Below are 230,686 nucleotides of genomic sequence, written 5' to 3'. Positions count from 1 at the left end.
TTGCCCAAGTCGGAAAGGCAGGAAGTTAATATCTGCCCACACGCCTCGCGATTGGGGAGCGGGATTTCCAGCACCAAATCACAACGTGAGGTGAACGCTTCATCTACCGCCTGTGGAAAATTTGAGGTAGCGATAAACAACAGATTTTTATGCGACTCGGCGAGCAGATCCAACTGAACCAGCACGGCATCCGTCGCCCGGTGGATGTCCACCGGATTTGCACTCAGGCTGAGCTTGCTGCGGTCAGCGGCAAGAGTTTCCACTTCATCCAGAAGCACGATGGTGGGACCGGTCATCGCCGCCTCAGCGATTGTCTGACCGAACAGGTCTGAAACCGCCTTCTGGGTTTTCCCCATCATGGCGCTACCCAACGCATGAGGATCGACTTCAATCAGGGAAAACTTCTGATTGGTAAAAATTTCTGCTGTCTTGTGGGCTAATCCTCGGGCCAGCGAAGTTTTGCCAGTCCCCGGTTCGCCGACCAGCAAAATCGTTCCGTGCAAGGGCAGGACGGTCCGCGGGATCTTCTTTCGTACTGTGAAATTAACCACCGCCTGACCGAGCAACTGATCTTTTATGTCTTGGTCAAGGAAAATAGAATTCCACAGGTCGCCCAAAGAGGGCGACGGCAATGTGACGATCTGATGAACCCCCTTGGGTAGTTCTCCGAGTGATGACATCGCGGCAAAACCCTCTTTCAGCAAGCACCATCGATACGGTGCAGGTTTAACGTTAGCGCGCTCCAGCACGAGGTCGGGAGCACAGAATCGCACACGAGATGCGGAACCCAAGGATTGCCAGAGTGGAAAAAATGGATCCAATTGCATAGTGCTGACCTTACCGCGCCATGTCAATTTGCCGTCGTGAGAAGCTTTTAATAGGAGTGTCTGGCACCGAGAGCAAAGCATCGCCCTCCAGCCCACAGAAAAGCATGAAGAGAAAAATCCAACGCAAAAGTGAGAATGACATGTCGACCCCATGGCTAAGAGACACAGCCATGGAAATTAAAAAGCAAGGCCGGTATTGCCCACGCGAATAACAGGTTTGCGTGTACAAACTCATACCGGTCCTACTGGATAGCATTGCTTAATCCACTGCCTTGACCATGTCTTCGATGACCTTTTTAGCGTCACCGAACACCATCATGGTCTTGTCCAGGTAGAACAGTTCGTTGTCCAGGCCGGCATAACCGCTGGCCATCGAGCGTTTGTTGACGATGATGGTCTTGGCTTTGAACGCTTCGAGAATCGGCATGCCGGCAATCGGCGATTTCGGATCGTTCTTCGCGGCCGGGTTGACCACGTCGTTGGCGCCCAACACCAGCACCACGTCGGCCTGGCCGAACTCGGAGTTGATGTCTTCCATCTCGAACACTTGGTCGTAAGGCACTTCGGCCTCGGCGAGCAATACGTTCATGTGGCCGGGCATCCGACCAGCCACCGGGTGGATCGCGTACTTCACGGTCACGCCGCGGTGGGTCAGCTTCTCGGTCAGTTCCTTCAACGCGTGCTGCGCCCGTGCCACCGCCAGGCCGTAGCCAGGGACGATGATCACGGTGTCGGCGTTGGTCAGCAGGAAGGTCGCGTCGTCAGCCGAACCGGACTTCACCGGGCGGGCTTCCTGGGCGCCTGCGGGACCTGCGTCGGCTGTATTGCCGAAACCGCCGAGCAGTACGTTAAAGAAGGAGCGGTTCATCGCCTTGCACATGATGTAGGAGAGGATCGCACCGGACGAACCTACCAGCGAACCGGCGATGATCAGCATCGAGTTGTTCAGCGAGAAGCCGATGCCCGCCGCTGCCCAGCCGGAATAACTGTTGAGCATCGACACCACCACCGGCATGTCCGCGCCGCCAATCGGGATGATGATCAACACGCCCATGACGAAGGCCAGAGCCAGCATCAAGGCGAAGGCGTTGAGATCGCCGGTGCGCATGAAAGTCATGCCCAGGGCAAGTGTAGCCAGACCCAGCAGCAGGTTCAGCTTGTGCTGGCCGTTGAATTGGACCGGTGCGCCCTGGAACAGGCGGAACTTGTACTTGCCCGCCAGCTTGCCGAAGGCAATCACCGAACCGGAGAAGGTGATCGCACCGATGGCGGCACCGAGGAACAGTTCCAGGCGGTTACCAGCCGGAATCGCGTCACCGAGCTTCTGCACGATGCCCAGCGACTGCGGCTCGACCACGGCAGCCACGGAGATGAACACCGCGGCCATGCCGATCATGCTGTGCATGAAGGCGACCAGCTCGGGCATCTTGGTCATTTCAACGCGTTTGGCCATGATCGAACCGGCGGTGCCGCCGATCAGCAGGCCGACGATCACGTTGACGATGCCATCGTGGGCCCCGCCTTGTTCAAAAGCGAGCGCGCCGAGCTTGTAGATCAGGCCGACCGTGGTCAGGATCGCCAGGCCCATGCCGAGCATGCCGAACAGGTTGCCGCGACGCGACGTGGTGGGGTGCGAGAGGCCCTTGAGCGCCTGGATGAAACAGATCGAGGCGATCAAATACAAGGAAGTAACCAAGTTCATGCTCATGCTTGCTGCACCTCTCCCTGGACGACTACGGCCTTGGCGGCCGGAGCTTTTGCCGGAGCTTTCTTCTTGAACATTTCCAGCATTCGCCGGGTCACCAGGAAGCCACCAAACACATTCACGGCGGCCAGGGCCACGGCCAGGGTGCCCATGGTCTTGCCCAGCGGGGTCACGGTGAGGGCGGCGGCGAGCATGGCGCCGACGATCACGATGGCCGAGATGGCGTTAGTGACTGCCATCAGCGGCGTGTGTAGTGCAGGCGTCACGTTCCAGACCACGTGGTAGCCGACATAGATGGCCAGCACGAAGATGATCAGGTTGTAGATACCGTGAGAGATCAGCATGTCTTCCATTGTTTTTATCCTCAGCCGTTCTTGCGCACGATCTGGCCGTCGCGGCACATCAGGCACGCGGCGACGATGTCGTCTTCGAGATTGATTTCGAACTGGCCTTCCTTAGTGAAGACCAGCTTCAGGAAGTCCAGCAGGTTGCGGGCGTACAGTGCCGAAGCGTCGGCCGCCACATCGCCGGCCAGGTTGGTCGGGCCGACGATGGTCACGCCATTCTCAACAACCACCTGATCGGCCACGGTTAGCGGGCAGTTGCCACCCTGAGCCGCCGCGATATCGATGACCACCGAACCGGGTTTCATCTGCGCCACGGTTTCCGCGCTGAGCAGCGTCGGTGCCTTGCGGCCCGGAATCTGTGCCGTGGTGATGACGATGTCAGCCTGCTTGGCGCGCTCGTGCACGGCTGCGGCCTGACGCTGCATCCAGCTGGCCGGCATCGGCCGGGCGTAACCGCCGACACCGACCGCGCATTCGCGCTCTTCATCGGTCTCGTAAGGCACGTCGACAAACTTGGCGCCGAGGGATTCGATCTGCTCTTTCACCGCCGGGCGCACGTCAGACGCTTCGATCACCGCGCCTAGGCGTTTCGCCGTGGCGATGGCCTGCAACCCGGCGACACCGGCGCCAAGAATCAGCACGCGCGCCGCTTTCACGGTACCCGCAGCGGTCATCAGCATCGGCATGAAACGCGGATAGTGGTGAGCAGCCAGCAGCACGGCTTTATAACCGGCGATGTTGGCTTGCGAGGACAGCACATCCAGGCTCTGGGCGCGGGAGGTGCGAGGCGCCGCCTCCAGAGCGAAGGCGGTAATGCCGCACTCAGCCATCTTGGCGATGGTTTCGTTATTGAACGGATTGAGCATGCCCACCAGAACGGCACCGTTCTTGATCTGCGCCAGTTCGTGGTCGGTCGGTGCGACGACTTTCAAGATCAGCTCTGCACCAAACGCATCACTGGCGCTGCCAATGGTTGCGCCTGCCGCTTCATAGGCACTGTCCGGGATGCTGGCACTGACACCCGCCCCCGCCTGAACAGTGACCCGATGGCCTTGGCCGATCAGCTTCTTGATGGTTTCGGGAGTTGCGGCAACCCGCGTCTCGCCGGTACAGGTCTCGAGAGGAACACCGATATGCACTTATTGTTCTCCGCGGAAAAATCCTGGAAAAGTCTTGCCCATGGATGCATCGAAATGCACCCAGAGGCAGGGCCAATTGCTTATGCCTGGTGATTACCAGGCCAGAGATCAGAGGGTTTGCGCCAGCTCGGGAACGAGGTCGAAAAGGTCGCCCACCAGCCCGTAGTCCGCCACCTGGAAAATCGGCGCTTCTTCGTCCTTGTTGATCGCAACGATCACCTTGGAGTCTTTCATGCCGGCCAGGTGCTGGATCGCGCCGGAGATACCGACGGCGATGTACAGCTGTGGAGCAACGATCTTGCCGGTCTGACCGACCTGCATGTCGTTAGGTACGAAACCTGCGTCGACCGCGGCGCGCGAAGCACCCACGGCAGCGCCCAGCTTGTCGGCCAGGGCGTACAGGTGTTTGAAGTTGTCACCGTTCTGCATGCCGCGACCGCCCGAAACGACGATCTTGGCAGCGGTCAGTTCCGGACGATCGGACTTGGCCAGTTCCTCGCCAACGAAGCTCGAAGTGCCAGCGTCGTGGGCAGCGGCAACCGCTTCAACCGATGCCGAACCACCTTCAGCGGCAACCGGGTCGAAGCCGGTGGCACGCACGGTGATCACTTTCACCGCAGCGTTCGACTGAACGGTAGCGATGGCGTTACCGGCGTAGATCGGACGCTTGAAGGTGTCGGTGCTTTCTACCGAGATAATCTCGGAGATCTGGTCAACGTCCAGTGCAGCGGCAACACGCGGCAGGATGTTTTTGCCGTTGGAAGTGGCGGCGGCCAGGATGTGGCTGTAGCCCGTAGCCCCTGCTTCTTGGGCAAGAGCTGCAACCAGAGGAGCGACGTTTTCCGGCAACTGGTGCGCGTAGGCAGCATTGTCAGCTACCAACACTTTGCTCACGCCAGCGATTTTCACAGCGGCTTCAGCCAAGGCACCAACACCCTGGCCTGCGACCAGAACGTGGATGTCGCCACCGATTTTGGCGGCAGCAGCAACTGTATTCAGGGTGGCAGGAGCCACAACCTTGTTGTCGTGCTCAGCGATTACCAAGATAGTCATGATTAGATTACCTTCGCTTCGTTTTTCAGTTTCTCGACCAGTTCAGCCACCGACTTGACCTTGATACCCGCGCTGCGTGCAGCCGGCGCTTCGACTTTCAGGGTCTTGTTAGTGGAGGCGGTGGAAACGCCCAAAGCGTCCGGAGTCAGCGTCTCGAGAGGCTTCTTCTTGGCTTTCATGATGTTTGGCAGAGACGCGTAGCGCGGCTCGTTCAAACGCAGGTCGGTGGTGACGATGGCCGGCAGTTTCAGGGAAACCGTCTGCGCGCCGCCGTCGATTTCGCGGGTTACAGCTACGCTGTCGCCGCTGATTTCGACTTTCGAAGCGAACGTGCCCTGACCGTAGCCGCTCAATGCAGCGAGCATCTGGCCAGTCTGGTTGTTGTCGCTGTCGATCGCTTGTTTGCCAAGGATCACCAGCTGAGGCTGTTCCTTGTCGACTACAGCTTTCAACAGTTTGGCAACGGCCAAGGAGGTCAGGTCTTCGGCGGACTCGACGAGGATGGCGCGGTCGGCACCCAGAGCCAGCGCGGTGCGCAGTTGCTCTTGAGCGGTGGACGGGCCGACGGAGACGACGACGATTTCACTCGCAACACCTTTTTCTTTCAGGCGTACGGCTTCTTCAACGGCGATCTCGCAGAAGGGATTGAGCGCCATTTTCACGTTGGCGAGGTCGACGCCAGAGTTGTCCGCCTTGACGCGAACCTTGACGTTGTAGTCGACCACTCGTTTGATTGCGACGAGGACTTTCATAGGGTTTCTCTTTGATAAAAAAGAACAAAGCCGTAGGGCACTTGCTCAAAGGGAGTTACAACAATCAGCGGGTTAGTTCGCGAGCAATCAACAGGCGTTGAATCTCGCTGGAGCCTTCGTAGATCCAAGGCAACACCAGCGGCCTCCATTCACGATCGCAAGCGACCCGGTGTGACCAGGATTTTGCCGAAAGCATTGGGCTGTGCCAGCGCAGCCATGGTGGCCGGCAATTCGCTCAGGCTCACCTCGTGTGTAACCATCGGTCGCGGATCGATGCGCCCCTGAGCCAGCATCTTCAAGGTGTAATCGAAGTGACGGGCCTCGTACATCATGCAATAGCTGATCTTGAGCTCCTTGAGGAATGGGACGATTCGCCGTGTTGATTCCTCGTGCATGTGCAACCCGCCGATCACCACCCGCCCTCCTCTTCGTGCCAGCGCGCAGGCCAGGTCCAGGCTGCCGGGGCGGCCGATGCATTCAATTACCAAGTGTGGCGCGCTGCCCAGCTCCCGGTCACAGAGCCCTGCGACCTCCTCACAGGAAGGGTCGCAGACCGCCGTCGCGCCCAACTTCAGGGCCAGTTCGCGGCGAGCCTGCACCGGGTCACTGACGACAATATCCCCAAATCCCAATGCTCGAGCCCATACGACAACTGCCAGGCCCACAGGACCCGCACCGAGTACTGCAAGGGTTTCGCCCGGCTGCCAGTGCACGGCCTCGACCATTTTCAGCCCCACGGCCAAAGGCTCGACCAGTGCTCCAAGCGCAGCATCGACACCCGGTGGCAGCAGGAAGGTCTCCTTTTCACCAACAATCACGTATTCGGCGAACGCTCCATTACGCGGCATATTCATGCCAATCATTCGAGTGGTCGGGCAATGGGCGGGATCGCCGCTCAGGCAGTGGACACAACGACCACAGCCAATCATGGGCAGACTGCAAATGCCGTCGTTGAGTTTAAAGCGCTCAACGCCCGGCCCCAGTTCCGCCACGGTTCCGGCGAACTCATGACCGAGCACGGCAGCCTGCGCGGAATCCGACTCAATGATATGCAAGTCACTGCCGCAAATGCCCGCGCGTTCAACCTTGAGCAGTATTTCCCCTGGCCCGGGAGCCGGAACGTTGACCTCTTCGATGGTCATGTGATGACGTCCATGCAGCACCGCAGCATGCATGTTGCTCATAGGGGGGCCTCATAAGTGGTCGATGTGGTCGTCTGCATGAACGGCTCCAATTCTCATGGCTATTTAAGAGATTGTCACACAATAAGCTTAATCATATATATCATATCTATGTATTATCTTCAAAGCACGTTCTCTCTTGGGGAGCCGAAATCACCCCTGCCATGGCAGGTGCGCTCGCCATAGCTGACCTTTTTTGTTGATGACAATCGAGAATAAAAAACATGAAAGCTGCCGTGTTCCACACACCAGGTTCGCCACTGACTATCGAAGAACTGGGAATCAGCAAGCCCGGCCCGCGCGAAGTCTTGGTGCGCACTGTCGCCGTTGGCGTTTGCCACTCAGATCTGCATATGGTCGATGGGGCCTTCCCGCACCCGACCCCGGTGGTACTCGGCCACGAGGCATCTGGCATCGTCGAGCAGGTGGGTTGTGATGTCCGCACGGTCAAACCGGGCGACCATGTCGTGACGTGCATATCGGCCTATTGCGGCCATTGCGAACATTGCGTCACCGGCCACTTGTCGCTGTGTGTTTCCCCGGACACCAAGCGCGGTATAGACGAAGCGTCGCGGCTGACTTACGCGCAACAGCCAATGACGCAGTTCCTCAACCTGTCGGCCTACGCCGAACAGATGCTGGTGCACGAGAACGCACTGGTCGCAATTCGCCGCGACATGCCGCTCGATCGGGCCGGACTGTTGGGCTGTGCAGTCACCACCGGTACCGGCGCGGTATTTCACACTGCGAAGGTTCGGCCGGGCGAGACCGTAGCCGTGATCGGTTGCGGCGGTGTTGGCCTGGCGACCATCAACGGTGCGGCACTGGCCGGTGCCGGGCGGATCCTTGCCATCGACATGCTCGACTCCAAACTGGAGTTGGCCAAGCAATTCGGCGCCACCGACCTGGTCAACGGCAAAGACGGCGATGCGGTCCGACAGGTACTGGAAAAGACCCGTGGCGGGGTACACCACGCCTTCGAATGCATTGGCCTCAAGCAGACCGCCGAGCAGGCGTTCGGCATGCTGGCCCGTGGCGGCACCGCGACGATCATCGGCGTAATCAAACCCGGCGTGAAGCTGGAGCTCGATCCGCTGGCACTGATGCATGAGCGTCGCATCCAGGGTTCGTTCATGGGCTCCAACCGCTTCCCGGTGGACCTGCCGCGACTGACTGACTTCTACATGCAGGGGCGCCTCAAGCTCGACGAGATGATTTCCCAGCGCATCAGACTGCATCAGATTAATGAAGCCTTCGACGAACTGCGTCGTGGTGAGCTGGCACGTTCGGTCATCATCTTCGATCAGTGACTGGACTCTGCTATCGCAGCGCCTCGGCTGGCGATGGCAGATAGCCCCCCTCGCGTCAGTGTCGCAGTCTGAGACCGCCATCCAGGCGAATGTCTGCACCATTGAACATCACATTCACGATGACTTGTTCTGCCAGAAGTGCGAAGTCTTCAGCCTGGCCAAGGCGCCGCGGGAAAGGTGTGGCCTGTGCAGAAGCCTGTACACGGTCAGCCACCATGCCAGCCAGCATTGGCGTGCCGAAAGTACCCGGCGCAATGGACATCACCCGGATACCATAGTCCCCCAGTTCCCGTGCCGCCGGCAGTGTCATGGCGATGACCCCGCCCTTGGAAGCCGCATACCCGCAGGTACCTACCGTACCGTCATACGCTGCGATAGAGGATACGTTGATGATAACGCCTCGCTCGCCATCGGCCCCTTGTGGAAGATTCTTGCGCATGAGAGCTGCAGCAAGACGCATCACGTTGAACGTACCGACCAGGTTGATATCGAGCACCCGGCGATAGCGATCCAGACTGGCCGGCTGACCATCATCGTCCACAAGCCGGTCGAGGTCGGCAATTCCTGCGCAATGCACGACACCGTGAAGCTCGCCACCCTGGGCGGCCAAATCCACGGCCGCACGCATGTCGCTTTCGCTTGAGACATCAGCCTTGAAGGCCAGAGCCCTTGCGCCCAAACCTTCCACGATTTGGTTCAACGTCGGGTTTTGATCCACCAACGTCACGTTCGCACCGGCTGCCAGCAATGTTTGAGCGGTTGCCAAGCCCATCCCGGACGCCGCGCCCGTCACCAGAAAATTTCTTCCTGCAATTTGCATTGTTCAATCCTTTTTCCGAGTCATGACGTAAACGTTCATGAGTTAACTCTCTGAAGGGTGTTGTTATTGTTGTTATTCAAACAGCCGGTCCTTGGCTCAGAAAAGAATGCCTGCTAACAGTTACCAGTGCGCATCACCACGCTCGAGCACCTCGGTACCACCGTCGATGCACAGCAGTTGCCCAATCATCAGGCTGTTGGCGGGGCTGGCCAGCCATAGCATCAGTTCCGCCACCTCGTCGGGACGGCCATAACGGCCCAACACCTGAGGGTGCATGTCACGCACCACCTGGCTACGCACGGCATGTTCGCGCAATGCCAGGCCCGCCTCGGTTTCAATGAAACCCGGAGCCACGGCGTTTACGATGATGCCGCTGCCACCCCAGCGAGGACTTATTGCCGCGCGTCGAGTCCAACGGGCGATGGCGACCTTGCTGCTGGCGTAGATCCCCACAGGCGTGAGCTGGTTGACCAGGCGGCTTTCAGTCTGCGCCTCGGCACGTGCTGCCAGGTCCTGAGCCCTTTCCCTGGAGGCCTTTTCATTCCCGGCCAGGTAAAATTCGACCAGCGCCGAATCAGCCCCATTGGCATAGGCCATGCGCGAGGACACCAGGACCACACGGGGTGCCTGCGACTTGAGCAGCAACGGTTGCAACCCTTCCAGAACGTCGACAGAACCAAAGTAATTCAAGCTGGCACTGGTGGTGCTGGATACCAACAGACCGGCGCAAGTAATCACCCCATCAAGCCCATTGGGGGTCAATGCCCGCACACTGGCAATCAATTCTTCCCGCCCTTCGGGGGTTGAAAGATCAGCGACCACATCACCTTCATGCAAATCGGCACGAATGACCTTCAATCCCCTGGCCTCAGCCAGTGCAGCAGTGGCCTTGCCGATGCCGTTGGCCGCGCCGGTAATCAATATCGTCCGAGTCATGCCAATGCCTCCTGCTCAACCGGTACGCCAGCGGTGCAACCCGACAGCACAAAGCCTTCATAGCCATTGGCAGCAACGGCATCGCACAGGCGCCGGTAATTGCCGAAACCACCGACAAAAGGCATGAACACCCTTGGTTTGCCTGGCACATTGGCCCCGGAGTACCAAGACGCGCCTTTGCGATGAAGCGTGAGCTGAGCCAGCGTCGCAACCTTCTCCACCCAAGCGTTTTCGGCGTCCGGGGTCGCCTCGATCAGGGACTTATTCTGCTGTTGCAGGTGGCCGATGCAATCCATGATCCAGTCTGTATGTTGCTCGATGCCCACGACCACGTTGGCCAGCGCACCTGGACTCTGGGGGCCAGTCATGATGAACAGGTTCGGGAAACCAGCCGTTGCAAGTCCCAGATAGCACCGCGGGCCATCCTTCCACTTGTCCTTGAGTTTCAGTCCGTCCCGGCCAGTCACCTGGATGCGCGACAATGCACCGGTGATCGCGTCGAACCCTGTTGCAAACACCAGCACATCGAACGGCAGTTCCTGCTCAGAGGTACGCATGCCCTCGGCAGTGATGCGCTCCAAAGGCGTGCGCTTGAGGTTGACCAGACTGACGTTGGACTGGTTGAAGGTTTCCAGATAATTGCTGCCAATGCACAAGCGCTTGGAGCCTAACGGATGATCGTTCGGGCACAAATCCTCGGCCACCGCAGGATCCTTCACGATGCTGCGGATCTTGCCGCGAATAAAATCCGCTGCCGTGACGTTTGAGGCTTCATTTGTCAGCAAGTCGTTGAACGAGCCAAGATACGCGAGGCCGTTGATCCGGTAGTTTTCTTCGTAGCGTTCCTCACGCTCCTGCGGTGTTGCAGCAATAGCCGACTTATCATTGACCTGATAGTGAGAACCACCGTTGGAATATCGGGTTTTCTCACGGATTTGCGGGTAGATCTCGCGGTAATGGCGCTGTTCATCTTCGCTGAGCGGACGGTTGCCTGCAGGCAAGACAAAATTGGCGGTGCGTTGAAATACGGTGAGATGCTCTGCCTGCTGGGCGATCAGCGGAGCCATCTGTACACCGGTCGACGCCGTGCCAACCAAGCCTACACGCTTACCAGTGAAATCCACGCCTTCAGCGGGCCAATTGGTACTGTGATACCAGGTGCCCTTGAAGTCCTCCAGCCCTGGAATGTCGATGGGCTTGGGAACGGTTAGCGAACCTGTTGCCATGATCACAAAACGTGCTTTGACGTGTTGCCCTTGTTCGGTCTCGACAGTCCACCGCTCGCTTTTTTCATCGAACGTGGTGGCGCTGACACGCGTATTGAATTGGATATCCTGGCGCAGCTCGAAACGATCGGCGACATGCTGGATGTAAGCAAGGATTTCAGCCTGAGTCGCATAGCGCTCTGACCAGCGCCACTCATCCTGCAGCTCTTTGGAGAAAGAGTAGGAATAAATCACGCTTTCAATATCACAACGGGCACCTGGGTAACGGTTCCAGAACCAGGTACCGCCCACCTCGGCGCCGGCTTCGAAGGCCCGGACACTCAGGCCTTTCTGACGCAGGCTGTGAATCAGGTACAGCCCGGCGAATCCCGCCCCGACTACGATGACGTCGTACTCACGCGTGTCGGGACTGCCCGCGTTTTGCTGTGCTTCACTCATATTATTTTCTCCTGGGATCGACGATTTCACCACTATCACCTAATCATGCTTATGATTAACACAATATGCATGATTCAAGTCAAAATCAAAGCACATTTCGCGAACACGACCATCACCAAGCAGTCGGTTCAACGCTTGACCTTATCCATGAGAACCGGAACTCCACACATCCATGACATGTAACTGAGGGGCTCATAGGAATCCGGACCGGTGGGCATCAACTGATTGCTGTTAACGCCAGGCTTGGCTGCAGCGGTGCGCTGTCGATACACGTGCCTGTGACCATAGCCATGAGACATCGCCACGACGCCCGAGCGCATTTCGTCGCTGATACGAACACAAGCAATGATGCTGCCATTGTTGTTATGAATGCGCACAGCATCACCATCGTGCAGGCCCCGAGCTGCCGCGTCCGCCTCACAGATATGCACAGGGTTATCGGCGTGCATGCCCTGACGGAATTTAGCAACGTTGGACATAGTGCTGTTGTGCATGTAGTTGGTCCTCAGCGAGATGAGTTTCAGCGTTTCGGCTGGCTCTTTTGAAAGCTCGATAAAAATCGTCTCACAGCGGGTGATCAAACCAGCTTCAACAAATTTAGGCGGAAAGCAGTCAATTTTTTTATCTTCATGCAACAGGCAGCGGTCAAACAGGCTATTGCGGTCTCCCTGTGGCAGCGTAATGGTGTGTTGGGGGGCCGCCCTTAACTGGGCCATGGAAAGTCGACTGGCACCGAGCATGCGATCAATCACCCCAAATGCATCTGGATCCTGGTTTTCATCCACTAGCATGCCACCCAGCTCTTCAGAGAGGCGCGCCAGGATCCACCAGTCGTTTTTTCGGCCTGCGGCTGGGGCAGCCATCGCGTCGGTATATTGCACATAAGGAAACGGCTGATGACCGTTACTGAATACGTTGACATCCTCACGCTCGAGCCAATCAGTAGCGGGCAGAATGTAGTCGGCCATCTCCCCAGTAGCGTTTTGATGAATGTCGATCGATACCAGTAACTCCAGCTTCTCAAATGCCGAACGTAGACGCTCGCCCCCACTCATGCTCAGTAGGGGGTTCCCGCATAGAGTGATCAATGCCTTGATTTCGCCGCTTTCAATCAAGTCAGGCAAAATCACGGAAGGCAGAGCCATGGTCATGGGCTCCGCCAGTTCCAGGGTACCTGCCGAGGTTTCCAATTTGTGCTTGCCGATGGTCATTGCAGACGCATAGGGGTAAAAGCCGTTGGGCATGTACATCCCGCCTTCGCGACCTAGATTGCCTGTCACGAAATTGAGCATTTCAGTCAACCAGGAACAGAGCAGCCCCTGACGGCTTTGATTGACGCCAGTAGAAATGAACACAACGGCTGATTTGGCAGCCATCATCTCGGCAGCGACGGTGCGGATAACCTCGGCGGCGATTCCAGTGACCTCTGACACCCGATCGGCTGGATAGCTTGCGACGAACTGAAGGAGCCCTTCCACTCCCTTGCCGTGCCGGGAAATGAGCTGGTCGTCAAGGCCCTTGTTGATGTTGATCTCATGCAACAGAGCGGCCAAAAAATAGACGTCGGTATCGGGTTTGATCTGTAGTGTGTCGCCCGTTTCAGGTGTGGAGGACTCGGTGATCCGGGGATTCACGAAGCGAATTCGCCCACCTCTTTTCTTTATATTTTTGAGCACAGCACCAGAATCATTTGGAACTGAAATGCAGGTCCAGTGAGAAACCTTTGGATTAGAGCCAATACACAACAAGTAATCAGTGTTGTAGAGGTCTGGGGCCAGCAGGGTTCTGGACCCGTATACCGCGCCGGTGGCCAACAGCTTATTGGCCAGGTCCTGGGTGGAAGCGCTGAAGCGCATCTGCGTGCCGATGATGTCTTGGAACTTGCCGAAGTAGAGGACACTTCGCCCGTCCATGGCAGTAGGGTTTCCGGCATAAAAGGCGATGGAGTTGGCGCCGAACTGCTCACGCAATTGCCTGAGCTTTTCACCGATGTCTGCTATCGCACTGTTCCACGCTACTTCCTGAAAACTCCCCCTTGGATCAGTGCGCGGATTCAAACGTTGCTGCGGCCAGTCAAGGCGATCCGGGTCCTGATGAACCCTCAGAAAAGACAGGCCTTTATGGCAAGGTACACCGCCAATGGGGTGATCGGGATTGGGCTTGAGCTCCAGTATGGCGCCGCTATCGTCAATTTCAGCCAACATTGGACAATTGGGTTCGCATATCCTGCAAAAAGTGGTTTTCTGGACGGCCATGGTCATTCTCCAAACAGGCGCAGGCGGCAGCGTGGTGGGCAGCTGCTGAGGTTGTTAGCGGGCGAGCAGAGCTTCAAAGGTGGTTTTCTTCACCCGAGGCCTTCGGCTGACTCTACCGGCCTCCCTCTCACTCAGATCAATGGCCAGCCATTCAAGCAGCGTGACCAGTTGTGGCTGACGTTTCGCAAGCACTGCAGCAATAGCGCCCTCATCGAGAACGCCTGCGTTTAGTCGCCCTGAGGTAAAGTCCTCAATCAATGCGCGAACCGTATCCCTGGCGCATTTTTTGTTGCTGCCAATGATTCCCCGTGGGCCCCGCTTGATCCATCCGGTGACATACGCACCGAGAACAGCGAAATCCTCGGCGTTGCATACTCGACCATCCACGTTGCGAATCACGCCATTTCGGTCGTCGTAAGGGAGCCCTGGAAATGGGCGGCCACGATAGCCGATGGATCGAAGAATCAGTCCAGCCGGGATCATCGCTTCGGTGCCGTTTGCACGAGCGACCTGACCACCGTTGCCGGCGTCTTCCATGTGGTTGAGTGCGATACGCAGGTGCTCAGCTTTATCTGCGCCTAGCACCTCCAGCGGGGAGGCGAGGAAGCGCAAAACGATGCTTTTCCCCGCATTCGCGGCCTCCTTGGTGCGCAGCTGGCGCAAAGTGCGTACTTTGCGTCGCGACTCCCAGTCAACACCTACACTACACATTTCATCGTCCGAAGGAAGATGAGCACCTTCTATCTTCACAGCGACACCGGGCAGGTGTGCCAACTCTTCGAGTTCTGGATTGTTAAACGCTCCGTACACGGCATCACGGCGCCCCAAAATCACCACTTCCTGGATTGCACTGGTCTCCAGGGCGCGTAGCGCGTGGTTGGCGATATCGGTTTTTTCAAGCGCCTCGATGGGTAAGGTAAGAATGCGTGCTACGTCTAATGCGACATTGCCATTACCGACGATCACGGCGGTGGTGTGTGAGAAGTCGAACGTCAGATGGCTGTAATCGGGATGGCCGTTGTACCAGGCGACGAATTCCCGCGCAGAATGGCTACCCGGCAGGTTTTCACCGGATATGTTCATACGCGTGTCATCGTCTGCACCCACTGCGTAAATCACTGCGTGATACCAGGTATGCAGCTCTGCACTGGTTACTTCGCGGCCAATTGCAACGTTGCCAAAGAAGCGTACACAAGGGTGCTTCAGCAGGGCGCTGAACAATCGATCAATCACCAATTTTTTTTCCGGGTGATCTGGCGCAACAGCCGCACGAACCAGACCCCAAGGCGTAGGCAGCCGTTCATAGATATCGATTCGGACATCCAGGTCATGGCGTTCCAGCAGATGCTGCACCGCATACAATCCAGACGGTCCTGCACCCACGATGGCCACCCGCAGTGGCAACTTTATGTCGCTCATTGGCCACACTCGACAAAGTACTCGTGGTTTATCCGGGCGTAATGCCGCCACTTTGGAGGCAGGCGATCGCTTTCATAGATCGCCAGTACAGGACACGCATCAAGGCAAACTGCACAGTCGACACACACTGTTGGATTGATGTACATCTGCGTGACATTCTCGAAGTCAGCGTCATCAGGACCAGGGCTGATGGCACCTACCGGGCAGATTTCCACGCAGGAATAATCCGCCACACACGGGGCTGCAATCACGTAGGCCATAGAGCATCACCTTATTGGATTTATTGGTGGAAACTTCAGTTTTGGCTAAGAGGAAACGATAATGTCAACTAGTTTACAATCTGTCCAGCGCTTGTGCTTTTCGCTGCCTGGGATGGTAATTTTTGAGAGTCAGCATGAGCAATGACGTGGAGCTGGACCCCATCAACCGTCTCAAAGTAGCGGTGTTCAAACTGAGCGGTTTGCTACAGGAAGAGAACGAAAACTATCTGAACCAGCGAAATTTGACGGTATCCCGAGTTCGGGTCCTAGGGGTGTTGACGCGTGCGGGTCAGGCACTGACCATTCCCCAGATTGCCCATGAAATGGGGCAGACGCGCCAGGGGGTCGGGCGATTGGTCAACCTGCTGGTGAAGGATGGTTTCCTGGAGCTGAAGGACAACCCGCAGCACCGAAAATCAAACCTGGTAGACATGAGCGGCAGCGGAGTAGATATCTACAACTCGTTACGCCATGAGGATTTGCAAGAGATGCCATCGAGGCACTACCCGATCAGCGAACAACAAGCCCTCCAGGCGCTGAGCATCCTTGAGGCATTTATCGGTCATCTTGAGCAATAGAGAAAGAACCACGAGAGTGACGAGTCCATTCGCTCCGTCAACATTTATCACCCCGTACAACCGACAAGGAAATGCCCATGGAACTGCTCGAAACTCTGGTCGCCGAACGTGACATTCGCCACCTGATCGCACGCTATGCGCAATTGGCTGATGACCCGGACACGACCGGTTTTGCGGCGCTGTTTGCTACCGACGGTGTTCTCTCACTGCCTGGGAAGCAGTGCGTAGGTCATACCGAAATCGAGCAATGGCTGCAGGCCACGTTGAAAGCCGGCAAGGCCCGCCATCTCTTCATGAATCCGCTCATCGAAGTCACTTCTCCCATACACGCCTCTGGCAGCATGGACATGCTGGTCCTTCGCGCCGGAGACTCAGGCTGGGCTCTGGCTGCCACCTTGCGCTACACGGACCGTTATGTGCATACCGAGCAAGGCTGGAAGTTTGCCGAGCGCAAGCTTCAACCCATGATGCCGTGAGTTTCACCGCCGACGGTCATCGTACGTTGCGCATGCGGTAGCTAGCTTCACCTGAGTGACACTTACCGCATCGGTGCTGGCTGGCGCTGCTCGGCGCACAGCCAACAGCATGATCAATCAACTCGCCGCAAGCTGATGCACTTGCTGACCGATATTGCGCCCCTCGACCAACGAGTTGATGGCTTCATGCAGGTTTTCCAGCCCCTGGACCACGTTGTAGGGCTGAACAAGCTTGCCTTCGCGGTACCACTGCCCCACCTGGGCCATGAACTCGGGCAGCCTGTGATAGTGCACATGAGCCAGAAAGCCACGCACCTCTAGCTGTCGGTTCACCACAGTCATGAGATTGGCCCCGGGGACCTCGCCCCCACCGCTGTACTGCGCCACCTGCCCACACATTGCCACTCGACCGAAATCACGCAATAGCGCGAACGCTACTTGCTGGACTACCCCCCCTACATTCTCAAAATAACTGTTCACACCTTGCGGGCATGCCTGTGCCAGGCGCTCGGTAAAGTCGGCGGCCCGGTAATCCACGCAGTCATCGAAGCCGAACTGCTCGCGAACGTATTGGCACTTGGTCGCACCGCCGGCAATACCAACAACTCGCGCCCCCAGGGCCTTGGCAAACTGACCGGCAGCACTGCCCACCGCTCCGGCCGCGGCAGAAATCAACACAGTCTCACCGGGTACCGGACGACAAATATCGGTGATACCCAGCCAGGCGGTGAATCCGGTGATTCCCAGAATGCCCAGGTAGTGCAGCGGCTCCCGAACGTCTGGCTCTAGCACCTGAAGCCCTACACAGCGGTTCGGATCGATGCGCTGGTAGCGCTGGCGCGTGCCGCCGAACAAACGTACCAGCACTCCTTCGCCGTATTCATCCGAACGACTGCTGACAACCCGGCCAATACTGGCAGAAGCAGGCAAACGATCTCCCGGCTGCACAGTGAAAACATACCCCGATGCACTGTCCAGCATGCCGCGGCTTCCGGCATCGATGGTCTGATAAAGAATTTCTAGCAGAATTTGTCCGGGCCGCAGTTCGGGTGCAGGTTCAGTGACCAGATCAAAAGTATCCGCTGGCAGTACTCCGGGATCCGGAACGCGGTTCAGACGGACAATGATGTTGTCAGGCATCGATGACAGGGGCATTTGCCACCTCCAATTGTATTTATTGTGCGAATTGTATATATGATAATGCGTCAACGTAAAAAAGCGGATTTTTCCCACCCGTAAAGTGTGATCCGGGCCGCAGCCCCAGTACTGCATGGATTTTTAGGCGAGCAACTGAAAAAATTGACGGGAAAGAATTTGCTTAATCATACAGCTCATTGATATGATAATTTCATCAGCACTTGCCATGCCCGCCTGGGGTGAGTGGACCACAACATGAGAGCACGCTTATGACGCTTGACCTTGCATTGAGAATCCGCAGCGTACTTGCGCTTGCCCCGGAATCGCCGGCACTGGAGTACAAGCAGCGCTGGTACTCATGGGCCGAGATGTCATCTTTGATGACTCAAGCCAATGACCTGCTGACCAATGCAGGCCTGGGTGAAGGTGCACCGATAGGCATCCTGCTGCGCAATCGCCCAGCCCACGTAACCGTGTTGTTGCAAATCCTGGCTTCACGGCGCTGTGTCGTGACCCTCAACCCTTTTCAATCGGCCGAAAAGATTGCCCATGACCTGGAAGCGACCCAGATCGGCGCACTGATTGCCGATGAGCAGGACTGGCAGGCACCCGCACTTCAAGCTGCCGCACAAGCCAAGGGCTGCCTGGGCCTGAGCATAAGCAGTGGCGACACCTTGACCGTCGCGCCCCAACCGGGAGTAGGCATCAAACTTGATCCTGCCACCCTGCCCGACCTGCGTGAAACGGCGGTCATGATGCTCTCGAGTGGTACCACAGGCCCCGCCAAACGCATCGCGCTGCCCTACGCCAAATTCGAAGCCTCGCTGTCCGATGCGGCGCATTACGAAGCAGGCAAGGCCACCAATGGCCTGACCCTGAAAACAAGCCCGGCCATGCTCACCATACCCTTGGTGCACATCGGGGGGATGTACTTCGCCGTTGCAGCCATCGTCGCGGCCCGGCCGATAGTGATCCTCGAGAAATTCTCAGTTCTGGAATGGAGCCAGGCGGTAGCAACCTATCGCCCGAAAATGGTTTCGTTGCCACCGACAGCCATTCGCATGATCCTCGATGCCGATGTAGCCAAGAGCGACATCGACAGCCTGCTGGCAATTCGCACCGGCAGCGCTCCTCTTGACCCGGCAATGCAGATCGAGTTCGAAAATCGCTACGACATTCCATTGCTCGATGCCTATGGCGCCACAGAGTTCGCCGGTGCAGTGGCTGGCTGGAGTCTGCGCGATCACAGAGAGTTTGCTCAGCACAAGCGCGGTTCGGTAGGACGCGCCCAACCCGGTTGCGAAGTTCGAATCATCGACCTGGTGACCCACGAGGTGATAGACAACAACAATATCGGGCTGCTGGAAGTGCGCTCGGCACAGGTCGACGCTACCCGCTGGGTACGCACCACTGACCTTGCCGAAATCGACGATGATGGTTTCATCTTCATTCGTGGACGCTCCGACTCGGCCATCATCCGTGGCGGCTTCAAGGTACTGCCACGGGATGTCGAGCACGTGCTGCGCGAACATCCGGCAGTCAAGGAAATCTGCGTAGTTGGCCTGCCTGACCCTCGCTTGGGTGCGGTGCCGGTTGCCGCACTGGAAGTCCGTCCGGGGGTCGATCTGGACGAAAACCAGCTCATCGCGTTTGCCCGGGAAAAACTGGTGGCCTATCAGGTTCCGGTGCGCTGGATGGTGGTCGACAACTTGCCACGAACGCCGTCACTGAAAATCAGCCAGCACGAAGTGCGCCAGTTGTTCACCGCACCCGAAGCTGTCGCACAAACCGCCGTCTGAAACCACCCACCAGGCCGTCCGGAGGGACCCATGTCCGAGCAAGTGCTGCTGCAAGACCTTGAAGACGGCGTTCTGACGCTGACCTTCAACCGACCCGAACGATTGAATGCCTTCAACCCGCCGTTGATGCGCGCGTTTACCGAAGCGGTTGGCCAGGCGAACAAAAACCCCGAAGCCCGGGTCATCGTCATCCGTGGCGCCGGGCGTGGGTTCTGTGCCGGTGGTGATTTGGCTGGAAAGCCAAAAAAAGATCCATCCGAGCAGTCTGAACCGAAACCGGAAAAGCCAAAGGCACCCGATAGCCTGGCCACTCGGATCGACTGGTTACGCGGCAACATGGACGCCACTCGCCAATTGTTCGAGATGCCCAAGCCGACCATCGCCATGATCCGCGGCGCCACCGTTTCGGTCGGTATGGCCATCGCAGCGGCGTGCGACTTTCGGGTTGTTTCCGACAACGCCAGTTTCATGACCGGCTTCGCCAAGGCCGGGTTGTCCGGTGACTATGGTGTCAGTTATTTCCTCACCCGCCTGCTGGGTACCGCCAAGACCCGCGAGTTAATGCTGCTGGGAGAACGCTTCGACGCTGCCGAAGCCCTGCGAATCGGTTATGCCTCGCGACTGGTGACCGATGCAGAACTGGAAGACAGCACCTATGCCTTGGCGCGGCAACTCGCCGCGGGCTCCTCGATCGTCCAACGCTACATCAAGCAGAACCTCAATGCTGCGATGGAGATGTCATTGCCGACATCTCTGGACCTGGAGGCGACCCTTAACGTCCTCAGCGCCCAAACCAACGACCACAAAGAAGCTGTGCGCGCTTTCATCGAGCGCCGCGACCCGGTTTTCAGCGGTAGCTGAACCTCACTCGACTACGCGAAGAACAGACGGAGATATCATGTCCGAGCAGACCCTGACCGAAGATTTCAAGAAAGCCACCGCCTACGAACTGACTGACCACGATATCGAGCGCGCCAAGCTGATGCTGCACGTCGACCTCGCCAGTCGCGACCAGGAACAGATCGGTACCGCCTCGATCGACAACATTCGCTCGTTCGCTTATTCCTGCGGCAGCGACAACCCGCTGTTCTGCAACCCCGATCATGCTGCCAGCAGCCGTTGGGGCTCGGTGATCGCGCCATCAATGATGGCGGGTGTGATCAACCGGCCAATGCTCGGAGATCCGCTGCCCGAAGAGCTCAAGGCAGCGACCAAGAGCCTGTTCCGCGGTATTCACATGTTCATCTCCGGTGGCGAGTGGACGTTCTACCGCCCTATCTTCCCGGGCGACACACTCTATAGCTTCGGTGGCGAGGATGGCCTGGAGGTCAAGCAGTCGGAGTTCGCTGGCCGTTCGGTCACGCGCTTCAACAGTCAGGTCAAGGTGAACCAGCGTGGTGAGGTCGTTTCGGTCTATCGTTACCGGGCAATCCTTACCGAACGCAAGAAGGCCCGCGAAACTGGCAAGTACAAGGACATCCAGCCAGCCACTTACACCGAAGAAGACCTGGCGCGCATCGATGAAGTCTATTCGGCCGAACGCTCGCGCGGTGCCGAACCCCTGTATTTCGAAGACCTGGAAATTGGCAGTGCACTGCCGGGTGGTGCCAGTGGTCCACTGACGGTCACCGACGTGGTCAACTTCCACGGTGGCGGCTATGGCTGGGTCCCTTATGGTCTGCGCAGCGGCCGGATGTGGAATAACAACCGCAAGCGCATTGCCCCCTTCTACGTCAAGAATGCCTACGGCATCCCGGACGTTGCACAGCGCCTGCACTGGGACAGCGAATGGGCCCAGGCGATTGGCAACCCAATGGCGTACGACTATGGCGTCATGCGCGAGAACTACCTGTTCCGCTACCTCACCGACTGGGTCGGCGATAACGGCTGGGTCTTCAAGCAGTACGACGAGATCCGCAAGTTCAACTACATGGGCGACACCCAGTTCATCAGCGGTGAAGTGGTCGGCAAGCGTGTGGAGAACGGCCTCAACCTGGTAGATGTCAAGGTGAAGATGACCAACCAGCGCGGTGAAGACACTGTGTTGTGCGATGCAGTGGTCGCCCTCCCAAGCCGTGATGGCGCCTTGGTACTGCCACCTGTGCCCCTCGAACTGCAAACCCGCGCCTCGAAGATGATGGCACGGCACTGGGAGCTGCTGGCCGGGAAGCGCAAGCCATGAGCAGCAACGGCTTTCTCGACACCCCCGAACTGCTCGCCTTCCGTGCGCAAGTCGAGGCATTCCTGGCAGCTCACTGGCAACCCGTGAAGGGACCGGAACGTGCTGCCAATGAGCGGGCCTTTCGACTGCTGGCCACCGAGCACGGCTATCTGTATCGCAACGTGCCAAAAGCCTACGGCGGTTCAGAGCAACCGGCCGATATCCTGAAGGCACAAATTATTCAGGAGGTTTTCAACCGTGTCCGGGCACCGTTGGAAGTGCCTGGCGTTGGCTACGGCATGCTGGTGCCCACCTTGCTGGGGTGTGGCGAGGAATGGCAAAAACGCCAGTTCGTCCCACCTACGCTTAGTGGTGAGATCCGCTGGGCCCAGGGTTACAGTGAACCGAACTCGGGTTCAGACCTAGCCTCAATCCGCACCAAGGCGCGCCTTGAAGGCGATGAGTGGGTCATTGATGGCCAGAAAATCTGGAGCTCCGGCGCGGACAAGGCTCATTACCTGTTCATGCTGGCGCGCACCGAGCCTGAGGCCTCCAAGCACGCTGGCATCTCCTATCTGCTGGTTGACCTGCGGCAGCCTGGCGTGACCATCCGCCCGCTGCGGCAGATCAACGGCAGCGAGGAGTTCAGCGAAATCTTCTTTGATGGCGCTCGTACTCCGGCCAACTGGATCGTAGGTCAGCGCGGCGAAGGCTGGAAAGTCTCCAAGACCACGCTGTCAGCCGAACGCGCCGGTTTTATCGGCGCCGCCGAAGGGTCGGTGACCTTGCATCGCAAGTTGGTAGAGCTGGCCGGCCGTTGCCAGTACCACGGTCGCCCGGCCATCGAGGAGCCCCGCATCCAGGACCGTCTAATTGTTCTGGAAGGCATGGTCAGCGCCCATTACCACAATATGCAGCGCCAGTTCGCCCAACGCCTGGCCGGACAGGATGCCGGTAGCGTGGCGTTGATGAACAAACTGATCGTTACCCGCATCGCCGCAGAAGTGGCCGATATCGCCCGAGATGTTCTCGGCGACGACTTCATGCTTTCGCCATTTGGCCGTGAAGCCGAAGCAGGGCCGGAAAAATGGCTCAACCAGTACTTGGGCTCGCTGGGCATTGCCATTGCCGGCGGCACTTCCAATATTCAACGCAATGTCATCGCCGAACGCGGTCTGGGTTTGCCCCGCGATCCGGCGATGGCATCTTGAAGGCGAAACAGCCATGAATTACCTGCTCAATGATGACCAGACGGCTTTCGTCGATACCGCCCGCAAATTCCTCTCCGAACACGCCGAGCCGTTGTTTTTGCACCGCATCGCAGATCGCCATGGCGACTGGCAGCAGGACCTCGCTGACCTCTGGCAAGCGTTTGCCGAACTGGGGTTCGCCAGTCTGTTGATCGCCGAAGACGATGGCGGCATCGGTCTTTCGCTGTTCGACGCCGCGTTGATCAACGAAGTGATCGGTGCGAGCGCAGCGCCGCTGCCGTTCATTGCCCATCAGCTCTGCTGCCTGGCCATTGCCCAAGCCGGCAGTGCCGAACAGAAAGCCCGCTGGCTGCCGCTCCTGGCCAGTGGTGAACTGGTTGGTAGTGTCGCCCTGCTGGGCCGACCGGGCTGCTACCAGCCCGATAGCTGGCAGGCCGAGGCAGGCGGTGAACAGACCCTGACGCTGGGCAATCTGGAGGTTTGCGGTAGTCAATTGCCGACGCTGATCGTGACCGGCCTGGCCGGCGGCGGTCTGGGCCTGATCGATCCACAAGCACCAAGCCTGGTACGGCGGGACAAACCCTGCGTCGACCCCATCGGATTTCTCGCCGACTTCCAGGTCAATGAACGTGATATCCAGCCGCTTGCGGCAGGCAAAACCTGCAGCCAGACGGTGGTTGATGCTGGCCTGACCCTGCAAGCCGCACAGGCGACTGGTGGTATCGGCAAATGCGTAGAGCTGTCAGCCGAATATGCCAAGATACGCGAACAGTTCGGTGTGCCGATCGGCCAGTTCCAGGCCGTAAAGCACCAAATAGCCGAAATTGCCCTGGACGGCGAACCCAACCGCCCCCTGGTCTGGCACGCAGCCCAGTGTGTCGCTTCCAGCGCACCTGGCGCCAGCCGTCACGCCGCTCTCGCCAAAGCCCATCTGGCCGATGCCTACCTTCGCGTAGCGCGCAAGACCATTGAGCTGCATGGCGGTTTTGGCTACACCTGGGAGGCCGACCTGCACCTGTACCTCAAACGTGCCATGTTCCTTTCGGCGCATCTTGGTAGTGCCCTGAGCCTGCGCCAGTACCTGGCAGGCAACCGTTGATCCGTATTTAAAATCAGAATCGGCGGCCAATGGCACGCCAACGAAGTCTTTGACAGGAGAGTTACCATGCGCCCATTCATATTCAGCTGCGACGCCCATATCGTCGAACCAGCAGACCTGTTCACCGCCAACCTGCCTGATCATTTGCAGCAATGGGCACCCAATGTGGCGATCGACGGTGAGAAAAAACTGCGCCTGAACCGCCTTGGCGAAGTGACCCAATTCAAGATCCCGCTCGGCTTCCATAGCCACAAAGTCGGAGAGTCGGACGACCTCGTCGACATCCGCCGCCTGGGCACCCGAGAACTCAAAGCGCGCTTCGCCGACATGGAGCGCGATGGCGTCGATGCTGAACTGGTATTCCCCAGCCTTGGTCTGTTGATCTCCCGCATCACCGATGCCGAAGCCTCCCGCGAATGCGCTCGTCTCTACAACGACTGGGCCTGGGGCTACGTCGAGGGTGTGCGCTCCAAACTGGTGCCAGCAGCGGTCATTCCTCTTGTAAACCTTGAAGACGGTATTGCGGAACTCAAACGCATCATCGCCATCGGCTTTCGAGCGGTAATGATGCCAACCGTCAACTTCGACTCGATCCAGGCCTTCAACGATCCAGCGTGGGACGAGTTCTTCGCTTTGTGTGGCGAGGCAGGCATTCCATTGGCTTTCCACACCGGCGTGGGCAACGTCAACCTGCGCGCTCTGCGCGGACCGGGTGGCGCACTGTTCAACTATTCGCGGCAAATGAACGACGCCGTTGACGTGATCAGCGCCTTGGTGGGCGGTGGCGTTCTGGACCGCAATCCCAATGCCCACATTCTGTTCGTTGAGGCCGGTGCCGGATGGTTGTTGGGGCTGGCTGAGCGGATGGATGAAGTGTACGTAGGTCATGCGCCGTCGATCCATCCCAAACTGGCGCGCATGCCCGGTCAGATCGTCCGCGATCAGGTGCACTGCTCGTTCCAGAACGACCTGGGCTGCCTGCTGACGGCCAAAGGGTTAACCATCGAGAACTTCCTGTTCGCCACCGATTACCCCCACAGCGAGGGCACCTTCCCTTACTCGCGCGAGTTGGTAGAAGGCATGTTCGAACACGTGCCGCACTTCACCGATGCCGACAAGGCTGCGGTACTGGGCCTCAATGCCGCGAGGATGTTCGGTATCGACCCCAAAACCGTACACGAGGAAACCGCACGGGCACTGTCGGCCTGAGCCTTATACACATGGGGTGCACACCGCACCCCATGACGAACGTATCGGCAACCAGAATTTGCGGGGCACAGGAACTTCCACAGTGAAGAACGTTGCCCAACAACTATTATAAAAATATAGTTGATTAAGAGCAGTCTCCAACAATAACAACGCGACAAATCATCGAGGATGAAGCATGGCCTACGCAGCTTCCACCGACCCGACGCTGCCCTTGGCGGGCATGCGCGTTGTCGAACTGGCCGACGGCAAGACGGACATGGCCGGGCGATTGCTGGCCGATCTGGGCGCCGAGGTCATCCTGGTCGAACCGCCAGAAGGCATCGCCAGCCGTCACATTGCTCCGATTTTCCAGGGTACCAGCCTGTACTTCGCCACCCATCATGCCAACAAGCGCAGCCTAGTGCTGGACTTGCACGCCGACACCGACAAATCAGCCTTCATCGACCTGCTGTCCAGCACCGACCTGCTGCTCGACGGAACCGGTCCTGGCGCTCTGGCGCAGTTGGGCCTGGCGGTGGACGAACTGCGCAACCGCTATCCTGGCCTGGTAGTACTGTCGATCAGCGATTTTGGCCTTACCGGCCCCTACAGCAATTATCAAGCCAGCCACGCCGTGCATGCGGCGCTCAGCGGTGTGCTCTGCCGCTCCGGCAAACCCGGGCACATACCGCTGTTGCCACCGGTCAAGCTGTGCTGGGAATCAGCGGCGATTCAGGCCGCCTGGGCCGCATTGCTCGGCCACTGGCAGCGGGTCAAGACCGGATGCGGCGATCACTTGGACCTCTCCATTCACGAAGCGATCGCCCAGGTGATGGACCCAGGCCTTGGTGTCACTGGCAGCGCCCAGGCCGGCAAGTCAGCACTAGACTCCACCAGCCATGACCGGCCAGTGGCCGTTGCGTTGTACCCGATCATCGCCTGCAAAGATGGTTACGTCCGTATTGCCACACTCAATCCTCGGCAGTGGGAAGGTTTGCGAGATTGGCTGGGGCCTAACCATGAGTTTCATAACCCGCAATACCTCAGCCTCGCCAAGCGCAGGCTCAAAAGTGCTGAGATCAATGCCCTGACCAGCGAGTTGTTCGCCCGCCATACCGCAGCTGAACTCTTGCTCACAGGCCAGCAACACGGCGTGCCAATCGCAATCGTTTCCGAGCCTTCTCAGGTTCTCGAAGACGTGCACTTCCAGGCTCGCGGCGCCTTCGTGCCGCTGCAACTGAGCGAGGGCGTTCGCGGTCAAGTGCCGTCCGGTTACCTTGAGCTCGATGGTCGACGCGCAGGTATCCGCCATACTGCGCCGGCTCTGGGCGCCGATACCGATGCGCTGCTGGGTGAGTCGGACCAGGCCAAAAAACATGCCGGCAGCCGTGAACAACCATTCATGCGTCGCCCGCTTGAGGGCCTGCGCGTCCTAGACTTGGGCGTGATCGTCGCCGGCGCCGAAGCCGGTCGCCTGATGGCCGACCAGGGCGCAGAAGTCATCAAGATCGAGAACCGGGCGTTCCCTGACGGCGGTCGTCAATCGAGCACCGGCACCCCCATGACCCCTTCGATTGCCCAAGGCCACCGTAACAAGCGCAGCCTGGGCGTCAACCTGCGCAGCGAAACCGGCCGCGACCTGTTCAAGCAACTGGTGGCCAAGTCCGATGTAGTGTTGTCAAACTTCAAACCCGGTACGCTGGACTCGCTGGGTCTGGGTTACGAGGTACTCAAGCAGATCAACCCCGGCATCGTCGTCCTCGACAGCAGCGCGATGGGCAATACCGGACCGCAAAGTCGCACGCCCGGTTACGGGCCGCTGGTGCGCGCCTCCACCGGTCTGACCTCGTTGTGGCGTTACCCCGATATGCCGGAGTTCTTCGGCGATGGCGTGACCATCTTCCCTGACCATACGGCCGGGCGGGTCGCGGTCATCGGTGTACTGGCGCTGCTCCTGCGACGTGAGCGTACGGGTCTTGGGGGGACTGTCAGCGTGTCCCAGGCCGAGATTTTCCTCAACAGTGCCAGTGAACAGTTCTTGCTGGAGTCCCTGCAACCGGGTTCGTTCAAGGCCCAGGGTAACCACTCGTCATGGCAAGTGCCGGACGGGGTATTCGCCTGCGCCGGAGACGATCAATGGTGCGCTGTTTCAGTCCGTGATGACGACGATTGGCAGCGCTTGCTCACTGCCATGGAGCGCCAGGACCTGTCCGGCGACAGCAGCCTTGCGACAACAGAAGGACGGCTGGCCCACCGCGAACAAGTCAATGCCCTGGTAGCGGCGTGGACGGCGCAGCGCAGCCCGCAAGCGGTCACCCAAGCGCTACAGGCAGGCGGCGTGCCGGCGGGCTTCATGCAGCGCCTGAGCGACTACCGCAGCGATCCGCACTTCGCCGCTCGCCAGTTCATACGCGAGTTGGTGCAGCCAGGCTGGCCTGAGCCGCTGCCTACTGAAAACCGTATTGTCCAGTCCCTGCATATGCCCGAGCCGACGCTCAACCCGGCGCCATTGCAGGCTGAGAACACCCGTGAACTGGCGGCCAGCCTACTTGGGCTGGCACCCGCTGACATTGATGCACTGATTAACGACGGGCACCTGGAAGACGTCGCCGCCACATCTGCCAAGGCATGACCTATAAGGATTCGATGATGACCCATCCACTGATTAACGATTCCACCCCGGTGCTGATTGGGGTCGGGCAGTACTCTGAGCGCCTGGACGATGCCGGCTATCGTCAGCTGTCACCCACCGACCTTGCCGCCGAAGCCGCAAAGGTCGCGTGCGCCGATGCACAGGGCGCAACTGAACTGGCCAGCCGCATCGACGCCATTTACGCCATTCGTACAGTCGCCGATTCAGCGCCCGCGCCGATGCGTCACTTGCGCGCGCCTTTTGGCAACCCCAACAACGTACCGGCGGCAGTGGCCAAACGACTGGGCGCCACACCTGGTGTACAGGTGTACTCCCCGGCGTGTGGCGACGAGCCGCAAAAGCTGGTGGGCGAGATATGTGAGCGCCTGCATGCCGGTGAGCTGCGCCTGGCGCTGCTATGCGGTGCCGAAGCCGCCTCGACTCAACGCGCCGCCCAAGCCGCCAAGCAAAGTCTGGACTGGGCCGAGGAATACCCCTGCGACCTGGATGATCGTCATTGGAACGTGGGCGCCATGCGTACCAAGTACATGAACGACCAGAACATGATCATGCCGACCACGGTCTACCCGCTACTAGAGCAAGCCCGCCGCAAGCGGCTGGGACTGTCTCGCGAAGACTATGCGCTGGAAATGGGTCGACTGATGGCGCCATTCAGTGAAGTGGCGCAGGCCAACCCCCATGCCAGCAGCCAGAAACAATGGAGTGCTGAAGGAATCGCCACCGTCAGCGCGGAAAACCGTCTGATCGGCGACCCGCATCCGATCTCGGTGGTCGCCCGCGACCAGGTCAACCAGGGTGCGGCCGTGCTGTTGACCACGGTAGGCCTGGCCCGGGAGCTGGGCGTACCCGAACACAAGTGGGTTTACTTGCATGGTTACAGCGCCCTGGACGAACGCTCGGTGCTCGAACGCCAGGACCTGGGCAGCTCGCCGGCCATGGCCCTGGCCTATGAACAGGCCCTGCAGGAGGCCGGTGTCGGTATCGACGCGATCCGTTACATGGACATCTACAGTTGCTTCCCGATCGCCGTGTTCAGTGCCATCGATGCCCTGGGCCTCAAACCCAATGACCCACGTGGCCTGACCCTGACTGGCGGGCTGCCGTTCTTTGGCGGGCCAGGCAACAACTACTCGATGCACGCCCTGGCTGAAGTGGTCCAGCGCCTGCGCGCCGAGCCAGGCTCCCTGGGCCTGGTCGGTGCCAATGGCGGATTTTTGTCCACCCATGCGGTAGGGGTTTATTCCACCACACCCAAACCTTTCAAAACCTGTGACAGCCGCGCGCAACAGGCACGTATCGACGCCCTGCCCGCCCCGGCATTGACCCTGTCGCCGACTGGTTGGGCCAGCGTCGAAAGTTATACCGTGCTGCATGACAAGCAAGGGCCCAAGGAGGTCATCGTCGTCGGTCGCCTGGATCGCACCGGTGAACGCTTCGTCGCCAACAGCGTGGCCGAAGATGCTGAAGCGCTCCAGGGTTTTAGCGGCCAGGACGGCCTGGAGTTGAAAATCTGCGTACGTCTTCTACAAGGCGTCAACCGCTTTGCCATGAGTGAGACGTCCCTCGATCGACTGGTGCCACCGGCCCCCAAGCACCTGCTCGAAGCGTATGAGTTCATCAAAGTCGAGCGCCGCGGTCCGATTCTCGAGGTAATCATCAACCGCCCTGACGTCAACAATGCACTGGTCCCCGAAGCCAACGACGAACTGGACCAGATATTCAGTGCCTTCGAAGCCGACAACAGCTTGTGGATCGCAATTATCTCCGGTGCCGGTACCCGTGCCTTCTGCACCGGCAATGACCTCAAGGCTGCTTCCACCGGTCGGCGCATGTGGATGCCGCGCAATGGTTTCGGCGGTCTGACGGCGCGACTCAACCGCGAGAAACCGATCATTTGTGCGGTGAACGGTTTTGCCATGGGTGGCGGCTTCGAAATTGCCCTGGCCAGCGACCTAATTGTCGCCGACAGTGCCGCTCAGTTCGCCCTCAGCGAAGTGCGTGTAGGCTTGCTGGCCGGTGCCGGGGGCCTGCAGCGCCTGACCCGGCAGATTCCCTACAAGCAAGCGATGGAGATGATCCTTACCGGTCGCCGCGTTGGTGCAGAGGAAGGCGAGCGATTGGGCTTTATCAATCGGGTGGTACCCGAGGGCACGGCGCTACAGGCGGCCCGGGAACTCGCTGAATCGCTGCTGGAATGCTCGCCCAACAGTATCCGCCTGAGCAAGCAACTGCTCAACGAACAGGATTACTACGCCAGCGAAACCGAGGCAGTGCGCATTCCGTACAAGGCCATCGATAGAGTGGTCAACAGCGAAGACCGTATCGAAGGCACACTGGCTTTTGCGCAGAAACGCAAGCCGGCCTGGAAGAATCGCTAGTAGCGACCCCTTTCGGCGCTTTCACGGCCAAGCCGCAATGCCCGCTCCCATTTGATCTTTGTGGGAGCGGATTATGCCCGCGAATAACTGGGCAGATCAGACCTGCGCCCAGCCCGATGCTGGGCGTTCCTCTCTGTGTAAACAGGATTGCAGGGCTTTCGATCTCAACGCGGATTATCCATAGGAGAACCTTCATGCGTCATAGGCCCTTATTGGTGGGTGCACCTAATTTTCGTGATTTGGGCGGTACTGTTAGTAGAGATGGGCGGTCAATCCGCTATGGCCTGATGTTTCGATCAGAGGGGCTTTCAGAGTTAACCGGAAATGATCTTGAGGTCGCTCAAACGCTTGGTATTCGTCTGGTTTGTGATCTTCGCAGCAAACATGAGTGCGAGCGAAGCCCCTCCCGCTGGCCTTTGAACAAGGGCACTGAGATGCTACATCTCGACATTTCGGCCGACGTCCGTTCAGGGGAAGGGTCGATGGTAAAGCGGCTGTTAGACACACCGACCAGGCAAGTGGCAACAAGTGCGATGGTTTCTATCTACCGGCAATTTCCTTACGCTTTTTCTGGTAAGTTGCGAGCACTGTTTGACCGATTAATGACAGATGATGGCGTGCCAATGGTGTTCCACTGCACTGCTGGGAAGGATCGAACCGGGTTCATTTCGGCAATTTTGCTCAGTGCGTTAGGTGTTGATCGTGAAGCGATCCTGGAGGATTACCTCAAGACCGGCATCTACTGGAATGGAGTGCGCGGCGAGGCCTCACTGAAACGTTCGTTTCAAGCGTTGCCAGATGACGTACTACACCCTCTGATAGCCGTTGACGTCGCTTATCTGGATGCCGCACTTGATGAGGTGATCGAAAACTTCGGCTCAGTGGAAAATTATCTTCGCACCTGTGCCGGGATCGATGAGCATGCTGCCGGCAAACTTCGCGAGCGATTGTTGACTTAAGGAAGTCTTCAAAAAGGGACCTACGCGGCGCCCCTCGCTTTCCTGTAACTCTGCTCCAACTCCAACAGCAGCTGCGCCACCGTTGGCACCCGCTCGATCAACTCGCCGGGGTTGCCGACGTTGCTGGTGATCACTGGCAGTCGGGCCTTGCGGCACACGACGATTTCTTCAGCAAGCACCGTTTGGGGCTTGGCCCGCGAGACATTGATATTGACCGCGAATGGCGCAATGGCCTCGCCCCGCTCACCCCCTGGCGCTGCACGGCCTGCAGCTCGTCAACCTACAGCGCCAGGCCACCCTCACGCGCAGCGTTATGGGTGGGAAAGCAGCCCATGATACCTGCCTGGATTGCCGCACAGACTAACGCGCGGCTAGAAGCGATTGACATTGGCGCGGCCATCAGGGGCAAGTCGCAGGCTGACCTACAGTTCAGTTTTGTTCATGGGTGCCTCTCACTGGAGAGATGCTTTTGATCCAGCCAAGCATGGCCTGATCATGCTCATGTGAGCGCCAGCGCTCGATCGACCGCGTCGAGTACTCGTCAGTGCCGTAGCGCATGCGTTCGCTACCATCAAGGATTGCGTCGGCGATGCGCACCGCCGCCTCTTGGGCACTGATATATTGCATCCCGCGTTCAGCAAAACTTTTCAGCAGACCCTCAGCCATTGGAGCATAGTCGGGCAACTCGGCAGCGGCGGTTTTGTTCGCGCCCATGGACGTTGCCGTCAGCCCGGTGTCCACGCCGCCAGGAAGAATCTCCATGACCCGGATTCCGAAAGGATAAAGTTCAGCACGCAAGGTTTCAGAAAACTGTCCCATGGCACCTTTCGAGGCGCGATATGGACCCAGGAAAGGAAACGGCATGGCTGATGAACCCGAATTGATGTTACAGATCACCCCCTGCCCGCGTGCCCTGAGTACCGGTATGGCTCGACGGCACAACTCTACAGCGCCGAAGAAGTTGACCTCCATATAGCGACGCCACTCCTCCAGTCCAATGGACTCGACAGGTAGATTTTTCAGACGAATGCCAGCGTTGTTGATCAACACTAGCAAATCATCGGAAAACTCGAAACTGCCTGGTGCGGTCACATCCAGAACCTCGCAGCTGAGCTCCCCGGGCAGCCCCAGGCTGGCATCCAGCAATGCCTGGCGCTGGTTTTCCAACAGTATCAATGCCTGCACCGGATAGCCCCGTTTGAGGAACTCCACGGCCACGGCCAGGCCAAGGCCCTGGCCAGCACCAGTGATTGCGATCTTGCCTTTATCTAACATATCCAGTGCTCCGATAATAAATGAACATCACCGAAAACTTGCGCAGGTCATCGAGCGCTACTAGAGATCAGGAGATTCCGCCATCAACCCGAACCATGCTGCCAGTACTGAAGCTGGCAAATGGGCTCGCGAGGTACAGGGCCGCCACGATGATTTCATGGGGTTTGCCCGGTCGCCCCAGGGCATTGTCGAACTTCTCCCGGGCCTCGGCTGGCCAGGCATTGGAGATATCGGTAAGGAACGGCCCGGCCGAGAGGGTGTTGACACGGACCTTGGGACCATATTCCTTTGCCAACGATTCACTCATCGCATTCAGCGCCGCCTTGGCTCCGCAATACGGGATCACGGCCGGCAGGGGGCGCAACGCACCGGTACTGCTGACGTTGATAATCGAACCGCCCTCACCCTCGGCCATCCGAGCGCCGACCTGCGCAGCCAGACGGAACGGGCCTTTGAAGTTGACGCTGACCACCTTGTCGAACAGTTCCTCACTGGTTTCATGGGAAGGAGGTGACAGCGGTGACATTCCCGCGTTGTTAACCAGGATATCGATGCGACCAAACTGTGCGTAGGCAACTTCGAGCATGCTGTCGATGTCGCTCCATTTACCCATGTGACACGCCAGCGATAATGCCCGACGGCCCAACTCGCGAATCTGTCCGGCAACCTCCTCACAAGCCTCCAGCTTACGGCTGACAATAATCACGTCGGCACCTTGGCGTGCATAGGCCAGGGCGATTTCCTTGCCAAGGCCGCGGCTGCCACCGGTCACCAGCGCGACCTTGCCGGTCAGGTCCAGATAGTCGTTCGTGCGCATAACATTCACCCCAGGTAGTCTTTGAATTTGGTCAGGGCAGCGGCACGGCGAGCGACCAGATGCTCGGACGGGAACAGGCCATCATGCGGCTTATAGCCCTTGAGGACGCCCTTGGCCACGGCCGTTTTGTGCACCTCGGTGGGGCCATCCACCAAGCCCATACAGGCGGCATAGATCCACATTTGCCCCAGCGCCATTTCATCCGACACGCCCAGTGAGCCATGGACCTGAATGGTCCGTTGAACGATGTCGTGGTAGACCTTCGGCGCAGCGACCTTGATCGCCGCGATGTGCATGGCGTTGGCTTTGTAGTCGTGACCGTTGTCGATGCGCCAGGCGGTCTGCAACACCAACAGGCGGTACTGCTGCAATTCGATGTACGAATCGGCCAAATACTGCTGAACCACTTGTTTGCTCCCCAGAGACTCGCCCTTGGTCACCCGTGACAAAGCCCGCTCGGCCATCATGTCGATTGCCTTCTGACATTGCCCGACAGTACGCATTGCATGGTGGACCCGGCCACCGCCCAGACGCGCCTGGGCTACGGCAAAGCCTTTGCCTTCCTCGCCCAGCAAGGCATCAGCGGGTACTCGCACGTTCTCGTAGCGAATATAGGCATGCGCGCCTTCGCCGGGGTTTTCCCCGTACACACCAGGGTTGCGCAGAATATTGACGCCAGGCGTGTCAGTGGGCACCAGGAACATCGAAGTGCCGGCGTACACTGGTACATCCGGGTTGGTGACACACATGACAATCAGAAATGAGGCATAGCGCGCATTGGATGAAAACCACTTCTCACCATTGAGCACCCAATGATCACCATCAAGCTCGGCGGTCGTGGTAAACACCGATGGATCAGCACCTCCCTGGGGCTCGGTCATTGAGTAGCAGGAAACGATATCGCCATCGAGCAAGGGTTGCAGGTAGCGGGCTTTCTGTTGCTCGGTACCGAGCATTGCCAGGATTTCGGCATTGCCGGTGTCCGGGGCGGCCGTGCCAAACACCGTCGGCGCCCAACTGGAACGACCGAGGATCTCATTCATCAGCGCCAGCTTGATCTGGCCATAGCCCTGCCCACCCAGCTCCGGACCCAAGTGACAGGCCCAAAGCTCCTGCTTTTTCACTTCGTCGCACAAAGGTTTGATGATCGCTCGCGCAGCCTTGTTACCCGTGTCGTAGGGCGCGCTCATGTCCGGCCAAAGCGTGTCCAGCGGTTCGATCTCTTCTTTGACGAAGCGTTTGATCCAATCGAGTTTGGCTTGAAATTCTGGCTCAGTACTAAAATCCCACATGTTGTTCGGTCCTCATCATTAGCAAAGCTGGGCAGCGAAGCGCAGGCCACGCTGAATCATCTTGGGTACGTCGGTTTCCATCTTGGCGTGCACCGGGTGGTCGGACTTGCCTGCCTTGTAGCGGGCATAGGCGCCTTCCATGATGATTGCCAATTTGTACATTGCCAGGGCCATGTAATACGGCAGATGGTCCAGAGCCAGCCCTGTCTTCTCGGCATAGCGAGCGGCGAGCTCGGCACGTGCAGGCATCCACTGCCAATCGATGTAGTCGGCAAACGTGGCGTCCTCACCCGGGTCTTGCCAACCGGCCAGGGCCCAGCCCAGATCCAGCAGCGGATCGCCAATGGTCGCCATTTCCCAATCGACGATCGCTGTCAGACGCACCGGCGCCGAACCTTCGTACATGACGTTGATGAATTGATAGTCACCATGGATCAACGCGACGCGCTGCATCTGTGGCGTGTGCTGAACCAGCCAGTGGCCCAGTTCTTCCAGCCCGGGAATGTCGCGAACCTTGTAGCGCACCAACTGCGATGACCATCGCGCAACCTGGCGCTCAAGGAATTGTTCGGGTTTGCCAAAACCTTCCAGGCCAATGGCTTGCCAATCGGCGTTGGCCAGCTCGGCCAGGGCGTCGACCAGCTCGAAGGCCAGCTGCCGATGAGCCTCGGGGTTCGACGCGACATCAGCTGGCAACGGATTCTTGCCAGTGAAACCCGGGTGCCACTCCAGCAATGCGAAAGGCACGCCAATCACTTCACTGTCTTCGCAGCCGGCCACCAGCCGGGTATGGGGAATGTTCGTGGCACCAATCGCCTTCAGCAACTTCATCTCGCGCAGGATGTTGTTGGAGCTGGCGTCATTGGCTACCGCCGGCGGCCGCCGAAGGGCATAGCTCACACCGTTGTAGTCAATCCGATAAATCAGGTTGCTGGCACCTCCCTGCACGGTGGACATGTGGAATGAATGCTGAGGTCCGAGCTGGCTGCTGAGCCAGGCTTGCAAGCGAGAAAGATCCGGTAACGCAGTGGCATTGCCCGACATAGTCAGAACTCCGTGCGCGGCGCGACGAAAACACGCCTTGTTTATTTTCATCAATCATCAACATCATTTATATGAATGTCAACACACAACTACTGGTCTGTTTCGACAACGGCATGACGGATTCACAGTCAATCGCCAACAGATAAGCCCTTGCCTATTGATCTATATGATTGTAATGTTAAATTCGCATCATCTTGACGCTGACTGCCGCTAGCCACTGCGAGGTTGGACTGCCGAATGACGCTTCCTTGGGAAGCAATCTCTGTCCTGGCGTTGGCCATACCCCGCAGATGCAGCTCTCTGAGTTCTGCCATAAGGTCAGCCTTGGATGGGGTACGCAGCCAGCCAGAATGCACGACGGGTGCATGGCTTCATTTGGGAGACTTGGATGCGTCGAAACATGCCGTCGATCACCAAGCCGTCTTCGCTCCAGTCAAACTGAAACGCCTCCCCCCGTGCTCTCCTGCTCAAAGGTTGAGCAGGATCAGTTGAACACCCGGGGCAGTTTTCGGTCAGCGACAATGCCTGCACCGCAAACGCCGAAGGAGCGCTGCACCGTCCAAGGGTTAATCCGTTCTCGAGTCTAGATACACGCGGGCCGAGGAGCCCTCGGCAAAACCGGTGCAAACGCCGGTCATGCGGCTACGACGCTGCTCCAGCGCCAGAGCATCGGAAGTCGCTGTAAATTGGCTCAACCAGCCATCCCCCCAACGCGACCAGGCCCAATTGGCCACCAGGCTGAAATTGTTCAGGGACATGCACCGCCAGGTACTTACACCGCGCCCCTCGCCTTCCGGTAACTGTGCTCCAACTCCAACAGCAACTGCGCCACCGTTGGCACCCGCTCGATCAACTCAACGCTGTGACCACCGCTCCAGACCATTTTCCAGGGTTTGATCGAAGCGGGTAGGTTGGCGCGACCGTCGACGAGCGCCGGCAAGCACATGGGATCCAGGCCATTCTGGCGGATCGAGGGCGCCAGGAAGTTCGCCGGGATGCCGCAGATCGCATCCGTCCAGAGCACATCGGCACTGCCTGCCTCGGTCAGCATCTGTTTATGCCCTGAATCGACACCGGATTCGACCGTGGCGATGAAGCGTGTACCCATGCACACCATATCGGCGCCCAGAGTTTGCGCGGCAGCGATGCCGGCACCGTCGGCCACGCCACCGGCCAACTGAATGATACCGTCGAACATCTGCCGCACCTTGGGCACAAAAGCGAAGGGCGACAACAGGCCGCCCAGACCGCCGGCTCCGGCACAGACCAGCATCAGTCCATCGACGCCGGCGGCGATGGCACGTTCGGCCTGTTCCACCGTCGTGGCGTCGTGGATCACCAGACCGCCCCAGTCATGGACCTGCTTGACCAACTCGCTGGGGTTGCCGGCGTTGCTGGTGATCACTGGCAGTTGGGCCTTGCGGCACACGGTGATTTCTTCAGCAAGCACCGCTTGAGGCTTGGCCCGCGAGACATTGATATTGACCGCGAATGGCGCGATGGCCTCACCCCGCTCACGCCCCTGGCGCTGCACGGTCTGCAACTCGTCAACCCACAGCGCCAGGCCGCCCTCGCGCGCAGCGTTATGGGTGGGAAAGCAACCCATGATGCCTGCCTGGATCGCCGCACTGACTAACGCGCGGCTCGAAGCGATTGACATCGGCGCGGCCATCAAGGGCAGTCGCAGGCTGCGCAACAGTTCAATCTTGTTCATGACTCATGGCCTCTGTGCTACAGGAAGCGACCGTGAGCCGCAGAATTTATCATTCGTATGATATACACTTTTTTACGTTGTTCGAAGGTAATCAACGGATCAGGGCGCGCCGGCGGTCAAGAAAATCGGACGACATTTCGAGAAGACGACGGCCAGCACAATCATACACATCATTAATACATAAAATACTTGCTGACGTTCAGCAAACAAAATAAGCTCTGCTCATCCACACCATCACATGACTGATCAGAGAAGGGGATCGCACCTTGAGCAAACTTACGACCGAACGCGTTCTGAATGTTCATCACTGGAATGACAACCTGTTCAGCTTCCGTACTACACGGGATCCAGGACTGCGCTTCAGCAATGGCCAGTTCGTCATGCTCGGTCTTGAGGACGGTGGCCGTCCGTTGATTCGCGCCTACAGTGTCGCCAGCCCGAACTACGAAGAGCACCTCGAATTCTTCAGCATCAAGGTACCCGACGGTCCACTGACGTCGAAACTGCAGCACCTCAAACCTGGCGATCCCATTGTTGTCAGCAAGAAGCCAACGGGCTCATTGATCCTCGACGACCTGCTGCCAGGCAAACACCTTTATCTGCTGTCTACTGGCACCGGTCTGGCGCCCTTCATCAGCGTGATCCAGGATCCGCAAACCTATGAGCGATTCGAAAAGGTCGTACTGGTCCATGGCGTGCGCTACGTCTCCGAGCTCGCGTATGCCGACTTCATCGATAAGGTCTTGCCCGATAACGAGTTTTTCGGCGAAAAAGTCCGCGAAAGCCTGCTCTATTATCCGACAGTCACCCGTGAAAACTTCCGCAACCAGGGTCGCCTGACCGACCTGATCAGAAGCGGCAAGCTATTCAGTGACCTTGACCTCCCCCCTGCTGATCCGTCCACAGACCGTTTCATGATCTGCGGCAGCCCGGCAATGCTCACAGACAGTTGCAACCTGCTCAACGAACTGGGTTTTGTCGTTTCCCCGCACATTGGTGCACCTGGCGACTATGTGATCGAGCGTGCCTTTGTCGACCAATGACTGCTGACAGCGTGGAGTACTGATTTTGACTTTCGTCGTTACCGATAACTGCATCCAATGCAAATACACCGACTGTGTAGAAGTATGCCCTGTCGATTGTTTTTACGAAGGGCCGAACATGCTGGTCATTCATCCAGACGAATGCATTGATTGCGCACTTTGCGAACCAGAGTGCCCGGCCGCTGCCATTGTTGCCGCAGACGATCTGATGGAAGAAAACGCCCATTTCCTTGAACTGAATGCCGAACTGGCGCAGCTCTGGCCAAACATCAGTACGCAAAAGGCCGCGCTCGAAGATGCAGCCATCTGGGATGGGAAGAAAGGCAAGCTCAAACAGTTAGAGCGTTAAGCAGCGCTATTTTTTTCGGAATGATACTTGCTGCGATTCAGCAAGTATCATAAGGGTTGAGCGTCCAACTACCCGCCAGGAACCAGAAACATGCCGACTGCTATCAAGAACAGCCGTAGCCAGGAAGAACGCAACGCCATTGCCAAGGCAAAACTGTGTGAGGCCGCACTGGAGCTATTCGCGTTGCGTGGTTATGACAGTACGAGTCTCGCCGATATCGGCGTACGCGCAGGTTACAGCCGTAGCCTTGCGCAGTATCACTTCGCAAATAAAACCCAACTTGGGGAATTGCTACTTGAAGACATGGGCAACCGCGACTTGCAAGCCCATGTACTGAAACTGCCCGACGATGCCGATGGCCAACTGGCGTGGCAGCAGCTGGAATGTCATCTGGACGAGAGCTGGCAAAACTACCGCTCGATGCTCGATGGCAGCGATTCCAACCTGGCTGCGCGCGGCGAAATGATTCTCTGCGTCACCGCCATTTTTTCCTCCGATTCAGCTCTACGGGAAAAACTCAAGGCCGTTTCCCAGGTTCTCATTCAGCGAGTCAGGCATGCATTGCAACTGTGTATACGCGACGGGGTGATACGAGCTGATGTCGACGCCAGCAGTGTTGCCACTTTTTATACCTCAAGCATTTGGGGCCTGGTAAACACACTCTTTGCCGAACCCGATAGCAAGGAACACCTCAATGAGGCTGTGCAGACCCTCAAGAACTTTATGAATACCTTGCGCCAGCATAGCCCAGCCCCACCAGGACAATCTCATGAAAAGCGTGAATTATAAGATCGAGGTTCTCACCGAAAATTGCACGGGCTGTTACCTGTGCGAGCACATCTGTCCGACGGGGGCCATTGTGATGGAGGGCCCCAAGTCGGCAGCGCTGGCGGTGGTCAACAACGACAAATGTGTAGCCTGCTTTCGCTGCGTGGATGTCTGCGATGACGACGCACTGCTTGCCCCGGAGCGGGAATCCCCGCTGTTGTTTGGCACCGATCCAAAATCTGCTCCTGAAGCCGACGTCGTTGATCTTTGCCATCGCGCAGAAATCGACCCAGACAAAATGGTTTGCCCGTGCAGCATGACCGGCGCCCGTGAAGTTGCTGCGGCAATTCTAAATGGTGCGCACACCATGGCCGATGTTGCGCTTGCCACCGGCGTGCAGTCCGGCTGCTTGATGTACTGCTTCGCCCCAACCCACCGGTTGCTGAAGACGTTTCTGGGCGTTGCTCCAATGCCGCATTCAAAAAACCAGTTCTACGACACCTCCTATGTCCCTTCTGACATATCGCCCGAGGTGGCAAGCCGTTATCCGCAATTCTACATTGCAGAAGAAACTCAAACCCTGGCTGCAGAAGCGGCCGCCCAAAAAGTCGTGCCGGTCTAACGGTTCGAAGGAGGATTCGTCATGAACGTTCAGAGCACCTCATTCGATCCGGTGATTGAACCACCAGTGGTCATGGCTTCGATCTACGGTCCGAAAGGCCCGCCCACTCAGCGTGCCAAAGATATTGCCGGGCTTGTGTCATTGAAGGTCCGCGAGTTGTTTCCGGATATTCCCGAGGCGATCTATCACGGCGGCGAAGACGTCAGCGCCATCCGTGCGGCCACTGAAGCGGTGTTGGCGGATATCGACATGTCGATGATTCAGCCCAAGGACAGCGTCAATATTCTATGTTCTGAACATGGCTTCGGCATTCTCGGCGGGTTTGCCTATGCAGAGATGATCAAGACCGTACGTGATGTCGTTGAACAGCGCACCGGCTGTGAGAGCCTGCGCTTGGTGGTTATCGCCTGGTTGGGCTTCAAGGAAGCTGAAGAAATCATCGAGTTTTATGGTTTCCGCGAAGCGTTCAAAGGCAACAACATGGTACGCGGAGCTACGCCATTTGATCGCGGTATCGCCATCGAAACCGAGGTCGGTACGCTTTATGGACTGGCCAAGGTCTATAACGCCAAATGGATCATCCATACCCACTACGACGACCCGCGGGAAATCTATGCCCACCGAGTCATTGACCGCGTCAGCAAGCCGTTTGGTATGTCTTATGCGCGCTTTGAAACGCGATCTATTTTCCACATGAATTTCGGTGCCCGCAGCGGCAACTTCATTTCTCGAGCGATTGCCGACTCTGCATTTGTCAAAGAGAAACTGGCGTTCTCTGTAGACATGTGCAGTTCTCCGGATGGTATCACCGGGTTTGACGCCGATAATGACCTGCGCAAATTGGGCGATCGCGTGTCCTGCAACATTCTCAGTTCGTACGGAAAAATGCTGGAGCTGCTCAAACGCATAGACGAATGCATCGTTGTACTCGATGGCGGTAAATGGCCTTACTACGTACACGCGGGCGGCATGATTTTCGGCCAGTTGTTTTACGCCAACAAAGATTGGTACGACCTCGAAAACGATGTATCGCCCACTATTCGTACACTGATGCGCTCTGCACTGAACCGCAATATCAAAGCTGTGGTGCTCAATCAGTCATTAATAGGGCTTTCCATTGCCACGCTTCCGATGGTTTACCCCACCATCGTGGCGAGCGAAGACATGGCAGAAACCATGCGTCGTGACATGGCAAACCCAACCTTCATGGATAATGCTGCCACTGCCTCAAATCTTACCGAAGCCATCGAGTGGGCCAAGCAGAAAGGCGGTACCGACAAAATCATCTTCTTTGATGGTACCTACGGCAGCATCAACCTCAGTCCTTCAATGGCCCAGATGCTGATGGAAAAAGCCCGTGAAGTTGATCCCGTGGTTGCAGTGCGCTTACCACGTTGGCTAAAGCAGCGCGGTATCGATCCGGAACTCCTGGGTGCGGGTGGCCACGCATGATCGAATTTGATCTGCTGAAGAAAAACGAGCTGAAGTTCCGCCCAATTACCCTGGAAGGTGCGGATCTGAACTTGATTGCTGCAGCCGTTGCAGAGGTCATGCAGCTCGAATTGTCCGAAGTCCTGGTGACGGACTATCTGGACAATGTCATGACTCTGGACATTCTGCGCAGCACGATTTATCCGCACCAGATACTTGCCAAAAAGGCGCCGCTATTAGCAGCGCTTGCGAGTGTTCCAGGCGTCCATATTACTGAACAAACTGGTGTATTTTCCGAGGGCATGCTCGGATGGATTGCCGCCAATGCGGACGATGCAGCTGAGGCGCTTGAAAATGCCGAGATCATGACTGCAAGTATTCGCGAACGGCTGAGTAAGCGCGCCATGATTTTCTCCACCGGCGCAGAAGTGCTCAAGGGCGAAATTAAAGACACCAACAGCATCACCATTGCCGAGGCCCTGCGTGAACAGGGGTATACAGTCCAGTTCGGCGGCACGCTGCGTGATGACCAGGAGCTGATTGCAGGCTCCCTGCGCAAAGCAGTTTTCGAGGGTTACTCCCTGTTGATTACCACCGGTGGCGTAGGCGCAGAGAGTAAAGACTGCACCGTCGAAGCAGTACTTGATCTCGATACTCATGCCGCTACTCCCTATATCTGCACGTTCACCAAAGGCCATGGCCGGCATGTGAAGGATGGCGTGCGGATCGCGGTGGGTGAATTCGATGACGCACTGATAATTTCGCTGCCCGGCCCCAATGATGAAGTACGCAGCAGCATGCCGCTGGTGATGGAAGGGTTGAGCCTGCGACCGAGCAAGCAACAGTTCGCAGAGAAACTGGCCGCCAATCTCCGTGACCAGCTACGGAAAAAAATGCAACACCACGCGCACTGACATCGCTACCGAAAACTCATTCCAGGCACACAAGAACAATAAGGTGAGAATGCCAATGCCCAAGATCGTTCGTATGGTTGTCGAGGTGATCGAAGACCTGTGTACAGGCTGCAACCTCTGCTCGAGAGTTTGCCCTACGGCAGCGTTCACCCTGCGTGATCGCTTGCCCAGTGAGGCCGGCACCAGCCGCATGATAGTCGAGCTGGATCACTCCGCCTGCTACAACGCACAACGCTGCCTTGAGGTATGCCCGCACGAAGCGTTGCTGATGAAGGAGCTCGACGAGCCCTTCCTGGTAGGCGCCGACATCCACGCTGCAGATCAGGCAGCGATCGAGGCACTTTGTGCGAAAACAGGAATCCCCTCTGCAGCTCCGGTATGCCCTTGTACAGGTACCACCATGGGCGAGCTGGCCGCTGCTATTTTGCAGGGCGCCAACACACCGGAAAAACTCTCGCTGGCTACCGGCGTCAGAACAGGCTGCTCGGAACTATGTATGCATCCGGTGCTGGTCATTCTCGCCGCAGCAGGACATGCCGACGCGCCCAAGTACCCCAAAGGCTACCAATGGTATGCCGCGGCTCCAAGCCTGTTTCAGCACGTCGGTGCTGACGGCAAGCTGCCTCAAGCCCTGAAGGATAAATACCCCGAATACCGACTGGATGAAGAGATTGCCGACCTCGGTCGCTTGCGTGCACTCAGTGCTATTCAGATGCCTGCCAATGATGAAGCGGGAGAGAGCAAATGACGCAACAATTGACGCCTTCCTTAGCCGAAAAATTGCTACCCGGCGAGCTGTTCACGACATGGAATGGTCGTACTCCAGCAACCACTATTGCCATGCGTGCTGCCGATTTACCTGGCATGCAGGCCTTGCCAATTCGCGAGTTGGTGCCGTGGTTGCCAGAGCCCCTGTGGTCAGCCGATCCTGCTTATGGCAAAACTGATCTTGAGCTCGTCCGCAAAGCCGCACGCGAGCGAGTGCAGGCCATGGATTGGTCGAAGATCAAAGCCCGCAGCCGTGTCAATGTACTTGCCAACCCCCACGGTTTTTTCATGGCTGGTGAGTCTTACGTGGTGATGCTGGAAGAAATCGTCGCGCATATTCAGCAAACCCGAAATGCGCGAGTAAAACTCTGTATCGCAGAATCCATGGGGCACATTGAGAACGCTGACTGGGTCAAAACATACAATCTCGAAGAGCGCTTCGAAAAAGTCGTCGAAGTTCCACAATGCGGGGCAGGTGTTGAAGTCGATACGCAGCTCGGCAAATTCTGGCTGATGCAGCCGCTGTTCAATGCTGACTTCTTTGTCCACACCCACATCACCGAAATGCGCGAAGCCTACATTCACAGGATGCGCGACCGCTTGGTGAAACCTTTCGGCATGTCCTATGTCCGTCTGGAAACACGCTCGGCCTACCACTTCGGTTACGGCCCGCGTACCGGGCAGCTGATCTCCCGCCTGATCTTCGACAGCGACTTCATTCAACAGCGTTATGCCGGTAGCGTTGTCCTGGACATGACCCCGGAGGGCGTCATAGGTGTCGAGGGCGACTTCGATCTACTCGCTTTGGATCGGCGTATCACTGAACGCACCCTGCGTAACTACGGCGTTGTATTTGGCCTGTTATCAGAGGTCGACGAGTGCGTGGCGATCCTCGATAGCCAGTACCCAAGCATCTACACCTATAGCGGCGGCGTGATCCTCAATAGCCTGTACTACGCCGATGTCGACTATTTCGATCTGGACAACCTGGCAGCCTACAACGGGCCAGCCGCTGCAACACGCGAGTCGGGTTTGGTGTATGGCCGAAACAAGGCAATCAAGGCTCTGGTGGTCAATTACATGACTGGCGGCCTGCCACAAACGCCAACGCTGCAGAAACAGCCCTCTTACGTTGTCGGCAAAGACATGTACAGCTGGGTGGTCAATGACCCCTCCAATACTTACGCAGAAGAATGCATCACCTACAGCCCGGATCTTCCCAGTGCAGTTGCGGCCGCGTGCGCGCAGGCCGGCACCGACAAACTGTTTGCATTCGACAACACCCAAGGCGCGTTCCGGGTTTCCGAATCGCTGGCAAAGCTTTTGTTGGAGCGAGCGCCGAAAGTTCGCGAAGAGGTGTTAAACCACCGCCTGCCCAAGTGGCTCGCCCAGCGCCGGCCGGTATAGGGAACGACCCATGACTGACGTACAACTGCTGGATAAAACCGAACTTTGGGTACGCGGCGTGACCGTCCGTGATGCTGACTTGCCTTCATTGGCTCGTGCCATGGCCCAAGCGCTTTCACTGCCTGCCGACAAGATTTTTGTCACCGATGTCGGTGCCGAACATGTGTGCTTCGACGTGCTGCTGCCCAGCTTGAAACTGGAAGATTTCGCCGGCAAGCAAGCGCAGATTCTCGAGCTGTTTCGCTGCATTCCGGGGATCACCGTCGCTGTCGATGCCGCCATTCACTCCGAAGGCATCCTTGGCCTGATCGGAGCCCCCAGCGATCAGGTGAACACCATAATCAGTGAAGCTGCACGAATGGAAACGGCAGTGAAGGATTATTCAGCCAAACGTGTTGCCGTGGTGTCGACCGGTGCCGAACTGGTTGATGGACGCGTTCACGATACCAACTACGAAGCCGTGGCCGAAATTCTTGGTGCGGCCGGCTATGAGGTCAAACATGCCGGTACCGTGAGCGACGACCTGCAAGCCATTGCCGGCCGGGTTTCGCGAATTGCCGGTGAAGGCTTTGGCCTGATTATCACCACCGGTGGTGTCGGTGCCGAAGCCAAGGATAAAACCATCGAGGCCCTGACACTGCTGGAACCCAATATTGCCACCGCACCGCTTGCCCACTTTCAGGTTGGCCACGGTCGCCATGTAAAAAATGCCATTCGCATCGGTATTGCGCAAGTCGGCTATAGCCGTGTCGTCGCCCTGCCCGGCCCAACCCATGAGGTGCGCCTGGCACTGCCGATTCTGCGTGACGGCTTGAACACTGGCGGGGACAACGCTGAAGTCAACAACGCGCAATTGATAGAACGTATCGCTGTGGCACTGCGTGCCGTACTTCCCCAAAGCACGCACCAACACAGTTCTGCTCACGGCTTCGTACGTTCGACCGATCCCGGTCAGGCAGGAGCTTGAACCCATGCGTATCGGTATCTACGGCGGCACCTTCAACCCTATCCACCTGGGGCATCTGTCGCTGGCACAAACAGCCCTCGAAAGCCTTGAACTGGACCTGGTTGTTTTCGTCCCGGCAGGTATCCCACCGCTCAAAGGCACCGACAACCTGGTCAGTGCCGAACATCGATTGCACATGGTCCAGTTGGCGATTGCCGGCAGCTCCCGCTTTTGCATTAGCGACTTTGAAATTTGCCGTGCACAGAAGTCCTTCACCCTGGATACCGTGCGCCATCTGGTTCAACAGTTTCCTGCTGGAAGTGAGTTCTTCTTCATTCTTGGCGATGACTGTATGGCCAATCTGCACCGCTGGAAAGGCATCGATGAACTGCGTGAACACGTGACGTTCGCCCGAGCCCGGCGAACCGGCAGTAATGTGCCGGCACCAACATCTGCGCTACTGACCATTGAAATGCCGCTTCTGGACATCTCATCTACGCAACTGCGCCAGCGCTTGAACACCGGAAAACCGGCCGATGACTTGACCCTGTCGAGCGTCGCCCAATACATACAGCAACATCACTTGTACCGCCCTTCGGTAGACAGCAATACGGAGAACAATAAAAATGAACCCGACTCAACAATCACCCATGCCCAAATCTCCCACGCTCATACCGCTGCTGGATGAACAACTGCGCCTGCAACCGCTGCGCGAACTGCTGGCGACCATCAGCCCTAGGGTCATAGCCTGCAGCGGCGGTATCGACAGCCTGTTACTGGCGACCATTGCCCATCGGCAAAATCCCGCTACGACTGTCGTAGCCCATGCGCTCAGTCCCGCAGTTCCTACAGAGGCGACTGCCCGGGTCAAGGAATGGGCACTTCGTGAGGGCTGGAACCTGCAGCTGGTGTCCTCCGGTGAGTTTCAAAGCGAGGACTATCTAAGCAACCCGGTAAACCGCTGCTATCACTGTAAAAGTCATCTCTACAGCAGCCTCGAACAACTCGCCGCCAACAATACTGGCGGTGCGACGCTGCTCAGTGGTGCCAACCTGGACGACCTCGGCGAATATCGACCGGGGTTGATCGCCGCCGCCGAAAACGCGGTGCGCCACCCCTACATTGAAGCCAGCATCGGCAAACAGATGATCCGCGCGATTGCACGCCACCTGCACCTGCCCTTTGCCGAACTCCCCGCCTCGCCGTGCCTGGCCAGCCGTCTCTACACCGGCACACGCGTGACCGCTGAACGCCTCAAGGCGATCGAGCTGGGCGAAACCCTGATTCGCCAAAGCACGGGGATTGAAGTCGTGCGCTGCCGAATCAGAGAAAACCAGATGTTCATTGAAACAGGCGCGGCCGATCGCGAAAGGATTTCCAGCGAACTGCTTGCCACGATCTGCGCAGCAGTGCGCCTGGTAGAGCCCGCGATCGCCACCGTCGAACTTGACGCCGAACCCTACCGCTCTGGCCGCGCCTTTCTGGTATCGCAATCATGAAAACCGTCTATGACTACCAACGTCGCGAGCGACTGGGCATGCCTGAAGCGATTTTTTGCGAAGGCAAGGACGTCGATTCGCTCGACAGAATAATCGAAGAACTGGCTGACAGTCCCGATCACCCAGTGCTGTTCACTCGCCTTCAACAAAGCCAGTTCAACCAGCTCACCCCTGCCCTTGCCGCTCTCCTGGATTACGACAGCCTGTCTGCCACCGGGGTCTTGCATGGCGCGCTGCCCCAGCGCCCCGGCAAGGTTGCCGTGGTCACGGCTGGCACCTCGGATTTACGGGTTGCACTGGAGGCCACCCGCACATTGGGCTTCATGGGTGTCGACTACACCCTGGTCAGCGATGTCGGCGTTGCCGGTATCTGGCGCCTGCTCGAGCGTGTCGAAGACATCAAACACCACGACGTCATCATCGTCGCGGCCGGCATGGATGCAGCCCTGCCTACTGTTATGGCCGGCCTGGTGGGTAAATGCGTCATCGGTGTTCCCACCTCGGTTGGGTATGGCGTGGCCGCCGGCGGGCAAACGGCATTGAACGCGATGCTCGCCAGCTGTGGCCAAGGTGTGCTGGTCACCAACATCGACAACGGATTCGGCGCGGCCTGTGCCGCTGTGCGCATCCTCAATGCATTCAATCCGGTGTCAGCGATATGAACCAGACCTCCATCGTATTGCGCACCCCATCCGGGCTGAGCGGTGACATGCTGGTGTCCGGTCTCAGTCGCCTGGCCAATGTCTCGGATCAGCAGCTGAGCGACATGCTCGACAGCATCGGGCTCGCCAGCCTGCATGGCGTACTGTCGGTCAAACCGCACATCGTCAAAGGTATTTCCGGCTGGCACGCTCATATCGACTTGCCTCAGGAGCATGCCCACCGAACCCTGCAGACCATCCTCGATGTGATCGACGCCAGCCAAATGCAGCCGGCAGCGAAGCAACTGGCCGCGCAGACGTTCATCTACCTGGGCAAGGCCGAAGCGAAAATCCATGACATCGATCTCGAGAAAATCGCCTTTCACGAAGTCGGTGCGCTCGACAGCATTCTGGATATTTGCCTCAGCGCCGCCTTGTTCACTCAAATCGCCCCGGCCAATTTTTACTGCAGCCCGCTGCCCGTCTGCGACGGTGTGATTCGTTGCGAACACGGTGTGCTGGCAAGCCCGGCACCGGCAGTGCAAGAGATGCTGCGCGGAGTGTCTGTCTACGGTATTCCATCGCGTGGTGAAACGATCACGCCGACCGCCCTAGCATTTCTGCAAGCCGCCGGGGCGCAGTTCGGCCTCTGGCCAGAGGCCAAGCTGCAGGATGTGGTGCGCTCTTACGGTGGCCGTATTTTGCATGGCGTACCCAACGGCGCAATCTTTTGCCTGGTCGAAGAGCCAGCTCCCGCCGCCGCGTCTGCGCCAACCATTACTGAACAACTCTTCGCGAGTGTCAGCGGTGAATTCCGCGCCGTCGTCGAAAGCACCGAAGCCGGCATTGTCGCGGGCCTTGGCTTGCTCGACCCAACCCTGGCGCCCGCCAACGCCGGCCGCTGGAAAGTGGTGGCCGGTGAAGGACAACAGGTCGAAGCCGGCACGGTACTGGTTGAAATCACGGGCAGCGCTGCAGAAATCGGCATTGCCGAAGACTATGTAGTGGGCCCGTTGGGTTTTGCCAGTGGCATTGCAACGCGTGCCGCCGTCTTCAAGGCGGCCTGCCCACAAGGCCTGTCGATTGCCTGCGGTGGCTGGAAAAAGCTGCCCGCCGCGTTAAAGCCGACACTGCGTGCGGGTCTTGCCGCCGTTGGCTTGTTGCCACGCCTGGTCGAAGGCGACTTTGTTTACGTCAATAAAAACTCGGTCACCATGCTGGGCGGCGTTGCCGATGCTATACGCGCAGGCATTGCAGTGGGTCACGGCCCGGTGGCGGTTCAGGTCAAGACGGTCGAAGAAGCCTTGTTCGCGGCCACCACCGGTGCCGGCGTCATCATGGTCGATACCGGTCATCTCGACGACCTGGGTGCCATTGATCAGGCCTTGCGCGAAGCCAATCTACGCCACGCAATCACCTTGGCCTTTGGTGGCGGTGTACGTCTTGAAGACCTGCACACTGCCCAGCAATTAGGGGCGCAAGCCGTCGATGTCGGGCGCGCCATTCTCGATGCCCCTTTGCTTGATCTACGCCTTCGCGTGATCGCACAAAATACAACAACAACCCAGTCGTAATTGGAGCCACCATGCGTTTGCTAACCAAGCTGTTCACTGCTGCTGTTCTGTTCGTTCCAGCGATGGCATTTGCACACCCGGGCCATGACGCCTCAGGTGTATTCGCCGGATTGTCCCATCCGCTGACGGGGCTTGATCATCTGCTGGCAATGCTTGCCGTCGGCTTATGGGCCTCCCAGCAAAAAGGCAATTTACGCTGGGCGCTGCCAGTGACCTTCGTTGCCATGATGCTCGCTGGCGGATGGCTCGGCTTTCAAGGATTGAACATTCCTTACCTTGAAACCGGAATCGCCACTTCAGTACTGGCACTGGGGCTGTTGGTGTCGGTGGCACTGCGCCCGCCCGTAGGGCTGGCCGTCGCAATGACCGCGCTTTTTGCAATGGCACATGGTGTCGCTCACGGGCTGGAACTGCCAGCCCAAGCTAGCCCATGGTCTTATGCAACTGGCTTTGTTTGCGCGACCGCTGCCCTGCATGCACTGGGTTATGCCGCTGCTCGAGCACTGTCACAAGCGGCAGCGCCCCTCGTGCGCCTGGCCGGCATGCTGTCGGCAGCTGCTGGCGTGTGGTTGTTGGCGGGCGCGTAATCCCTCGCCCTTCACGGAAAAAGGAGCTGACATGCAATATGTAAATCTGGGCCAGAGCGGCCTCAAGGTTTCTCGGCTTTGCCTGGGCTGCATGACCTACGGTGAGCCGGGACGCGGTACGCACGGATGGACCATGGATGAAGCATCCAGCCGCCCTTTACTGCGTCAGGCGATCGAGCTTGGGATCAACTTCTTCGATACCGCCAATGGTTACTCGGACGGTACCAGCGAGGAAATCGTCGGTCGGGCCCTCAAAGACTTTGGTGTGCGTGAGGATTTTGTACTCGCCACCAAGGTGTACACCCCGATGCGCAAGGCGCCCAACAGTGGCGGGCTCTCGCGTAAAGCGATCATGCAATCGATTGACGACAGCTTGAGGCGACTGAGAACGGATTATGTCGACCTTTATCAGATTCACCGCTGGGACTATCACACCCCGATAGAAGAAACCCTCGAAGCGCTGCACGATATCGTCAAGGCCGGGAAAGTCCGCTACATCGGCGCCTCGTCGATGTACGCCTGGCAATTCGCCAAGGCGTTGTACACCGCAGAGCGCCATGGCTGGACGCGCTTTATCAGCATGCAGAACCATCTCAACCTGCTCAATCGTGAGGAGGAGCGGGAAATGCTGCCGCTCTGTGCCGCGGAAGGTGTAGGGGTAATCCCGTGGAGTCCCCTGGCACGTGGGCGTCTGACTCGGGACTGGAATGCCAGCAGTGAGCGCCAACAAAATGATGCCTTCGGCCGCACGCTGTATCAACAGACCGAGGAAGCCGACAGACGTGTTATCGAAGCGGTCGCACAAGTGGCCGAGCGCCGAGGCACCACGCGTGCGCAAGTCGCCATGGCCTGGTTGGCGCAAAAGTCGCAAGTCACGGCTCCCATCATCGGCGCCTCGAAGGTTGAACACCTCAATGATGCAGTCGCTGCGCTGACGCTGTCGTTGGATGCCAGTGAACGTGAGGAGTTGGAAGCAGCTTACATCCCACACTCCGTTGTAGGCTTCCAATAGGTTTGACTGGGTTCCCGCTCGCACACCGGTGTGAGTGGGGACATTTTTAGTTTGGGGATTTATTCGTGACTAAAGAAACTGAGGCGCACCGCCTGTTGCTGGAAAACTATCCACACCACCTGCAGATCGAAACTCAGTTTAGCGACATGGATGTTCATGGCCATATCAATAATCTATCGATCGGGCGTTATCTTGAAAGTGCCCGCGCTCGTTTCCAGATCGCTGTCTATGCCGGGAAAAAACTGTTTCAGCGCGATGCCGACTACGCGATGCTTCTGGTTGAAAGCAATATTCGCTTTCTGGCCGAATGCAATTTCCCGGATCCGGTCATAGTCGGTACCGCGTTGGGCCGAATCGGCAACAGCTCTTATCAATTTCAGCACGGACTTTTTCAGAATGGAATCTGCGTGGCGCTAGGCGAAGCAGTGATGGTATGCGCCCAACACGGCAAGTCAGTGACCGTACCAGACGATCTTCATGCACACATGCGGCCGATGTTGATTCGTGGTGCCCATTAGTAATCAATCTGCTCAATCCTGAAGATGAGCGGGAAATGCTGCCACTCTGTGCCGCGGGGGGTGTCGGGGGGCATCCCGTGGAGCCCCTTGGCACGCGGGCGTCTGACTCGCGATTGGAATCGCCAGCAGAGTGCGGATCGCCAACGCATCATCTACGCCGAGAAGCGCCACCCGCAATTTGTCGGAATAAGTGGTTTACGGGGTGTCGAATCTAGATAAACGCAGCCAGCGCTGGAACCTCAGCCAGTGCTCGCAAGGCATCATTGAGATGGGTACACCCCAGCTCCCGACGGAGCGCCACCGGCACCTGTTGGCGCAACTCGGCCAGCGGCACGCCGATCAGGCGTGTGACATTGCCAGCCGCTGCAGGGCACTCCTGGTAGGGCAGAACCCTTGGCTGCGCCATCAGGCTGAGAATTTTTCCACTGCATGCATCGGCAGTCGCTTGCAGGCCATATTCATGCACCGCGATACGCCCACCGTCGGGGCTACTGGCGCTATCCTGAAACATGGCGTCAATCTGTAGACGGCCATCTTCGCGCCACACATCGATACGACGTGCCCGGCGCATGTTCACACCGTTGCTCGCTGGCAGCTTGTGCCAGCCCGCCGGGTCATCCGGGTGCGCAAGCGCGGAGACTGCCCTGGCGTCATGCAATTCGCCGCGAATATCGGTAATGGCCGAAGAGCCTTCGGCAAATCCGGTGCAAACGCCGGTCATGCGGCTGCGACGCTGCTCCAGCGCCAGTGCATCGGAAGTCGGTGTAAATTGGCTCAACCAGTCATCTCCCCAACGCGACCAGGCCCAATTGGCCACCAGGCTGGCACCCGCCAGGTCGTCGAGCAGCAGGTATAGGGGCGTACTGTTGGCCAGTTCCTCGGCCAGTGCGTCAGTGAGGGCTTTGCGCAGTTGACTGCCGGCATTGAGCCCTATCAGCGCAGCGGTCGCTGGCCGAGCCGGCACGGTGCTGAGCCGGGTGATTTCACGCTCCCGGCTAACCACCGCTTCGAAGCGCTGCAAGGCCAGGGTCTGCGGTGCACCGTCGGGGCCATCACTGAAGATGTCACGGGCAATCCCACAGAAATGCCCGGCACTCCCGTAACCACCCGGCCAGACCACGTCGATCGATGAGGTACGCCTGACGGAGGCCGGTCGACGCAGAGGAGCATGGCCTAACGGGCCAAGTGTACGGGCCAGTAAATCACTCATGGGTTGCTCCAGTTATGGGTCTTGTTCGAGGAACTCATCAATGAGGGCTGCCAGCTCGTGTGGTGCATCATGCTGTAGGTTGTGGCCGGCCGCTTCGAACTGCACCGTTCGTGCATCGGCCACGCAATCAAAGCGGCGCTGCAATGTCGCCTCATGCTCTTTGAAGGCCTGGGTGACGAACGAGTCCGCACCGCGCACGAACAGCACTCGGGCAGTGATTTGGGACAGCAAGGTCTCAAACTGCTCAGGATGCGGAAAAATCGGAATGAAACTGAAGGTTTTGACGTCGGCCGCAATGCGCACGCCTCCGGCCGGATCAGGCTCAACAAAGTGCCGGGCAAGAAAATCGGCCTGGGCCTGATCGATGCGCGGATTTTTTCGAAGCATTCGCCGCGCCAGGCTGGCCACATCCGGCAAATGTACAGTACGGCCCTCGCCCGGCCGGGCGAGGGAGTCCAGCCAGCTGCCAATACGGGTACCCAGGGTCGCCAGATGGTTGGGAAACGTCCCGAAGCCTTCGAGGTTGATGAAGCTGCGAATACGTGTGGGTCGGACACCGGCATACACGTTGCAGATGTTGGCGCCCATGCTGTGTGCCACTAGTCGTACCGGCTCATCCGGGCTGACCTGATCGAGAAAGGCTTCGAGATCGGCCAGGTACTCGGTGAAGGCGTAGTGTGCACGCCGTTCGCTCAATCCAAAACCGGCCCAATCGGGCGCGATAATGTTCCAGTCCTGCTGCAACTGGTCGACCAAAAATTGCCAGGTGGCCGAATTGTCCATCCAGCCATGCAGCAACACGAGCAGTGGTGCGTGCGGTGAGCCCCAACGGCGCAGGTGGAGGCGGCTTCCGCGCACCTCGATATATTCCGAGCGTGATACGCGCTTTGCGCAGTAATCTCTTGTGTCCTCGGAACACATCCCGGTCGAAGACAGGGTTTCAATCACAGCACTCTCCTAAATGAAATGACGCCCTAGCGAGTATCATAGCGCGCTAACAACATAATGATACACATGTTTAAAGCGCTACCCTGATGGTGAGGCTTGATGCGTATTAGTTCAAATGATATACATGATTAAAGCTCTCCCCCCGACATCACAGAAAACAACAAGGAATACTGGCGCATGAAGATCCAAGCAGCCTTGGCGTTCGCAAGCAACGGCCCCCTGAGTATCGAAACGGTTGAAATGGCCGAGCCCGGCCCCCAACAGATCATGGTCAGAGTGGTCGCCACCGGACTGTGCCATACCGACCTCAACGTACTGGCGAACCCGGCAATGCCCTGGCCTGTGCTGTTCGGTCATGAAGGCGCTGGCGTCGTTGAAAAGGTTGGCAGCCAAGTGAGTAAAGTGGCAGTAGGTGATCACGTCATCATGACCACCTCGTCTTGTGGCAAGTGCCCGTCATGCCTGACCGCCAATCCCTCCTACTGCACCAGCTTTCGCGCGTTGAACATGTCCGGCGGGAAAACCTGCGACGGTGGTTGCACGCACCAGCACGATGCCAAGCCAGTGTTCGCCGGTTTCCTTGGCCAATCTTCGTTCGCCAGCCATTTGCTGACCGGCGAGCGCAACGTGGTCAAGATCGATGCAGATCTGCCGCTGGATGTACTGGCGCCACTGGGCTGCGGTATCCAGACAGGCGCTGGCGCGGTGCTCAATACGCTGCGACCACGCGCAGGTTCCAGCCTGGTTGTGTTCGGTGCCGGAGGTGTCGGGCTGTCCGCCCTGATGGCGGCAAAGATTGCTGGCTGCAAACAGCTGATCGTGGTCGATAAAGTGCAGAGCCGTCTGGACCTGGCCGAGGAACTGGGTGCCACCCACGTGATCAATGCCGGCAATACCGATGCCGTGGCGGCGATCCAAGAGATCACCGGCGGCGGCGCCGACTATTGCGTCGAGGCGACGGGTGTGCCGGTAGTCATGCAGCAGGCCATCTCTGCCCTAGGCATCGGCGGCAACGTGGCACTGGTCGGCGTGGCTGGCTCCCAGGCCAGCGTCTCGTTCAGCCCCACCGATGTGCAAAGCAAGAGTATCAAGATCCAGGGCAGCATCATGGCCGGTGTCGGCGGCGTACCGGACCTGTTTATCCCTCAATTGATCAGCTACTGGAAGGCTGGCCTGCTCCCTGTGGAAAAACTGATTCGCTACTACTCATTCGATCAGATCAACCAAGCGATCCACGATGCTCATGACGGCAGCGCGATCAAGCCCGTTCTGCGCCTGCCTTGAGGAAAAGACCATGAGCATCGAAAATATCAACCACCGCATCGAACGCCTCTTCGCACTTCAACGCGCCAGCCGTGTGGCCCGCAAACAGGAAGGCGCCGACGTCCGCACGGCCAAGCTGGCACGTCTGAAAGACGCCATCGTGGCCCGCATCCCGCAGATTGAACAAGCCCTGTACGAAGACCTGCGCAAGACCCCCAACGGTGGCAAAGGCGGCGAGATCGCCTCGGTACTGGGTGAACTCACCACGGCCATTGCCCATCTGGAACACTGGATGGCGCCCAAGCCCGTTGCACAATCTTCTTATCTGCCCAACACCGCCGCGCATATCCAGTACGAACCACGTGGAGTGGTGCTGTTACTCGGTGCCTGGAACTATCCTTTTGCCCTGGTCATGGCGCCACTGGTAGCGATCATTGCTGCCGGCAACAGCGCCATCATCAAACCCAACGAACTCCAGCCAGCCAGCAGCAAAGTGATCGCCGAGTTGATCAGTTCCGTATTCGAGGAACAGGATGTCGCTGTGGTCGAAGGCGGTATCGAGGTCGCCGAGTCCTTGCAGGAACTACCATTTGACCACGTGTTCTTCACCGGCAGTCCGGCTGTGGGCAAGCGGGTCATGGTCGCCGCCGCGCAGCATCTAACGACAGTCACCCTGGAGTTGGGCGGCAAATGCCCCGCCATTCTCGACAGCGCGTATGACCTCAAGGAAGCCGCCGCCAAGGTGGTGGGGGGCAGATTCAACAATGCCGGGCAACTGTGTCTGTCAGTGGACCACGTCTGGGTGCCTCGCGCGCGCCATGAAGAGTTCTGTACATTGTTGGCTGCAGTCGTCGAGCAGATGTTTTATGTCAATGGCGAACTGAACCTTGAGCGCCTGCCGCGTATCGTCAACACACGCAACTTCGAGCGGGTGCTGGGCTATGTCGAAGACGCTCGCCAGCGAGGTGCGAGGGTGCTGCGAGGTGGCCAATCCGAGCCCGAGAGCCTGACCATCCACCCGACGCTGCTGACGGATGTGCCACTGGATGCACGCATCATGCAGGAGGAGATTTTCGGCCCATTGCTGCCGGTCCTTGCGTATGACAGCCTGGAAGACGTCGTTGCGCAAGTCGACAGCACCGGCAAACCGCTGGCGGTGTATATCTTCAGTCACGATCAGGCTTTCGTCGATCAGGTATTGCTGGGCACTTCTTCCGGAGGCGTCACGGTCAACCATGTGATGATGCACTTCGTCGAGAAGAACCTGCCGTTCGGTGGAGTGAACGGCAGTGGCATGGGGCGTTACCATGGTCATGCCGGCTTCCTCGAACTTTCCAATGCCCGCTCGGTATTGATCCAGCAGAGCGCCTGAACAACTTCAAGGAACGACGAACATGGCTCTTGATCCGCAAATGCAAGGCTTGCTGGACGCCTTCGGCGCCCTGAATTTACCACCTTACAATGAACTGACCGCTGAGACCTTCCGGGTCCTGGCTGATGCCAAGCGCGTCACACGCGGCCAGGGCGAGACCGTCACCGAGGTCAATGATCGCCTGATCCCTGGCAATGGTCCGGATATCAAGGTGCGACTGTATCACCCACACGCTGAAGGCTTGCTCCCAGCACTGGTGTATTTCCATGGCGGCGGTTTCGTGCTGGGCGACCTGGACAGCCACGACAATCTCTGTCGAGCCTTGAGTAACCGGCTTGGGGCTCTGGTCGTGTCAGTGGATTACAGACGCGCACCAGAAGCAAAATTCCCGGCAGCATTCGATGATGCATGGGATGCTCTGAAATGGGTGGCCGAGCATGCCGGCGAACTCGCTATCGACCCATCACGACTTATAGTCGGCGGCGACAGTGCCGGCGCTAACCTGGCGGCCAACGTCTGCCTCAAGGCCCGCGACAACAACGGCCCGGCCATCGCTCATCAGTTGCTGTTTTACCCCGTCTGCGATAACGATCTGAGCCGTGACTCCTACCGCGAAATGGGCAGTGGTTATTTCCTTGAGACAGAAATGATGCGCTGGTTCTGGGAGCAGTATCTGAGCGTCCCGGAAGATGCCGACAAGCCTTACTGCTGCCCACTCAAGGCCTCCGACCTGAGCAATTTGCCGGCCGCAACCCTGGTAGTCGGCGGTTACGATCCACTCAAGGATGAAGGCCTGGCGTATATAGAGCGTCTGGGGCTGGCGGGCAATTCGGTTCACAGCATGGTCTATCCCGGTGCCATTCACGGTTTCATGAGCTACATCGGCATGCTCAATCTTTCCGATCAGGCCCTGAACGAGACCATCGATGCGCTGCAGACTGCGCTGGCTCGACACTGAGCCATAACAAAAACCGACCTGCGTGCGGGCAGCTTGAGTTCGAGCTGCCCGCATGTGAGAAGTGCAGCAGTCAGACCAGCTCTTTCAACTTGGTACCCTCGTCCGCCAGCTGCGACACCTGGACTGCCACGCGCTGCTGGATCAACCGGCGAGCCTGCATGAACTCCGCCGGGCGGCCTACGCAGTCGACCGCAATCACCTTCCCTTCCTTGAGGTAAAACGCACTGAACTGACCCTCAGCCGGTGCACCGCGCAAGACGAACTGGTCATGCCCTTCAGACAGGCCAGCCATTTGTAACTTCAACCCATATTGATCCGACCAGAACCAGGGCAAAGCCTCCAACTGCTGTTGCTGCCCACACAGGTTGGCAGCGATGCAACGGGCATGCTCATTGGCGTTGGGCACGGACTCCAGGCGCATGCGCCGGCCAAAAAAGCCGCATGGATGGTTAGCGCAGTCTCCGGCGGCATAAATGTGTGGATCGCTGGTCTTGCAGGTCTTGTCGATCCGGATGCCATTTTCCAGCGCCAGGCCGGCCTGCTCGGCCAGTCCAGTGTTTGGAATCAGCCCCACACCGACGATCACTTGATCGGCTGCAATGACCCGACCATCGTCCAGCAACACCGCTGCGACTTTCTTGCCCGTGGCGTCAGCCTGGAAGCCGACTACCGCTGCATTGGTCATCACATTCACACCGTGACGACGATGGAGATTCTCGTAGAACTCCGACAGCTGCGGTGCCGTGACTCTGGCCAGCACTCGCTCGGCCTGTTCCAGAACGGTAACCGACTGGCCCGATTCACTGGCAACCGCCGCCACCTCCAGCCCAACGTAACCTCCGCCAACAATGACCAGATGCTGTCCGACCTGCAACGCTTCGCGAATTGCCAACACATCCTGCTGAGTGCGCAAAACATCAATACCCGTCAGTTCAGCCCCCGGCAATGCCAGGCGCCGCGCCCTTCCACCGGTGGCAAGCACCAGCTTGCCGTAACCCAGGCGACTGCCATCGTCCAACTCGACCTGACGCAAATCCAGCAACACCCGCACCACCCGGGTTCTCAGCCGGGTTTCGATCGAAGCTTGCTCGTAGGCAGTCGCTGGCCACAGCTGCAGCGACTCGAGGGAGACCTCGCCACGCAAGAACTGCTTGGATAGTGGGGGACGCTGGTAAGGCAATACCGGTTCATCACTGATCAGCAGCACACTACCCGCGAACCCCTGCTGACGCAGGGCAAACGCCGTTTGTGCGGCGGCCTGCCCGCCACCGACGATCAGCACCTCATAGACCTTGGTTGACCCGGACATCTCTGTGCTCCCTTGATGAATTGGCTCTTGTTCAAATCACAATAATCATCTATAAGATACAAATCAATAGCAGTGAATCAAACACTGATACTCAACTGCCGATTTATCTCAACCCGCCAACAAGCCAACAAGAAGAGGCTCAACAATGAAACTAGGTGATATCGATGTGTCCGACTCTGGCGTTTTTGAACGCGGCGTTCCCTATGAATACTTTGCCTTCCTGCGCAAGGAACACCCGGTAAGCTGGCAGTCACGCGCCGATGGCAGCGGATTCTGGTCGGTGACGCGCTACAAGGACATCATGGAGGTAGAGAACAACGTCGAAGTGTTCAGCTCGGAAACAGGCGTATCGCCTCTCGACGTTCCCGAAGAGGTACTGGCCGCAACCGTCGGCAAAATGATCATCCTCTCCGACCCACCGCGCCATGGCACACTGCGCAAGCTGATCATGAGCGGCTTCACCCCCAAGGCCATCTCGAAAATCGAGGAACGCATCCGCCAATTGGCGGTGGAATCCATTGACGCAATCATCGAGAAGGGCAGCTGTGACTTCCATGACTTGGCCGCGCACATGCCCATCGAAGTGGTTGCCGACCTGCTAGGTGTACCCGCCGAGGATCGGCAGAATCTGTTCAACTGGGCCAACGCCATGTTCGGCGGCGAAGACCCGCGCGTCGCCCCCGTGGGCGGCATGCACAAGGCGCAACAAGACATGTTCGCCTACGCCATGCAACTGGCGGTCAAGCGTCGCGCGCAGCCTGAGGACGACGTTTTCAGCCTGGTGGCCAATGCCCAACAGGATGGCGAGATGCTGTCCGAGTTCGATCTCGGTTGCTTCTTCCTGATTCTCGCCACTGCCGGTAACGAGACCACCCGCACCCAAATCGTCCAGGGTGCCAAGCTGCTGATCGAGAACCCCGAGGCCGCCCAGGCGCTGCGCGAAGACCTGACATTGCTGCCCAACGCAATCGAGGAAATGCTGCGCGTTACCACGCCGGCGCTGTGCTTTGCGCGAAAGGCCAAGGCCGATTACGAACTCGGCGGGCATACCATCAAGGCCGGCGACAAGGTCGTGATGTGGTATTGCTCGGGCAACCGGGACGAAACCGTTTTCAGCGAGCCAGACAAGTTCGATGTCCGCCGCACCAATGCCCGCGAGCACTTGTCCTTCGGGCACAAAACCGGCATCCATCGCTGCCTCGGCGCCATGCTGGCACGCTCCGAACTGGTAGCCATGTTCAAGGAACTCGTCACCCGCATGCCGGATATCCAGCTCGACGGTGAAGTGGAACGCCTGCGCTCGAACTTCACCAACGGCATCAACCACATGCCGGTGCGCTTCAGCCCGGGCAAACCGGTCAACGCTGACGCCAGTGTGAGCTTCTATGCCTCCAATGCTTGCCCTGGCGCAGGCCCGCAAACCTGCCCATTTACCGGCGCCACTGCCTGATTGCATTCATCCCACAACAAAAAGGAAGTCAACGATGAGCATCACCCTCACCCACCTGGCCACCGCTACGCTGAAACTGGGTACCCCAAGTTATCTTCCCAACACCCCGCGCGGCACCCGCGCCATCGTCGACGTGCTGTCGGCGCAATGGGAAGGCGAACGCCTCAATGCCACGCTCAAGCCTGTTGCAGCGGCCGACTGGGCACTGGTGACTGCAGACGGCACCTTGCATATCGATGTGCGCTGCACCTTGGAAACCCATGACGGTGCGCTGATCCATGTCAGTTATACCGGTCGTGCGAGCGTCGGTCCCGAAGGCACTTCACCCGTCATGATCACACCGACCTTTGAAACCGGCGACAGCCGCTATGCCTGGTTGAACAAAGTCCAGGCCATCGGCCGCGGCATCAAGGGCGAAAACGACACCTTGATCTACGACATCTATCAGGCGAACTGATTGCGATGAACCAGCCCCTGCCAAACACCGTTTCCCTAGCTGGCACAGGTAGCGATGCGCGCGGCCTGAAACTGACCGCGCAATTCATCGCCCTGGCCACCGACTGCGTTGCCCGGGTGGGGCTGGACAAAGTCTCAATGGACGACATCGCACGGGCCACAGGCCTTTCCCGGGCGACACTGTATCGCCACTATGGCAGCAAGGAAGGCTTGTTTGCGGCTGTACTCGATGCGCAGTCACGCCCCATGGAAGGCAAGGCTCAGCAGATTTTGACCGGGTGCGACTCGCTGCCGGAGCGGATCGCCCAGTTCATCTGTTGGGCAGTCCTGGAAGTTCCGCGAAATGCGTTGCTCAAGAGCCTGCTCGACAGCGGCGTATCACGAAGCGGTATTGAGCTGTTCAGCTCAGTATTTCGTGCCAAGATCAGTCGCATCCTGCTGCCGGTAATCGGCGCTGCCAAGGCCCGCGGAGAACTGCGCGCCGAACTGGATGTCGAGGAAATGATCGAGTGGCTGGTTCACCAGCTCCTGCAGATCAAGGCCAGCGATGACTGGACCGAACAACGCCTGCGACATCACCTGGATACCTTTGTATTGCCGGTACTGGTCCCTCCGATTGCCCGTCCCGAGCCTTGTACCGACGGCGTCGAATTGCGCCTGGCACGACTTGAGGCGAGGCTGCTGGAAGTCCATCAACTGGTGGCTCTGCTTCGTCAGGAAATCACCATTCATACCCCTCTATAACGACAACGGACACAAACCGATGCCAACCCTAACCTACATCGAAGCCAATGGAACCACACATGCCGTGCAAGGCAGCGAAGGCAGCAACCTGATGGAAATTGCGGTCGCCAATCTGATACCCGGAATTCTGGGCGACTGTGGCGGCACTTGCAGCTGCGCAACCTGCCACACCTACGTAGACCCGGACTGGGTGGCACGCGTACCGGCCGCCACCGACGAGGAGCTTGAAATCCTCGATGGCGCCCTGGACGTCCAGGACAACAGTCGCCTGGCGTGCCAGATGGTATTGACCGAAGCCCTGGACGGGCTGGTGGTGCGGATACCAGTACGTCAATTCTGAGGAGTGGGGCCGACTGTTACACCGCTACAGCCATTGTCATGAGCGAATCAATAAGCTGTGGAGCATACGCGTCACCTCCACCAAAGTGCTTTCATCCCCCAGATAGTGCGGGCGCTCCATTGCAATGGAGCGCACCAGCAGATGCAGGGTGCGACAAAACAGGTAGAGGGACTTGTCGGGATCGCTGACCTGGATGTGCCCGCAGAAACGCTCGAAGAGTACCCTGGCCGAACCATCCAGTGGCGGCATGTAGACATCATCCTTGGGTAGCAGCCGCAGCTGCTCGTAGTAGCGCACCTGCCGACTGTTGGTTTCGGGGTCAAGCAAATGCAGCCGATGGCGCATTGTCAGCGAATGGCGGGTGATCAGGTAAATACCGTCGAACAATGAAGCATCGGCGGGCAGCTCAAGCAAATCAGCGTGCATCCGCCGCCCTACCTCCTCGCAATAGTCGGCAAACAGCAAATCCACCAAGCTGTCCATGCTGGGAAAGTATTCGTAAATCGAACTGGCCGCGACACCGGAAAATTCCGACAAGCGGAGCAAAGTCAGGGCAGGTCGCCCTTCTTGCTCAAGCAGGTGCCGCCCGGCTTCCTTGAGAGCGGCGACCAATGCCTCCGAACGAGCCTGACTCGGCCGCTTGCGCAATTGACCGAAATGCTCAAGGGCCTGACTGGACTCGGCCAAATGGGCGACCTGCGGAATAGGGTCACCTGAAGGGGTGAGGTTGCGAGGAATGTATCCCATATTCAAGCCTTCTGCCTGTCGCTTCGGGGGAGAACCCGGAGGAGCGTGTCGAGTTCTTTTTAAATTTTTTATATTTCAACAGTTTAGCCAAGCGTCGCGCTGCCTGATTTCCGGATAGAGACTAATCAGCTAGACGAATATCATGAAAGCACGCTGGAGACAAAAACGACAGTGCCTGCTTGAGGTTACCGCCATGCACCAAAACTACGACCTGATACTCAAAGGCGGCCGAGTTATCGACCCTGCCGCCGGACTCGATGGCATTCGCGACTTGGCCGTCAAGGCTGGGCGCATCGTCGCCATCGAGACCCACCTTGACCCCAGCCTGGCCATCGAAGTGATCGACGTCCGCCAAAAGCTGGTCATCCCCGGCATGATCGATCCGCACGCCCATGTATTCCGCTTCATTACTGGCGTTTTGGGCATGGACGCCGACTGGGTGGGGGTGCAGTCCGGTGTGACGACATTGGTGGAGCAAGGTGGCGTCAGCGCCGCCACCCTGCCCGGCTTCGTTGAGTATGTCGTCAAGGCCAAGACCAACCGCGTTCATGCGTTTCTTGCGCCCTATGCGGCCGGCGGTGTCGGCGGATTTTCCTACCCGGACCAATTCACCCCCGGCACCATCGACATCGAAGCCACGCTCAAGGCATTCGAAGCGCACTCACAGGTAACTAAAGGCATGAAGTTCTGGGCCGAGCAAGCGAGCCTGCTGAAGTTCGGCGACGCTTCGATTCGCAAGGTTCGCACCATCGTCGACGCGGCCCAGGTACCGATGTATGTGCACATGGGCGAGCTATGGCGTCTGCCAGCTGAAGTCCACGCACAATTTCCGGCTGAGCGGGTGATGGAAACCATACTGCCGTTTATGCGCGCCGGCGATGTGTTTGCCCATGCCTATACCGATCGCTTGGGTGGTTTTTTCAACGCTGACGGCTCGGTGCGTTCGTTGGTCCGCCAAGCCATCGCCAGCGGTATCCACATCGACCTGGGTTACGGTGCGGCGACCAACTTCAACCTCGTACGCCAAGGCCTGGAGCAAGACTTCCTGCCGCAGACGCTGGGAGCAGACATCCACGCCTACAACACCGCGATCAAGGACCCACACATCGATACCGGCGGACGCGGCCGTTTCAACGGCCATCCCGGAGTGGCCGCCGGAATGAACCTGTTGATGGCCTTTGGCGTACCACTGGAGCAGGTCATTCCCATGGCCACCTGCAACCCGGCTCGAATCTTTCTACGTGAGCAGGACGGCGTCGGCACTCTGGCAATTGGCGCCGCAGCCGATATCACGGTACTCGATGACTTGCGGGGGCGCTGGCGTCTGACCGATACGTCGGATGACGAGGTGATCACCGAGCGCCTGGTGCACCCCAGCTTTTGCCTCAGGAACGGGCAATATCACGCCGCCAACTCGACGCTGTTATCGTTGCCGGAGGAAGTCGAATGATTGGCTTGTATGCCGACGATTTCGCCGACCTGCTCGAACCCTCGGCGATTCTGAATGCCGAACAGGCCGCGCAGCGCAGTGTGGCTCCCAGCCGGCCTGGGCAGGCGTTGCAGGTGCGTTGTCTGCTTCGCCCGAACAGCACCGAACAAGTCAGCGCAATCCTCAAGCGCTGCCATGCTGCCGGCCAGCCAGTCACAGTGCTGGGCGGCCTGGGTGGCGGTGGCGGATTCAGTCACGCCCACGAAGTGGCGATTTCCACGGAACTCATGAATGCCATCGAGCACATCGATTCCCGCGCCAGTACCGCCCTGGTACAGGCCGGCTGTGTGCTGCAAACGTTACATGAACAACTGCAGCCGTTAGGTTTGAGTTATGGCGTCGACTACGGTGGCCGTGGGTCGGCCACCCTGGGCGGAAACATTGCGACCAATGCTGGAGGCAGTCAAGTGCTGCGCTACGGCATGACTCGCGAACAAGTGCTTGGCCTGGAAGTGGTGTTGGCCGATGGCACCGTATTGTCGTCGCTCAACCGCATGCTGAAAAACAATGCGGGCTACGACCTCAAGCAACTGTTCATCGGCAGCGAAGGCACTCTGGGTATCGTTACTCGCGCGGTAGTACGTCTTCGCCCGCTCCCCGTGAGCGAGAATACTGCCCTGCTGGCATTACCGGGCTTTGACCAGGTCACCGAACTGCTTGCCCATTGCCAGCGCAACTTTCCCGGTAACCTGACGGGCTTCGAGGTGATGTGGAAGCGTTTCTACTACGGTGCAGTGCAGAACCATGTCGCACCGCTGCCCGCCGAACATCCCTTTTACGTCCTGGTCGAGACCAGCGGTGCAGACCCACTGCGCGATCGCGAGCACTTCGAGATCATCATGCAGCAGGCTTTGGAGCACGAGTGGGCAGTCGATGCCGTACTGGCCAGTTCCCAGGCTCAGCGCAATGCACTGTGGGAGGTACGTGAGCGGGTCATGTGGATCATGGCCGCGCCTAGCTGGCATGTGTTCGATATCAGCCTGGCTCCTTCGGCAATGTCAGATTACCTACACACCATCGAGCAAGGGTTGGCCAACCACTGGCCAGAGGCCGAACTGGTAGTGTTCGGCCATATCGCTGACGGCAATCTGCATGTATTCGTGCGTTTCCCCGAAAAAATGCCGCAGCAAACCTACGAACAACTCTGCGCACTGCTGTATCCACCATTAACGCCCTTGGGCGGCTCCATGGCTGCCGAACACGGAGTTGGCCAGAGCAAGGTTGCCCACCTGCACTATTCGCGTACACCAGAGGAAATCGCGCTGATGCACCTGCTCAAGCGCAACCTCGATCCCCTGAACATCCTGAACCCCGGCCGTGTGCTGAGCACCCAGCCCCTTACCTGAGTATTCCCTGATGCAAATCGATATGAGCGGACGCGTAGCCCTGATCACCGGCGGCAGCAAGGGGCTGGGGTTTGCCACCGCAGAGCGCTTCATACGTAGTGGCGCACAAGTCGCGGTCATCGCCCGCGACTCAGTGCAATTGGCTTCGGCCGTCGAACGTCTCAATGCCCTTGCACCCGGCCGGGCTGCCGGATTTACCTGCGACGTGACTCAGACCAATCAGATCGAATCAACCTTCGCTGCCGTCCAGGCACGCTTCGACAAAGTCGATATCCTGCTCAACAACGCCGGTGAACATGCCCATGGTGAATTCGAGACGCTGACCGATGCCCAGTGGCAACACGACCTGGACCTCAAGCTGTTCCCGGTAATCCGTTTCAGCCGGCTGGCCCTGCCGGGCATGAAGCAGCGACGCTGGGGACGCATCCTCAATAGCATCAACGTGTTTGCCAAGGCGCCGCGCGCCAATACCGCGCCGACCTGCGTCAGCCGCGCAGCGACCATGGCACTGACCAAGGCCCTCGCCGGAGAGTGTGCCCCCTACAATGTGCTGATCAATGCCTTAGCCATCGGGATCATCGAGAGTGACCAGTTCCGTCGCGGCTATGCCAACAGCGACGGCGACCAAACCTACGATCAATACATGCAAGCCAAAGCCATCAGCCTGGGTATCCCCCTGCAACGTGCCGGACAACCTCGGGAATTCGCCGATCTGGCCTGCTTCCTGGCCAGCGAAGCGGGCTCCTTCATCACTGGCAGCGTCATCAATGTCGATGGCGGCATGTGCCCGGTGGTGTAAGCATGGCTCGAATGACCTTACAAAGGGCTGTCACGGTGACCGACCTGGCCGCTCTTGCCCGACAACGAATCCCGAGCTTTGCCTATGATTACCTCGATAGCGGTGCCGGCGACGACGCAGGTGTACAGCGCAACGCCCGCGCTTTCGAGCAAGTGTTGCTCAAGCCGCGCTACCTGCGAGGATTGAATGCAAAGAAGGTGAATACGGCCACCGAACTTTTCGGCCAGACCTACGCCTGGCCGTTCGGTATTGCTCCCACCGGAATGAACCAATTGATATGGCCCAGCGCCGATTACGATCTGGGCCTGCTTGCCGAGCAGACCGCAATACCGGTCGTCAACAGCACCCTGGCGACCCTGAGCGTGGACAAACTCGCTGCGCTCGCCCCCTCGCAGACCTGGTTCCAACTGTATTCGCGCGACGACCGGGCGTTGAATCGTGAACTGTTGCGCAAGGCCTGGGAGGCTGGGGTAAAGGTGCTGGTGGTGACTGCAGACCTTCCCAGCGCCCCCAACCGGAATCGCGATGCGCGTAACGGCTTTGGGGTCAGCACGTTTCGCATGACCCCGCGCACGGTAGCCGCCGCACTCAGGCGTCCGCTGTGGTTATGGCACTGGTTGCGTCAAGGGCGCCTGAGCTTCGAAAACCTCAGCCATCTGGTCGGCACCGGCAGCGGTAATCCGGTGCTGGCGGCTTTGGCTCAGCAAACCAAACAGGACCTGAGCTGGAGCGACCTGGATGACTTGCGTCAGGACTGGCCCGGCCATCTGGTGGTCAAGGGCATCCTGGATGCGAACGACGCACGAGAGTGTGTCGAACGAGGCGCTGACGGAATCTGGGTGTCCAACCATGGTGGCCGTCAACTGGAGTCGGCGCCTGCGGCATTGGACTGTCTCGTAGCGGTTGCCGATGAGGTCGGCCAACGCACCAAGGTGCTCTTCGACAGCGGTGTGCGCAGCGGCGAAGACGTGGTCAAGGCCCTCGCGCTGGGGGCCGATTTCGTTTTCAGTGGTCGCAGCTTTCTCTATGGTTGTGGCGCCGCCGGGGCGAGAGGCGCACAGAAAGTCCGCGACCTGTACACCCGCGACATCGCCCGCACCCTGGCTCAGATCGGCTGCCCCTCGGTGGCCGAATTGGACAGAAGCTGGGTAATCGAACCACAGGGCAACAAATTCACAGCTGCGACTTAAAAAAACGAGGGCAATGGAACCGGACATGCTGTACCAGGCTGCGAAGGCAGCAACCACGCGTGGCGGCAGCCACCGACAAGGAGTCGGTCTGTGCGCCACGTTACCTTCAGTGAAATGCACCGTAGCAGGACTTACCACTAACGACTGAATGGTCAGGGCCCGGCTACGAGCCCTGACAGTAAAAAATCACTGCACAGGTATCAGGCGTACGCGCTGGCGATGCTGCAGATCGAGCTGGATTTCACCCGTACCATCAGTCGTTGCAACCAGCACCTGATCATCTGCATCACAGCGATAGGCTTGCCCAGCTCGCAAACCGCTGAAGCTCAGCGGGAAATGGCCCGGTTCACATCCCGGCACCAGCTCCAGCTCCAACACCCGGCCATCACTGACCGCCAATGCCACCAAGACCTGCGGATAGGGCACATGGCTCAACCGCGGCCCCTCACGCCAAATTTTCGGTAATGCGATATTGGCCATACGGTACCAGGCCCCCGGCGACGCAAAACGCGCCATGGCTGCGGTCAGATTGGCAGCGGTCGATCCCGGATAACGCAAAGCACCCTCGACATTTTCCGCTGGCAGCGCGTCATAGCGCTTACGAGCGAACTCATAGACCTCGCTATCTCCCATCTCCTGAGCAACTACCATCAATAAGGGATAGAACGCCCTACCGTCCTCACTCTTGCGGTAATTGCCGGCATCGAGACCGTCGCCCTTACCCATCGGGACAACCTCTTGCTCCCCATACTTGAAGAACTCATGGCGAACTTGCTCCCAGCCCCGAGCGGCGAGATCCGGAGCAAACATGTTACGCATCCATAGATTGCCCGCGATGATTTTCAAACCACCGCCGCCAAGGGCGAACCCGACCCGATTGGCATAGATCAGATTCTGCCCTCCGTCAGCGCGGGTGAATTCTTGCTCCAGACGCTGACGGAACAGAGGCATCAGGCTAGCCGCATGATCGGTCCCATGCATCTGATCAAAGAGTTTGAGACCTGCAATGCCCTGCTCATTGCAGTAAGCGAACACCCAGTTGGGCTCGCATGGAAACAGGCACATCGCTCCCTTCTTGAAGTTGCGCCGCAGTGTGTTGACGATCTTCGGGTAATCGTAGAAGTAAGTCTTTCGGTGACTCCAACGAAACGGTAGTGAACCCGGTGCATCAAAGCGTTTGTCACCACTACTGACCTGATGCGCCCCCAGGGTCAAACCAAACCAACCGGAGATCATGATGTTCTCACGTACCATGGGATCAGGATTGATCCGGCCATTGCCCCAGAGGTTTTCCCAGAACCAGTACTTCCACACACGCAGGTCGGTCATCTTGATAATCGCATTACGCTGGGCCTGATCTACATAGCCGTCAAAGGCTGGCAAGCGCGTGGTACGCAAGACCGACAAAGCATTGGTGATGGCATACAGCTGATAGCGCCAGGCAGCCTCACGGAACTGATCAATAGTGGTAAACCCATCGAACTGATCCAGCGGCTGCAATGCCAGATCAAGCGTAAATCGCAGAGCACCGAGGTCAGTATCCGTGAGCGGCTCAGCAACCTCGTAGCGGCTCGACGGAGCTGGAGCATCCACGGTCATCAGATGGCGATTGAGCTTTCGCGCCACCGCAAGCTGCTGCTTCAGGCGCTTGCTACGCCCCCACAAACGTAGACTTATCAGAGCCAGGGTCAGCAAGGGCACAGCATACTCAGCGAAATCCCAGTGCCCACTCTTGGCCAGAATGCCAGCAAGCACGGCAGCGCCGAGCCATACCAGCACCGGAGCGACAAAGGCACCAATCAGTAGCCACATCAACAGACTGACAATAAATACAATCGGCGTAAGAGCGAACAAGATCGGGTTAGCGCTATAGAGAAAACCTGCCCCTGGGAAGAACAGGCCCAGCCCAAATCCACTCCAGAAAACTCCCGGAGCAAATTGACAAAGCGCCAACCCGAGCAGCATCGCTGCAGTCCAAATCAGAAGTGAACGGCGTTGTGTCCTTCGGGTAATCGGTCCTGCCAAACCTCGTTGCTCATCGAACAACGGCAACTTTAGTCGCACTGCAGCCACTTCATCCTCAACGGCCTGACCGGGCTTTGCCAATATATTCATCGTCCACTCACATCCCTTAAACGAAACGTAAAATGAGTACCGCGACACGACCTGCTCGTCGGCGGCAGTTGTCAGTCATTGCCCAGAGCGCGACAGAAACTGCCCGCCTGATTGAGCAAATCGGACACAAAGGAGAAAGCGAGGGGTTCCTGGATAAGCTCTTCAACGTGATGCCAGTGCCAGGCCAGCAAGCCGAAAGAGATCGCCGCGCAAGCGAAAGCCAGCAAATTCAGCCAGATGTTCTGCCGCGCTTGTTCCCAAAGCCAGATCAACTGCGAAATCAGCATTGCCGTGAAAATGCAGCACCCCATACAACCTCCACGTGAAACCCTGGACGGTGCCTTGGACGTCCAGGACAACAGCCGCCTGGCGTGCCGAAGCCCTGGACGGGCCAATGGTGCGAATACCGCAACGTCAACTCTGAGCCACTGCCACGAATGTCACGCTGCGGCGTGGCAATAGCACGGCAGCGCCCCAAGCCAGCACGCAGAACAACGTGATAACGGCAAATGACACATTGAAGGCATCGGCGTTCAGATAGCTGGTTCCGGGATTGAGCGAATCGGGGACTCGGTGTGCGGCAAAGATCATCGAATAGAGCTGCGCACCAATGGCCATGAACGTCATGCGAATTACCTGAGTCAGGCCGTTGATCTCGCTGATCCGCTCTTTTGGTGCCTCTTCGGCGATCAAGTTGGGAATTGCGCTGAAAGCCATAGCAGCGCCGATGCCATTGATGGAGACGATCACGGCAATGAGCCAGAAATTGCCATGATGCAAAGTCAGTGTCGTCCAGCCAACACACATAAACGTCAAGGCGATCAACATCGCGCGCCGCGCGCCATGGCGTCCAGCGATACTCCCAGCCCAAGGTGAAGCGAATACCGCGACCAACGACGAGGGTAACTTGAGTAAAGCGGCCATGGTTGCCGCCAATCCCAACCCCGCACCCGTCGCCACCGGCTGCTGCAAAAGCGGAAAGAGTACCAGGGCAAAGTGCATGACCCCCAAGCCAATAAGGGCGTGGATCAAGTTAGTCAGTGCCAACTGCCGGTTGCCGAATAACCGCACATCGATCAACGGGTTGACGTGCCGCGCCTCATACCAGCCCCAGAACCCCAGCAGCAGCACGCTGCCGAGCCCAAGGCCAAGCAGGCGCGAGTCCAGCCAGCCCCAACTGGCGCCCTTGCTCAAGGCAAACAGCAGACCGGCGATGCCCGGCGCAAACAGCAACCCACCCACGATATCCAGTTTCTGGTTTCGCGCCGTTGCAACGGACGCCGGCAGCAACAGCAAAACCAGTAGCAGGCACAATGAAGCAACCACGCTGCTGATATAGAAGATCCAATGCCAATTGAGATAATCAATGATGAGGCCACCGCACACAAAGGCGATTCCGCCAGCGGTCGAGGCCGTACCGGCGACGATGCCGATACACAACGGTACCCGGGAGACAGGCACTCGCTCCTGAACCAGGCCGAAACACAGCGGCAGAATCGCCGCCGACACGCCCTGGATGCCTCGGCCGATGATCAGCCCTGTCAGGCCGTCGGAGCAGGCACTTATCAACGAGCCGAGCAGTGCCAGCAGCGACATTGCAATCAAAACCTGGCTGCGACCGAAAATGTCTCCGAGACGACCACCGATGGCTGCCGCTGCAGCGGCCACTAACATGTACGCGGTGAGGATCCAGCCGACTAGCGCGGGATCGTCGAACAGGCGATAAAACGTAGGCAAAGCAGAGAACACCATGCCGATTTCGAAGACCGATGCGATATCCGCAGCGACCAACGCAATGATGACCCACTTCCAGCCTCTAGATTGTACAGGTACGGAATTCATACACATGGCTCCTTCGCGGAGGACGACGGGCTTGCGCGCATTGAAACCTCCTCACCTTTTGGAATTTTTATGGGTGACGCTTGTTCCACGGAACTACCGCAGGGCTAAGGAAGCAGAACTGTCACTGCTTGTCATAACCCTTCAATCATACTAATCATATTAATCTTTAACGGTCAATATCACCCAAACAATCCTGGACAGATTCGGGCAAGGCACCCGTAAAAACGCAAAAGGCCCAACCGGTGAAAACCGGTTGGGCCGTTGACCACTCAGCGCTCTCGAATCAAGCAGTAGCTGGATAACCTCCGCCACCATGCTGCTCATCGACGGCATCACGATTCAGTTGCCCGTCACCACCGCGCGGCAGACTGTCGACAAACTCGACAATCTTCGGCTTTTTGTACGACGCCAGGCGTGCTTTGCAGTGCTCGATCAGTGCGCTGGCCTCAATGTGCTGACCTTCGCGTAGCACCACCAGGGCCTTGACGCTCTGAGCCCAGACGGGGTCCGGTACGCCGATCACACAGACATCCGCCACCTGTGGCAGCATGCGCAGGCAACCTTCGATCTCGGCGGGGTAAATGTTTTCCACCCCGGACTTGATCATGGTTGTCTTCGGCCCGACGAAGGCGATACCACCATCCGGCAAGCGCCTGCCTAGGTCGCGGGTGCGATACCAGCCATCGGCTGTGCGCTGTTGATTCTCTTCTTCACGTTCAAAGTAACCGGACATGACCTGCACGCCACGGACGCTGATTTCTCCGACATTACCATCGGGCACGTCGAGGCCGCTGTCATCAAGAATGCGCACCTGAACCAACGGCGACGGTCGCCCAGCCCCTTCCCCTCCAAGCCAGGCCATCACGGTAAAGCCCACCAATTCAGTCTGGCCATACAGCCGCGGGGCGCGGTTGAGCGGTGCACTTTGCGGCATCACCAAAGGGCTGCTCCATTCCGGTGCCAGTGGTGACGACCACAGGCTGGAAACGTCGTAGCGGCCGTCGGCGTTGATCTGGCGAATCTGCTCCAGGGTCGGCAACGCCACGAAGGCATGGCTGACCCGCTCCTGCTCGATCAGTTGCAGCATGCGCTCGGCATCCACACGGGCGGTGAAGACGTTCTTGCCGCCGAACTGGAACGTCGCCAGTGTCGAGTTCAAGGTGCCCAAATGAAACAGTGGGCCGGAATTGAGGAACACCGAGTCTTCGCTGATGCTATTGCTATACGCCAGCATCAAGCCCTGATAGAGGATGGCGCCCTGGCTCAGCAGCGCCGCATTTGGGTGACCACCAAATGCCGCGGTATAGATCGCCAGCAAGGGAGTATCTGCATCCACCCGAGTTTCTATATCGACATCCGGCTGGCCTGCGATCCACTTCTCGTAGCCGCGTTCATCGTCGGCTTGCACCCACAGCGCGGCATGCTGGCTCAACTCGCGAGCCTGAACTACAGCGTCTCCGACTTCTGCCTGCTGCCAAAGCACGACCGCAGGTTTGAAATCATCGATGACGAAGGCCAGTTCATGGGCGCTCTGGCGCCAGTTCGCCGGGCAAAAAACGGCACCGAGCTTGGCTGCCGCCAGCAAGCCTTCGAGTACCCTGAAATCATTCTGGCCAAGCCACAACACCCGCTGGCCATGTGTCACTCCGGCGGATTGCAGGGCATGGGCGAGACGGTTGACCCGAGCGTCCAGTTGCGGCCAGGTCAGGCGTACGTCGCCATCCACTACCGCTTGCATAGTCGGGCGCGAGCGCCGGTGCTCACGCAAAACGTCCGCCACGCCGTGCATGCGGATCAGGTTGAAATTATCTTGAGCCGTCTGGGCTTGTTGCATCTTGGGAGTCCTCATCGATCGCCCCCGGCCAGGCCGGGGGCGAAGCGTGTCAGGCTGGAACAATCCGGGGATCGGCACTGCCGCAACTGCAGGCGCCGTGCAGCACCTGGCCGCGCAAACCGGTGTGGTAGTGATGGAAAGGTTGGCAGCGCTCCAGACGACTGCTGATCACCACTTCTCCGTCGATTGCATCCACAGCCCACTCGAAGCGGTCGATATGCGCTCCCGTACCGGCACTGCATTCGATGGCCAGCGCTGGACCCAGCTCCAGACAACGAAAAACCGTCAAACCCGGTTGACCGGCCAACCGCGCATAAGCGTCAGGCCAAGCCCAGACCACCATGCCGGCAAACAGCTTGAGCGGGTCGTGGCCCAGCCCTACCAAACCATCCAGCGTGGCAGCGGTGATGCCATAAGCGCCGACCAGATTGAAGCGACGAATGATCGACTCCACCCGACGGGCATCAAACAGTGAGGAGTCGGCCGAAACCGCTACCATGTTGAATTGCATCACCGCACGCTCCATCCCCAAGGCTTGTACCCCCTGATCGAACAGCGCGGTGACCATCAGATTGCTGCCCATATGGAAATCGAATGTGTTGAGCACCTTGAGGATCGAGCGCGTCGAGCGTTCGGTTTCCAGTGCCGAATATGGCAGGGCCTGACGCTCGCCCTGCGCGTCGATGTAACGACCCACGGCCATCGGGGACAGTACGGTTGACTGCTGAGCTGGACTATTCATTGCTTGGTCACCCTCGGGATCTTGTTCGGCGGTCCATCCTTGAGCATCGACTGGTTCGTGGCCAGAATAATCTTCACCGGTACCTGCAGCGCGGTGGAGACGGCATCCGCAACCCGTACCGACAACTGCTCCAGACTGTCCTGCAATGCACTTTCCTCATAACCCACACGCAAGGTCAGGACGTCGGCTTCGCGCTGCGGACGGATCATCTGGAACAAGCCTGTGCGGGTCTCGGCGAACTGTTCCATCAGCGGCCAAATGTCGATCGGCAGGATCGAACGCCCTTGGATCAGCATCTCATCGCCCTTGCGCCCGATGGGCTTGAGCCGCCCATGGGTGCGCCCGCAGATGCACGGTTTGCGGGTGAACTGCACCAGATCATCGGTACGGAAGCGAATCAGCGGACCGACATCGTCCAGCAATGCCGTGACGACCAGTTCACCGCGCGAATCATCGGGCATCTCGGCGTCACCGTTCGGGTCCAAATGTTCGATCAGCGCAATGTCTTCCCAGGTGTGCATGCCGTCATGGGCGCGGCAGTCCATAGTGGTAGTGATGTCGCCCAGCGAGCTGAGCTCGAAGATTTCCAGGCCCCAGCCTGTGACCACGGCACGGAAATGAGGGCTCATCGGCTCGCCGCCGAACACAACACCCTTATAGGAGCTGAAAGCCTCCTTGAGGTCGTCGCCGGTTTCCTTCTCATATTTCTCCAGCGCGATGATCAGCGGGGTGGAGAGCATGAACATCGCTTTGGGGCGCAACTCACGAGACATCTTGACCAGATGAGGCATTTCGCTGGGCAGATGCTGCACGGTGACGGGGCGGAAACCACTGTCCATCCACTTGTCGGCGTTCAGGCCTTCGCGAAAGGTAAACAATGCGTAGGTGAAGTAGTCGTTGGCACGAACTCCGATATGCCAGAGCTCGCGCTTGAGCCCGGCGATTGCAACGTGGTATTCGGAGCGCGGCAGCGGCGTCGGATCGCCGGTCGTCCCCGAGGTGAAACCAACACCGCGCAAATGCGGCGGGCCGACACACACCAGGCCGCCAGACGGATCGCCATGCTCGTCGCGAAACTGGCGGATACGGTCCTTGTCGATAAACGGAACCTTGGCCTTGAAGTCTGCCAGGCTCTTGATGTCCTCGGGTTTGACGCCCGCCTCATCCCAAACCTCGCGGATCAGTGCCGAGCGGCTGTAGACATACGGAACCAGCTTAAGGATCCGCGCCTCCTGTAGTTTTTCGATATCAGCCCGCGACATCGTTTCCATGTCCGGGTCGAAAAACTTGTCGTCGTCCAGTCGTGTCATAGCGTTACCTTGTTATTGTCGTAGCTATCGGTGGCCGGGCGCCGGGTTACTGAAACTCCGGTCGCGCCAGGCGAAACAGTCGCGCCGCATTGCCGCCAAGAATATCGGCTTTTTCCTGCTCGCTTATATCAATACCGTCGAACAACGAAGCGATGATAGTGCGCGAGTCAGGGAAGGTACCTTCGGAATGCGGATAGTCCGAAGCCCACATCAACGCGCCGGTACCGGTTACAGCTCGAGCTGCAATGCAGGCCCGATCATGCTGAAACGAGACCTTGACCTGACGGCTAATGATCTCGCTGGGCCTGGACGAAAGTTTGGGTTGGACAAAGGCTGCGTGGGCAAAAAAAACTTCGTCCATACGCTCTGCCAGTGCCCCTAGCCAACTGGCGCCGCACTCGATCACGGCCACGTGGGCTTTGGGGTTGCGATCCAGAACGCCACCGGCGACCAGATATGTGACGGCTTCGATGCCATCGTTCATCTGCCGGGTGTAATTGATGACTGCCGCGCCCGCGCCACGCTCATGAATCACGGTTTCAAGACCGGTACCGGTATGCATCACCAGCACCACACCCAAGTCGCCTGCGGCCTTGAACACCGGATCCCAGGCAGGGTCGTTGTAGCGCGGGATACCAGTGCTGGTTACCGAAGGCAACATCGCGGCGGTAAAGCCCTTGGCCGCAACCCGCTGCAATTCGGCGACGGCGTTGGCCAGGTCGCGAACCGGGAGGATTGCGCAGCGTACAAAACGGTCCAGATGCCCTTGAAAGAACTGGTGGTTCCAGTCGTTATAGAGCTGGCAGGTAGCGTACTCAGCGTCAATGTCTTTCAGGGCGTAGGCCCAAAGACCGAGACTGGGAAAACAGATCTCGGCGTCAATGCCGTCTTTTTCCATGTCCTGCAAGCGCCCTTCAAGGTTGTGCAGGCCGACACGCTTGCTACCACCGATATCGGCGATGTTCAGGCGCATCTTGAAAATCACTTCGTCGTCGGTGCGGGTGATCAGGGTATCGCCCTGCTTTTCCGCACGGATCGCGTGGCGTCGCAGGGAAGGCGGCAAGCCTTGGACAAACAGGTCGTGGGGTTCAAGCACATGTGAATCGGCGCTAAAGATGAAATGGCCTGGCATCAGGTTTTCTCCCCTCTTATTTTTATGTTAATCATTTAGTTGATTATGCGACACCCAAAGAGATGCCGCAAGCCACACAATTGTATTAATGATTAACACCTATGGTTACATCCATCGTTGGCACGGCGGGGATCAGCTCAGCGGTCGTTAAATACCGGCTTGCGCCGCTCCACAAATGCCAGGACACCTTCCTTGGCATCTTCAGTCATACCGACACGGTGACCAAGTCTGGCTTCCAATGCCAGGCCATCAGCCAACGAAAGGCTGGCGCCTTCACGCACGGCCTGACGAATTGCCTGTTGGGCCGGCAGACTGTAACAGCTGTACTTCGCCGCAAAGTCACAGGCTTCTTCCAGCAGGTCATCCGTGCTATCGATAAGATGATCAACCAAACCCACTTTGCAGGCGGCGGACCCGTCCAGCGTTTCTCCGGTCATCATCAATCGCAGTGCAGGGCCGGGACCAATCAGCCGGGGCAGTAACTGGGTGGCACCGTAGACCGGTATCAATCCCAGACGTATCTCCGGGACAGCCAGCTTTGCCTCGGGGGCACAGATCCGAAACGTACAACCCAGTGCTATTTCAAGCCCGCCGCCCATTGCTGCCCCATTGATCGCTGCCACACTGATTTTCGGGAACTCACCCAAGCGCAGCATCAAGCGATGCATGCGCGCGATGCGCACAGCCGGATCGCCGTCTCGCTCGCTGAGATCGGAGCCGGCGCAGAATGCCCGCCCCTGCCCCGTGATGACCAGTGCGCGACTGTCGTCACTGGCAATACGGTCCAGATGCGCATCCAGCTCATCGAGCAAGGCATCATTTATCGCATTGAGTACTTGCGGGCGATTGAGGGTCAGTACAGCGCAGTTGCCCTGGCGATGATGGTCAATCAGGTTCACGGCTTTACTCCTGTAGCACGGTTAAGATGGTCTTGCCGATACGCTGGCGATTGAACGTCGAGGCCAACGCCGACTGGAAATCGTTCAGGGCATAAACAACACCTGCAGCCGGTTGCAACGTACCGTCGTCAACCCAGCGCGCCAATTGTTCGCGGGCGTCAGCGGCCTTTTCCGGCTCGCGCAAGGCAAACTGGCGGATATCCACGCCTAGCAAAGCGGCACCCTTGAGTAGCGCCAGGTTAGTAGGCAAGGCCGGGATGCCACCACCGGCGAAGCCCAGGACCAGGTGACGTCCACCCCATGCCAGACGCCGGAAAGCCGCCTCGAATCCTTCACCACCAACCGGATCGAAAATCACATCGACACCGACGCTCCCGGTCAGAATCTTGAGCTGCTCCGACCAATCGGCCGCGCTTGAGTCAAGGCACTGTTGTGCACCGGCTGCCCGCGCAGCTTCGCGCTTGTCCGAAGTGGACGCTGCGCCAATGACCTGAGCACCCAGCAGACGGGCGATCTGAACGGCCGCCAGACCAAGGCCGCCGGCAGCACCGAGCACCAAAACCCGCTCGCCGGATTGCAGCCTGGCGCGGTCCCGCAGGGCGTGGAAGGCCGTGGTGTAATCGACCCAGAACGCCGCAGCGCGGGCAAAATCCAGACCATCTGGCAGGGGAACCAGGCTTGAGACTGGCACCACGACAAACTCCGCGCAGCCGCCGCCCATTGCTGTAGCCGCGTACCGCTGACCAGGCTCGACACCATTGACCCCCGGCCCCAGGGCATCGACGACCCCGGCAAACTCGCACCCAGGCACAAAGGGCAAGGCCGGCTTCAACTGATAGCGACCGGTACACAGCAAACCGTCGGCAAAACCAAGCCCGGTACTATGAACCCTCAGGCGTACATGCCCGGGGCCAGGCTCAGGCAGTGGAAGACTTTCAAGCGCATAGTCATCCAGGCTTTCCAGGCGATGGCCCAACACGGCCTGCATGCGCACCTCGCTCACAACGCCAGCGCCTGGGCCTGGGCCTGGGCCTGTTTGAGCGCCGCTCGGTACTGCTGTTCCAATTCATCGATCAATTCGGCAACACTGGGCAACCCGTTGATCGCGCCAACGCCCTGCCCGGCCGCCCAGATGTCTTTCCACAGCTTGAAATCCCCATGCCCGCCGGTCCCGACTCCGGGTTGCGGCGCCGCTGGCAAACGCGCGGGATTGAGCCCCGTGCGAGCAATACTGGCTTTCAGGTAATTGCCACGCATCCCGCTGAACAGGTCGGTGTAGACGATGTCGTCAGCACCGGCAGCCTGCAGCATTTCCTTGTACATGGCATCAATCTCGCTTTCGGCCGTACCCAGGAAACGAGTGCCCATATAGGCCAGGTCCGCGCCGAGCAGCTGCGCGGCCAGAATGTCCTTGCCTTGGGCCAACGCGCCAGACAACAGCAACGTGCCATCGAAGAAGCTACGAATTTCATTGACGAAGGCAAACGGATTAAGGTCGCCACCATGACCGCCGGCGCCAGCGCACACCGCTACGATGCCATCGACGCCTGCGGCCGCGGCTTTTTCGGCATGCCGCACGCTGACCACATCATGGAACACCAGGCCACCGTAACCATGTACGGTCTCAACCACTTCGCCCGGGGAGCCGACACTGGTGATAACCACCGGTACGCGATGTTTTTCCAGCAGGGCCAGGTCACGCTCCTTGCGCGAATTGGCAGGAGACAGAATCTGGTTGATGGCAAAAGGAGCCGCCTGCGGAGTCGTTGCGAGCTCCTCTACCAACTGGGCCAGACAGTCGTCCAGTTGCTCACTGCTGCGAATATTCAAGGCCGGCATCGAGCCAACGACACCGGCCCGGCACTGGGCGAGCATCAGCTTCGGGCTGCTGGCCAAAAACATGGGCGCGGCCACCAGGGGCAGGCGTAGACGGTCGCGTAGAAGCGTGGGCAATGGCATAAGCTCTCCTGTACTCGGAATGAGTGATGGCGTCCGGAAGGTCGAAAGCGGATGGATAAAGACTGAACCAACACCCTATATTCGAGCTAAATCATATATATCATTGTCGCATAATATTTTCAAAGCTTTCCCTACCAGTGAGCCGAAATTTCATTATCCGCACAACGGCAAAAACGAGGGCCAAGCGCGCAATTTTCCTTCGAGAGAGCTTCCTCAGGTAGTCCTTGAGTTTCTCCAGCAACAGCCCGCGCGATATCGGATGCTCGATCGGGATCAACCCGGGAGCCGGCTGGTAGTGCTTGAGCAGATTCTTCGCAACCGTCACCTTGTGCACTCCAGCCAAGCCATCGACCAGCCCCTTGGATGCGGCATAGATCCACATCTCGCCCAAGACCATTTCGTGCAAAGCACCGAGCGAGCCATGGACTTGCATGGTGCGCTGGACGATGTCGCGCTGAATCCGGCTCGGCCGCCTTGGTGGGCGCGATGCACATGCCATCGCGAGACCTGATGTTCGAGAAAGCGTCAATCCTCTTCAGCGAGCCTCCCCCACGTCGGGTATTCCTTCGATTCCGATGGTCCTGCCTCTTGCTCTATTATATGTATGATTATAATCTTTAGGTCTCATGCGGCAGTTCGCCGCCGCACCGACCTTGAGGGATCCTTGACGTGAATGACGCCTTTATCTACGACCACGTACGCAGCCCGCGCGGCAAGGGCCGCCCGGATGGCGCACTGCATGAAGTCAGTGCTACCGCGCTGGCAGCCCAGACTCTGAGCGCCTTGCGCGATCGCAGCCAACTCGATACCAGCCTGGTCGACGATGTTTTATTGGGTTGCGTCATGGCGGCTGGTGAGCAAGGCGGCAACATTGCCCGGATCGCGGCCCTGGCTGCCGACTACGACCAGAGCGTGCCGGGCCTGCAGCTCAATCGCTACTGCGCCTCAGGCCTTGAAGCCGTCAACCTGGCTGCCTCTACTCTGCGTGCAGGCGAAGCGCGGGCCATCGTTGCCGGTGGTGTGGAGAGCATGTCGAGGGTGCCAATCGGCTCCGATGGCGGCTCCGTTTATACCGACCCCCAGGTCATCTGGAAAACCTGGTACATCCCCCAGGGCATCGGTGCCGATCTGATTGCCGAACAGGACGGCTATAGCCGGGTAGACGTCGATGCCTTTGCCCTGCGCAGTCAGCAACGGGCAGCAGCTGCCGAAGCGGATGGTCGATTCCTGCAATCGCAATTCGTTGTCACCGACCTGCTCGGCCAGCCCCTGCTCGATCGTGATGAAGCGATTCGCCATGGCGCGAGCCTGGATGATCTGGCGCGTCTCAAACCGGCTTTCGAGGCCATGGGCAGCCAGAACGGTTTTGATGCCGTGATGCTGCAGCGCTATCCGGATATCGAAGCGATCCGTCACGTCCACACCGCGGGCAACTCCAGCACCATCGTGGACGGTGCGGCTGCCGTCTTGCTCGGCAATGCCGAATTCGGCCGCAATGCGGGCCTGCGTCCTCGCGCCCGTGTGCGCAGCTACACCTCGATCGGCTCCGAGCCGGCCATCATGCTCACCGGCCCCGCGGCCTGCACCGAAAAGCTGCTGGCTCGAACCGGCATGACCATCGCAGACATCGACTTGTTCGAAGTCAATGAAGCCTTCGCCTCGGTGGTGATGCGCTACATGCGCCATTTCAACCTCGACCCTGACCGCGTCAACGTCAATGGCGGCTCGATCGCCATGGGCCACCCACTCGGCGCAACCGGCGCGATGCTGATCGGCATTGTGCTCGATGAACTGGAGCGTCGCGACCTGAACACCGCGCTCGTCACCTTGTGTGCCGCTGCCGGCATGGCCACCGCCACCCTGATCGAGCGGATCTGAGCATGGAACCGAACACAATGAATACCTTGAAACTGGAACTGGGCGCCGATGGCGTAGCCGTTATTACAATCAATCTGCCTGATCGCCCGGTGAATGTGTTTACACCCACGTTCGTTAGTGAATTGCAGGCAGCGGTCGAAGAAGTCATTACCAACACCGGCATTCGCGGTGCAGTCCTGACCTCAGGCAAATCCGGCTTTATCGCCGGCGCCGATCTCAAGGACCTGGTCGATGCCTTCGACCAGGGGGTCGATGCTGTGCAGGCATCGCAACGCTTCGAACGCGAAAACGCTCTCATGCGTCGCATCGAAACCGGTGGCAAGCCCTTCGTCGCCGCGCTCAATGGCCTGGCGCTGGGCGGCGGCCTTGAGCTGGCGCTGGCGTGCCATCGGCGCTTGTTGGTCGATAGTCCCAAAGCCATCGTCGGCTTGCCAGAAGTCACCGTCGGCTTGCTGCCTGCCGGTGGTGGTACGCAACGCCTGCCTCGTCTTATCGGGATAGAAAAAGCCCTGCCGCTGTTGATTGAAGGCACCAGCCTGAAACCTGCCCAAGCCTTGCAATTGGGCGTGGTCGATGAGCTGGTCGATGCTGCTGATCTGCTGGAGCGAGCGCGTAGCTGGGTTCTGGACAACCCGCAAGTGACTCAACCGTGGGATGTAAAAGGCTACCGGATTGCCGGTGGTGTGGGCTGTCTGGCCCCGCACGCCACCCGCTCCTTCCAGTTTGGCACTACCCTGGCCAAAGCCTCCGGCGCGCAAAACTACCCGGCAAAGCTGGCGATTCTTTCGGCGGTGTTTGAAGGCACCCAGTTACCTATCGACAAGGCCCTGGCGGTCGAAGCCAAGTACTTCGGCACGCTGCTGGCCAATCCGGTCGCACGCAACCTGATGCGCACGATGTTCATCAACAAAGGCGCCGCCGACAAACTCGTCCGCCGCCCTGCAGGCCCGGCCAAAACTGCCGTGCGCAAGGTGGGCGTGGTGGGTGCCGGGATGATGGGCGCTGGCATCGCTTACGTCAGTGCCGCTGCCGGTGTTCCGGTCATGCTGCTCGATACCAACGCCGATGCTGCGGCCCGGGGGAAAGACTACTCCCGGCGCATCCTCGACAAGGCCGTCGAGCGCGGCACCCAGACCCGCGACAAGGCCGATGCCATCCTCGCCCTGATTGAGCCCTGCTCTGACTACGCCGCCTTCGACGGTTGCGATCTGGTCATCGAAGCCGTTTTCGAAAACCGTGAAGTCAAAGCGTCGGTGATCAGCAAGGCGGAAGCCGTGCTTGCGCCTGATGCAGTATTTGCCAGCAATACTTCCACCCTGCCGATCACCGGGCTGGCCGAATATTCCAAGCGTCCTGATAATTTCATCGGCCTGCACTTCTTCTCGCCGGTCGAGCGCATGCCGCTGGTCGAAGTGATCGTCGGCAAGCAGACCAGCGAACAAACCATCGCCCGCGCTTTGGACTTTGTCGGTCAATTGCGCAAAACCCCGATCCTGGTCAACGACAGCCCCGGTTTCTATACCAGCCGCATCTTCAGTACCTATACCGATGAAGGCATGGCCATGCTGGCCGAAGGCGTCAACCCGGCTCTGATCGAAAATGCCGCGCGCCTGGCCAGTGCGGCCACCAGCCCGTTGGCAGTGACCGATGAAGTCTCGCTGGACCTGCAGAAAAGTGTCATCGACCAGTCCCACAAGGATGGCCTGCCGGCCAAGTTCCTGCGCCTGCATGCCAGGCCCGTGGTCGAACTGATGAACTACCTTGGCCGTCTCGGCCGCAAGAGCGGCGGTGGCTTCTATGAATTCCCGCAGGGCGGCAAGAAGCATCTGTGGCAGGGGTTGGCCGAGCACTTCCCGCGTGCCGCGCAACAACCGGATGTCGACACCGTCAAGGACCGCCTGCTCTACATCCAGTCGCTGGAAACCGCGCGTTGCGTCGAGGAAGGTGTACTTAGCGACGCCGCCGATGCCGACCTGGGCAGCATCCTCGGACTGGGCTTCCCTTCCTGGACGGGTGGCACGCTCTCTTTGATCGACACCCTGGGTGCGCAAGCTTTCGTCGCACGCTGCGATCAATTGGCCGATGCCTTTGGCGAGCGTTTCCGGCCTTCGGACTGGCTGCGTGCCCGTGCCGAGCGCGGCGAGCGCTTCCACCCACGCAACGATGCGGCCTGAGAGGACAGCCCATGTTCCAGAATCGACTGATCTTTGACAGCGACCATGAGTTGTTCCGCGACCAGGTGCGCAAGTTTGTGCAGAAAGAAATAGCCCCTAACGTCGATCATTGGCGTGAAGCCGGGCGTTGCGACCGGGAAATCTTTCGCAAGGCCGGCGCACAGGGACTGCTGTTGATGTGGGCCGATGAAGCCTATGGCGGTTGCGGCCTGGAGGATCTGCGCTACGAGCAGATCGTCTACGAAGAGGTGATTCGCCACGGCGACATCGGCGTGTTTTTCACCCTGCACTCACGCATTGTCGGGCCTTACCTGCAACGCTTCGGTACAGAGGAGCAGCGTCAACGCTATCTGCCGGGCTGCATCAGTGGCGAGACGATCCTCGCCGTCGCCATGACCGAACCGGACGCAGGCTCGGACCTAGCCGGCATGAAAGCGCGCGTGGAGGACTGCGGCGATCATTGGTTGCTCAATGGTTCCAAGTTGTACATCTCCAATGGGCTCAATGCCGACTTGATGGTCGTCGCCGCTCGAACCGGCAGCGAACGCTATGCAATCGGCCTGTTTCTGGTGGAAGCGGATTGGCCAGGGGTCAGTCGTACGCCATTGACGAAGATGGGCCTCGATGCCCAGGACACCGTGATTGTGTTCTTCGACAACGTGCGCATCCCTAAGACCAACGGCTTGGGCGATCCGCAAAAAGGCTTCACCTATCTCGCCGAAGGCCTGGCTGAAGAGCGTTTGCTTTCAGCCTGCCAGTCGATGGCCCATGCCCAGGTCGCCTTCGACCTGACCCTGGACTATGTCAAGGATCGCCGAGCCTTCGGCCGTCCGGTCGGCACCTTCCAGAACAGCCGATTCAAGCTGGCTGAACTGCGCGCCCTGCTCGATTGCCAGCAGACCTGGATCGACCAGTTGGTGCTGCAACACAACGCAGGTCAGTTGAGTGCCGAAGGCGCCGCGTCCGCCAAATTGCTGACCTCGGAACTCGAAGGTCGAGTCATGGATGAATGCGTGCAGCTGCATGGCAGTGCCGGCTACATGGATGAATACCGAATTTCCCGGATGTACCGCGATGCGCGGGTGTCGCGAATCTTCGCTGGCACCAGCGAAATCATGAAAGAAATCATCGGCCGGGCCCTCGGCCTGGATGAACGAAAAGTCAAGTGAACGAGGCAGTTACCATGAAAACACGTATTACCGAAATGCTTGGCATCCGTTATCCAATCATTCAGGGCGGCATGCAGTGGGTTGGCCGCGCAGAACTCGCATCCGCCGTTTCCAACGCGGGTGGCCTGGGCATGCTGACCGGCCTGACACAGCCGACCCCGGAAGCCTTGGCCAAGGAAATCCGCCGCTGCCGCGAAATGACTGACAGCCCGTTCGGGGTCAACATGACCATCTTCCCGACCATCAGTCCTCCGCCTTACGACGAGTACATCGATGCAATCATCGCCAATGGGGTGACCATTGTCGAAACCGCCGGCAACAAAGCGATTGAATTCATGCCGAAGATGAAAGCGGCCGGCATTCGCATCATTCATAAATGCGTGGCGGTCAGGCACGCCCTGAGTGCCGAAAAACTGGGCGTGGATGCCATCAGCATTGACGGCTTTGAATGTGCAGGGCATCCCGGTGAAGAAGATATTCCTGGCCTGGTGCTGATTCCGGCGGCGGCAAAGGCGTTGACGATCCCGGTAATTGCCTCGGGCGGTATTGGCGATGGTCGCGGCATGGCCGCCGCCCTGGCCTTGGGTGCCGAGGGAATCAACATGGGCACCCGCTTCTGCATGACCCAGGAAGCGCCGATTCACGAAAACATCAAGGCCGCGCTGCTCAAGGGCACCGAGCGTGATACCAACCTGATCTTCCGTAGCATGAAAAACAGCGCCCGGGTATTCAAGAACGCGATTTCCGATGAAGTCGTTGCCACCGAACGTCGCCCAGGTGGTTGCGCCTTTGAAGACATCCGCCCGCTGGTGGCCGGTGCTCGCGGCCGTGCCGCGCTGGAGGCCGGTGAGATCAACGAAGGGATCATCACGGCAGGCATGGTAATTGGCTTGATCGACGACTTGCCAACCTGTGACGAATTGCTTGAGCGCATGGTTCGAGAATGCCGCGAGCGCCTGGCGTTTGCCACGCGCCTGGCCAGTGCCTGAATCAGCCCAGCCTAAACAAAACAAACAAGAAAGCAGGTTATCGCATGTATCAAGGTCAAACGCTGCACCTGACCCGCCTCGACAATCAACTGGTCGAACTGTGCTTCGACCGCAAGGGCGAGGCCGTCAACAAATTCGATGCCCTGACAGTCGAAGAGCTGCGCATCGCCTGCAAAGAAATACGCGACAGCGGTGACATCATGGGGATGGTGCTGACCAGTGCCAAGGACAGCTTTATCGTCGGTGCCGACATATTCGAGTTCACTCAACTGTTCGCCCGCCCCGCAGATGAACTGGCGGCTTACAACCTGGCCCAGAACCAGGTTTTCAACGAATTGGCGCAGCTCCCGATACCGACGGTATCGGCTATCAACGGGTTGGCTTTGGGTGGCGGTTTCGAAGTCACCCTGGCCACCGATTACCGGGTATTGGGCAGCAACGCGAAGGTTGGCTTGCCAGAAGTCGGCCTGGGCATCATTCCGGGCTTGGGCGGCACGGCCAGGTTGCCCCGCTTGATCGGCGCCGCTGCCAGTATCGACTGGATCACTTCCGGCAAGCCACAGAAGGCAGCGACTGCCAAACAACTCGGTGCAGTCGATGAAGTGGTCGATGACTCGGCTGTTGGCGAATGTGCGCTGGCCGTATTGGCCGAGGCCGTCAGTGGTTCACGTGGTTGGCGCCAGAGGCGAATTGAACGCAGCCAGCACTTTGCATTGGATGCGCAACAGATTGCCGATGCCAAGGCTGCCGTGATTGCCCGCAATCCATTGGTGCCTGCGCCACTGCTGGCCATCGAGCTGCTAGAGCGCAGCGCCGCGCTGTCCGTGGATGAGGCGTTGACCGAAGAAAACCTTACCTTTTCACAAGTTGCTCAGACCCAGGCCGCCCAGGCACTGGTTCAGCTGTTCATCAACGATCAGTACCTGCGCAAGAAAGCGCGCGGCTACGCCAAGGCTTCGCGCGAGCTGAACAGCGCTGCGGTACTGGGTGCCGGCATCATGGGCGGCGGTATCGTCTACACCAGCGCTGCAAGCGGTGTACCGACCATCATGAAAGACATTTCCCAGGCTTCACTGGATCTGGGCATGACCGAAGCCGGCAGATTGCTCGACAAGCAGGTGACCAGCAACCGCATGAGCCAGGACCAGGCCGAAATGGTACTGGGCTCGATTACGCCAACTCTGGATTATCTGGGCATGGGCGCAGTCGACATACTGGTTGAGGCCGTCGTTGAAAACCTCGCGGTGAAAAAAACCGTGCTGGCCGAAGTCGAAAACCTGGTTGCCCCCGCTACCGTGCTTGCATCCAATACCTCGTCGTTGTCCATCACTGAGCTGGCCAGCGCGCTGCAACGCCCGGAAAATTTCGTCGGCATGCACTTCTTCAACCCGGTGCCCGTCATGCCGCTGGTCGAAGTCATTCGCGGCGCGCATACCAGCGAGCAATCGGCGGCAACGGTTGCCAGCTACGCCGCGACCCTGGGCAAAACGCCTATCGTGGTCAAGGATTGCCCGGGCTTTCTGGTCAATCGGATCCTGACCGCCTACATCGTGGCTTTTCTGCGACTGATTCATGACGGTGCCGACTACCGGACCATCGACCGGGCCATGGAGGATTTTGGTTGGCCCATGGGCCCTGCGTACCTGCAGGATGTCATCGGCATGGACACTTCGCGCCATGTAATAGAATGCATCACTCAGGGCTATGGCGAACGCATGCTGCCCGGATTCTCCCATGCGGTCGATGCCATGGTCGCCGACAAGCGTCTAGGCCAGAAGAGCGCAATAGGCTTTTACCGCTACGACCGCGATATCAAGGGCCGTCTGGTGAAATCCGTCGATCCGCACACCGAAATCCTGTTGGCCAGCGTGCAGCCAAACGGGCGTCGCGAGTTCAGCTCGGATGAAATCGTCGAGCGCATCATGCTGCCGACGCTGATCGAAGCAGCCCGGGCGCTGGAAGAAGGTATCGCCGACAGTGCCATCGAAATCGACATGGCGTTGATCCTCGGTGTGGGTTTCCCGCGTCCGATCGGTGGCGCCCTGAAGTACGCCGACTGGCTCGGCTTGCCGGCATTGGTAGAGCGTTGCGACCACTACGCCGCTCTCGGAGGGCTTTACCAAGTCACTCCTCAAATGCGCGATATGGCTTCGAAAAACCTGAAGTTCCATTCATGAATCCGTGCATGCACCTTCGACCATTCTTATCAGCCTTTTGAAGCGGAAATAACCATGGACTTCACCCTGTCACCCGAGCTGCTCGACCTGCAACAACGCACCCGTGCCTTTATCGCCGAGCACATCATCCCGCTGGAAAAGGACCCACGCTGCACGGCTCATGGCCCGACCGAGGACCTGCGCCGGGAAATGATTTCATTGGCACGCAAAGCCGGCCTGCTGTCCTCGCACATGCCCACCGAGCTGGGCGGGCTTGGCCTTGACCATCGGGCCAAGGCGATACTCTTCGAAGAAGCGGGCTACTCGCCGTTGGGGCCGGTGGCGTTGAACATTGCTGCGCCCGACGAGGGCAACATGCACATGATGGAGGTGATCGCCACCCCGGCGCAGAAAGAGCGCTGGCTCAAGCCCCTGGCCCTGGGCGAGATTCGTTCGTGCTTCTGCATGACAGAGCCTTCGCCGGGTGCGGGTTCGGACCCGGGCATGCTCGCCACCACTGCCGTGCGCGATGGCGACGATTACCTGATCACAGGCGAGAAATGGTTCATCACCGGAGCCGAAGGGGCCACTTTCGCCATCATCATGGCAAAGCTTGAAGATGGTCGAGCGACCATGTTCCTCGCTGACATGGACCGTCCGGGCATTGAAATCGTACGTGCGATGGACGCACTCGATTCATGCTTCCCCGGCGGCCATGCCGTCGTGCGTTTCGCCAATCTGCGGGTGCCTGCCTGCGACGTATTGGGCGAGCCTGGCGAAGGCCTCAAATATGCGCAGGTGCGCCTGTCCCCTGCCCGCCTGACCCACTGCATGCGTTGGCTCGGTGCAGCACGTCGCGCCCATGACGTAGCGACCCGCTACGCGGCACAACGCCAGGCATTCGGTAAATCCCTGGGCGAGCATGAAGGTGTTGGTTTCAAGTTGGCCGATAACGAAATGGACCTGCACGTCACGCGCCTGGCGGTCTGGCACTGCGCCTGGGTATTGGACCAGGGCAACCTTGGGCGCCATGCCTCGAGCGTCGCCAAGGTGATCTCTTCCGAAGCAATCTGGCGTGTGGTCGACCGCAGCGTACAGATCCTCGGTGGCCAGGGCGTCACTCACGAAACCATCGTCGCGCGGATCTTCTCCGATGTGCGGGCCTTCCGCGTCTATGACGGCCCATCGGAAGTGCACCGCTGGAGCATCGCCAAGAACGTTCTGCGTCCTCACACTCAGGCTCGCTGAGCGCGGCCCACTCGATCAAGGAGCTTTGCATGAAACAAGCCTATATCGTCGATGCGCTGCGTACGCCCACCGGCAAACGCGCCGGCAGCCTGTCCCAGGAACACCCCATGGACATGGGCGCACATGTCATCAAGGCACTGGTGGAGCGCAACTCGATTCCAGCCGAGGACTATGACGACGTCATCTTCGGCACTATCGATGCCATTGGCCCGAATGCAGGCAACCTGGCTCGCTTCTGCTGGCTGGGTGCCGGCCTGCCCGATAACGTGCCCGGCGTGACCATCGACCGCCAGTGTGGCTCGTCCCAGCAAGCCGTGCATTTTGCTGCCCAGGCCGTCATGAGTGGCACTCAAGATGTGGTGATTGCCGGCGGCGTGCAAAACATGAGTCAGATCCCTATCAACACCGCCTTGTACATTGCCAAGGACCTGGGCTTTGCCGATCCGTGGACCTCAGCCAAAACCTATCAGGCCCGCTATGGCACGCAACAGCTCTCGCAGTTCGAGGCCGCCGAGCGCATTGCGCGTCACTGGGGTTTTACTCGCCAGGACATGGAAGCCTATGCCCTGCGCTCCCACGAGCGTGCTCTGGCCGCGATCGAGCAAGGGCGTTTCGCCCGGGAGATCGTGCCCTATGGCGACTTGCGCATGGATGAAACGGCCCGACGCAGCAGCCTGGAAAAAATGGCCACGCTGCAGACATTGCTGCCGGACGGGCAATTGACTGCGGCCACCAGCAGCCAGATGTCCGATGCCGCCAGTGCGGTATTGGTCTGTTCCGAAGAGGCAGTCAAGCGTTATGGCCTCAAACCACGGGCACGCATCGTCCATATGAGCGTTCTTGGCGACGACCCGGTTTGGATGCTCACTGCACCTATCGCCGCCACTCGCCGGGCCCTGGAAAAAGCCGGCCTGCGCATGGCCGACATCGATCGGGTGGAGATCAACGAAGCCTTCGCCAGCGTGTCCATGGCCTGGCTGCAGGAACTGGATTACTCGGCCGAGCAGACCAACGTCAATGGCGGCGCCATCGCCCTGGGCCACCCGATCGGAGCCACCGGTACCAAGCTGATGACCACCTTGCTCCACGAACTGGAGCGCAGCGGTGGCCGTTATGGCTTGCAGACCATGTGCGAAGGCGGCGGCCTGGCCAACGTGACCATCATCGAGCGGCTGTAAGCCGATAAACCCAAGGAATTGCCTGATGAATACAGCCGTCACTGTCAGCCACCACGATACGGTGGCTCTGGTCAGTATGAACCTGTCGGAAAAGCGCAACAGTTTGGTACCTGAACTCTATCGCCGCCTGGCCGACGAACTCGAAAGCCTGCAAGACAACGAGAACGTTCGGGTGATCGTACTCAGCGGTGGCCAGCACTTCTGTGCCGGGGGGCCGCTGGATGGCCTCGATACCCGGCCGATGGCCATGCGCAAGGACATGCGCTGCGGCCATCGGGTCATTCGTGCCATCGCCAATTGTCGGGTGCCGGTGATCGCCGCCGTGCAAGGCGCTGCATTCGGTGCCGGCCTGTCCTTGGCAGCGGCTTGCGACTTCGTCGTGGCCGATGCCGACAGCCGCTTCGGTGCAGTATTCGGCAAAGTCGGGGTCATGCCTGACTGGGGTTCACTCTGGACCCTGCCTCAGCGTATCGGACTGCCACGGGCTCGCCAGCTGGTCATGTTTCAGCAGATTCTCGGCGGTGAAGAAGCTGCACGCCTGGGCCTGGTCGACTTTCTGGCCGAACCCGGGCAGGTCTTGGAGACGGCTCTCCAGCGCGCCCAACAATTGGCCGCCAGTGCACCAGGGCCGCTGTCGGCAGCCAAAACCTTGTTGGGTCGATACCCTTTGAGCCTGGACACCCTGCTTGACTGGGAGGCCGACACTCAAGCCTTGCTGATTGGGTCGGAAGATTTTGCCGAAGGCCGTGACGCATTCTTCCAAAAGCGCGCAGGAGTTTTTCGTGGGCTCTGAAGCCACTGTGCAACACCTCAACACAGCGTCTGAAACCTGGGATGGCGTGGATATCACGCCTCTCCTGGACGTGGTGGAAGTCGGACCGGACCGCTTCACCTGCAACTGCTTCCACGCCAATCAGAATGCTGCGATCTACGGTGGGCAAACACTGGGCCTGGCGGTCGCAGCCGCCATCGCCACCGTGGACGCGCATTTGCATCCCCACGTCCTTCAAGTCAGCTTTCTGGCTGCAGGTGATGTCAACGCTCCCCTGTCGATTGAAGTCGAACGCATACAGCAAACCAGACGCTTCGCCGCGCGGCTGGTTCGACTCGTTCAACACGGCCGCTCCATTGCGATTGCCACATTGTCCTTCCATGCCGGTGAAAACGGCATGGAGCACCAACAGCCATGTGAAGCCGCACCCAACCCAGAAAGCTTGATGGGCCTGGTACAGGTTCGCGAAGCCTTGCATCAACGACTCAATCCCATAGAACGGGTGTTTATCGGCAAAACCCGTTCGGTGGATATTCGTCCGGCAGACCCGGAACAGTTTGTGCTCGGCCGCGACGACCAAGCCAGGATCCGATACTGGATGCGCACCGCTCAGTCCCCCAATCTGCCAGCACGACTGCAACCGGCAGTGCTCGCTTACCTGAGTGACTTCTGGTTCGGCATAACGGCGCTGATGCCACACCGTGAACACAAACTGGGGGAGGATCTGTTTGTTTCCAGCCTCAACCACACAATCTGGTTCCATCAGCAGGATGTGCAGGCCGATGAGTGGTTGCTGGTCTCTGCCCACAGTCCATTCACGGGTTTGGGGCGCGGCTTGACGCTAGGCCACGTTCACGATCAAAAGGGAAGACTGGTAGCGACGTTGGGGCAGGAAGGCTTGTATCGATTACGTTGAACGGTAGAAATGCGAAGGGGGCGCAAGCCCCCTTTTCATTGTATCGACTGTCGGATCAAGCCTTGCCCAACTGGTTGAACGGCGTATCCCGATCGCTACGTGGTTCAGGCGGCAATCCAAGTACCCGTTCAGCGATGATGTTGCGCAGGATTTCATCGGTACCACCGGCAATGCGCAAACCCGCAGACCACATGTACCAATAGTTGAATCGACGAGCCTGCGGATCATCGAACTCTCGAAGACCATCCACACCCAAGGCTTCCAAAGCGCAGGCGCTCATGTCCTGAAGGTTCTTGGCCATCACCAGCTTGTTGATCGAGGCTTCGGGGCCCGGTACACCACCGCGCGAAACGGCAGTCATTGAACGCATGCGCGTCAAAGAGATACCTTCATCAGCCACATAAAAACGGGCCAGGGCATCGGCATCGAACAGGTCCGCCAGCTCACTGGCCACTGGCGCGCCGGACGGCTTGCCGCCGACGGCAAGGCGTTCGAACATCAGGGTACTGAGGGAAACTTTCCAGCCTTCTCCAACCTCACCAAGGCGCTGGGCGTCGGGAATGCGCACGTCCGTGAAGAAAACTTCGTTGAACTCCGCATCGCCCAATAGCGTCCGGATCGGCCGCACTTCAACGCCAGGCGCACGCATGTCGACGTAGAACATGGTCAGCCCTTTATGCTTGGGCGCCGAAGGGTCCGTACGTACCAGCAAGATCCCGAAGTCGGACTCGTGGGCGTAGGAGGTCCAGACTTTCTGGCCATTGACCACCCAGTCATCGCCGTCACGCACAGCGCGGGTTCTCAAGCCTGCCAGATCGGACCCGGCGGCCGGCTCGGAGAACAACTGGCACCAGATCTCCTCGCCGCGCATGCCCTTGGACATGAAACGGTCCATCACCTGGGCCGAACCATGGGTAAACAATGTCGGCAAGCACATGCCAATACCGACTGCGAAAGGCACGACCGGAAGGCTGTAATGCTCTTCTTCCTGGTGAAAAATCACGTGCTCGATAGGGCTGCCACCCTGCCCGCCAACGTGTTTTGGCCACATGATGCCGACATAGCCGGCTTCTGCTTTCAGGTGTTGCCAGCCACGCGCCAACGCCATGAAGCGCTGATGCTCCAGGCCTTCTTCAGGCTTGACCTGGAAGGCTGGCGCATTGGCGCTCAGCCATTCGCGCACCTTTGCGCGATAGATTGCTTCTTGAGGCGTATCTTGAAAATCCATGGATATCGCTCCTGTGTCCGGTCAAGCCGCTTTGCGCTGCAAGGCTGCCTTGAGACGGCGAGCCCAAAAGGCACGGCCCCCCAGTTGGGTAGCCATCAGCCGCGCGCGGCGGTAGAAAAGTTGGATATCGCTTTCCCAGGTGAAACCGATCCCGCCGTGCAACTCCACCGCGGCTTCGGCGGCCTGGCAAAAGGCCTCAGTGGCTGCCAGTCGCGCACCCGCGGCGGCGCGGGGCAAGTGCTCGGGGGCTTGGGTCAAGGCCCATGCACCGTAGTAGCAATGGCTGCGGGCCAACTGGTTTTTCACGTAAAGATCGGCCAGTGTGTGTTTGACGGCCTGATAGCCGCCTACTACGCGGTTGAACGCCTGCCGCGTCTTGACGTACTCCAGGGTCGACTCCAACGCTGCCTCGGCGCTGCCCAATTGCTCGAATGCACTGAGTACGGCTGCGGCATCCAATGCGCGCTCGGAAAGCGCACTGCCTTGCCCTGCTGCCCCCAATCGCACGCAACTGACAGCGTCCAGATGAAGGTCGGCATGACGACGGATCCGGTCGATCGCCTCGACCGGCACCAGGCTCACCCCCGCTGCCTGAGCCTCGACCAGCCACCACCCCCAATCCTGGCCATCTTCATCGGCGCACGCCGAAACGATAAACACATCCGCCACCGGTGCATCAGCGACCATGGCTTTATGGCCACTGAGTTGTCCGGCGATGACGCGTGCCTGGGGCCGCTCAGTCCAGGCTGCCTGGCCCCGCTCGGTAAAAGCGACGGTGGCGGTTTTTTCCCCCGCCGCCAGTTCACCCAGCAGCGCCGACGCGACCTGGCAGTCCGTCAACTGCTGCAATGCGGTACTGGCGTGCAATACCGAAGAGCTGAACGGGATCGGCGCGAGCGTACGACCCGCCTCTTCGGCCAGAACGCAAAGCTCCAGAGCCGAAAGTCCCAGACCACCATCGGCCTCGGCGATAGCAGCCGCCGGCCAGCCCAGCTCCTGCACCTGGCTCCACAGTGCCTGATCATGACTCTGCGGACTTTCCAGCAGTGCCCGGGCGCGGCCCAGACCCTCAGCGAATACCCGCTTGGCCTGATCGCGCAACTGCTCCTGATCAGCAGAAAAATCAAAGTTCATAGTGATCGCACCCCAGGCCCATGCAAGGCCAAAGCTTATTGTTCACGGGCATGGAAACGCTCGCCACTCTCAGCACGTTGACGCATCCAGGCTGATGGACGGAAACGCTCGCCATGGAGATCGGCCAATCGATCGCAGGCGTTGACGAAGGCAATGGCGCCGACTGTATCGATCAAACTGAACACGCCGCCCGTCCAGGTCGGGAAACCAATGCCCAGCAACGAGCCGACATCACCTTCGGCAGCGCTGCCGATAACACCCTCTTCCATGCAGCGTGCTGCTTCCAACGCCTGGATATAGAGCATGCGCTTCTTGATGTCTTCAACATCGGGTTGCACGAGCAGTGGCGGATAGACATCGGCAAGACCCGACCACAAAGTACGTTTGCCCTCTGGATAGTCGTAGAAACCTTTGCCGCAACGACGGCCGATTCGCCCCAGGGTTGCGCTGAACATCTCTTGAACCTTGAACCCCGCAGGCTCACTCCAGGCATCACCCAAAGCAGCACGTTCGGCCAAGGATGACTTGTAGCCGTTCTCCATCCCGATATCGTCAAGCAACGCCAATGGCCCCATGGCAAAACCTGCTAGACGTGCAGCATTGTCGATCAGGGCCGGCTTGACGCCGCTACCCAGCATTGCCAGCGACTCTTGAAGGTATGCAGCAATCACCCGAGAGGTGAAGAAGCCTCGCGAGTCCTTGACCACGATCGGCGTCTTGCGCAACAAACGAATGAAATCCAGGGCGTGAGCCAGGGTGGTATCACTGGTTTGCTGACCGACCACGACCTCCACCAACGGCATGCGATCGACGGGCGAGAAGAAATGCAGCCCGATAAATCCATCGGGGCGATTGAGGTCGCGAGCCATGTCGGTAATCGGCAAGGTCGAGGTGTTGGAGGCGAGAATCGCGCCCGGTTTCATGACGGCCTGCGCCTGCATGAACACAGCAGCCTTGACCTGTACATCTTCAAAGACCGCTTCGACCACCAGATCGCACTCGGCAAGTTCCGAGTAATCGCCTGTTGCCTGAATACGCGCCAGGATCTCATCAGCGCTGGCCTGAACCATGCGCCCCTTGGCCACTCGTTTGGCGAATTCATCGGCCAACCGCTGGCGGCCGGCAGTGGCTTGTTCAGCACTGGCATCCAGCAACACCACTTGCAAGCCAGCGACTGCCGCAGTCTGGGCGATACCGCTGCCCATCAGACCCGCTCCGACTACCCCCACCCTGGTGATCGATGCCGGCTCGATGGCTTTCGGCCGACGGGTGAGTTTTTCCAGCTCGCCCTTGTTCACAAACAAGGTGCGGACCATGTTGCAGGCAGTTGGATCGAGCACCAGCTTGGCGAATTCGCAAGACTCGATATGCAGCCCCGCGTCGATTGGCACACAGGTGCCATGAGCGACAGCGCGGAGCAAGGCGATCGGTGCCGGCAGATTGCGCGCGGTATCCCGGGCAATCTGCGTGGTCGTCAGGTTGAACAGGTTACCGAGTTCTGCATCCGCAAAACCTGCTCCACCGGGGACCTGATAGCCCTTTTTGTCCCAGGGTTGCTGGGCATCGGCATGTTCAAGGATCCAGGCGCGCGCCGCTGGCAGCAACTGCTCTGCGCTGAGTACGCCGTCGACGATACCCTTGGCCAATGCAGCATCTGGCGACAGCAATGTGCCTTTCATCATCAGCGGCAGTGCACTGGCAATACCGATCAACCGCGGCAGGCGCTGCGTACCGCCGGCACCCGGCATCAGGCCCAGCGTGGCCTCAGGCAAGCCGAGCAAAATGCGCGGGTTGTCCAATACCAGACGGTGGTGGCAGGCCAGAGCGATTTCCAGGCCACCGCCCAAAGCGGAGCCATTAATTGCAGCCACATAAGGCTTGCCGCTGCTTTCCAGGCGGCGCAGCAATGGACTCATCTGGGTCGCCATATCGCGGGCATCAGCCACGCTCAATTCGCGAGACAAGGTCCGTACGATTTCCTTCAGATCACCACCGGCGACAAAATCTTTCTTCGCCGAGGTGATGACAACGCCGCGAATCTCGGCATCGGCGGCCACTCGTTCGACGACCTCAGCCAGCTCATCTCGAAATCGCTCGGTGATGGTGTTGGCCGGTTGCCCGGGTATGTCGATGGTAACGACAGCAACGCCATCTTTACCCAACGCAAAATCAATGGTTTCAAACATGCAATGGCCCATCCTTGCAGAATTTGGTGAGGATCGAATTCAGACGCGCTCGATAATGGTTGCCGCGCCCATGCCGATGCCGACACATAGCGTGACCAGTGCAGTGCTGCCACCGGTGCGTTCAAGTTCATCGAGGACGGTGCCGAGCAACATCGCACCGGTCGCGCCCAGTGGGTGACCCATGGCGATGGCACCGCCATTGACGTTGATCCGCTCATGGCCAATGTTCAGCACTCGCATGTACTCCAGCACGACAGAGGCGAATGCTTCATTGAGTTCAAACAGGTCGATATCGGCAACGCTCATCCCTGCCCGCTCCAGAGCGCGCAGCGAAGCTGGCGCCGGGCCGTCCAGCATGATGGTCGGGTCTGAACCAATGCTGGCGAAACTGCGAATACGTGCGCGGGGCTTCAGCCCCAGACGTTTTCCTGCTTCCAGCGAACCGATCAATACCCCGGCGGCACCATCGACGATGCCCGACGAGTTACCGGCGGTATGCACGTGCTCAATCTCGAAAACATCAGGATATTTTTGCAGGGCAATGGCGTCGTAGCCGCCCAGAGTGCCCATTTGCGCGAACGCAGGCTGCAAACTGGCAAGGTCCTCCGCACGGGTTTGCGGACGCATGTGTTCATCGCGCTCGAGCAAGGGGAAGCCGAGCGAGTCCACTACCGGTATCACCGAGCCATTGAAACGACCTTCATCCCAGGCACGCCCGGCCCGCTGCTGGCTGGCCAGCGCGTAGGCATCGACATCGCTGCGGCTGAAACCACTGCGCGTGGCAATCAGGTCGGCACCGATGCCTTGAGGTGCAAATGCGGTGGCATAAGCAATGGCGGGATCCCTGGCCCATGCGCTGCCCTGGGAGCCCATCGGAACGCGTGACATGGACTCCACACCACCGCCAATGGCCAGATCGACCTGCCCGGCCATGACTTGCGCGGCCATCATGTTGACCGCGTCAAGCCCCGAAGAACACGCTCGGTCCAACTGCAGTCCGGGCACACTATTGGCATAACCGGCCATCAAAATGGCGGGACGGGTCAGGTTTGAACCTTGCTCACCAAATGGCGTGACCACACCCAATGCCACTTCTGCGACTTCGGCGCTGTCGAGTTGATTGCGATCACGCAGGGCACGTAGCACCTGTGCCGCCAGCTCTACCGAGCTGACCGAGTGCAAGCCGCCATTGGAACGTCCGCGGCCACGAGGCGTGCGCACATGATCGAAAATATAGGCTTGAGCCACTGTCTGTCTCCCCATCCGGATCATTCTTCATCGAGCAGGCCTGAGCCAACCACCTCGACGCCATAGAGCACAATGATATGTATGTTTAAGACGATAAACAACTAGATCACAGGTAAAGCCACCACTAATATCGGTGGCATTACTGCCAACCCCGCTACGAAACCCGATAACCTCGCCTTGCGCTTAATAATATGTATCATTAAGCTGTTTATTCACCTACCAGTACTGATTCTTTTGATCCCTGCATGCCGGAGCATCGCAAAAAATGCCAAAAATAAATGTGATTCTGCGCAAGGAGGACCTCGATCCGGCTTTCCTGTATGACAAGGTTGCCGTGGTCATCGATGTTCTGTTCGCCACCTCGACTATTGTCGCCGCCCTGCACCACGGCGCTAAAGCGGTCTATCCCACTGCCAACCGACAAATGGCCTGCGACACAATAAAGGGACTGCAACCCGACAGCTACTTACTGGCCGGAGAGAACCACCTGCAAAACATCCCAGGTTTTGTAGGCTATTCTCCGCTCGCTCTGTCGCAAGAGCCAATAGCAGGTCGCAATGTCGTGTTTTCCACTACCAACGGTACAGTCGCCCTGCGCAAGGCCGATACCGCCAGGCACGTTTATGCAGCTGCGCTGCTCAATGCCCCAGCCATTGTTCGACAGCTCCAGACGCACGAGGACAGCTCGATCGTGCTGGTTTGCTCCGGTTCGGCCGGCCGAGTCAATCTGGAAGATCTGTACCTGGCGGGCTACCTTGTCGATCAGCTGGAAATCGCGCGCCCTGGCCACTGGACCCGATCGGACACCTGCCATATCGCCCGTGCGGTGCACGGCCAATATCGCGACTCGCCACATGGCTGCCTGATGCAAAGTCAATTGGGTGTTCGATTGCACGAGCAAGACATGCTCGATGAAGTGAAGTATTCCGCCCAGCTTGGACTGCTCGATATCGTGCCGCGCATGCAAGGCAACTTCCTCACCTGCTTTTGACCTGTCGAGAATCAGCAATGAACGATACTTTTCCACGACACGGTGGTCGTCTGCGCCGTCTTATTGTTCTGCGCCAGGTGACGCCTGGACAGGTGGTTGGCTGGCTGGAGGATGACTTCCATCACTTTGGCGTGACCATAGAACACGACGACAAGCACATCACCGCCGTACGCATGGCTTCACCGCGCACACCTTGGGCAACCTGTTCCGGAGCACAAGTGCCTTTGCAGGTGCTCGTCGGCAGCCCGCTGATAAATCGCGCCTCGGACATCGGCGCGTTGATCGACATGCGCCAGCAGTGCACCCACGTCCACGATCTAGCAGGTTTGACCTTGGCGCATATCAAGCGCGGAGATTGCGAACGCCGCTATGAAATAACCGTCGAGGACCGGGAGGTTTTTGCCTGGAATGGCCTGCATCCGACCCTGGGGCCGACGCGCGCTCGAATCCTGTGTGACGGCAAGGAAGGTATGTATTGGGAGGTAGACAATGATCGAATAACGGGTCCGGCCCCCTTTACCGGCCAGACACTGGAACGGGGTTTCCGCCAGTGGACCGAGTCGCTCCCCGAAGAAGCCGCCGAACAAGCAACATTGCTGCGGCGCGCCATCCTGGTGGCCGGCGGTCGAACGATCGACCATGACCGATTCAACACTGCCGCCGAATTTGGCCAGCCTGCACTCTGCTTCAGCTTCCAGCCCGAACGCAGCCACCAGGCCCTGCGCAATCATGGAGCAACCCGAGACTACGCGAGCAGCGCCGCGAACATGTTGATCAATGTGCAAGACATTCCGTAAAGCAGTAGACTTGAGCCACCCCACGGTGGCTCCGACGGCTTAACCGGCCTGGAACAAGTCGGAAATTCGCATGTGCTCGAACCCTGCCACCCAGACTTTATTGGCACGCACCATATGCTTGCGCCAATGGGCTTCGGCACCATCGATGTCCCGCGCCTCAATCAGAGTGATGAGTTTTTCCTGGGACTTCAATCCGGTAACGGCCGCCAGAATCGAACTCTCCACAGGAATACTGCGACGCTGCAACGCCACAACTGCAGCCTGGTGCCGTGTGACTACCTCGTGCATCGCCCCCCACAGATGGATCAACGGCTTATTACCCGACAGCTCCACGAGCACTTTGTGAAAGTGCGCGACTTCGGCAGCAAAGCCTGCCGGATCCTCGATAAAGGCTCGCTCGCGCTCTATCGCCTCGCGCAAGACCGCGGGCGCGCGCTCACCCGAATTCTCAACCACGAAACGGACAGCCGAGGGCTCGAATGCCATGCGCGCCTGATAAACCTCCGCTACGGTAGTACCCTCGAACTGCAACACCATCAATGCATAATTGGCGATCAGTAACGGGTCAGGTGCATGGATGATCGCGCCACCCTTGGCGCCCCGGGCAACAGTTATCAGGTGCTCAGCCTCAAGGATGCGAAATGCCTCACGAATGGTCGGGCGCGAAACACCATACTCCTCCATCAGCTTGCCTTCAGCCTGAAGCAGATCCCCCTCCTTGAGCTCACCGCGCACAATTTGTTTCTTGATTCGGCCAGCAACGATCTGCGGCGCCTTGGGAATATGCAGCACTTGTCGCCGCTCGCCCGACACCTTGCCGCTCGAGAACGAAAACTCTTTCAAATCGCTCATGATCTCAGCCTTGAGTTAATAAGTAGACCGCGCTCATTACGGCACAATAGCGAACAATAAGCTATATGATACACACTATAACAATTCGACACACATAAATCATAGCGCTTTTTCATGAACGAACAACGCGCAATAATGGCGCTCTTCAGGACTTTTTCGCGCCATCGACAGGTCTGTGTGCGTTGCTGGACAAGATGGCTTTATTATGTATATGATTTATACGTTTATACAACAATTACGTTGCAGGGGCCTCCATGAATTTCGATTTCTCAGATGAGCAGCGGATGCTGCGGGATCAGTCCCGTCGCCTCCTGAGCGAAGTCAGCGACTTCCATACGGTGCGACAGATGCTTGGGGCGCAACAGTCATTCAATTCCGATCTCTGGCGACAGGTCGCGGAGATGGGCTGGCCGGCCGTCGCCATAGGCGAGGATCAAGGCGGTCTCGGCCTGGGCATGCTGGAGTTGTGCGTGCTCGCCGAGGAGCTGGGCCGGACACTGGCGCCAATCCCCTTCCAGAGCACAGTGTTGCTGGCTGCAGAATTACTCAAGTTCAGCGCTGCCCCAGAGGCACCGGATTTACTGCAAGCCATTGCCAGTGGCGAAGCTATCGTCGCCGCCGGCCTGGTTGCACCTGGACAATCCTGGGCCGGTCAGCCGTTGCAGTTCGATGGCAAGACGCTCACAGGCCGCAGTCGCCCTCTGGCATACGCCGCCCAGTCTCACTACGCGTTATTGCCAGCTCAGCAAGCAGGACAGCCTGTCATGGTCCTGGTCAAACTCGGTGATGCCGGGTTGCAGCCAGTGGCATTGAACAGTCCTGATGAAATCATCCCATTTGCCGCCCTGCAGGCCGACGGTGTTCGAGCCATAGGTTTGCTGGCCGGGGCGCAGGCCATTGCCGCGATGCAGCAGGTCGTCGACCAGTCCGCCATTTTGACCGCGTTCGAACAGATCGGCGGAGCAGAAGCAGCCTGTGAGCTGGCTCGCAACTACGCCCTTGAGCGCCATACGTTTGGCCGCCCTATTGGCAGTTACCAGGCCATCAAGCACAAGCTGGCCGATATGGCCGTGAAAATCGAACTGGCCCGCTCCAATGCCTATTACGGTGCCTGGGCCCTGCACGCCGGCAATCAGGACGAACGCGCGCTGGCCGCCGCCGCCTGCCGACTGAGCGCAACCGAGGCCTTCGAGTATGCAGCGCGAGAATGCCTGCATGTGCACGGTGGCATCGGCTACACCTCGGAAGCCGACTGCCACTTCTTCTATAAGCGCTCGCGCTTGCTGGCCATGACACTGGGCGAGCCTGGAGCATGGGTCGATCGACTGTTGTCGCAAGATTCCTTGAAACTGCTGAAGGCCCACTAAGGAGACGAACATGGATTTTAACGATTCCCCGGCTGAAGCCGAATTCCGTCAACAGGCCCGCGACTGGCTGCAAGCCAACGTTGCCAGCGTACTGGGCACCGACAGCCAGCATGATGTCGAAGCGTTCACCGCCAGTGCACGACTCTGGCAACGCAAAAAGGCAGAAGCCGGGTATGCCGCCATCCGTTGGCCGCGCGCAGAAGGCGGCCTGGATGGAACGCCGATGCAGGAAGTCATCTTCCAGGAAGAGGAGTCGCGCTATGCGGTGCCGGTCGGCCCGCTGGTGACCATCGGTACGCAACTGGCGATCCCGACACTGCGCACCCATGGCACTGCCGAGCAGATCGAACGTTTTACTCGCCCTACACTCAATGGCGATTTGATCTGGTGTCAGCTGTTCTCCGAGCCCTCGGCAGGTTCCGACCTTGCAAACTTGCGCACTCGTGCAGTCAAGGATGGCGATGACTGGGTCATCAACGGGCAAAAAGTCTGGACCTCCTGGGCGCACGTCGCCGATTGGGGGATTCTACTGGCACGTACCGACTCCGAAGCGACAAAGCATAAGGGCTTGACCTTCTTCCTGGTGAACATGCGCAGCGTCGGCATCGATGTGCGACCCATCGAGCAGATTTCCGGCGAGTCGGAATTCAACGAAGTGTTCTTCACAGACCTGCGCATCCCCGACAGTTATCGCATCGGCGCTGTCGGCGAGGGCTGGAAGTGTGCAATGACGACCCTGATGAATGAGCGAGTCAATGTTGGCGGTGAAAGCCAGGCACTTCCATCGGTGGTCGAACTGCTTGAGCAGATCGGCAAAAGTGGCAGCCAGGTCACTCAGGATCGCTTCAGGATTGCCAGTTTGCTGACCAAAGAACTTGGGCTGCGTTACTTCCGCTTCCGCCTGTTGACCTCTCTGTCCAAAGGCGAAACACCAGGTCCTATTGCCGCCATGAGCAAGCTGGTTTATGCCAACGCTCTTCAAGAGCTATCGGCGCTGGCATTGGACAACCTGGGCCTGGAGGGGATGACTGACGAGCAGGCCGACGCCCCGGCGACACGCTTCGGCTACGGGTATCAATGGGCGGCTGCGCTGCGAATTGCTGGCGGCACCGACGAAATCCTGCGTAACCAGATCGCCGAGCGAGTCCTGGGGATGCCGGGTGAAATCCGCGTAGACAAGAATATTCCATTTTCACAATGTCGCTGACATCAATACCCCTAGGAAGCCTTATGCATGAGTGAATACATCCGGGTCGAAAGTCACCAGCATTGCCTGACGATCACGCTGAACCGCCCTGACAAATACAATGCACTGACCAACGCCATGTACGACAGCCTGAGTGAAACGCTCAAGGCTGCCGGTGTCGATGATGACGTAAGGGTTGTAGTCATCACTGGCGGCCCGGAATGCTTCACCGCGGGCAATGACCTTGCGGATTTTCTGCAAGCGCCGCCAAAAGACCTGGACGCCCCAGCCTTTCGCTTCATGGCAGCGGTCGTCGCACTTGATAAACCCCTGATCGCTGCAGTCTGCGGCGCTGCCATAGGCATTGGCACTACCTTGCTGCCGCACTGTGACCTGGTGATGGCTACCCGCAACAGTCGCTTTGCCACGCCGTTCGTAAAGCTCGGTCTGTGCCAGGAATTCGCCGCAAGCCTGCTGTTGCCACAACGATTGGGGCATGGCTATGCCTCTCGCCTGCTACTCGGGGGCGAAGGCATCGACGGGGAACAGGCTCATGCGCAGGGTTTGTGCACGCATTTGTTTGATAAAGGGCAGGATTGCCTGGCCTTCGCCAGAGACTATGCAGAGCGCCTCGCGACCGCCTCCCCTGGTGCATTGCAAACAGCCAAGCGCCTGATGAAAGCGCCGCTGCGAGATAGCGTGCTCGGCATCATTAAAGAGGAAAATCAAAACTTCATCGCTCGCCTGCAAGCCCCGGAGTGCCGTCAGGCGCTGGAGGATTTCGTTAACAAACGTCGATGAGCGGCAGATCAACTGTGCTGTCGCCCCCTTCAAATTATACGTACATACGATTACAATCATATCTATCTTGAATCCCACACAACTACAATCTGGGGATGACGATGAACACGATAATGCGGTCGTTGATGCTTTAGCCTGTCAATACCAGTGGAATTTGCGAACTCAGCCCTGAACAAGCTGAGCCCGCTGGTTTCACGCCGGTTTGACATGGGCTGAGGTACGCGCCCATGTACGAACCTGCCTGGCCTGCAGACTTACGTCTAGACGTACTGCGGGCCGATATCCACTGGAGTATTGTGTGAAAACGACGGGATTTGTTTTGTCGCTTTATCTTGGATTGAGCCTGTTAAGTCATGCTTGCGCCCAGGATATCGCTGTGGAACCCACCTACCAGAGTCAGGCTGTTCAGGCCCAACACTTGCTTGCGCAAGCGGTTGACCGCTATCGTCAGGTAGGCGATAGCGCATTGGCCGAATTCAGCCGTCAGGGCAAATTCGTCCAGGGCGAGTATTACGTATACGTGATCGATACCCATGGTGTAATGCTGGCCAGCGGCGGTCCGTCAGCACAGTATATTGGCCGCAATATTGCCCCCCTGCTCGATCCATCATTGGGTGAGGCATTTACCAATATCCTGAGCCAGCCCGACACTCAGGAAGTTCGCAGCCAGGAGTATCGCTGGACTAATTGGGAGGATGGCAAGTCCGAACGTAAAATGGCTTATTACCAGCGTGTCGATGACAAGGTCTTTGCCGTTGGCTACTACATGCCCCGCTCCAGCCCGAGCGCCGCGCAAGCTTTGCTCGACGATGCGGTAAAGGACTTGAACAAGGCGCCGGGCGATACGATTGCGCGTATCAATCAGTTGGATAACCAACTGACTCGCGACGATTTATACGTCTTCGTTGTTGATACCAGCAACCTGAAGATGGTCGCCCACGGTTACAACAGGCGCTTGATCAATACCGACTTACGGCATTTGACCTCGGTCGATGGCCAGCCGATCGGCCAACAGATGTTGGCCGCAATCAAGGGCCGCGACACGGCACGCATCAACTACCTGTGGCGCAACCCCGTTACAGGCAAGCCGGAGCTAAAAGAAACCCTGTTGCAACGTAGTGGTCACTACATCGTTGCGGTCGGGTATTACAAAACCCCCACCGAAAGCGCAAAGCGTTAGACCTGAATATCAGTCTTGGAGCAACTGGGAGAGCGTCATTTCTTCGTAACCACTGACCCAGGTCTTGTAGGCAGCCTGCATATGCTTGCGCCAGTGGCTTTCCGCTCCATCTTCATCGCCGGCCTCGATCAACTTGATCAACTTCTCCTGCGAGCGTATCCCAATCGAAGCATTGGCGATGATGGCGTCAGAAGCCTGGTTGCGCCGGTATACAGACACCACCAGCGCCTGATGCCGCTCGACTACTTGATGTATTGCAGACCACAAATGGATCAGTGGCCGGTTGCCAGACAACTCCACCAACACCCGATGGAAATTGGCAATCGTTTGCGCAAAGCCTGAAGCCTCATCCAGAGCCTCGCGCTCCTTGGCCACCGCCAGGCGCAGTGCATCAGGAGCAGTCTTGCGCGCGTTCTTGATCACAAGTCGCACGACTGACGGTTCAAACGCCATTCGCGCCTGATAGACTTCGGCAACGGTGGTGCCTTCACACTGTAGAACCATCAGCGCATAGTTGGAAATAAGGTCTGGATCAGGCGAATGAACGACAGCACCACCGCGCGCACCACGTGATACCGTTACCAATCGCTCGGCCTCGAGAATTCGGTAGGCTTCGCGGATCGTCGGCCGGGAGACGCCGAATTCTTCCATCAGTTTGCTCTCGGCAGGCAGCAGATCCCCCTCCTTGAGCTCACCGCCAACGATCATCTTTTTCACGCGCGAGGCAACGATTTCCGGCGCTTTGGGAATATGCAGTGGCTGCTTCTTGGCAGTAGACGAGGCAAAAGCGGGCGTCATTTCGCTTATATTATTCATGATTTAATCCTAATGGCCGTAGATCTTTGCATTCATTCTACTGATTACATCATTTAAATACAGTATAGGATTAATAATCTCCAAAAACCGACTTCAGCCACTTCGCCATGACGAAGAAATCTTTCTTGGGCATCGGCACTTTCAGCTTTTGAACCAACCATTGAAGGCTTCTGCTTTGCGCCCACCATTGAGCACGTCAGCCCGAACAAGGATCCTGCCTCAGATCGCAGTAGCCTTTACGGGTCTTGGCGCAGCAAGGGCTTTTGACACTGCCCCCGCCGCGCCCCACAGGCCTTCGCAAACACTACCTTGACCAAGAGCCCCTTTTGCCGCCAAGCGTATCCAGCGGGCTTAGCCACGCCACTTCCTGGGCACGACCTTAATAGCGGCGTCACCACTATTGCTTTTTTGCGCTCGCGGCAACTATCGCATCCACGGCCCGGATGGTGTCCGGCCTGAAGTAATACACGGCACGAACAATTTCCCCCTCGGCATTCATCGTGAAATGGTCAATGGCGGTGAGATGGAATTGACCATCCTGGTTATTGCTCAACATCCCGGCAATCTCCATGAAACACTCAGAACCAGCATCGATGAAACTCAGCGGAATGGCGTGTTTGACGGATTTAGCATGCCTGGAGAACCAGGCATTGATCGCTTCACGCCCCTTTAACGCGTCAGATACCGATGCGTTCGGAGGCAGGAACACCCCATCTTCCGCAAAAAGCTCGCCAATTTCACTACCGCGCCCGGCATCAATTCGTGACACATAAATTTCCGCCGTTTTGCAAGACGAGTTAGGGCGAGCGGTGGCGCTAACAGGTTTTGTTTTAAACACATCACCCAGCCGCCAAGGAGTATTCAGATGAACATCCACTGACTCGGCCCCAAGCGCACTGAAACTGACGACAGCTGTGCAAATGGCGATAAAAACCGATCTTCCGCAGAGACTTTTCGACATTGTTTTTCCTCAAGAATTTTAGGAGGCGACACTGGCAATTTGGCTGCCTTTTAAAAATTGGCACGCAGCCAGATCAAAAGCAATAATATTCAGTCACACGACTTAACCTCAACACTTTACCTGTTATACCATTACGTAATCAGCCATCCGCCGAGCACTTCTCATGCCGAGATCAACCAGTCAGCCCACTGCCGGAAAATCGAAAAAATTTACCGCAGCTTCCACGCCGGTGGACACCCAAGACCGCCAACACCCGACTAAAAAACTCATTATCAATACGGCTGAGCAGCTTTTTGCGGATTACGGGATCGATGCTGTGTCGCTCCGGCAAATTGCTGCAGACGCAAATCAGGCCAACAATTACGCTATCCAGTATCACTTCGGTACCAAGGCGGAGTTGGTCTCGGCAATTCTCGACGTGCGTTTTGCTCAAATAGAAACGCGACGAGAAACCCTGCTAAGCGAACAGACTGCTGCTGGCAATTTATTGAGTGTGCGGACTTTGTTGTCGATGCTGTTTGTGCCGCGCGCTGAAATGCTCGACGCCGAAGGACGCAACACCTTTGCCAAATTCATGATGGAGTTCAGGATTCGGTTCAAAAACTTTGAGGGCATTGCGCACCCGATCGAGCGAGATGCACGGAATCAACCGGCCACATTGCAAATATCAGAATGGCTAAAAGAATCATTGCCGGATTTACCGCAAGAAACCTATGCCTTCAGAACCCGCTACCTTTCCAATATGTTTGATTCGATATTGGTTGAGCGCGATACGCAAATCGCAACAGGTGCGACAGTGCCCACTCGAGAACGCCTGCTGGAACGCGCACTGGACATGGCCGTCGCTGCGCTGGTCGCGCCGCCGGAACATTGACCCAAAACTATCGCTTGAGCGCGGCCTACGCGCGCCAATATTCCGATTCACTCCGAGAAGGAGTTCGATTCGGGCGTGCCCAAGCCTCCAAGCAGCGCCTGAATTGTTAAAAATTCCATTCAAACAATCACAAAGGAATTAGCCATGTCCCTGCAGCGCCAAACCTTTACCGGGTTCCAGAACCTGTCGCTTTGCGCCGATGTCGGGGGGCTCGCCGATGCACCACCGGTTATTTTGCTGCACGGCGGTGGCCAGACCCGCCACTCCTGGGGCAGAGCCGCGAGACGCTTGGCGCAAGCCGGCTTCCACACGCTGTCCATGGACTTGCGCGGGCATGGCGAAAGCGCCTGGGCAGCCGACGGTGACTACTCCACGGATGCCTTTATCGGCGATTTGAACGCCGTCATCGATACCCTTGAGCAACCTCCGGTACTGGTCGGCGCATCCCTGGGAGGCGCGACCGCCTTGTTGACGATGGGCGAAGCTGCAACTGTCCGGACAAGAGCATTGGTATTGGTTGACGTGGTACCGCGCATGTCACCTGAAGGCGTGCGGCATATCCGTGATTTCATGACGGGCAGTCCTGAAGGCTTCACCAATCTCGATGAAGCAGCGGCAGCCGTGTCACGCTACATCCCCAATCGAGCAAAACCCGCCTCCAATGAGGGCTTACTAAAGAACCTGCGCCTCGAAGACGATGGCCGCTATTACTGGCACTGGGATCCGGCCTTCCAGGCCAATGGCGCCCGTGAGCGCCTGAGCGACTTGTACTCGCGCATGGAAAACGCAGCCGCCAGGGTACATGCACCCACCCTGCTGGTACGAGGCCGCCAAAGCGACGTCGTCAGTGAAGAAGGCGCTCGTCTGTTGCTGGAGTTGATCCCCCATGCCGAGTATGTCGACATCGAAGGTGCCGGGCACATGGTCGCCGGCGATCGTAACGACATCTTCAATGAGGCCATTGAGTCGTTCCTCCAGCGACTGGCGTGATCCACACCTTGTCATGAGCCCTTGACCAATCATCAACATCACAATAATAATTTAGATGTTTATTCATCCATGACATTCATCCGCCTTGCCGATGGATGTCGAGAGGGAGAGTGCGAATGACCTGGGAACATTGCGACAAGACCGCCATTGTCGGTGTGGGTGCAACGCCGTATTACGTGCGCGGCCAATCATGGCCCCGCACCATCAACGAAATGATCGGTGAAGCGATACTCGGCGCCTGCGCCGACGCCGGGCTGTCGGTACGCGATATCGATGGCTTTGCCTATTACGGCGGCGCCAAGGCTGGCTATCTCGATACGATGGACACCGCCAGCATTATGGAGATGCTCGGAATCCCCGAAGTCACTTTTACCGCCACACTGACCGGTGGTGGCGGGGGATCAGCCGGGGCCATTGGCCTCGCCTCGGCTGCAATTATCGCCGGCGACGCGAAATACGTGGTCACGGTGATGTCCTTGCAGCAGCGCGCACAGCGCCTCGGAACGGTGTTTGGTGCACTCAAGCCCGATCCTGAAAACTCTTTCCTGCAGCCTTCCGGACTGGTTGGGCCTGGGCATTTGATGTCGGTGCTTGCACGCCGTCATATGCACCTATATGGCACACGTCGCGAAGCTTTTGCCGAAGTGGCCATCAACAGCCGCTTGAACGCCATGAACCGGCCCAAGGCTATACGCCGTACGCCACTGACCCTGGAAGAGTATTTCGCTTCGCCGATGCTCGCCGACCCACTCTGCCGCCTGGACTTTTGCCTGGAAACCGATGGCGCCGTGGCGGTCATCACCACCTCGACCGAACGCGCTCGCGACCTGAAACAAAAGCCCGTACTGGTCAGTGCCGCCACGCACGGCGGCCGTGCAGAATGGGGCCGCGCCTTCGCCTGGATGGGCATGAGCGATGAGTATTTCGCCTCATCCGGTCATAAAGATGTCGCCAATCGCCTCTATGCCAAGGCAGACGTCAAGCCGAGTGATATCGACGTAGCCCTGCTTTACGATCACTTCACCCCGATGGTGATCATGCAACTGGAGGATTACGGCTTCTGCGGCAAGGGTGAAGGTGGCGCGTTCGTCGAAAGCGGCGCAATCCGCATGTCCGGCTCCATACCGGTCAACCCTCATGGAGGCCAATTGTCCGAGGCTTATATCATCGGCATGACCCATATTCTCGAAGGTGTCGAGCAACTGCGCGGTACAGCCATCAATCAGGTCGCCGATGCCGAACTGGCACTGGTAACCGGCGGCCCGGCTTCGATACCAGTATCCGGCCTCATTCTCAGGAGATCCGCATGAGCCAGCATCTGTCACGCGCCCTGCCCGGCGAGCACGTCCATATCACTACCGACCCGTGGACCGAACCCTTCTGGCTGGCGGCCCGCGAAGGTCGGCTGGTGGCTGCGCAATGTGGCGATTGCTCCCATTTCCGCATGCCACCCACACCTTACTGTCCACACTGCCAGAGCCAGAACACACAATGGCCGACTCTTGTCGGAACCGGCACAATCTACAGCTACGCCGTGTGCAATCGCTCACCGTTTCCGGGCGTCGAAGACTTCGTCTACATCCCGATAGTCGTCGAGCTTGATGACGCCCCTGGCATTCGCCTGGTGTCAAACTTGGTCGGTATCGATCCGGACCAGGTCAAGATCGGCATGGCGGTTTCAGTCGAGTGGAACCCGATCAATGATGATTGGCGCCAGCCTATTTTTCGCGCCTTCTGATCGAGGCCCGGCGTCGTAGGATGCCGGGCTTGCCTGCCCCGCCGTCAGCGAGATTGCCCCATGAGTCATACAATCGCTACAAGCCCGGTGCTGCTTGAAATCATTGAGCAACACATTGCCGTTCTGACGCTCAACCGTCCGGAAGCTCGCAACGCCATTAACAGTGAACTGGTGCAGCAGCTCGAGGCCCACCTGATCCGCATAGAAGACGATCCGCAAATCCGTGTCTGCATTCTTGCTGCAAACGGCGACAAAACATTTAGCGCGGGCGCCGACCTCAAGGAGATAGCGTCAGGTAATGCACGCCGTCTGTCGACCAGGCGTGGAGGGTTCGCCGGCTTCGTTCAAGCTCCACGAAGCAAACCGTGGATCGCAGCAATCCATGCCACCGCTGTTGGAGGCGGGCTGGAAATGGCGCTGGCCTGTGACATGCAGGTATGTGCAGAACAGGCTGAATTCGCCTTACCTGAGGTCAAACGCGGCCTGGTTGCAGCAGGTGGTGGCATGTTCAGGCTGCCCCGGGTCCTGCCAAGAGCCGTCGCCCTGGAGATGATCGTTAGCGGTGAGCCAATCAGTGCGCATCGCGCCTATGAACTGGGCATGGTCAACTATCTGGTGGCGCAGGATCAGGTTTACAAAACAGCCTTGAATCTTGCGCGCAGGATTGCGGGTGCAGCCCCTTTGGCTGTTAGCGAAAGCCTGCAGCTGGCACGCTGCAGCACGGACTATAGCTTGGAAGAACTCTGGGTCCTGAATGAAGGCGCCGCTCGCAGGGTGATTACCAGTGAAGACGCACGAATCGGCCCCCAGGCCTTTCTCGACCGACGCCCCGCACAATGGACCGGCCGTTGAACCCTATAAAACCTACAATATTTTCGAGGAGCGCAACCATGGAATACACCACCCTATTGTTTGACATTTCCGACGACGGTGTCGGCACCATCACACTCAATCGCCCGGAAGCCATGAACTCTTTCACCCGGACCATGTTGCTTGAGTTCGATCATCTTTGGGCGCATATCCGTGACAATGACGAGGTTCGCGCGGTGGTATTGCGCGGCTCGGCCGGCCGGGCGTTCTCTACGGGTGCCGATGTCAAATCCCATGCCACCGATCCCGTCGGCCATGCAAACAACCTATGGAATGCCCGAGATCCGGGCGAAAGCCTGGGCGCACGCTCGAACAAGGTATGGAAGCCAGTCGTGACGGCAGTGCATGGTTTGTGCTGCGCCGGGGCTTTCTACTGGCTCAATGAAAGTGACGTGATCATCTGTTCGCAAGACGCGCAGTTCTTTGATCCACATGTCTCCTACGGGTTGGTTTGTGCCGTCGAACCCATCGGCATGTCCTACCGCCTGCCTTTGGGCGAGGTACTACGCATGTCCTTGCTGGGGAATGATGAAAGGATTGGTGCCGACACCGCACTGCGCATTGGGCTGGTGACAGAGATCACCTCGAACGAGACATTGTGGGACAGAGCCCATGAGCTGGCGGCAAAAATTGCGACTAAGCCACCGGCCGCCGTGCAAGGCACTGTGCGGGCTATCTGGGAGTCGCTGGATGTGCCACGCACAATGGCGCTGACACAGTCCTTGAAGTACACAATGATTGGCAACCCTGTAGCCCAGTCACAGATGGACGTAGAGGCCGCACGCAAGCAATCACGCTCGTTCGAAGTACGCTAAAAGGGGTGCAGGGCCCGCAAGCCCTGCCTCTCGCATCACTATTTAAGGTAGTCGGGACTGCTTTCAACCACCGCCTGGCGCACACTACTGCGCAGATGGGCAATGACTTGTTCACGCGAAGAGTGTCCCGGATCACCGAACCCTTCGCGCAAGCGCATTCCCAACAAGCGATTACCGCCTAACAGACATACCCCCTCCTCCTGCAGCACTGCCAGCAATGATTGCAGCTCATCCCGTTGCGGCTGTTCACCAAAGCGCAACTGGCGTGCGGCAATATTCATCGCATTACAGATCATCAGCGCCTCATGTTTGCGCTGCGGCGGCAAATCTCCCAGCAGGCGCTCACGCAACAACGCTTGGGCAGCTTCCAGTAGCTCGGCACCTTCGGGTCGCGTACGCATCAATCATTCTCCGTCATGTTGAGGATTTCCCATTCCAGCTTAGGAACAATGTGCCCCGTCAAAGCCAGCAACAACGAATCTTCTTCGCCCGAGAGATGCCGTTCGGCTTGTTGGATGGCAATGATCGCCCAGCGCACATGTGCCATGACCTCCCAATACCGAACCTGGTCGCGATCAATTCGCCGACCACTTTCAGCCTCATAACCTCGATAAAAGTCTTCTCGTTCGCCGATACCACCGGCCTCCAGGGAGGGCTGACCGAAGCGCCAACAGCGTGCGCAGAACCAGCCGATATCCTCAAGCGGGTCGCTCCAGGCGGCAAACTCCCAATCGATGATGGCAGTCAATCCAGCCTCGTCGACCATGTAATTTCCGGTGCGAAAATCACGATGGGTCAACGCAATATCGCCACGCGGTGGAGCATGCCGTTCAAGCCAACGCAGGCCCCACTCCAACGTTGGATACGGTGTGCGGTAGTTGTCGAGAAAATGTCGAAAGTGCGCGATCAGATAATGGGCTGGTGCTTCGTCGTAAAGCGGCAGGAAGTCGAGGTCCTGACGTGGTGGGCGGATCGAGTGAATACGCGCCATCTCCCGACCCAGACGCTCCGCCAATTCACGTCGATCGCCACCATAACGTGAACCCTCACGCGCAATGAGGTGGGCACTGGCAGTGCCTTCCACTCGCCGCATAACGAAGAACGGCCGCCCCAGCACGGAACGGTCATCACACAGCCATAATGGCTGAGGCACCGTAACCCCGGCTTCGAACGCCGCTATCAGCAAGGCGTACTCTTGGGCTCGACTGTGGCTGACCGACACCCCGGAAGGGGCATCAGTGCGAATCACCAGGCTTTGCAAGCCATGATATGGCCCATCGTAAAACTCGGCTTCGATGCGCCAGTTTTCCTGGATAGCACCACCTGAAAGCAAATCAGCCAATTTCAACTCGACACGAGAAGCCTGAGCCACTTCGCTCAGGTACTGCTCGATTGCACTGCGTGATTGAGCATCCACCTGTTTTCTCCTAAAGCCCGCTGACCAGATGTCCGCCATCGACCGCGAGCGTCGCTCCAGTGATATGTCGCCCACCCTCGCCCACCAGGAGCAAAAGCGGTGCGTCGAGATCCGATAGCTCGCCGAAACGGCGACTCGGGATACGCTGACGCAAGCGCTCACCGGGTTCACTGGTGAGAAACTCACGATTCAAATCCGTAACGACGTATCCCGGGAGCAAGGCGTTAACACGAATGTTGTAGCGCGCCAGTTCCAAGGCCAGGGCCTTGGTTGCCTGGATGACACCAGCCTTGGAAATTGCGTAAGGCGCCACCGCCCCGCTGACCCGCTCCCCCAGAATCGAAGCGGTGTTGACGATGACTCCACCCTTGTCTGCCGCAACCATGCGTCGCGCGGCTTCAGTGGCTACCAGCCAGCCGCCCTTAAGGTTGGTACCAATCACCGAGTCGAAATCCGCTTCGGTTTGCGCAAGCGCAGGCTTGGTTACCGTGACGCCGGCGTTATTGAGGACGATATCCGGCACACCAAAGCGCTCGACAACTTCATCGAAAGCGCGCTGAACGCCAGCACCATCACTCACTTCCAGACGAACCGTAGAAACCTGGCCCGGAATATCGGCGGCCAATTCCACCAGCAACTCGGTACGACGCGCAGCCATTACCACATGCGCGCCTGCTGCAGCCAGTACCCGACAAAAGTGCAAGCCCAGGCCACTGGAAGCTCCGGTCACCAAAGCCAACTTGCCTTCCAGACCAAACAGCGCATTCAAGTCCAAACTCGCCATGGTCCTCTCCCGTTATCAATTTTCGATGACGGGTAAAGACCCGCCAACTTGGAAAAATCATATCAATGAGTTATATGTTTAATCAACCTAACAAATTCATCACACCCGGATTTCACCTGGCCCTTTCTCCTTCAGGTAACACCAGCCCTCATTGCAAACAGGACCAACCGCATGCAAGCACCCTCTAGCCGTATTCCACGCCCCGACGATTTCGCCTCCTTGCTGCGCCTGGATTTCGACGGCGAAGACTTCATCAGTCGACACGGCGAAGCGAACCTGACAGGCAATGCCTTCGGCGGGCAATTGATGGCCCAGGCCGTGGCTGCCGCCGGCCACGGGCTCGATCCGCATCGACGGCTACGTTCGCTGCATGCCACGTTCCTCAAGCCATTGCCACTCGACCCTCAGCTTCGCTATCAGGTCCAAACCACGCTGCAAGGCCGCAGCTTCAGCAACCTTGAGGTGCAGTCACAAAGAGGACTGCAGGTGGCGTTTCGCGCCAGCCTGTGTTTTCAAACCGAGGAAGAAGGGCCCAGCCATCAGGACTCGGCACCCGAGGTTCCAGGCCCTGAGGCACTACCGGATCTGGCGGACCTGGCCGATCTGTACCAGGATCGCCTGAGCGAAGGCAACCAGCGACTGCTCAAGGCAAGGCATCTGCACGAACTACGTCCAGTGGATGGCGAAGCCTTCCTCTTCTGCGGTGACCGCAAGCCGAGCATGCGCTATTGGATTCGCAGCAGCGAACGCCTGAGCGATGACCCAAGGCTGCATGAGGCGGCGCTGGTCTACATGTCCGATGCCTGGATCAACAGCGCAATGCTGCTGCCACATGTGGCAACGCGCATGAGCCGTGATTTTTTTGCCCCTACGCTGACGCACGACCTCTGGTTACACCGCTCGTTTCGTGCCGACGAGTGGCTGCTGTTCGATGTGCACAGCCCTTCACTGCATGGCGAAACCGGCCTGATCAACGCCGCCGTCTATGACCGCAATGGCAGGCTGGTCGCCAATGCAGCCCAGCATGCGCTGTTTCGCCAACTCGGCTGATGCGCTGAGCCCCGGTATTGGCCGGGGCTTCTCGTGTCACCTGCGCTATCAGGTGCGGGTATTGCGGATGACCTTTTTCAATAGATTTTTGAGCAAGGCAAGATCATCCCAATCTAGACCGGCGATGGCTTTTTGCTCCGATGATTTGGCCTGCACGAACAACTTGACCGCGTACTCATGGCCGCGTGAAGTGAGATCGAACTGACGATCCGGTCCATCGCTCTGCACTGTCACCAACTCGGACTCCAGCAGTCTCCCCAGTTCTTCTTCACCAAGTCGGTGGCCGCTGGGCTTGAGCAGCTCTTCAATTTGAGCCTGGGTCTTGTGCTTGCCGGCAGCCAATACGCTGAGCACGTAATACCCGCACTCGGTGAGGCCCAATTGCTGCCAGTCGCTGCGTACAGGCTGGTAAAGCTGCATGGAGGCCACACCGAGCAAAAAACCCAGATAGTCTTTGTTGAAACTGCTATTCACATCCTCGACGTCCACTGGATTCGCCAGTGCGCGCGGGTGAACCTTGGCATATTTGCCGCCGTGGAATGCCAGCGGGGGATGATCAGAATGATCGAACTCGATTACTTCGCCGACAAAGATAATGTGGTCACCGCCTTCATAGCGAAAGCTGGTCTTGCACTTGAAGCGGGCAGCACAGTCGCCTAGCAAGGGAACCTGCCCAGGACCACGCTCCAGGTCCAGTCCGGCAAATTTGTCGATGCCACGCTTGGAAAACCGATCAGACAAGGTTTGCTGCTCGGCTGCCAGGACATGCACCGCGAAGTAGTCGCCGGTCATGAAAGCCGAGAGGCTGCCGGAGGTTTTTGCCAGGCTCCAGAGAATCATCGGTGGCTCTAGCGATACCGAGTTGAAGCTACTGGCAGTGAGGCCTACATCAGCGCCCTCGGCGTCACGTGTAGTGACGATCGTAACGCCGGTCGCGAACGCTCCCAGCGCATTACGGAATTGCTTGCTGTCGATTACCAGATTGGGATTGCTCACGAACTTCTCCTCGCTCCGTTTGAAACACTTGCACCCAGGGTCGAGGGCAAGCCATCTCAATAAATAGTATATATCATTATAATAATAGGCAACCAGTTATGGCGCCGGGCACTGCGAATTTCATGACAACTCGAGAACAAACAATGAAAATAAAAATCTGCGAAATGTTGTCCATCCAACTCCCCATCTTCGCCTTCTCGCATTGCCGGGATGTGGTCGCCGAAGTTTCACGGGCTGGCGGCATGGGCGTGCTTGGCGTCAGCGGTTTCACTGCGCAGCGGCTGGAGCAGGAACTGACCTGGATCGATGAGCACGTCGACGGCCAGCCCTACGCCGTTGATATCCTGATTCCGAACAAATATGCCGCGGCAACCCGGCAGGGAAACGTCGCCCCGAGTTGCTGGCAGAGAATAAGTACTTTCTCAAGCAACTCTGTGATGACGCCGGGCTGGCACCACTGCCTGAAGGCGAAGTCGAGCGCATGGTCAGTGAGTACACGGAGTGCCTGAATATGACGCCCGAGTCGGCGCAAGAGCTGATCGAGGTCGCTCTGCGCCATCCACTGGTCAAGCTGGTGGTCAATACCCTGGGCACACCGCCCAAGGAAAAGGTGCGTGAACGGCAGGCACGCGGCATCAAAGTAGGTAATGGCAGCAGGTGGTCGATGCCGTGGCGCCGATTCCAGTGCTTGCAGCCGGAGGTGCCGGCCGTGGACGAAAAATGGTCGCAGCTCTGGCAATGGGTGCCGACGGCATCTGGTGTGGTTCTATCTGGCTAGGCACTGACAAAAGCGAGCTCACGCCAGAAATGAAAGCCCGGATATTCGCAGCGCGCTCAGAGGAAGCCATCCAGTCACGAGCCATTACCAGCAAACCTTACAGCCTGCTGCGCAGCAAGTTGACCGAAGCCTTCGATAGCCCGAACGCACCAAAGACGTTGCCAATGCCCTTGCAGACACTGTCGGTTTTCGAAGCCCGCGCACGCATTGAGCGTGCCAGAGCGAGCGATTTCCTGACCCATCCGGTTGGCCAGATCGTCGGCGACATGCACGAAGAAACCACCGTCAAGGAGATTTTCTACAACCTGCTCAGCGAGTTCCTGGAAAGCACCGAACGCTTGGGAGCATTGGTCAAGTCGCTGGAATAATCACAGCCCTGAACGAAAAAAGCCGTCGCCTGAATCAACAGAACGACGGCCTTGAACTACATTTGCAGTTACGAATGACTAGCAGGCTGTCCCACTGTCTCACGCAGCTCTTCAACCCGGCGCTTGGGTAGGGCCAGAGCAGCAAACACGCTGAGAATGCATAGCACGGTAATAACCCAAAACGCCATTTGGAACGCCGGACCCGCTGGGTAAATACCAGGGCCCTGGGCCGGGTCATTAATGGTGTGTGTGGCGAAGATAAAAGTGATCATCTGCGCACCAATGGCCATGAAGGTCGTCCGAATCACCTGGCTCAAGCCTGTCACTTCGCTGACCCGCTGCTGGGGCACGGCTTCTACGATGAGATTAGGTACGGCACTGAAGACAATGGCCGTCCCGATACCATTGAGGATTACCGCAAACCCGACAAACCAGATAGTGCTGTGGTGTAGCGACAATGCAGTCCAACCCACGACCATGAAAGACAGCCCATACAGCAATGCACGTCGGCCACCATGACGACCCGCCACGACTCCGCCCCATGGTGCCGCGACGATAGCCACGAGTGACGAAGGCAACTTCAATGCTGCGGCTGCCGTTGCGGCCATGCCGAGCCCGACGCCGGTCCAGGTCGGCTGCTGCAACAATACAAACAGCACTTGGGCAAATTGCATTGCACCCAAGGCAATCAAGGCATAACAGAGGTTAGATATGGCCAACTGGCGGTTGGCGAACAGCCGTACGTCGATAAGCGGGTTACGATGCCGTGCCTCATACCAGGCCCAGAATGCCAGCAGGCCCAGGCTACCGCCACCCAGCCACAACGTGCGCTGATCGTTCCAGCCCCAAGCGCTGCCTTTGGTCAAAGCAAAGAGTATACCTGCCACTGCGGGCGCAAACAGCACGCCTCCGAGGATATCGACCTTCTGGTCGCTGGCCTTGCCTTGCGACGAAGGCAGGAAAGCAATCACCAACAACAAACCAAGCACAGCAACAGCCGTACTGATGTAGAAAATCCAGTGCCAGCTCAGGTAGTCGATACATATCCCACCCAGCACGAAACCTATACCTGCCGCCGTCGAGGCCGTCCCCGCGACGATGCCGATACAGAGAGGTACCCGAGCCGGGCTGATATTTTCCCTGACCAGGCCAAAACACAAAGGGAGGACAGCGGAAGCCACCCCCTGCACGGCCCGCCCGACGACAATCCCTTCCAGCGAAGTGGACAAGGCACTGATCAATGAACCGAGGGCCGCTAGGATCAGCATTCCGATCATCACACGGCTGCGCCCATATAGATCACCGATCCGACCACAGATTGCAGAAGCAGCCGCCGCCACCAATAAATAGGCCGTTATAACCCAGCCTACCAATGCAGGATCTTGAAACAGTCGGTAGAACGTTGGCAGGGACGCAAACGCCATGCTGACCTCGAAAGCCGAAGCCACTTCGGCAGCAACCAAGGCCAACATAATCGTTTTCCAGCGTGAATCTTTATCAATCGGGCCCATCCAGATCTACTCCTGGGTCATCACAGAATGGCGCTGACTTCACGCCCTGCTGGCTACGTATTTCTGATGCACTGCTTCTTGCTCCAGCTCGCTTTCAGCCACTGGATCCTGTACGGGCAGCGATACCGTCGTGGGTGCCGCGTTGACGTCGCGACCGACATCACGCAAGAGGAAGTACGACAAGGCCGGTATCAACGTCAGCGCGCCAAGCATGTTCCAGAGGAACATGAACGTGAGCAGGATGCCCATGTCGGCCTGGAACTTGATCGGCGACCAGACCCATGTCACCACACCCGCCGCCATGGTCACACCAATCAGCGCTACAACCTTGCCGGTGAAATTCAGCGCAAGTCCATAGGATTGCGCGAGAGTAATCCCGCGACGCTGTGCACCCAGCTGAACACACAACAGATAAAGGGCATAGTCGACTCCGACACCAACTCCCAAGGCAATAACCGGTAAGGTCGCGACTTTTACGCCAATACCCAGCATCACCATCAAGGCTTCGCAGAGGAACGACGTAATCACCAGCGGCACCATGGCCACCACCACCGCACGCCAACTGCGAAAGGTGATCAGACACAGGATGGCGACAGCCGCATACAGAAGGCCGAGGATGCGGTAGTTGGCCTGTTTGACCACAATGTTGGTGGCCGCCTCGATTCCGGCAGGGCCCGCCGCCAACAGAAACTGTCGATCCGGGGTGTTGTGCTCGGCGGCAAACTCTTCGGCAACCTTGACCACTTCACTCAACGTGTCAGCTCGATGGTCCCGGAGGTAGGCAATCACCGGAGCAACGCTGGCGTTTGGGTTCATCAGTTCAGGGTTACCCACCAGCAAGGTTTGCGTGACGTTACCCAGCGTTTGAGTGTTGCGCGGCAATGTCATCCACTTGGGGTTGCCCTCGAAGGAACCTGACGCAACCCGACGAATTCCGCTCGCCAGTGAGGATGTGGCCAGCACCGACGGAAGCTGTTGCAGGCGCCAGGCCAGGCGATCCTGCTCCACCAACGCATCATAGTCGCGCATTCCTTCGGTTTTGGTCTTCAGGATGACGGCGAACTGATCGCTCGACGAACCATAATGTTCATTGATGAAAGCGACATCCAGATTGAAACGTGAGTCTGGACGCAACTCTGGCGCACCCGCATCCAGATCTCCCATCTTCAGGCTGGTCAGGCTGATGGCCATGGCGCCACCACCGACCAATATAGCCAACAAAGTGAGCGGCAAGGCCAGGCGACGCTCAGTGCACCGCTGCAGAAAACCGGTGATGCCCTGCCCGGCCCCAGCTTCACGGAGGCTGCGTCGGGCGGCAGATTGACTGACGCCTATATAGGAAAGGGCGACCGGAATGAAGAACAGCTTGGTGAAGATCAACACCAATACACCCAGGCTGGTGGTCATGGCCAGGTCGCGAATTACCGGGATGTCGATGATCATAAGCACGGCAAAACCAACCACGTTGGTAATCAGCGCCGTCAGTCCGGCCATGAATAGCCGGCGAAAGGTATAACGGGCAGCCACATATTTATGGGTCCCCCGTCCGATATCCTGCATGATCCCGTTCATTTTCTGTGCGCCGTGGGACAAACCGATGGCGAAAATCAGAAAGGGAACCAGGATCGAATAAGGATTGAGGTCGTAGCCAAGCAATTCCAGCAACCCCAGCAGCCAGACCACACCGATGGTCGCAGTCACCACCAACAACAGGGTACTGCGCAAATCGCGCGTATAGATATAGATGATTAATGAAGCGATCAGCGCCGAAACGGCGAAGAACATCATCACTTGCATCAACCCGTCGATCAGGTCGCCCACAAGCTTTGCAAAGCCGATGATGTGAACGCGGTAATGCCCACCGTCTACGCCCTGGTACTTGTCACGGATTTCTTTTTCCAGAAAAGTCGAGAGCTCACTGTAATCCAGTGGTTTACCTGTGTCGGGAACTACATCGAGCAGAGGCACGAATATCATGCTCGACTTAAGATCCTTGCCCACCAGGGTTCCTGGCAAACCAGCGCGCAGTGTGTTGGTGCGGAACTGGGCAATCGATCTATCCGAGGCATCGTAATCGAACGGCATGACCGGACCGCCGCGGAAGCCCTCTTCTGTCACTTCCGTCCAGCGCACGATTGGCGTCCAGACCGAGCGCATGAAGGCACGATCCACGCCTGGCGTAAGGAATATCTTATCGTTGATATCACGCACTACAGCCAGATAGTCCTTATCGAAAATATCACCCTGAGTATTTTCCACTACGATTCGGACAGAGTTACCCAGCCCCTTCAATTCGCTTTTGTTGTCCAGGTAATTGCGGATGTAAGGGTGGGAATGAGGAATCATGTCATCGAAGCTGGCCTGCACTTTCAGGCGTGAAGCATGCACCCCCAGAAAAACAGTAATGGCCACAACCAGCAACACTACCCAGGCGCGATGGTTGAAGATCAGCCGCTCCAGCCAGTCACCGGATTTTTTGTCGAAGTCCTTGAGGTCCCGTATCACGGGCAGGCGAAGTGATTCGGTATCTACAGCCATGATTTCTCCAGATTATCCATACCGTCAGCCTCAGCTGCCGGAAGCCGGCAAAGGCTCGAGCTGAGCACCTTGGGTGCCGACGATGACCACACTGTCTGCAGCCGCAGGTTCGATATTGGCAAAGGGTGCGCTGTGCAGCAGCTTTATTGGCTCCAGTGCACCGGCGGCGGCATCACCGAGAAGCAACGAACCGCCTTGACTGACCAACGCCAGCCGACCGTGGTCGAGTATGGTGCCTCCAGTGAGCGTGGCTTCGGTGCCAGTGCTGATCTTTTCCCAGCTCACACCTTTATCCAGGCTACGCCAGGCGTTACCACGCAGACCGTAGGCAACCACCGCACGGGCATCCCCCGTCACACCGAAGAAACTACCTATATAGCCAGAGTTCAATGCAACGAAGCGTTGACTGTCCTTGTCCAGACGGAACACCGTGCCCCGTTCCGAGGCGATATAAAGTTCGTGACCAACGGCATTGATGGCGGATAAATGCAGGCCATCGGGGTTGTCCATCCGATCAAGCAAGGGCGTCCAGTGTTCACCGCCATCACGCGTTTCCATGATCAGGTTGAAAGTGCCTACGACGTACCCGTGCTGATCATTTTCGAACCACACATCCAGCCACGGCTGCTCAGGCCCCGTCTCGTAGTTCAGCCGGACCTGTTCTAACAGACTTGCGGCCTGCGCTTGCTCAGCTTCGGGGGCTTGATCAAGACGTTTCTGGTAGTAGCTGGTCATCAGCTTGCTGGTAGAAAACCCGTCCTGCTGCTTGACCCAGGTTTTGCCACCGTCACGGCTACGCAGAATCACCCCGCCGTGACCGACAGCCCAGCCTGAATCAGCAGTGGGGAAATTGACAGCTGTGAGGTCGGCACCGACCGGCACCTCAGCCTGCTGCCATGTGCGGCCTTGATTGTCGGAGTAAACGATGTGCCCTCGCCAGCCGACCGCAACCAGGCGCTGCCCCGCACGAGCCAGGCCAACAAGCTGGGTAGAAGACGCCAAATTGCTCTGCACCACCGAACTGAACAATGGGTCGACAGCGGGACGTGAGCCCTCACTCGCATTGACACCAAACAGTAGCGACACACTGAACAGGCAGCCACCAATCCATCTGAGATTGGCAGCTGATTCACCTCGCATGGCCAAGGCCGCCCGAAAACGCCTGGCAAATATAGGCAAGCCGTAATGGCTCATTTCAACCTCCAGACTTCTTTTTGAATTTGTTATGTGGAGTAATGCAAACGATCTGGTTAGCGGGTGCTTAAAACAGCAGCCACTAGGCATCTCGCACAATCATATTAATCCTATACATGTTTATCGTCAACCACACAACTCACCGTCAATTGCACACCGCACGTCAAATTACAGACGAAAAAAAACCGCAGCACGTCTAAGCGTGCTGCGGTCGAAGGAAGTGCTTAACGTACGCCGGTACCGGCCATCGATTCTGCACGGTAATTATAGTCAGGCATACGCTTGATCTGCTTGGTCCAACCACTGTCCGGGTTGATATAGGAACTGACCAGGTATTGGCCTTTGCTCAAGTCATAAGTGGTAATGCAGGAGTCCTGGTTTCCTGCAGCACCTAATTCATTGCGATTGTATTGCGCCCAGCCATTGGATTGACCGACCCGGAAAATCTTGCCGGCATCATCTATCGCTTCAGACGACAGAATCGCCCAGGAGTCCTCATCGATGTAGAACCTGCGTTTGGCTGCGATGTGACGCTTACCCTCCTTGCGGGTAGCTTCTACCAGCCATACCCGATGCAACTCCCAACGCGTGGCGTCCGGATTGACGAATTGCTTGCCAAGCAACTGCTCAGGGGTCTGAGTGATTACTTTGTAGCGGTTGTAGGGCACATACATTTCCTGACGCCCAACGAGCTTGAAGTCGAACCGATCCATGCGACCCGCAAAAAGACCAATTTCATCGTAGTTCAGCGCACCGGACAACGAGGCACTCGGGGTATCGTACGTCAGTTCTGGCGCAAGCCGCGTGCGGCGCTGTCCAGTGGTGTAAGACCAGATCCGCTGATCCTTGCTATCGAATTCCGCGGGGTACCACACAACGGTCTTCTGACCGGCGTCACGGGAAGGCCCAAGGGTCTTGCTGAGAAAACGCCAATAGAGCTCACCAACGCCCTCATACGGGGTAACCTTTTGATCCCAAAAAGGATAGTCGTTCTGCAGAATAGCCTCATTGGTCATGGTCCGATTGCCAGCACTATCGACAATCCAACTTTGCATGCGCAACTCGGTCTCAGACTGCTCGTGAGTCAAGCTATTCCACATCACCTGATACCCAGTCTTAGGCAACGGGAAAGGCGTGGCACCCCAGCAACCCCGAATACCCACACCATCATCAGTAGTTTTGCATTCCGGATTGGCAGCGTTCTTGATAGCCGACTGAGCGCGGTCCGCTGCCATCTGCGGATAGCTGCGGCGGGTCGGGTAAACCTCAACCTTGTAGTCCGGCCAGCGCTTGAGCAGGGCCTGCGTTCCCTCGGTCAATTTACCCGCGTACTGCGCCATGTTCGCCGCACTGATGGTCAATACCGGCTTGTCAGCGGCATAGGGATCAACCGGGCGAATGGAGTCGGCGAAGGCGGGGGCTCCGGCCGGAGGTTTGACGCCCCCGGTGTAGGCAGGGATGGTGCCATCCTGATTACCAGCAATCTCCGCGCCCCACGGCGTCCGGGTCGTCCCCAGCTGCTTGAGCTCTTCAGGCGACGCTCCAGGTGCAGCATGAACTGCCGGGTGGAACAGCAAAGTAAATCCCACTGCCAGCATGCCTCCTGCTTTTGACAAAACGCGTACTGCACCCTCGGTTTCGACAATTGGTTTGCCAGTCTTCATCGCAGTCTCCAGCTTTATTGTTTGTTTTATCGGCGGGTAATAGAAGTTCAAAATTCGAGAGGATAGCCCTCTCAAGTCACTGTTGAATCACATTAATCATGTATATCTTTGGTGTCAATAGCGTAAATCATACATTCTGCTTGGCGGTTCAGATGGCAGGCTCGCCGCCCAATCATTCAATTTAATGATATATCTGATTACAAAAGGACTACGCCATACGACCTTGCGGTAATGGTCAACCTATAGATGCCATAGTCGCTCTGACTGGCCTGCAAGGCCGTACTCAATACGCTGCGCTCGCGTCTTGATCGGCGCCGGCGAAGCCGGTTGGTCAACCCTGATAGCTGCAATGACTCAGCGGGGCAAGGAAGCGACCGTTCGCTGTCTCGACAAATGGGGCCGGACAAGACCACTGGATGAGATCGCCCGCGATTCGCAGCTTCGCCGGCAATCCTGTCTTGTCGTTTCGACAGCAAAGAAGCTATCAGAGGATCTGGCGACCTTCGACGGGATAACCAGGGTCGGTGTAGCCCGGCGTGGAGACATGCCCCGGAGGCACCAGGGAGTCGACCAGGCGCTCATCCTCCGGCCCGAGTTGCAACTTCAATGCTTCGACATAACTATCCCAATGCGCTTCGGTACGTGGTCCGGCTATGGTGGATGAGATGAAACGGTTGTTCAGCACCCACGCCAGCGCAAAAGCGATCGACGTAGTGCCCCGTTGCGCCGCATGTGTAGCAATAGCCTGAGCAATGCGCAACGATTCCGGCCGCCACTCGGTCTGCTGCAAGCGCTTGTCGCCACGCCCAGCCCTGCTGTCGGCAGGCGGCGGAGAATCCACACCGTACTTGCCACTGAGGACACCGCGAGCCAGGGGACTGTAGGACACCACGCCCAGACCGCAATGGCCGGCAGCCGGTAATTGTTCCACTTCGGCGGTGCGGTCAACAATGTTGTACAGGGGCTCACTGGCCACGGGCCGGTCGATGCCCATCTGATCTGCCAATCGCGCGACCTCCGCGATTCGCCAGCCAGAAAAGTTGGACACCCCGAAGTATCGCACCTTGCCCTGGCGAATCAGATCGCCGACGGCCCGAACACCCTCCTCCAGCGAAACGCCCGGCAGTGCCCGGTGAAAGTAAAGAATGTCGATGAAGTCAGTGTCCAGACGCTTGAGGCTTGCTTCGACGGACTGATAGATCCATTTGCGCGATTGGCCCTGCCCATTCGGCCCCTGGGCGCTCGGGAAACCGAACTTGGTGGCGACTACCCAGCTGTCGCGCTTGTCCGCGATGGCGCGGCCTACGACCTGCTCGGAACGGCCTGCGTGGTAGACATCGGCGGTATCGATGAAATTCACACCTTGATCGAAGGCCTTGTCGATAATGCGCTTTGAGGTCGGTTCATCCGTCTCTCCACCGAACATCATTGCACCGAGGCACAAGGGGGAAACTTTGAGGGAACTGCTGCCCAAATAACGGTAATCCATAAGGTCTCCAGTCGGGTATGCCGTGTCGAAAATCCAACGTACGCCCCTCGGCATGTTAAGGGAGACATACAGATCTAGATGAGGGTGCGCCAAACCGGGCTCTCACAACCGCAGGCTGCACGCGCGACCCTGCCACGCAAGCAGACTGGTCGTGATCGGGGCGATTCATACCGGTATGACGAGCGATTCAAGGCAAAAAAAAGCAGCATGGGTAGTGCCCATGCTGCATTTGGCGTTACTGAAGGTACTGACCTGGGCCAGCCCTCAGAACGTGGTTTTGAGTGTGAGGGTTACCCGACCGCGGTCAGTGGTCTGCCATCCACCGCTACCGTAATAGCCAGCCGCATCATGTCGAATTTCGGCGCTGGAATCAGCATAGATCAAAGACGCGGTCACCTGCTTGCGGAAGTCAGCTTGCAAGCCTGCCGAATAGGTATAGAGATCCTCACTGGTACCACCGAAGTCAGCAGTGTTACCGTAGATCCCGCCACCCAATGTCATTGGCAGCGAAAGATCAACACCCGGGAATACCTGCAGGTACTGGGGTGTGACCGACATGTTGAAGCCCACAGCGTCGCGGGTCGCGCAGCCGCTGTCTTTGCCTCGCGGGCAGCCTGCGGTATCTTCACCGTTGAACAACGCTTCGTTGTCGGTGACTTTTTCAAGATAGTCGTACGACACTTCAGCCACCATCGTGGCGGTATCCCACAATGGTGTGTTGGGCAGGGAGAAAATGGTATTGACCAATGCGTGCCAAGTGTCGCCTCGGGCGCCCTCATTGGCTACGCTCAGGCTTCTGGAGTTCAAACCAGCATTACGCCGCGTCATCACCTCCGCACCGACAGCATACGAGCCTATGGTGGTATCCATGCTAAGGCCGATCAGCTTGGTGTCAGTTGGAAACACCGCACGATACTTCAACGGACTCTCTGGCTCGCGGAAGACCCAGAAACCGTTCTTCTCATCGAACTCACGGTAGTAGGCCCCGAAGGTGGTGGCATTGAGTTGTGGAACGGTAATTTTCGCCGCCACACCCCAGTTACCGCTTTTGTGATCGGGCTCCAGTGCGTCATCATTGCGGAACGGGGTAAATCTGTCCGGGCCGTCTGTCAGAAAGTCGGTGCCACCCAGGAAGGTACCACCTTGAGGGGCACGGATATGATCCCAATCGAGGTAATACTGCGCTGCCACCGAAACTAGATCCGTCACCTGACTTTGCATGGAGATCTGATTGAGCGGCATGAATGTTTCGCGAGTTTCAATACCGGGTGAAGCCGCGCTTTTTTGTCCATCAATCGGGTGCTGACTGTAGGAGATACCGGCTTGGGAGAAAATCGAGGTCCCCCAGTACACCACATGACGGCCCGCCTTGACGTTAACCGGGCGATCGGCAACGGTGAAGTTAGTGTAGGCAAACGCATCGAGGAGCTCGCCTGAGAGGCCGTTGTAGTAGCGCTTGGTATAGTTGGAATACTTGTTGTTATCGTAACTGGTCTGTCCAGGAATGGCAGGGTTCTTCTCGACAGTGTCGTCATCATAGGCCTGGTCGTACCATGCAGCGCCGGACAACCTCATACCAACCTTATCCTGCCAGTCCAACTCAAACTCGGACAGCAGATCCAAGCGATTGGTAACGACATCTCCCTTGTCGAACTTGTAATCGCCCTCATCCGAGGTGGCGGTGTTACCAATGCGCTTATCACGACCATCGATGCGCGTGCCAAGGTTGTAGCGCAGCGTGTTATCGAAGCGGGTAGTCAACCCATCGACGCCGGTATCAATTTCCATGGCCCCGGCCGGCAGGACAACGCCAGCAGCAATACAAAATCCGATCGCATGCATTGAAACGTTGCTGCAACGATTTCTACGCAAAACCCTGCCTTCACTCATTTGAACCTCCAGACCGTTCTTGAATTTGTTATGCGGAGTGATTTTCTTCATGTCGAGGACGGATGCATCGCGGGCCCTCCCCAGACCCTTTGCAACACTCGATGGCGAGTTTCAACATCATTTCGCCACCGACTTAACATAGCAATCATACTAATCCTGCATGTGATTAATCGTCAATACGATTAAGATAGAAACAGGAGGTGTTTTTTTGCATGGGGGCCTGGACGCGAAAACTCTGCATAGCTCTTCAATCTCGAATGTGCCGCCAACCAGAACGCCGGCACCTGATTAAGGATCAAAATAAGCGCGCTCGCCGTTTTAAGATCACGATGGGCGCGCGTAAAAAAAACCGTGTTCAAAATCAATTCAAGGGGATAGGGGAAGGCACTTGCATCAGGATTTCACGACCCGCGGAATTTTGTGTGGCGGACCGTTTTCCAGCAGAGATTCATTGCTGATGAGTTCAACAATCACCGGCACCTGCACCTGCAAGGTTGACAACAGCGTGTCGGCGATACGCGCGCCCAGCGCCTGGACACCGTCGGTTAATGCGCTTTCGTCGTATCCGACGCACAATGTCAGGACATCCATCTCCCTCTGCGAACGCACCAATTGGAATAGGCCGGTATGGGCTTCAGGAAATTGTTCCATCAGCGGGAAAATATCTATCGGTAGAATCGAACTAACCTGAATCAACATCTCGTCACCTTTACGCCCGATTGGTTTCAAACGCCCGTGGGTGCGTCCGTAGGTGCAAGGTTTACGAGTGAACCGTACCAAGTCATCTGTGCGATAGCGTATCAATGGCGCCACATCATCGAGCAATGCGGTTACCACAAGTTCTCCCCGTTCGCCGTCAGCCACCGAACCACCTCCGGACGGATCCAGTTGCTCAATCATCGCCAGGTCTTCCCAGGTATGCATGCCGTCATGGGCCTTGCACTCCATGACGGTGCTGAGATCGCCAAGCGAAGTGAGCTCGAAGTTCTCGAGCCCCCAGGATTAGACAACTTGACGGCAATGTGGGTTTACCTGTTCGCCGCCAAACACGACACCACCGTATGAAGAAAAAACCTCGCGCAGTTCATCGCCCGTGTTCTGCTGATAGTGCTCAAGCGCCACGTGGTAATCCGAACGCGGCAATGGCGTTGGGTCGCCGGTGGTTCCCGAGGTAAAACCAACACCGCGCAGTTTCGGTGGCCCTGCACAGGCCAAACCACCGTAAGGATCGCCATGGCGGTCACGGAAACTACGAATGGCGTCCTTGTCAATAAAGGGCACATTCTCCCGAAAGTCAGCCAGGTAGCGGATGTCTTCGGGCTGACTCCGACTGCATCCCACACCTCACGCACCAGTGCTGACTGGCTATAGGCATAAGGTAACAATTGCAGGATGCGGGCCTCCTGCAGTTGCTCGATTTCTTCACGCGGCATTGTCTCGATCACCGGGTCGAAGAACCTGTTGTCATCCACTCTGCTCATGGAAAGTCCTTATTTTATTTTTGTTGTGCTGCTTTCAACGTCGCACGAATGAACTTATTAAAACTTCGGGCGTAGCAAGCGTAATAGTCAGACTGCGCTGACGCCTAAATGAACGAGATCTCTGGCGGAATGCGGAGCGACAACCGTCCGCCTCTTCATGAAACGAAAAAAAACACTACTAATCAATAACATAGAAATCACAAGCCGCCATTTCCAATCCGGAGATGCGCGCTTTTTTACGTCCTTATACTGGCTGCATCCACACAATGAGTCAGGGCGTATTCATGACAATTACAAATAAAATCCAGTGGCTGTTAACCGACCCTCCCATGCTCGCGGATTACTCACTGGAGGCTTGGGAACACCTGCCCCGCGACGAAGTGGATGCTTTGCAGCTTGCTGGCTTGAAGCAACGTTTCACTCAGTTGCGCGATGCCATTCCGATGCTGAGCAAGCTCGCCAATGCCGAGGGCGTGGATAGCATCGACAGTTTCGATGACGTTATCCCGCTGCTGTTCGACCACACCATGTACAAGTCCTACCCGCCATCACTATTGGAAAATAACCGCTTCCAGCAAATCAACAAATGGCTGGCCAAGCTCACACTCCATCCCGTCGAGGACGTCGATGTCTCGCATTGCCAGAGCATCGACGAATGGCTGCAGGTCATGGATGCCGCCCTGCCGGAACTGCGCATATCCCACTCCACCGGGACTTCAGGCACCGTGTCCTTCCTGCCGCATAGCCAGAGCGAGATCGACAAGAGCGGTGCAATGAAGCAGATGAGCGTCTGGAACCTCGGCGGCCCACTACGGGGTGAGCGCCCCGAATTGCATGTGGCCTATCCGTTCTTCCGCTCGGGTTATTCCGCGCACTTACGGGGCAACGAGGGAGTCGTCAACCACCTCCTGCGCGGCGAGGAGTACTTTCACGCAGCCTATCCAGCAAAGATAAGTTCCGATGTCCTCTACCTCTCCGCACGGATCAAGGGCGCCCAGGCCAAGGGCACCTTGGACCGACTGAAAGTGAGCCCGGCCATACTGGCGCGCAAGGAGGAGCATGACGCGATCCAGGCGAAGATGCCGGCCCATCTCAAACAATTTTTCGAGCACATATCACAAGAGTTGCGAGGCAAGCGCATCTACGTCTGGGCCACGTGGAACCTGCTGCACAATATGGCCAAGGCCGGCCTTGAGGCAGGCCTTCAGGGTGTGTTCGCCGCCGACTCCTACGTCAGCACCGGCGGCGGAGCCAAAGGCCTGGTGCAACCGCCAGGCTGGCGCGAGGATATTTTACGCTTCACCGGCGCACGTCAACTGCACGAACTCTATGCGATGAGCGAAGTGTTGACCACGCACATGCGTTGCGAGCACGGCCACTATCACCTGTCACACCTGGCGATCCCTTTCCAGCTTAATCCGCAAACCAGCCAACCACTGCCCCGTCACGGCCGCGTTACCGGGCGCGCGGCATTCTTCGACCTGGGCGCCGACTCGCGCTGGGGCGGTTTCATTTCAGGTGACGAGATCACTATCGAATGGGATCAGCCCTGCACCTGCGGGCGCACCAGCCGCTATATCGTCGGTGAAGTGCAGCGCTACAGCGAGAAGAATGGCGGCGACGACAAAATCACCTGTGCCGGTACCGAAAGCGCACACCAGGAAGCCATGGATTTCCTGAACAATCTGGGAGAGTAACGATGTCCACACCAATCGCACCAATGATTATCCGTGGCGAGGTCATCACCGATCACTTGATCGAGATTGGTGGTCGAGGTGGCGATCTGAGCTTCCACACGCCTGATGCCCATCATTACCTTGATCGCCTGCCACTGCGCGACCCGGCCCGACTGGCAGATCTGTACCAACTTCGTTTCGACGACATCCTCGACTACACCGATGAGCTGGCCGGACGACTGGATTTCTCGAAAAACCATCATCTGCAGGAAGCATGCGAGCTGTCCTACGCCACTGCGCCGACCACCCCACCCCTGGTCAAGTCGCAGTATATGGGCCTGGCACGCATGCTCGACCGCCGATCCATCCGGGAAGCAGCTGAACAATCCATCGGCATCGACTACCTGGAAGGCTGGGTACGCAAAACGCTCAACGACGGCCGCGATGCAGAGATCCGTTGCTTTGGCGCGCGCACGCTGCACATCGTCGCGGGCAACTCACCGGGACTGTCGCTGCTGACCATCATCCGCAACATGATCCTGCGCAGCGATGCACTGATCAAAGCGCCGTCCAATGACCCATTCACTGCCACCGCCATCGCCCGCACCATGATCGACATGGCGCCGGACCATCCGCTGACCCGGCACCTGAGCGTTGCGTACTGGCGCGGTGGTGACCAGGAATTCGAAGTGAAACTGTACAAGCCGCAGAACTTCGAGAAGATCGTCGCCTGGGGCGGATTCGCGTCGATCAAACATGTCAGCCAATACATCCAACCCGGACTTGAGCTGATTTCTCTCGACCCGAAGCGTAGCGTCAGCATCCTCGGCGCCGAGACCTTCATCAGCCCCGAACGCATGCGCGAGGCAGCACAACGTCTGGCTTGCGATATGGGCGCACATAATCAGCAGGGCTGCGTGAACGCCCGTGTAGTGTATGCCGTTTCCGGCACTGACGAGACAGGGCTCAATCGGCTCAACGAGTTTGGCGAGTACGTGTACGCCGCCTTGCAATCCTTGCCCACCAGCATCAGCACCCCAGCCAAGCGTTATGACCCGGAGTTGGCCGCACATTTGCGCTCACTGCGACTGGAAGACGAATGGTACCGGGTCATAGGTGGCGAGGAAGGGGAAGGCGCAGTGATCGTGTCGCAATTGCCCGATGCGGTGTCCTTTGCGGCATCGCTCAATGATCGAACTGCCAACCTGATTCCCGTGGATACTCTGGACGAAGTGATGAATGCAGTGGATGCGTCCACTCAAACCGTCGGCATCTACCCCGAAAGCCTCAAGGACGAACTCAAGGATCGCCTGCCACTTCACGGCGCCCAACGCATTGTTTCACTGGGCTACGCCATCGCACTGAATTGGGCGTTGCCACAGGACTCCATCGAACCCATGCGGCGAATGGGCAAGTGGATCGTCAATGAGATCTGCTCGCCGGAGCGAATCCCCGGCCCTTGGCAGCGCCCGAACATCGACTAAAACATTACGTAGCGCCTTGCAACGCTGCCGGAAGATCGGGAAACCCGTCGGCGTTGCTTTATCAAACGCTCAAGGCATGGTGTTCGGCTTGCACAGTAGTGCGTGCAGCATGCGCGCAATCATCTGCGCGGTGTCGTCCTGCTCCAGATACAGTGGACGCTCCAGGGCGACAGCCCGGGTCAATGCCGGTAGAGCGTGATAAGCAAGGAACATAGCCTTCTCAGCGTCCTGCTCGGCCAACTCTGTCGAGAAGCGCTGCATCAACGCCGAGGTCAGCTCAGCCTGTGGCAGGCTGTCCGGCTTCACTAGATCCATGCGCTGTAACTCACTGTAGTGGAGGTACTTGGCACTGAAGACTCGATCGATCAACCATTGCTTGCGACGCAGGCGCAGGAACGTACGTAGCATCAACAACAGGCCATCGTAGAGCATGCTGGAATCCGGCAGCCTGCGAATATCCTCAAGCAACTCGGCATGCTGACGCTTGCGGTACTCATCGAAAATCGACGAAATAAGCGAGTCAAGGGTGGGGAAGTATTCGTAGATCGAGCTCACGGAAACGCCCGAATATTCAGACAACCGGCTCAAGGACAACGCATCACGGCCCTCGTCTTCCAGTATCTGCACGGCAGCCTGTTTAAGCGCCTCGACCATAGCGATCGAGCGTGCCTGTCGCGGCTGTTTGCGCTGCGTTTCGGGAATTTCGATCAGCAACTGACCTTCCGGCAAGGCACGCGTATCGATGGCTCTGGACATGTACCTCTCCCCCTACAGTGCATTAACGACAACATCCGCCCTGGTCAGCGGAAGGCGCGGAAAAACTCACGGATGTCCGCTACCAGCGTCGCACCCTGCTCCAGTGCGGGGAAATGCCCACCGCGCTCGTAGACTCGGTAGTGACGCACATCAAAGACCCGTTCAAGGAAACTGCATGGCGGCGGCGGGATCAGGTCATGCGGAAATAGTGCAAATCCCGTTGGTACGGTATTGCACTCATGCGCGGCAATGCGCGTATCGCCTCCACTGCGAGCGGCCTGGTACAACCAGTTCGCCCCATTGATCCCATTGATCCAGTAGAGCATCAGGTTAGCGAGCATCCAATCCCGGTCAAATGGAGGATCACTCTCGTTGGCACCCAGGGTCCAGGCCTGAAACTTGTCGACGATCCAGCCTGCCAGGCCAATCGGTGAATCGGTCAGGCCATAAGCAAGTGACTGCGGTTTGGTCCCCTGCACCTGCTGGTAGGCACCTTCCTCTTGCTGCATTTCGCCAAGGCGAGCCAGCCATGCCCCCTCTTCCTGCGTCAGCGCACTATCAGCGCCGATGACCGGTAGACCGCCGAGCATATTGAAATGCGCCGCGACGAGGTTCCGTGGATGAAGACGAGCAAGCAATCCACCGACCACCGCGCCCCAATCCCCCCCCTGGATGGCATAGCGCTTGAAACCAAAGTGCTCGATCGCCAGTTTGCTCCAAAGACTGGCGATAGCACGCGGTCCCAGCGGTTCACGCGGCACCGAAGAAAAACCGTAGCCCGGCAGGCTCGGCAGCACCACGGTAAAGGCGTCTTCGACGCGCCCACCGAAGCGCTCCGGGTGCGCCAGCGGTTCGATCAGGTCGATAAATTCGAGGAACGACCCAGGCCAACCATGAGTGAGCATCAGCGGCAAGGGATCATCCCCCGAACCTTGCTCGACCAGGACATGAATGATCTGGCCGTCGACATCCACCAAGCGCTGTTCGTAGCGATTGATCCTCGCCTCCCAGGCACGCCAGTCGAAGTCGTTGCGCCAGTGTTCGACCAGACCCTGCATATAGGGCAAGGTGCTGCCCTGTCGCCATCCAGCACTCGACGGGGTCTGCGGCCAGCGCACCTGGGCCAGACGCTGAGCCAGGTCGGTTAATACCCTCTCATCGGTGTTGACGCGAAATGCCTTACCGGGCAGTTGCATTGTTATCTCCCTGGATGCGCCGCGCAGGTCGTCAATGTGGCCCACGCAGCTGAAATTCGAGAATATTTCGCCCCACCGCTACAAACTTATCCACGCGCTGGAAACTCGGGCTTCTTCGGGTCCAACGCGGCGATTGCCTTAATGCGCGCCCCAACCCATTCGACATCACACACCTATCCACTTAGGAGATGACTGCTTGCATTCACACAAATCATATTAATCATATATATCATCGCAAAACAAAGCGAGGCAAAAATAAAGCCCGGCACCCTGCCTGTTGCTGGACGAAAATTTTCTCCTCACCCAACGATGACGCCTTGCATATTCATATCAATTATATGCATCATAAAGCCATTAAGCCGTTCGACTGAGCAGACCAACAACGTCGAGTGTGGCGTCGTGATCGCCTAATCCGGAGCACCAGAATGAGTGACGACCTCCTCCAAGCGACGAAAAAATTGCCGCTGGCCATTGTCGTCGGCGGCTGTGGCGGCATGGGCCTGGCGTGTGTGCGTCGCCTGGCCCTGACTCACACCGTACTGCTTGCGGATATCGATATTGCGAAAGCTCAATCGATCAGCAAGAAGCTGTATGCAGAAGGCCACAGCATCATCGCCCAGCGCTGTGACTTCAGCGACCCGGCGTCCATTGATGCCCTGTTTGCATGTGCAGCCGAAATCGGACGGGTGAAAACGCTGGTCTACGTTCTTGGTCTCTCGCCAAGCATGGCCGATTGGCAACGGATCATGACCGTCAACCTGGTCGGCGCGGCGCATACTGCCGAAGCCGCACTCCCGCTGATGGAGGCAAACGGTGTTGCGCTGTTCGTCTCGTCCCTGGCGGCTCATGCCTGCAAGCCGGATACTGGCATGCAAAAGGTACTCGACAACCCGTTGGCTCCAGACCTTCTCAAGGCGATAGAAGCGAGCCACGGTCAAGAGCCGTCCTGTGCCGAGGCCTACGGCCTGTCCAAGGCTGGCATGAACCGCATGTGCCGACGTCTCGCATCACGTTGGGGCGAGCGCGGGGCGCGTATCGTTTCGCTGTCACCCGGCCTGATCCGCACGCCAATGGGCGACCTCGAATTCCGCAACCAACCGTCCAAGTACCAACTGCTTGAACGTACGCCGCTCAAACGCCAGGGCGGGCTGACAGAAATCGTCGATGCCATGGAGTTTCTTTGCTCCGAGCGTGCATCCTTCATCAACGGTACCGATCTGCTGGTTGATGGCGGTATTGCCGCAGCCGTGGAGTTCGGTGCCTGAGCCGAATCCGACGGCCATTACCTGCGCGGACCTCTGCCTTGGACCAATACATTGGAGTCGAGTTGATACTTGAGTCGCCCCAAATTGGCTGCTCTTGCAACTGGATGTGCGCTGCCAGGCGACAACCCCTGACGCGGAAACGACCAGCCACTGACTATTGAGGAAGTGACGCTGCGGGCGCCGAGAGAGGGTGAGGTGTTGGTACTGATGGCGACGGTTGAAACCGATCCGACACCAGTAGATGGCTTGCCAGCGAGAAACGCTTGAGCTGGCTTCTCGCTGGCAAGTCATGTATTTGGCTGGCTAAATCGCACAGTGCAAAGTCGCATCAACCATTCGCAAGAATTACGCCAAGCCGGGCGATCAACGCCGATTGCCCACCCAGGATCATCTCGAGTTTCTTGGCCATCAGGCAATAACGAAACAACGGGTAGTCGCGATCCACACCCGTACCACCGTGCACTTGTTGCACTGCATGGCTAACGCGGTGCAGCGCTTCGCAGGCATAGATACTCGCTGCCAGTACCGCTTCAGTCGCCGATGCGGTATCACCTGATTGACTCAGACGGCTGACCGCCTGCTCCATCAATCCTCGCAGACATTCGGTATCAATATGGCAATCAGCAAGTGCATGAGCCACTGCCTGGAACGTCGCGATCGGACGTCCGAACTGTTCACGCTCGGACGTGTACTCAGCCCCCATGCGAGTCATCGCACTGCAAACACCCACCGCCATTGCCGTGGCTGCTGCGAACAGATGCAATTGCGCATTATCGACAAATGCCGGCGTCGCCGCAGCGTTCACCAAAAGGTTGGCTGGCACGTCTTGCAGCGTAAGAGTAAAGACATACTCGCCGGTGGTCGTGGTCTGCTGTTGACGCTCGATACCCGCTGATTGCAAGTCGAACAGAAACACGCCAACACCATCGGTATAGCGCGCCAGGGTCCAGCACACGCCTGGCAGGTTCGCCACTGCGACACGGTGCTTGCAGCCCGAAAGGCGCCACTGGCCCTCTACCAATTCCGCCCGGGTGCTGACGTCCAACAGGTCTGTCTGCCGGGCCTCTGCTGTAGCGCTGGTGAGTACAACCTCACCCGCCACCAGCTTCGGCAACAGCGTTTCCAACACAGGTACGTTGTCCAGCGCCAGTACTGGCAAAGCGCCACCAACCAAGACCTCCAACAGAGGCACCGGCGCCACAGCCTGTGCCGCTCGCTCAAGAAAAACACAGAGCGTTTCAAAATCCTCGCCTACTCCCCCTTGGGCTTCGGTGAGTTGTATGCCTAACAAACCCGTCTCGGCCAGTTGAGTCCAGAGCTCGGCGTCATGATATCCAGTGGCATCCACCGCTCGCAGACGAGGCTGAGTCGCCTGATCTGTAAACAATCGCGTCGCCAGTTCCGTCAGTTGTTGCTGGGTGGCGCTCAGGGAAAAATCCATACAAATCTCCTAACGAGGCAGTTTCAGGCCGGCCTGCGCGATAATGTTCCGTTGAATTTCATTGGCGCCACCGCCAAATGTGAGCACGCTGCCCTTGCGATACAATTTTTCCATCAAGCCATGGGCAAGTACGTCCGAGCCTTCACGAAGCATGCCTTGCGAACCGATTATTTCGCCCATCAAGCGGCCCAGCTCGACATATACTTGCGAGCCGTAAACCTTGGTTGAGGAGGCCTCGACCATCCCGCTGCCGCCGTTGTTCATCACCCACAGCGCTTTCAGGCACATCATTTTCAGACCTTCGAGCTTGACCTTGGCAAGCGCCAGATTGCGCTGCACCCAAGGCAGTTGCAGCAAATGCTTGAAGTCTTCATGGGTCTTGAGCAGGCTCAAGGTATGGTCGTAGAGCATGGCCACGTAACCGTAGTTGACCAGCGAAAGGCGCTCGAGATTCAACTGCGCAGTGATCAGCGACCAACCGCCATTGAGTTCACCGACACGATAGCTGTCGGGAACTCGTACGTCCTGGTAGTAGGTCGCCGCTGTATCTACACCCAAGGTATGGATAGTTGTGCAGGAATACCCTGGAGTATTGGTCGGTACCAGAAAGATCGTAATACCTTTGTGGCGCTTGGCTGGATCAGGGTCGGTCCGTGCCGCCAACCAGATGTACTGGCTGAACGGGGCGCAACTGGTCCAGATTTTCTGCCCATTGATGATCCAATCATCGCCATCGCGCACCGCCCGGGTACGCAGATTAGCCAGATCGCTGCCTGCGCCAGGCTCTGAATAGCCGATGGCCAAGTAGGCGGAACCCGACAGGATTCTACCCACGACCTCATCGCGTACTTCGCCTTGAGCGTAGCGGGCAACCATGGGGCCAATGGAGTTCGCCGAGAGTGCCGGCCAGGGAAAACCTGCGCGCTTGGACTCTTCGACCAAAATGTATTGCTCGATCGGATCGGCACCCTCGCCCCCCAGGTCCTTGGCCCAGGACATTTTGATCCAGCCGTCCCGGCCCAGCTGCTCAAGCTTGCGCCAGTAGATCGGGCCACCACCATGACTCCAGAGCGGGTCTCTGAGTTCGGCTTCGAAATCGGCCGTCATCATCTGCTCGGCCATATAGGCCCGCACACGATCGCGGAAACGCAGGTGCTGATCGCTCAGATCGGTAATCATCCTAGGGTTCTCTTGTTTTGGGCATTGATACGTCACTATCTATAATGCGAGGCTTGGCATGAAGGACAAAAAACGACTTTTTGCATCACTGATATTTGAATTCGAATCCAATGGCTGAAAACTTGAATGATTCATGGTCGCTACGTGGTAACTATCGCTACGCCACCGACCAGTTACTGATGGGGGCACGCTGCCACCAGTTAGCGTTGGAGCCAATCTGGGAGGCCGCCGGAATGCCGGAGTACGCCTCCAGCAAAACCCCGATAAAAGCGCATCAGTTTGCCAGGCTGCTAAGGGCTACCACCGAAGTACTCGACGACGAACTGTTTGGCCTCACTCAGCACCGCGCCAAGCGCGGAACCTACGCGATGATGGTCGACCTGGCTCTAGGTTGCAGCACATTGGGAGCGGCTATGGAACAAGTCGCAAACTTCTTTCGGATCGTGACCGATGACATCGAAGTGCGCTGCAATCTCTCGGAGGAACAGATTGAGCTGACCGTCATTTTGAATGACCCAGATCTGGATCCGATGGGTTTTCTCTGCGACTACTGGTTGTTATACCTGCATCGATTTTTCAGCTGGTGCATCGGTGCACTGGTGCCCGTGCGCCAATTGTCCTCGACTCGGCCTGAAGCTCCCGAAGCAAACCGCCTACTGCACTACATACGCAGAGACTGGCTCACTGGGCAGGTGTCCAACACACTAGCAATCAACGCCAGATACTGGACAACGCCAATCAATCGTACCCGCGCCGAATGGCATGCCAATGTTGACCGTCTGATGGGGCAAGGTATTCTCGGCTGGCCCGATGCCAAGGAAAACTGTTCAACCCAGGTTCGCGCCCTGCTGGCCGAAGCACTCAAATTACGGATGCCCCTGCCTCGCCTTCAAGCCATTGCCAGCCAACTGTGCCTGAGTGCACAAACCTTGCACCGGAACCTGCAGCAGGAAGGCACCAGCTTCCAGCGGATCCTCGATGACCTGCGCCGCGATCAGGCCATTGAGTTGCTGGCCAATCAGCATCTAAGCATCGCTGATGCCGCCGAGCAGTTGGGGTTTTCAGAAACCAGGTCCTTCAGCCGGGCGTTCAAGCAATGGACGGGAATCAACCCTTCGGCGCTAAGACGCGAAGGCAACAGCTGACCTTATTCGCGCATAAGGCAGCTGCTGGTTCATCCGGCACATCAGTATGCGTCAAACACGAAAGGCACCGATCAGCTCCTTGAGTTGACCGACCAGCAGAGTAAGCTCGCGGCTCGCCTGCTCGGTTTGGCAGGCACCGCCAGCCGTGCGATCCCCGGCCTGGTTGATTTGTACGATGTTGCGATCCATGTCATGAGTCACTGCCGTTTGTTCCAGCGCGGCGGCGGCGATCTGCTGGTTTTGATCAACGATTGTGCCCACTGCATTAAAGATGTTCGCCAAAGCCTGCTGCACCAGCGTTGATTGATTGGCCGTGCTGCGTGCCATATTGTGACTGGCATTCATCACTGTGACCGCGGCACTCACTCCGTTCTGCAATTTGCCGATCGTTTGCTCTATTTCTTTGGTGGACACTTGTGTGCGCATTGCCAGATTGCGCACTTCATCGGCAACAACGGCAAACCCGCGCCCCTGTTCCCCTGCCCGGGCCGCCTCGATGGCGGCGTTGAGAGCCAGCAAGTTGGTTTGCTCGGCGATGGCTTTGATCACATCAAGAACCTGGCTGATGGTGCTGCTGTCACTGGCCAGTTGGTTGATCACAACAACTGACTGGTCAATTTCGCCGGCCAATTTTTGAATACTGTCAACCTGGGACTCGACCAGAGCACGACCAGAAACGACCTCCGTGCTGACACCCTGCGCGCTGTCTACAGCGCTAGCTGCATTGCGCGCAACTTCCTGTGCAGTGGCGGACAACTCATTCATTGCCGTTGCGATCTGCGCAATCTGCTGCCGCTGGTCGGACACGGCCTGACTACTTTCATTAGAAACAAGCTCGACCCGATCCGCCTGGCCCTCGACTTTGACGACCGTCTGCCCCACTCGCTGAATCAATTGATTAATTTTACCAATGGTGCCGTTGATAACCTTGCCCAGCTCACCCAACTCATCCTGGCTCTGGATCATTACATTGGCCTTCATATTTCCGGCTGCCACATCGTCCATGACAAGGCTGAAGCTTTTCAATGCGCTGCACATCGCCACGTAAAAGCCGCCGTAAAGGTAGCCAATCAGAAGAAATATCAGCAGCAACGCGCTGATTAAAAGGATCATCCGCTGTTGATCATCGGCCAATCGCTGCTGGAGCTCTCCACTCATGTAAGACAGCACGGCATAGTTGAACTGGCGGGTTTTTTCTATTTCGGCGCTCAACGAATCGTAAAATTTTGGCCACTGAGCGTTGTCGACGGTGTCCTTCAACAATTCGCCGTCCAACAAGGCACCACCCTCTGCCAGTGAATCACGACTTGCATTGGCCATCGCCTGCAACGCCGTTTGGGCGTTGGTATTGCCAACCAATGCACCCTCGATGTGTTGCGCATATTCAGCCTGCAGCATTTCCAGTTGCTGCAGCGCCCCTTCCACCTTGGTAATGGTGCCAGAGTTCCTGGAACCGCTAGCCAACAAATACGCACCTAACGAACGGACCTCCCCTAATCCAAGAGTCACGTCGTCGGAGTTGTCCACAACAAGGCTGATCAGTCTGCGTTCGCTAGCGTTGCGATCCAGGGACAGCCCCGTACCCGATGCCACCGCCATCACCAGTATCTGGACATTCGCCAGCTGTTGCTTGATTTCGTGTTGCTGCTTGGCTTGTGTGCTATCGGCATGCGCAGCGCGCAGCCACTCCACCAGAGCATCACGCTTGACATTGATGTCTTCGACTTGGGTGTTGGTCAGCGCTATGGCCGTGAGCTTTTGCAGATCCTCGATCAGGCTCGATGTCTGACTGCCAATGCGATTGTTCAACTCTTCACTTTGATTAGCCGAGCCAATTTGAGTCTGGAGCCGGATGAGGTTTTCCAGACTTTGCATATCGTAACGAATCCCTATCGCTTCCCTGAGAACCTCCAATCCAGTCAGTTCGGTCCTGGTTCCAACGAATTGGGAGTACGCATCTCGAATCAAATAGGCGTTAGTCGCCAGCATGGGTAAAAAAAACAGGATGCTAATCAAGCTGAATTTCATAACGAAACTCAGGCGATTCATAAGCGAAATAGCGGGATATAGGAGAGTTTTCACGGAACGCCTCTAATTATTATGGTGCTTGCCGTAGGCCGTGGCTGGTTCCAGGTGGTTGGGTTGGCACACCGCAGCGGCGCTGTAATCCGAGCAAACCATAGGTATCATACATATGATTTACACTACCGCATAATAGCTTTTTGCTAGCACCTCAAGTCGCCAAACAGGCACACCAAGTGAAAATCGGCATCTGAAAAAATAGGTAGCATGCACCTGATAAGTAAACATATCATGAGCATGCTTATGTATTTTCGGTGATTTCGATGACGACCCAACAAACGATCGGTTTTGTCTTGCACGATGTGGCGCGGCTGATGCGCAAGCGATTCGAACAGCGTACCCGACAGTCAGAACTCACACGTTCCCAGTGGCAAGTACTGTCCAAGCTGGCGCACAACGAGGGCATACATCAGAAAGGCTTGGCCGACCTGCTGGAAATAGAGTCCATCACCTTGGTACGACTGCTCGACAAAATGCAGGAACGCGGCCTGATCGAGCGTCGACCTCACCCAACCGATCGACGCATGAGCTTGCTGTTTCTGACTGAGGCGGCACACCCACTGCTGGAACTGATGCGCAACCTTGGCGAAAAGACGCGCCATGAAACCATGTCCGGCTTTTCCGAACAGGAGCACCAACTGCTGCAGCAGTTTCTCGTCCGCATGAGGGAGAACCTGGTTGATGCCTGCGCCAGACCGGTTGAAGATGAGGAGCCCGGAAATGACCACTAATGCCACTCGGCTGCATCCTGCTCACGCTGAAAAGTCACCCACTTCCCCTCCCGCCCCGCAAACGGAGGTCCTTGCTGATACCGCCCAGTACAGCGCTGTACCGCCCGCCCGTCAGAAAGTACGCATCGGCCTATTTCTGTTGCTGCCCGTAGTCCTCGCTGGCTGCGCTTGGCTGTATGTGACCGGAGGACAAGTCATCAGCACCGACAATGCTTATATCCAGGCGGATCGCGTGGGTGTTTCCACCGACGTCGCCGGTATCGTCGAGTCAATAGAAGTGACTGACAACCAGAGCGTAACCAAAGGTCAAGTGTTATACCGCTTGCGTCAGGAGCCTTTCGAAATTGCGCTGCAAAGCGCCAGAGCACAATTGGCCGATGTTCGTAACCAGCTAATGAATCTCAAGGCCAGCTATGCCCAAGCCCAGGCCGAGACTGCTCAGGCCCAGGCGGAAATCCCTTATTACCAGAAAAACCTGGCACGCCTGGAACAACTTGTCAGTGTCTCGGCGGTCTCGAAGACCCTCTTCGACGATGCTCGCCACAACCTGGAAATCACACAGCAAAAGGTCGCCGTGGCCAAGGCTCAGGCCCATACCATCCTGGCCCAGCTCGGCGGACGCATCGATTCGCCGATAGAGCAGCAACCAACCTATCTGCGGGCCCAGGCACGGATCAATGAGGCCGAGCGCAACCTCAAGAACTCGACAGTGACCGCTCCGTTCGACGGCATCGTCACCAATGTCGATTCGCTTTCACCTGGAGCCTATCTGCAACCACCGCAATCGGGTTTCAGTCTGGTCGCGAGCGATCACCTCTGGGTCGCGGCATCGCCCAAAGAGACTGAACTGACACACATGCGCGAAGGCCAACCGGTGACGATCACGGTGGACAGCTACCCAGGTGTCATCTGGCATGGTCGAGTCGAGAGTATCAGCCCTGCTTCCGGATCGAGCTTCGCTCTTTTACCAGCTCAGAACACCACGGGTAACTGGGTGAAAGTGGTGCAGCGTATACCCGTGCGTATACGTATCGACGACACGTCCGGTAAACCACCTTTGCGCCATGGCATGAGCGTCGAAGCTGATATCGATACCGGTCGTGCCCGTGGCCTACCGGAGTTCATGGCAAGTGCATTGGCCAGCAAGAGCCTGCCCCATGAGTGACAGCGGATCTGCCATGGCACCTTCCACACAACGGACGATGATCACCGCCTGCGTGGTCCTGGCAGTCATTATGCAAGCGTTGGACACCACCATCGCCAATGTCGCGTTGCCCTATATGCAAGGCAGCGTCTCGGCCAGTGCCGATCAGATCAATTGGGTGCTGACCTCCTATATCGTCGCCGCTGCGATCATGACACCACCCTCGGCTTTCCTCGCTCGACGTTTTGGGCGCAAGACCGTGCTGCTATGGGCCATCCTCGGTTTCGTCCTGGCGTCGATACTCTGCGGCATTGCCCAATCGCTAGGGGAAATCATTGCCTTTCGATTGTTGCAAGGGCTCGCCGGTGCCGCATTGGTGCCTCTGTCCCAAGGTATCTTACTGGATATCTATTCGCTCAAAGAACGTGGTTCGGCGATGGCACTGTTCGGCGTTTCGGTCATGGTCGGACCGGTATTGGGGCCGATGCTGGGTGGCTGGCTAACCGAAAATCTCAACTGGCGCTGGGTATTTTTCATCAACCTGCCCATCGGGCTTCTGGCTCTGGCAGGGATTCTTCGTTATGTCGTCGACACACCAGCGGACAAGGGAGCGCGCTTGGACTGGCTGGGCTTCGGCTCGCTCAGCGTCGCGGTCATGGCCACGCAGCTGTTCCTTGATCGAGGCGAGCAACTGGGCTGGTTCTCTTCCATGGAGATCGTGCTCGAAGCAGTGATAGCGCTGTCGGCGCTTTATATTTTTCTGGTCCACACCTTCACTGCGAAAGACCCCTTTATAAAGCTCGCCTTGTTCAAGGATCGTAACTTCAGCCTGGCCGTGGTGTTCATTTTCATCATCGGCATCACCTACCTCGCTTCGTTGGCGCTGATGACCCCGTATTTGCAAAACCTGATGGGTTATCCAGTGCTCAAGGCAGGCATGGCAATGGGCCCGCGTGGCTTGGGTACCATGGCAACGATGTACCTCACGGGCCGACTGATCGGTAAGGTCGACACCCGCTGGCTGCTGTTTTGCGGACTGGCATTGTCCGCCGGCTCCATGTGGCTGATGACAGGCTGGACACCGCAGGTGTCAATGCAAACCATCGTTTATGTCGGTTTCATCCAAGGTGCCAGCCTGGGACTTTTATTCGTCCCCTTGTCGACCATTGCCTTCGCCACCCTACCCGCCTCGCTTCGAGCTGACGGCACGGGGCTCTATAGTCTGTCGCGCAACATTGGTTCGAGCGTAGGGATCTCCATTGTCACTGTACTGTTGGTACAAAACACCCAGATCAACCATGAGCAAATTGGCGCGCATATCACAGGGTTCAATCGATTACTCCATGCCTGGCCACTTAACAGTGTTCTCGACCCCATGACGGTTGGCGGTCGCGCCATGATCGACGGCATGCTCAATACACAAGCCCTCTGGATTGCCTATCTCGACGATTTCAAACTACTTATGCTGCTTTCGCTGGCGGTGATGCCGCTTCTGTTGGTGATCAAGCCACCGGCCTCGCTCGCCCTTGATGATCAAGGGCCTGTGATGGAATAGGGACAAGAGACGTCTAGAATCATTAATCATACATATGAAACACATGTATTCGATGTGAAAATGCTTAAAGAATCGAGCCCGCCAGCCTCACACAATACTGGATCTTCCATGCGCCGAGCATCTACACAAGCGTCAGCACCGCTTGATCTCACTACAAATCCGCATGTGCCGACCATGGAAGATCGCACAAGCGAGTCTTCTTCTGGAACGCGGGCTCGCCATCAGCAGATTCGTGATACTGCCTTGCATCTATTCGTCACAGAGGGCTATGGCAATGTCAGTTTACGCCAATTGGCAGCGCCGCTCGGCATTAGCGCAGGTTCGCTCTACAACCATCTGGAGAGTAAACAGCAACTTTTGTTTGAGTTGATCAACGACCACCTGCAAAACCTCCTAAACAGTGTCGAAAGTGAGGTTAGAAAGGCCGCTGACGTGTTGGAACAACTTAGAACCTTTATACGCATCCATATCAAGACCCACATTCAGCACCAATCGTTATCGCTATTGAGCAACCTGGAGCTACGTAGTCTCGACGCTGCTTCAAGGGCAGATATCAAAGTACTTCTGAAACGCTATCGCAGCTGTTTAAGCAATATCATCAGCAAGGGCATGCACAGCGGAGCCTTTCGATCACAGCACTTGCCGACCGCAATTCAAACAATACTTGCCATGCTTTCCAGCGTGGCATTCTGGTTCGATGAGTCCCTTCAGTTGGACACTTCGCAGCTGACCGCCCAGCTCACTGCAATGGTAATGGGTGCGCTCTGTTCCTAGATCATCGCAGCGTCGCGACTTTGTCCGCTTCCAGCAGCTCTGGATTGGCCTGCACAGCAAGGGAATTTTGAAGCTCACGGGTTCAAGCGAAACGTTAAAATGCAATGAACAACACCGCCCATCGTGAGATGAACGGTGTTTTTTGCCTGGCGCTTTGGGTTTTTTCTAACACTACGTTTCAACTCAGACTACCGCAAAAAATATCATGGCTACCATCGGCGGGGCTTCCTCGCACAACCAATACATAACCACCAGAACGCAGCGTGTCATAGGACATTGGCACACTCTTGCGAAGGTGGATGGCGCGGTTGCCGCTGATGCCTGGCTCCGTCGAATAAAAATTAGTGGCCACACTCTGATTCAACTCATAGACAGGCTTCGGACCCAGACTGGCACAACTTCCTGAATAGACGTAGGTGTACAGGTGTGCAGGATACCCGGTGCTTACGGGTACGCCACCCACAAACAACAGGAGCGCAGTGTCATTACCCGCTGGGGCCATGGTGGCCTCGGCGATATGCCCGGGGTTATACAACGTAGCGTTCAGAGGAACAGTGGTGACTCGACTGTCAGATGTGGTTGTACATCCGGAGACCCACCCGACTGCTACCACCAACGCCAGCGAATATACGATTTTCATCGTAAACCTCTCGATTTTAAGGATGCGTTGAAGGGATCCCCCTTGTAATTCTAGACCTGCGAGGAAAGCCGGCATTTCTTCAGATAGTCGGTCGTCGCAGAAGATCGGGAAACAATCCGGAGGGATGGATTGATGTTTTTTTAATTTCTTGCTTATCAGCAAGTTAGCTCGCAATGAGTTCCGGAGATCTCTAATTTTAATTAATAGTCTTTGCGGACAAAAACAACAATTCGTATTGAGACTCTCGCCATGCATCAAGATTACGACCTGATACTCAAGGGTTGGTCGAGTGATCGTAGCCGGACGCCTTTCAATGGCGGCTGCCGACGCACCGGGCGAGTGAAATTGGCAAACCTGCCGCTGCATCTTTGGCAACCCGTTTATTTACTCAAGTCAGGATGCCAATTACATAGGACCCCATGCAAATGAGTAAAAATTTACGAACAATCAGGTCATTGTCAGTCCGTCCCGTAAAAGAACCGAGGCCGAGGCAACCAAGCAGGAATCAAATTTCGCACGCTACGCGCGTCTGGCAAAAAACAGCGCTCGTGTCGTCTCGGCCGGTGCTCACCTGACGACCCAACTGACTTCGATTGGCCTTGGCATTTCACGGTTTGAGCCTGAGAAATCCGATAAGCGTTTCAACCACCCGGCCTGACGCGGGCATCCTGGTTATCGCCGTCTAGGTCAGGCTTATCTGGCTTGGTCACGCAGTGTCAATGGACTGGCTGACCGACTCGAAACACCCGATTGACGTACCAGGGAAAACTGTGTTTTGTCGTTGATCTATGCACCAGTATCGCCGCGCCGACCAATTGCTTGCTGGGCAATCCGGCAGCCCTGCAAAAAGCCTTCGATTCGGGCGGAGCCAGCCTGCTACGAGGAACCAAAAACTGGGTGCGCGACATGCTAAATAATCGCGGCATGCCGACTCAGGTGAATTCCAGCAGCTTTAAAGTGGGCGAGAATCTGGCGCTCACCCCGCGCTCGGCGTTGTATCGCTGTGAGGTGTTTGAGCTTATCGAGTATCGCCCAGTCACCGAGACGGTGTGCGAGCGCTGCGGCTAACGGCTAACGGCTAGAATGATGGCAAGCTGCTTTATGGGCCGTTTCTGCTCTTTCAGTGTTTGAAAGTTTTCAATGTATAACTATGTTAGTGAGTTTATGTCGCCAACATAATGTTATTTACTTTAGGCCGTTTATGAATCCCATTTGCAATCCCTATATGCCTGGGGCGGGCCTGCCACCCCCCTGTGCTGGCTGGTCGTAACGCGTTGCGGGAACGGGGGCGGATTGCTATTGCTCAGCTACGATTGGGCCGGTCGGCCAAGAGCGTGCTGATGGTCGGCCTGCGCGGCGTCGGTAAACCGTACTGCTCGAGCAAATGCGTCTCGATGCGGAAGGCAAGGGCATGCACACCCTCTGTATTGTCGACCCTGATCATCGTTCGCTTCCCGCGGTTTTGGCACCTCAGTTACGGCTGGTGTTGCTGCGCCTCAGCCGAATTGATGCGGCGAAGGACACTGCCCAGCGCGCGTTAAGTGCACTGGCGGGGTTTACCACGGCGCTAGAGGTCCGGTTCAACGACAGGGAGGTCGACCTGGATTTTGACGCGGAGGCTGCGGGCCTGGCGGACCACTGTCAGGTGGAGGGCGCAGTTGGCCGACTCCGCGCTGGTGCTGTTTATCGATGAGTTCCACTGCATCGAAGAATCCCAGCTCTCTGCGCTGATAATGGTCTTACACCGCTGCGTGCAAGCGCGCTTGCCGGTCACCGTGGTGGGCGCCGGCCTGCCCCAGCTTCGGGGGCGAGTGGGCAACGCTAAGCCGTACGCCGAGCGGCTGTTTGACTTTGCGGAAATAGGCGCACTTTCTGAGGGGGAGGCTGCTCATGCCATTGTGCAGCCGGCAGAGGCGGAGGGCGCTGCCTACGAGGCCGAGGCCGTTCGTCTCATCGTTGCGAAGACTGGAGGGTATCCGTACTTTCTGCAGGCGTGGGCGAGCCACGCGTGGGATGTGGTCGCTGCAGGCCCCATCACGGTGGCTGATGTGAACAAGGTGTTGGCGCACCCCCAGTTGCTGAGATGTCACTGACCCAGCCTGATTCCCCGAAAAACATTGCCTAGGCAGGGTTTGTGCCGGTTTAGAGGTGGGTCAGTCTTGAGTCGGCAAGTGGGTCAATTCGGCATTGGCCTCAACAAACTGTGAAATTCGAGAGTCTACGAAGACAGCATCGTCCCTTTTCACCTCTCGTCGACTCATCCATCACAGTTAGGTGCGAATACAAATGAGAACCAGTTTCAGCCGCGCGCAAGAACGGTTTTTGCGGGATTGAAGTCCGATGGGTTTCCCCTGCGCGGTAGCCTATCCTCGGGTACCTGCTCCTTGAGCCGCAACCGATGTGTTCATGTCTTCGATACTTACGGCATTCTGCGGCTTTCGTATCATCCCCTTCAGTCGTTTAACAGACTGCGTGACTGCCACGATGGCGAACTGACGATTCTCTATCTCGACGAAATCAACCCTAGCGCCTGGCCGCAGACCGAGAGAAGCCCGTACCTGAGCAGGGATTGTGATTTGTCCTTTAGAGCTCACAGTGGCAGTAGTCATGATGGATACCTAGGGGATTGACCAACTGCATGATAATTAGGCTACCCGCCGAGAAATGAACTGACGTCGAACCGTACCCGAAGGGCCTGAAAGGAGCGGCTGCCAAATGTTGCGCACGATGTCATCCTAGCATTCACTCATCCCGTCTAGAGATTGGATTGAGGTGCCTGTCGGGAGATATTTCTGCCTTTGGCCAACTGCGCTTTGGGGTGTATGCCTCCTTATAGGACCGTCTTTTGTCAGCAGTTTTCGGGTTCAGGCAATTCCAGTCGCACCAAGCATGTGTATCAAACTTAGCGACTTTATGCTCGGAACATAATTTCGCTACTTACACCTTGCGTCGCGACTGTAGAAAGCTCCTCGTTTGGCGGGCAACGCGATCCCCCAAGCAACCAGGTCAGGCTAGGGTCCGAATCTCCCTAAAGGAAAGCCGAAAGTCAGCACTGGCCCAATCATTTAGCGAAGGTTTCGATGAAACTTTCGCTTTTTTTTCAATACTTGACTGCCACTGGTTGGTCGACATCAACGATATTGACTTGGTACCACTCCAACTGCATGCAATGATTCGAGTGAATGTCAGCGCAGAAGCGTCGGTACGAAACAGGTAGATGTCCTTCTGCATACACCGACACCATCAGATTCCGAGGGGTTCGTAGCCGCGATTGAAAATCCAGCGAGTTGTCGAACCAGCGCACTACCAAGTCGCCCTCCTTGCCCACCTTAGCCATTTCCACCTCGCTCTTATTCATGACGCTCAAGTGGAGGTTACCGCGCACGTTCCCAATGAGGTACAAGCAGGGGGTCAAGTCGGCGTCAACGCCAACACCTATATTCTTTCGAGCAGCATCGGCAGTACCTCGGCGGCAGCTCCCATCAGCATGAACTCCCTCTCTTCACCCATTGCGACGTCTGCCTTATTCACATGAATGACCGAAGCCCCAGACGCCAACGCCAGGTCGGGAAGGCCTGCGGCAGGCATGACGATCCCAGAGGTGCCCACTGAGATCAGAAGATCGCAATCCTTCACCAGAAGCACTGCGGCCTTCCATGCCTGGGGCGGCAGATCTTCTTCGTACCAGACCACCGCAGGGCGCATTTTGCCGTTACAGCGCGGACACCTAGGAGGCTCAATCAGAGCGCCGTTATCCGGCACAGCTGAATGATCTGGTGAAACTACTGCAGGCCGATGGCAGGCGAAACATTTGGGCATTGCCAAACTGCCATGCAAATGCACCACATTTAAAGAGCCGGCTCGCTCATGAAGGTCGTCAATATTCTGGGTGATAACAGAAACCTGGCGCTGTGAGTTAGCCAGGCGAGCTACTGCAAGATGCGCCGGATTTGGCTCTGCTTGAGCGACCCGGAGCCGCCGCCACAGATACCATCCCCATACCAATCCCGGGTTTTTCCGGAAGGCTTTGGCCGTCTCTAAATCCCTCGGATCGAACCCTGCCCAGACTCCAGAAAGTTTTTCGCGGTACGTGGGGATACCGCTATCGGCGGAGATACCGGCGCCAGTAAAAAAAACCACCTTCTTGGCCTTCTGTAATACGTCTACAGCTTGCTCTGTGACAGTCATGGTACCAATCTGCTCCTGCCTTACTGTTTTGCGCTCACAGAGTCGCTCGACTTCGGCGTCAGAATGATCGCACCGTCGATCACTTCAATGGTCAGTACATCGCCGATGCCCAGACCTAAGCTGGCGAGTAGGTCAGGCGGCAGGTCAATGATGACGTCGCCACTGCCATCTGTAGGATCTTGGCATTTCACTGTCCAGCGTTGGGCTTCGGTCATGAGGTTACTCACGCTTTGGTCTTGGAGGGGACGATGCATTATGCTCGCGAATGTCTCCAGCAGTTGAGGCGTGATGCTGACTGCTGATGACTTTTTCTGGCCGACTTCCGTCTGTCGCGACCGTCAGTTGGATCGTATGCCCTCCTAAAGGACTGCCATTTTTTTTCAGCAATTTTCGGGGCCAGGCACTTCCAGTCGCACCGAGCATGCGTAAAAAATAAGCGACTTTATGCTCAGAACATAATTTCGCTAACATCCATACACTTACCGTCGCGACTGTAGAAATCTCCTCGTTTCGCGGACAACGCGACCCCCAAAGTAATCAGGTCAGGCTAAGGTCCGATTCCCCCTAAAGGAAAGCAGAAAATCAGCAATGGCCCAATCATTTAGCGAAGGTATCGATGGAACTTTCGCTTTTCTCTCAATACTTGATTGGCACTGGTTTGTCGACCGTGTCAAAACCGACACGTGGATTTCCCAGGATGAGTACCCGAGAGACCTGTCGCCCATTTCGTCCAAGCTGGACGCCAATGCCTCCCATCAGGCTGCACCACCCCACTCAAGAGCCCGAAGAATTCGGCGAACTTGTTTAGCGCCTACCTCTGTTTCGCAGAGCATGATCGGCGCTGTCCCACCCAGCGCTTTATTCGAAGCCGACATCCACTGTGTGGCAATCACTTGTGTCTCAAATATCCCCTCCGCTAAGTGACTGACCGTAGCAATTCTGTCCAAACGCTCGGAGGCCACAGGATCAAGGTTCTTTTGCTCTCGCCGCCGTCTTTCAAGCGTCGACATTGATGCGTGGAGCAGCGTTTCCAGTTGGCGGTCTTGAAGGTCGAAAGCCAAGCGAAACGCCTGAATGAGGTCAGCAGGAAACCCTGCTTTTATTTGGTGCAGCCTCTCCGCATCCGTCAGCGACCGTTGATAGGTGCTGAATTGCCAAAAGGCCGCGATCGCCACGTCTCGGGACGCGTCTTGCTTTTTTGTCGGACGTCGAGTCGCAGTTGAAGTGTTCATCAACACTTCCTCCAAATGATTGCCCATCAAATGGACTATGAGCTATCTCCTAGATAACCGGAACGGCCATTGAGCGCTCGTGCAACGCTGTAACGCAGAAGGTCGATAAGGCGATGGAGCCAGTAACCCTGAACGTACCCCTGGCTCAGGATCAGCGGCTGTTGGCCAATGACGAGTTGCCAATACGGTTAATCGATACGTGAGCTCAGGAAGGGCTCGGTCAGGCGGTGAACTCTGCGTTCTTCGAGCTGCCCGGCCCGCCGTATTGCGTTTGCATGGGGATAATGCCGTAACAGTTGGCGGGCCTGACGCCGAATGGACGCTGAAAGCCTGGGGTCTTGCTCCAGCTCGAGCAGAAAGTCTCGCGTCTGAATGAACGCTTGCGTGCGCTCGCTCGGCATTGTCATGTTCTGCTCCTCGCACCTGCGGTGCGTGGCTCACGCCGCCCTAAGCTCGCTGACTTGCAACGAAGAATTAGCACAGTAAACCCGATAAAGCCTACACCTTAGGCCACCTAAAACACGACTGCAGCTTGGCCCAATCACCGGTGGGCAGCCCGTGCATCTCGTGAAAAAACTCCCCTCCTCTCCTCGGCGTACCGCCCATCAAGCCTCTGAGCGCCCAAAAGCGCCATGAGGTTTGAGAAGCTTGGTTTCTCAAATCCATTAATTCGCTCCGGCACACCGATCAATGGCCTTGGTGTACAGGACTAATTACATGACCTGTAGCGCGGTATGAAATCGTCCGTCGCGGTCAGTTCGACGCGCCGCTATTCACCAAAGGCCGCGTCGGTGTGCACAGCGCACCAGGCAACATGAGCGCCCCACGGAACTCCGCTCAACACCTTCAAACCCAAGTGCACCCAGATCGAGTTTATCGATGAAACGTCGACTACCCGCTCTGGACTTTCTTCGGCAACGTAAGCGTCCCGGAACTCCGGCACCAAGGTGGCTGCGTCCGAGCCTCACCTTAATTGAATCGCTTCATGATCGTCCCACCATGATCTAGACGATCAGAAGATAGGGTAATCGCAGACGCTTTCACACAGCCTGCGTCGGAAGATGCCTGCCGTGTTGGGCTCCTACCAGTCTTCAGTTGAGGAGCTAAAAACGGGGCCAAATGTACCTATCCCTATTTTTTTCGCTTGCTCTTCAATTCGGCCAGCCTGCAGAACATCGTGTTTAGTAGGATAGTGGCGTAAAAGGAATTGAGCGTTTTGTCTAACGCGTTCGGGCACTTCTGTATCACGAGCAAGTTCCGTCAGGAAATCGTGAGTTTGTGCTACGGACCTGGTCCGTTCAAATGGCATCGTCATGTAATCCACCACGAGTGAGATCGTCAGTCAAATTCAAGGCAACCAGGTTCGGTCGCCATATTTCGCAGGTCTAGTCCGGGCTATCGGCCAATATGAACGCCTAACCAAGGATAGCTTCCGATTCAGAGCCGACCTCGTTCATCTGGAGAGAGTTTTGTGAAAAACCCACGCCACCGAAGATTCAGACTGCATCGAATTTGACCTACACGCTTAGTAACCATGATCCGCTGAGAGCTGCGCATTGCTGCGGTTGGCGACAGGCAGAAATCGGCCAGTAACGGATGGCCGATCAACATCATTCGCGCGAAAGGGAGTCGTTAAAGAAATCATCCTTAGCGATCAAACCAAAATCATCGCCGACAATATCCCTATCAGCACGACCGTCATCGCTGAAGAGTGTCTGGGTACGCCGTTCCTGTTTGAGATTAGCAACTGCCTGAAAGAAGCAGTTTTCACAGAGGTGCAGCTCATAGCTGCTCGCCATCATGTTTCGTGCCGTACCCCCAATGCGCGTGTAGCGTGGCGAATTGAAGCCCGCCACTTGTCACCCGGGTGGAGAGCTGGCAGACGTCAGCACATGACATCCATGACGGATTCGATTTCGACCTTACCGGTAATTTCCATCACTACCTCCCATCCAACCGTTCCAAATAGACACTCAGCATATAGCTGCTGTCGGCTTCGGCAGTTTTACGCTGCACTGGAGTTCTTTTGGAGCCACAATCTCCCCTGCCAGCACAACTGGAGTCCCGCTAGATCGGTCGAACTTTTCGTCCTAGCGGGTTGCCTCCTATCAGACCGCGCCTCCCCACTCAAGGGCCTGCAGGATACGGCGAACTTGTTTAGCGCCTATCTCGGTTTCGCAGAGCATGATCGGTGCAGTTCCACCGAGCGCTTTATTCGGCGTCGACATCCAGTGGGCGGCACTCATTTGGCTTTCAAAAACTTGCTCGGCCGAGTGACTGATCGTAGCAATTCGATCCAAACGTTCGGAGGCAACAGGATCAAGATTCTTTTGCTCTCGCCGTCGTCTTTCAAGCGTCGAGATCGATGCATTGAGCAGCGTTTCCAGGCGGAGATCTTGAAGGTCGAAAGCCAGGCGGAGAGTGTGGAAAAAGTGGGCGGGAAATCCAACTTTAATTTGATGCAGCCTCTCCGAGTCGGTGAGTGACGCTCGATTGGAACTGAATCGGCAAAACTCAGCGATCGCCCCTTCTCGAGAGATATTTTTCTTTTTTGCCGGACGTCGAGCCGCCGTTGAAGTGCCCATCGCCACGCCCTCCCGATTATTTTTGCGTCTAATGGAATATGGGCTAACTCCCCTATTAGCGGTACTCCCCTTAAATAATGAGCAAGTCCGCAATGCTGATGGGGATAGCGAGACGGTTTATTCACTCAACCACGTAACGGCCAGTGGCCAGCAGCCTGAAATCATTGCGATTTATCGACACTGGAACTCAGGAAAGGCTCGGTGAGTCGGTCGGTTCTTTGCTCGTCCAGCCGACCGGCCAAGAGTATCTCGTTTGAATGTGGATAATGCCGTAAAAGCTGGCGGGCCTGACGTCGAATTGACTCTGCAAGCGCAGAATCCTGGGCGAGTTCGAGCAGAAATTCTCGAGTCTGGATGAGCGTTCGCGTGCGTTCGTTCGGCATCGTCATGTCTTCCTCCTTCACGAGCGGAGTCCGGATTCCGCCGCCCTGAGTTTTGTTAGCCAATGCGCTGTGGTGCGATGTCGCGAGTCGATAGCCCAGGACTCCGACGTCGAGACGGCACCTCAAATCGACAATCCGATTCAGTCCGTAACGGTCCTGAACTCACTCTCCCGTAGGCGCGGATGTGGCCTGACAGGCGGCTTTCGGTTGATATCACCCCTTCAAGGCACGGATAACCGCTCCGCTATCTGGCCCCCCTTGGGAAGCAACTTAACTGACTCCATTCCCATCATCACCCGGCGCGATCCGCTTCAGGAACTCGTCAAAAAACGGAACAGTGAACGCCGCATCCCCACGACCGGGGCTCCAGATCATCCCTTTGGCGATCAAACTATGTCGAACCGGCGCGACAGCCTGGACTCGACGGCCTTGACGCTCAGCAATCTCGTCCGACCGGTGCGGCCCAGGACCCAGGTCGGCCATCGCGCGCAGGTACTTCTTTTCCATTGGAGTGAGGCGGTGCAGACGAACACGAAAAAAGCGCTCATCCAGCGCCGCGCTGACTTCACTCGCTGCCTTGTTCACATCAACCACCGTGATGGGGCTTGCAGCGGCCTCATCCCACGCGTGGCTCGCCCACGCCTGCAGAAAGTACGGATACCCTCCAGTCTTCGCAACGATGAGACGAACGGCCTCAGCCTCGTAGGCAACGCCCTCCGCCTCTGCCGGCTGCACAATGGCATGAGTAGCCTCCCCCTCAGAAAGTGCGCCTATTTCCGCAAAGTCAAACAGCCGCTCGGCGTACGGCTTAGCGTTGCCCACTCGCCCCCGCAGCTGGGGCAGGCCGGCGCCCACCACGGTGACCGGCAAGCGCGCTTGCACGCAGCGGTGTAAGACCATTATCAGCGCAGAGAGCTGGGATTTTTCGATGCAGTGGAACTCATCGATAAACAGCACCAGCGCGGAGTCGGCCAACTGCGCCGCCAACCCGGTTTGCTCCAGCAGTGTGGTGAGGTCGCCCTCCCCCTGACAGTGGTCCGCCAGGCCCGCCGCCTCCGCGTCAAAATCCAGGTCGACCTCCCTGTCGTTGAACCGGCCCTCCAGCGCCGTGGCAAACCCCGCCAGTGCACTTAACGCGCGCTGGGCAGTGTCCTTCGCCGCATCAATTCGGCTGAGGCGCAGCAACACCAGGCGTAACTGAGGTGCCAACACCGCGGGAAGCGAACGATGTTCAGGGTCGTCAATACAGAGGGTGTGCACGCCCTCGCCTTCCGCATCGAGGCGCATTTGCTCAAGCAGTACGGTTTTACCGACGCCGCGCAGGCCGACCATCAGCACGCTTTTGGCCGAGCGGCCCAATCGTAGTCGAGCAATAGCAATCCGCACCCGTTCACGCAACGCGTCACGCCCCGCCAGCACCGGGGGTGGCATGCCCGCGCCTGGCCTATAGGGATTGCAAATGGGATTCATAAACAGCCTAGAGTTAATAACATTATGTTGCCGACATAAACTCACTAACATCGTTATACATTGACAATTTTCCAACACTGAAAGAGCAGAAACGCCCCATAAAGCCTGGTCAAAGCTGGTCTCATATTAGTCGAAAATCGACATACCCAATTCACTCACCAACACTCCAGCGCTCGCCTGTCTCGAATACAACGCTGAACAAATAAAGGATACCGCCGAAACGTCAGCAGCAAAGACAACTACGCTAAACCAGAAGTGACGCGTCTTAATCAGCTCAACAGAGCAGTTAACACGCCAGTCGTACCGAATTAAACGGCAAAAAGATGAAATAAGGTCGCTGACATGGGGTAACTCCGGCTTACCCCGTGTGAGAAATCAACGTTGAAACGATAACCAGGGAGGGTTTGATAGCCTGTAATTACATGACCCATGTCACAGTACGAAATCGTCGGGAGGACAGCCATGGCCCGCGGTGGCATTCACAGTGAACTGGAGCAGGACCAGAGGCAAATCAGGGCCAAAACGGACGACCTCAAGCAGACGCTAACACCGCTCGCAACGATGCAGACGCAGTGAGCAAGTGAGCAAAAACAATCGGCAGCGCTGCAGGCCAAAGTGTAGGAATTGCTCACGCTGCGGGGAAAAAAGCAAACTCAGCACCAGCACCAGCACCAGCACCAGTACCCATGCCCGTGAATCTTTGCTGCAATTGCGATCAAGATAATCGTTTACGGTTGTCAGTATCCGTCGTCTGCTTAAGGATCCATTGCTCGCATCTCAAACATGGGGAAAGCGGGAGCTTTTCAGGAGACGTAATAAAAGGACTTTTGCAAAAGCCCATGCGCGTCACAATAAAACCGCCTGAGGTAATTTTTTTCATTTTTTTAACTCGCCGAATCAATGCCCTTTGGAGTCTAGCATCCCGTCGTCAATCTGCTTGGCCAGGTTAAAAATCGAATACCGTGCAGATAACCGGAATTAATTCAGGGGAGCTCTGAGCCATTAATGGCCGCGTAGAGGTATAAACGATCCGTTGTCGCATCGTTATATTGCCAAATCTAGTTTGCGGGCCCCGATTACCTTGGCTGCCGGCCAGCTTCACCCGGCCAGAATTTGTGCCTAATTGCATAAAGTTATGTGGCGGGGATGGACTCTGCGGAGGACGTGAATAGCTAGCACGTGAGCAGTTTTCAGCGTGTGTTACTGGTGATATACCGAAGGCATTTGGTAACCCTAAGTTGGCATGCCAGGACAAAGCTCCAGCCAGGTCTCTGCGTACTTATCTTAATATGTAAACGATGAAACCCCGAATTAGCTCATCGTTTACACATTTGGACTCAACAGGTACAAAACTCAGTCATCAGAATTGTGCAACCTGCCTGCCAAGCCCCACATTATCAATACTTTAAATCAGTCAAGGACGTTCCAGAGACTCGATTACAAGGTTGACAAGTAGGCAGAAGGTTACAACGGATCTGGTGGCCATCAGTGCTCAGCTCTCAATCGGTCAATCGTGCAAAAACGCGGATCTTAACATGCTCGCGGCTGTGTTTCAGGTACACCGTGTCGCGCCCTTCGCGAGCAAGCCCGCTCACACATTGAGACCGGGACCGCACACGATTTTGTGCTCAGCAGGGATTAAATGTGGGGGCGGGCTTGCTCGCGAAGGACACTACGCGGTTTGCAGCCGGGCTAGGCCTGCTTGTACCCGCGCACTTCGTCCACGCCACGGTTGGCCAGTTGGTCAGCCCGCTCGTTGCCGTGATGGCCAATGTGCCCGCGCACCCATTTCCACGTGACCTTGTGGCGGTTGACCTGCTCGTCGAGCAGTTTCCACAGGTCGGCGTTTTTCACCGGCTCTTTCGCCGCGGTTTTCCAGCCACGCTTTTTCCAGTTGTCCATCCACTCGTTGATGCCCTTCATCACATACTGGGAGTCGGTCACCAGCAGTACCTCGCAGGGGCGCTTGAGCTCTTCCAGGCCGCGGATCGCGCCCATCAGCTCCATGCGATTGTTGGTGGTATTGGCTTCGCCGCCCCAGAGTTCCTTTTCCACGCCCTTGCACACCAGCAATGCGCCCCAGCCGCCAGGGCCCGGGTTGCCTTTGCAGGCACCGTCGGTGAAGAGTTCTACGCTATCGCTCATGCCAATCAATCCAGAATATGCAGTGGCTCACCGATCGCTGATCGACGACGCCTGAAGCCGGGACTTGCCCGGCCGGAAATAAAAAGAGGTGTTACGGCTCGATGTTGCGCCGGTTGACCTTGGCCATCGGCAACGGAATCAGCTTGCCCATCGGCTCGCGACGTTCCTGACGGACCGGCCGCAGGCCTACCACGATCTTGCGTGCCACCAATAAATAGAAGCCGCCACCGGACAGCTGCCAGTCACCGGCCTTGCGCTCCCAACCGGCCAGACGGGTCTGCCAGGTGGGGGAAGCAAGCGGCGGACGATAGCACCCGAAGCGGCGTTTCTCCAGCGCGAAGCCCAGCAGGTTCAACCAGTCGGCAACCCGCGACGGCGAAATGCAGCGGGCCTTGCGCAGGGCATCATGGGCGAACACATGGCGCAGGCCCCAACTGCTCCAGGGATTGATCCCGATGATCAGCAGATGCCCGCCGGGTCGCACGCTGCTTGCCGCTTCACGCAACAAGCCGTGGGGTGACAGGCAGAAATCCAGGCCATGCTGCAGCACCACCACATCGGCGGCATGCTCGCTCAACGGCCAGGCCTGCTCCTCACAGACGATCTCGACCCCCGGCAACGGCGCGCCAAGGCGCACGTTACGCTGCACCTGAGGCGCCGACGGCGGCGTCTGGGCCGATGGACCGTAATGCACAAGGTAACCACCGAAAAACCGCCCGAGCTCGTCTTCGAGCATGCGCCGCTCTTCGTCCAGCAGGAATTGCCCGAGGGGACCGGCCAGCCAGTCACGGGCCGCGCTGATCAATGCCAGCCAGTCAGGATCGGCCTGTGCGAACGCTTTATCAGTCATTGCATTCTCCAACGCGCCAGGAAGTTCTAAGATGCACCAATGTTTTCCGCTTGGCGAATCACTCGATGATACAGATCACTGCCCTGCCCGCCTTCACTGACAACTACATCTGGTTGTTACAAGACCACAGCACCCAGCGCTGCGCCGTCGTCGATCCGGGCGACGCCGCCCCCGTACAGGCCTGGCTGGCCGCGCACCCCGGCTGGGTGTTGAGCGATATCCTGATCACTCACCACCACCATGATCACGTCGGCGGCGTCGAGCAGCTGAAAAAAGCGACGGACGCAAAGGTCAGCGGGCCGGCCAGTGAAAACATCCCGGCACGGGAGGTTGCGCTCAAGGACAACGACCGCATCAGTGTGCTTGGCTGGGAGTTCGATGTCTTCGCCGTCCCCGGCCATACCCTGGGGCATATTGCCTACTACCATCATGGCCTGCTGTTCTGCGGCGATACCCTGTTCGCCGCCGGCTGCGGACGCCTGTTCGAAGGTACGCCGCAGCAGATGCACGACTCGCTGACCCGCCTCGCCGCGTTGCCTGAGGACACCCTCGTCTACTGCACCCACGAATATACCCTGAGCAATCTGAAATTTGCCGCGGCGGTCGAACCGAACAATCCGGACATTGCCGAGCGCCTGGCCAAAGTCACTCGCCAACGAGAAGCGGGGATCATGACCCTGCCGTCGACACTGGCGCTGGAAAAGCTCACAAATCCGTTCCTGCGCACCGGCGAAACATCCGTTAAAGAAAAAGTGGACGAACGGACCGGCACCGATAACCTGGCGCCAAGCACGATCTTTGCTACGCTTCGAGCTTGGAAAGACAAGTTCTAAACAAGCGGCTGCAAGGTGTTGAAATTCTGAACGGTTGACCTCGCAAGGTGCGCTTTCTAGAATCGTCCGATATTTTTGCCCGGAACTAACTTCCAGCCAATGTCGTCACCTATTCGCAAAGCCATCAGTTCAGACGCATTGACCCGCTTGGCTCAAGCCATCGCGGTGGCTGTGTCCGCCACACTGGCGGGCTGCTCCAGCCATGCGCCGCAGACCGATGCGGCGCACACGCCGAACATCGCCGCGCGCGCCAAGCAGAAGCCGGTCTGGCTCAGCGAAAAACCAAGCCCGCAAATCCCCCAGGACGTCTGGGAGCGCATGCGCCAGGGCTTCCAGTTGCAGGACGAAGCAGGCGTCAACCCACGCATCGAGCAACAGCGCCTGTGGTTCGCCAGTAACCCGTCTTTCCTGGAAAACGCCGGCGAACGTGGCAGCCTTTATATCCACTACATCGTCGAGCGTCTTGAAACACGCAACATGCCACTGGAACTGGCCCTGCTGCCAGTGATTGAAAGCGCCTACAACCCGATGGCCTATTCCCGTGCCCACGCGGTGGGACTCTGGCAATTCATCCCCTCCACCGGGCGTTACTTCAACCTGCGCCAGACCCACTTCTATGATGGCCGTCGCGACATCACTGCCTCGACCACCGCCGCGCTGGATTACCTGACCCGCCTGCACGACATGTTCAACGGCGACTGGCTACTGGCCCTGGCCGCCTACAATGCCGGCGAAGGCACCGTCAGCCGGGCTATCGAACGCAACGAAAGACTTGGCCTGCCGACCGATTACTGGAACCTGCCGCTGCCAGCCGAAACCCAGGCTTACGTACCCAAGCTGCTGGCCCTGTCGCAAGTGGTGATGGCGCCCGAAGCCTATGGCGTGAACCTCAACCCGATCGCCAACGAACCGTATTTCCAGGTCGTCGAAATCAATCAGCGCATGGACCTGTCCAAGGTCGCTGAAGTGGCCAACATCGACGAAGACGAACTGTTCCAGCTCAACCCCGCCTTCAAGCAGCGCACCACCATCGACGGCCCGCAACACCTGCTGGTGCCGACGTCCAAGGCGCAGTTGCTGACCTCCAGCCTGCAAACCATGCGTCCGGAAGAGCTGATCAGCAAGAAGTCGCTCAAGCCGGTCTTCGAAAGTGCCGACGGTCCGGCGGTGGCAAGCGCCAAACGCAGCTACCGGGTCAAGCGCGGCGACAGCCTGGGCTCCATCGCCAAGGCCAACAACGTCGACGTCAAAGACCTGCAGCGCTGGAACAAGCTCAGCGGCAAGAACCTCAAGCCAGGCCAGAAACTGGTCATGCAGGACACTGGCAAGCGCGGCTCCGGCCGGGTCAACACGGTGGTCGCGGCCAACTCCAAGACCCGTAGCGGGAGCAAGAAGGCGCAGACCCAATACAAGGTCCAGCAAGGCGACTCGCTGTACATCGTGGCCAAGCGTTTCAATGTTGAAATGCAGCACCTCAAGCGCTGGAATCCTCGCGTGGGCAAGGCGCTCAAGCCCGGGCAAATGTTGACGGTTGCCAAGCCCCACTAAAAAGGCCCCTGAAACCAGGTAACGCTGTTCACTGAAGTGTGCACTCGATTAAGTGAACAGTATTCCCTGATATCAGGGGTTTTTTTATGGTTCGCAGACTTGAACAACCGCATCGCCCAGGATGTTTCATGCGTGCATGGCAATCCGCCAATCGACGCCCCCGTGGGCCAGCCTGGGCTGGAGCACGGGGAATCAACGAAGATCAGAGGAAGAAATCACCGGCCGCCAAGGTGGTGATGCCAGTCAGCTGGATGGCGAACTCCGCCGTGCCATCCACGTCGGTATTGCCATACAGGACCCCGGAAACCAGCTTGAGCTGGCCGGCGGCCGTGAAGTTGGCGGTCGATGCGAGCAGGGTGCCGCTGAAGGCATCGTTGGCCGCCGTGGCTCCATTGGCATCCAGTGTGGACAGATCAATCTTGTCCTGGCCCCGGACGAAACCTGAGACAACATCCCAGGCAGCACTCGTCACGCCCATCTCGGACAGGGCGTTGAAAGCAAAGATGTCGTTACCGTTGCCACCCACCAGGGTGTCCTTGCCGGCTCCACCGATCAGACGGTCGTTGCCCTCTCCCCCCGACAGACTGTCGTTACCCGCTCCGCCATCCAGTACGTTGGCAGCGCTGTTGCCCACCAGGGTGTTATTGAGGCCGTTACCGGTCCCGTTGATCGCCGAAGTCGCGGATAAGGTAAGTTTTTCCTGGTAGTTGCCCAGCGTGCGGGTAACCGAAGAGATGACCGTGTCGACACCACCATTGACCGAGTCGGAGGATTCGTTGATCACGTCCAGCGCGTTGTCCACGTAATAGGTGTCATTGCCCAGTCCGCCGGACAGCGTATCAGCCCCGAGTCCGCCATTGAGGACGTTGGCGGCGCTGTTGCCCACCAAGGTGTTGTTGAGGCCGTTACCCGTGCCGTTGATTGCCGCAGTACCGGATAAGGTCAGCGCTTCCTGGTAGTTGCCCAGCGTGCGGGAAACCGAGGCGACGACCGTGTCGACACCGCCCGCGTCGGAGGACTCATAGGTGACATCCGACACGTTGTCCACGTAATAGGTGTCGTTGCCCAGCCCGCCGGACAGCGTGTCAGCCCCGAGTCCGCCATCCAGGACGTTGGCGGCGGCGTTGCCCACCAGGGTGTTATTGAGGCCGTTCCCCGTCCCGCTGATTGCCCCGGTACCGGATAAGGTGAGCTTTTCCTGGTAGTTGCCAAGGGTGCGGGAAACCGAAGAGATGATAGTGTCGACACCGCCATTGACCGCGTCGGCGGATTCACTGATCACGTCTGACACGTTGTCCACGTAATAGGTGTCATTGCCCAGTCCGCCGGTCAGCGTGTCCGCCCCAAGTCCGCCATCCAGGACGTTGGCGGCGCTGTTGCCCACCAGCGTGTTATTGAGGCCATTGCCCGTCCCGTTGATTGCCGCAGTACCGGATAGGGTCAGCCTTTCCTGGTAGTTGCCAAGGGTGCGGGTCACCGAAGAGATGACCGTGTCGACACCGCCATTGACCGAGTCCGACGACTCATTGATCACATCCAGCACGTTGTCCACGTAATAGGTGTCGTTGCCCAGTCCGCCGGTCAGCGTATCCGCCCCGAGTCCGCCATCCAGAACGTTCGCGGCGCTGTTGCCCACCAGCGTGTTATTGAGGCCGTTACCCGTTCCGCTGATTGCCCCGGTACCGGATAAGGTGAGCTTTTCCTGATAGTTGCCAAGCGTGCGGGTCACCGAAGAGATGACCGTGTCGACACCGCCATTGACCGCGTCGGCGGACTCACTGATCACATCCAGCACGTTGTCCACGTAATAGGTGTCGTTGCCCAGTCCGCCGCTCAGCGTGTCCGCCCCGAGTCCGCCATCCAGGACGTTGGCGGCGCTGTTGCCCACCAGGGTGTTATTGAGCCCATTACCCGTCCCGTTGATTGCCACGGTACCGGTTAAGTTAAGCCTTTCCTGGTAGTTGCCAAGCGTGCGGGAAACCAAGGAATTGACCGTGTCGACACCGCCATTGACCGAGTCGGAGGACTCATTGATCACATCTGACACGTTGTCCACGTAATAGGTGTCGTTGCCCAGTCCGCCGGCCAGCGTGTCAGACCCGAGTCCGCCATCCAGCATGTTGGCTGCGCCGTTGCCGGCGAGGTTGTCCGCATAGTTTGAGCCGACAAGATTCTCGAATCCGCTCAAGGCGTCGCTACCAGAACTGCCCGTCCCCTGAACACCCGTGAGGTCCAGATTGACCGTCACGCCGCTGGTGCCCGAAATCCCGAGCCGATAGGAAACGGTGTCCGTTCCCGCGCCGCCTGCCAGGACATTGTTGCCAGTGCCGGCATACAGGACGTTATTGAGAGCATTCCCGGTCAGGTTAGCGGCCACTGCACTCATGATTTGAGCGTTTTCGACATTCTCCTCCAGCGTGTAGTTGGCCAGATAGCTATTGACGGTGTCGATGCCGTAGCTGGAGTACTCCATTACGCGGTCGCCGTCGTTGTCGACGACGTAAATGTCGTCGCCGGCGTCGCCAGACATCGAATCGGCCCCGGTGCCGCCATTCAGCAGATCGTTGCCCAGGCCACCATAGAGCGTGTCGTTGTTGCCCTCGCCGTAGAGCTGGTCATTACCGTCATCGCCATTCAAGTAGTCATTGTCCCCGCCGCCGTACAGCAGGTCCTTGCCCTTGTCGCCATACAACCAGTCATTGCCAATGTCGCCGCGCAGGGTATTGACCGCATCTGCCGCATCGGCAATGTCGTCCCCGACCCAGTTTTCGCTGTAGCCTGCACGCAGGCTGTCGTTACCATTGCCGCCGTCCAGCGTATCCGAACCGCTGCCACCCCAGAGCTCGTCATCGCCCTCGCCACCGGTTAGACGGTCGTTGCCGTTGCCCCCCAGGACGGTATCGTTGCCGGCCTGCCCGTTCAGGGTGTCGTTGCCTTGATTGCCGCTCAGATAATCGTTGCCGTCGCCGCTATTGAGTTGGTCGTCACCCCGGGCGCCGAGCAGCATGTCCGCCAATGGCGAGGATGCCAGGGTCGCGTCAGTATTGGCGGCGCCCGTGCCGAGCCTGGCCAGGATCGTCCCGGCGCTGAAGCTGGCAGGGTTGAGGGCGACGTTACCGGTGAAGAGAATCTTCAGGTCGTTCGCATCGACTAACGCATCGCGGTTGCGGTCCATGAACAACACCGTCTGGTTCGTCCCGGCATTGTAGGCAGTCCAGAACTCCAGGAATCGCGTGTCCGTCGGGTCCGCTCCGGCCAGGGCCGTGCTCTGCCCCACCGCCGCCGTGAAGCCCGCCGCGGCCGCTCCCCGCCACACCACCGGCACGTTAGATGAATACCCTCCCGCCAAGCCGTTGGTAATGCCGGTGTCGATGACGTCCCCTTGGGCGGCATTGAAATCGGTGATCAGGTCCGGGGTCGCCACCGGACTGTATAACCGGTAGCTGCTGACCAGGTTGTAGTCCTGGTTGAACATAAAATGATCGGCCCCAAGCCCGCCGGTCATGACCGCCTTGTCGCGGCTCCCGTAGCCCGCAGCAATCAGAGAGTCATCACCCTCTCCGCCCAGCAGGGTGTCGGTAAAGGCTCCCACGACACCGCCCGAAATGCCGGCAAACAGGATGTCATTGCCCGCCCCGCCCGTCAGCGAGTCGCTGCCCGCGCCACCGTCGAGCCTGTCGGCACCATCCCCGCCGTCCAGCGTGTCGTTGCCATCGTTCCCATAAAGTTGATCGTTGTCCGCATCCCCGTTGAGCCGGTCGTTGCCTGCCCCACCTGAAAGGTAGTCGTCGCCCGCCCCGCCATTGAGGATGTTCAGTGTACCCGCCGCGTCGGAGGCATAAATTTGGGTCGAGTCCATTGGGCCGTCGGCGAGAAGATAATCTGCATCGTCGCCTCCGTTCAGGGTGTCGGCCCCGCTACCGCCATATAACGAATCCTGCCCCGCGCCGCCATACAGGGCGTCGGCGCCGCTACCGCCGTACAGCCTGTCCATGCCCAGCCCGCCGAGCAGACTGTCATTGCCCGCGTCGCCGTTGACTGTATCGTCACCGTCGAGCCCATCGAGGGTGTCGTTACCGCCGAGCCCAAAGGCCAGGTCGTTCCCGGAGGACAGCGCCGGCATCGTATTGGTGTCCGCACCGGCGGTACCCACTTTCACTGTGAAGGTCCCGGCGCTGAAGCTGGCGGGGTTGAGGGCGACGTTACCGGTGAAGAGGATCTTCAGATCGTCCGCATTGACCACCGCATCCCGGTTGCGGTCCATGTACAACACCGTCTGGTTCGTCCCGGCATCGTAGGCCGTCCAGAACTCCAGGAATCGCGTGTCCGTCGGGTCCGCTCCGGCCAGGGCCGTGCTCTGCCCCACCGCCGCCGTGAAGCCCGCTGCGGCCGCTCCCCGCCACACCACCGGCACGTTCCCTGACAGGCCGTTGGTAATGCCGGTGTCGATGATGTCCCCTTGGGCGGCATTGAAATCGGTGATCAGGTCCGGGGTCGCCACCGGACTTATGCTCATCAGGCCATAGTCCTGGTTGAACATAAAATGGTCAGCCCCCAGCCCGCCGGTCATGACCGCCCTGTCGCGACTCACGTAGCCCGTCGCCATCAGCGAGTCATCACCCTCTCCGCCCAGCAGGGTATCGGTAAAGGCGCCGGCGCCCCCCAACGTATAGCCGGCACGCAGGATGTCATTGCCCGCCCCGCCCGTCAGCGAGTCGCTGCCCGCTCCACCGTCCAGCGTGTCGGCACCCTCCCCGCCGTCCAGGGTGTCGTTGCCATCGTTCCCATTAAGTTGATCGTTGTCCGCATCCCCGTTGAGCCGGTCGTTGCCTGCCCCACCGGAAAGGTAGTCGTTGCCCGCCCCACCATTGAGGACGTTCAGCGTACCCGCCGCGTCCGATGCATAGATTTGAGTCGAGTCCATTGCGCCATCGGCGAGGAGATAATCTGCATCGTCGCCTCCGTTCAGGGTGTCGGCGCCGCTACCACCATATAACCAATCGTTCCCCGCGCCGCCATACAGGACGTCGGCGCCGCTACCGCCATACAGATTATCCGCGCCCAACCCACCGACCAGGTTGTCATTGCCTGCGTCGCCGCTGACGGTATCGTCACCTTCAAGCCCATCGAGGGTGTCGTTACCGCCGAGCCCGAAGGCCAGGTCGTTACCAGAGGACAGCGCCGGCATCGTATTGGTGTCCGCGCCGGCGGTACCCACTTTCACTGTGAAGGTCCCGGCGCTGAAGCTGGCGGGATTCAGGGCGACGTTGCCGGTGAAGAGGATCTTCAGATCGTCCGCATTGACCACCGCATCCCGGTTGCGGTCCATGAACAATACCGTCTGGTTCGTCCCGGCATCGTAGGCCGTCCAGAACTCCAGGAATCGCGTGTCCGTCGGGTCCGCTCCGGCCAGGGCCGTGCTCTGCCCCACCGCCGCCGTGAAGCCCGCTTCGGACGCTCCCCGCCACACCACCGGCACGTTCCCTGACAGGCCGTTGGTAATGCCGGTGTCGATGATGTCCCCTTGGGCGGCATTGAAATCGGTGATCAGGTCCGGGGTCGCCACCGGACTTATGCTCATCAGGCCATAGTCCTGGTTGAACATAAAATGGTCAGCCCCCAGCCCGCCGGTCATGACCGCCCTGTCGCGACTCACGTAGCCCGTCGCCATCAGCGAGTCATCACCCTCTCCGCCCAGCAGGATATCGGTAAAGGCTCCCGCGCCCCCCAACGTATAGCCGGCACGCAGGATGTCATTGCCCGCCCCGCCCGTCAGCGAGTCGCTGCCCGCTCCACCGTCCAGCGTGTCGGCACCCTCCCCGCCGTCCAGGGTGTCGTTGCCATCGTTCCCATTAAGTTGATCGTTGTCCGCATCCCCGTTGAGCCGGTCGTTGCCTGCCCCACCGGAAAGGTAATCGTTGCCCGCCCCACCGTTGAGGACGTTCAGCGTACCCGCCGCGTCCGATGCATAGATTTGAGTCGAGTCCATTGCGCCATCGGCGAGGAGATAATCTGCATCGTCGCCTCCGTTCAGGGTGTCGGCGCCGCTACCACCATATAACCAATCGTTCCCCGCGCCGCCATACAGGACGTCTGCGCCGCTACCGCCATACAGATTATCCGCGCCCAACCCGCCGGACAGGCTGTCATTGCCCGCATCCCCGCTGACGGTATCGTCACCTTCAAGCCCATCGAGGGTGTCGTTACCGCCGAGCCCGAAGGCCAGGTCGTTACCAGAGGACAGCGCCGGCATCGTGTTGGTGTCCGCCCCTGCGGTACCCACCTTCACAGTGAAGGTTCCGGCGCTGAAGCTGGCGGGATTTAGGGCGACGTTGCCGGTGAAGAGGATCTTCAGGTCGTCCGAATTAACTACCGCATCCCGGTTGCGGTCCATGTACAACACCGTCTGGTTCGTCCCGGCATCGTAGGCCGTCCAGAACTCCAGGAATCGCGTGTCCGTCGGGTCCGCTCCGGCCAGGGTCGTGCTCTGCCCCACCGCCGCCGTGAAGCCCGCCGCGGCCGTTCCCCGCCACACCACCGGCACGCTCCCTGACAGACCGTTGGTAATGCCGGTGTCGATGACGTCTCCTTGGGCGGCATTGAAGTCGGTGATCAGGTCCGGGGTCGCCACCGGACTGTATGGCCGGGAAACCAGGCCGCCGTCATTGAACATGAAATGGTCGGCCCCGAGCCCGCCGGTCATGACCGCCTTGTCGCGATTCCCATAGCTCGCCACCAGAGAGTCATCACCGTCTCCGCCCAGCAAGGTATCGGTAAAGGCTCCCGCGCCCCCCAACGTATAGCCGGCACGCAGGATGTCATTGCCCGCCCCGCCCGTCAGCGAGTCGCTGCCCGCTCCACCGTCCAGCGTATCGGCACCCTCCCCGCCGTCCAGGGTGTCGTTGCCATCGTTCCCATTAAGTTGATCGTTGTCCGCATCCCCGTTGAGCCGGTCGTTGCCCGCCCCACCGGAAAGGGAGTCATTGCCCGCTCCACCATTGAGGACGTTCAGCGTACCCGCCGCGTCCACGGCATAGCTGGTAGGGGTATCCTGACCTTCGGCATTGAGATAGTCGGCGCCATCGCCGCCATTCAAGGTATCGGAACCGGAACCCCCGTTCAGCGTGTCATTCCCCGCATCCCCGTTAAGCAGGTCGTTTCCGGTGCCACCGTACAGCTGGTCGTTACCCAAACCTCCACTCAAGGTGTCATTGCCGGCCAAGGCATAGGCCTGGTTGTCGGCGCCGTTGCCGGTGTAGGAATCTGCTGCGGCCGTGCCGCGCCAAGCCACAAAATTGTCGGCAAAGTCGTTAAAGACGAGAGAGGTTTTCCCGGTTGCGGCATTGGAGAGATGAATCAGCAGGTCGGTCTCGCTGAACTGCCCGTCATCGTTGCCATCCACCCAGACTTCCAGGCGGCCGGCGGCGGCATTGTTTCGCCAATAGACGTCGACAAATCCGTCGCCGGCGTTGATTGAGTCCTGCGTACCGGAGTTTCCTCCCGTGTAATAGAAACTGAGTGAACTGCTGTTGAACACCAGGGCCTTGCCGTTGATGTTGCTGATACCCGGCAGATCGATGAGATCGCCTGTCGCGAAGTCGGCAATCGTATCCACCGTGGTGGGAGATGAATCGGTTCGAGGCGAACCCAGGCCGAAAACGAACCGGTCATTGCCGGCACCGCCCACCAGGGTGTCGCCATCCAGCCCTCCCGCCAGCGTATCCGCCCCCCCACCGCCCACCAGATTATCGCTGCCGGCGCCCCCGAATAAGCTGTCCCCGGCGGCCCCGCCCGTCAGACTGTCCGCGCCCGCGCCACCCTGGGCGTTCAGGCTGTAGGTAATCGTGCTTGCGTCCAGATACAGCGCATCCGTCTGTCCCTGAGCTGTAGCATCGAATGTCACCGGGTTGTTTGCCGTGGAAAAAACAGCATTATTGAGTTGCAGGCGAACGGTCCCGCCCTGGCCAAAAACGAATTTTTCAACGCCGGTGACCGTGGTGGCTCCCAGGCTGACAATCGATGCGTAGTTGCCCCAAAGATGCAGTTCATCGGCCACGCCTGTGCCACCATCGATTGAATCGGCGGCAGTCAGGCTGCTTCCAGCGAGGATGAGGTCGTCCCCGGCTCCAGCGGAGACCGAGTCATTCCCGCCAGCGCGCAAATCCAGTTGATCCGACTGCGACGTGCCGATCAGGGAATCCGCTCCAGAGGTGCCTTGTCTGAAAACCGAGTTATCCGAGAAAACGAAGTGCGTGCCATTGAATGCGCCTGCCGCCAGACCTGTCAGGCGAACGGTCTGCCCACCAAAGGTGACTAGCGTATCCGCCCCGGATGCCGCCAACACCAAGCCCCGCGCCCCTCCTGTAAAGGAGAGAGAGTCGTTGTTGAGGTTAAACGACGAGAGCGTGGTATTCGCAACATTCGAAAAAATGTAAACGGTCATGAGCAGGCGGCTCCGAAGCAGCTGTTATAAGGCGCCTGATCTTTATGAAAGAACGCCGGATTAGATTTTTTATTGACTAGATAGTAGCAAATAGCCACAGAATATGCAGGCCTGTACTTGCCCTCGCACGGCGCATTTACCCCCCATCTTTTTCCTGCCCATACAAGCTGTTACTGTACGATCCACAGCCCAAGCCGCCCGGATCGGATTCCATATTTGAAGCGCCCCCTGCTCCTGTTCCTGATCAGCCTGGCCTTGAGCTCCACCGCAAGCGCGACGATCAGCGAAAGCCATGGTTATGCGCAGTTCGGCACGCTCAAGTATCCGGCCCGATTTACCCACTTCGACTGGGTGAACCCGCAAGCACCCAAGGGCGGTACGTTGCGGGTCATGGCGTTTGGCACCTTCGATACGCTCAACCCGTACACTTTCAAGGGGACCAGCCCGGTCACCACCCCCGGCTTCCTGCAATACGGCATCAACGAACTCAACGAACCGCTGATGGTCGGCACTGGCCAGTACGCGCCATCCGGCGATGAGCCGGCGTCCAGTTATGGCCTGATCGCTCGCTCGGTGGAGTACAGCGAAGACCGCAGTTGGGTGGTGTTCAATCTTCGCCCTGAAGCACGTTTTCATGACGGCACCCCAATCACCGCCTACGACGTCGCGTTCTCCTACCGTCTACTGCTCAAGGAAGGCCACCCGCTGTACCGCACCAGCCTGCAGGAAGTGCTGCGGGTCGATATCCTCAACCCGCAGCGCATTCGCTTTGTGTTCAAGCGCGCCGGCAATCCGTTGTTGATCCTGCGTTTGGGCGAGCTGCCAGTGCTACCGCAGCATTACTGGAAAAATCGCGATTTCAAGGCCACCACCTTCGAACCGCCTCTGGGCAGCGGGCCCTACCGCATTACCTCAGTCACGCCGGGGCGGCAGATCGTCTTCGAACGGGTCAAGGACTACTGGGGCAAGGACCTGCCGGTCAATCGCGGCAAGTACAACTTCAATCGCATGGAGGTCGACTTCTACCGCGATAGCGGCGTGGCTTTCGAAGCGTTCAAGGCTGGCGAGTTCGACATCTATATCGAACATCAGGCGAAGAACTGGGACACCGGCTACAACTTCCCGGCAATTCGCCGTGGCGAAGTGATCAAGGCGCAGATCCCCCATCAGATCCCGACCCAGACCCAGGGCCTGTTCATCAACAGCCGCCGCCCGGCATTCGCCCAGGACAAGGTCCGTGAAGCGCTGGGACTGATGTTCGACTTCGAGTGGACCAATCGCACCCTGTTCAGCGGCGCCTACAAGCGCGCCATGAGCTACTACCCCAACAGCGAGTTCTCCGCCACCGGTTTGCCGGTCGGGCATGAATGGCTGCTGCTCAAGCCCTGGCGCGAACAGTTGCCGGCCAGGCTGTTCACCGAGCCATTCACCTTGCCGCAAACCGATGGTCGCGGCATTCCCCGGGAAACCCTGCGCAAGGCCCTGGGCCTGCTCGCCGAAGCCGGCTGGAAGCTCAATGGCCAGCGCCTGCAGAACGCTGCCGGGCAGCCGCTGCGAGTGGAGTTGTTGCTGGTCAACCCGAACCTGGAACGCATTCTCCAGCCCTACGTCGAGAACCTCGCCAGCATCGGCGTCGATGCACGGCTGCGCACCGTCGATCGCGCCCAATACAAGCAGCGCCTCGACCAGTTCGACTTCGACATGATCCTGATGACCCTCAACCAGACCCTCAGCCCGGGCCTGGAGCAATGGCAGTACTTCCATTCCAGTCAGACTACCGTCAAGGGCAGCAAGAACTACGCGGGCATCGCCAACCCTGTGGTCGATCACCTGCTCGAACAATTGCTCGCGGCAAAGACCCGCGATGAGCAAGTCGCCGCCGGCAAAGCCCTCGACCGGGTGCTGCTGTGGCAGCACTTCATCATTCCCAACTGGTACCTCAATAATCACCGCCTGGCCTACCGCAGCCGGCTGGCCTTCGTCACCACGCCGCCCTACACCCTGGGCTTGAACACGTGGTGGCTGAAGTCTTCGGAGAAAGATCAATGAAACCTGTACGCGCCCTGCTCCTGCAGGCCAGCGGCCTGTTGTTCGCCGGGCTGGCCTGCGCCGCCCCGCAACACGCCCTGACCCTGTACAACGAGCCGCCGAAATACCCGGCAGGCTTCAAGCACTTCGACTACGTCAACCCCGACGCCCCCAAGGGCGGGATCTTCCGTCAGGCCGGCTTCGGCGGCTTCGACAGCCTCAACCCTTTCATCAGCAAGGGTGTGCCGGCCGACGATATCGGCATGATCTACGACACCCTGGCCAAACAGGGCCTGGACGAGCCGTTCACCGAGTACGGCCTGATCGCCGGGCAGATCGAAAAAGCCCCGGACAACAGCTGGGTGCGCTTCTACCTGCGCCCCGAAGCACGCTTCCACGACGGCCATCCGGTCCGCGCCGAAGACGTGGTGTTCAGCTTCCAGATGCTGACCAAGGACGGCGCTCCGATGTATCGCGGCTACTACAACGACGTGGCAGAAGTGATCGCCGAAGATCCCCTGCGCGTGCTGTTCAAGTTCAAGCACAGCAACAACCGCGAACTGCCGCTGATCCTTGGCCAGTTGCCGGTGCTGCCCAAGCACTGGTGGGCAGAACGCGACTTCAACAAGGGCAACCTGGAAATCCCCCTGGGCAGCGGCCCGTACAAGGTCAGCGAAGTCAAAGCCGGGCGCTCGATACGTTATGAGCGGGTCAAGGACTACTGGGGCAAGGACCTGCCGGTCAACCGAGGCTTCTATAACTTCGACGTCATGACCACCGACTATTACCGGGATAACACCGTCGCCCTGGAAGCGCTCAAGGCCGGGCAGTTCGATTTCTGGCAGGAAATGTCGGCAAAAAACTGGGCCAACGCCTACAACATCCCGGCGGTCAGTGAAGGCCGCATGGTCAAGGAACAGATCGCCAACGGCAACCCGACCGGCATGCAAGGTTTCGTCTTCAACCTGCGTCGCCCACTGTTCCAGGACGTGCGCGTGCGTCAGGCGCTGACGCTGATGCTGGACTTCGAATGGACCAACAAGCAGCTGTTCAACGGCGCCTACGCCCGCACCCGCAGCTATTTCGAGAACTCGGAAATGGCCGCCACCGGCCTGCCCGATGCCGATCAGCTGGCGATCCTCGATCCGTTTCGCAGTCAGTTGCCCACGCAGGTATTCGACGCGGCCTTTGAAAACCCGAAAACCGATGGCAGCGGCATGATCCGCACCCAGCAGCGGCAAGCCTACCAACTGCTGCAGGATGCCGGCTGGCGCATCGTCGACGACAAGATGGTCGATACCACCGGCAAACCGGTGGTCATCGAATTTCTTTTGGCCCAGACCGAATTCGAACGGGTGCTGCTGCCGTTCAAACGCAACCTGAGCGACCTGGGCATCGACCTGGTGATCCGCCGGGTCGACGTCTCGCAATACATCAACCGCGTACGCTCGCGGGACTTCGACATGATCGTCGGCAGCTTCCCGCAGTCCAGCTCGCCGGGCAACGAGCAGCGCGAATTCTGGATGACGGCCGCCGCCGACAAACCCGGCAGCCGCAATTCCATGGGCCTCAAGGACCCGGTGGTCGACCAACTGGTCGAACAACTGATCAACGCCGACTCGCGCAAGAGCCTGGTGGCCCACGCCCGAGCGCTGGACCGTGTGCTGCAATGGGGCTATTACGTCATACCCAACTGGCACATCAAGACCTGGCGCGTGGCGTACTGGAACCACATCGGCCATCCAAAAGTCTCGCCAACATATGACATCGGCACGGCCACCTGGTGGGTCAAGCCCGACATCACGCCGGCGATAGAAGTCGAAACCAAACTGCAGACTGATCCTGCGGGCACGGAGTAATCAGATGCTGGCGTATATTTTTCGGCGACTGCTGCTGATCATTCCGACCTTGTTCGGCATTCTGCTGATCAACTTCGTGATCATCCAGGCGGCCCCAGGCGGGCCTGTGGAGCAGATGATCGCCAAGCTCGAAGGTTTCGAAGGCGCCACCAGCCGCATTGCCGGTGGCGGCGCCGAAGTCTCGGTGGCGGGCTCGGCCTATCGCGGCGCCCAGGGCCTGGACCCGGCGCTGATCAAGGAAATCGAGCACATGTACGGCTTCGACAAATCGGCACCGGAACGCTTGTGGATCATGGTCAAGAACTATGCGTCCCTGGATTTCGGCGACAGCTTCTTCCGCGACGCCCGGGTCATCGACCTGATCAAGGAAAAGATGCCGGTGTCGATCTCCCTCGGGTTGTGGAGCACCCTGATCATGTACCTGGTGTCGATCCCCCTGGGGATCGCCAAGGCCACGCGCCATGGCAGCCACTTCGACGTGTGGACCAGCTCGGCGATCATCGTCGGCTACGCGATCCCCGCCTTCCTGTTTGCCATCCTGCTGATCGTGGTATTCGCCGGCGGCAGTTATCTGGACTGGTTCCCCTTGCGCGGGCTGACATCGAACAACTTCGATGAGCTGAGCATGGGCGGCAAGATCCTCGATTACTTCTGGCACCTGGCCCTGCCGGTGACCGCGCTGGTGATCGGCAACTTCGCGACCATGACCCTGCTGACCAAAAACAGCTTCCTCGACGAGATCAACAAACAGTACGTGGTCACCGCCAAGGCCAAGGGCCTGACCAACCACCGCGTGCTGTATGGCCATGTGTTCCGCAACGCGATGCTGCTGGTGATCGCCGGATTCCCGTCGGCCTTCATCGGCATCTTCTTCACCGGTTCGCTGCTGGTCGAGGTGATCTTCTCCCTCGACGGCCTCGGCCTGATGAGTTTCGAAGCGGCGATCAACCGCGACTACCCGGTGGTGTTCAGCACGTTGTTCATCTTCACCTTGCTGGGACTGGTGGTGAAATTGATCGGCGACCTGACCTACACCTTTGTCGATCCACGCATCGATTTCGAAAGCCGGGAGCATTGAGATGAACCTGTCCCCCCTCAATCGCCGCCGCTTCGAACTGTTCAAGGCCAACCGCCGTGGCTGGTGGTCACTGTGGCTGTTCCTGATCCTGTTTGGCGCCAGCCTCGGCGCCGAGCTGATCGCCAACGACAAACCGCTGGCCGTGCACTACGACAACGGCTGGTATTTCCCGGCCCTCAAGCGCTACCCGGAAACCACCTTCGGCGGTGAATTTCCGCTGGAAGCCAACTACAAGAGCCCGTACATCCGTGAACTACTCAAGGCCAAGGACGCCTGGGTGCTGTGGGCGCCGATCCCCTACAGCTACCAGAGCATCAACTACGACCTGAAGGTTCCGGCGCCGGCGCCCCCTTCGATGGACAACCTGCTGGGCACCGACGACCAGGGCCGCGATGTGCTGGCCCGGGTGATCTATGGTTTTCGCATCTCGGTACTGTTTGCCCTGACCCTGACCGTGCTCAGCTCGATCATCGGTGTGATCGCCGGTGCCCTGCAGGGTTTCTATGGTGGCTGGGTCGACCTGGCCGGCCAGCGCTTCCTGGAAATCTGGTCCGGGCTGCCGGTGTTGTATCTGCTGATCATCCTCGCCAGTTTCGTCCAGCCGAACTTCTGGTGGCTGCTGGGGATCATGCTGCTGTTCTCGTGGATGAGTCTGGTGGACGTGGTGCGCGCCGAGTTCCTGCGCGGGCGTAACCTGGAATACGTGCGCGCCGCCCGCGCCCTGGGCATGCAGAACGGTGCGATCATGTTCCGCCACATCCTGCCCAACGCTATGGTCTCGACCATGACCTTCATGCCGTTCATTCTCACCGGCGCCATCGGCACCCTGACCGCCCTGGATTTCCTCGGCTTCGGCCTGCCGGCGGGCAGCCCGTCCCTGGGTGAGCTGGTGGCCCAGGGCAAGTCCAACCTGCAAGCGCCATGGCTGGGAATCAGCGCGTTTACCGTGCTGGCATTGATGTTGAGTCTGCTGGTGTTCATCGGCGAGTCCGCTCGCGATGCCTTCGACCCGAGGAAGTGAAATGAATCAGGACAATCTGATCGAAGTGCGCGACCTGTCAGTCGAATTCGTCGTCGGCAATCGCTGCCAGCGAGCGGTCGAAGGCATCAGTTTCGATATCAAACGCGGTGAAACCCTGGCCTTGGTGGGCGAAAGCGGCTCCGGCAAATCGGTGACCGCGCACTCGATCCTGCGCCTGCTGCCCTACCCGCTGGCCCGGCATCCGTCCGGCACCATCGAATATTCAGGGCGTAACCTGTTGAGCCTGGATGAAAAAACCATCCGCCACATCCGCGGCAACCGGATCGCCATGATCTTCCAGGAGCCGATGACCTCGCTCAATCCGCTGCATTCGATCGAGAAGCAGATCAACGAGATATTGGGTATCCACAAGGGCCTGGTCGGCAAGGCCGCGACCAGGCGCACCCTTGAGCTACTGGAATTGGTCGGCATCCCCGAGCCGCACAAACGCCTCAAGGCCCTGCCCCACGAATTGTCCGGCGGCCAGCGCCAACGGGTGATGATCGCCATGGCCCTGGCCAATGAGCCGGAACTGCTGATCGCCGACGAGCCAACCACTGCGCTGGACGTGACCGTTCAGCTGAAAATCCTCGAATTGCTCAAGGAACTGCAGGCGCGCCTGGGCATGGCCTTGCTGCTGATCAGCCACGATTTGAACCTTGTGCGAAGAATTGCGCATCGCGTATGTGTCATGCAGCGAGGTTGCATCGTCGAACAGGCATCGTGTGAACAATTGTTCCGCGCGCCGCAGCATCCGTACACTCGGGAACTGCTGGCAGCGGAGCCCAGCGGGACGCCTGCGACCAACGTGATCGGCCCGCCCTTGCTGCAAGTCGAGGACCTGAAAGTCTGGTTCCCGATCAAGAAAGGCCTGCTCAAGCGGACGGTGGACTACGTCAAGGCAGTGGACGGCATCAATTTCAGCCTGCCCCAGGGCCAGACTCTGGGGATTGTGGGGGAAAGCGGTTCCGGCAAATCCACGTTGGGCCTGGCGATTTTGCGGCTGATCGGCAGCAAAGGCGCGATCCGTTTTGAAGGCAAGCAGCTAGACTGCCTGACGCAGAACGAGGTTCGCCCGTTGCGTCGGGAGATGCAGGTGGTATTTCAGGACCCGTTTGGCAGCCTGAGCCCGCGGATGTGCGTGAGCGACATCGTTGGCGAAGGCCTGCGGATTCACAAGATGGGCAGCGCCGCCGAGCAGGAAACGGCGATAATTGCGGCATTGAAGGAGGTAGGTCTGGATCCGGAAACCCGGCACCGCTACCCCCACGAATTTTCCGGTGGGCAACGGCAGCGAATCGCCATTGCCCGGGCTTTGGTGCTGAAACCGGCGCTGATCCTGCTGGACGAGCCGACTTCGGCGCTCGACCGGACGGTGCAGCGGCAAGTGGTGGAGCTGTTGCGTTCACTGCAAGCCAAGTACAACCTGACGTATTTGTTCATCAGCCATGATCTGGCTGTTGTTAAAGCGCTGAGCCACCAGTTGATGGTGGTCAAGCATGGCCAAGTGGTCGAACAGGGAGACGCGCAAGCTATCTTTGCCGCCCCCCAACATCCGTATACACAGCAGTTGCTGGAAGCCGCTTTTTTGGCACCAGCCACTGCGCAATAACCTGAAAGAGGAGCAACACATGGGTTTTCTCGCCGGTAAGCGCGTACTGATCGTCGGTGTCGCCAGCAAGCTGTCCATCGCATCCGGCATCGCTGCCGCCATGCATCGCGAGGGCGCTGAGCTTGCCTTCACTTATCAGAACGACAAACTGAAAGGTCGTGTCGAAGAATTCGCACAAGGCTGGGGTTCGAGCCCTGAGCTGTGCTTCCCGTGCGACGTGGCCAGCGATGAAGAAATCGCCAAGGTCTTCGAAGAATTGAGCAAGAAGTGGGACGGCCTGGACTGCATCGTGCACTCCGTGGGCTTCGCCCCGGGCGACCAACTGGACGGCGACTTCACCGAAGCCACCACCCGTGAAGGTTTCCGCATCGCTCACGACATCAGCGCCTACAGCTTCGTGGCCCTGGCCAAGGCTGGCCGCGAAATGATGAAAGGCCGCAACGGCAGCCTGCTGACCCTGTCGTACCTGGGTGCCGAGCGCACCATGCCTAACTACAACGTAATGGGCATGGCCAAGGCTTCGCTGGAAGCTGGCGTACGTTACCTGGCCGGCTCCCTGGGCCCGGACGGCACCCGCGTGAACTGCGTATCGGCTGGCCCGATCCGCACCCTCGCCGCTTCCGGCATCAAGAACTTCCGCAAGATGCTGGCCGCCAACGAAGCGCAAACCCCGCTGCGTCGCAACGTCACCATCGACGAAGTCGGCAACGCCGGCGCCTTCCTGTGCTCGGACCTGGCGTCGGGCATCAGCGGCGAAATCATGTACGTGGACGGTGGTTTCAACACCACGGCCATGGGCAGCATCGAAGAGTAATCTTCGACCGGCCTGAAAAAACCCGCCTTTTGGCGGGTTTTTTGTGCCTGCGATTTCGCCGCACGCGCAGAATCTGTGGGAGCTGGCCTGCTGGCGATTAGGCCGGCACATCCAGCATCAAGGGCGACTGACACGCAGCCATCGCCGGCAAGCCAGCTCCCACAGGGATTGTTCGCCAGCCGTGATTTTTTGTGTTCACTGAAGATCAAACTGTGGGAGATAGCCTGCTGGCGATGTGGCCGGCACATCCAGCATCAAGGGCGACTGACACGCCGCCATCGCCGGCAGGCCAGCTCCCACAGGGATTGTTTTCCGGCCAGATTTTTTGTGATCACTGAAGATCAAATTGTGGGAGCGGGCTTGCTCGCGAAGGCAGTGTGTCAGCCAACAATGATTATGAATGTGCCCGCGCTCATCGTCGGAACGCCGCCCCGAGCAAGCCTGTTCCCACAGGAGGATGTGTGTTTAATCAACGATCTGTGTGTCCAGGCACTTGGCAAACAATTGCTGTATCGGCTGCGTCCGCTGGCTGTATCGTTGCAGCAGCACTATCTCCCGATAGAACGTCAACGCCCCCAACCGAATGATCCGCACCTTTGCTCCATGCTCGAGCCACAACCCCGCCTCGGGCAGCAGCGATACACCCAATCCGCATTCGACCATTTTCACAATGGCCTCCAGCTCATCCAGTTCCAGCGCGACATGCACATCGAGTTGCTGTTCACGCAGGAACCGCGTCACCAGACGCCCGCCGAAGGAGTTGCGGTCGTAGCGTACATGCGCATGCTCGGCCAGCAGTTGCAGCGGATCGTCCCCTTCAAGCTGCGCCGGCACAATCAGTACGAACGGCTCTTTGCGGATGACTTGTATCGACAGTTCCTTGGGCAATTCGAATGGCGGTTTGATCACAATGGCCAAATCCACTTCGCCGGTATCGACCTGGCTCAACAGGTTCAACGAAACACCGGGCACCAGTTTCGCTTCCAGCAACGGTGCCTGTTGACGCAAACGCAGCAGGGCCTGTGGCAGTAATCCAGTCTGCACCGTGGCCACTGCACCGATTTTCAGTTCGCCGCGAAAATCGCTGACATCCTCGCTGACAGCCATGCGTGCGAAAATGTCCAGCATCTCCCGGGCCATCGGCAACGCACGCTGGCCGGCGGCATTGAGCAATGCCTGGCGTCCTGTGCGATCGAACAGACGAATACCCAGCGCTTGTTCCAGGTTGCGGATCTGCGCACTCACCGCCGACTGGGTCAAGCCTGTGTGCATGCCTGCCGCAGCAAAGGTGCCGTAGCGCGTCACGGCAATGAAGGTTTTCAGTTCGCGCAACATAGGCTTCTCGACTGATCGAAATAATTTGAGCTCGCTGCAAAAACTATCGTCTTTCAATCGAAATGCACAGGGGTAAACTCAGACTCAACTGCAGACAGTCGAGAAGAGCCCATGCAACTATCCCCGTTTCACCTGGCCATCCCGGTTTACGACCTGAATGCCGCACGCACCTTCTACGGGCAAGTGTTCGGTCTGGAAGAAGGTCGCTCCAGCGACCATTGGGTGGATTTCAATTTCTTCGGCCATCAACTGGTCATTCACCTGGCGCCGAAAAACGCCTCCCAGGAAGCTGCGCACACCAATGCCGTAGACGGTCACAACGTGCCGGTACCGCACTTTGGCGTGGTATTGGGCATGCCCGAATGGGAAGCACTGGCACAGCGCCTGCAAGCACTGGGCACTGACTTCGTGATCGAACCGGGCATCCGTTTTCAGGGGTTGGTGGGCGAGCAAGCGACGATGTTTCTGTTCGATCCGTGCGGGAATGCCCTGGAGTTCAAGGCATTCAAGGACATCGATCAGTTATTCGCCAAATGAATTCTGCCTGCCCTGACACCTGAGCTGAGCTGAGCTGAGCGAAGCCATGACTGATCTTAAAATTCGATCGTGCCTTGATGACAAATATCATCGAGAGCCGCCATTAAGCGCTCCACCGAACGATGGATGTCGGGGTCGAATTCGAGCTGAGCGATACTGAAGCGGATGTCATAACCGCGATGCAGCGTCCCGTTGCGCTCGTCGAGAATCTCTTCGAGCCGCGCCCTGATCGCGCTGATTTCCACGGCGCCGGACCCGGTCAGCAACGCAGCGAACTCATCGCTACCCAGCCGGCCGATCACGTCGCTCTCACGAAAAGCGATACGCAGCACATCGGCAAAGGTTTTCAGCGCATCGTCGCCTTCGGTGCGGCCATACAGTTCGTTGATACGTTTAAACTGATCGAGATCGAAAAACAGCAGGGTCGCCGGTTTGTCCAGTTCCTGACACGCATCCAGCCCAAGCTGCGCCAAGGCCTGAAAGCCATGCCGATTCGAGAGCAACGTCAACTCATCCATGCTTGCCATTTGCACAGCCATCAACTCCCGTTCGGCTTCGCGTGCCAGATCCCGTAGCCGTTCGCGCTGCTGCAGCGCACTGTCGAAAACCTTGGTCGCGGCACCCAAGCCTGTTGTAACCGGATTGCCTGGAGTAATCATCATCCACTCCGTTGAAGGGTATACACATTAGAGATGGCAATGACCGGTTTGACTCCCGCCAGGACTACCGCTGGTCAGCTGCCCTCCAGTGGACATGGCCCTCCGGCGCCAGCCCAGAGCTTGAATTGAGTGACGAAGATGTCGTGCGGCACCGGCACGGGCGCACGGTTGCCGCCCGGATTCCAGCCCCACAGCACCAGTTTGTCATCACTGACGTGCTTGATCAGCGCCGCGAAATCCCGATCGCCATTGCCGGAACGGTCCTTGATCATCGCGCACAAGCGGTCGGCCGGCAGGCCGATCCAGGCCATGCGCTGCGCGGCCGGCGGCAGGCTCCAGTGCGGTGCGCCCGGAGGCGCGTGGGGGCCGTAACTGGCAGGCGGATTGCTTTCGCCATGGCACGAGGCACAGGGTAAACCGGCCGCCCCCTTGCCATCCAACCCGCGCACCACGTTCATCCCATGGGGAATCCCGGCATCGAATTGCAGTGGTGAGTCACCCGGAATGTGGCAGTTCTGGCAGCGCGGGCTCTGGAAAACCTTCTGCACGGTACCGAACGCCTGCAAGGCTTCCCGGTCGTCAGCCAACAGCTCGGTTGCATAGATAAACAGGCCAATCAGCAGCACCGCCCCGCGTAGCCAATGATGTCGTTTCATCTCACACCCCCGACAACTGCAGCGGCAACTCGCGCAAACGCTGGCCAGTCAGGGCATACACCGCATTGGAGACTGCCGGCGCCGTCGGCGGCACACCCGCCTCGCCTATGCCGCCCGGCTTGTCGCTGCTGGGCACGATGTGCACTTCCACCACCGGCATCTCGTTGAGCCGCAGCACCTGATAGTCGTGATAGTTGGACTGCACCACCTGCCCGTCCTTGATCGTCAGTTTGCTGTGCAAGGCAAACCCGAGGCCGAAGGTGATACACGACTCCATCTGCGCGGCAATGCTCTGCGGGTTGACCGCAATGCCGCAGTCCACCGCACACACCACCCGGTGCACACGAATTACCAGGTTGTCCTGGGACACCTCGGCGACCTGCGCCACGTAGCTGCCGAAGGATTCATGCACCGCCACGCCCAAGGCATGACCATCCGGCAAAGGCGCTTTCCAGTCGGCCCTCTCCACAGCCAGGTTCAACACGCCAAGATGGCGCGGATGGTCCTTGAGCAAGGTGCGTCGATACTCGACCGGATCCTTGCCGGCAGCGGCGGCCATTTCGTCGATCAATGACTCCATGACGAATGCGGTGTGGCTGTGACCCACAGAGCGCAACCACAGCACGCTGATCCCGGTTTGCGGTGAATGCAGTTCGACCTGATGATTGGCCAGGCCCTTGATATACGGGCTGTCGGCGACGCCTTCGACGGAGGTCTTGTCGATGCCGTCCTTGACCATCGTCGCTTCGAGGGAGGTGCCGGCCATGATCGACTGGCCGACCAGCACGTGTTTCCAGGCCAACGGCAAGCCATTGGCTCCCAGGCCAATCCTGGCATGGTGCAGGAACGCCGAGCGGTAATAGCCGCCTCGGATGTCATCCTCCCGCGCCCACACGGTTTTCACCGGCCCGCCCGCCGCCTTGGCGACATACACCGCTTCGCTGACGAAATCCGAAGTCGGATTGGCCCGGCGCCCGAATCCGCCACCAAGAAACTCAGTGTGAATCTCGACCTGCTCGGGTCTGAGCCCGGTGATTTTCCCCGCGATCATCTGGTCCAGGGTCTGGAACTGCGTACCGGTCCAGATCTCGCACTTGTCCTGGCTGATGCGCACCGTGCAGTTGAGCGGCTCCATCGGTGCGTGGGCCAGAAAAGGCACGTTGTATTCGACGTCGATGGTCTTCGCCGCCTTCGCCAGCGCCGCCTGAGTATCGCCCGCCTTGCCCGCGTCCAGCCCCTGTGTGGCAGCAAGTTTGCGGAAACTTTCCAGCATGGCGCCGCTGTCGAGCCCGGCATTGGGCCCCGCCTCCCACTCGATTTTCAGCGCATCGCGGCCCAGCTTCGCCGCCCAGTAGTGATCGGCGATGACCGCCACCCCCGTCGGCACCTCCACCACTTTATGCACGCCGGGAATCGCCAAGGCCCCGGCACCTTCGAAGGACTTCAGGCTACCGCCGAACACCGGCGGCCGGGCAACCATGGCCGTCATCAAGCCGTCGAACTGCACGTCCATGCCGAACTTCGCCCGGCCGCTGATTTTTTCCGGGGTGTCCAGGCGTTGTGTGGGTTTGCCGATCAGCCGCCAGTCCTTCGCCTCCTTGAGTTTGATCGAGGTTGGGTCAGGCATGGGGAGCTTGCCGGCGTCATCGGCCAGCTCGCCATAAGTCGCGCGGTGTTCACCGGCAATCACGATGCCCGACTCGGTGTGGATTGCCGACGGTGCAACGTTGAAACGCTTGGCGGCAGCCTCGATCAACATCAGGCGAGCGGCTGCACCCGCCTGGCGGTAACGGTCGAACTCCATCCAGGTCGAGGTCGAGCCGCCGGTGATCTGCATCCCGCCAAACCCGGCCATGCCGTAATCGGCGGCCGATGCCGGGGAGTGCTCGACGCGGATTTTCGACCAGTCGGCGTCCAGTTCTTCGGCAATCAGCATGGTCAGGCCGGTCCAGATGCCCTGGCCCATTTCCGAATGACCAAGCAGTACGGTGACGCTGTTGTCATTGCCGATGCGCAGGAAGGCATTGGGGGCGAACACGTTGCCCTGATTCTCTGCGCCCATGGCAAAACGGTGTGCCCCGGGAATGACAAACGCCACCACCAGACCGCCACCGAGCAAAGCACTGCCCTTGAGAAAGCCACGACGCGATAACGGATTGCCCGGGTTCATGGTCGTCTCATCCCAATTCGGCAGCGCGTTTGACCGCCGCGCGAATCCTTGGATAGGTGCCGCAACGACAGATGTTGCCCGATAATGCCTGGTCGATATCGCTGTCGGTCGGTTGCGCAATTTTCGCCAGCAAGGCCGCCGCTGACATGATCTGCCCGGACTGGCAGTAACCACACTGGACCACATCGAGTTCCGCCCAGGCCTGTTGCACCGGGTGCGTGCCGTCAGTGGAAAGGCCCTCGATGGTGAGGATTTTCTGGCCATGGGCCACGGCCATGGCGGGGGTGATACAGGAACGCCGCGGTGCGCCGTCGACGTGCACCGTGCAGGCACCGCACTGGGCCATGCCGCAACCGAACTTGGTACCGGTCAGGTGCGCGACGTCGCGCAGGACCCACAACAGGGGCATATCGGCGGCTACATCAAGCTCTTGGTCCTGGCCATTGATGTTCAGGGTCAGCATTGCGCATTTCCTCAGACTCACGGTGATCTGAAGGGGCGCAGCTACAGCAGTACCGTGCCTGCGCGCGCCTCGGGTTATCCCTTCAGCTAAGCGCAGTTTTAATGGAACGCCGAGGCGCATCGACCACCGGTCAAAAAATGTCCGAATGTGCCTTCAATACATCCATGCCCCCTCCCCCGTAGGAGCGAGCATGCTCGCGATGGTCTGTCATTCACCGCTGGCTTGCAGGTGTACATATCCATTCCTGCGCCAACGGTTACTCAACACTCACGCCACCCACCCTGTAGGAGCGAACATGCTCGCGATGCACGCGAGGACGCTGTGGGGCATCAGGCACCCAGCGTCTTCGTTGACGACCTTCGCGAGCAAGCTCGCTCCTACAGGGAATCGGCACAAGCCAATAGCAGCCCGGTTCATCAGGCGACCACTGCGGCCACCTGCGAGTGAATCCGGTACTGGGACAGCAGCCGCATCACATAACCAACTTTCAACAAGGTCGGGCCGAGAATGGTCAAGGCATGCATCGATACCAACACAAGGATCGACAGCGTGCCGGCATAGAGATAGGCGCCATAAATTCCGCCGAGCAACATCACCAGACCGACTGCCAGCACCTGGCTGGACAGGCGCAGAACGTTATGAGGGTTGCTGAAAAAATGGAACATTTTTCGATACTCCTGAAGTCGTTCAGTTAGTACCTTGCTGTTTCATGTTCCGTGCCAAAATTCTACCCCTGCAATATCAATGACCTGGACCAAACGCAGTCATTTAGACCAAATTGGAAAGCAGTCATTTACACCCGAAATAGAGTCATTTTGACAAACCAACCTCCCCTTTCCAATGAACACACCCTAAAAGCAAACCAATATCATTTGCGTCACCGATGGCATTTTGGTTTAATCGCGATCAATTCTTATTTGTACAAGGGCGCGTATCGCCCATGGACCTGCATTGCCCATGACGGCTGTCGACTCCTCCTGCGTCCAGACGCTCTACACCAGCCATCACCGCTGGCTGCAGGAGCTGCTGCGGCGTCGCCTGAACAACGCGTTCGATGCCGCCGACCTGGCCCATGACACTTTCATCCGGGTCCTCAAGCGCCCTCAGGTTTTCCAGGGCGAAACCCACGAACGCTCCTACCTGGCGACTATCGCCCGGGGCCTGTGCATCGATCACTGGCGGCGTCGACAGCTGGAACAGGCATGGCTGGAGACTCTGGCTGCGCAGCCACAAGCCGTGCAGCCGTCGCCGGAGCAACGGGCGATCATCGTCGAAACCCTCTACGAGGTGGACGCCATGTTGCAACGTCTGCCCCAGCGGGTATGCGATGCGTTCATCCTCGCCCAGGTGCATGGCCTGCCCTACCGCGCCATCGCCGATGAAATCGGTGTGTGCGAACGCATGGTGAAAAGATACCTGGCCCAGGCACTGATGCATTGCGCGATGCTCGAAGCAGAACTTGATGGCCTGCTGATCCAATGACCCAGGCCTGCGCAAACGCAATCAGTCATGCCAGCCTCGAACAGGCGGCGCAGTGGTACGTGCAACTCAACGATCTGCAGGTCGACGAGCAGCAGCGTCGGCACTGGCAAGCCTGGCTGGCGCAAAGCGGTGAACATCAGGCTGCCTGGCACTATGTCGAGCGGGTTGGCCAACGCTTCGCCGCCTTGCAGCAAGAGCATCCCCATGCAGCCAGCCATGTGCTGCGCAACACCGAACGCACGGCCATCAGCCGCCGCCAGGCCGTCAAGAGCCTGCTGGTGCTGGTTTCAGGTGGTTTGCTTGGATGGAGCGCCTGCAAGCAAAGCGCGCTGCCGCTTGCCTTGGCGCGCTGGACCGCCGACCTCGCCACCGGCACGGGCGAAACCCGCGAAGCCCGGCTCAGCGATGGCAGCCGGATCTGGCTCAACGCACTGAGTGCGGTGAATGTACGCTTCGACGCCAGCCAGCGCCTGCTGCTGTTGCAGGCCGGCGAAGTACTGGTCGATACCGCCAAAGACCCCGATCGTCCATTGCGGGTACAAACCGCCCAGGGCTGGATGCGCGCGCTGGGCACCCGTTTCAGCGTGCGCCAGGACAACCTGCAAACGTTGCTGAACGTTTACGAAGGCGCCGTCGAAGTCCGCACGCGCGAGGGTCAGGTCCGGGTGGTCGAAGCCGCAAGCCAATTGCTCTTCAGTGACAACCACAGCCCTGTCCCGACTACCGCCACGGCAACCCGCGAAGCCTGGCGCCGGGGCCTGTTGCTGGCGGACAACATGCCCCTTGGCCAACTGATCGAAGAGCTGAGCCGCTACCGTCCGGGGCACTTGGGGTGCGATCCGGCGGTCGCCAGCTTGCCGGTCATGGGCTCGTTCCCGCTCAGGGACACCGACCAGGCGTTGCGCCTGCTGGAGGCAGCCTTGCCGGTGCGGGTGATAAAGACCCTGGATTGGTGGGTCAGCGTCGGCCCGAAAGCCTGAAGATTTTTTGTTACGCCGGTTCCCTTTCGGGTTTTTCGCTCGGTTAACCCTCAAGGCCCCTCGTTTGTCGATCGATCCACTTCCCGGGAACTCCATGCCGCGCTTCACCCTTGCCCGCTACCGCTTTGCCTTGCGCCCGCTGGTGCTGGCCCTCGCGGCTGTCCTGGCGGGCCTGGCAGCGCCACTGAGCCATGCGGACAACCCGACCGGCAGTGAACAGTCCTCCAGCGAGAAGCGTCATTACGATATCGCCGCCGGCTCCCTGATCAGCGCCCTCAACCGCTTTGCCGAACAGGCCGGTATCTTTCTCGCCGGTCACAACGACATCGCGGCCGGCAAACTCAGCTCCGGCCTGAACGGTGACTACAGCGCACAACAAGCGCTGCAACGACTCCTGCACGGCAGCGGCCTGCAGGCGCTGCCCCAGGGTCATGGCGGCTACGTGCTGCACACCGCGGCGGCCGCGCCAGGAGCCCTGGAGCTGGGCGCCACGAACATCTCCGCGCAGCCGCCAGGGGGGATCAGCGAAGACAGCGGCTCATACACCATAGGCTCGACCTCTTCGGCCACCGGGCTGCCATTGTCCCTGCGCGAAACGCCACAATCGGTCTCGGTCATCACCCGTCAGCTCATGGACGACCAGGGCTCCAGCAACATTGCCGACGCCCTGCGCCGGGTGCCCGGGATCAGCGTGCAAAACTACGACAGCGAACGCTGGGAGTTTTCCAGTCGCGGCCTGCCGATCAGCAACTTTCAATACGACGGAGTCAACACCGACTACGACGGCGTGTACGACTACGGCACCAGCAGCACCGATCTGGCGCCTTACGATCGCGTCGAGATCATCAAGGGCGCGACCGGCCTGATGACCGGTGCGGGCGATCCGTCGGCGACGGTCAATCTGATCCGCAAGCGACCCACCAAAGTCTTCAAGGCCTCGCTCAGCGGCGCGGCCGGTTCCTGGGACAGCTATCGCGGCGAGGGCGATATTTCCGGCCCGTTGACGGCGGACGGCGCAGTGCGCGGCCGGTTTGTCGGCGCCTGGCAGGACCGCAGTGCCTACATCGACCATTACCAGAACACCCGGGACATCGCCTACGGCATAGTCGAAGCCGCTCTCACGCCTGACACACTGTTGACCTTGGGCATCGACCAGCAGGACAGCCGCTCCCGCGGCGCCAGCTGGACCGGTTTCCCGATGTACAACAGCGACGGTTCGCGTACCCGTTTCTCCCGTTCCTTCAACCCGGCCACCGACTGGAGCCGCCGCGATTTCAGTAACCAGACGCTCTTCGCATCGGTAGCGCAGCAACTGGCCAGCGACTGGTCCCTCAAGATCAGTTACGACCGCAAGCACCGCCGTCACGATACCTTCCTCGCCTCCGCCAGTGGCGGTAATCCGGACCCGGTCAGTGGTGACGGCATGTTCATGTACATGGGCAAGTTCGAGGGCGATCAGGTGCAGAACAACATTGATGTCAACCTCAGCGGTCCGTTCACCTGGCTCGGCCGCGGGCACGAATTGATCGCCGGTTTCATGTCGATGGACGCCCGCCAGGACAACCCGGTGTACGGCTCGGTCTATCCGCCCGTGGACGGCAGCATCAACGACTGGCAAGGCGAGTACCCGAAACCGCAGATTCCCCAGGTGGGCGACGACGAAATCGTCCAGCGCCAGAGCGGCGCCTACCTGGCCACCCGGCTCAAGCCGGGCGACGATCTGGCGCTGATCTTCGGTGCACGCGTCAGTGACTTCAAGGGGCACGACGACCTGGACTACCACGACCCGAACAGCGCCGACGTGCGTGACAGCTATCACCAGACCGGGGTGGTCACGCCCTACGCCGGGCTGGTCTACGACCTCGACGACACCTGGTCGGTGTACAGCAGCTACACCAGCATCTACCAGCCGCAGATGAGCAAGGACGCCGATCGCCAGTTGCTCGATCCGGTGCAAGGCAAGAGTTATGAGGCGGGAATCCTCGCCGGATACTTCGGCGGACGCCTGAACGCGCGGTTCGCCCTGTACCGGATCGAGCAGGACAACATCGCCCAGTACGTCAGCGGCGTCGATAGCGACTCGGTGTACCGCGCGACCCAGGGCGCCACCACCAAGGGTTTTGAGCTCGAACTGGCCGGTGAAATCCGCGACGGCTGGAGTCTGTCCGCCGGCTACACCTACAACCACACCCGCGATGCCAAGGGGGATCATGTCTACGCCTCGATCCTGCAAACCACGGCACCGGAACAGGTCATACGCCTGTTCAGCGCTTACCGGCTGCCCGGGACGTGGAACAAGCTCACGGTCGGTACGGGAGTGAACTGGCAGAGTGAATTCCTTGGCCAGGTGTTCCAGCCCAATCCTGACGACAGCGTCGATTTCGGCCAGTCCTCGACCATCACCCAGCCGGACTACGCCCTGATCGATGTGATGGCGCGCTATCGATTCAACGAGCACCTGAGCACCACGCTGAACGTGAAGAACCTCTTCGACAAAACCTACTACACCGGGCTCGGCAACTTCGGCACCGGTTTCTATGGCGAGCCCCGCTCGTTGCAACTGAGCACCCGCTGGGATTTCTGAGCGCGGGTCGATCTACGGTACTGCCGAACGCGCTGTGGCTGGCTACGCTTTAAATCCTGCCTGCATAACCTGCCGAGGAGTGCCTGCCATGCAACGCGTCCAAAAACTCACGCCCTGCCTGTGGTTCGATAATGAGGCCGAAGAAGCCGCGAAATTCTACTGCTCGATCTTCGATCACTCGAAAATCACCGCAACCACCCACTACAGCGAGGCCGGTTTCGAGTTCCACGGCAGGCCTGCGGGCTCGGTGATGACCGTCAGTTTCGAACTCGACGGACAGAGTTTCACCGGTCTCAACGGCGGGCCGCAGTTCAAGTTCAGCGAAGCGACCTCGTTTCAGGTCAACTGCCAGACCCAGGACGAAGTCGACCATTTCTGGGGCAACCTGTCCACCGGCGGCCCTGTCGAAGCCCAGCAATGCGGCTGGCTCAAGGACAAGTTCGGGTTGTCCTGGCAGATCGTTCCGATCGTATTGATGGACATGATGAAAGACCCCGACACGAAGAAATCGCAACGGGCCATGGAAGCCATGCTGCAAATGAAAAAACTCGATATCGCGGCGTTGCAGCGAGCCTTTGACGGCGAGAGCTAATACACTCGGGTGATGAACTGCCGAGGACCGACCATGAAGCATGCCGCTGCCAAAGACGCCAACAAGGCCCCGCGTTTCTGGCGCGATGACGCCCTGCCCTTCATCGAAGCCCGCTCCATCGCCGACGGGCGCGAGGTCTGCTACACCCGGCATGCCCACGAGCATTTTTCCATCGGTGCCATTACCGCCGGGCGCAGCACCTACCTCCATGAGCAGTCGGCATTCGAAGTCAGCGTCGGCACCGTGGTGCTGATGAACCCTGGCGATGTCCACGCCTGCAACCCCATCGACGACCAGCCCTGGTCGTACCTGATGCTGTATGTCGACACGCCCTGGCTTACCGATTTGCAGCATCAACTGGGCTTCAGCAACGATTCGGCATTTCGCCGCTTCTCGGCCACCCACACAGAGGACGCCAGCCTGTTTGCCGGTCTCCAGGATCTGTACGAGGTGCTGGTCGATCCGCTGCAGGAGGTGCTGCGCAAACACAGCGTGACAGTGGAGTTTTTCACCGAGGTGCAACTACGCCTCAACCCCGCCGATCACCCCCAGCGCGAGCCCAACTTCAAACTCGAACGCGCCGCCGACTACATCCGCGAGCACTGCACGCAAATGCTCAAGCTCGAAGACATCTGCGCAGCGGCGCAACTGTCGCCGTCCTACCTGATCCGCGCCTTCAAGCAGCACTACGGCATGACGCCCCATGCCTTCCTGGTCAATCGGCGCATCCAGTTCGCCCGGGAGCAGTTGCGCAATGGCAAGCTGATTGCCGATGTGGCCCTGGAAGCGGGGTTTGCGGATCAGGCGCATTTTCAGCGGGCGTTTAAACAGCATTTGGCGGCTACGCCGGGGCAGTATCGGGGGTGAAGGAGTGTTAAAGCCTCAAGCCATCTACCACTCCATTGATTTCCTTGAGAGAGTTCTAATCGCGCATGCACTCAGCAGCCCCCTGAAAGCTAAGCATCGCTTGCGATAGCCACCCGTCTGTTATGTGTCCCCCATGATAACGAACTTTAAACCACTCTCCATTATTAGCCGAGTCAAGTATTGAGACCCTATCACCCTTGACAATATATGCTTTCGTAACATCTGCTGCTGACGGGGAGTTTGATAGGTAAGCTCGACTAGCATCCACACAAGCATTAGCAGATATATTAGTACCAAGGAATTTTATCGAAAACTCTTCTTTTCCTTGTCGCTTGAAGTTCGTGACCTTTTCCAGATCGGAGTTTATCGGCTCTCTGGTCTGATTTCGATGGAGCTCACCCTGCTCAATCATGTAGGTTTCAATTACTGAAAATGGCCCATCGCGTTTGACACTTGTCAACTCCCCACGATCATTAATATAGGGAGATCCAAACAGCTCTTCATACTCAGAAAAAACAACTGCACCATTTTTCTTTGACGCGATGAATAGTGCGTAAATATTGTTAGCGCCGCTCTCAAACAACTTTACAAACACGTCATTTATATGATTTTTGTTAACATCCATTAAAATAACTTCTTTACCGCCACCGCCCTCTATCACACCAGCTTTTAGAACACGCCATTCTACCTCCCCAAATCGATACAAATATTTATCGCCAACCAATTTTATGTAAATTCTATTGTTTTCAAACAGTTCAGCTTCAAACGTTTTAGAATATTCTTCCGCCTGCGATGCGTATGGAACTACTGCCTGCAAAAGCAGCACCAGCGAGAACAAACAAACTTTACCTCTTAAATATTTCATCGCTCTCACCAAAATAACGCTTCCATATACCAGACCCTACCGTGCTATCCCTTAGTGAGCTTTCGGAAAGCTTGTATTTTCTATAATGTCCTCCTCCGTGTACCGGGCAACTTGAAACTTTTAGCTTATCAATCAGTGCCAAAGCATATTCCTCCCGTTCATATGCATGATTAAACCCGCCATTCACACCAATAATTACTTTAATTAAGTCGTTATTTTTCGAGTACTTGCTCAGATCTCCCCAAGCGGATCCTTTCCTCCAAAACCAGCCGGCAGAGCCAGTAATAAATCGCACATTACTAGCAACAGCCTCCACAGAAGTAGCAATGGAAACTTGCTCACTGCTAAAATAGGCGTGATAATTATCTATATGCGTCAGTTGTATCAAGCCCCTCCCATGGTAGTCGCTACCACCCCTATAACTGTTCCAGTGAACGGGTATTGAGTTGTCTCGGTTTTTATATTCCGTAGTTGTATTAAATGCATCACTCTCAACTGCAAGATTTGACAAAAATAACGCTTTATCCAGACAGGTATCAATCCTATATCTATCCATCGCCTGATTTAGTGCAATTAAAAAGGATTCCGCCTCAATATTTTTAACCTCCGGAAAACTGGATTTCTGAAAAAGACCATTGATTATTTGCTGCTCAGAAATCACAACTCGCATTTCATCCAGCGTAATATCTCTTTTGCAAGCACAAGAACGCTGTGTAAAAGCACCAATGAGCCCTATCGGATGAAAGTGATACGGCCTCCCCCACGAAGGCAACCCGACTTTCTCCGCCACCTCACTCCACCAACTGATCTGCTCGATCCGCTGCTTCTCCGCCTGCCAATTCCAGTGCGGCGTCGAGCCGCTGTGGCCGAGCAACTCATCCAGCGCATCCCACTTCTGCGTCTGGTGAAACCACTCGCTTTCCTTGCGCAAGACCATCTGGGAAATGGATTGCGCCAACGCCGGGAGTTGCAGAGCCGCCTGTACCTCCTCGGCAGTGATCTTGTCGTCGCCGTTGCGGTCGAGAATCGCGTTCAGGCGGCTTTTCATCGGCCCTTGATTACTTTTCTCGGCCAAGGGGCGAAAGCGCTCGCGTTGTCCTTCGTTAAAACGGCCGACAGCACTGAAAAACGACGCCATTTCATGTCGCGGCGTGCTGTAGTCGAAAATCACCTCATAGCCTTCCCACGACCACGGGCTGACCCATGGGGTGGCGTCGACCTCTTCGCACACCCAGCCGTCGAGCAAGTTGTGGTCCGCATCGTGCAGCAGCCCGTCCAGGCGATACCAGTTGCGAGCCTTGCGGTAATCGGTCGCTGGCACGTGGATTTTTCCCTCCGCAGGCAGGCCGTCCAGAAGGCTCTTGGGGACTAACAGGTCGGCGGCGCTGCGTGGGCTGGCATCACTCGCCGCCTGCAGGCGCGCGGCCGTGACCCATTCTTCATGAGGCACCACCGGTGTGCCCTTGACCAGCTTCAGCCAGGTGCGCTCTTTCGCGGGCAAGCGCTTTGCCCAGTCCCGACTGGCGTCGAGAAACAAGTCGACGTCATCGCCGGTGAACACTTCCAGGTGGAGTTTTTCCTCCGGTCGATCCGCGCCCATGCTCTGATACTCGCCGATGTGGCCGATCGAGGCGCCGGCCTGGATCGGCACCGGCTGGTCGAGCACCACGACGCGGTCGGTGGCCAGCGGAGCGAGCTCGCTTTGCAGTGAGGCAAAATGCACATACTGGTTGACGCGTTCCAGCTTGCGAAAATCGCCCTCACCACTGACCGTGACGACCGAGCCGGTCGGCAACTCAAAAAGAACCTTACTCGTCAGGCTCGGCCCGGCGCGAACATTCACCGCCGGTTCCGACGAGGTGATGCGGTACTCGTTGTCCCTGACGGGTCGCAGCAGCTTGACGGCGATGTAACCAGCCAGCGCCCCGTCGGCGGTGATCAGGACGGCCGGACCGAGGCGATTTTCCAGTTTGCGATAGGCCCCCGAGCCACTAACGGTCACCAGCGCACCGCGCGGCAGAAGGTCAATGATCTTGCCCTGGGTAGGCTGGTGACGCACGTTCAGGCCGCGCTGTTCCAGCGGACCGGGGCGAACATCTTTGGCGGTTTGTGGTACCCGCAGGGTCGGACTCGCGGGCCAGAATCCCGGGCGCTCAATGGCATCATTTTGTTCGTACTTCGCCCAATCCTGCAGGTGCATGTACAGGCTGTAGAAGGTCAGGCTGGGCGGTATGTCCGCGCTGCCAATGATCCTGGGCGGCTGCAGGCGATGGCGCACCAGGCCGACGTTGCGCGAGAACGGCTTGTCGATGGTCAGCTCGCCGATGAAGTAGCGCGTGGTCGGCGCGTGCGTGTCGATGCGGTACGCCACCACTTCGCCGTCGGCCAGGCATCGGACGCTGGATTGATCAAGGGTGCCGGCGGTGCCTGCGTCGAAATGGATGCCGCCGTGGAACAGGCCACTGCGACCGATCGGGTAGTAGCCGCCGGCGGCCTTGGCCAAGTGGGTCAGCTGCATCAGTGGGTTCAAGTTGCTCTTGAACGGATGGCACCAGTTTTTCAGTGGGGCCGGGCTCGCGGGCTGCGCGATGAGCCGGGTATGGGACGTCGGCAGAATCGGTGCGCGGGGGGCCGCAGGCGTTACAGGCGGGGGCGGTTCGTGTAAGCCAAACAGTCGGGCAAGCAAACTGGCCATGTTGTATGTCGCTCCTTGTCGTGCAAACTTGGCGGGATTGCGCAGGAACGAACTTCGGTCGACCTTTCCAGCGATGTTGGGCATCAGATACTGCTCCCACAGCACCCGGTTCTCCGCCGGTCAAGGGGGATGCCCTAAAGCTGAAAGCCACCCTCGTTCAAGCGCTTGCAAGTTTTAACGAGGGTGACAAACACGGATATAGGCTATTTCCGATAAGTGCGTAGGGCGTTTCTGGGTGCTAGCTGAGCCCCCCGCTTCAGTGCATCTATGGCAATACCAAATAAACCGCACTCACCGCCAACAACCCCGCCATCACCCGATTGAACAGGCGCATCCCGGCGGGATTGTTCAGGTACCCGCGCAAAAACGTCCCGACATAGGCCCAGCAGCCGATGGACAGGTAACAGATCACCAGATACACCGCCGCAAACTGCCACACCAGCCGCGCCTCGCCATCGGCGACGAACGCGCCCATGCCGGCCACGCAGGCCAGCCAGGCTTTGGGGTTGAGCCATTGCATGATGGCGCCGTACAGCATCGACGGCGCCTGCGTCGACTCCTTCGTCTGCAACTGCCCGTTGTCGGCCGCCAGCTTGAAGGCCATGTACAACAGAAAGGCCACGCCCGCCCATTGCACCCACAGGGTCAGCGCCGGCCATAACTGCAAAAGCTCATGCAAGCCCAGGCCCATCAGTACCAGCAGCAAGACAAACCCCAAGGTCGCACCGGCCACATGCCGCTGACTGGCCCTGAAGCCAAACCGTGCGCCGGAACTCAACGCGACAATGTTCACAGGCCCCGGGGTAATTGACGCGGCCAGCGCAAACGCGGCCATGGAGATCATCAGACTCATTGCACACCTTCTTTCTTCGAGTTGAACCAGGCTCTCAAGGTAAACAGCCGCTTGGCGCAGGTATTGAAGAAAAATGCCCTGTCAGGCGTACAGGCTGACCACCCTCCTGACTTTCAGCAGCGCATCGCGCAAGTCATCCATGCCCACGGACCCCAGCGCCAACCGTAGCGCGTGGGGAACGTGGTCCGAGATCGCGAAGGGCTCGGCGGTTGATACGCATACCTGCTCGCGCATCAGGGCCACGGCGATCTGATCCGCCCGCGCCTCTTCCGGCAGCGGCAACCAGGTGAAATAGGAACACGGATGGCTGATGGTGTTCAGGCCCGTCAACACTTCCCGGGCCAAGGCCTGGCGGGCTTGCGCGTCGGCGCGTTTTTGCGCCTCCAGGCGGATCACGGTGCCGTCATCGATCCATCCGCAGGCGATGGCCGTCAGCACGCCGGGGGTGTTCCAGGTGGTCGCGCGAATCGTGCGTTCCAGGGCCGCGACCCAATGTTCAGGTGCTGCAATGAAGCCGACCCGCAAACCGGTGGCGACATTTTTTGACAGGCCGGACACGTAGACCGTGCGCTCGGGCGCCAGCTCGGCCAGGGGTGGTGGTGGATTTTCCGCGAGAAAAGCATACGCGCCGTCTTCAATGAAAATCAGATCGTGCCGGCGCGCAATCGACACCAGCCGCTCACGCTGCCCGGCGGGCATCACCCAGCCCAATGGGTTGTGCAGCGTCGGCATGCTGTAGACAGCGCGTACCGCACGACTGCGGCACAACATCTCGAGCGCCTCCAGGTCAGGCCCATCCGCAGTGACCGGAATCGACACCATTTCCAGGTGCAGCGCATCGGCCAGCACCTTGAATCCCGAGTAGGTCAAGGCATCGGCAGCGATCACATCGCCGGGCCGTAGCAGCGCCATCATCGTCACGGTCAACCCATGCTGGGCGCCGCTGACGATCAACATCTGCGACGCCTGCACGGTCAAGCCGCGGCTGCCAAGGTGACGCGCGAAGGCGGCCCGCTCATGCTGGCGCCCCGCATGGGGCTGGTAGCGCAACAAGGCTTCAAGGTCGCCGGACAGCGCGAGCTGTCGCAAGGCGCCGCGCAACAGATCGGCCTGGCCCGGCAGCGACGGATAGTTGAAGTTGAGGTCGATCATTCCGGCCACGACCTCGGGTTGATCTATCCCGTGCTGGGGCGGCAAGGAGGTCTCCCTGACGAAAGTCCCGCGCCCGGTTTCGCCACTGACCAGCCCCATGGCCTCCAGCTCGGCATAGACCCGGCTTGCCGTGACCAGCGCCAGTCCCTCGGCGGCCGCCAGTTCGCGGTGAGTCGGCAAGCGTGTGCCGGGCAGCAGGCGCCCTGAGCGGATGTCGCCAGCCAAGGCATCAACCAGAGATTTGTATCGAGCGCGCGGCATGGGATGTATCCATGACAATTTTTTGATTGTACCGATAATCAGCCATAGGATGGGTTTAGTGCAATCAAACAATGAGCGTGAGCCACATGGAACAGACTTCAAACCTGCAAAACCACACGCGGCAGAACACTAGCAGCGGCTGGATCAATGGCCTGATCGGCGTGGTGATCTTCAGCGGCTCGCTGCCGGCGACTCGTGTGGCGGTGCTGGAGTTCGACCCGGTGTTCCTCACCGTCGCGCGCGCGACCATCGCTGCCGTTCTCGCGCTCTGCCTGTTATTGCTGTTCAAGGAAAAACGCCCCGGCCGGCATCAGCTACTTCCCCTGGCGATTGTCGCCCTGGGCGTGGTGATCGGCTTTCCCCTGCTGACTGCGCTGGCGCTGCAGTACGTCACCTCCGCCCACTCCATCGTGTTCGTTGGCCTGCTGCCTTTGGCGACCGCAGTATTCGCCGTGTTGCGCGGCGGCGAGCGACCGCGCCCGGCGTTCTGGATCTTCTCGGTGCTGGGCAGTTCGCTGGTGGCTGGGTTTGCCCTGTCCCAGGGGCTGACCGCCTCGCCCCAGGGCGACATCCTGATGCTGCTGGCGATCCTGGCCTGCGGCCTGGGTTATGCCGAAGGGGCGAAGCTGTCCAGGACGCTCGGCGGCTGGCAGGTCATCTGCTGGGCGCTGGTGCTGGCGTTGCCGCTCATGGTCGCACTCACCTGGTGGCGGATGCCCGCGACCTTCGCCAACATCAGCACCCCGGCCTGGTTCAGCCTGGCTTATGTGTCACTGTTCAGCATGCTGATCGGATTCGTGTTCTGGTACCGCGGGCTGGCGCAAGGCGGCATCGCCGCCGTCGGGCAGCTGCAACTGCTGCAGCCGTTTTTCGGCCTGACCCTGGCCGCGACGATGCTGCACGAACAGGTCAGCATTGGCATGCTCGGGGTCACCGTGGCCGTGATCCTGTGCGTGATCGGGGCGAAAAAGTTCGCTCGCTAGTACTGGTACGCTACCTGAGTCCATCACTGTACGGGTCAGGTCAACCGGCAGCTGTGTAAAAATATGGCTCCAGCTGCCGGAGCCGATCATGGACCTCACCACCCTCACCCTCTTTCTCCCGGCCTGCTTCGCCCTGAACATGGCGCCAGGCCCGAACAACCTGCTGTCGGTCAGCAACTCGACCCGCTATGGCTACCGCACCGCTTGCCTTGCCGGTATGGGTCGCTTGCTGGCGTTCGCCTTGATGATTGCACTTGCCTCGGCGGGGCTGGCGGTGGTGCTGCAAACCTCGGAATTGCTGTTCTACGGGATCAAGATTCTCGGTGCGGCGTACCTGTTCTACCTCGCCTGGCAATTGTGGCGCGCTGACCCCGGCGCAGAAAAACTGGTGACCACTGCGCCGGTGGGAATGCTGGCGCTGACCCGACAAGAGTTTCTGGTGGCGGCCGGCAACCCGAAAGCCATCCTGATTTTTACCGCATTCCTGCCACAATTCGTCGACTCGACCCGGGCCATCGCACCACAATTTGCGCTGCTGGGCGCACTGTTCCTGATCCTAGAATGGATCGCCATTGGTCTGTACGCTTACATGGGCTTGCACATGCGCCGCTGGTTTGCCAAACCGTCGGGCAAGCGGATGTTCAATCGCTGCTGCGCCGGGTTGTTGTCGGCGGCGGCTTCGGTGTTGCTGCTCGCCCGTCGGGCCTGAAATTTATCCCACCTATGAAGCCAGGTTGAACGATCGCGCAGTTGCCAGCAATTCCCTGTCGATTTTCCGGTGGAGGCTGGCCATGACGCGTTCTATGCTGCCTCCATGAACCTACAAAACACGTTACTGCCGCCCCGCGCCGAGATGGTTCGGGCCATGCTCGAACGAGACACCGCCTACGAGGGGGTGTTCTTTACTGCGGTCAAGACCACCGGGATCTTCTGCCGCCCGGGCTGCACGGCACGCTCGCCGAAGCCGGACAACGTCGAGTTCTTCGCCCATGCCGACGAGTGCCTTTCGGCGGGCTACCGCGCCTGCCTGCGCTGCAAACCGCTGGACGCTGCGGCCATTGCCCCGCACTGGGTGCAGAAACTGCTCAAGGCGGTAGACGCCGACCCCGAGCAGCGCTGGACCGATGCCCAGTTGCAAGCCGAAGGCATCGAACCACTGAAACTGCGGCGCTGGTTCAAGCAGCATTTCGGCATGACCTTTCACGCCTGGCTGCGCACCCGACGCCTGGGCATAGCGCTGGGCGGGATCAAACAGGGCGACTCGATCGACAGCGCGGCATTTGATTCGGGTTACGAATCCCTGAGCGGTTTTCGCGATGCGTTTCAAAAATCCTTTCACATCACCCCGGGCCGCGCTGCCCACAGCGAAGCCTTGCTGTTCACCCGCCTGACTACCCCTTTGGGCCCGATGATCGCAATGGCCGAGCGCCGCGGCCTGGTATTGCTGGAGTTTCTCGATCGGCCAGCACTGACGCGGGAAGTCGAAGAGCTGCAGAACCGCTATAGCTATGCCGTGGCGCCAGGACACAACCAGCACTTGCAGCAGATCGAAGAACAGCTTGCCGGGTATTTCGCTGGCCAACTCAAGCAATTCAGCGTTGCCTTGCACCTGCCCGGCAGCGAATTCTCTCGCCAGGTCTGGGCCGAGCTGGGGAAAATCCCCTATGGCCACACCACTACCTATGGCGCCATAGCCGCCACGCTGGGCAAACCCGGCGCCAGTCGTGCGGTGGGTCTGGCCAATGGGCACAACCGGCTTTCGATAGTCGTACCTTGCCATCGGGTAATCGGTGCCGACGGCTCGCTGACCGGTTACGGTGGTGGCCAGCCGCGCAAGGCGTTTTTGCTCAGGCTGGAAAACGCGACGGTGCAGATGACCCGGCAGTTGGCGTTTTGACGCTTGGGCTCAAGAAGGAATCGATGAGCAGGCCAGCCCCTTATTTGCCCGCCAGTGACTTTCTGGCCTCCCTCGACGATGACTGGCGCCGCCACATCGACGCTATCGGCCCGTGCCTGCATCAACCCCACCCGGCTCGCGATCCCTATGAATCGCTGGTACGGGCGATTGCCTATCAGCAACTGCATGCCAAGGCTGGCGATGCGATAGTCGGCCGGCTGCTGGCGCTGTTCCCCCAGCACGGGTTTCCACGACCAGAGGAGATTGTCGCCACGGACTTCGATCGCCTGCGCAGCTGCGGGTTTTCCGCGAGCAAGATCGCGACCATTCAGGGCATTGCCCAGGCGACGCTGGACGGCGTGGTACCGGATTACGCCACGGCGCAGGTCATGGACGATGAAGCGCTGATCGAGCGCTTGATCACCTTGCGCGGTGTCGGCCGCTGGACAGTGGAGATGCTTCTGATCTACAGCCTGGAGCGTCCGGACATTTTACCGGCCGATGACTTTGGCGTACGTGAGGGGTATCGACGGCTCAAGGGCCTGGAGTTGCAGCCGACACGCAAGCAAATGACCGAGATCGGCGCGGCTTGGAGCCCGTATCGGACGGTGGCCGCCTGGTATCTGTGGCGGGTGCCAGGCCGGTAGACCGCGTTATCGTTCTTCGCAGGCAAGCCAGCTCCCACAGTGGATAGGTGCCGGCCATGAGTTTTGTGCTCACTGAAGATCAAATTGTGGGAGCTAGCCTGCTGGCGATGAGGCCGGCACATACAACATCACGGGTGACTGACACTCCGCCATCGCTGGCAGGCCAGCTCCCACAGGTTTAGCGGTATACATATATTCTGTATACCACTCGAACACGGTGGGAGCTGACTTGCCAGCGATGAGGCCCGCCCATTCACCCTGCATGCAACTGCCCATCACACTCAAACAGTTCAACACGAACACCTCGGCTTGAGCCGCTGAGAATACTTATCAAGTATTTTCGCAGCGCAGTTCCCCTTTGCATTTTTCGTTCGGTTAACCAGCAGAAGCACTTCAACTACCGATCGATTCGATGCAAAGGGATCTCCATGTCGCACCACCTCGCCGTCCGTTTTCGTTTTGCCTTGTGCCCGCTGGCACTCGCCCTGCCCGCCGCGCTGCTGAGCCTGGCAACTGCCGCTCACGCTGCTGACAGCGGCGCCGATAAAAAGATCGCCAAGGACGACGGTGTGCTGCAACTGGGTGCTACCACCATCTCCGCCCAAGGCCTGGGCGCGACCACCGAAGGCACCCATTCCTACACCACCGGCTCGACATCGTCGGCCACCGGCCTGCCGTTGTCACTGCGCGAAACACCGCAATCGGTCACCGTCATTACCCGTCAGCAAATGGATGACCAAGGCGTACAGAGCATCAGCGACGCGCTGCGCAATGCCCCCGGTGTCTCGATGCAGAAATACGACAGCGACCGCACCGAGTTTTCCGCCCGTGGGTTTGCCATCACCAACTTCCAGTACGACGGCATCAACATCCCCTATGACGGCGTCTACGGGGAGAACCCCAACAATGGCGACGACGCCGCCAGCCTCGATCGCATCGAAATCATCAAAGGCGCGACGGGCTTGTTGACCGGATCGGGCGATCCGTCGGCCACCGTCAACCTGATCCGCAAGAAACCGACCAAGGAATTCAAGGCGTCGATCAGCGGCACCGTCGGGTCCTGGGACGCCTACCGCAGCGTCGGCGACATTTCCGGATCGCTGAACGAGTCCGGCAGCGTGCGTGGGCGCTTCGTCGGTGCCTACTCGGACAAGAACTCCTACATGGATCATTACAGCCAGAAAAAAGACCTGTACTACGGCATCCTCGAAGCCGACCTGACACCCGACACCCTGCTGACGTTCGGCATCGACAAGTCGAGTACGACCCCACGAGGCTCGTCCTGGACGGGCAACGCGGTGTATTTCACTGACGGCGGCCGCACCGACTTCCCCCGTCACTTCAACCCGGGCGCCGACTGGAGCCGTCGCGACTACGATGACATCACCTATTTCGCGTCCCTGGAACAGGCGCTGGCCAACGACTGGAAGTTCAAGGTCAGCCTCGACCAGAAAACCACCGATCACGATACCCGCCTGGCTTCAGCCAGCGGGGGCAGCCCGGACCGTGCCACGGGCGAAGGCATGTTTCTTTACTGGGGCCGCTGGGAAGGTCATCGCGTGCAGAACACCGCAGACGTCAACGTCTGCGGCCCGTTCACCCTGGGCGGTCGCGAACATGAATTGCTCGCAGGTTTCATGGCGTCCCACTCGCGCCAGACCGGCGACACCTACGACACCAGTGCAACCGGCGAGGTCCCCGGGAGCATTTATGACTGGAACGGCAATCTGCCGGAACAGGAATTCCCGAAAAACGGCAAATACGAACGCACCCAGAGCCAGAACGGCATTTACCTGGCCACCCGCCTGCACCCGACCGACGATCTGTCGTTCATCCTCGGCGGCCGCCTGAGTACGTTCAAGTACAACGAGGATTACACCTACCGTCCGGACGCCGGCCTGAGCGACACCAATGCGAGCTACAAGGAACACGGAGTCGTGACGCCTTATGCCGGTGTGGTCTATGACCTGGACGACACCTACTCGGTCTACGCCAGCTACACCAATATCTACCAGCCCCAAATCTACAAGGACGCCAGCGGCAAAACCCTGAACCCGGTGGAAGGCGACAGCTACGAGGCCGGCCTGAAAGCGGCGTACCTGGAAGGCAAAGTGATCGCCAGCCTGGCCTTCTTCCGCATCGAACAGGACAACGTCGCCCAATACCTCACCACCGATGGCACCGGCCAAGACGTCTACAAAGCGATTTCCGGCGCAACCACCCAGGGTGTGGAACTGGAACTGGCCGGCGAAGTGGCCGATGGCTGGAACCTGTCCGCCGGCTATACCTACGCCCGCACCCGTGACCAGGACGAGCAGCGCATCTATGGTTTCCCGCTGGCGACCACCAAGCCGGAACACGTCGTGCGCACCTTCACCACCTACCGCCTGCCTGGCGCGCTGGAGAAGGTCACCGTCGGTGGCGGTGTCAGCTGGCAGAGTGCTTTCTACGGTCAGAGTTACAGCCCGGTCGAAGGCGCCACCTCACTCAAGCAAGGCGGCTACACCCTCGTCGACCTGATGACGCGCTACGAGTTTGACGACCACCTGAGCTTCACCGTCAATGCCAACAACGTCTTTGACAAGAAGTACCTCAATGGCCTGGGCAACTTCGGCACCACCTACTACGGCGAGCCGCGCAACGTGTCGCTGACCACCAAGTGGGATTTCTAAGCTGAACCCAGCCCTTAAGCCCAACATCGCAACGCCTGCCCCCCCCCCTGTAGGAGCGAGCACGCTCGCGATGAACGTCAACGATAACGCGGGGTGCCAGACAACCCGAGGTGTTCTTGCGTTCTTCGCGAGCATGCTCGCTCCTACAAATGAAATGCGTTTTCAATGTGGGAGCGAGCCTGCTCGCGAATGCGAATTATGCGGCGGCAGGAATACCGCTATGAAACCGGAATTCCACATCCGGCGTCTCGATCAGCTCCTGCTCGGCGGCGCGCACCCTGTCAATCACCTGGGCGATATCCTTGGCGTCACCATACTGGTAGGCCAGCTTCAGGTAACCCTGGAAATGCCGGGCCTCACTCTTGAGCAAACCGAAGTAGAACTTGCCCAGTTCTTCGTCCAGATGCGGTACCAGCGCCTCGAAACGCTCGCAGCTGCGGGCTTCGATAAACGCACCGACCACCAAAGTATCCACCAGTTTCACCGGCTCATGGCTGCGCACCACCTTGCGCAGCCCCGAGGCATAGCGCCCGGCGGACAGCTGGCGCAGCTCGATCTTGCGCCGCTTCATCAGGCGCATGACCTGCTCGTGATGCACCAGTTCTTCCCGGGCCAGGCGCGACATCATATTGATCAGGTCAACGTGGGAGTGATACTTGGCAATCAGGCTCAATGCAGTGCTGGCGGCCTTGAATTCGCAATTCTTGTGGTCGATCAGCAGTGTTTCCTGGTCAGCCAGCGCGGCCTGAATCCAGCCGTCAGGGGTGCGACAGCCAAGGAATTCGTGAATTTCGGGAAGGATCATGGGGCCCACGGATAAGAGGTTGAAACGAAAGGCGTCGATTATACCGGCCAACCGACAGACCACCAGTCGCCAACCGTTGATATGCATCAAGTCGCTCAATGGCGGGCAGCAACTATAGTTGTGCAACGCCGTGCTTTTTCATCTTCAGGAGATAGTGATCATGCAAGCCATTCGCAGCATTCTGGTGGTCATCGAACCCGAGCACCCGGAGAGTCTGGCGCTCAAACGGGCCAAAGTGATCGCCGGTGTCACCCAGGCGCACCTGCACCTGCTGGTATGCGACCGCAGGCATGACCACGCCACCATGCTGGGCGCGCTCAAGGCCACGCTGCTGGAGGACGGTTACAGCGCCACCACGGAACAGGCCTGGAACGAAAGCCAGCACGAAACCATTGTGCAAGTGCAGCAAGCCGAAGGCTGCGGCCTGGTGGTCAAGCAACACTTCCCGGACAGTCCGTTGAAAAAAGCCCTGCTGACGCCAGAGGACTGGAAACTGCTGCGCTCCTGTCCAACCCCGGTACTGCTGGTGAAAACCGCCGATTCCTGGAAGGACCGGGTGATTCTGGCGGCGGTCGACGTCGGCAATACCGATCTTGAGCACCGGCATCTGCACAACACCATCATCGATCACGGCTACGACATTGCCAGCCTGGCCAGAGCCCATTTGCACGTGATCAGCGCCCATCCGTCGCCGATGCTGTCCTCGGCCGACCCGACCTTCCAGCTCAGCGAAACCATTCAGGCGCGCTACCGCGAGCAGTGCAAAGCGTTTCAGGCGGAATTCGACATCGACGAAGATCGCCTGCATATCGAGGAAGGCCCGGCGGATGTGCTGATTCCATTCATGGCGCACAAGCTGAAAGCGGCGGTGACGGTGATCGGCACCGTGGCACGCACCGGGCTGTCAGGGGCGTTGATCGGCAATACCGCGGAAGTGGTGCTTGATAAGCTGGAAAGCGATGTGCTGGTGCTCAAGCCGGCGGAAGTGGCGGATCACCTTGAGGAGTTGGCCGACAAGCATTGAATGTCTGGCATCAGGTCGATCGTTATCGCCGGCAAGCCGGCTCCTGCAGAAGTTAGCGGTTTTGTGTAGGAGCCGGCTTGCCGGCGATGCTTTTCAATCTCCCAAGGCGTCCTTGAGAAACCCCGGCGCGATGTACCGCTGGTAGTGTGCTTCGGACAGCAGGAAAAATTCCCGATCAATGGCATCGCGCAGTTCCGGCAGGTTCCAGTCGCGAAATTCCGGCAGCAATACCATGCCGTAGGCTTCCAGATTATTGATCACCCGCGCGCCCCGGGCGATCAACTGGTACGCCCAGCAATATTCCGACTGATGGGGCACGAAGCGAATCTTGCGCTGTTCCAGCTGCATCCTGAGCTGCGCCGGATCGAAAATCTCCACCTTGGCGGCCATCACCTGGGACAGCAACTGCTCCAGACGCAGCCAGACCGCGCGTTTTTCATCCTCGTTGTAGCCGTTCCAGTGAATCACTTCATGGTGGAAACGCTTGCAGCCACGACACACCAGATCTCCGTAAACAGTGGAGCAGAGGCCGACGCAGGGGGTCTTGATGGTCTGGTTGGGCATAGGTAGGCAAAAAACGCGCAAAAGCAAAACAGGTCGGCATATTAGCCCTTTGTCTAAGATGAATCACCCCTGAAAATTAAGGCTCGCAACTTACCTTTAATATTTTTTTGCCGTAGAATCAGCCAGCCTTTTTAGGCGCCAATGTCCGTTAGAAGCTGTTTTCAAAGCGTCACGAGCACAGTCGTTCCTTCAGAGCGGTGTTGGCGAAGGGTTTTTCCAGCGGGGAAAAGCTCGGCGCCAACCCTCATCAGCTCCCGTTCTGCAGGCGTAAAACTTTGAAAGCAGCTTCTGTAAGGAATTGTCGGTAATTCTGGCTAATGGGCCCACAACGCCCTGCAGCGCATGAGTACGGCAATTTCGGGATGAGCGTCCCGGACACCCATTTGGGACCACTGATGAGGGTAATAACTGTGCTTGAAGCCTACCGCAAACATATCGAAGAGCGCGCAGCACTGGGTATCGTTCCCCAGCCGCTAAACGCCGAACAAACTGCAGGCCTGGTTGAGCTGCTGAAAAACCCCCCGGCTGGCGAAGAAGCTTTCCTCGTTGACCTGATCACCAATCGCGTTCCACCTGGAGTGGACGAAGCAGCCTATGTCAAGGCCGGCTTCCTCTCCGCCATCGCCAAGGGCGAAGCTCAATCCCCCCTGATCGACAAGAAGCGCGCTGTTGAACTGCTCGGCACCATGCAGGGCGGCTACAACATCGTGACTCTGGTGGACCTGCTGGACGACGCCGAACTGGCGCCAGTGGCCGCCAAGGAACTCAAGCACACGCTGCTGATGTTCGACACCTTCCACGACGTCTCTGAAAAAGCCAAGAAAGGCAATGTTCACGCTCAAGGCGTGCTGCAATCCTGGGCTGACGGCGAGTGGTTCGTGAAGCGTCCGGTGCTGGCCGACAAGATCAGCCTGCGCGTGTTCAAGGTGACTGGCGAGACCAACACCGACGACCTGTCCCCTGCCCCTGATGCCTGGTCCCGTCCAGACATCCCGCTGCACGCCCTGGCCATGCTGAAAATGGCTCGCGACGGCATCGTGCCGGACGTACAAGGCGTCACCGGTCCGATGAAGCAGATCGAAGAAATGCGCGGCCAAGGCTTCCCGATCGCCTACGTCGGTGACGTGGTCGGTACCGGTTCCTCGCGTAAATCGGCGACCAACTCGGTACTGTGGTTCTTCGGCGACGACGTTCCTTACGTGCCGAACAAGCGTGCCGGCGGTTTCTGCTTCGGCAACAAGATCGCACCGATTTTCTACAACACCATGGAAGACGCCGGCGCCCTGCCGATCGAATTCGATGTGTCCGGCATGAACATGGGCGACCTGATCGACCTGTACCCGCATGCTGGCAAAGTCTGCAAGCACGGCACCGACGAAGTCCTGACCACCTTCGAAATGAAGACCCCGGTCCTGTTGGACGAAGTTCGCGCTGGCGGCCGTATTCCGCTGATCATCGGCCGTGGCCTGACCGAGAAGGCTCGCGCCGAGCTGGGTCTGCCGCCTTCGGAGCTGTTCAAGAAGCCTGAAGCACCGGCTGAAAGCACCAAGGGCTACACCCTGGCGCAGAAAATGGTCGGCAAGGCGTGCGGCGTAGAGGGTATCCGTCCGGGCACCTACTGCGAACCGAAGATGACCACCGTCGGCTCCCAGGACACCACCGGTCCAATGACCCGTGACGAACTGAAAGACCTGGCGTGCATCGGCTTCTCCGCCGACCTGGTGATGCAGTCCTTCTGCCACACCGCGGCCTATCCAAAGCCGATCGACGTGACCACCCACCACACCCTGCCTGACTTCATGATGACCCGCGGTGGCGTTTCCCTGCGTCCGGGCGACGGCATCATCCACAGCTGGCTGAACCGCATGCTGCTGCCGGACACCGTCGGTACCGGTGGTGACTCCCACACCCGTTTCCCGATCGGTATCTCGTTCCCGGCCGGTTCCGGTCTGGTCGCGTTCGCCGCTGCCACTGGCGTGATGCCACTGGACATGCCTGAGTCGATCCTGGTTCGCTTCAAAGGCGAACTGCAACCAGGCGTCACCCTGCGTGACCTGGTTCACGCCATTCCTTACTACGCGATCCAGTCTGGCTTGCTGACCGTAGAGAAGAAAGGCAAGAAGAACGCCTTCTCCGGCCGCATCCTGGAGATCGAAGGTCTGTCCAAGCTGACCGTCGAGCAAGCTTTCGAACTGTCCGACGCCTCGGCCGAACGTTCGGCTGCCGGTTGCACCATCAAGCTGTCCAAAGAATCGATCGCCGAATACCTGCAGTCGAACATCACCCTGCTGCGCTGGATGATCGGCGAAGGCTACGGCGATGCTCGTACCCTGGAACGTCGTGCGCAAGCGATGGAAGCCTGGCTGGCCAACCCTGAGCTGCTGGAAGCTGACAAAGACGCTGAATACGCCGAAATCATCGAGATCGACCTGGCCGACATCAAGGAGCCTGTGCTCTGCGCGCCGAACGACCCGGACGACGCTCGCCTGCTCTCCAGCGTTGCTGGCGAGAAAATCGACGAAGTGTTCATCGGTTCGTGCATGACCAACATCGGTCACTTCCGCGCTGCCGGCAAGTTGCTGGAGCAGGTCAAGGGTCAGCTGCCAACTCGTCTGTGGCTGTCGCCGCCGACCAAGATGGACGCTCACCAGCTGACCGAAGAAGGCTACTACGGCATCTACGGCAAGGCTGGCGCGCGCATGGAAATGCCGGGCTGCTCGCTGTGCATGGGTAACCAGGCACGTGTAGAGCCGAACTCGACTGTTGTGTCGACTTCGACCCGTAACTTCCCGAACCGTCTGGGTGACGGCGCGAACGTCTACCTGGCTTCGGCTGAGCTGGCGTCCGTGGCTTCCATCCTGGGTCGCCTGCCGACCGTCGAGGAGTACATGGAATACGCTGGCAAGATCGACAGCATGGCGGCCGATGTCTACCGCTACCTGTCCTTCGACCAGATCGCCGAGTTCCGTGAAGCTGCTGCGAACGCCAACATTCCGGTCGTTCAAGCCTAACGTTACAGAGCCATAAAAAACGCCGCCCATCGTGAGATGGGCGGCGTTTTTTTATGCCTGGAATAACTACCGCCGATAAACCTGTGGGAGCGGGCTTGCTCGCGAATGCGGTGAATCAGTCAACCGATGTGTTAAATGACACACCGCATTCGCGAGCAAGCCCGCTCCCACAAGGGGAGTTCGTGGCGGGTCAGGCAGTCAGGGAGTAGATCAACGCTGAAATAGCCACCAGCCCCACCGCTGTCACAAAGACATTGGAAGCCTGCCCGCGATAACGCGCCATCGCCGGTACCTTGCGAATGGCGTACATCGGCATCAGGAACAGGATCGCCGCGATCACCGGGCCACCCAGGGTTTCGATCATGCCCAGAATGCTCGGGTTCAACGTCGCCACAATCCAGCACACCACCAGCATGAACGCCGCTACGATGCGGTCCAGGGTCTTGGCTGCCGGGCGCTTGCCGCTCTTGACGATCAGGCCCTTGAGGCCTTCACTGGCACCGATGTAATGCCCCAGGAACGACTTGGAAATGGCCACAAAGGCAATCAACGGCGCGGCGAAGGCGATGGTCGGGTTGCTGAAGTGGTTGGCCAGGTAAGACAGGATCGACAGGTTCTGTGCCTTGGCTTCGGCCAGTTGTGCCGGCGACAGGGTCAATACACAGCTGAAGACGAAGAACAGCACCATCGCCACCATCAGCAGGTGGGCACGGGACAGGATCTGCGAGCTGCGCTCTTCGGCATGCTCACCATACTGACGCTTCTGGTCGACCGCGAACGCCGAAATGATCGGCGAATGGTTGAACGAGAACACCATCACCGGAATCGCCAGCCACAGGGTACGCAGCAGCGCAGATGGCTCCGGCAGCGTGGTGGCCGTGGTCAGGATGCCGCCGTTCCAGTGTGGAATCAAAAACACCGCCAGGAACAGCAAGGCGACGATGAAGGGGTAGACCATCAGGCTCATGGCCTTGACGATGATCTGCTCGCCGCAACGCACCACGGCCAGCAGGCCGAGGATCAGCACCAGCGACAGCACGGCGCGCGGCGGCGGCATGATGTGCAGTTGATGCTCAAGGAAACTGCCCACGGTATTGGTCAACGCCACGCTGTAGATCAGCAGGATCGGGAAGATCGCGAAGAAGTACAGCAAGGTGATCAACGCGCCGGCCTTGATTCCGAAGTGCTCTTCGACCACCTCGGTAATGTCCGCACCATCGCGTCCGGACAGGACGAAGCGAGTCAGGCCACGGTGTGCATAGAAGGTCATCGGGAACGCGAGCAACGCCAGGATCAGCAGCGGCCAGAAACCGCCCAGCCCCGCGTTGATCGGCAAAAACAGGGTTCCCGCACCAATTGCCGTGCCAAACAGGCCCAGCATCCAGGTGGTGTCTTGGCGATTCCAGCTCGAAAGTGTCGCGGGTGTTGCTGCTACATAGCGTTTGTTGACGCTATTGGCCTGATCATTCATCCGGTGGGATCTCCACATTCCGGTCACTTGCCACCCGGCCAGGACGCGTCGGAATACCCGACAGGCAGCGCCATGGCCGAAACAGGGGCGCGATTCTGGAGGATTAGTGAACAGAAGCAAAGACTTAGGTGAGGAACGGCAGTACCAATAGACCTTTCTTGAGCGTTGGAACGCCTGGATCGTCCAGCGCGAACAAGAAAAGTACCCGCCGCGCCCTGATCGAGCCTTTTCTGTCAGATTGCGCCAGACCTTCAACGGAGCCTTGGCAGTTTGCTGCAAACGCTCGACTTCTTGATGGACACCAGCGACACCACTCGGGAACGGTAGCGCTCGGTGGGGTGAAATTAAACATTGACTGCCCCCAACCTGGAAACAGCGAATATGCCTACAAAAAACACAGACAAAAACTACAACTAACAAACTACTTAAATTAAAACGACACTGAACTGTTACAAGCAAATACCCAACCATTGTACCGCGTCTACTCCCGGCCTATATTTTTACTCACCGAACCAAGCAAATTGATAGCGCCCCCATTCCCAGGAGTTGCCCGCATGCAAAAACACACTATTGCATCTACATGCTTCCTTCTTGCTGCACTGCTTTGTGCGCCAGGCAGCTTTGCACAACCAAACCCTGGCGCCGTGGATATACTGGCGCTGGAATCGTCTCCTCGATGGCTGACAACCAAAGTCTATATAGAAGGCGAGCCTCAAACTGACGTAAAAGCGGATTATTCCGAAGTGGTGGGCATATCGACCTGGGATCTCGAAACCAATCGCTATGAGTTCTTCGACGCTGTCACGGGAGTTTCAAAGTACAACAAAGGAGGTGGCGGTTACTTCTTTGTTACCGGAGATCAAAAACACCACATACTGGTACCCGAATTCGGCCCCATCAAAACAGTGGTCAGGCGCCTGGAAGCATTGAATAAAACCGAGTTCACCTACTCTCGAGAAGTACCACGCGACATGGTGGAAAACAACCCGCCGGTGCGCATCCATGTCGTTCACACTCCTTATAAAGGGGAGTAGCAAGCGCGTCCGCCTTGAGCCATAAATGAGCTTGCGACTACCTCGAACCTGTATTTGCTTCTTCCGGCAAGCAGTCCAGACTACAGAACACCGCCAAGGCGGTGGACACCATTGCCAAACACTTCTGAAATCAGCACCCTGAAACGACCTTTTGCACCTGACAAGCCGACGATCACAGGAGCCGAGCAATGCCCGCAACTGTTCTGGTACTGGTTGAAACCATCAATGACTACCTACCGATTCTCGAACATCAAGGCTTTCACCTGATCCTGGCACCCACGCCCGCCGAGCGCGCCGAAGCCATCTCGCGCCACGCCGGCCAGATAGATGCCGTGCTGACTCGCGGCCCCCTGGGGCTGTATGCCGATGAAATCGCCGCCCTGCCCAACCTCAAGATCATTTGCGTGATCGGCGCCGGTTACGAACACGTCGACCTGCAGGCGGCCGCCGACCGCGGCATCACTGTCACCAACGGCGCCGGGGTCAATGCCTCCTCCGTCGCCGACCATGCCATGGCACTGCTATTGGCACTGGTGCGCGATGTGCCGCGCTGCGATGCCGCCGTACGACGCGGCGAATGGCCAAAAATCATGCGCCCGTCCCTCGCCGGCAAGCGCCTGGGCATCCTTGGCCTGGGCGCGGTCGGCATGGCGATCGCCAAACGCGCCGACGCCGGCTTCGACATGAGCGTGAGCTACCACAATCGCCAGCTTCGCAGCGACGTGCCCTACGCCTTCTGCTCGACCCCCACCGAACTGGCGCGGGCCTCGGATTTTCTCATTGTTGCCACGCCGGGTGGCGTGGGCACCAGACACCTGATCAACCGCCAGGTGCTGGACGCCCTTGGCCCCGACGGATTCATCGTCAATATCGCCCGGGCCAGCGTTATCGCCACCGCTGACCTGATCACCGCACTTGAGCAACGGCGGATCGCCGGGGCCGCACTGGATGTGTTCGATAACGAACCGCACGTACCCCAGGCATTCAAGGCACTGGCCAACGTTATCCTCACCCCGCATGTCGCCGGGCTGTCCCCGGAGGCAACCCAGGGTACCGTCGAACTGGTGGGCAAGAACCTGGTGGCGTTCTTCTCCAGCCAACCGGTACTGACGCCGATCCTGTTGCCGCCGGCGCAAAGCCGTGCTGTACATTGACGACAAATTCAAACAGCTGTATCAAAAACAATGATTGGCCGGCAACACGCTTACCTATAAGAGCCATTCACGGTTGTGGGTGCAGGGTGTGCGCATTAGATTAGCCAATAGTTTGAGGCCTCCAGAATAAGCAGAAGGGATAAGCATGGCGCTTACTGACCAGTCCACCCGTATCCGCTCCGGCGAAGAACTCGATGCCAGCCTGATCGATCCGTACCTCAAGGCGCACATTCCCGGCCTCAGTGGTCTGCCACAGATCAGCCAGTTCCCGGGGGGGGCGTCGAACCTCACCTACCTGCTCGAATACCCCGAACAGGAGTTCGTCCTGCGGCGCCCACCCTTCGGCCACAAGGCCAAGTCCGCCCACGACATGGGTCGTGAGTTCCGCATCCTCAATCAGTTGCGCGACGGTTTTCCGTACTGCCCCAAGGCCTATGTGCACTGCACCGACGAATCGGTGATCGGTGCCGAGTTCTACGTGATGGAACGGGTCAACGGCATCATCCTGCGCTCGGACCTGCCGGCAGAACTGGGCCTGGACGCCGCAAAAACCGAAGCCCTGTGCAAGAGCTTCATCGACAAGTTCGTGGAATTGCATCAGGTCGACTACAACGCCTATGGCCTGGGCGACCTGGGCAAGCCCGAAGGTTACGTGGCGCGGCAGATCAAGGGCTGGAGCGATCGCTACGAGAAAGCCCTGACCCCGGACGCGCCACAGTGGGACGCGGTGAAGGCCTGGCTCAACGACAAGATGCCGGCCGATCACCCGACCTCCAGCATCGTCCACAACGATTACCGCTTCGACAACGTGATCCTTGACCCGAATAACCCGATGCAAATCATCGGCGTGCTCGATTGGGAGCTGACCACCCTCGGCGATCCGCTGATGGACCTGGGCAACACCCTCGCCTACTGGATCGAAGCCGATGACCCGGCCCCCGTGCAACTGATGCGCCGCCAGCCGAGCCACGCACCGGGCATGCTGACTCGCCGCGAGTTCGTCGATTACTACGCCGAACGTTCAGGCATCCGCATCGACAATTTCGATTTCTACTACACCTATGGCCTGTTCCGCCTGGCCGGCATCGTGCAACAGATCTACTACCGCTTTTACCATGGTCAGACCCAGGACAAGCGCTTCGCACAGTTCATTCACATGAACAAACTGCTGGAGCAGATGAGCCTTCAGGTCATCCAGAAATCCAGCCTTTGATCACGCTTGTGGCCCGATAACAAAACTTTTTATAAGGGAATACCATGTCCAAGACTCAGTTGTTCGACCTCGATGGCAAGATCGCTTTTGTCTCCGGTGCCAGCCGCGGCATCGGTGAGGCCATCGCCAAACTGCTGGCCCAGCAAGGCGCCCATGTCATCGTTTCGAGCCGCAAGCTCGACGGCTGCCAACACGTCGCCGACGCGATTATTGCCGCCGGCGGCAAAGCCACCGCCATCGCCTGCCACATCGGTGAAATGGAGCAGATCAGTCAGGTATTCGCCGGCATCAAGGAACAGTTCGGGCGCCTGGATATCCTGGTCAACAACGCAGCGACCAATCCGCAGTTCTGCAACGTGCTGGACACCGACCTCAGCGCCTTCCAGAAAACCGTCGATGTGAACATTCGCGGCTACTTCTTCATGTCAGTGGAAGCCGGCAAACTGATGCGCGAGAACGGCGGCGGCAGCATCATCAACGTCGCCTCGATCAACGGCGTCTCGCCGGGCATTTTCCAGGGCATCTACTCGGTGACCAAGGCTGCAGTCATCAACATGACCAAGGTCTTCGCCAAGGAATGCGCGCAGTTCAACATACGCTGCAATGCCCTGCTGCCGGGCCTGACCGACACCAAGTTCGCCTCGGCGCTGGTTAAGAACGAGGCCATCCTCAACACCGCCCTGCAGCAGATTCCGCTCAAGCGCGTGGCGGACCCGAGTGAAATGGCGGGCGCAGTGCTCTATCTGGCCAGCGACGCCTCCAGCTACACCACCGGGGTGTCGCTGAACGTGGATGGCGGCTACCTGTCCTGATTGGCGTCTGCGAGCAAACAGGTAGGAGCCGGCTTGCTGGCGATAACGATTCGTCAGGCGACACCGCCGTCGGCTGACCCAAAGCAATCGCCAGCAAGCCGGCTCCTACAGGGTTTCGCGTACTGGATGGTCTACTGCGTGACGCAACGAGTAGTCGTGGTGACTCGGGTCACCTCGCCGTTTTCGCCACGCACATCGCCCAGCACATCGGTTTTATCCATGGTCTCGCAGGTTTTTTCCTGCGGCGGTAATGGAGGCGGAGGGGGTGGTGGACTGGCGCAGCCACCGAGGATCGCTGCGCAGAGTGCGAGCGGTGCAAAAACGCATTTCCCGGACTTTTTCATAGGTTGACCCACGATAAGTGATCGACACTTTTTTGTGACAACAAAACCTCCGTACAAAGTCCACGATCCTGTCACAAAAAACCATTGCCTTAATCCTTATAGCCCAGTCGTTGGCCGCCGCCAGCAGAATCTGGCAGTTCTTACATCACCGGGTCCGGGCGATGCAGACTGTTACTCGTGAGCTCGTAACGTAGTTCCTCGATCAGGACAGCCACCGACTCTGCTGTGTGCAGCGCTGCCATGTTCAAGCCGCTGACCACCAGGTCCACCTGACCAGACAGCGGATGGTAAAGCTTCACGGTCAATGAATGATCACCCGAGACACTGCACTCGCAGGCCAGCGGAGAAAAACTGCGCTCGATCGACATCCGTAACTGGCTGAGGGAAATCATTGCACAGGCCTCGTCAGGCGCAATGCGACACAGGGTTGTTTCATGTAGCGGTTCCTTGAGCTGTTTCAATGGCGACACGCAGGCGCTGCGCACAGACCTGTCGTACTCCGCCAGCGTAAGAGCCGCTACCACCAGTCAAAACATCAATTTGCACCCTGCTCTCTGGTGCATTTGCACCTCAGCGCTGGCCCTTGGGCCGCCACTCGCTGGAGAACAACCCACGCTCACGCGACCAGACAATCGCTTCGCTGCGACTGTGCACGTCGAGTTTGGAGTAGACCGTCGCCACATGATTGCGAACCGTGTTCGGCGCCAGTTGCAGGCGCGCGGCGATTTCCTTGTCGGCCAGACCTTCGCAGATCAGGCCCAATACGTCGCGCTCGCGCGGGGTCAGGTCGGTGAAGGACACGCTGGGCAACCTCGGCGTGTTGACGCTTCTCACATTGGCCAGCTTTTCGATCAGCGTGCGGCTGAACCACGAGGTGTCTTTCATCACCTCCTCAATGGCCGATATCAGTTCAAGTTCGGTTCGTTTGCGCTCGCTGACGTCGATCAACACCAACAGATAGCAGGGTCTGTCCTGAATATTCACGGTATCGGCAGACACCTGGCAATCGATCAGCCCGGCGTCTTTTTTACGCACGCGCACATCGACGCGATCCAGGCTTGCGCTCTTCTCCAGCGCTGCGAACAGGCGCGTGCAGGCGCCCTTGTCCTCAACGAAATCAACCTGCGCGATGCTCTCGCCGAGTACTTCCTCGCTGGGGTAACCGAGGGTATCGAGAAACGCATCATTGACGTCCAGGACCACCTGATCACTGGCAGCGCATAGCAGTATTGGCACCGGTGACAGGCGAAACGCCTTGGCAAAACGCTCCTCGCTCTGGCGCAGGGCGACTTCGGCCTTGTGGCGCGGTTCCATGTCCACGAAGGAAAACAGCATGCAGGCTTCTTCATTGAGTTCCAGAGGCTGACCGGCGACGATCACCTGCTTGCTGCCACCGTCGGGCAACTGAAGTTCGGCCTGCATCTGTGGAATGGTGGTCCCTTCGCGCAAGCGCTGTTTGGCCAGGTCCTTGTTTTCGGCCTGCTCCAGTACATCGAGCTCATAGGTGGAACTGCCGATCACCTGGTCGCGGGCATAACCGGTCATTTCGAGGAATCCGGAGTTGACCTTGATGTAGCGCAAATCACTGAGCCGGCAGATCACCGCAGGTGCCGGGTTGGCGGAGAAAGTCTTCTCGAACCGCTGCTCGGCGCTGGCCCAATCGGTGACATCGTCCATGATCAACACCAGCGATTCCGGCTCGCCACGGCTATCGGCCAACACCATGCTGCGTACGCGATGGACCCAGCAACGCTCCTCGTCCTCAGCCGACGTCACCATCACCAACACATCGCTGAACGTCTCGCCACGCGCCACGCGGTTGATCGGGTAGCTATCGGCCGGGACCACATGATTGTTGCGATAACGCAGGGCGAAGCGCTTGGCGTAGGCCTTGGCGTCGGCACCCAGATCGCCGACCTGATCGACGCCATGCATCGTCAACGCCGCTTCATTGGCCCAGAGAATGTTCTGTTCGGGGTCGAGCACGATCACCCCGTCGGACAGGCCGGCAATGATCTGCTGCAACTGTCGACGATTGGTTTCGGTGCTCAGGACGTCCTGGCTCATTGCGTTCCACCCTTGCGATGGAGCTGTCACGCCCCAGTGAAGAGTACGACCGCAGGCATTTCTGAACGTGCGAAGAACCTGTGAGGACGAAGTGAGCAAAAGCAAAAAGTCGCAGCCTGCGCCAGCTTCTACACCCGAAACCCTGTAGCTGGCGCAGCCTGCGATCTTTTTTTCCGCTCAAGTAGCCAGTTCCCCCTTCGCAATGGCTTGCGACGCCGCCAGCATCGCCCGCAACAACACCGCACAGCCCGCCGCGAGATCATCCGGCGCGGCGTTTTCGATTTCGTTGTGGCTGATGCCGCCTTCGCACGGTACGAAGATCATCCCGGCCGGGCCGAGTTCGGCGAGGAAGATTGCGTCGTGCCCTGCTCCGCTGACGATATCCATGTGCGACAGGCTCAGGCCCCGGGCGGCGCCACGAACCGCATCGACGCAGCCCTGGTCGAAGTACAGCGGCGGGAAGTCGGCGGTCGGGGTCAGCTCGAAGGTCAGGCCGTGTTCCTCGCAAGTGGTTTCGATCACCTGGCGCACTTCGGCGATCATCGAGTCCAGCCGGGCCGGTTCCAGATGCCGGAAGTCCAGGGTCATGCGCACTTCACCGGGGATGACATTGCGAGACCCGGGATAGGCTTGCAGGCAACCGACCGTGCCACAGGCGTGGGGTTGATGGCCAAGGGCAGCGCGGTTGACCGCACCGACGATCACCGCGGCGCCGACCAGTGCGTCCTTGCGCAGGTGCATCGGCGTCGGGCCGGCGTGGGCTTCGACGCCACGCAGTTTCAGGTCGAACCACTTCTGCCCGAGGGCGCCCATGACGACGCCGATGGTCTTGTGTTCGTCTTCCAGAATCGGGCCCTGCTCGATATGGGCTTCGAAGTAGGCGCCGACCGCATGGCCACTGACTTTACGTGAGCCGGCATAGCCGATGGCGTTCAGGGCTTCGCCGACGGTTACACCCTCGGCATCGACCTTGGCCAGGGTTTCTTCCAGGGTGAATTTCTCGGCGAAGACGCCAGAGCCCATCATGCAGGGGGCGAAACGCGAGCCCTCTTCGTTGGTCCAGACCACCACTTCCAGCGGTGCCTCGGTTTCGACGCCCAGGTCATTGAGGGTACGCAGCACCTCGACGCCGGCCAGTACGCCGAAGCAGCCGTCGAACTTGCCGCCGGTGGGCTGGGTGTCGATGTGGCTGCCGGTCATCACCGGCGGCAGATCCGGGTTACGCCCGGGACGCCGGGCGAAGATGTTGCCGACGCCGTCGATACTGACGGTGCAGCCCGCCTCCTCGCACCATTTGACGAAGGTGTCGCGGGCCTGGCGGTCGAGGTCGGTCAGGGCCAGACGACAGACGCCGCCCTTGACCGTAGCGCCGAGCCTTGCCAGTTCCATGAGCGACTGCCACAGGCGGTCGCGGTTGATGTGCTGATGGCTGGTCTGCAGAACGTCTAGGGCAGCGTTCATGATGATCTCCTCTGGCTGTTCTTATGGATTTGTTCCGACGATACGGTGGTGTTTGTACTGCCGTCTTCGCGAGCAAGCCCGCTCCCACATTTGAAATGCGTTCCCCCTGTGGGAGCGGGCTTGCTCGCGAAGGGGCCATCACTCATACCGCAGATTTCGCAACAGACGGACTGGGCCGCATCACACTCAACCCGTAATAAATCACCCCGCCAAGGGCCGAGCCGGTAAACCAGCCGTAGCTGTAGAACCAGCTGAACACATCGCTGCCCAACGACAGCAGCGTCAACACCACCGGCACCCCGAACGCGATGAAGCCACTCCAGTTCCATGCCGGGTACACGTCATCGCGATAGAGCCCGGCAAGGTCAAGCTGCTGTTTCTTGATCAGGAAATAATCCACCACCATGATCCCCGCGATCGGGCCCAGCAGGCTGGAATAACCGAGCAGCCAGTTGGAATAGACGGTTTCCAGGCTGAGATCCGAAACGATCAGCCCGAGCTTTTTCAGCAGCTCATGAGCCATCAATGCCAACCCCACCAGCCCGGTGAGGATCACCGCCTTGGTGCGGTTGATCGCCTTGGGCGCGATGTTCTGGAAATCGTTGGTCGGCGAGACGATGTTGGCCGCGGTATTGGTCGACAGCGTGGCGATGATGATCAGCGCCATCGCCAAAGCGACCCAGACCGGGCTCTGGATATGGCCGATCAAGGTCACCGGATCGGAGACGGTCACGCCCACCAGTTTCACCGACGCGGCGGTCATCACCACACCGAGGGAGGCAAACAGGAACATGGTCAGCGGCAAGCCGATGATCTGCCCGACAATCTGGTCCTTCTGGCTTTTCGCGTAGCGGCTGAAGTCCGGGATGTTCAGGGACAAGGTGGCCCAGAAACCGACCATCGCTGTCAGCCCGGCGGCGAAGTAGCTGGCGACACCGGCGCCTTCGGGACGCTTGGCCGGGATGGCCAGCAGTTCGGTCATCGACACATTCGGCATCGCCCATACCAGCAGGCCCACGCCCACCGCGACCAACAGCGGTGCGGACAGGGTTTCCAGCCACTTGATCGACTCGGCGCCGCGAATCACCACCCATAGGTTCAGCACCCAGAACACCATGAAACCGATGACCTCACCGGTCCCCCCCAGAGATTTCCAGCCTTCGAACACCGAGCCCAGGAACAGATGAATCGCCAGGCCACCGAACATCGTCTGAATACCAAACCATCCGCACGCCACCAGGGCTCGGATCAGGCACGGTATGTTGGAGCCGAGGATGCCAAAGGAAGAACGCAGCAATACCGGAAAGGGAATGCCGTACTTGGTACCGGGGAATGCGTTGAGGGTCAGGGGAATTAACACGATGATGTTGGCAAACAGGATCGCCAACAGCGCTTCACCCACGCTCAGGCCGAAGTACGCAGTCAGCACGCCGCCCAAGGTGTAGGTCGGCACGCAGATCGCCATGCCCACCCACAATGCAGTGATATGCCATTTATTCCAGGTACGTTCGCGCACCTTGGTCGGTGCGATGTCGTGGTTGTAACGGGGACTGTCGAGTACATCGCTGCCGGCTTCCAGCTCAAACAAGCCGTCGCGCTCGGTCACTTGCGATCTGATCTGTTGCATGGCCGCTCCACTGTTCTTTTGATTGTTGTTACACATCAGGGGCTGGCGGCATCAATAAACGTGCCGGATGCCCCGCTTGCGCATCGGGCAGTACCATAAACATTTTGTAAGCAACTGATGTTTATCAGTTTTATTTATTCAGCCATCAACTCCTCGGTTGCTCGTCATGCCACTCAAACCGAATGCCAGCAAGTTGTCCGAACAGTCAGGACTCAATCTGGTGCGTTGAAGTTTTTTTCAAAGTTGCGCAGCAACCATAGACCACCTTCAAACAGCTGATTTCACATAGGAAATCTTGACCATATTTGGTTCCTGTCAAGTGCGTCAAAATGGTGAGGACATGCACCATTTTGCGGATTTGTGATTTTAGTTGTTTATTTTCAACAGGTTAAACCAGATATAAGCTTATAAAAAATAATCTTGCCGATTCCAATAACACCAGCTAGCTTCTATTCCTGACAACGTTGACAGGATTAAACCTGCTAACGATGGCAACCTATAAAACATCTAGAACCGGCACAAGCCGGTCATGCCTGCGAGGAACTCGGAATGTCTCTGTTGATCCGTGGCGCCACCGTTATTACCCACGATGAAAGTTACCGCGCCGATGTTTATTGCGCAGACGGCGTGATCAAAGCCATCGGCGAAAACCTTGACCTTCCCACGGGTGCCGAGTTACTCGACGGCAGTGGCCAGTTCCTGATGCCCGGCGGCATCGACCCGCACACCCACATGCAACTGCCCTTCATGGGCACCGTCGCCAGCGAGGACTTCTACAGCGGCACGGCGGCGGGCCTGGCTGGTGGCACCACATCGATCATCGATTTCGTGATTCCCAACCCGCAACAATCCCTGCTCGAAGCCTTCCACCAATGGCGCGGCTGGGCCGAGAAATCGGCGGCGGACTACGGCTTTCACGTCGCCATCACATGGTGGAGCGAGCAGGTTCGCGAAGAGATGGCCGAGCTGGTCAGCCAGCATGGCGTCAACAGTTTCAAGCATTTCATGGCCTACAAGAACGCGATCATGGCCGCCGACGACACCCTGGTCGCCAGTTTCGAACGCTGCCTGGAGCTGGGCGCGGTGCCCACCGTGCATGCGGAAAACGGCGAACTGGTCTATCACCTGCAGCGCAAGTTGATGGCCCAGGGCATGACCGGCCCGGAAGCCCATCCACTGTCGCGGCCCTCGCAAGTGGAAGGCGAAGCTGCAAGCCGGGCCATCCGCATTGCCGAAACCCTCGGTACGCCGCTGTACCTGGTACACGTCTCGACCAAAGAAGCCCTCGACGAAATCACCTACGCCCGGGCCAAGGGCCAGCCGGTCTACGGTGAAGTGCTGGCCGGGCATCTGCTGCTCGATGACAGTGTCTACCGCCACCCCGACTGGCAGACCGCCGCCGGTTACGTGATGAGCCCGCCGTTCCGTCCGCGCGGTCACCAAGAGGCGCTTTGGCACGGGCTGCAGTCGGGCAACCTGCACACCACCGCAACCGACCATTGCTGCTTCTGCGCCGAGCAGAAAGCCGCCGGTCGCGACGACTTCAGCAAGATCCCCAACGGCACCGCCGGCATCGAAGACCGCATGGCGGTGTTGTGGGATGAAGGGGTGAACAGCGGTCGCCTGTCGATGCAGCATTTCGTGGCGCTGACTTCCACCAACACAGCGAAGATCTTCAACCTTTATCCACGCAAGGGTGCGATCCGCGTCGGTGCCGATGCCGACCTGGTGCTGTGGGACCCGCAAGGTACACGCACCATTTCCGCCAAGACCCATCACCAGCAGGTCGACTTCAACATATTCGAAGGCAAGACCGTACGCGGCGTGCCCAGCCATACCATCAGCCAGGGGCGTGTGGTCTGGGCCGATGGCGACCTGCGGGCCGAGCGCGGTGCCGGGCGTTATATCGAGCGGCCGGCTTATCCGGCGGTGTTTGATTTGCTGAGCAAGCGGGCTGAGTTGAATCAGCCGGTTGCTGTTAAACGCTGAGAGCGGCCTGCGGCCTATCGCGGGCAAGCCACGCTCCCACAGGGATCCCGGTTGATCGAAATAACTGTGGCAGGCCAGCTCTCACGGGATTTGTGAACACCCGAGCCCCCCTGTAATTGGAGCTGGCTTGCCAGCGATAGCGTTATCACAGACGCCACAACAACCAATGCCCGACAGAGGCAGAACCTCCATCACCGTGAGGCTATAACCGTGATCAAGACCCTGACCCACCTCCCCCATCCCGTTGAAAACGCCGCCGCCCTCGCCGGCCATTTCAGCGACCTGGCGCCGCCGCTCAACGAGCGCCAGGCTCACCTCGAAGCCTCGCGCTGCCTGTATTGCTATGACGCGCCGTGCATCAATGCCTGTCCAAGCGAGATCGACATTCCCTCGTTCATCCGCAACATCCAGCACGACAACGTGCAGGGCGCGGCGCAGAAAATCCTCTCGGCCAACATCCTCGGCGGCAGCTGTGCCCGGGTCTGTCCGACGGAAATCCTCTGCCAGCAGGCTTGCGTGCGCAATAACGCCCATGAATGCGCTCCGGTGCTGATCGGTCTGCTGCAACGCTACGCCGTGGACAACGCGCACTTCACTGCACACCCGTTCCAGCGCGCCACCGCCACCGGTAAACGCATCGCGGTGGTCGGTGCCGGCCCGGCCGGGTTGTCCTGCGCCCATCGCAGCGCCATGCACGGGCACGACGTGGTGATTTTCGAGGCCCGGGAAAAGGCCGGAGGCCTCAACGAGTACGGGATCGCCAAATACAAACTGGTGGACGACTACGCGCAGAAGGAGCTCGACTTCCTGCTGCAGATCGGCGGCATCGAAATCCGCCACGGGCAGAAACTCGGAGACAACCTGACCCTCAGCGAACTGCACCAGCAGTTTGACGCGGTGTTCCTCGGCCTCGGTCTGGCTGCCAGCAAGCAACTGGGTCTGCCTCACGAAGACGCGCCGGGTCTGCTCGCCGCCACCGACTACATCCGCGAACTGCGTCAGGCCGATGACCTGACGCAGCTGCCGCTGGCCGACCGTTGCATCGTCCTCGGCGCAGGCAACACCGCCATCGACATGGCCGTGCAAATGGCCCGCCTCGGTGCCCGCGACGTAAACCTGGTGTACCGCCGGGGCGCCGAGGACATGGGCGCCACTGATCACGAACAGGACATTGCCAAGGCCAATCAGGTGCGCCTGCTGACCTGGGCCCAACCCCAGGAAGTCCTGCTCGACGCCAGCGGCCGGGTGCGCGGCATGCGTTTCGCCCGCACGCATCTGGTCGAGGGGCGCCTGCAGAGCACTGGCGAAACTTTCGAACTGGCCGCCGACGCCATCTTCAAGGCCATCGGCCAGGCCTTCGACAACAGCGCCCTCGCCGACCCGCTGGCCCGAGAGCTCAAGCGTCAGGGCGAGCGCATCGAAGTCGACGAACAGCTACGCACCAGTATCCCCGGTGTATATGCCGGCGGTGACTGCACCAGCCTCGACCAGGACCTCACCGTGCAAGCGGTGCAACACGGCAAACGTGCCGCCGAAGCAATCAACGCACAACTGATGCTTAACGTGGAGGCTGCATAAATGGCCGATCTGTCGATTGTCTTCGCCGGCATCAAAGCACCCAATCCGTTCTGGCTGGCCTCGGCGCCGCCGACCGACAAAGCCTACAACGTGGTCCGCGCCTTTGAGGCGGGCTGGGGTGGCGTGGTCTGGAAAACCCTGGGGGAAGACCCGGCGGCGGTGAACGTGTCGTCGCGCTATTCAGCGCACTTCGGCGCCAACCGTGAAGTGCTGGGTTTCAACAACATCGAGCTGATCACCGATCGCTCCCTGGAGATCAACCTTCGGGAAATCACCCAGGTCAAAAAGGACTGGCCGGACCGTGCGCTCATCGTTTCGCTGATGGTGCCCTGCGTCGAAGAGTCCTGGAAACACATTCTGCCGCTGGTGGAAGCCACCGGCGCAGACGGAATCGAACTGAACTTCGGTTGCCCCCACGGGATGCCGGAACGGGGCATGGGTGCGGCAGTCGGCCAGGTGCCGGAATACGTCGAGCAGGTCACTCGCTGGTGCAAGACCTATTGCTCGCTGCCGGTGATCGTCAAGCTCACGCCGAACATCACCGACATCCGCGTCGCCGCACGCGCCGCTCACCGTGGCGGCGCCGATGCGGTGTCGCTGATCAACACCATCAACTCGATCACCAGCGTGAACCTGGAACGCATGGTCGCCAACCCCATGGTCGGCAGCCAGAGCACTCATGGCGGCTATTGCGGTTCGGCGGTCAAGCCGATTGCCTTGAACATGGTCGCCGAAATCGCCCGCGACCCACAGACCCGGGGCTTGCCGATCAGCGGGATCGGCGGCATCGGCAACTGGCGCGATGCCGCGGAATTCATCGCCCTGGGCAGCGGCGCGGTGCAGGTGTGCACGGCGGCGATGTTGCACGGTTTCAGGATCGTCGATGAGATGAAGGACGGCTTGTCGCGCTGGATGGACAGTCAGGGTTACGTCAGCATTTCAGAATTTTCCGGCCGCGCGGTGGGCAACACCACGGACTGGAAGTACCTGGACATCAACTATCAGGTGATTGCCAGGATTGACCAGCAGGCGTGCATTGGTTGTGGCCGCTGCCACATCGCTTGCGAGGACACTTCGCACCAGGCGATTGCCAGCCTGAAGAAACCCGACGGTACCCATGTCTATGAAGTGATCGATGACGAGTGCGTGGGCTGCAATCTTTGCCAGATCACCTGCCCGGTGCAGGATTGCATCGAGATGGTGCCGGTGGCGACGGGCAAGCCGTTTCTGGATTGGAATCATGATCCGAGGAATCCGTATCACGTCGCGTCGTGAAATCAGCGGCGCCTTGACTGACGCAATCGTCGCAACGCCGCCCGGACTTGGTCCGGGCGGCGTTGCGACGATGAGGCCAGCAACTACAGCGCCGACCTCAAGGCCTCACACCTATCAGTTCTGCTAGTAGACGCCTCTCCAAAAATGCCCGAGGCTTAAACCAACGAGCTGCCAAAGGGAACTGCGCCCATGACTTCGATGAAATTGCTGCGTGCATATCACTACGACCCACTGGACCGTCTGACGGGCGAGACTTCGGCTGGTCGGGCGAGCACGCAACGTTTCTATCAGGAAGACGACCTGGTGACCGAAGTGGGGGATCAGGTGCAGTTGACGATCCTGCGCCACGGGGAGGAGCCACTGGCCCAACATCGGACCGCTTCCGGTGTTGATGACACGACGCTGCTGGCAACCGATCGAGCGCATTCAGTATTGCAAACTCTAGCAGGAACTAATCGCCATCAGATGGTTTATACCGCTTATGGGCATCGAACTGGCGAAAGTGGTTTGAGCAGCTTGCTGGGGTTCAATGGTGAGGCCCCGGATGCGATAACCGGTCATTATCTGTTGGGACAGGGAACGCGTGCTTTCAATCCGGTTTTGATGCGATTTAACAGCCCGGATGAGTTGAGCCCATTTGATTCAGGTGGAGTAAATCCGTATGCGTATTGCGGGGGAGACCCGATCAACCGCTACGATCCCACCGGAAAATATTGGCAATGGATCCGGTTTTTGGGTTTTCACCACTACGATGCAGGAATGAATCTAATCAACAATAAGATTTCGGTTATTGTCAAAAATCCGATAAACCATTCTCGATACCAAAAAACCACTAAAACAAACCTCGCAACAGCGAAGCCGTTTGAATACGACTTGCCACCGGTAAAAAAACACCCAAGCAGAGTCGACAAACCTAAGTCTGTGCGTGGAAAACAAAATAGAACTCTTATAAACGACGCTATACGATACGATGAAATAAAAAACTCCAATGACATCACGACCGTGGCCACGGAAGAAATGAAATCTAAATACCGGAACGCAACTGAGGAGCTAAGCAGACTTCCCAAAACCAAAGACACCAGTTCAAGGCGCCATAAATTAAAACAAATAATAAGCTGGCAGTCAGCTCGAATCAAACAACTTAGTGTCTTTAATTACCACAAGGAAATTAAAACCTCCCAACATATCAGAGGCAAATAATGGCAGTTGCGCCACAGTTACATTAGTTCTTCATGCACCGGCAGAGCTCCGATTCTTTCATATTGGTCCACTTGTACAGATTGACGCGCCTACCTATCAGTTCTGCTAGTAGACGACACCCCAAAAATGCCCGAGGCTTAAACCAACGAGCTGCCAAAGGGAACTGCGCCCATGACTTCGATGAAATTGCTGCGTCAATATCACTACGACCCACTGGACCGTCTGACGGGCGAGACTTCGGCTGGTCGGGCGAGCACGCAACGTTTCTATCAGGAAGACGACCTGGTGACCGAAGTGGGGGATCAGGTGCATTTGACGATCCTGCGCCACGGGGAGGAGCCACTGGCCCAACATCGGACCGCTTCCGGTGTTGATGACACGACGCTGCTGGCAACCGATCGAGCGCATTCAGTATTGCAAACTCTTGCGCGAACGAACCGCCAGCAGATGGTTTATACCGCTTATGGGCATCGAACTGGCGAAAGTGGTTTGAGCAGCTTGCTGGGATTTAATGGTGAGGCACCGGATGCGATAACCGGTCATTATCTATTGGGACAGGGAACACGTGCTTTCAATCCGGTTTTGATGCGTTTCAACAGTCCGGATGAGTTGAGCCCTTTTGATTCAGGTGGAATAAATCCGTATGCGTATTGTGGGGGAGATCCGATCAACCGTTACGATCCGACCGGAGAGTCGTGGACGTGGTTACGATTTTGGAATCGCGGGATTTCATCCAGTAGCGCAATAGATCTAAGCAATAAGGTTTCGGATATTGTTGGCCCCAAAAGCAGCCCCGTTTTCAGCAACCCATCCTCAATAATTGAACCAACAACTGCAAGCATTGCAAGAACACCCTCACCGACAACATCCACCCCACTTGGTAGCGGCTCTCCCTCGGCATTCGAAAAATCACAAAATTCACCCTTCTTCCTGCCCGACGAGCGAACATATAAAACAATTGAATTCATACGCAACCACCCCCACACACAAGGGTCGAGTACAAACAAACAACGACCAACATATCCAATAAAATATGACATGATTAAAAGAAAGGTAGATATCAGTAAATTCCCTCCACCTTCTAATATGTGGAATAAATACCAATCCGCTTTACGCGCAGACATGGTTCAAAAACAATTAACACACGATAAAGTCCAGAGCAGAAGAAAATCTGCCAACGTCACATATTACCGACAGCGGATTAAGCGCGAAGTCGTGCTAAATTACAAAAAAGCTCAGGCAATTCGGACTAAAAATGACAACGGCTAATTTTAACTAAAACCGTAGTGTGTTATAGACTCACACACTACGGCTCCAACCCAATCCCCCGCAAAATCACCCCGGTCACCGTCTGCACCGCCCGCTCGAACTGCATGTCCGACAGCGGCTGGTGATCGTTGAGAATATTCACCTGATGATCAAAGTCAGCGTAATGCTGGGTCGAGGCCCAGATCATGTACAGCAGGCTGGAAGGCTCCACCGGCAGGATGCGTTTGTCGTCCACCCACTGGCGGATCTTCGCTTCTTTCATCTTGGCCCAGTCGTACAGGCTTTCGTCCAGGGCGCTGCCCAGGGTCGGTGCGCCATGGATGATTTCGTTGGCCCAGATTTTTGAGCCATGAGGCCGGCTGCGCGAATGGTTCATCTTGGCGCGGATGTAGCTGCTGAGCACCACCCGGGGATCGTCGAACAGCTCGAAGCACAGGGCGTCCTGCTTCCACACTTCCAGCAGGTCGAACAGTACGGCGCTGTACAGTTCGGTCTTGGTGCTGAAGTAGTAATGCAGGTTGGAGCGCGGCAGTTGCACTTCGGCGGCGATGTCCGCCATGGCGGTACCGCCGAAGCCCTTTTCAGCGAAGACTTTTTCGGCGCCCAGCAGAATCTTTTCGACGTTACTGCGACGAATCTCGATCTTGTGATTGCCCATGAGGGCTCCCCGGCAACAGCGTTGATCTAGACTAACACCCGCTCTGGATCGCGGCGACAGGGGAACAGGAAACTTCGTACTGCCGCCGTCTGTGGCTAAACTGGGCGCATTTGCAATTGACCTGTGAGTACTCTCGATGCTGCTCAAGAACACCCTGACCGCCGCTGCCCTGCTCGGTTCCTTGCTCAGTGTGACTTCGGTGTGGGCCCATGCTCATCTGAAGAGTCAGACCCCGGCGGCCGACAGCACCGTCACCGCACCGACGCAATTGCGCCTGGAGTTTTCCGAAGGCGTCGAAGCCGCTTTCACCAAGGTCATCATCAGCAAGGACAGTAGCAACGTCCCGGTGAAAAATCTCGACACTGAAGGCAACGACAAGAAGACACTGATCGTCACACCTGCTGCGCCATTGACGGCGGGTGCCTATAAAGTCGAATGGCACGCCGTGTCGGTCGATACACACAAGAGCGAAGGCGCCTACAGCTTCACGGTTGGCCAATAATCGATGACAACCGCGCTGGTGCTGTGTCGCTTCCTGCATTTCATTGTGCTGTTGTTGCTGTTCGGTTCCTGGTTTTTTCGGCCGTTGCTGCTGGGCCGTGAATCCACCGTGGATCAGCCGCTTGCGCGTATCGCCCGCTGGCTGGCCGTGCTGGCGCTGGTCAGTGGCGTCGGTTGGCTGCTGCTGATCAGCGCCAGCATGGCCGGGGCCTGGGAGGCGGCGCTCGATCCATCGACACTGCACCTGGTACTGGACAAGACCTTTTTCGGGCAAGTCTGGCGCTGGCATCTGTTTTTCAATGTGCTGTTGCTCGTGTTGTTGTGGACGCCATTGCGGGCCAGCCCTGCCCCGCGCCTCATCCTCGGTGGCCTGCTACTGGTTACGCTCGCCCCGGTCGGCCACGGCGCCATGCTCGAAGGCAATGAAGGCCGGTTACTGATGCTCAACCAGCTCATACACCTGCTCTGTGTCAGTGCCTGGCTCGGAGGGTTGATGCTGCTGGTGCTGATCCTGCGGCAACCTGCCGGGTATTCGATCCGCTCGGTCTTGCAGCGTTTCAGCGGAGTCGGTTACGCCCTCGTTGCCGGTTTGCTGATCACCGGAATGATCAATGTGCGTGTCCTCACTGGCACATTCTGGCCAACGCCGCTGTTCACTGGGTTCGCTTTGATTCTGCTGATCAAGGCCGCGTTGGTGGTCGCAATGTTGGGCCTGGCGTTGTTCAACCGTCTGCGGATCAATGACTGTGAAACGCGCCATGACGCCTTGCGTAGCAGCGTGATCCTGGAGTGGCTATTGGGGTTGGGCGCGGTGGCGGCGGTTTCTTTGCTCGGTACCCTGCCACCGATGGTTTCGGGGTGACGGCTCTCCTTCTGCAGAAGAGGGATTGCTCGCTGGGCAAGGAACACCATTGCAATCTGACTTCCACAAGTCATCGTATAACTTCTGATTGACATCCCGCCGAATTCCCGCAAATATCGCCACCAATGTTGTACGACGACGTATAACAAAAAATAAAAACAACAAGCTACAAGGGAGCGTCACAGTGAGCAAACCCGTCCGCCATTACTCCGCCCGTAGTCCACGTCCTGCCTTCGTCCGTCGCCATACCCTGAGCCTGATTGGCTGCAGCGGCCTGGCCCTGGCCCTGCCCATGAGCAGCCAGGCCGAAGGCTTTACCGATGACGCCAAGGTCAACCTGAACCTGCGCAACGCCTACATCAACCGCAACTACGTCAACCCGGCCTACCCCCAAGGCAAGGCCGAAGAGTGGACGCAGAACTTCATTTTCGACGCCAAATCCGGGTACACCCAAGGCCCGGTAGGCTTTGGTGCGGACGTGCTGGGATTGGTATCGGTCAAGCTCGATGGCGGCAAGGGCACCGGCGGCACGCAGTTGTTGCCGATCCATGGCGATGGCCGCCCGGCTGACAGTTTCGGCCGCCTGGGCGTGGCGCTGAAAGGGAAAATTTCGAAAACCGAACTGAAGGTCGGCGAGTGGATGCCGGTGCTGCCGGTCCTGCGTTCCGACGATGGTCGTTCGCTGCCACAGACCTTCCAGGGCGGTCAGTTGACCTCCACCGAAATCAGCGGCCTGACGCTGTATGGCGGCCAGTTCCGCCAGAACAGTCCGCGCAACGATGCGAGCATGCAAGACATGTTCATGAACGGTAAATCGGCGGCCTTCACATCGGACCGTTTCAACTTCGGCGGCGGCGAGTACGCCTTCAACGAAAAACGCACACAGATCGGCGTGTGGTATGCCGAACTCAGCGACATCTATCAACAGCAATACTTCAACCTGAGCCACAGCCAGCCAATCGGCGACTGGACCTTGGGGGCCAACCTCGGTTATTTCATCGGCAAGGAAGATGGCAGTGCCCTGGCTGGCGACCTCGACAACAAAACCGCCTTTGCCCTGCTCTCGGCCAAGTACGGCGGCAACACCTTTTATGTCGGCCTGCAAAAACTCAGCGGCGACGATGTCTGGATGCGTGTCAACGGCACCAGCGGCGGCACCTTGGCCAACGATAGCTACAACTCCAGCTACGACAATGCCAAGGAGAAATCCTGGCAGGTGCGCCACGACTACAACTTTGCCGCCCTCGGCGTGCCGGGCCTGACCCTGATGAACCGCTACATCAGCGGTGACAACGTGCACACCGGGGTCATCACTGACGGCAAGGAATGGGGCCGCGAATCGGAACTGGCCTACACCGTGCAGAGTGGCGCGCTGAAGAACCTCAACGTGAAATGGCGCAACGCGAGCATCCGCAAGGACTTCAGCACCAACGAATTCGATGAGAACCGCATTTTCGTCAGCTATCCGATTTCGTTGTTGTAAACCCCGGGGATCCCCCCTGTAGGAGCCGGCTTGCTGGCGATGGCGTTGCGATGGACGAGGCAATACTCACGGCCGCCATCGCTGGCAGGCCAGCTCCCACAGGATTGCAGGTGCATGCTGATTGTTTGTCGCCACATAAATCTGTAGGGACCGAGATTTTGCGCAGCAGGGACAGTGATGACCCTCCGTCAATTACCACCAAGGTCGCGTTGACAAGTAACGGAAACCCTAACGATACTTCACGCCAGTCATACGACAACCTACAACAAATCGATAACAACAACTGTTTGTCCAGGATTCCCATGACGACCACTGCAACCACTCGCACTCCATTCAACCGCCTGCTGCTGACCGGCGCCGCCGGTGGCCTCGGTAAAGTCTTGCGCGAAAGCCTGCGCCCTTACGCCAACGTCATCCGCCTGTCGGACATCGCTGAAATCGCCCCGGCGATTGATGATCGCGAAGAAGTCGTGAACTGCGACCTGGCCGACAAGCAGGCCGTGCATGACCTGGTCGAAGGCGTCGACGCGATCCTGCACTTCGGCGGCGTGTCCACGGAGCACTCGTTTGAAGATATTCTGGGCGCCAACATCTGCGGCGTATTCCACATCTACGAAGCCGCGCGTCGCCACGGCGTGAAACGGGTGATTTTCGCCAGCTCCAACCACGTCATCGGCTTCTACAAGCAGGGTGAAGTGATTGACGCCCACTCCCCTCGCCGCCCGGACAGCTACTACGGCTTGTCCAAGTCGTACGGCGAAGACATGGCCACCTTCTACTTCGATCGCTACGGCATCGAAACCGTCAGCGTGCGCATCGGCTCCTCCTTCCCGGAACCACAGAACCGCCGGATGATGAGCACCTGGCTGAGCTTCGGCGACCTGACTCAATTGCTCGAGCGCGCGTTGTACACGCCGAATGTCGGCCACACCGTTGTCTACGGCGCCTCCGATAACAAGGACGTCTGGTGGGACAACCGCTACGCCACGGCCCTCGGGTACACCCCTAACGATACTTCCGAGGTATTCCGCAGCAAGGTCGAGACGCAGCCACTGCCGGCAGCCGATGATCCGGCGCGGCTCTATCAGGGCGGTGCCTTTTGCGCAGCCGGCCCGTTCGGC

At 58.4% G+C, this 230,686-nt stretch carries 201 protein-coding genes (2 of these 201 only partly in view); 109 read left to right on the top strand and 92 right to left on the bottom strand.

Going from position 1 to position 230,686, the window contains the following annotated elements:
* From KW839_RS08485 to KW839_RS08455, 7 genes are all read right to left on the bottom strand, one after another.
* Window positions 1–827 carry the 5' portion of an AAA family ATPase gene (locus KW839_RS08485; protein WP_256352574.1) on the bottom strand. The gene continues 220 nt to the left of window position 1, outside the view, so 827 of the gene's 1,047 nt are visible here — the first part of the coding sequence; its start codon is at window positions 825–827; its stop codon lies off the left edge, out of view.
* Window positions 828–1,086: 259 nt separating this feature from the next.
* A complete protein-coding gene (locus KW839_RS08480; protein ID WP_218424046.1) occupies window positions 1,087–2,535 on the bottom strand; it encodes an NAD(P)(+) transhydrogenase (Re/Si-specific) subunit beta in 1,449 nt (482 codons plus the stop codon).
* Window positions 2,532–2,885, bottom strand: coding sequence for an NAD(P) transhydrogenase subunit alpha (locus KW839_RS08475; RefSeq protein WP_007944972.1), 354 nt, complete (start codon window positions 2,883–2,885; stop codon window positions 2,532–2,534). Before KW839_RS08475 ends, KW839_RS08480 begins: the two co-directional genes overlap by 4 nt.
* Window positions 2,886–2,896: 11 nt before the next feature.
* Entirely contained in the window at window positions 2,897–4,018 is a 1,122-nt protein-coding gene (locus KW839_RS08470; protein ID WP_218424045.1) for a Re/Si-specific NAD(P)(+) transhydrogenase subunit alpha, read from the bottom strand.
* A 108-nt stretch (window positions 4,019–4,126) separates the two neighbouring features.
* Entirely contained in the window at window positions 4,127–5,071 is a 945-nt protein-coding gene (locus KW839_RS08465) for an electron transfer flavoprotein subunit alpha/FixB family protein (protein ID WP_218424044.1), read from the bottom strand.
* A gap of 2 nt (window positions 5,072–5,073) precedes the next feature.
* Window positions 5,074–5,823, bottom strand: coding sequence for an electron transfer flavoprotein subunit beta/FixA family protein (locus KW839_RS08460; RefSeq protein ID WP_218424043.1), 750 nt, complete (start codon window positions 5,821–5,823; stop codon window positions 5,074–5,076).
* 149 nt (window positions 5,824–5,972) lie between these two features.
* Window positions 5,973–7,007, bottom strand: a complete 1,035-nt coding sequence (locus KW839_RS08455) for a zinc-binding dehydrogenase (RefSeq protein ID WP_218424042.1) — start codon at window positions 7,005–7,007, stop codon at window positions 5,973–5,975.
* Window positions 7,008–7,228: 221 nt separating this feature from the next.
* Here KW839_RS08455 and KW839_RS08450 point away from each other — a divergent pair, with 221 nt between their 5' ends.
* On the top strand, window positions 7,229–8,314 hold the full coding sequence (locus tag KW839_RS08450; protein WP_218424041.1) for a Zn-dependent alcohol dehydrogenase: 1,086 nt from the start codon (window positions 7,229–7,231) through the stop codon (window positions 8,312–8,314).
* Window positions 8,315–8,369: 55 nt separating this feature from the next.
* On the opposite strand, the gene KW839_RS08445 is transcribed toward KW839_RS08450, so the two are convergent.
* The 6 genes from KW839_RS08445 to KW839_RS08420 form a co-directional block, all read right to left on the bottom strand.
* Window positions 8,370–9,134 (bottom strand): SDR family NAD(P)-dependent oxidoreductase, encoded by a 765-nt coding sequence (locus tag KW839_RS08445; protein ID WP_218424040.1) that lies wholly within the window; start codon window positions 9,132–9,134, stop codon window positions 8,370–8,372.
* 120 nt (window positions 9,135–9,254) lie between these two features.
* The gene (locus KW839_RS08440; protein WP_218424039.1) at window positions 9,255–10,070 is read right to left on the bottom strand and encodes an SDR family oxidoreductase; all 816 of its coding nucleotides are present in this window, start codon (window positions 10,068–10,070) and stop codon (window positions 9,255–9,257) included.
* Window positions 10,067–11,734: an NAD(P)/FAD-dependent oxidoreductase gene (locus tag KW839_RS08435; protein WP_218424038.1), complete on the bottom strand. Its 1,668-nt coding sequence runs from the start codon at window positions 11,732–11,734 to the stop codon at window positions 10,067–10,069. Before KW839_RS08435 ends, KW839_RS08440 begins: the two co-directional genes overlap by 4 nt.
* A 128-nt stretch (window positions 11,735–11,862) precedes the next feature.
* Window positions 11,863–13,989: a molybdopterin-dependent oxidoreductase gene (locus KW839_RS08430; RefSeq protein ID WP_218424037.1), complete on the bottom strand. Its 2,127-nt coding sequence runs from the start codon at window positions 13,987–13,989 to the stop codon at window positions 11,863–11,865.
* 54 nt (window positions 13,990–14,043) lie between these two features.
* Complete coding sequence (locus tag KW839_RS08425) at window positions 14,044–15,408, bottom strand: FAD-dependent oxidoreductase (protein ID WP_218424036.1); 1,365 nt, start codon at window positions 15,406–15,408, stop codon at window positions 14,044–14,046.
* On the bottom strand, window positions 15,405–15,668 hold the full coding sequence (locus KW839_RS08420; protein WP_218424035.1) for a 4Fe-4S dicluster domain-containing protein: 264 nt from the start codon (window positions 15,666–15,668) through the stop codon (window positions 15,405–15,407). The genes KW839_RS08425 and KW839_RS08420 overlap by 4 nt, the downstream gene beginning before the upstream one ends.
* Window positions 15,669–15,802: 134 nt before the next feature.
* On the opposite strand from KW839_RS08420, the gene KW839_RS08415 reads away from it, so the two are divergent.
* Complete coding sequence (locus tag KW839_RS08415) at window positions 15,803–16,246, top strand: MarR family winged helix-turn-helix transcriptional regulator (RefSeq protein WP_218424034.1); 444 nt, start codon at window positions 15,803–15,805, stop codon at window positions 16,244–16,246.
* A 77-nt stretch (window positions 16,247–16,323) separates the two neighbouring features.
* Window positions 16,324–16,722 (top strand): nuclear transport factor 2 family protein, encoded by a 399-nt coding sequence (locus KW839_RS08410; RefSeq protein ID WP_218424033.1) that lies wholly within the window; start codon window positions 16,324–16,326, stop codon window positions 16,720–16,722.
* Window positions 16,723–16,839: 117 nt separating this feature from the next.
* Here KW839_RS08410 and KW839_RS08405 read toward each other — a convergent pair whose 3' ends face one another.
* The gene (locus tag KW839_RS08405; protein WP_218424032.1) at window positions 16,840–17,877 is read right to left on the bottom strand and encodes an NADP-dependent oxidoreductase; all 1,038 of its coding nucleotides are present in this window, start codon (window positions 17,875–17,877) and stop codon (window positions 16,840–16,842) included.
* Window positions 17,878–18,128: 251 nt separating this feature from the next.
* Here KW839_RS08405 and KW839_RS08400 point away from each other — a divergent pair, with 251 nt between their 5' ends.
* The 9 genes from KW839_RS08400 to KW839_RS08360 all read left to right on the top strand — a co-directional run bounded on the left by KW839_RS08400 (window position 18,129) and on the right by KW839_RS08360 (window position 31,307).
* Window positions 18,129–19,658, top strand: a complete 1,530-nt coding sequence (locus KW839_RS08400; protein ID WP_218424031.1) for a class I adenylate-forming enzyme family protein — start codon at window positions 18,129–18,131, stop codon at window positions 19,656–19,658.
* Between the two features lie 30 nt (window positions 19,659–19,688).
* Complete coding sequence (locus KW839_RS08395; protein ID WP_218424030.1) at window positions 19,689–20,519, top strand: enoyl-CoA hydratase; 831 nt, start codon at window positions 19,689–19,691, stop codon at window positions 20,517–20,519.
* A gap of 37 nt (window positions 20,520–20,556) precedes the next feature.
* Window positions 20,557–21,840, top strand: a complete 1,284-nt coding sequence (locus KW839_RS08390) for a MaoC family dehydratase N-terminal domain-containing protein (protein WP_218424029.1) — start codon at window positions 20,557–20,559, stop codon at window positions 21,838–21,840.
* The gene (locus tag KW839_RS08385; RefSeq protein ID WP_218424028.1) at window positions 21,837–23,030 is read left to right on the top strand and encodes an acyl-CoA dehydrogenase family protein; all 1,194 of its coding nucleotides are present in this window, start codon (window positions 21,837–21,839) and stop codon (window positions 23,028–23,030) included. Before KW839_RS08390 ends, KW839_RS08385 begins: the two co-directional genes overlap by 4 nt.
* Window positions 23,031–23,043: 13 nt before the next feature.
* Window positions 23,044–24,129: an acyl-CoA dehydrogenase family protein gene (locus KW839_RS08380; protein WP_218424027.1), complete on the top strand. Its 1,086-nt coding sequence runs from the start codon at window positions 23,044–23,046 to the stop codon at window positions 24,127–24,129.
* Between the two features lie 66 nt (window positions 24,130–24,195).
* A complete protein-coding gene (locus KW839_RS08375; RefSeq protein ID WP_218424026.1) occupies window positions 24,196–25,338 on the top strand; it encodes an amidohydrolase family protein in 1,143 nt (380 codons plus the stop codon).
* Window positions 25,339–25,513: 175 nt separating this feature from the next.
* Window positions 25,514–27,949: a CoA transferase gene (locus tag KW839_RS08370; protein ID WP_218424025.1), complete on the top strand. Its 2,436-nt coding sequence runs from the start codon at window positions 25,514–25,516 to the stop codon at window positions 27,947–27,949.
* 17 nt (window positions 27,950–27,966) lie between these two features.
* The gene (locus KW839_RS08365) at window positions 27,967–30,348 is read left to right on the top strand and encodes an enoyl-CoA hydratase-related protein (RefSeq protein WP_218424024.1); all 2,382 of its coding nucleotides are present in this window, start codon (window positions 27,967–27,969) and stop codon (window positions 30,346–30,348) included.
* 194 nt (window positions 30,349–30,542) lie between these two features.
* Window positions 30,543–31,307: a tyrosine-protein phosphatase gene (locus KW839_RS08360; RefSeq protein WP_218424023.1), complete on the top strand. Its 765-nt coding sequence runs from the start codon at window positions 30,543–30,545 to the stop codon at window positions 31,305–31,307.
* 20 nt (window positions 31,308–31,327) lie between these two features.
* Here KW839_RS08360 and KW839_RS08355 read toward each other — a convergent pair whose 3' ends face one another.
* From KW839_RS08355 to KW839_RS08325, 7 genes are all read right to left on the bottom strand, one after another.
* Window positions 31,328–31,486: a hypothetical protein gene (locus KW839_RS08355; protein WP_218424022.1), complete on the bottom strand. Its 159-nt coding sequence runs from the start codon at window positions 31,484–31,486 to the stop codon at window positions 31,328–31,330.
* Window positions 31,487–31,736: 250 nt separating this feature from the next.
* Window positions 31,737–32,582: an SDR family NAD(P)-dependent oxidoreductase gene (locus tag KW839_RS08350; protein ID WP_218424020.1), complete on the bottom strand. Its 846-nt coding sequence runs from the start codon at window positions 32,580–32,582 to the stop codon at window positions 31,737–31,739.
* Between the two features lie 67 nt (window positions 32,583–32,649).
* Window positions 32,650–33,399, bottom strand: coding sequence for an SDR family NAD(P)-dependent oxidoreductase (locus KW839_RS08345; protein WP_218424019.1), 750 nt, complete (start codon window positions 33,397–33,399; stop codon window positions 32,650–32,652).
* Between the two features lie 5 nt (window positions 33,400–33,404).
* Window positions 33,405–34,691: an acyl-CoA dehydrogenase family protein gene (locus KW839_RS08340; RefSeq protein ID WP_218424018.1), complete on the bottom strand. Its 1,287-nt coding sequence runs from the start codon at window positions 34,689–34,691 to the stop codon at window positions 33,405–33,407.
* An 18-nt stretch (window positions 34,692–34,709) separates the two neighbouring features.
* On the bottom strand, window positions 34,710–35,648 hold the full coding sequence (locus KW839_RS08335; RefSeq protein ID WP_218424017.1) for a phosphotransferase family protein: 939 nt from the start codon (window positions 35,646–35,648) through the stop codon (window positions 34,710–34,712).
* Window positions 35,649–36,301: 653 nt separating this feature from the next.
* On the bottom strand, window positions 36,302–36,493 hold the full coding sequence (locus tag KW839_RS08330; RefSeq protein ID WP_218424016.1) for a hypothetical protein: 192 nt from the start codon (window positions 36,491–36,493) through the stop codon (window positions 36,302–36,304).
* Window positions 36,494–36,507: 14 nt separating this feature from the next.
* Window positions 36,508–37,449 carry a nitronate monooxygenase family protein gene (locus KW839_RS08325; RefSeq protein ID WP_218424015.1) on the bottom strand — a complete coding sequence of 314 codons (942 nt, stop codon included), beginning with the start codon at window positions 37,447–37,449 and terminating at the stop codon, window positions 36,508–36,510.
* A 266-nt stretch (window positions 37,450–37,715) separates the two neighbouring features.
* Between KW839_RS08325 and KW839_RS08320 the strand changes: the two genes are divergently transcribed.
* From KW839_RS08320 to KW839_RS08245, 16 genes are all read left to right on the top strand, one after another.
* Window positions 37,716–38,492 carry a ferredoxin--NADP reductase gene (locus tag KW839_RS08320; protein ID WP_218424011.1) on the top strand — a complete coding sequence of 259 codons (777 nt, stop codon included), beginning with the start codon at window positions 37,716–37,718 and terminating at the stop codon, window positions 38,490–38,492.
* 25 nt (window positions 38,493–38,517) lie between these two features.
* Window positions 38,518–38,841, top strand: coding sequence for a ferredoxin FdxA (gene fdxA / locus KW839_RS08315; RefSeq protein ID WP_033049108.1), 324 nt, complete (start codon window positions 38,518–38,520; stop codon window positions 38,839–38,841).
* 90 nt (window positions 38,842–38,931) lie between these two features.
* A complete protein-coding gene (locus KW839_RS08310; protein WP_007945009.1) occupies window positions 38,932–39,630 on the top strand; it encodes a TetR/AcrR family transcriptional regulator in 699 nt (232 codons plus the stop codon).
* Window positions 39,611–40,231, top strand: a complete 621-nt coding sequence (locus KW839_RS08305) for a 4Fe-4S dicluster domain-containing protein (protein ID WP_218424009.1) — start codon at window positions 39,611–39,613, stop codon at window positions 40,229–40,231. The genes KW839_RS08310 and KW839_RS08305 overlap by 20 nt, the downstream gene beginning before the upstream one ends.
* A gap of 21 nt (window positions 40,232–40,252) precedes the next feature.
* On the top strand, window positions 40,253–41,683 hold the full coding sequence (locus KW839_RS08300; protein WP_218424006.1) for a hypothetical protein: 1,431 nt from the start codon (window positions 40,253–40,255) through the stop codon (window positions 41,681–41,683).
* A complete protein-coding gene (locus KW839_RS08295) occupies window positions 41,680–42,576 on the top strand; it encodes a molybdopterin-binding protein (protein ID WP_007945012.1) in 897 nt (298 codons plus the stop codon). The genes KW839_RS08300 and KW839_RS08295 overlap by 4 nt, the downstream gene beginning before the upstream one ends.
* Window positions 42,536–43,324 carry a 4Fe-4S dicluster domain-containing protein gene (locus KW839_RS08290; protein ID WP_218424004.1) on the top strand — a complete coding sequence of 263 codons (789 nt, stop codon included), beginning with the start codon at window positions 42,536–42,538 and terminating at the stop codon, window positions 43,322–43,324. The genes KW839_RS08295 and KW839_RS08290 overlap by 41 nt, the downstream gene beginning before the upstream one ends.
* Window positions 43,321–44,751 carry a hypothetical protein gene (locus KW839_RS08285; protein ID WP_218424003.1) on the top strand — a complete coding sequence of 477 codons (1,431 nt, stop codon included), beginning with the start codon at window positions 43,321–43,323 and terminating at the stop codon, window positions 44,749–44,751. Before KW839_RS08290 ends, KW839_RS08285 begins: the two co-directional genes overlap by 4 nt.
* A gap of 10 nt (window positions 44,752–44,761) precedes the next feature.
* On the top strand, window positions 44,762–45,718 hold the full coding sequence (locus tag KW839_RS08280) for a molybdopterin-binding protein (protein ID WP_218424002.1): 957 nt from the start codon (window positions 44,762–44,764) through the stop codon (window positions 45,716–45,718).
* 4 nt (window positions 45,719–45,722) lie between these two features.
* Window positions 45,723–46,385: a nicotinate-nucleotide adenylyltransferase gene (gene nadD, locus KW839_RS08275; RefSeq protein WP_007945017.1), complete on the top strand. Its 663-nt coding sequence runs from the start codon at window positions 45,723–45,725 to the stop codon at window positions 46,383–46,385.
* Window positions 46,324–47,196 carry an ATPase gene (locus KW839_RS08270; RefSeq protein ID WP_218424001.1) on the top strand — a complete coding sequence of 291 codons (873 nt, stop codon included), beginning with the start codon at window positions 46,324–46,326 and terminating at the stop codon, window positions 47,194–47,196. The genes nadD and KW839_RS08270 overlap by 62 nt, the downstream gene beginning before the upstream one ends.
* Complete coding sequence (gene larB / locus KW839_RS08265; RefSeq protein ID WP_218424000.1) at window positions 47,193–47,858, top strand: nickel pincer cofactor biosynthesis protein LarB; 666 nt, start codon at window positions 47,193–47,195, stop codon at window positions 47,856–47,858. Before KW839_RS08270 ends, larB begins: the two co-directional genes overlap by 4 nt.
* A complete protein-coding gene (gene larC, locus KW839_RS08260) occupies window positions 47,855–49,411 on the top strand; it encodes a nickel insertion protein (protein WP_218423999.1) in 1,557 nt (518 codons plus the stop codon). The genes larB and larC overlap by 4 nt, the downstream gene beginning before the upstream one ends.
* 11 nt (window positions 49,412–49,422) lie before the next feature.
* The gene (locus KW839_RS08255; protein ID WP_218423998.1) at window positions 49,423–49,998 is read left to right on the top strand and encodes a HupE/UreJ family protein; all 576 of its coding nucleotides are present in this window, start codon (window positions 49,423–49,425) and stop codon (window positions 49,996–49,998) included.
* Between the two features lie 31 nt (window positions 49,999–50,029).
* On the top strand, window positions 50,030–51,010 hold the full coding sequence (locus KW839_RS08250; RefSeq protein ID WP_218423997.1) for an aldo/keto reductase: 981 nt from the start codon (window positions 50,030–50,032) through the stop codon (window positions 51,008–51,010).
* A 65-nt stretch (window positions 51,011–51,075) separates the two neighbouring features.
* Window positions 51,076–51,528, top strand: a complete 453-nt coding sequence (locus KW839_RS08245; protein WP_218423996.1) for an acyl-CoA thioesterase — start codon at window positions 51,076–51,078, stop codon at window positions 51,526–51,528.
* A gap of 211 nt (window positions 51,529–51,739) precedes the next feature.
* Here KW839_RS08245 and KW839_RS08240 read toward each other — a convergent pair whose 3' ends face one another.
* Window positions 51,740–52,738 (bottom strand): DUF2889 domain-containing protein, encoded by a 999-nt coding sequence (locus KW839_RS08240; protein WP_218423995.1) that lies wholly within the window; start codon window positions 52,736–52,738, stop codon window positions 51,740–51,742.
* A gap of 12 nt (window positions 52,739–52,750) precedes the next feature.
* Window positions 52,751–53,686: an alpha/beta fold hydrolase gene (locus KW839_RS08235; RefSeq protein WP_218423994.1), complete on the bottom strand. Its 936-nt coding sequence runs from the start codon at window positions 53,684–53,686 to the stop codon at window positions 52,751–52,753.
* Between the two features lie 177 nt (window positions 53,687–53,863).
* Between KW839_RS08235 and KW839_RS08230 the strand changes: the two genes are divergently transcribed.
* The 3 genes from KW839_RS08230 to KW839_RS08220 are packed head-to-tail and all read left to right on the top strand — an operon-like array spanning window position 53,864 to window position 57,279.
* Complete coding sequence (locus tag KW839_RS08230) at window positions 53,864–54,970, top strand: NAD(P)-dependent alcohol dehydrogenase (RefSeq protein WP_218423993.1); 1,107 nt, start codon at window positions 53,864–53,866, stop codon at window positions 54,968–54,970.
* Between the two features lie 10 nt (window positions 54,971–54,980).
* Window positions 54,981–56,321 (top strand): aldehyde dehydrogenase family protein, encoded by a 1,341-nt coding sequence (locus tag KW839_RS08225; protein ID WP_218423992.1) that lies wholly within the window; start codon window positions 54,981–54,983, stop codon window positions 56,319–56,321.
* Between the two features lie 22 nt (window positions 56,322–56,343).
* A complete protein-coding gene (locus KW839_RS08220) occupies window positions 56,344–57,279 on the top strand; it encodes an alpha/beta hydrolase (RefSeq protein ID WP_218423991.1) in 936 nt (311 codons plus the stop codon).
* A 70-nt stretch (window positions 57,280–57,349) separates the two neighbouring features.
* Here the strand turns inward: KW839_RS08220 and KW839_RS08215 are convergent, their stop codons facing one another.
* On the bottom strand, window positions 57,350–58,588 hold the full coding sequence (locus KW839_RS08215) for an NAD(P)/FAD-dependent oxidoreductase (protein ID WP_218423990.1): 1,239 nt from the start codon (window positions 58,586–58,588) through the stop codon (window positions 57,350–57,352).
* Window positions 58,589–58,733: 145 nt separating this feature from the next.
* Here KW839_RS08215 and KW839_RS08210 point away from each other — a divergent pair, with 145 nt between their 5' ends.
* From KW839_RS08210 to KW839_RS08195, 4 genes are read left to right on the top strand one after another with little or no spacing between them, the layout of a single operon-like run.
* Entirely contained in the window at window positions 58,734–60,038 is a 1,305-nt protein-coding gene (locus KW839_RS08210) for a cytochrome P450 (protein WP_218423989.1), read from the top strand.
* Window positions 60,039–60,072: 34 nt separating this feature from the next.
* The gene (locus KW839_RS08205; RefSeq protein WP_007945034.1) at window positions 60,073–60,495 is read left to right on the top strand and encodes a DUF3237 domain-containing protein; all 423 of its coding nucleotides are present in this window, start codon (window positions 60,073–60,075) and stop codon (window positions 60,493–60,495) included.
* Window positions 60,496–60,500: 5 nt separating this feature from the next.
* A complete protein-coding gene (locus tag KW839_RS08200; RefSeq protein WP_218423988.1) occupies window positions 60,501–61,238 on the top strand; it encodes a TetR/AcrR family transcriptional regulator in 738 nt (245 codons plus the stop codon).
* Between the two features lie 19 nt (window positions 61,239–61,257).
* Window positions 61,258–61,578: a 2Fe-2S iron-sulfur cluster-binding protein gene (locus KW839_RS08195; RefSeq protein WP_218423987.1), complete on the top strand. Its 321-nt coding sequence runs from the start codon at window positions 61,258–61,260 to the stop codon at window positions 61,576–61,578.
* A 36-nt stretch (window positions 61,579–61,614) separates the two neighbouring features.
* Here the strand turns inward: KW839_RS08195 and KW839_RS08190 are convergent, their stop codons facing one another.
* Window positions 61,615–62,325 carry a TetR/AcrR family transcriptional regulator gene (locus tag KW839_RS08190; RefSeq protein WP_218423986.1) on the bottom strand — a complete coding sequence of 237 codons (711 nt, stop codon included), beginning with the start codon at window positions 62,323–62,325 and terminating at the stop codon, window positions 61,615–61,617.
* Between the two features lie 193 nt (window positions 62,326–62,518).
* Between KW839_RS08190 and KW839_RS08185 the strand changes: the two genes are divergently transcribed.
* Genes KW839_RS08185 through KW839_RS08170 form a run of 4 tightly spaced genes read left to right on the top strand, consistent with a single transcriptional unit; the run spans window position 62,519 to window position 67,149 of the window.
* On the top strand, window positions 62,519–63,775 hold the full coding sequence (locus KW839_RS08185) for an amidohydrolase family protein (RefSeq protein WP_218423985.1): 1,257 nt from the start codon (window positions 62,519–62,521) through the stop codon (window positions 63,773–63,775).
* Entirely contained in the window at window positions 63,772–65,160 is a 1,389-nt protein-coding gene (locus tag KW839_RS08180; protein WP_218423984.1) for an FAD-binding oxidoreductase, read from the top strand. Before KW839_RS08185 ends, KW839_RS08180 begins: the two co-directional genes overlap by 4 nt.
* Window positions 65,161–65,170: 10 nt before the next feature.
* A complete protein-coding gene (locus KW839_RS08175) occupies window positions 65,171–65,959 on the top strand; it encodes an SDR family NAD(P)-dependent oxidoreductase (RefSeq protein ID WP_218423983.1) in 789 nt (262 codons plus the stop codon).
* 11 nt (window positions 65,960–65,970) lie between these two features.
* On the top strand, window positions 65,971–67,149 hold the full coding sequence (locus KW839_RS08170; RefSeq protein ID WP_218423982.1) for an alpha-hydroxy acid oxidase: 1,179 nt from the start codon (window positions 65,971–65,973) through the stop codon (window positions 67,147–67,149).
* Between the two features lie 186 nt (window positions 67,150–67,335).
* Here the strand turns inward: KW839_RS08170 and KW839_RS08165 are convergent, their stop codons facing one another.
* The 11 genes from KW839_RS08165 to KW839_RS08115 form a co-directional block, all read right to left on the bottom strand.
* A complete protein-coding gene (locus tag KW839_RS08165; RefSeq protein ID WP_218423981.1) occupies window positions 67,336–69,264 on the bottom strand; it encodes a hypothetical protein in 1,929 nt (642 codons plus the stop codon).
* Window positions 69,265–69,335: 71 nt separating this feature from the next.
* Window positions 69,336–69,575 carry a hypothetical protein gene (locus KW839_RS08160; RefSeq protein ID WP_218423980.1) on the bottom strand — a complete coding sequence of 80 codons (240 nt, stop codon included), beginning with the start codon at window positions 69,573–69,575 and terminating at the stop codon, window positions 69,336–69,338.
* Between the two features lie 103 nt (window positions 69,576–69,678).
* Window positions 69,679–71,106, bottom strand: a complete 1,428-nt coding sequence (locus tag KW839_RS08155; protein ID WP_218423979.1) for an MFS transporter — start codon at window positions 71,104–71,106, stop codon at window positions 69,679–69,681.
* Window positions 71,107–71,389: 283 nt separating this feature from the next.
* On the bottom strand, window positions 71,390–72,940 hold the full coding sequence (locus KW839_RS08150) for an AMP-binding protein (protein ID WP_218423978.1): 1,551 nt from the start codon (window positions 72,938–72,940) through the stop codon (window positions 71,390–71,392).
* Between the two features lie 49 nt (window positions 72,941–72,989).
* A complete protein-coding gene (locus KW839_RS08145; RefSeq protein WP_218423977.1) occupies window positions 72,990–73,682 on the bottom strand; it encodes a hypothetical protein in 693 nt (230 codons plus the stop codon).
* Window positions 73,679–74,992, bottom strand: a complete 1,314-nt coding sequence (locus KW839_RS08140; protein ID WP_218423976.1) for a phenylacetate--CoA ligase family protein — start codon at window positions 74,990–74,992, stop codon at window positions 73,679–73,681. Before KW839_RS08140 ends, KW839_RS08145 begins: the two co-directional genes overlap by 4 nt.
* 46 nt (window positions 74,993–75,038) lie before the next feature.
* On the bottom strand, window positions 75,039–76,124 hold the full coding sequence (locus KW839_RS08135; protein ID WP_218423975.1) for an amidohydrolase family protein: 1,086 nt from the start codon (window positions 76,122–76,124) through the stop codon (window positions 75,039–75,041).
* 137 nt (window positions 76,125–76,261) lie between these two features.
* Window positions 76,262–77,023, bottom strand: a complete 762-nt coding sequence (locus tag KW839_RS08130) for an enoyl-CoA hydratase/isomerase family protein (RefSeq protein WP_218423974.1) — start codon at window positions 77,021–77,023, stop codon at window positions 76,262–76,264.
* Between the two features lie 4 nt (window positions 77,024–77,027).
* Window positions 77,028–78,026: an NADPH:quinone oxidoreductase family protein gene (locus KW839_RS08125; RefSeq protein ID WP_371318052.1), complete on the bottom strand. Its 999-nt coding sequence runs from the start codon at window positions 78,024–78,026 to the stop codon at window positions 77,028–77,030.
* Window positions 78,023–78,982, bottom strand: coding sequence for a nitronate monooxygenase family protein (locus KW839_RS08120; RefSeq protein WP_218423973.1), 960 nt, complete (start codon window positions 78,980–78,982; stop codon window positions 78,023–78,025). Before KW839_RS08120 ends, KW839_RS08125 begins: the two co-directional genes overlap by 4 nt.
* A 100-nt stretch (window positions 78,983–79,082) precedes the next feature.
* Window positions 79,083–79,481 (bottom strand): hypothetical protein, encoded by a 399-nt coding sequence (locus tag KW839_RS08115; RefSeq protein WP_218423972.1) that lies wholly within the window; start codon window positions 79,479–79,481, stop codon window positions 79,083–79,085.
* A 170-nt stretch (window positions 79,482–79,651) separates the two neighbouring features.
* On the opposite strand from KW839_RS08115, the gene KW839_RS08110 reads away from it, so the two are divergent.
* The 9 genes from KW839_RS08110 to KW839_RS08070 are packed head-to-tail and all read left to right on the top strand — an operon-like array spanning window position 79,652 to window position 91,462.
* The gene (locus KW839_RS08110; protein WP_218423971.1) at window positions 79,652–80,860 is read left to right on the top strand and encodes an acetyl-CoA C-acetyltransferase; all 1,209 of its coding nucleotides are present in this window, start codon (window positions 79,652–79,654) and stop codon (window positions 80,858–80,860) included.
* 17 nt (window positions 80,861–80,877) lie between these two features.
* Complete coding sequence (locus tag KW839_RS08105; protein WP_256352573.1) at window positions 80,878–83,034, top strand: 3-hydroxyacyl-CoA dehydrogenase NAD-binding domain-containing protein; 2,157 nt, start codon at window positions 80,878–80,880, stop codon at window positions 83,032–83,034.
* Between the two features lie 11 nt (window positions 83,035–83,045).
* A complete protein-coding gene (locus KW839_RS08100) occupies window positions 83,046–84,203 on the top strand; it encodes an acyl-CoA dehydrogenase family protein (protein ID WP_218423969.1) in 1,158 nt (385 codons plus the stop codon).
* On the top strand, window positions 84,200–85,192 hold the full coding sequence (locus KW839_RS08095) for a nitronate monooxygenase family protein (protein ID WP_274517753.1): 993 nt from the start codon (window positions 84,200–84,202) through the stop codon (window positions 85,190–85,192). The genes KW839_RS08100 and KW839_RS08095 overlap by 4 nt, the downstream gene beginning before the upstream one ends.
* Before the next feature lie 44 nt (window positions 85,193–85,236).
* Window positions 85,237–87,369, top strand: coding sequence for a fatty acid oxidation complex subunit alpha FadB (fadB, locus tag KW839_RS08090; protein WP_218423968.1), 2,133 nt, complete (start codon window positions 85,237–85,239; stop codon window positions 87,367–87,369).
* Window positions 87,370–87,423: 54 nt separating this feature from the next.
* A complete protein-coding gene (locus tag KW839_RS08085) occupies window positions 87,424–88,596 on the top strand; it encodes an acyl-CoA dehydrogenase family protein (protein ID WP_218423967.1) in 1,173 nt (390 codons plus the stop codon).
* 29 nt (window positions 88,597–88,625) lie between these two features.
* Window positions 88,626–89,774: an acetyl-CoA C-acetyltransferase gene (locus KW839_RS08080; RefSeq protein ID WP_218423966.1), complete on the top strand. Its 1,149-nt coding sequence runs from the start codon at window positions 88,626–88,628 to the stop codon at window positions 89,772–89,774.
* 25 nt (window positions 89,775–89,799) lie between these two features.
* On the top strand, window positions 89,800–90,567 hold the full coding sequence (locus KW839_RS08075; RefSeq protein ID WP_218423965.1) for an enoyl-CoA hydratase/isomerase family protein: 768 nt from the start codon (window positions 89,800–89,802) through the stop codon (window positions 90,565–90,567).
* Window positions 90,557–91,462, top strand: coding sequence for an acyl-CoA thioesterase domain-containing protein (locus tag KW839_RS08070; RefSeq protein ID WP_218423964.1), 906 nt, complete (start codon window positions 90,557–90,559; stop codon window positions 91,460–91,462). The genes KW839_RS08075 and KW839_RS08070 overlap by 11 nt, the downstream gene beginning before the upstream one ends.
* Before the next feature lie 55 nt (window positions 91,463–91,517).
* On the opposite strand, the gene KW839_RS08065 is transcribed toward KW839_RS08070, so the two are convergent.
* From KW839_RS08065 to KW839_RS08050, 4 genes are read right to left on the bottom strand one after another with little or no spacing between them, the layout of a single operon-like run.
* A complete protein-coding gene (locus KW839_RS08065) occupies window positions 91,518–92,690 on the bottom strand; it encodes an acyl-CoA dehydrogenase family protein (protein WP_218423963.1) in 1,173 nt (390 codons plus the stop codon).
* A 21-nt stretch (window positions 92,691–92,711) separates the two neighbouring features.
* On the bottom strand, window positions 92,712–93,824 hold the full coding sequence (locus tag KW839_RS08060; protein ID WP_218423962.1) for an acyl-CoA dehydrogenase family protein: 1,113 nt from the start codon (window positions 93,822–93,824) through the stop codon (window positions 92,712–92,714).
* Between the two features lie 35 nt (window positions 93,825–93,859).
* A complete protein-coding gene (locus tag KW839_RS08055) occupies window positions 93,860–96,010 on the bottom strand; it encodes a 3-hydroxyacyl-CoA dehydrogenase NAD-binding domain-containing protein (RefSeq protein ID WP_218423961.1) in 2,151 nt (716 codons plus the stop codon).
* 39 nt (window positions 96,011–96,049) lie between these two features.
* Window positions 96,050–97,258 (bottom strand): acetyl-CoA C-acetyltransferase, encoded by a 1,209-nt coding sequence (locus KW839_RS08050; RefSeq protein WP_218423960.1) that lies wholly within the window; start codon window positions 97,256–97,258, stop codon window positions 96,050–96,052.
* 280 nt (window positions 97,259–97,538) lie between these two features.
* Between KW839_RS08050 and KW839_RS08045 the strand changes: the two genes are divergently transcribed.
* On the top strand, window positions 97,539–98,249 hold the full coding sequence (locus tag KW839_RS08045; protein WP_218423959.1) for a 2-phosphosulfolactate phosphatase: 711 nt from the start codon (window positions 97,539–97,541) through the stop codon (window positions 98,247–98,249).
* 17 nt (window positions 98,250–98,266) lie between these two features.
* On the top strand, window positions 98,267–99,046 hold the full coding sequence (locus KW839_RS08040) for a DUF2889 domain-containing protein (RefSeq protein WP_218423958.1): 780 nt from the start codon (window positions 98,267–98,269) through the stop codon (window positions 99,044–99,046).
* Window positions 99,047–99,085: 39 nt separating this feature from the next.
* Here the strand turns inward: KW839_RS08040 and KW839_RS08035 are convergent, their stop codons facing one another.
* Window positions 99,086–99,898, bottom strand: coding sequence for a FadR/GntR family transcriptional regulator (locus KW839_RS08035; protein ID WP_218423957.1), 813 nt, complete (start codon window positions 99,896–99,898; stop codon window positions 99,086–99,088).
* A 254-nt stretch (window positions 99,899–100,152) separates the two neighbouring features.
* On the opposite strand from KW839_RS08035, the gene KW839_RS08030 reads away from it, so the two are divergent.
* From KW839_RS08030 to KW839_RS08015, 4 genes are all read left to right on the top strand, one after another.
* The gene (locus tag KW839_RS08030; RefSeq protein ID WP_218423956.1) at window positions 100,153–101,265 is read left to right on the top strand and encodes an acyl-CoA dehydrogenase family protein; all 1,113 of its coding nucleotides are present in this window, start codon (window positions 100,153–100,155) and stop codon (window positions 101,263–101,265) included.
* Between the two features lie 10 nt (window positions 101,266–101,275).
* Complete coding sequence (locus KW839_RS08025) at window positions 101,276–102,472, top strand: acyl-CoA dehydrogenase family protein (RefSeq protein WP_218423955.1); 1,197 nt, start codon at window positions 101,276–101,278, stop codon at window positions 102,470–102,472.
* A 27-nt stretch (window positions 102,473–102,499) separates the two neighbouring features.
* The gene (locus KW839_RS08020; protein WP_218423954.1) at window positions 102,500–103,252 is read left to right on the top strand and encodes an enoyl-CoA hydratase-related protein; all 753 of its coding nucleotides are present in this window, start codon (window positions 102,500–102,502) and stop codon (window positions 103,250–103,252) included.
* Window positions 103,253–103,628: 376 nt separating this feature from the next.
* Window positions 103,629–104,432 (top strand): cache domain-containing protein, encoded by an 804-nt coding sequence (locus KW839_RS08015; RefSeq protein ID WP_371318051.1) that lies wholly within the window; start codon window positions 103,629–103,631, stop codon window positions 104,430–104,432.
* 9 nt (window positions 104,433–104,441) lie between these two features.
* Here the strand turns inward: KW839_RS08015 and KW839_RS08010 are convergent, their stop codons facing one another.
* Together KW839_RS08010 and KW839_RS08005 are read right to left on the bottom strand one after the other, a co-directional pair.
* Window positions 104,442–105,248 (bottom strand): FadR/GntR family transcriptional regulator, encoded by an 807-nt coding sequence (locus KW839_RS08010; RefSeq protein WP_218423952.1) that lies wholly within the window; start codon window positions 105,246–105,248, stop codon window positions 104,442–104,444.
* A 397-nt stretch (window positions 105,249–105,645) separates the two neighbouring features.
* Window positions 105,646–106,209 carry a nuclear transport factor 2 family protein gene (locus KW839_RS08005; RefSeq protein ID WP_218423951.1) on the bottom strand — a complete coding sequence of 188 codons (564 nt, stop codon included), beginning with the start codon at window positions 106,207–106,209 and terminating at the stop codon, window positions 105,646–105,648.
* Window positions 106,210–106,372: 163 nt separating this feature from the next.
* Between KW839_RS08005 and KW839_RS08000 the strand changes: the two genes are divergently transcribed.
* The 6 genes from KW839_RS08000 to KW839_RS07975 all read left to right on the top strand — a co-directional run bounded on the left by KW839_RS08000 (window position 106,373) and on the right by KW839_RS07975 (window position 111,496).
* Window positions 106,373–107,083, top strand: coding sequence for a TetR/AcrR family transcriptional regulator (locus KW839_RS08000; protein WP_218423950.1), 711 nt, complete (start codon window positions 106,373–106,375; stop codon window positions 107,081–107,083).
* Window positions 107,084–107,227: 144 nt separating this feature from the next.
* Window positions 107,228–108,073 (top strand): alpha/beta fold hydrolase, encoded by an 846-nt coding sequence (locus KW839_RS07995; protein ID WP_218423949.1) that lies wholly within the window; start codon window positions 107,228–107,230, stop codon window positions 108,071–108,073.
* Window positions 108,074–108,189: 116 nt separating this feature from the next.
* Window positions 108,190–109,383 (top strand): thiolase, encoded by a 1,194-nt coding sequence (locus KW839_RS07990; protein WP_218423948.1) that lies wholly within the window; start codon window positions 108,190–108,192, stop codon window positions 109,381–109,383.
* Window positions 109,380–109,811, top strand: coding sequence for a Zn-ribbon domain-containing OB-fold protein (locus tag KW839_RS07985; RefSeq protein WP_218423947.1), 432 nt, complete (start codon window positions 109,380–109,382; stop codon window positions 109,809–109,811). Before KW839_RS07990 ends, KW839_RS07985 begins: the two co-directional genes overlap by 4 nt.
* A 60-nt stretch (window positions 109,812–109,871) precedes the next feature.
* The gene (locus KW839_RS07980) at window positions 109,872–110,663 is read left to right on the top strand and encodes an enoyl-CoA hydratase-related protein (protein ID WP_218423946.1); all 792 of its coding nucleotides are present in this window, start codon (window positions 109,872–109,874) and stop codon (window positions 110,661–110,663) included.
* A gap of 38 nt (window positions 110,664–110,701) precedes the next feature.
* Window positions 110,702–111,496: an enoyl-CoA hydratase/isomerase family protein gene (locus KW839_RS07975; RefSeq protein WP_218423945.1), complete on the top strand. Its 795-nt coding sequence runs from the start codon at window positions 110,702–110,704 to the stop codon at window positions 111,494–111,496.
* A 38-nt stretch (window positions 111,497–111,534) separates the two neighbouring features.
* On the opposite strand, the gene KW839_RS07970 is transcribed toward KW839_RS07975, so the two are convergent.
* Genes KW839_RS07970 through KW839_RS07960 form a run of 3 tightly spaced genes read right to left on the bottom strand, consistent with a single transcriptional unit; the run spans window position 111,535 to window position 113,697 of the window.
* On the bottom strand, window positions 111,535–111,897 hold the full coding sequence (locus KW839_RS07970; RefSeq protein ID WP_218423944.1) for a DUF6285 domain-containing protein: 363 nt from the start codon (window positions 111,895–111,897) through the stop codon (window positions 111,535–111,537).
* On the bottom strand, window positions 111,897–112,952 hold the full coding sequence (locus tag KW839_RS07965) for a phosphotransferase family protein (protein WP_256352570.1): 1,056 nt from the start codon (window positions 112,950–112,952) through the stop codon (window positions 111,897–111,899). The genes KW839_RS07970 and KW839_RS07965 overlap by 1 nt, the downstream gene beginning before the upstream one ends.
* Window positions 112,924–113,697, bottom strand: coding sequence for an SDR family NAD(P)-dependent oxidoreductase (locus KW839_RS07960; protein WP_218423943.1), 774 nt, complete (start codon window positions 113,695–113,697; stop codon window positions 112,924–112,926). Before KW839_RS07960 ends, KW839_RS07965 begins: the two co-directional genes overlap by 29 nt.
* A 171-nt stretch (window positions 113,698–113,868) precedes the next feature.
* Here KW839_RS07960 and KW839_RS07955 point away from each other — a divergent pair, with 171 nt between their 5' ends.
* Window positions 113,869–114,747: an acyl-CoA thioesterase II gene (locus KW839_RS07955; RefSeq protein ID WP_218423942.1), complete on the top strand. Its 879-nt coding sequence runs from the start codon at window positions 113,869–113,871 to the stop codon at window positions 114,745–114,747.
* 48 nt (window positions 114,748–114,795) lie between these two features.
* On the opposite strand, the gene KW839_RS07950 is transcribed toward KW839_RS07955, so the two are convergent.
* Window positions 114,796–115,743 (bottom strand): flavin reductase, encoded by a 948-nt coding sequence (locus tag KW839_RS07950; protein WP_218423941.1) that lies wholly within the window; start codon window positions 115,741–115,743, stop codon window positions 114,796–114,798.
* A 143-nt stretch (window positions 115,744–115,886) separates the two neighbouring features.
* Between KW839_RS07950 and KW839_RS07945 the strand changes: the two genes are divergently transcribed.
* Genes KW839_RS07945 through KW839_RS07935 form a run of 3 tightly spaced genes read left to right on the top strand, consistent with a single transcriptional unit; the run spans window position 115,887 to window position 116,889 of the window.
* Window positions 115,887–116,252: a hypothetical protein gene (locus tag KW839_RS07945; protein ID WP_218423940.1), complete on the top strand. Its 366-nt coding sequence runs from the start codon at window positions 115,887–115,889 to the stop codon at window positions 116,250–116,252.
* 2 nt (window positions 116,253–116,254) lie between these two features.
* Entirely contained in the window at window positions 116,255–116,521 is a 267-nt protein-coding gene (locus tag KW839_RS07940; RefSeq protein ID WP_218424110.1) for a hypothetical protein, read from the top strand.
* A complete protein-coding gene (locus tag KW839_RS07935) occupies window positions 116,413–116,889 on the top strand; it encodes a nitronate monooxygenase (protein WP_218423939.1) in 477 nt (158 codons plus the stop codon). The genes KW839_RS07940 and KW839_RS07935 overlap by 109 nt, the downstream gene beginning before the upstream one ends.
* Before the next feature lie 68 nt (window positions 116,890–116,957).
* Here the strand turns inward: KW839_RS07935 and KW839_RS07930 are convergent, their stop codons facing one another.
* From KW839_RS07930 to KW839_RS27590, 8 genes are all read right to left on the bottom strand, one after another.
* Entirely contained in the window at window positions 116,958–118,400 is a 1,443-nt protein-coding gene (locus tag KW839_RS07930; RefSeq protein ID WP_218423938.1) for an MFS transporter, read from the bottom strand.
* A 39-nt stretch (window positions 118,401–118,439) separates the two neighbouring features.
* Entirely contained in the window at window positions 118,440–120,938 is a 2,499-nt protein-coding gene (locus KW839_RS07925) for an RND family transporter (RefSeq protein ID WP_218423937.1), read from the bottom strand.
* 30 nt (window positions 120,939–120,968) lie between these two features.
* The gene (locus KW839_RS07920; protein ID WP_218423936.1) at window positions 120,969–122,132 is read right to left on the bottom strand and encodes a YCF48-related protein; all 1,164 of its coding nucleotides are present in this window, start codon (window positions 122,130–122,132) and stop codon (window positions 120,969–120,971) included.
* A gap of 224 nt (window positions 122,133–122,356) precedes the next feature.
* Window positions 122,357–123,796: a DUF1329 domain-containing protein gene (locus tag KW839_RS07915; protein ID WP_218423935.1), complete on the bottom strand. Its 1,440-nt coding sequence runs from the start codon at window positions 123,794–123,796 to the stop codon at window positions 122,357–122,359.
* Between the two features lie 484 nt (window positions 123,797–124,280).
* On the bottom strand, window positions 124,281–125,285 hold the full coding sequence (locus tag KW839_RS07910; protein WP_218423934.1) for an aldo/keto reductase: 1,005 nt from the start codon (window positions 125,283–125,285) through the stop codon (window positions 124,281–124,283).
* A 264-nt stretch (window positions 125,286–125,549) separates the two neighbouring features.
* Window positions 125,550–127,226, bottom strand: coding sequence for a DUF1302 domain-containing protein (locus tag KW839_RS07905; RefSeq protein WP_218423933.1), 1,677 nt, complete (start codon window positions 127,224–127,226; stop codon window positions 125,550–125,552).
* 342 nt (window positions 127,227–127,568) lie between these two features.
* Entirely contained in the window at window positions 127,569–128,099 is a 531-nt protein-coding gene (locus tag KW839_RS27595) for a hypothetical protein (protein WP_256352568.1), read from the bottom strand.
* Window positions 128,100–128,177: 78 nt separating this feature from the next.
* On the bottom strand, window positions 128,178–128,516 hold the full coding sequence (locus tag KW839_RS27590) for a hypothetical protein (RefSeq protein ID WP_256352567.1): 339 nt from the start codon (window positions 128,514–128,516) through the stop codon (window positions 128,178–128,180).
* Window positions 128,517–128,922: 406 nt separating this feature from the next.
* Between KW839_RS27590 and KW839_RS07895 the strand changes: the two genes are divergently transcribed.
* Both KW839_RS07895 and KW839_RS07890 read left to right on the top strand, forming a co-directional pair.
* Complete coding sequence (locus KW839_RS07895) at window positions 128,923–130,353, top strand: hypothetical protein (protein ID WP_371318050.1); 1,431 nt, start codon at window positions 128,923–128,925, stop codon at window positions 130,351–130,353.
* A 2-nt stretch (window positions 130,354–130,355) separates the two neighbouring features.
* Window positions 130,356–131,816 carry an acyl-CoA reductase gene (locus tag KW839_RS07890; protein WP_218423932.1) on the top strand — a complete coding sequence of 487 codons (1,461 nt, stop codon included), beginning with the start codon at window positions 130,356–130,358 and terminating at the stop codon, window positions 131,814–131,816.
* A gap of 69 nt (window positions 131,817–131,885) precedes the next feature.
* On the opposite strand, the gene KW839_RS07885 is transcribed toward KW839_RS07890, so the two are convergent.
* Window positions 131,886–132,572, bottom strand: coding sequence for a TetR/AcrR family transcriptional regulator (locus tag KW839_RS07885; RefSeq protein ID WP_218423931.1), 687 nt, complete (start codon window positions 132,570–132,572; stop codon window positions 131,886–131,888).
* Between the two features lie 44 nt (window positions 132,573–132,616).
* A complete protein-coding gene (locus KW839_RS07880; protein WP_218423930.1) occupies window positions 132,617–133,768 on the bottom strand; it encodes an epoxide hydrolase family protein in 1,152 nt (383 codons plus the stop codon).
* A 425-nt stretch (window positions 133,769–134,193) separates the two neighbouring features.
* On the opposite strand from KW839_RS07880, the gene KW839_RS07875 reads away from it, so the two are divergent.
* On the top strand, window positions 134,194–135,033 hold the full coding sequence (locus KW839_RS07875; protein WP_218423929.1) for an SDR family oxidoreductase: 840 nt from the start codon (window positions 134,194–134,196) through the stop codon (window positions 135,031–135,033).
* 328 nt (window positions 135,034–135,361) lie between these two features.
* On the opposite strand, the gene KW839_RS07870 is transcribed toward KW839_RS07875, so the two are convergent.
* Window positions 135,362–136,474 carry an acyl-CoA dehydrogenase family protein gene (locus KW839_RS07870; RefSeq protein ID WP_218423928.1) on the bottom strand — a complete coding sequence of 371 codons (1,113 nt, stop codon included), beginning with the start codon at window positions 136,472–136,474 and terminating at the stop codon, window positions 135,362–135,364.
* Window positions 136,475–136,483: 9 nt separating this feature from the next.
* Entirely contained in the window at window positions 136,484–137,653 is a 1,170-nt protein-coding gene (locus KW839_RS07865) for an acyl-CoA dehydrogenase family protein (protein ID WP_218423927.1), read from the bottom strand.
* A gap of 110 nt (window positions 137,654–137,763) precedes the next feature.
* Here KW839_RS07865 and KW839_RS07860 point away from each other — a divergent pair, with 110 nt between their 5' ends.
* A complete protein-coding gene (locus KW839_RS07860; protein WP_218423926.1) occupies window positions 137,764–138,798 on the top strand; it encodes an AraC family transcriptional regulator in 1,035 nt (344 codons plus the stop codon).
* A 51-nt stretch (window positions 138,799–138,849) separates the two neighbouring features.
* On the opposite strand, the gene KW839_RS28065 is transcribed toward KW839_RS07860, so the two are convergent.
* Window positions 138,850–139,563, bottom strand: coding sequence for a methyl-accepting chemotaxis protein (locus KW839_RS28065; protein WP_371318057.1), 714 nt, complete (start codon window positions 139,561–139,563; stop codon window positions 138,850–138,852).
* 1,580 nt (window positions 139,564–141,143) lie between these two features.
* Between KW839_RS28065 and KW839_RS07850 the strand changes: the two genes are divergently transcribed.
* From KW839_RS07850 to KW839_RS07835, 4 genes are all read left to right on the top strand, one after another.
* Window positions 141,144–141,611, top strand: coding sequence for a MarR family winged helix-turn-helix transcriptional regulator (locus KW839_RS07850; RefSeq protein WP_218423924.1), 468 nt, complete (start codon window positions 141,144–141,146; stop codon window positions 141,609–141,611).
* Window positions 141,601–142,776, top strand: coding sequence for an HlyD family secretion protein (locus KW839_RS07845; protein ID WP_218423923.1), 1,176 nt, complete (start codon window positions 141,601–141,603; stop codon window positions 142,774–142,776). Before KW839_RS07850 ends, KW839_RS07845 begins: the two co-directional genes overlap by 11 nt.
* Before the next feature lie 13 nt (window positions 142,777–142,789).
* Complete coding sequence (locus tag KW839_RS07840; protein WP_218424103.1) at window positions 142,790–144,310, top strand: DHA2 family efflux MFS transporter permease subunit; 1,521 nt, start codon at window positions 142,790–142,792, stop codon at window positions 144,308–144,310.
* A gap of 108 nt (window positions 144,311–144,418) precedes the next feature.
* Window positions 144,419–145,084, top strand: a complete 666-nt coding sequence (locus KW839_RS07835) for a TetR/AcrR family transcriptional regulator (protein WP_218423922.1) — start codon at window positions 144,419–144,421, stop codon at window positions 145,082–145,084.
* Between the two features lie 178 nt (window positions 145,085–145,262).
* Here the strand turns inward: KW839_RS07835 and KW839_RS07830 are convergent, their stop codons facing one another.
* On the bottom strand, window positions 145,263–145,886 hold the full coding sequence (locus KW839_RS07830; RefSeq protein WP_256352565.1) for a hypothetical protein: 624 nt from the start codon (window positions 145,884–145,886) through the stop codon (window positions 145,263–145,265).
* A 588-nt stretch (window positions 145,887–146,474) separates the two neighbouring features.
* On the opposite strand from KW839_RS07830, the gene KW839_RS07825 reads away from it, so the two are divergent.
* From KW839_RS07825 to KW839_RS07815, 3 genes are all read left to right on the top strand, one after another.
* Entirely contained in the window at window positions 146,475–146,792 is a 318-nt protein-coding gene (locus KW839_RS07825; RefSeq protein ID WP_218423921.1) for a hypothetical protein, read from the top strand.
* Window positions 146,793–147,108: 316 nt separating this feature from the next.
* Window positions 147,109–147,417, top strand: coding sequence for a hypothetical protein (locus KW839_RS07820; RefSeq protein WP_218423920.1), 309 nt, complete (start codon window positions 147,109–147,111; stop codon window positions 147,415–147,417).
* Complete coding sequence (locus tag KW839_RS07815) at window positions 147,383–147,817, top strand: hypothetical protein (protein ID WP_218423919.1); 435 nt, start codon at window positions 147,383–147,385, stop codon at window positions 147,815–147,817. The genes KW839_RS07820 and KW839_RS07815 overlap by 35 nt, the downstream gene beginning before the upstream one ends.
* A 270-nt stretch (window positions 147,818–148,087) precedes the next feature.
* Here KW839_RS07815 and KW839_RS07810 read toward each other — a convergent pair whose 3' ends face one another.
* From KW839_RS07810 to KW839_RS07765, 12 genes are all read right to left on the bottom strand, one after another.
* Window positions 148,088–148,333: an AbrB/MazE/SpoVT family DNA-binding domain-containing protein gene (locus tag KW839_RS07810; RefSeq protein ID WP_218423918.1), complete on the bottom strand. Its 246-nt coding sequence runs from the start codon at window positions 148,331–148,333 to the stop codon at window positions 148,088–148,090.
* Window positions 148,334–149,159: 826 nt separating this feature from the next.
* Window positions 149,160–149,912: an NAD-dependent deacylase gene (locus tag KW839_RS07805; protein ID WP_218423917.1), complete on the bottom strand. Its 753-nt coding sequence runs from the start codon at window positions 149,910–149,912 to the stop codon at window positions 149,160–149,162.
* Between the two features lie 20 nt (window positions 149,913–149,932).
* A complete protein-coding gene (locus KW839_RS07800) occupies window positions 149,933–150,127 on the bottom strand; it encodes an AbrB/MazE/SpoVT family DNA-binding domain-containing protein (RefSeq protein WP_218423916.1) in 195 nt (64 codons plus the stop codon).
* A 540-nt stretch (window positions 150,128–150,667) separates the two neighbouring features.
* Window positions 150,668–151,144: an antitoxin Xre/MbcA/ParS toxin-binding domain-containing protein gene (locus KW839_RS07795; protein WP_218423915.1), complete on the bottom strand. Its 477-nt coding sequence runs from the start codon at window positions 151,142–151,144 to the stop codon at window positions 150,668–150,670.
* 188 nt (window positions 151,145–151,332) lie between these two features.
* A complete protein-coding gene (locus KW839_RS27905) occupies window positions 151,333–151,545 on the bottom strand; it encodes a BPSL0761 family protein (protein WP_305733660.1) in 213 nt (70 codons plus the stop codon).
* Window positions 151,546–152,225: 680 nt separating this feature from the next.
* On the bottom strand, window positions 152,226–152,453 hold the full coding sequence (locus KW839_RS27585; protein ID WP_305733659.1) for a BPSL0761 family protein: 228 nt from the start codon (window positions 152,451–152,453) through the stop codon (window positions 152,226–152,228).
* Between the two features lie 301 nt (window positions 152,454–152,754).
* Window positions 152,755–152,943, bottom strand: a complete 189-nt coding sequence (locus KW839_RS28060) for a hypothetical protein (RefSeq protein WP_371318049.1) — start codon at window positions 152,941–152,943, stop codon at window positions 152,755–152,757.
* A gap of 309 nt (window positions 152,944–153,252) precedes the next feature.
* Window positions 153,253–153,729, bottom strand: coding sequence for an antitoxin Xre/MbcA/ParS toxin-binding domain-containing protein (locus tag KW839_RS07785; RefSeq protein WP_218423914.1), 477 nt, complete (start codon window positions 153,727–153,729; stop codon window positions 153,253–153,255).
* Between the two features lie 161 nt (window positions 153,730–153,890).
* Window positions 153,891–154,118 (bottom strand): BPSL0761 family protein, encoded by a 228-nt coding sequence (locus tag KW839_RS07780; RefSeq protein ID WP_218423913.1) that lies wholly within the window; start codon window positions 154,116–154,118, stop codon window positions 153,891–153,893.
* Window positions 154,119–154,382: 264 nt separating this feature from the next.
* Entirely contained in the window at window positions 154,383–155,543 is a 1,161-nt protein-coding gene (locus KW839_RS07775; protein ID WP_256352563.1) for an ATP-binding protein, read from the bottom strand.
* Between the two features lie 1,731 nt (window positions 155,544–157,274).
* Entirely contained in the window at window positions 157,275–157,727 is a 453-nt protein-coding gene (rnhA, locus tag KW839_RS07770; RefSeq protein ID WP_060540496.1) for a ribonuclease HI, read from the bottom strand.
* Window positions 157,728–157,818: 91 nt separating this feature from the next.
* Entirely contained in the window at window positions 157,819–158,577 is a 759-nt protein-coding gene (locus KW839_RS07765) for a methyltransferase domain-containing protein (RefSeq protein WP_060540495.1), read from the bottom strand.
* 65 nt (window positions 158,578–158,642) lie between these two features.
* Between KW839_RS07765 and gloB the strand changes: the two genes are divergently transcribed.
* Both gloB and KW839_RS07755 read left to right on the top strand, forming a co-directional pair.
* On the top strand, window positions 158,643–159,410 hold the full coding sequence (gloB, locus tag KW839_RS07760; RefSeq protein ID WP_060540494.1) for a hydroxyacylglutathione hydrolase: 768 nt from the start codon (window positions 158,643–158,645) through the stop codon (window positions 159,408–159,410).
* Between the two features lie 99 nt (window positions 159,411–159,509).
* Window positions 159,510–160,958: a LysM peptidoglycan-binding domain-containing protein gene (locus tag KW839_RS07755; protein WP_060540493.1), complete on the top strand. Its 1,449-nt coding sequence runs from the start codon at window positions 159,510–159,512 to the stop codon at window positions 160,956–160,958.
* Window positions 160,959–161,160: 202 nt separating this feature from the next.
* Here KW839_RS07755 and KW839_RS07750 read toward each other — a convergent pair whose 3' ends face one another.
* Entirely contained in the window at window positions 161,161–169,401 is an 8,241-nt protein-coding gene (locus tag KW839_RS07750) for a calcium-binding protein (protein WP_218423911.1), read from the bottom strand.
* A 228-nt stretch (window positions 169,402–169,629) separates the two neighbouring features.
* On the opposite strand from KW839_RS07750, the gene KW839_RS07745 reads away from it, so the two are divergent.
* From KW839_RS07745 to fabI, 6 genes are read left to right on the top strand one after another with little or no spacing between them, the layout of a single operon-like run.
* A complete protein-coding gene (locus tag KW839_RS07745; RefSeq protein ID WP_371318056.1) occupies window positions 169,630–171,450 on the top strand; it encodes an extracellular solute-binding protein in 1,821 nt (606 codons plus the stop codon).
* The gene (locus tag KW839_RS07740) at window positions 171,447–173,288 is read left to right on the top strand and encodes an extracellular solute-binding protein (RefSeq protein WP_218423909.1); all 1,842 of its coding nucleotides are present in this window, start codon (window positions 171,447–171,449) and stop codon (window positions 173,286–173,288) included. Before KW839_RS07745 ends, KW839_RS07740 begins: the two co-directional genes overlap by 4 nt.
* Window positions 173,289–173,292: 4 nt before the next feature.
* Complete coding sequence (locus KW839_RS07735) at window positions 173,293–174,366, top strand: microcin C ABC transporter permease YejB (protein ID WP_218423908.1); 1,074 nt, start codon at window positions 173,293–173,295, stop codon at window positions 174,364–174,366.
* A gap of 1 nt (window position 174,367) precedes the next feature.
* On the top strand, window positions 174,368–175,387 hold the full coding sequence (locus tag KW839_RS07730) for an ABC transporter permease (RefSeq protein ID WP_060540489.1): 1,020 nt from the start codon (window positions 174,368–174,370) through the stop codon (window positions 175,385–175,387).
* Window position 175,388: 1 nt separating this feature from the next.
* Window positions 175,389–176,999, top strand: coding sequence for an ABC transporter ATP-binding protein (locus tag KW839_RS07725; protein ID WP_060540488.1), 1,611 nt, complete (start codon window positions 175,389–175,391; stop codon window positions 176,997–176,999).
* 19 nt (window positions 177,000–177,018) lie between these two features.
* Window positions 177,019–177,813 (top strand): enoyl-ACP reductase FabI, encoded by a 795-nt coding sequence (gene fabI / locus KW839_RS07720; RefSeq protein WP_060540487.1) that lies wholly within the window; start codon window positions 177,019–177,021, stop codon window positions 177,811–177,813.
* 465 nt (window positions 177,814–178,278) lie between these two features.
* Here fabI and KW839_RS07715 read toward each other — a convergent pair whose 3' ends face one another.
* Window positions 178,279–179,148, bottom strand: coding sequence for a LysR family transcriptional regulator (locus KW839_RS07715; RefSeq protein WP_060540486.1), 870 nt, complete (start codon window positions 179,146–179,148; stop codon window positions 178,279–178,281).
* Between the two features lie 111 nt (window positions 179,149–179,259).
* Between KW839_RS07715 and KW839_RS07710 the strand changes: the two genes are divergently transcribed.
* Window positions 179,260–179,685 carry a VOC family protein gene (locus tag KW839_RS07710; RefSeq protein ID WP_060540485.1) on the top strand — a complete coding sequence of 142 codons (426 nt, stop codon included), beginning with the start codon at window positions 179,260–179,262 and terminating at the stop codon, window positions 179,683–179,685.
* A gap of 56 nt (window positions 179,686–179,741) precedes the next feature.
* On the opposite strand, the gene KW839_RS07705 is transcribed toward KW839_RS07710, so the two are convergent.
* The 5 genes from KW839_RS07705 to KW839_RS07685 all read right to left on the bottom strand — a co-directional run bounded on the left by KW839_RS07705 (window position 179,742) and on the right by KW839_RS07685 (window position 184,298).
* A complete protein-coding gene (locus tag KW839_RS07705) occupies window positions 179,742–180,344 on the bottom strand; it encodes a GGDEF domain-containing protein (protein ID WP_218423907.1) in 603 nt (200 codons plus the stop codon).
* Between the two features lie 74 nt (window positions 180,345–180,418).
* Window positions 180,419–181,000, bottom strand: a complete 582-nt coding sequence (locus KW839_RS07700; RefSeq protein ID WP_218423906.1) for a hypothetical protein — start codon at window positions 180,998–181,000, stop codon at window positions 180,419–180,421.
* A gap of 1 nt (window position 181,001) precedes the next feature.
* Entirely contained in the window at window positions 181,002–183,170 is a 2,169-nt protein-coding gene (locus KW839_RS07695) for a xanthine dehydrogenase family protein molybdopterin-binding subunit (RefSeq protein ID WP_060540482.1), read from the bottom strand.
* A 7-nt stretch (window positions 183,171–183,177) separates the two neighbouring features.
* Window positions 183,178–183,633, bottom strand: coding sequence for a (2Fe-2S)-binding protein (locus KW839_RS07690; RefSeq protein WP_060540481.1), 456 nt, complete (start codon window positions 183,631–183,633; stop codon window positions 183,178–183,180).
* Between the two features lie 416 nt (window positions 183,634–184,049).
* The gene (locus KW839_RS07685) at window positions 184,050–184,298 is read right to left on the bottom strand and encodes a hypothetical protein (RefSeq protein WP_060540480.1); all 249 of its coding nucleotides are present in this window, start codon (window positions 184,296–184,298) and stop codon (window positions 184,050–184,052) included.
* A 292-nt stretch (window positions 184,299–184,590) separates the two neighbouring features.
* Between KW839_RS07685 and KW839_RS07680 the strand changes: the two genes are divergently transcribed.
* The 5 genes from KW839_RS07680 to KW839_RS07660 all read left to right on the top strand — a co-directional run bounded on the left by KW839_RS07680 (window position 184,591) and on the right by KW839_RS07660 (window position 190,138).
* Entirely contained in the window at window positions 184,591–185,115 is a 525-nt protein-coding gene (locus tag KW839_RS07680; RefSeq protein ID WP_060540479.1) for a sigma-70 family RNA polymerase sigma factor, read from the top strand.
* The gene (locus KW839_RS07675) at window positions 185,112–186,095 is read left to right on the top strand and encodes a FecR domain-containing protein (protein WP_060540478.1); all 984 of its coding nucleotides are present in this window, start codon (window positions 185,112–185,114) and stop codon (window positions 186,093–186,095) included. Before KW839_RS07680 ends, KW839_RS07675 begins: the two co-directional genes overlap by 4 nt.
* 94 nt (window positions 186,096–186,189) lie before the next feature.
* Complete coding sequence (locus KW839_RS07670) at window positions 186,190–188,679, top strand: TonB-dependent siderophore receptor (protein WP_060540477.1); 2,490 nt, start codon at window positions 186,190–186,192, stop codon at window positions 188,677–188,679.
* A gap of 88 nt (window positions 188,680–188,767) precedes the next feature.
* A complete protein-coding gene (locus KW839_RS07665) occupies window positions 188,768–189,271 on the top strand; it encodes a VOC family protein (RefSeq protein WP_060540476.1) in 504 nt (167 codons plus the stop codon).
* Between the two features lie 33 nt (window positions 189,272–189,304).
* The gene (locus KW839_RS07660) at window positions 189,305–190,138 is read left to right on the top strand and encodes an AraC family transcriptional regulator (protein WP_060540475.1); all 834 of its coding nucleotides are present in this window, start codon (window positions 189,305–189,307) and stop codon (window positions 190,136–190,138) included.
* Window positions 190,139–190,193: 55 nt separating this feature from the next.
* Here the strand turns inward: KW839_RS07660 and KW839_RS07655 are convergent, their stop codons facing one another.
* The 4 genes from KW839_RS07655 to KW839_RS07640 form a co-directional block, all read right to left on the bottom strand.
* Window positions 190,194–191,003 (bottom strand): SH3 domain-containing protein, encoded by an 810-nt coding sequence (locus KW839_RS07655; RefSeq protein WP_218423905.1) that lies wholly within the window; start codon window positions 191,001–191,003, stop codon window positions 190,194–190,196.
* Window positions 190,984–193,782, bottom strand: coding sequence for a hypothetical protein (locus KW839_RS07650; RefSeq protein WP_218423904.1), 2,799 nt, complete (start codon window positions 193,780–193,782; stop codon window positions 190,984–190,986). The genes KW839_RS07655 and KW839_RS07650 overlap by 20 nt, the downstream gene beginning before the upstream one ends.
* Window positions 193,783–193,963: 181 nt before the next feature.
* Window positions 193,964–194,551: a LysE family translocator gene (locus KW839_RS07645; protein WP_060540472.1), complete on the bottom strand. Its 588-nt coding sequence runs from the start codon at window positions 194,549–194,551 to the stop codon at window positions 193,964–193,966.
* Between the two features lie 81 nt (window positions 194,552–194,632).
* Window positions 194,633–195,964 (bottom strand): PLP-dependent aminotransferase family protein, encoded by a 1,332-nt coding sequence (locus tag KW839_RS07640; RefSeq protein WP_218423903.1) that lies wholly within the window; start codon window positions 195,962–195,964, stop codon window positions 194,633–194,635.
* A gap of 86 nt (window positions 195,965–196,050) precedes the next feature.
* Here KW839_RS07640 and KW839_RS07635 point away from each other — a divergent pair, with 86 nt between their 5' ends.
* The 5 genes from KW839_RS07635 to KW839_RS07615 all read left to right on the top strand — a co-directional run bounded on the left by KW839_RS07635 (window position 196,051) and on the right by KW839_RS07615 (window position 202,163).
* Window positions 196,051–196,947, top strand: a complete 897-nt coding sequence (locus KW839_RS07635; RefSeq protein ID WP_060540470.1) for a DMT family transporter — start codon at window positions 196,051–196,053, stop codon at window positions 196,945–196,947.
* A gap of 88 nt (window positions 196,948–197,035) precedes the next feature.
* On the top strand, window positions 197,036–197,656 hold the full coding sequence (locus KW839_RS07630; protein ID WP_060540469.1) for a LysE family translocator: 621 nt from the start codon (window positions 197,036–197,038) through the stop codon (window positions 197,654–197,656).
* A gap of 105 nt (window positions 197,657–197,761) precedes the next feature.
* A complete protein-coding gene (locus tag KW839_RS07625; RefSeq protein ID WP_060540468.1) occupies window positions 197,762–198,844 on the top strand; it encodes a bifunctional transcriptional activator/DNA repair enzyme AdaA in 1,083 nt (360 codons plus the stop codon).
* Between the two features lie 23 nt (window positions 198,845–198,867).
* Entirely contained in the window at window positions 198,868–199,491 is a 624-nt protein-coding gene (locus KW839_RS07620; protein WP_060540467.1) for a DNA-3-methyladenine glycosylase, read from the top strand.
* A gap of 428 nt (window positions 199,492–199,919) precedes the next feature.
* Window positions 199,920–202,163, top strand: a complete 2,244-nt coding sequence (locus tag KW839_RS07615) for a TonB-dependent siderophore receptor (protein ID WP_060540466.1) — start codon at window positions 199,920–199,922, stop codon at window positions 202,161–202,163.
* A gap of 196 nt (window positions 202,164–202,359) precedes the next feature.
* On the opposite strand, the gene KW839_RS07610 is transcribed toward KW839_RS07615, so the two are convergent.
* Complete coding sequence (locus tag KW839_RS07610; protein ID WP_060540548.1) at window positions 202,360–202,968, bottom strand: tRNA-(ms[2]io[6]A)-hydroxylase; 609 nt, start codon at window positions 202,966–202,968, stop codon at window positions 202,360–202,362.
* A 160-nt stretch (window positions 202,969–203,128) separates the two neighbouring features.
* Between KW839_RS07610 and KW839_RS07605 the strand changes: the two genes are divergently transcribed.
* Entirely contained in the window at window positions 203,129–203,992 is an 864-nt protein-coding gene (locus KW839_RS07605) for a universal stress protein (RefSeq protein ID WP_060540465.1), read from the top strand.
* A gap of 93 nt (window positions 203,993–204,085) precedes the next feature.
* Here KW839_RS07605 and KW839_RS07600 read toward each other — a convergent pair whose 3' ends face one another.
* Entirely contained in the window at window positions 204,086–204,556 is a 471-nt protein-coding gene (locus KW839_RS07600) for a DUF1289 domain-containing protein (protein ID WP_060540464.1), read from the bottom strand.
* Between the two features lie 410 nt (window positions 204,557–204,966).
* Between KW839_RS07600 and acnB the strand changes: the two genes are divergently transcribed.
* Entirely contained in the window at window positions 204,967–207,567 is a 2,601-nt protein-coding gene (acnB, locus tag KW839_RS07595; RefSeq protein ID WP_060540463.1) for a bifunctional aconitate hydratase 2/2-methylisocitrate dehydratase, read from the top strand.
* Between the two features lie 190 nt (window positions 207,568–207,757).
* Here acnB and KW839_RS07590 read toward each other — a convergent pair whose 3' ends face one another.
* Window positions 207,758–209,038: a serine/threonine transporter gene (locus tag KW839_RS07590; protein ID WP_060540462.1), complete on the bottom strand. Its 1,281-nt coding sequence runs from the start codon at window positions 209,036–209,038 to the stop codon at window positions 207,758–207,760.
* Between the two features lie 554 nt (window positions 209,039–209,592).
* Here KW839_RS07590 and KW839_RS07585 point away from each other — a divergent pair.
* The 4 genes from KW839_RS07585 (at window position 209,593) to KW839_RS07570 (ending at window position 213,251) form a co-directional block, all read left to right on the top strand.
* On the top strand, window positions 209,593–210,072 hold the full coding sequence (locus KW839_RS07585) for a DUF4822 domain-containing protein (RefSeq protein ID WP_218423902.1): 480 nt from the start codon (window positions 209,593–209,595) through the stop codon (window positions 210,070–210,072).
* Window positions 210,073–210,260: 188 nt separating this feature from the next.
* Entirely contained in the window at window positions 210,261–211,226 is a 966-nt protein-coding gene (locus tag KW839_RS07580) for a 2-hydroxyacid dehydrogenase (RefSeq protein ID WP_218423901.1), read from the top strand.
* A gap of 145 nt (window positions 211,227–211,371) precedes the next feature.
* Window positions 211,372–212,439: a phosphotransferase family protein gene (locus KW839_RS07575; protein ID WP_218423900.1), complete on the top strand. Its 1,068-nt coding sequence runs from the start codon at window positions 211,372–211,374 to the stop codon at window positions 212,437–212,439.
* A 44-nt stretch (window positions 212,440–212,483) separates the two neighbouring features.
* Window positions 212,484–213,251 carry an SDR family oxidoreductase gene (locus KW839_RS07570; protein WP_060540458.1) on the top strand — a complete coding sequence of 256 codons (768 nt, stop codon included), beginning with the start codon at window positions 212,484–212,486 and terminating at the stop codon, window positions 213,249–213,251.
* 484 nt (window positions 213,252–213,735) lie between these two features.
* Here KW839_RS07570 and KW839_RS07565 read toward each other — a convergent pair whose 3' ends face one another.
* The 4 genes from KW839_RS07565 to KW839_RS07550 all read right to left on the bottom strand — a co-directional run bounded on the left by KW839_RS07565 (window position 213,736) and on the right by KW839_RS07550 (window position 218,750).
* A complete protein-coding gene (locus tag KW839_RS07565; RefSeq protein ID WP_060540457.1) occupies window positions 213,736–213,987 on the bottom strand; it encodes a DUF1652 domain-containing protein in 252 nt (83 codons plus the stop codon).
* 178 nt (window positions 213,988–214,165) lie between these two features.
* Window positions 214,166–215,662 carry a helix-turn-helix transcriptional regulator gene (locus KW839_RS07560; protein WP_060540456.1) on the bottom strand — a complete coding sequence of 499 codons (1,497 nt, stop codon included), beginning with the start codon at window positions 215,660–215,662 and terminating at the stop codon, window positions 214,166–214,168.
* A 177-nt stretch (window positions 215,663–215,839) separates the two neighbouring features.
* Window positions 215,840–217,123, bottom strand: coding sequence for a Zn-dependent hydrolase (locus KW839_RS07555; protein WP_060540455.1), 1,284 nt, complete (start codon window positions 217,121–217,123; stop codon window positions 215,840–215,842).
* Window positions 217,124–217,265: 142 nt separating this feature from the next.
* A complete protein-coding gene (locus KW839_RS07550; protein WP_060540454.1) occupies window positions 217,266–218,750 on the bottom strand; it encodes an NCS1 family nucleobase:cation symporter-1 in 1,485 nt (494 codons plus the stop codon).
* A 549-nt stretch (window positions 218,751–219,299) separates the two neighbouring features.
* Between KW839_RS07550 and hydA the strand changes: the two genes are divergently transcribed.
* The 5 genes from hydA to KW839_RS07525 all read left to right on the top strand — a co-directional run bounded on the left by hydA (window position 219,300) and on the right by KW839_RS07525 (window position 226,061).
* Window positions 219,300–220,739 carry a dihydropyrimidinase gene (hydA, locus tag KW839_RS07545; protein WP_060540453.1) on the top strand — a complete coding sequence of 480 codons (1,440 nt, stop codon included), beginning with the start codon at window positions 219,300–219,302 and terminating at the stop codon, window positions 220,737–220,739.
* Between the two features lie 210 nt (window positions 220,740–220,949).
* Window positions 220,950–222,317, top strand: coding sequence for an NAD(P)-dependent oxidoreductase (locus KW839_RS07540; protein WP_218423899.1), 1,368 nt, complete (start codon window positions 220,950–220,952; stop codon window positions 222,315–222,317).
* Window positions 222,318–223,592: an NAD-dependent dihydropyrimidine dehydrogenase subunit PreA gene (gene preA, locus KW839_RS07535; RefSeq protein ID WP_218423898.1), complete on the top strand. Its 1,275-nt coding sequence runs from the start codon at window positions 222,318–222,320 to the stop codon at window positions 223,590–223,592. It abuts the gene before it with no gap.
* A gap of 189 nt (window positions 223,593–223,781) precedes the next feature.
* Complete coding sequence (locus KW839_RS07530) at window positions 223,782–224,792, top strand: RHS repeat-associated core domain-containing protein (RefSeq protein ID WP_218423897.1); 1,011 nt, start codon at window positions 223,782–223,784, stop codon at window positions 224,790–224,792.
* A gap of 171 nt (window positions 224,793–224,963) precedes the next feature.
* Window positions 224,964–226,061: an RHS repeat-associated core domain-containing protein gene (locus tag KW839_RS07525; protein WP_218423896.1), complete on the top strand. Its 1,098-nt coding sequence runs from the start codon at window positions 224,964–224,966 to the stop codon at window positions 226,059–226,061.
* Window positions 226,062–226,098: 37 nt separating this feature from the next.
* Here KW839_RS07525 and KW839_RS07520 read toward each other — a convergent pair whose 3' ends face one another.
* A complete protein-coding gene (locus tag KW839_RS07520) occupies window positions 226,099–226,719 on the bottom strand; it encodes a TetR/AcrR family transcriptional regulator (protein WP_218423895.1) in 621 nt (206 codons plus the stop codon).
* Window positions 226,720–226,855: 136 nt separating this feature from the next.
* Here KW839_RS07520 and copC point away from each other — a divergent pair, with 136 nt between their 5' ends.
* The 4 genes from copC to KW839_RS07500 form a co-directional block, all read left to right on the top strand.
* Complete coding sequence (copC, locus tag KW839_RS07515; protein ID WP_218423894.1) at window positions 226,856–227,221, top strand: copper homeostasis periplasmic binding protein CopC; 366 nt, start codon at window positions 226,856–226,858, stop codon at window positions 227,219–227,221.
* Window positions 227,222–227,224: 3 nt separating this feature from the next.
* A complete protein-coding gene (gene copD, locus KW839_RS07510) occupies window positions 227,225–228,082 on the top strand; it encodes a copper homeostasis membrane protein CopD (RefSeq protein ID WP_218423893.1) in 858 nt (285 codons plus the stop codon).
* Between the two features lie 184 nt (window positions 228,083–228,266).
* Window positions 228,267–229,565, top strand: coding sequence for an OprD family porin (locus KW839_RS07505; protein WP_218423892.1), 1,299 nt, complete (start codon window positions 228,267–228,269; stop codon window positions 229,563–229,565).
* 302 nt (window positions 229,566–229,867) lie between these two features.
* Window positions 229,868–230,686 carry the 5' portion of an NAD(P)-dependent oxidoreductase gene (locus KW839_RS07500; RefSeq protein ID WP_218423891.1) on the top strand. Its footprint extends 6 nt past the window's final position, so 819 of the gene's 825 nt are visible here — the first part of the coding sequence; it begins with the start codon at window positions 229,868–229,870; the stop codon falls past the right edge of the window.

Source organism: Pseudomonas sp. PDM31 (genome assembly GCF_019218965.1).
In the GTDB taxonomy this organism is placed as follows: domain Bacteria; phylum Pseudomonadota; class Gammaproteobacteria; order Pseudomonadales; family Pseudomonadaceae; genus Aquipseudomonas.
The sequence above is the reverse complement of the archived record's forward strand: the minus strand, read 5'-3'. Positions and strand labels throughout refer to the sequence as shown.

What these genes read in the sequence shown, in the direction of transcription:
- KW839_RS07600 (WP_060540464.1), bottom strand. Translation starts at nt 204,556, where the DNA reads ATGCCCAACCAGACCATCAAGACCCCCTGCGTCGGCCTCTGCTCCACT.
- KW839_RS07635 (WP_060540470.1), top strand. Translation starts at nt 196,051, where the DNA reads ATGGAACAGACTTCAAACCTGCAAAACCACACGCGGCAGAACACTAGC.
- KW839_RS08300 (WP_218424006.1), top strand. Translation starts at nt 40,253, where the DNA reads ATGAACGTTCAGAGCACCTCATTCGATCCGGTGATTGAACCACCAGTG.
- KW839_RS08440 (WP_218424039.1), bottom strand. Translation starts at nt 10,070, where the DNA reads ATGACTCGGACGATATTGATTACCGGCGCGGCCAACGGCATCGGCAAG.
- KW839_RS07960 (WP_218423943.1), bottom strand. Translation starts at nt 113,697, where the DNA reads ATGGCGAGTTTGGACTTGAATGCGCTGTTTGGTCTGGAAGGCAAGTTG.
- gloB (WP_060540494.1), top strand. Translation starts at nt 158,643, where the DNA reads ATGATACAGATCACTGCCCTGCCCGCCTTCACTGACAACTACATCTGG.
- KW839_RS08000 (WP_218423950.1), top strand. Translation starts at nt 106,373, where the DNA reads ATGCCGAGATCAACCAGTCAGCCCACTGCCGGAAAATCGAAAAAATTT.
- KW839_RS07910 (WP_218423934.1), bottom strand. Translation starts at nt 125,285, where the DNA reads ATGGATTACCGTTATTTGGGCAGCAGTTCCCTCAAAGTTTCCCCCTTG.
- KW839_RS08075 (WP_218423965.1), top strand. Translation starts at nt 89,800, where the DNA reads ATGAATACAGCCGTCACTGTCAGCCACCACGATACGGTGGCTCTGGTC.
- KW839_RS07995 (WP_218423949.1), top strand. Translation starts at nt 107,228, where the DNA reads ATGTCCCTGCAGCGCCAAACCTTTACCGGGTTCCAGAACCTGTCGCTT.
- KW839_RS07565 (WP_060540457.1), bottom strand. Translation starts at nt 213,987, where the DNA reads ATGATTTCCCTCAGCCAGTTACGGATGTCGATCGAGCGCAGTTTTTCT.
- KW839_RS07690 (WP_060540481.1), bottom strand. Translation starts at nt 183,633, where the DNA reads ATGCTGACCCTGAACATCAATGGCCAGGACCAAGAGCTTGATGTAGCC.
- KW839_RS08310 (WP_007945009.1), top strand. Translation starts at nt 38,932, where the DNA reads ATGCCGACTGCTATCAAGAACAGCCGTAGCCAGGAAGAACGCAACGCC.
- KW839_RS08445 (WP_218424040.1), bottom strand. Translation starts at nt 9,134, where the DNA reads ATGCAAATTGCAGGAAGAAATTTTCTGGTGACGGGCGCGGCGTCCGGG.
- KW839_RS07775 (WP_256352563.1), bottom strand. Translation starts at nt 155,543, where the DNA reads ATGCCACCCCCGGTGCTGGCGGGGCGTGACGCGTTGCGTGAACGGGTG.
- larB (WP_218424000.1), top strand. Translation starts at nt 47,193, where the DNA reads ATGAAAACCGTCTATGACTACCAACGTCGCGAGCGACTGGGCATGCCT.
- KW839_RS08410 (WP_218424033.1), top strand. Translation starts at nt 16,324, where the DNA reads ATGGAACTGCTCGAAACTCTGGTCGCCGAACGTGACATTCGCCACCTG.
- KW839_RS08145 (WP_218423977.1), bottom strand. Translation starts at nt 73,682, where the DNA reads ATGAATAGTCCAGCTCAGCAGTCAACCGTACTGTCCCCGATGGCCGTG.
- KW839_RS27595 (WP_256352568.1), bottom strand. Translation starts at nt 128,099, where the DNA reads ATGCATACCTGGGAAGACCTGGCGATGATTGAGCAACTGGATCCGTCC.
- KW839_RS08080 (WP_218423966.1), top strand. Translation starts at nt 88,626, where the DNA reads ATGAAACAAGCCTATATCGTCGATGCGCTGCGTACGCCCACCGGCAAA.
- KW839_RS08345 (WP_218424019.1), bottom strand. Translation starts at nt 33,399, where the DNA reads ATGCGCACGAACGACTATCTGGACCTGACCGGCAAGGTCGCGCTGGTG.
- larC (WP_218423999.1), top strand. Translation starts at nt 47,855, where the DNA reads ATGAACCAGACCTCCATCGTATTGCGCACCCCATCCGGGCTGAGCGGT.
- fadB (WP_218423968.1), top strand. Translation starts at nt 85,237, where the DNA reads ATGTATCAAGGTCAAACGCTGCACCTGACCCGCCTCGACAATCAACTG.
- KW839_RS08200 (WP_218423988.1), top strand. Translation starts at nt 60,501, where the DNA reads ATGAACCAGCCCCTGCCAAACACCGTTTCCCTAGCTGGCACAGGTAGC.
- KW839_RS08405 (WP_218424032.1), bottom strand. Translation starts at nt 17,877, where the DNA reads ATGCCCCTGTCATCGATGCCTGACAACATCATTGTCCGTCTGAACCGC.
- KW839_RS07735 (WP_218423908.1), top strand. Translation starts at nt 173,293, where the DNA reads ATGCTGGCGTATATTTTTCGGCGACTGCTGCTGATCATTCCGACCTTG.
- KW839_RS08190 (WP_218423986.1), bottom strand. Translation starts at nt 62,325, where the DNA reads ATGGGATACATTCCTCGCAACCTCACCCCTTCAGGTGACCCTATTCCG.
- KW839_RS08170 (WP_218423982.1), top strand. Translation starts at nt 65,971, where the DNA reads ATGACCTTACAAAGGGCTGTCACGGTGACCGACCTGGCCGCTCTTGCC.
- KW839_RS08395 (WP_218424030.1), top strand. Translation starts at nt 19,689, where the DNA reads ATGTCCGAGCAAGTGCTGCTGCAAGACCTTGAAGACGGCGTTCTGACG.
- KW839_RS08425 (WP_218424036.1), bottom strand. Translation starts at nt 15,408, where the DNA reads ATGAGCGACATAAAGTTGCCACTGCGGGTGGCCATCGTGGGTGCAGGA.
- KW839_RS08165 (WP_218423981.1), bottom strand. Translation starts at nt 69,264, where the DNA reads ATGAATATATTGGCAAAGCCCGGTCAGGCCGTTGAGGATGAAGTGGCT.
- KW839_RS08375 (WP_218424026.1), top strand. Translation starts at nt 24,196, where the DNA reads ATGCGCCCATTCATATTCAGCTGCGACGCCCATATCGTCGAACCAGCA.
- hydA (WP_060540453.1), top strand. Translation starts at nt 219,300, where the DNA reads ATGTCTCTGTTGATCCGTGGCGCCACCGTTATTACCCACGATGAAAGT.
- KW839_RS08325 (WP_218424015.1), bottom strand. Translation starts at nt 37,449, where the DNA reads ATGAACAAGATTGAACTGTTGCGCAGCCTGCGACTGCCCTTGATGGCC.
- rnhA (WP_060540496.1), bottom strand. Translation starts at nt 157,727, where the DNA reads ATGAGCGATAGCGTAGAACTCTTCACCGACGGTGCCTGCAAAGGCAAC.
- KW839_RS08390 (WP_218424029.1), top strand. Translation starts at nt 20,557, where the DNA reads ATGTCCGAGCAGACCCTGACCGAAGATTTCAAGAAAGCCACCGCCTAC.
- KW839_RS07925 (WP_218423937.1), bottom strand. Translation starts at nt 120,938, where the DNA reads ATGGCTGTAGATACCGAATCACTTCGCCTGCCCGTGATACGGGACCTC.
- KW839_RS08385 (WP_218424028.1), top strand. Translation starts at nt 21,837, where the DNA reads ATGAGCAGCAACGGCTTTCTCGACACCCCCGAACTGCTCGCCTTCCGT.
- KW839_RS07575 (WP_218423900.1), top strand. Translation starts at nt 211,372, where the DNA reads ATGGCGCTTACTGACCAGTCCACCCGTATCCGCTCCGGCGAAGAACTC.
- KW839_RS08330 (WP_218424016.1), bottom strand. Translation starts at nt 36,493, where the DNA reads ATGTCCCTGAACAATTTCAGCCTGGTGGCCAATTGGGCCTGGTCGCGT.
- KW839_RS08350 (WP_218424020.1), bottom strand. Translation starts at nt 32,582, where the DNA reads ATGTTAGATAAAGGCAAGATCGCAATCACTGGTGCTGGCCAGGGCCTT.
- KW839_RS07560 (WP_060540456.1), bottom strand. Translation starts at nt 215,662, where the DNA reads ATGAGCCAGGACGTCCTGAGCACCGAAACCAATCGTCGACAGTTGCAG.
- KW839_RS07710 (WP_060540485.1), top strand. Translation starts at nt 179,260, where the DNA reads ATGCAACTATCCCCGTTTCACCTGGCCATCCCGGTTTACGACCTGAAT.
- fabI (WP_060540487.1), top strand. Translation starts at nt 177,019, where the DNA reads ATGGGTTTTCTCGCCGGTAAGCGCGTACTGATCGTCGGTGTCGCCAGC.
- KW839_RS07820 (WP_218423920.1), top strand. Translation starts at nt 147,109, where the DNA reads ATGCGTCTCGATGCGGAAGGCAAGGGCATGCACACCCTCTGTATTGTC.
- preA (WP_218423898.1), top strand. Translation starts at nt 222,318, where the DNA reads ATGGCCGATCTGTCGATTGTCTTCGCCGGCATCAAAGCACCCAATCCG.
- KW839_RS07680 (WP_060540479.1), top strand. Translation starts at nt 184,591, where the DNA reads ATGACGGCTGTCGACTCCTCCTGCGTCCAGACGCTCTACACCAGCCAT.
- KW839_RS07940 (WP_218424110.1), top strand. Translation starts at nt 116,255, where the DNA reads ATGACGCCCGAGTCGGCGCAAGAGCTGATCGAGGTCGCTCTGCGCCAT.
- KW839_RS08205 (WP_007945034.1), top strand. Translation starts at nt 60,073, where the DNA reads ATGAGCATCACCCTCACCCACCTGGCCACCGCTACGCTGAAACTGGGT.
- KW839_RS07920 (WP_218423936.1), bottom strand. Translation starts at nt 122,132, where the DNA reads ATGAGCCATTACGGCTTGCCTATATTTGCCAGGCGTTTTCGGGCGGCC.
- KW839_RS27905 (WP_305733660.1), bottom strand. Translation starts at nt 151,545, where the DNA reads ATGCCGAGCGAGCGCACGCAAGCGTTCATTCAGACGCGAGACTTTCTG.
- KW839_RS08280 (WP_218424002.1), top strand. Translation starts at nt 44,762, where the DNA reads ATGACTGACGTACAACTGCTGGATAAAACCGAACTTTGGGTACGCGGC.
- KW839_RS08030 (WP_218423956.1), top strand. Translation starts at nt 100,153, where the DNA reads ATGAATTTCGATTTCTCAGATGAGCAGCGGATGCTGCGGGATCAGTCC.
- KW839_RS08365 (WP_218424024.1), top strand. Translation starts at nt 27,967, where the DNA reads ATGACCCATCCACTGATTAACGATTCCACCCCGGTGCTGATTGGGGTC.
- KW839_RS07835 (WP_218423922.1), top strand. Translation starts at nt 144,419, where the DNA reads ATGCGCCGAGCATCTACACAAGCGTCAGCACCGCTTGATCTCACTACA.
- KW839_RS08175 (WP_218423983.1), top strand. Translation starts at nt 65,171, where the DNA reads ATGCAAATCGATATGAGCGGACGCGTAGCCCTGATCACCGGCGGCAGC.
- KW839_RS08285 (WP_218424003.1), top strand. Translation starts at nt 43,321, where the DNA reads ATGACGCAACAATTGACGCCTTCCTTAGCCGAAAAATTGCTACCCGGC.
- KW839_RS08220 (WP_218423991.1), top strand. Translation starts at nt 56,344, where the DNA reads ATGGCTCTTGATCCGCAAATGCAAGGCTTGCTGGACGCCTTCGGCGCC.
- KW839_RS07865 (WP_218423927.1), bottom strand. Translation starts at nt 137,653, where the DNA reads ATGATTACCGATCTGAGCGATCAGCACCTGCGTTTCCGCGATCGTGTG.
- KW839_RS08415 (WP_218424034.1), top strand. Translation starts at nt 15,803, where the DNA reads ATGAGCAATGACGTGGAGCTGGACCCCATCAACCGTCTCAAAGTAGCG.
- KW839_RS07645 (WP_060540472.1), bottom strand. Translation starts at nt 194,551, where the DNA reads ATGAGTCTGATGATCTCCATGGCCGCGTTTGCGCTGGCCGCGTCAATT.
- KW839_RS07725 (WP_060540488.1), top strand. Translation starts at nt 175,389, where the DNA reads ATGAATCAGGACAATCTGATCGAAGTGCGCGACCTGTCAGTCGAATTC.
- KW839_RS07850 (WP_218423924.1), top strand. Translation starts at nt 141,144, where the DNA reads ATGACGACCCAACAAACGATCGGTTTTGTCTTGCACGATGTGGCGCGG.
- KW839_RS07905 (WP_218423933.1), bottom strand. Translation starts at nt 127,226, where the DNA reads ATGAAGAAAATCACTCCGCATAACAAATTCAAGAACGGTCTGGAGGTT.
- KW839_RS27585 (WP_305733659.1), bottom strand. Translation starts at nt 152,453, where the DNA reads ATGCCATTTGAACGGACCAGGTCCGTAGCACAAACTCACGATTTCCTG.
- KW839_RS07805 (WP_218423917.1), bottom strand. Translation starts at nt 149,912, where the DNA reads ATGACTGTCACAGAGCAAGCTGTAGACGTATTACAGAAGGCCAAGAAG.
- KW839_RS07895 (WP_371318050.1), top strand. Translation starts at nt 128,923, where the DNA reads ATGAGTCAGGGCGTATTCATGACAATTACAAATAAAATCCAGTGGCTG.
- KW839_RS08305 (WP_218424009.1), top strand. Translation starts at nt 39,611, where the DNA reads ATGAAAAGCGTGAATTATAAGATCGAGGTTCTCACCGAAAATTGCACG.
- KW839_RS07780 (WP_218423913.1), bottom strand. Translation starts at nt 154,118, where the DNA reads ATGACGATGCCGAACGAACGCACGCGAACGCTCATCCAGACTCGAGAA.
- KW839_RS07660 (WP_060540475.1), top strand. Translation starts at nt 189,305, where the DNA reads ATGAAGCATGCCGCTGCCAAAGACGCCAACAAGGCCCCGCGTTTCTGG.
- KW839_RS07705 (WP_218423907.1), bottom strand. Translation starts at nt 180,344, where the DNA reads ATGATTACTCCAGGCAATCCGGTTACAACAGGCTTGGGTGCCGCGACC.
- copC (WP_218423894.1), top strand. Translation starts at nt 226,856, where the DNA reads ATGCTGCTCAAGAACACCCTGACCGCCGCTGCCCTGCTCGGTTCCTTG.
- KW839_RS07750 (WP_218423911.1), bottom strand. Translation starts at nt 169,401, where the DNA reads ATGACCGTTTACATTTTTTCGAATGTTGCGAATACCACGCTCTCGTCG.
- KW839_RS08380 (WP_218424027.1), top strand. Translation starts at nt 23,044, where the DNA reads ATGAATTACCTGCTCAATGATGACCAGACGGCTTTCGTCGATACCGCC.
- KW839_RS07740 (WP_218423909.1), top strand. Translation starts at nt 171,447, where the DNA reads ATGAAACCTGTACGCGCCCTGCTCCTGCAGGCCAGCGGCCTGTTGTTC.
- KW839_RS08215 (WP_218423990.1), bottom strand. Translation starts at nt 58,588, where the DNA reads ATGTCCGGGTCAACCAAGGTCTATGAGGTGCTGATCGTCGGTGGCGGG.
- KW839_RS07525 (WP_218423896.1), top strand. Translation starts at nt 224,964, where the DNA reads ATGACTTCGATGAAATTGCTGCGTCAATATCACTACGACCCACTGGAC.
- KW839_RS08135 (WP_218423975.1), bottom strand. Translation starts at nt 76,124, where the DNA reads ATGCCAGGCCATTTCATCTTTAGCGCCGATTCACATGTGCTTGAACCC.
- KW839_RS08460 (WP_218424043.1), bottom strand. Translation starts at nt 5,823, where the DNA reads ATGAAAGTCCTCGTCGCAATCAAACGAGTGGTCGACTACAACGTCAAG.
- KW839_RS07860 (WP_218423926.1), top strand. Translation starts at nt 137,764, where the DNA reads ATGGCTGAAAACTTGAATGATTCATGGTCGCTACGTGGTAACTATCGC.
- KW839_RS08210 (WP_218423989.1), top strand. Translation starts at nt 58,734, where the DNA reads ATGAAACTAGGTGATATCGATGTGTCCGACTCTGGCGTTTTTGAACGC.
- KW839_RS07975 (WP_218423945.1), top strand. Translation starts at nt 110,702, where the DNA reads ATGGAATACACCACCCTATTGTTTGACATTTCCGACGACGGTGTCGGC.
- KW839_RS08455 (WP_218424042.1), bottom strand. Translation starts at nt 7,007, where the DNA reads ATGAGCAACATGCATGCTGCGGTGCTGCATGGACGTCATCACATGACC.
- KW839_RS07730 (WP_060540489.1), top strand. Translation starts at nt 174,368, where the DNA reads ATGAACCTGTCCCCCCTCAATCGCCGCCGCTTCGAACTGTTCAAGGCC.
- KW839_RS08185 (WP_218423985.1), top strand. Translation starts at nt 62,519, where the DNA reads ATGCACCAAAACTACGACCTGATACTCAAAGGCGGCCGAGTTATCGAC.
- KW839_RS07990 (WP_218423948.1), top strand. Translation starts at nt 108,190, where the DNA reads ATGACCTGGGAACATTGCGACAAGACCGCCATTGTCGGTGTGGGTGCA.
- KW839_RS07875 (WP_218423929.1), top strand. Translation starts at nt 134,194, where the DNA reads ATGAGTGACGACCTCCTCCAAGCGACGAAAAAATTGCCGCTGGCCATT.
- KW839_RS08160 (WP_218423980.1), bottom strand. Translation starts at nt 69,575, where the DNA reads ATGGGGTGCTGCATTTTCACGGCAATGCTGATTTCGCAGTTGATCTGG.
- KW839_RS07795 (WP_218423915.1), bottom strand. Translation starts at nt 151,144, where the DNA reads ATGAACACTTCAACTGCGACTCGACGTCCGACAAAAAAGCAAGACGCG.
- KW839_RS07585 (WP_218423902.1), top strand. Translation starts at nt 209,593, where the DNA reads ATGCAAAAACACACTATTGCATCTACATGCTTCCTTCTTGCTGCACTG.
- KW839_RS07590 (WP_060540462.1), bottom strand. Translation starts at nt 209,038, where the DNA reads ATGAATGATCAGGCCAATAGCGTCAACAAACGCTATGTAGCAGCAACA.
- KW839_RS07625 (WP_060540468.1), top strand. Translation starts at nt 197,762, where the DNA reads ATGAACCTACAAAACACGTTACTGCCGCCCCGCGCCGAGATGGTTCGG.
- KW839_RS08195 (WP_218423987.1), top strand. Translation starts at nt 61,258, where the DNA reads ATGCCAACCCTAACCTACATCGAAGCCAATGGAACCACACATGCCGTG.
- KW839_RS07845 (WP_218423923.1), top strand. Translation starts at nt 141,601, where the DNA reads ATGACCACTAATGCCACTCGGCTGCATCCTGCTCACGCTGAAAAGTCA.
- KW839_RS08040 (WP_218423958.1), top strand. Translation starts at nt 98,267, where the DNA reads ATGAACGATACTTTTCCACGACACGGTGGTCGTCTGCGCCGTCTTATT.
- KW839_RS07695 (WP_060540482.1), bottom strand. Translation starts at nt 183,170, where the DNA reads ATGAACCCGGGCAATCCGTTATCGCGTCGTGGCTTTCTCAAGGGCAGT.
- KW839_RS07605 (WP_060540465.1), top strand. Translation starts at nt 203,129, where the DNA reads ATGCAAGCCATTCGCAGCATTCTGGTGGTCATCGAACCCGAGCACCCG.
- KW839_RS07840 (WP_218424103.1), top strand. Translation starts at nt 142,790, where the DNA reads ATGGCACCTTCCACACAACGGACGATGATCACCGCCTGCGTGGTCCTG.
- KW839_RS08270 (WP_218424001.1), top strand. Translation starts at nt 46,324, where the DNA reads ATGAACCCGACTCAACAATCACCCATGCCCAAATCTCCCACGCTCATA.
- KW839_RS07675 (WP_060540478.1), top strand. Translation starts at nt 185,112, where the DNA reads ATGACCCAGGCCTGCGCAAACGCAATCAGTCATGCCAGCCTCGAACAG.
- KW839_RS08255 (WP_218423998.1), top strand. Translation starts at nt 49,423, where the DNA reads ATGCGTTTGCTAACCAAGCTGTTCACTGCTGCTGTTCTGTTCGTTCCA.
- KW839_RS07885 (WP_218423931.1), bottom strand. Translation starts at nt 132,572, where the DNA reads ATGTCCAGAGCCATCGATACGCGTGCCTTGCCGGAAGGTCAGTTGCTG.
- KW839_RS08105 (WP_256352573.1), top strand. Translation starts at nt 80,878, where the DNA reads ATGAATACCTTGAAACTGGAACTGGGCGCCGATGGCGTAGCCGTTATT.
- KW839_RS07715 (WP_060540486.1), bottom strand. Translation starts at nt 179,148, where the DNA reads ATGTTGCGCGAACTGAAAACCTTCATTGCCGTGACGCGCTACGGCACC.
- KW839_RS08155 (WP_218423979.1), bottom strand. Translation starts at nt 71,106, where the DNA reads ATGAATTCCGTACCTGTACAATCTAGAGGCTGGAAGTGGGTCATCATT.
- KW839_RS08115 (WP_218423972.1), bottom strand. Translation starts at nt 79,481, where the DNA reads ATGGCATGTGCATCGCGCCCACCAAGGCGGCCGAGCCGGATTCAGCGC.
- KW839_RS07570 (WP_060540458.1), top strand. Translation starts at nt 212,484, where the DNA reads ATGTCCAAGACTCAGTTGTTCGACCTCGATGGCAAGATCGCTTTTGTC.
- KW839_RS08295 (WP_007945012.1), top strand. Translation starts at nt 41,680, where the DNA reads ATGATCGAATTTGATCTGCTGAAGAAAAACGAGCTGAAGTTCCGCCCA.
- KW839_RS08100 (WP_218423969.1), top strand. Translation starts at nt 83,046, where the DNA reads ATGTTCCAGAATCGACTGATCTTTGACAGCGACCATGAGTTGTTCCGC.
- KW839_RS08465 (WP_218424044.1), bottom strand. Translation starts at nt 5,071, where the DNA reads ATGACTATCTTGGTAATCGCTGAGCACGACAACAAGGTTGTGGCTCCT.
- KW839_RS28060 (WP_371318049.1), bottom strand. Translation starts at nt 152,943, where the DNA reads ATGGCGAGCAGCTATGAGCTGCACCTCTGTGAAAACTGCTTCTTTCAG.
- KW839_RS08225 (WP_218423992.1), top strand. Translation starts at nt 54,981, where the DNA reads ATGAGCATCGAAAATATCAACCACCGCATCGAACGCCTCTTCGCACTT.
- KW839_RS07755 (WP_060540493.1), top strand. Translation starts at nt 159,510, where the DNA reads ATGTCGTCACCTATTCGCAAAGCCATCAGTTCAGACGCATTGACCCGC.
- KW839_RS28065 (WP_371318057.1), bottom strand. Translation starts at nt 139,563, where the DNA reads ATGAATGAGTTGTCCGCCACTGCACAGGAAGTTGCGCGCAATGCAGCT.
- KW839_RS07685 (WP_060540480.1), bottom strand. Translation starts at nt 184,298, where the DNA reads ATGTTCCATTTTTTCAGCAACCCTCATAACGTTCTGCGCCTGTCCAGC.
- KW839_RS07965 (WP_256352570.1), bottom strand. Translation starts at nt 112,952, where the DNA reads ATGGCGGACATCTGGTCAGCGGGCTTTAGGAGAAAACAGGTGGATGCT.
- KW839_RS07765 (WP_060540495.1), bottom strand. Translation starts at nt 158,577, where the DNA reads ATGACTGATAAAGCGTTCGCACAGGCCGATCCTGACTGGCTGGCATTG.
- KW839_RS08005 (WP_218423951.1), bottom strand. Translation starts at nt 106,209, where the DNA reads ATGTCGAAAAGTCTCTGCGGAAGATCGGTTTTTATCGCCATTTGCACA.
- KW839_RS08360 (WP_218424023.1), top strand. Translation starts at nt 30,543, where the DNA reads ATGCGTCATAGGCCCTTATTGGTGGGTGCACCTAATTTTCGTGATTTG.
- KW839_RS07945 (WP_218423940.1), top strand. Translation starts at nt 115,887, where the DNA reads ATGAAAATAAAAATCTGCGAAATGTTGTCCATCCAACTCCCCATCTTC.
- KW839_RS07870 (WP_218423928.1), bottom strand. Translation starts at nt 136,474, where the DNA reads ATGGATTTTTCCCTGAGCGCCACCCAGCAACAACTGACGGAACTGGCG.
- KW839_RS07665 (WP_060540476.1), top strand. Translation starts at nt 188,768, where the DNA reads ATGCAACGCGTCCAAAAACTCACGCCCTGCCTGTGGTTCGATAATGAG.
- KW839_RS08335 (WP_218424017.1), bottom strand. Translation starts at nt 35,648, where the DNA reads ATGTCCACCGTGCAGGGAGGTGCCAGCAACCTGATTTATCGGATTGAC.
- KW839_RS08140 (WP_218423976.1), bottom strand. Translation starts at nt 74,992, where the DNA reads ATGACACGACTGGACGACGACAAGTTTTTCGACCCGGACATGGAAACG.
- copD (WP_218423893.1), top strand. Translation starts at nt 227,225, where the DNA reads ATGACAACCGCGCTGGTGCTGTGTCGCTTCCTGCATTTCATTGTGCTG.
- KW839_RS07670 (WP_060540477.1), top strand. Translation starts at nt 186,190, where the DNA reads ATGCCGCGCTTCACCCTTGCCCGCTACCGCTTTGCCTTGCGCCCGCTG.
- KW839_RS08025 (WP_218423955.1), top strand. Translation starts at nt 101,276, where the DNA reads ATGGATTTTAACGATTCCCCGGCTGAAGCCGAATTCCGTCAACAGGCC.
- KW839_RS07640 (WP_218423903.1), bottom strand. Translation starts at nt 195,964, where the DNA reads ATGCCGCGCGCTCGATACAAATCTCTGGTTGATGCCTTGGCTGGCGAC.
- KW839_RS07655 (WP_218423905.1), bottom strand. Translation starts at nt 191,003, where the DNA reads ATGAAATATTTAAGAGGTAAAGTTTGTTTGTTCTCGCTGGTGCTGCTT.
- KW839_RS07610 (WP_060540548.1), bottom strand. Translation starts at nt 202,968, where the DNA reads ATGATCCTTCCCGAAATTCACGAATTCCTTGGCTGTCGCACCCCTGAC.
- KW839_RS07615 (WP_060540466.1), top strand. Translation starts at nt 199,920, where the DNA reads ATGTCGCACCACCTCGCCGTCCGTTTTCGTTTTGCCTTGTGCCCGCTG.
- KW839_RS07630 (WP_060540469.1), top strand. Translation starts at nt 197,036, where the DNA reads ATGGACCTCACCACCCTCACCCTCTTTCTCCCGGCCTGCTTCGCCCTG.
- KW839_RS07890 (WP_218423932.1), top strand. Translation starts at nt 130,356, where the DNA reads ATGTCCACACCAATCGCACCAATGATTATCCGTGGCGAGGTCATCACC.
- KW839_RS07915 (WP_218423935.1), bottom strand. Translation starts at nt 123,796, where the DNA reads ATGAAGACTGGCAAACCAATTGTCGAAACCGAGGGTGCAGTACGCGTT.
- KW839_RS07955 (WP_218423942.1), top strand. Translation starts at nt 113,869, where the DNA reads ATGCAAGCACCCTCTAGCCGTATTCCACGCCCCGACGATTTCGCCTCC.
- KW839_RS07580 (WP_218423901.1), top strand. Translation starts at nt 210,261, where the DNA reads ATGCCCGCAACTGTTCTGGTACTGGTTGAAACCATCAATGACTACCTA.
- KW839_RS07700 (WP_218423906.1), bottom strand. Translation starts at nt 181,000, where the DNA reads ATGAAACGACATCATTGGCTACGCGGGGCGGTGCTGCTGATTGGCCTG.
- KW839_RS07980 (WP_218423946.1), top strand. Translation starts at nt 109,872, where the DNA reads ATGAGTCATACAATCGCTACAAGCCCGGTGCTGCTTGAAATCATTGAG.
- KW839_RS08120 (WP_218423973.1), bottom strand. Translation starts at nt 78,982, where the DNA reads ATGCCATTGCCCACGCTTCTACGCGACCGTCTACGCCTGCCCCTGGTG.
- KW839_RS08230 (WP_218423993.1), top strand. Translation starts at nt 53,864, where the DNA reads ATGAAGATCCAAGCAGCCTTGGCGTTCGCAAGCAACGGCCCCCTGAGT.
- KW839_RS08475 (WP_007944972.1), bottom strand. Translation starts at nt 2,885, where the DNA reads ATGGAAGACATGCTGATCTCTCACGGTATCTACAACCTGATCATCTTC.
- KW839_RS07520 (WP_218423895.1), bottom strand. Translation starts at nt 226,719, where the DNA reads ATGGGCAATCACAAGATCGAGATTCGTCGCAGTAACGTCGAAAAGATT.
- KW839_RS07985 (WP_218423947.1), top strand. Translation starts at nt 109,380, where the DNA reads ATGAGCCAGCATCTGTCACGCGCCCTGCCCGGCGAGCACGTCCATATC.
- KW839_RS08480 (WP_218424046.1), bottom strand. Translation starts at nt 2,535, where the DNA reads ATGAGCATGAACTTGGTTACTTCCTTGTATTTGATCGCCTCGATCTGT.
- KW839_RS08450 (WP_218424041.1), top strand. Translation starts at nt 7,229, where the DNA reads ATGAAAGCTGCCGTGTTCCACACACCAGGTTCGCCACTGACTATCGAA.
- KW839_RS07810 (WP_218423918.1), bottom strand. Translation starts at nt 148,333, where the DNA reads ATGACTACTGCCACTGTGAGCTCTAAAGGACAAATCACAATCCCTGCT.
- KW839_RS08055 (WP_218423961.1), bottom strand. Translation starts at nt 96,010, where the DNA reads ATGTTTGAAACCATTGATTTTGCGTTGGGTAAAGATGGCGTTGCTGTC.
- KW839_RS07550 (WP_060540454.1), bottom strand. Translation starts at nt 218,750, where the DNA reads ATGCAACAGATCAGATCGCAAGTGACCGAGCGCGACGGCTTGTTTGAG.
- KW839_RS07880 (WP_218423930.1), bottom strand. Translation starts at nt 133,768, where the DNA reads ATGCAACTGCCCGGTAAGGCATTTCGCGTCAACACCGATGAGAGGGTA.
- KW839_RS08060 (WP_218423962.1), bottom strand. Translation starts at nt 93,824, where the DNA reads ATGAACTTTGATTTTTCTGCTGATCAGGAGCAGTTGCGCGATCAGGCC.
- KW839_RS07620 (WP_060540467.1), top strand. Translation starts at nt 198,868, where the DNA reads ATGAGCAGGCCAGCCCCTTATTTGCCCGCCAGTGACTTTCTGGCCTCC.
- KW839_RS08010 (WP_218423952.1), bottom strand. Translation starts at nt 105,248, where the DNA reads ATGAATAATATAAGCGAAATGACGCCCGCTTTTGCCTCGTCTACTGCC.
- KW839_RS07530 (WP_218423897.1), top strand. Translation starts at nt 223,782, where the DNA reads ATGACTTCGATGAAATTGCTGCGTGCATATCACTACGACCCACTGGAC.
- KW839_RS08035 (WP_218423957.1), bottom strand. Translation starts at nt 99,898, where the DNA reads ATGAGCGATTTGAAAGAGTTTTCGTTCTCGAGCGGCAAGGTGTCGGGC.
- KW839_RS07800 (WP_218423916.1), bottom strand. Translation starts at nt 150,127, where the DNA reads ATGACCGAAGCCCAACGCTGGACAGTGAAATGCCAAGATCCTACAGAT.
- KW839_RS08400 (WP_218424031.1), top strand. Translation starts at nt 18,129, where the DNA reads ATGACGCTTGACCTTGCATTGAGAATCCGCAGCGTACTTGCGCTTGCC.
- KW839_RS08150 (WP_218423978.1), bottom strand. Translation starts at nt 72,940, where the DNA reads ATGCAACAAGCCCAGACGGCTCAAGATAATTTCAACCTGATCCGCATG.
- KW839_RS08430 (WP_218424037.1), bottom strand. Translation starts at nt 13,989, where the DNA reads ATGGCCGTCCAGAAAACCACTTTTTGCAGGATATGCGAACCCAATTGT.
- KW839_RS08065 (WP_218423963.1), bottom strand. Translation starts at nt 92,690, where the DNA reads ATGGATTTTCAAGATACGCCTCAAGAAGCAATCTATCGCGCAAAGGTG.
- KW839_RS07650 (WP_218423904.1), bottom strand. Translation starts at nt 193,782, where the DNA reads ATGCCCAACATCGCTGGAAAGGTCGACCGAAGTTCGTTCCTGCGCAAT.
- KW839_RS08370 (WP_218424025.1), top strand. Translation starts at nt 25,514, where the DNA reads ATGGCCTACGCAGCTTCCACCGACCCGACGCTGCCCTTGGCGGGCATG.
- KW839_RS08250 (WP_218423997.1), top strand. Translation starts at nt 50,030, where the DNA reads ATGCAATATGTAAATCTGGGCCAGAGCGGCCTCAAGGTTTCTCGGCTT.
- KW839_RS08420 (WP_218424035.1), bottom strand. Translation starts at nt 15,668, where the DNA reads ATGGCCTACGTGATTGCAGCCCCGTGTGTGGCGGATTATTCCTGCGTG.
- KW839_RS08340 (WP_218424018.1), bottom strand. Translation starts at nt 34,691, where the DNA reads ATGTGGGATTTTAGTACTGAGCCAGAATTTCAAGCCAAACTCGATTGG.
- KW839_RS08240 (WP_218423995.1), bottom strand. Translation starts at nt 52,738, where the DNA reads ATGAGTGATTTACTGGCCCGTACACTTGGCCCGTTAGGCCATGCTCCT.
- KW839_RS07970 (WP_218423944.1), bottom strand. Translation starts at nt 111,897, where the DNA reads ATGCGTACGCGACCCGAAGGTGCCGAGCTACTGGAAGCTGCCCAAGCG.
- nadD (WP_007945017.1), top strand. Translation starts at nt 45,723, where the DNA reads ATGCGTATCGGTATCTACGGCGGCACCTTCAACCCTATCCACCTGGGG.
- KW839_RS08085 (WP_218423967.1), top strand. Translation starts at nt 87,424, where the DNA reads ATGGACTTCACCCTGTCACCCGAGCTGCTCGACCTGCAACAACGCACC.
- KW839_RS07930 (WP_218423938.1), bottom strand. Translation starts at nt 118,400, where the DNA reads ATGGGCCCGATTGATAAAGATTCACGCTGGAAAACGATTATGTTGGCC.
- KW839_RS08180 (WP_218423984.1), top strand. Translation starts at nt 63,772, where the DNA reads ATGATTGGCTTGTATGCCGACGATTTCGCCGACCTGCTCGAACCCTCG.
- KW839_RS08435 (WP_218424038.1), bottom strand. Translation starts at nt 11,734, where the DNA reads ATGAGTGAAGCACAGCAAAACGCGGGCAGTCCCGACACGCGTGAGTAC.
- KW839_RS07555 (WP_060540455.1), bottom strand. Translation starts at nt 217,123, where the DNA reads ATGAACGCTGCCCTAGACGTTCTGCAGACCAGCCATCAGCACATCAAC.
- KW839_RS07785 (WP_218423914.1), bottom strand. Translation starts at nt 153,729, where the DNA reads ATGGGCACTTCAACGGCGGCTCGACGTCCGGCAAAAAAGAAAAATATC.
- KW839_RS08020 (WP_218423954.1), top strand. Translation starts at nt 102,500, where the DNA reads ATGAGTGAATACATCCGGGTCGAAAGTCACCAGCATTGCCTGACGATC.